The following is a 229,748-nucleotide window of genomic DNA, read 5'->3' on the forward strand; positions in this document are numbered from 1 at the left end:
GTCGTGCGGATGCGACAGCAGCACCTGCCGTACCCCGCCCAGCGAATGCCCGGCGCGCGCCGCCGCGAACGCCGCGCCCGGCGTGAGGTCGAGCAGCAGCGCGCCGTCCACGAGCACCGCGGTCGCGGCCCGCGCGTCCGGCCCGAGCGCGGTCGTGCAGACGGCGCAGGAGCAGTCGGGGCGAGGCAGTCCCGCGGGGGCGCCGGTTCCGAGCAGAGTGATGTCCACGGACCGATTTTCGCCTGTCCCGGCGGGTCTTGCGCTTCCGGCTAGGCTGCCAGCAGGTGTCGGATCGAAGGAGGCCTGTATGACGGCATGGACGTGGCGGTTCGAGAAGGCCGACGGGACGGAGGTCCAGCCCGCCGTCGTGCCCGAGGAGTTCACCACGCAGGGCGATGCCGAGTCCTGGATCGGCGAGAACTGGAAGGCGCTGCTGGAGGGCGGGGCGGACCAGGTGCGGCTGTTCGAGGAGGGCACCGAGATCTACGGGCCGATGAGCCTGCACGGCGCCGACGCCTGACCGGACCGGCACGGGCGGTGGGGAGGGGCCTGCCCCTCCTCACTGCTCGCCCAGCGTCACCTGTACCGTGCGCTCGTCGCCGTCGCGGAGGAACGTCACGGACGTCCGCCCGCCCGGCCGGCCCGTGGCCAGGGCCTCGGCGAGCGAGGTGACGGTGGTGATCCGCCGGCCGCCCAGCCCGGTGATGATGTCACCGGGCCCGAGGCCCGCCTTGTCGGCGGCGCCGCCCGCGCGGGCGCTGACCACCGCCACCCCGACCGGCTGGTAGCGGTCGTCGACGACGGTCCGCGCGGTGATGTCCAGGGCCGCCCGCCCGGAGTCGACGACCTTGCCCTCCTTGACGATCTGGTCGGCGACCGTCTTCACCATCGTGGCCGGGATGGCGAACCCGATGCCCGGGGCCGCGCCGCCGCCGAGGCTCTGGTCGACCGCCGCGAGCGTCGGGATGCCGATCACCCGCCCGTCCAGGTCGACCAGCGCGCCGCCGCTGTTGCCCGGGTTGATCGCGGCCGAGGTCTGCACCATGTTGGCGATGGTCGCGCCCGTGCCGCCGTCCGAGTCGCCCTCGCTGACGGTCCGCCCGGTCGCCGAGACGATGCCCTGGGTCACGCTGGACGACAGCCCCAGCGGCGACCCCATGGCCAGCACGATCTGGCCCACCGCCACCTTCTCGGAGTCCCCGAACACCGCCGGCTTCAGCCCGTCCGGCACCTTCTCCAGCCGGATCACGGCGAGATCCTGCTCGGGGTAGGAGTAGACCAGGCGCGCGGTGAGCGGTTCCTCGTTGTGGGCCGTGGTCACCCGGAACGTCTTCTCCGAGCCGACCACGTGCGCGTTGGTGACGATGTGCCCGTTGGCGTCGTAGACCACGCCGGAGCCCAGGTCGCGGCTCGCCTGGATCTGCACGACCGAGGGCAGCGCCTCCTCGATGACGCGCAGGTACCGGCTCTGCAGGTCGCCGTCCGCGGCCATCGGCACGGCCGCCCCGGGGCTCGCCGGGGTGTCCCGCCCGGCCGGGGCGGCGGGGGTGGCGGGGGCGGTGCAGCCGGCGGCGAGGGCCGCGCAGCACGCCAGCGCGGCGGCGAAGACGGCTCGGCGACGGCAGCGCGCGCGGTTACGGGAAGCGTCCATGCCCCGAGTCTCACCGCGCGGTGATCAGCCGTCCCGCGCGGTTCCCCCGAACGGGCTCAGCCCCGTACCCCGCACAGATGCAGCAGCGCCGCCACCCCGCGGTAGGGGTCCGTGCGCCCGGCCCGCTCCTCGACCGCGAGCAGCGTCGAGAGGTCCTGGGGCAGCGCCGCGTTGTGCGCCGCCGTGTCCGTGAAGACCCGCACGCCGTACCAGGCCTGCAACGGGGCGGCGATCCCGGCGAGCGTGGCGGTCAGCGCGGACAGCCGGTCGGCGCGCACGTCCAGGCCCAGCCGGTTGCGGTAGGTGGTGGTGTCGAAGGCGGCCAGGGCGCCCGCCCAGTCACCGCCGAGGCCCGGCCGCATGGCGAGCGCGTCGCCGTTGCGGACCAGCAGGGAGAGCAGGCCGCCCGGGGCCAGCATCCGGGCCAGGCCCGCCACCAGCGGATCGGGGTCCTCCACGTACATCAGCACGGCGTGGCACAGCACCACGTCGAAGCTGCCCGGCCGGAAGTGGACCCCGGTGTCCCGGCCGTCGCCCTGCACCAGCCGCACCCGCTGCCGGATGCCCTCCGGTTCCCGGGCCAGGTTCGCGCGGGCGGCGGCGATCATCCTGGGGTCCCGTTCGACCCCGGTGACCTCGTGGCCGAGCCGGGCCAGGCGCAGCGCCTGCGCGCCCTGGCCCATCCCCACGTCGAGCACCCGCAGCCGCCGCCCGACCGGGAACCGCCCGGCTATCTGTTCGTCCAGCTGGCGGGTCACCAGCTCCTGGGACACGAGGTCGCGCAGCCCGCCCAGCTCGTGCGGCCGGGCCGGGGAGGCGCCCCCGGTGAACGCGTCGGCGCTCAGGGCCGCTCTCCGCGCTTGACCCGCGGCTTCGGCAGCCGCATCCGGCGCATCTGGAGGGACCGCATCAGCGCGTAGGCGACCGCGCCGCGGGTGTTCTCGTTCGGGAAGCGCTCCGCGAGCCGCTTCTTCAGCCGGAAGCCGCTGACCGCCGCGTCCAGCACGATCAGCACGATCACGATCAGCCACAGCAGCAGCGCCAGGCTCTGGATCGCCCCGACCCGCACCACGCTCAGCACCAGGATGATCACGGCGAGCGGCAGGAAGAACTCCGCCGCGTTGAACCGCGCGTCCACCCAGTCCCGGGCGAAGCGGCGGACCGGGCCCTTGTCCCGGGCGGGCAGATAGCGCTCGTCCCCGCTGGCGAGCGCCTGGCGCTGCCGTTCCAGGGCCTGCCGCCGCTCCTCGCGCTGGCGCTTCGCGGCCTCCTTGCGGGTCGTCGGCGTGTGGGCGACGCTGCGGCGCTGGGTACGGGCCTCACTGCGCTTGGGCGTGGGCCTGCCCTTGGGGGCCTGCGGGTCGCGGGGCTGCTTGGAGTCGGTCACCGCCGCCTTGACGGCGGGGGCCTTCTCTTCCTTGGCACGGCTACGGAACACAAATCCCAAGGGTAAGGGCTGCACCGGCATGGACCCCAGCCCGGTGGGGAACGATCCGGCAACGCCGGACGTCGAAAGGGACGGAGGAGGAGGCGCGGGTGGGATCACCTACTCCTTGCGCCGGAGCGGAGCGGCCCGCAGTCGTCCTCGGGGATGAGCGCATCACCCCGCGAACAGTGCGGTAATGGAGACAGGGCCCGTACTGTGGGTTCTGTCGCAGGATCGGTGAGCTGGAGTCCGTCAGAAGGGGGCGCGCGAAGCCCATGAGCGGTGTCATGAAGCGTATGGGGATGATCTTCCGCGCGAAGGCGAACAAGGCCCTGGACCGGGCCGAGGACCCGCGCGAGACCCTCGATTACTCCTACCAGAAGCAGCTCGAGCTGCTGCAGAAGGTGCGGCGCGGCGTCGCCGACGTGGCGACCAGCCGCAAGCGCCTGGAGCTCCAGCTTGGCCAGCTCCAGCAGCAGTCCGCGAAGCTGGAGGACCAGGGCCGCAAGGCGCTCGCGCTCGGCCGGGAGGACCTGGCCCGCGAGGCGCTGTCCCGCAAGGCCGCGCTCCAGCAGCAGGTCACCGACCTGGAGTCGCAGCACGCCACCCTCCAGGGCGAGGAGGAGAAGCTCACCCTGGCGGCCCAGCGCCTCCAGGCCAAGGTGGACGCCTTCCGCACGAAGAAGGAGACCATCAAGGCCACCTACACCGCCGCCCAGGCGCAGACCCGCATCGGTGAGGCGTTCTCCGGCATCTCCGAGGAGATGGGCGACGTCGGCCTCGCCATCCAGCGCGCCGAGGACAAGACCGCCCAGATGCAGGCCCGGGCCGGCGCGATCGACGAACTGCTCGCCTCCGGCGCCCTGGACGACCCCTCCGGGATGCACAAGGACGACATCCAGGCCGAGCTGGACCGGCTCTCGGGTGGTACGGATGTAGAGCTGGAACTGCAGCGCATGAAGGCCGAGCTGGCCGGGGGCTCCCCGCAGCAGGCCATCGAGGGCGGCGCCGGTCAGGGGCAGTCCCAGCAGCAGCCGCAGGACACCCCGCGCTTCGACAAGCAGTAGCCGGGCGCCGGGGCCCGAGCCGAGGAGGCCGTCGTGATCGTACGGATCATGGGGGAGGGCCAGGTGCGGGTGGACGACACCCACCTCGCCGAACTGAACAGGCTGGACGACGAACTGCTCGCCGAGATGGAGAGCGGCGACGAGGACGGCTTCCGCCGCACGCTCACCGCGCTGCTGGACGCCGTCCGCCGCCTCGGCACCCCGCTCCCGGACGCCGCGCTGGAACCGTCGGACCTGATCCTGCCGTCACCCGACGCGACCCTTGAAGAGGTCCGGGAACTGCTGACCGACGAGGGCCTCATCCCGGGCTGACGGGGCTGACCGCGGTCCCTAGGACTTGTACCGCGTCTCCAGGTACCGGCTGTACTCGCTCTTGGTGAGGTACCCGTCGCCGTCGGCGTCGATCTCCGACAGCTCCGCCAGGGCCTCGTGCACGGGCACCCCCTTGGCCTGCTGCCAGGACAGCCACTCGGTCACCGACACCTTGCCGTCGCCGTCCTCGTCGGACAGCTCCAGCACGGCGACCTCGAAGGGGATGGCGGTCCGCTCCAGGAACTCGGGGCGGCGGTAGGCGGTGACGAACTCCCGGGCCGAGATACCGCCGTCCTGGTCGGTGTCCAGCCCGGCGCGCAGCTCGCTCCAGAGCCGGTTGCCGAGGTCGGTGATCCGCCGCCAGCGCTCGCTGCCCGGGAGGGCGCCGGAACGCAGCAGCGTCGTCTGCACCAGGTGGTCGAGGTCCACCTGCGCGATCGTCCCGTCCCCGTCGCTGTCGAGCTGCCGGAACAGCGTCTGGAAGTAATCGCGCTCGGCCTTGGTCACCATGGGTCTCACCCGTCCTGTAGGTCTCGCTGGTCACGGACGGCTCCAGACTGCCGAAGGAGGCGAGCGCCGGAACGGACGTTCACCCGGTGATCACCCGAACGGACGATGCAAGGGTCTCCGGCCCCGGGCCACGGTGTCCGGGGGGCGCCGTACTGTTCCCGGGTGAGCACTCTCGAACGCGCCCGGTGCCGCCTGAAGGCCCACCCTCTCGCCCTGGACGCCGCCCTGGCCGCCGGCGTCCTGGTGTGCATGGTCGCCGGCTCCTTCGTGGTGCCGAGGGACGGGCACGGCGTCACCTGGGGCGTGCACACCCCGGACACCCTCAGCCTGCTCCTGATGCTGCTCGGCGCCGTCGCGCTGGTCTTCCGCCGCCGCCGGCCCCGCACCGTGCTCGCCGTCACCGGCACGCTGGCCGTGGTCGAGTGCGTCACCGGGGATCCGCGCGCCCCGGTCGCGATGTCCGCCGTCGTCGCCCTCTACACCGTCGCCGCGACCACCGACCGCGCCACCACCTGGCGGCTCGGCCTGCTCACCATGACCGTGCTGACGGCCGCCGCGATGCTGGCCGGCCCGCTGCCCTGGTACGCCCAGGAGAACCTGGGCGTGCTCGCCTGGACCGGCATCGGCGCCACCGCCGGGGACGCCGTACGCAGCCGCCGCGCCGTCGTGCAGGCCATCCGGGACCGCGCCGAACGCGCCGAGCGCACCCGGGAGGAGGAGGCCCGCCGCCGGGTCGCCGAGGAACGGCTGCGCATCGCCCGCGATCTGCACGACGTCGTCGCCCACCACATCGCCCTGGTGAACGTGCAGGCCGGTGTCGCCGCCCACGTCATGGACAAGCGGCCCGACCAGGCCAAGGAGGCCCTCGCCCACGTCCGCGAGGCCGGCCGCAGCGCGCTGAACGAACTACGCGCCACCGTCGGCCTGCTGCGCCAGTCCGACGACCCCGAGGCCCCCACCGAACCCGCCCCCGGCCTGAGCCGTCTGGAGGAGCTGGCGGCCACCTTCCGCAACGCCGGCCTGCCGGTGGAGCTGGCCCTCGCCGACCGGCCCGGCGAACTGCCCGCCGCCGTCGACCTGGCCGCCTACCGGATCGTGCAGGAAGCCCTCACCAACGTGCGCAAGCACGCGGGGCCCGGGGCCCGGGCCGAGGTGAGCGTCGTCCGGGCCGGACCCCACCTGGAGGTCACGGTGCTGGACGACGGGAAGGGCGTCCCCGGCGTGCCCGAGGACGGCGGCGGGCACGGGCTGCTCGGCATGCGCGAGCGGGTCACCGCCCTCGGCGGCACCCTGACCACCGGACCCCGCTACGGCGGCGGCTTCCGCGTCCATGCGATCCTTCCGGTCCAGCCGACGACCGCCCCGGGGGAGCCCGTATGACCATCCGTGTCCTGCTCGCCGACGACCAGGCCCTGCTGCGCAGCGCCTTCCGGGTGCTGGTCGACTCCGAGCCCGGCATGGAGGTGGTGGGAGAGGCCTCCGACGGCGCGGAGGCGGTCCGGCTGGCCCGCGAGCACGCCCCCGACGTCGTCCTGATGGACATCCGGATGCCCGGCACCGACGGCCTCGCCGCCACCCGGCAGATCGGCGCCGACCCGTCGCTGGCCCAGGTCCGCGTGGTCATCCTGACCACCTTCGAGGTCGACGACTACGTGGTCCAGGCGCTGCGCGCCGGCGCCTCCGGCTTCCTCGGCAAGGGCAGCGAGCCGGAGGAACTGCTGACCGCCATCCGGGTCGCGGCCGGCGGGGAGGCCCTGCTCTCCCCGGCCGCCACCAAAGGGCTGATCGCCCGCTTCCTCGCCCAGGGCGACACGGGTGCCGCGCCCGACCCCGCCCGCGCCGAGCGGCTCGCCGCCCTCACCGGCCGGGAGCGGGAGGTCCTCGTCCAGGTCGCCGGCGGCCACTCCAACGACGAGATCGCCGAGCGCCTCGCGGTCAGCCCGCTGACGGTGAAGACGCACGTCAACCGCGCCATGGCCAAGCTGGGCGCGCGGGACCGGGCGCAGCTGGTCGTCATCGCGTACGAATCGGGGCTGGTCCGTCCGAGGACGGACTGATCTCCACCCGGGCGTACTGCGCGGGGAGTAGGGGCCCCGCGGGGAACGGGACCTGGGACCTACGCGGCGGCCGTCCCGGATGGCTCAGGGTGGGGGAGACCTGTGCCGTCCCCGGGATGAGAGAACCTGATCCATGTCCTGGCTGTCCCGCTTCAGCCTCGCGCAACGGGCCCTCGTCGGGCTCGTGTCGCTGGTCGCGCTCGCCTTCGGGCTGATCGCGATACCCCAGATCAAACAGCAACTGCTGCCCACCATAGAACTGCCCATGGTGTCGGTGATCGCGCCGTACCAGGGCGCCTCGCCCGACGTGGTCGAGAAGCAGGTCGTCGAGCCCCTCGAGGACAACCTCCAGGGCGTCGACGGCGTCACCGGTGTCACCTCCACCGCGAGCGAGGGCAACGCCGTGATCATGGCGTCCTTCGACTACGGCAACGACACCGAGCGGATCGTCGGCGACGTCCAGCAGGCCGTGAACCGGGCCCGCAACCAGCTCCCGGACGGCGTCGACCCCCAGGTCGTCTCCGGGTCCACCGACGACCTGCCGACCGTGGTCCTGGCCGTGACCTCCGACCAGGACCAGCAGGCGCTCGCGGACCGGCTCGACACCACGGTGGTCCCGGCCCTGAAGGACATCGACGGCGTCGGCCGGGTGCAGGTCATGGGCGTCCGCGACCGCCAGGTCACCGTCACCCCCGACGACGCGAAGCTCGCCCGAGCCGGTCTCACCGTGCCCTCCCTCGGCCAGGCCCTCCAGGCGGGCGGGGCGACCGTCCCGGCCGGTTCCTTCGACGAGGACGGCGCCAACCGCACCGTCCAGGTCGGCGGCGGCTTCACCTCGCTGAAGCAGATCGAGGACCTGATGGTCACCGGCGAGGGTGCCGAGCCGGTGCGCCTCGGCGACGTGGCCACCGTCAGGGAGCAGCCGGCCCCGGCCGACTCCCTCGCCCGCACCGACGGCCGGCCGAGCCTCGCCGTCAACGTCACCATGGACCACGACGGCAGCGCGGTCTCCATCTCTAACGCGGTCAAGGACAAGCTGCCCGGGCTGCGCGCGGACCTCGGCTCCGGCGCGAAGCTCACCGTCGTCAGCGACCAGGGCCCGGCCGTGGCCAAGTCCATCAAGGGACTGACCACCGAGGGCGCGCTCGGTCTGCTCTTCGCGGTCCTGGTGATCCTGGTCTTCCTGGCGTCGGTCCGCTCCACCCTGGTGACGGCGGTGTCCATCCCGCTGTCCGTGGTCCTCGCCCTGCTGGTGCTGTGGACCCGGGGCCTGTCGCTGAACATGCTCACCCTCGGCGCGCTGACCATCGCCGTCGGCCGGGTCGTGGACGACTCCATCGTGGTCCTGGAGAACATCAAGCGGCACCTCGGCTACGGCGAGGAACGCAAGGAGGCCATCCTCACCGCGGTGCGCGAGGTGGCCGGCGCGGTCACCTCCTCCACCCTCACCACGGTCGCCGTGTTCCTGCCGATCGGCCTGGTCGGCGGCATGGTGGGCGCCCTGTTCGGCTCGTTCAGCATCACCGTGACGGCGGCCCTGCTGGCCTCCCTGCTGGTGTCGCTGACGGTCGTGCCCGTGCTGTCGTACTGGTTCCTGCGCGCCCCCAAGGGCACCCCCGAGGACGCGGCCGAGGCCCGCCGCGAGGCCGAGGAGAAGGAGGCGAACAGCCGCCTCCAGCGCGCCTACGTCCCCGTGCTGCGGTTCGCCACCCGGCGCCGGCTGACCAGCGTGCTCATCGCGCTCGCCGTCCTGGCCGTCACCTTCGGCATGTCCGGCCTGCTCAAGACGAACTTCTTCGACCAGGGCGAGCAGGAGGTCCTCACGGTCAGGCAGAAGCTGAAGCCCGGCACCAGCCTGGCGGCCACCGACGCGCAGGCCCGGCGGGTGGAGAAGCTGCTGGCCTCCACCGAGGGAGTGAAGGACTACCAGGTCACCGTCGGCTCCTCCGGCTTCATGGCGGCCTTCGGCGGGGGCACCGACACCAACCAGGCGTCGTACCAGGTGATGCTGGAGGACTCCGCGTCCTACGACGAGGTGCAGCGGCACCTGGAGGACGGGCTGGAGAAGCTCGACGGCGTCGGGACGACCACCGTCTCGGCCGGCGACGGCTTCGGCAGCCAGGACCTGAGCGTGGTCGTCAAGGCCTCCGACCCGAAGGCGCTGCGGACGGCGGCGGAGCGGGTCCGCGCCACGGTCGCCGGGCTCGACCACGTCACGGACGTCACCAGCGACCTCGCGCAGAGCGTGCCGCGGATCTCGGTCAGGGCCAACGCCAAGGCGGCGGCCGCCGGGTTCGACGACCAGAAGCTGGGCGCGGCGGTGGCACAGGCGGTGCGCGGCACCACGGCGGCCAAGGCGGTCCTGGACGACACCGAGCGGGACGTCGTCGTACGGTCCGCGAAGCCGGCGACCACGCTGGCCCAGTTGAAGAAACTGCGCCTCGGGCCCGTGCGGCTCGGTGACATCGCCACGGTGCGGCTGGTCGACGGCCCGGTGTCCATGACCCGGATCGACGGGCAGCGCGCGGCCACCGTCACCGCCCGGCCGACGGGCGACGACACGGGCGCGATCAGCGGCAAGCTCCAGTCGAGGATCAAGGCGCTGAAGCTCCCGGCGGGCGCCACGGCCGAGATCGGCGGTGTCTCCTCCGACCAGGACGACGCGTTCAAGAACCTGGCCCTGGCCATGCTGGCGGCCATCGCGATCGTCTTCATGCTGCTGGTCGCGACGTTCCGCTCGCTCGCCCAGCCGCTGATCCTGCTGGTCTCCGTCCCCTTCGCGGCGACCGGCGCCATCGGCCTGCTGGTGGCCACCGGCACCCCGATGGGCGTGCCCGCGATGATCGGCATGCTGATGCTGATCGGCATCGTGGTGACCAACGCGATCGTGCTGATCGACCTGATCAACCAGTACCGGGCCCAGGGCCACGGCGTGGTGGACGCCGTGGTCGAGGGCGGCCGGCACCGGCTCCGCCCGATCCTGATGACGGCGCTGGCGACGATCTTCGCCCTGCTGCCGATGGCCCTGGGCGTCACCGGCGAGGGCGGCTTCATCGCCCAGCCCCTCGCGGTGGTCGTCATCGGCGGCCTGATCACCTCCACCCTGCTGACCCTCCTGCTCGTCCCGACGCTCTACGCGATGCTGGAACTGCGCAAGGAACGCCGGGCGCGGAAGCGGGCGGCGAAGCGGCGGCAGGACGCGGAGCGGACACCGGAGCCGGCCGGGGTCCAGTGACGGCGGAAGGGGGCCGCACCCTCGGGTGCGGCCCCCTTCTCGCGTCGTACCGCCGGAGGCGGCCGTACCACCGGAGGCTACGGCAGCGCCAGCATCCGCTCCAGCGCCAGCTTGGCGAACGCCTCCGTCTCCTTGTCGACCTCGATCCGGTTGACCAGGTTGCCCTCGGCCAGGGACTCCAGGGCCCAGACCAGGTGGGGCAGGTCGATGCGGTTCATGGTCGAGCAGAAGCAGACTGTCTTGTCCAGGAAGACGATCTCCTTGCCCTCGGGCGCGAAACGGTTCGCCAGCCGCCGGACCAGGTTCAGCTCGGTCCCGATGGCCCACTTGGAGCCGGCCGGGGCGGCCTCCAGGGCCTTGATGATGTACTCGGTCGAGCCGACGTAGTCCGCCGCCGCCACGACCTCGTGCTTGCACTCGGGGTGGACCAGGACGTTCACTCCGGGGATGCGCTCGCGCACGTCGTTGACCGAGTCCAGGCTGAACCGGCCGTGCACCGAGCAGTGGCCGCGCCACAGGATCATCTTCGCGGCCCGCAGCTCGTCGGCGGTGAGGCCGCCGTTCGGCTTGTGCGGGTTGTAGACCACGCAGTCGTCCAGGGACATCCCCATGTCCCGGACGGCGGTGTTGCGGCCCAGGTGCTGGTCCGGCAGGAACAGCACCTTCTCGCCCTGCTCGAACGCCCAGTCCAAGGCGCGCTCGGCGTTGGACGAGGTGCAGATCGTGCCGCCGTGCTTGCCGGTGAAGGCCTTGATGTCGGCGGAGGAGTTCATGTACGAGACGGGGACGACCTGCTCGGCGATCCCGGCCTCGGTCAGCACGTCCCAGCACTCGGCGACCTGCTCGGCCGTCGCCATGTCGGCCATGGAGCAGCCGGCGGCGAGGTCGGGCAGGACCACCTTCTGGTCGTCGGACGTCAGGATGTCCGCCGACTCGGCCATGAAGTGCACACCGCAGAAGACGATGTACTCGGCCTCCGGGCGTGCGGCGGCGTCCCGGGCCAGCTTGAAGGAGTCACCCGTGACATCGGCGAACTGGATGACCTCGTCGCGCTGGTAGTGGTGGCCGAGCACGAAGACCTTGTCGCCGAGCTTCTCCTTGGCCGCGCGGGCGCGTTCGACCAGGTCGGGGTCGGACGGCGACGGCAGGTCGCCGGGACACTCGACGCCCCGCTCGCTCTTCGGGTCGGCCTCGCGGCCGAGCAGCAGCAGGGCGAGCGGACTCGGCTGCACGTCGAGCTCCGGGGTCTGGGCGGTGGTCACGACACGCACCCTTTCTACTTTTCGTCTAACTGACGCTATCTATCATAACTGCTTCACGTCACTTTGACGATGGCCATAACGTCGATGTGACGTGAATCCCGCCGAGGCCCTTCTGCGGGCCGCTGTCCCCCCGACGGGCCATGTGCGAGCATGAGGAAGCGACAGAAAACGCGACAACGCGATTGCCCGGCCCGGAATGAATCCGCGGGAACGCCGGTTGCACTCGTCGGCAAGCAGTCTCCGTACAACCCGGGAGAGATGTAGATGTCCGTATCGGACGAGACCACCACCGTCACCGACGGCATCATCCTGACCGACGCCGCCGCGGCCAAGGTCAAGGCCCTGCTCGACCAGGAAGGCCGCGACGACCTCGCGCTGCGCGTCGCCGTCCAGCCCGGCGGCTGCTCCGGCCTGCGCTACCAGCTCTTCTTCGACGAGCGCTCGCTCGACGGCGACGTCGTGAAGGACTTCGGCGGGGTCAAGGTCGTCACGGACCGGATGAGCGCTCCGTACCTGGGCGGCGCCACCGTCGACTTCGTGGACACCATCGAGAAGCAGGGCTTCACGATCGACAACCCGAACGCGACCGGCTCCTGCGCCTGCGGCGACTCCTTCAGCTGAGCCGAGCCGGACACCGGACGGTGAAGGCGGCGGTCCCCTCCACGGGGGCCGCCGCCTTCGTCCGTCACGGACCGGCGGGCCGGGTCAGCGCGGCCGCGCCGACGCCTGCGGCAGCGGCGCGCCCGGCCCGGCCTCCCGGACCGCCCGGCCGTCCGCGCCGGTCACCGTCCGCCCGTCCAGGGGCGCGTCCAGCGTCACGGTCCGCGTGTACTCCCTGCCGATCAGCACGCACACCCGGCCCGGCCAGGGCGTCTCGGTGACCGTCACCGTCACCCGGTCGCCGCTCTCCCGCGCCGCGACCCGGTAGTCGGCGCACACCCCGCCGTAGAAGCGCACCCGCAGCGTCCGCCCGTCGGCCGTGTACGAGGTCACCGGCACGCTCCGGCTCCTCCCGCGCTCCCCGGACGGCGCCGGTGCCGGGGACGCGGACGCCGATGCGGACGTCAGGTACGCCGGGTCGACCGCCGCACGCGGCACCGTGAAGGTCTCGCCCCCGCCGGACGGCCGCACCCGGAACAGCCAGGACGGCACCAGCGCCTGCCGCCCGCCCACCGAGTGCGCGGCCAGCCCGAACACCGCCCGCTCCACGGTGAGCGTGTTCCGCGCCCGCTTCGGCACCCCCGTGGAGGCCCCGCACGTCCGCGCCGGCCGGTCCTTCAGCGGCTCGGGGCTCGCGCACCCGCCGGTCCCCGTCCGGTGGCCGTCCCCGGCCGGCCCGTTCATCAGCTCCAGCGTCCGCGCGGCGCCCAGCACCGGATACGTGTCGCCCCGCACCGGCATGGCCAGCAGCCCGTGCCCGCCGAGCAGTTCGCCCCCGCGGCCGACGGTCAGGCCGGTCGTCCAGCCGTACGTGGGCAGCCCGCCCACCACCGGATCGGCGGTCACCACCCGCCCGGCCCCCCTCACCCGGCTCGCGTCGGTCCGCGCGCCCTTGAGCCCGGCCGCCTCCAGCACCGGCGCCGCCGCCCGCCCGGCCTCGGCCGCGCTCACCGGACCGCCGGCCGGAGCGCCCGGGTCCGGGGAACAGACGGTCACCTTCCGGCAGTTGTCGGTGCCGGGCGCGTACCGGCTGTACGACCAGCCGCCCGGCGCGTCCCGGTCCACCGTCAGCACCGGCCCGGAGCCGTCCCGGCCCCCGACCCGCCAGCTCCGCCCCGCGGCCACCGGGGTCCCGTCCATGCCGAGCGCCCGTGCCAGCCGCGCCACCCGCTCCCGGCCGACCTCGGCCCCCGGCCCGTACACCGGCGCCGAACCGGGCCCCCTGGGCAGCTCGCCGGCGGCCACGTACCGGGCACCGGACGGATCGGGCTCACCGGGCGCGATACCGCCGGTACCGGCACCGGGCCGGTCGTCCAGGGCGAGCGGCGGGGGAGTACGGGCCCCCGCGGGCGCGGCCGGGTCGTCCGAGGATTCGCCCCGGCCGCCGGCCGCGAGATACGCCCCGCCGCCGCCGACGAGCAGCACGGCGGCGGCGACGGAGACGACGAGCGCGGTGGGGCGCCGCCTCGTCCGCCCGGTCCCGTGGCGCTCCGGGGCGCCGGAGTCTTCGGGGTGCTCGGTGTTCACCGCGTCCCTCCTCGCTGGTCGTGCCCCGCGCTCCCTGCGTTGCCCGCGCGGGGGACGGCGATGGGACGCGGGAGCGCGGCGCGCGGTTCCCGGTCGCGTGCTCCCGGTCAGTCGCCGTAGTCCGACATCGCGTCCAGCAGCCGGGCGGACCGGGCCGGCACGGACACCCCGTGGATCCGGGACGGGGACACCGGACGGGACTCGGCCCGCTCCGGGACCGCCCAGTGCGGCACCATCCGGGCACAGTCGCCCCACAGGGGGGCGAGGCCGCCGCCGGGCTCGGCCGGGGCACAGGAGAAGTCGTCGGGGTTCGTCATGGGCGCACCGTACGCACGGCACGGGCCGCGAAGAAAGATCTACTATCGGGTAGTTTCGTCAGCTTCTGCGGGGGCGGCCGAACCGGTAGCGTGAACTGTCACCCCAGCCTCCCCAGGAGAATCCCCGTCGTGCGCATCGCAGTCACCGGCTCCATCGCCACCGACCACCTCATGACCTTCCCCGGCCGCTTCGCCGACCAGTTCGTCGCGGACCAGCTGCACACGGTTTCGCTCTCCTTCCTGGTCGACAACCTCGACGTCCGCCGCGGGGGCGTCGCCGCCAACATCGCCTTCGGCATGGGCCAGCTCGGCACCCGCCCGGTCCTGGTCGGCGCCGCCGGCTTCGACTTCGACGAGTACCGGGCCTGGCTCGACCGGCACGGCGTGGACACCGAGTCCGTCCGCATCTCCGAGACCCTGCACACCGCCCGCTTCGTGTGCACCACCGACGCCGACCACAACCAGATCGGCTCCTTCTACACCGGCGCGATGAGCGAGGCCCGGCTGATCGAGCTGAAGACCGTCGCGGACCGCGTGGGCGGCCTCGACCTGGTCCTCATCGGCGCCGACGACCCCGAGGCGATGCTCCGTCACACGGAGGAGTGCCGCTCCCGGAACATCCCGTTCGCCGCCGACTTCTCCCAGCAGATCGCCCGGATGGAGGGCGAGGAGATCCGGATACTGCTGGACGGCGCGACCTACCTCTTCTCCAACGAGTACGAGAAGGGGCTGATCGAGTCCAAGACCGGCTGGAGCGACGCGGAGATCCTCGCCAAGGTCGGCCACCGGGTCACCACGCTCGGCTCGCGGGGCGTGCGCATCGAGCGGACCGGCGCGGACCCGATCGAGGTCGGCTGCCCGGAGGAGGACCGCAAGGCCGACCCCACGGGCGTCGGCGACGCCTTCCGCGCCGGGTTCCTGTCCGGGCTGGCCTGGGGCGTCTCGCTGGAGCGCGCGGCGCAGACCGGGTGCATGCTCGCCACGCTCGTCATCGAGACGGTGGGGACGCAGGAGTACCAGCTGCGGCGGACCCACTTCATGGAACGGTTCGTGAAGGCGTACGGCGAAGAGGCGGGCGAGGAGGTCCGGGCCCACCTGAGCTGAGGCCGGGCCCGGCCACTCGGCCGCCCCGGTTCCCACCCTGCCGGGCGCGAGTGCGATCGCGGTCGCCGCGCACGGCCCCTCCTCCGCTGGACCGCGCGGTGCGCTTCGTCGCCGGCCGCGTCCTGGAGGACGGCGCCGGCTGCGTCCCGCCCACCCCGTGGACGGCCGGGCGCTCCCGGCGCAGCACGCCTGCCGCTCCTCGGCCACCCCGGCTGCGGTGACCGCGCCGGCAACCGTCCGTCGCCGAACGGCGGACCGAACCGGATGCCGGGCTCCGGGAGCCGGACGACCGCGGGTGCGCGGGGGCCCGGTCGCGCCCCCGCGCCCCCGGGCCTGTCAGCTCACCCGGCGGACCAGGTACGCCGTCCCTCGTTCCGCCGGCTCCTCGCCCGCGTACTCCTGTCCGCGCATCTCGCACCACGCCGGGATGTCCAGGCGGGCCGCCTCGTCGTCGGAGAGGACCCGTACGAGGCCGCCCACCGGGACCTGGCCGAACACCTTCGCCAGTTCGATGACCGGGATCGGGCAGCGCTTGCCGAGGGAGTCGACGAGCAGTTCCTCCGGGCCCCTCCGGGTGACCGGCGCGGGACCGCCCAGCTTCTCCCGGACGCCCGCCACCGCGTCCGGCAGCACCCGGAGGAACCGCTCCACGTCCTCCTCGGCCGTCCCCGCCGGCAGCGACACCCGGACGTTCCCCTCGCTCAGCACCCCCATCGCCTTCAGCACATGGCTGGGGGTCAGGGTGCTGGACGTGCACGAGGAACCGGAGGAGACCGAGAAGCCGGCCCGGTCCAGCTCGTGCAGCAGGGCCTCGCCGTCGACGTAGAGGCAGGAGAACGTGACGATCCCGGGCAGCCGGCGCCCGGCGTCGCCGACCACCTCCACGTCCGGCACCAGCTCCGGCACCCGGGCCCGGATCCGCTCCGTCAGCTCCCGCAGCCGTACCGCCTCCCCGGCCGCCTCGGCCCGTACCGCGCGCAGCGAGGCCACGGCCGCCACGACGGCGGGGATGTTCTCGAACCCGGGCGCCCGGCCCGACTCCCGCTCGTCCACCGGTCCTTGGGCGGCGAACCGCACGCCCTTGCGCACGGCGAGCAGCCCGACCCCCGACGGCCCGCCCCACTTGTGCGCGCTGGCCGTCAGCAGCGACCAGCCGCCCTCCACCGGCCCCCAGCCCAGCGACTGCGCCGCGTCCACCAGCAGCGGCACCCCGGCGGCCCGGCACACCTCGGCCACCTCGGCCACCGGCTGTACGGTGCCCACCTCGTGGTTGGCCGACTGGAGGCAGGCCAGCGCAGTGTCCGCCCGGAGCGCGTCCGCGTACCCCGAAGGGTCGACGGCTCCCGTCCGGTCGACCGCCACCCGGGTGACGCTCCCGCCCTCCGCCTCGCACACCTCCGCCGAATGGAGTACGGAGGAATGTTCGACAGCGGACACGATCAGGTGGCGTCCCACCCGTCGCCGCCCGGCCAACGCCCCCGCGATCCCGGTGTGTACGGCCCGGGTCCCGGACGGGGTGAACACCACCTCGTCGGCCCGGCAGCCCACGGCCTCCGCGGCCGCCTCCCGGGCCGCGTCCAGCAACATCCGTGCCTTGCGCCCCTCCCGGTACAACCGCGCGGGATCGGCCCACCCTTCCTCCAAAGAGGCCAACAGAGCCTGTCGGGCCACGGGATGGAGGGGAGTGGCGGAAGCAGCGTCAAAATAGGCCATACGGCAACGCTAAACCGCCGGTCAGGGGGGCGTCTCCCAGGGGCTTCGGGCAGGGCGCGACCAGCCACAACGCACCCGCAGCCGCCAATCAAGCGAACCACCCCACCCAGTAGGCACCCCTCCTCGCGAACCCTCGGAGAGGGTGGGCTAGGGTTTGGTCCGCATAAACATCCAAACCCCTGCCCGACGCAGGGCGGCGACCGACCAGCGAGAAGGCCGCAGCCGACCGCGCGGGCGAGACTCTCGGGAAGGCGCTACGTGAGTCCCAACGGCTCCGACCGCTCGCCGCGGCGCCCGATGCGGCGGAAGCTGCTGCAGGCACTGACCGCGGGCCTGGTCCTGGCGACCGCAACCGGTTGCACATACAAGGACTTCCCCCGCCTTGGCATGCCCACCCCGACCACGGAAGAGGCTCCGCGGATCCTCTCCCTGTGGCAGGGCTCCTGGGCTGCCGCGCTCGCCGTCGGCGTGCTGGTGTGGGGCCTGATCCTGTGGAGTGCTTTCTTCCACCGGCGCAGCCGCACCAAGGTCGAGGTTCCTCCGCAGACGCGATACAACATGCCGATCGAGGCCCTGTACACAGTGGTCCCGATCATCATCATCTCGGTGCTCTTCTACTTCACGGCCCGGGACGAGTCGAAGCTCCTGGACACCTCCAAGAAGCCCGACGTCACGGTCAACGTGGTCGGCTTCCAGTGGAGCTGGGGCTTCAACTACATCGAGAACGTCCCCGGTTCCACCGGCGATGCCAAGACCGACAAGAACCTGGACGCCATTCCGGACCGGTTCAAGAACGCCTTCCCGGCGAACGCCGGCGGCGTCTACGACGTCGGTACGCCGGGCACGCGGAACCCGCAGACGAACAACCCCGGTCCGACGCTCTGGCTCCCCAAGGGCAAGACGGTCCGCTTCGTCCTGACCTCGCGCGACGTCATCCACTCCTTCTGGGTGGTGCCGTTCCTCATGAAGCAGGACGTCATCCCGGGCCACACCAACGCCTTCCAGGTGACTCCCAACAAGGAGGGCACCTTCCTCGGCAAGTGCGCCGAGCTCTGCGGCGTCGACCATTCCCGGATGCTGTTCAACGTGAAGGTCGTCTCCCCCGAGCGTTACGAGCAGCACCTCAAGGACCTCGCCAAGAAGGGGCAGACCGGTTACATTCCCGCCGGCATCGCGCAGACGAGCCACGAGAAGAACCGGGAGACGAACAACCTGTGAGCATCCTCAACGAACCCCAGGGTGCCGCGGCAGCAGGGTCCCACTACGAGGACGAGCTGCCGGTCCGGCGCCAGCGCCGCGGTGAAGTCGTCATCAAGTGGCTGACGACCACCGACCACAAGACGATCGGCACGCTGTACCTGGCGACGTCTTTCGCGTTCTTCCTGATCGGCGGCGTGATGGCGCTGCTCATGCGCGCCGAGCTGGCCCGTCCGGGCCTGCAGATCATGTCGAACGAGCAGTTCAACCAGGCGTTCACGATGCACGGCACGATCATGCTGCTGATGTTCGCGACGCCGCTGTTCGCCGGTTTCGCGAACTGGATCATGCCGCTGCAGATCGGCGCGCCCGACGTGGCGTTCCCGCGGCTGAACATGTTCGCCTACTGGCTGTACCTGTTCGGCTCGCTCATCGCGGTGGCCGGCTTCCTCACCCCGCAGGGCGCGGCCGACTTCGGCTGGTTCGCCTACTCCCCGCTGTCGGACGCGGTCCGCTCGCCGGGCGTCGGCGCCGACATGTGGATCATGGGTCTGGCCTTCTCCGGCTTCGGCACGATCCTCGGCTCGGTCAACTTCATCACCACGATCATCTGCATGCGTGCCCCGGGCATGACCATGTTCCGCATGCCGATCTTCGTGTGGAACGTGCTGCTGACCGGTGTGCTGGTCCTGCTGGCCTTCCCGGTGCTGGCCGCCGCGCTGTTCGCGCTGGAGGCGGACCGGAAGTTCGGCGCCCACGTCTTCGACGCGGCCAACGGCGGCGCGCTGCTGTGGCAACACCTCTTCTGGTTCTTCGGACACCCAGAGGTGTACATCATCGCCCTGCCGTTCTTCGGCATCATCTCCGAAGTCATCCCGGTGTTCTCCCGTAAGCCGATGTTCGGCTACATGGGCCTGATCGCCGCGACGATCGCGATCGCCGGTCTGTCCGTGACCGTGTGGGCCCACCACATGTACGTCACCGGCGGTGTGCTGCTGCCGTTCTTCTCCTTCATGACGTTCCTGATCGCCGTACCGACCGGTGTGAAGTTCTTCAACTGGATCGGCACGATGTGGAAGGGCTCGCTGTCCTTCGAGACACCGATGCTCTGGGCGACCGGGTTCCTGATCACCTTCACGTTCGGTGGTCTGACCGGTGTCATCCTGGCCTCGCCGCCCATGGACTTCCACGTCTCCGACTCGTACTTCGTGGTGGCCCACTTCCACTACGTGGTCTTCGGCACGGTCGTCTTCGCCATGTTCTCCGGCTTCCACTTCTGGTGGCCGAAGTGGACCGGCAAGATGCTGGACGAGCGCCTCGGCAAGATCACCTTCTGGACGCTGTTCATCGGCTTCCACGGCACGTTCCTGGTCCAGCACTGGCTGGGCGCCGAGGGCATGCCCCGCCGGTACGCGGACTACCTGAACGCCGACGGCTTCACCGCGCTGAACACGGTGTCGACCATCAGCTCCTTCCTGCTCGGCCTGTCGATCCTGCCGTTCCTCTACAACGTCTGGAAGACGGCCAAGTACGGCAAGCCGGTCGGCGTGGACGACCCGTGGGGCTACGGCCGCTCCCTGGAGTGGGCGACCTCCTGCCCGCCGCCGCGGCACAACTTCGTCACCCTGCCGCGGATCCGCAGCGAATCCCCGGCGTTCGATCTGCACCACCCTGAGATCGCCGCGCTCGAGCAGCTCGAGCACGCCGGTCACGGCACCGCCGTCGCGGGCAGCAAGGAGGCCGGCAAGTGAAGATCCAGGGTCGGATGTTCATCTGGCTGAGCGTCTTCATCCTGATCATGGCCATCGTGTATGGCGTGTGGTCGAAGGAGCCGGCCGGTACCACCGCGCTCTTCCTGGCCTTCGGCCTGGCCGTCATGATCGGCTTCTACCTGGGCTTCACCGCCCGGCGGGTCGACGCGGGCGCCCAGGACGACAAGGAGGCCGACGTCGCGGACGACGCGGGCGAGCTGGGCTTCTTCAGCCCGCACAGCTGGCAGCCGCTCATGCTGGGCTTCGGCGGCGCGATCGCCTTCCTCAGCATCGCGGTCGGCTGGTGGCTGATCTACTTCTCCGCCCCGTTCATCCTGGTCGGCCTGTTCGGCTGGGTGTTCGAGTACTACCACGGTGAGAACCGGACCCAGTAGGGCGCCGGACGCACCGGGAGCCCGGACCTTCCTGACGGAGGGTCCGGGCTCTCCTCGTTTGCCGGAGCATCGTTCGCTCGAATGAGTGACCCACCGTGCCGGTAGTCACTTCATCTCATAGCGTGATCATATGAACCACACCGCGCGGACCCGTACCGTCGTCGGCTGCACCCTGCTGGTGACCGCCCTCGGCGCGGGCGTCACCGCTTGCGGTTCGGACGGCAACCCCCTGTCGGCCAGGCCGTACGACGCAGCGGACCTGATCTCCTTCAACGGCCCCATGGAAGCCGGCAAGCGGGCCGACCCCGACAAGCCCCTGGAGGTCACCGCCAGCAGCGGTGACGGCCGGATCACCGACGTCACCGCCCGGGACTCCACAGGGCGCTATGTGACGGGCGAACTGGCCGCCGACGGCAGCCGGTGGCACAGCACCTCCCCGCTGGCCGCGGGCGCCCACTACACGGTCACGGTGAGCACCGAGGACGAGGACGGCGCACCCGGCCGCAAGACCCTCACCTTCGACACCGGCAAGCCCGCCGGCAAGAAGCGCCTGGGCGTCACCTTCGGGCCGGGCAGCGGTACCTACGGCGTCGGTCAGCCCATCACGGCCCAGCTGGACCAGGGGATCAAGGACAAGGCGCAGCGCGCCGTCGTGGAGCGGGCCCTGCGGGTGGAGTCCGTGCCGGCCGTACCGGGCTCCTGGCACTGGGTGAACGACAAGGAACTCCACTACCGGCCCAAGGACTACTGGCCGGCCCACGCGACCGTCCGGGTGCACAGCAACCTGGACGGCGTCCGCGTCGGCGACCGGCTGTGGGGCGGGACGTCCAAGCCGCTGAAGATCACCACGGGGGACCGGATCGAGGCCGTCACGGACGCCGCCGCGCACCAGCTGACGTACTACCGGAACGGCGAGCCCGTCGAGCAGATCCCGGTCACCACCGGCAAGCCCGGCTTCGAGACCCGCAACGGGGTCAAGGTCGTACTGGAGAAGCAGTACTTCGTACGGATGCGCGGCACCACCGTCGGCATCGCCGAGGGCACCTCGGACTCCTACGACCTGCCGGTGTACTACGCCACCCGGGTCACCTGGTCCGGCGAGTACGTCCACGCCGCGCCCTGGTCCGTCGGCTCCCAGGGCTACGAGAACGTCAGCCACGGCTGCGTCGGGATGAGCACGTCCAACGCCGAGTGGCTCTACGACAACATCCGCGAGGGCGACATCGTCCGGGTCGTCAACTCCCAGGGCCAGACCATGGAGCCCTTCGGCAACGGCTTCGGCGACTGGAACGTCGACTGGAAGAAATGGCGCGAGGGCAGCGCCCTGACGAACAAGACCCCGGACGCCCCGGCCCCGGCGGAAGCGGTACGCCTGCAGCCGAGGGCGGCGTAAGCGCCCCGGAGGGGGCGCGGGGAACGGCGCGACAAGCCATGATGAAGCCGGCAGCCGCGCACATTCCTCCGCGCCCCGGGCCGGCAGGCGCTCCCGGCCCCCTCCTACGCGCCCACAAGCCGCTTCTGACGCAGCAGAGCGGCCAGCGCGGACGCGAACTCCACCGGATCCACCGGCAGCGTCACCGCCGCGTCCGCACGGCTCCACGTGGCCAGCCACGCGTCCTGCGGCCGTCCCATGAGCAGCAGCACCGGCGGGCAGCCGAACACCTCGTCCTTGATCTGCCGGCACACGCCCATGCCGCCCATCGGCACGGCCTCGCCGTCCAGCACGCAGACGTCGATGCCCCCCTTGTCCAGCTCCCGCAGCACCGCGGCCGGGGTCGCGCACTCCACGAACTCCACCAGGGGGACGTCCGGGGCGGGCCTGCGCCCGGCGGCCAGCCGGACTTGCTCGCGAGTGGTGGAGTCGTCGCTATAGACCAGCACCGTGGCGGTCGGCTGCATTGTTCCTCCGGGACGTCGGCGTCGTACGGACGGGACGGGCAGGGCCGTCCGGTCGGATGCTACTCCCCCGAACACCACGTCAGCACCGGTTCGGCGGGCGGCAACACTCCGAACGGCACCCCCCGGAGTGAGCGCGAGATAAGCGACCGACATAATGTCGGTCGTGGCGACAGCAACGACAGTAGAAACAGGGCACGCGCACCCGTCGGTCAATCGGCCGAACCTCACCAGCGTCGGAACCATCATCTGGCTGAGTTCCGAGCTGATGTTCTTCGCGGCCCTCTTCGCGATGTACTTCACCCTCCGGTCGGTGACCGGACCGGATCACTGGAAGGAGATGGCGCACGCGCTCAACGTGCCCTTCTCCGCGACGAACACCACGATCCTGGTGCTCTCCTCCCTCACCTGCCAGCTCGGCGTGTTCGCGGCCGAGCGCGGCGATGTGAAGAAGCTCCGTGGCTGGTTCATCCTCACCTTCATCATGGGTGCGATCTTCATCGGCGGTCAGATCTACGAGTACACCGAGCTGGTGAAGAAGGACGGCATCTCGCTGTCCTCGGACCCGTACGGCTCGGTGTTCTACCTGACCACCGGCTTCCACGGCCTGCACGTGACGGGCGGCCTCATCGCCTTCCTGCTGGTCCTCGGCCGTACCTACATGGCCAAGAGGTTCACTCACGAGCAGGCGACCGCCGCCATCGTCGTGTCCTACTACTGGCACTTCGTCGATGTCGTCTGGATCGGCCTCTTCGCCACGATCTACCTGATCAAGTAGCCGGGATCGTTCCGGCACATCCAGAAGCACCGACGCAGAAGATCCTGACACCGGGGTAATCCGTGAAAAAGCTCTCCGCACGACGACGCCATCCGCTGGCGGCGGTCGTCGTCCTACTCCTCGCGCTGGCGGCCACTGGGGGGCTGTACGCCGCGTTCGCGCCCGCGGGCAAGGCACAGGCCGATGAATCCTCCCAGTCCCTGACCATCAAGGAGGGCAAGAAGCTCTACGAGGTCGGCTGCGCCAGCTGCCACGGCACCGGTGGCCAGGGCTCCTCCGACGGCCCGAGCCTCGTCGGCGTCGGCGCCGCTGCCGTCGACTTCCAGGTCGGCACCGGCCGTATGCCCGCCGCGACCTCGCAGGGCGCCCAGGTCCCGCGCAAGAAGCCCACCTACACGCAGGCCCAGATCGACCAGCTCGCCGCGTATGTCGCGTCGCTGGGCGCCGGCCCGAGCGTGCCCACCAAGCAGCAGTACGGCCCCGACGGCGCGGACATCGCCAAGGGCGGCGAGCTGTTCCGCACCAACTGCGCGCAGTGCCACAACTTCACCGGCAAGGGTGGTGCCCTGACCAAGGGCAAGTTCGCCCCGACGCTGGAGGGTGTCGCTCCGAAGCACATCTACGAGGCCATGCAGACCGGCCCGCAGAACATGCCGTCCTTCCCCGACACCACGATGTCGGAGAAGAACAAGAAGGACATCATCGCGTACCTGAACGCGGTCAACGGAGACAAGACGGAGAACCCGGGTGGTCTGGAGCTGGGCGGCCTCGGGCCGGTCAGTGAGGGTCTGTTCGGCTGGATCTTCGGCCTCGGCACGCTGATCGCGGTCGCCGTCTGGGTCGCCGCTCGGACCGCAAAGGCCAAGAAGTCATGAGTAGCCAAGACATTCCTGAAGAGAACCTGCCCGCTGAGCAGGACCACGCGCACGGCGCGGTAGCGACCGCGGACGAGGAGAACCCGTTCGCGGACCCGGGGCTGCCGCCGCACGAGCACCGGATCCAGGACATCGACGAGCGGGCCGCGAAGCGGTCCGAGCGCGCGGTGGCGTTCCTGTTCACGGTGTCGATGCTGGCCACCATCGGCTTCATCGTCTCGTACCTGGCGATCCCGAACGACAAGTCGATCTTCGTCTTCCCGATCGGGCACCTGAGCGCGATGAACTTCGCGCTGGGCCTGACGCTGGGCGTGGCGCTGTTCTGCATCGGCGCGGGGGCGGTCCACTGGGCCCGCACCCTGATGTCGGACGTGGAGATCGCCGACGACCGGCACCCGATCGAGGCGTCACCCGAGGTGCGCGCGAAGGTCCACGCGGACTTCCGCCAGGGTGCCGCGGAGTCCGGGTTCGGCCGCCGCAAGCTGATCCGCAACACCATGTTCGGCGCGATGGCGCTGGTGCCGCTGTCCGGCGTCATGCTGCTGGGCGGTCTGGGTCCGGCGCCGAAGACGAAGCTGCGGCACACGATGTGGGCCAAGGGCAAGCGCCTGGTCAACATGAACACCAACCAGCCGCTGCGTCCCGAGGACGTGGCCGTCGGCTCGCTGACCTTCGCCATGCCCGACGGTATGTCGGAGCACGACGAGGACTTCCAGAACGAGATCGCCAAGGCGGCCCTGATGATCGTCCGGCTCCAGCCGAACGACATCAAGGACAAGCGCGAGCTCGACTGGTCGCACCAGGGCATCGTCGCGTACTCGAAGATCTGCACCCACGTGGGCTGCCCGATCTCGCTGTACGAGCAGCAGACGCACCACGTGCTGTGCCCGTGCCACCAGTCCACCTTCGACCTCACCGACGGCGCCCGAGTGATCTTCGGCCCCGCCGGCCACGCCCTGCCGCAGCTGCGCATCGGTGTGGACAGTGAGGGTTACCTCCAGGCGCTCGGCGACTTCGAGGAGCCCGTCGGTCCTGCTTTCTGGGAGCGCGGATGAGTACTGCAGCGAACGAACAGTCCCGCTCTCGCGGGAAGGCACCGGCCGGCGAGCGCGTCGCCGACTGGGCCGACGGCCGGCTCGGGATCTACTCCCTGGCCAAGGCCAACATGCGCAAGATCTTCCCCGACCACTGGTCGTTCATGTTGGGCGAAGTGTGCATGTACAGCTTCATCATCATCATCCTGACGGGTGTCTATCTGACGCTGTTCTTCCACCCGTCGATGAACGAGGTGGAGTACCACGGCTCTTACGTCCCGCTCCAGGGACAGCTGATGTCCGAGGCGTTCAACTCGACCCTGCACATCTCCTTCGACGTGCGCGGCGGTCTGCTCATCCGGCAGATCCACCACTGGGGTGCGATCGTCTTCCTCGCCGGCATGTTCGTGCACATGATGCGCGTGTTCTTCACCGGCGCGTTCCGCAAGCCGCGTGAGGTCAACTGGCTGTTCGGCTTCCTGCTGTTCGTCCTGGGCATGTTCACCGGCTTCACCGGTTACTCGCTCCCGGACGACCTGCTCTCCGGCACCGGTGTGCGCATCGCCGAGGGCCTGGTGCTCTCCGTGCCGATCGTCGGCACGTACATCTCGTTCTTCCTCTTCGGCGGCGAGTTCCCCGGTCACGACTTCGTGGCCCGGTTCTACTCGATCCACATCCTGCTGCTGCCGGGCATCATGCTGGGCCTGATGGTGGCCCACCTGATCCTGGTCTTCTACCACAAGCACACGCAGTTCGCGGGTCCCGGGAAGACCGAGAAGAACGTCGTCGGCATGCCGCTGCTGCCGGTCTACATGGCCAAGGCCGGAGGCTTCTTCTTCCTGGTCTTCGGTGTCCTGGCGGTGCTGGCCGCGGTCGCGCAGATCAACCCGATCTGGGCGATGGGCCCCTACCGTCCGGACCAGGTGTCCACCGGCGCCCAGCCCGACTGGTACATGGGCTTCTCCGAGGGCTTCGTGCGTGCGATGCCGGGCTGGGAGATCAACGTCGCGGGCCACACGCTGGTCCTCGGCGTGCTCATCCCGCTGATCGTCTTCGGTCTGATGCTGGTCGCGATCGCCGTCTACCCGTTCATCGAGTCCTGGGTCACCGGCGACAAGCGCGAGCACCACATCCTGGACCGCCCGCGCAACGCCCCGACGCGCACCGCTCTCGGTGTCGCCTGGCTGACGTTCTTCGCGGTGGCCATGGTGGGCGGCGGCAACGACCTGTGGGCGACGCACTTCCACCTGTCGGTCAACGCCGTCACCTACTTCGTCCGGATCTTCCTGTTCGCCGGACCGGTCATCGCGTACATCGTCACCAAGCGGATCTGCCTCGGCCTCCAGCGCCGGGACCGCGACAAGGTGCTGCACGGCCGCGAGACCGGCATCATCAAGCGCCTGCCGCACGGTGAGTTCATCGAGGTGCACGAGCCGCTCAGCCAGGAGCAGCTGCACACGCTCACCGCGCACGAGCAGTACAAGCCGGCCGAGATCGGCCCGGCGGTCGACGAGAACGGCGTCGAGCGCAAGGTCCCGGCCTCGCAGAAGCTGCGGGCGAAGCTGTCCCACGCCTACTACGGCGAGGGCGCCCAGATCCCGAAGCCGAGGGCCGAGGAGTACAAGGAGATCACGAGCGGCCACGGCCACCACTGATCCGCCGTCGCTGAACGCCACGCAGGCGGCCCCACGGACCCGGTCCGTGGGGCCGCCGTTCTGTGTACGGAATGTGTCCGGGGTTACCGATCCGTTATCCAGCCGTCGCCGGATCGACGCTATGATCACACGGTCGTGATCTTGAGCCGGGGCCAGAAGCCCGCACGGGCCGCCCACGGCGTGACCATGGGGGAGTCACTGATGGCAGAACCTGCCCAGCCCGAATTCTTCTTCGATCCGACCGACCCCGCATTCCGCCGCGATCCCTACCCGGTCTACGCGAAGCTCCGGGACGACCACCCCGTCCTCGCGGGCCCGCTGAACTCCTGGGTGGTCAGCCGCTACGAGGACGTCGAGGCCCTGCTGCGGGACCGCCGGCTCGGCAAGGACCTCGGGGGCACCCAGTTCTTCGCCCAGGTGGCCGGCGGCGGCCCCGACGAGGAGCCACCGCCCTTCCTCGGTCTCGGCCTGGACGGCTGGGACGCCAACCTCTTCCGGCTGCTGGACCCGCCGGACCACACCAAGCTGCGCGCCCTGGTCGCCGCGCCGTTCACCCCGACCGCGGTGGAGGCGCTGATCACGTCGGTGACCACGGTCGTGGACGAGCTGCTGGCGGACCTGCCCGAGCGGTTCGACGTCATGGAGGTGCTGGCCTCCCAGCTGCCCGTGCGCGTGCTCGGCGACATGATGGGCATCGGCCGCGAGGACCAGAAGCTCCTCGCCGCCTGGTCGACGGAGATCGCGCACATCCTGGAGCTGGGCGCCGCGCCGTCACAGGACGTGGCGGCCGCCTGCCAGCGCGCGGTGGCGCAGTGCACCGAGTACTTCGTCAAGGTGCTCCGGGAGCGCGAGGGCGGTGACGGCACCGACCTGATCACCGAACTGACCCGGGCCGGCGAGACCATCGAGGGACTGACGATCCACCAGATCGCCGCGGTGTGCGTCCTGCTCATCGTGCCGGGCCTGGACACCTTCGCCAACCTCATCGGCAACGCCGCGGTCCTCCTGGCCGACCACCCGGACGTGCTGGAGCGGCTGGCCGCCGACTCCTCGCTCGCCGACGACGTGCTGGACGAGGTGCTGCGCCTGGAGCCGCCCACGCACGCCTCCTGGCGCGTGGTCAGCGAGCCGGTCACCCTGCACGGTGTGACCATGGAGCCCGGCGCCGTGGTGCTGCTGATGCTGGCCGCGGCCAACCGGGACGAGCGGGCCTTCGAGAACCCCGGCACCCTGGCCCTCGGCAAGCACGGCCGCAAGCACCTCTCCTTCGGCCGGGGCATCCACTACTGCCTCGGCGACAACCTCTCCCGGCTGATGGCCAAGGAGGCGCTGACCGGGCTCGCCCGGCGGTGCGCCTCGATCAAGCCGGACGACGACGAGGTGGCCCTGAAGCCCGGCCTGTGGCTGCGCGGCCCGGCCCGGCTCCCCGTCACCACGACCCCCTGGGTCGGCCGATGACCACCAAAACCCCGGACAGCTCCGCGACGGAGCCGATCCTGCTGGAACTCGTCGACGAGGAGGGCCGCACGACGGGAGTCGCCGAGAAGCTCTCGGCGCACCAGGCCCCCGGCCGGCTGCACCGCGCCTTCTCCGTCTTCCTGTTCGACGCCGAGGGACGCATGCTGCTCCAGCGGCGGGCCCTGACCAAGTACCACTCGCCGGGCGTGTGGTCCAACACCTGCTGCGGGCACCCGTACCCGGATGAGCCCCCGAGCAAGGCGGCGGCCCGCCGGGTCGGCGAGGAACTGGGCCTGCACGGCGTCGGGCTGGAGCCGGCCGGGACGGTCACCTACGAACACCCGGACGAGATCTCCGGCCTGGTCGAGAAGGAGTACAACCACCTCTTCGCCGGCCTGGTGGAGGACACCCCGCGGCCCGATCCCGCCGAGATCCACGACTACCGGTTCGTGACCCCCGGGGAGCTGGCCGCGCTGCGCGCCGGGAGTCCCTTCTCGGCCTGGTTCCCCACGGTTCTGGAGGCGGCCCTGCCCGGCGTACGGCGCATCGCGCCGGGCGGCGGCTGGTGACGGCCGGGCCCTGACCCGCGAAGGAGCCGCCGCCGACGGTCTTCCCGTCGGCGGCGGCTCCTTCGTGCGAGCGGTCAGGCCAGGGCGCGCAGCACGCTGTCGTTGGCGTCGGTGTCGCCGACGGTGAGGCGGACGCCCTCGCCGGCGTAGACGCGGGCCTGGACGCCCTGGTCCGCCAGGGCCAGCCGGATGTCCTCGGTCCGCTCGGGTTCGTCCAGCCACAGGAAGTTGGTGTGGCTCGGCAGCACCTTCCAGCCCCCGCGGCTCAGCCCGCCGGACAGCCGCTCGCGTTCGGCGACGATGAGGGCGATCCGCGCCTGGAGCTCCGGCTCGGCACGCAGTGAGGACTCCACCGCCACCGCCGACAGGGTGCTGAGGGCGTACGGCAGCTGGTACCGGCCGATCCTCCCGGCCCACTCCGGGGACGTCACGCCGTACCCGACGCGCAGGTCGGCCAGCCCCCAGGCCTTGGAGAACGTGCGCAGCACCAGCAGGTTCGGGAACTCCTCCACCCAGCGCAGCGAGTCCGTGCGGCCGGACGGGGCGACGAACTCGATGTACGCCTCGTCCAGGACGACCAGGACGTGCGCGGGGACCCGGGCGACGAACTCCCTCAGCTCGTCGGCGGGGACCAGCCGGCCGGTCGGGTTGTGCGGGTTGCACACGATGACCGCGTCCGCGTCCTGGACCGCCTTCGACAGGGCGTCGAGGTCCTGGTGCCCGCCCGGGAGCAGGGGCACCTCGATGCGGCGCGCCCCCACCATGCCGGCGAGCAGGGGGTAGGCGTCGAAGTTGCGCCAGCCGTATGCCAGCCCCCCGCCGGCGGACACACCTGCCTGGAGCGCCTGGAGCGCGACGCCCACGGACCCCGCGCCGAGCACGACCTGTTCACCGGGCAGCCCCAGCCAGTCGGCGACGGCCCCGCGCAGCCGCTCGGGATAGAACTCCGGGTACCGGTTGACCGCGCGGGCGTGCTTGGCGATCTCGGCGGCGACGGAGGCGAGCGGCGGCAGCGGGTGTTCGTTCAGGGTGAGCCGATGCGGCCGGGGCATCAGCCGACGCCCACCGAGGTGAGCAGTTCGCGCGCGTCCTGGAGCGTGGAATCGACGCCCAGTTCGTTGCCGTTCAGCGTCGGGGTGGAGAACTGCCGCTCCAGGGCCACGATGAACTCGACGACCCCCATCGAGTCCATGCCGGCGTCTTTGAACGACGCGCCCTGGAAGAGGCGGTCGGTGGACTGGGGGAACCGCTCGTCGAGCAGCGCCTTCAGCTTCTGGTCGATGGTGTTCATGACTCTCTTCTCTGTGGAGGGTGCCGTCAGCCGTCGATCACCGTGAGGCCGCCGGGCCAGGTGAGCAGTGCCGAGCCCCAGGTCAGGCCGCCGCCGAAGCCGGTGAGGACCACCGGCCGGCCTGCCCGCAGCCGCCCGTCGGCCGCGCCCGCGGCGAGCGCGAGCGGGATGGAGGCGGCCACGGTGTTGCCCACCCGGTCGATGTTCTTCACGACGCGTTCGGCGGGCAGCCCGAGTTCCCGGGCGCAGGTGTCGAGGATCCTGACGTTCGCCTGGTGCGGGACCAGGCGGTCGACGTCCTCGGGGGCCAGCGCGGCGGCGTCCAGGACCTTGCGCACCGACCCGGTCATGTACCGGACGGCCCGGGTGAAGACCTGCGGGCCGTCCATGTGGAAGTACGCGTCGCCCGGAGCGGTCCCGGCCCCGCTCAGCCGCTGCTCGGAACCTCCGCCGGGTACGGTGATGAGGTCCACGCCCGTACCGTCGCTGCCCAGGTCGAAGCCGAGGAGGGCCCCCTCCTCGGTGCGGTCGCCGGCCCGCAGCACCACCGCGCCGGCGCCGTCGCCGAAGATCACCCGGGTGGTGCGGTCCCGTGGGTCGAGGATGGTGGAGAAGGTGTCCGCCCCGATCACCAGGGCGCTGTCCGCCACCTGACCGGTGATCAGGCCCGCCGCGGTGGCCAGCGCGTACACGAAGCCCGTGCACACCGCGGCCACGTCGAAGGCGCCGGTCCCGGTCAGCCCGAGCGCGGAGGCGACCACCGGGGCGGTCGCGGGGCAGGGGCGGTCCGGGGTGCTGGTGGCGACGATCACGACGTCGACGCGGTCGGTGCCGGCCGACTCCAGGGCCCGGCGCGCCGCCTCGGTGGCGAGGTGCCCGGTGCTCATGCCCGGTGACGCGATGTGCCGCCGGCCGATGCCGGTGCGGGTCCGGATCCACTCGTCGGAGGTGTCCAGCTCCGCGGCGAGCATGTCGTTGGTGACCACCCGCGGCGGGAGCCAGGTGCCCAGGCCGCTCAGGATCGCCCCGCGGGTCATGCCCCGGTGCCCCGGTACGGCGGCCGGATGCGGTAACCGGCCAGGGTGGCCTGCCGGCTGGCCCTGCGGGCCCGGGCGATGGCCTTGGCCGTGCGCGGGATCATCCGGCCCGAGACGAAGTCGATGCCGCGCCGGGGGTTCTTGAAGAACGCGTAGTCGTCCTTGATCATCTCCGGGAACATGGAGTCGTGCGTCTGGATGTCGGTCTCCATGAAGATCCGCGCCGTCGGGTGCAGCGTCTGCGGCCACGAGCGGCCGGCGTCCAGGTGCCCCCGGGCGATGCCGATCTCGAACTGGATCAGCTCGCGCAGGGAGTCGCTGATGTAGCCGCTGCCGATCTGGCGGTCGAGGTCCGCCCGGGTCAGGCCGAAGCGGGCGAGGTGGTCCAGCGGGAGGTACAGCCGGCCCAGGTCCAGGTCCTCGCGCAGGTCCCAGATGAAGTCCAGCAGCTGGAAGGCCGTGATGGTGTGCCGGCACAGCTCCTCGGCGTCCTCGCTCAGCGGCTCGAAGATCTGGTTGATCCAGATGGCGGGCAGCAGCGTGACCGTCTCCAGGAAGTCGTCCAGCTCCTCCTCGTTCGCGTACTCGTACGTCGTCAGGGCCTTGCGGTGGCCGTCGACGAACTCGGGCACGCGCAGGTAGGGCAGGTCCCAGGTGCGCAGGGTGTGGACCAGGGCGCGGGCCAGGGCGGCGTCCGTCCGCTCCGACACCGACAGCGGGTGGTCGCGGGTCAGGTCCTCGCCCTTGGCGATGGCCAGGTAGGTGTTCTGCCACTCGTCCAGCCGGCGGGCCCGGACGTCGACGCTGAGGTTGATGTCGTCGGCCAGGTCGTCGATGTAGCAGACGAACGAGAAGAAGGTGTCGAAGTAGGGGCGCTTGGCGGGGTGCATCATGTAGCGGCCGAGGAAGCGGCCCCGGCCGATCCTGCGGAACAGCTGGGAGCTCGCGATGTAGTCGGCGCGCAGCCCGGAGTCCGTGATGCCTGCGAGGTCCAGCTCTTGCACTGTCATGTGAGTTCTTTCCGATGGGGCCGCGCGTCCCGGCCGCCCCGCTCGGCCGGATGCGGCGGCGGGGCGGCCGGCGGGACCGCGCGGGCGAGGGCGTACGGAGGGCGACGCGTCAGAGAGCGCTGCCGGCCGTCTCGGGGGAGACGGCGGCCTGTCGTGGCCCCGGCACCGCTACGGTGGGGGCGTCGGCGGGCAGGAAGGAGGCGAAGGGCGGCTCCTCCTCCACGGTGAGCCGGAGTTCCAGGACCCCGGGCAGGTGCGCGTGGCGCCGGTACTCGTCCAGCCGCCGGGCCAGTTCGGCGGTGGTCCCGGCGCTCCCGGTCCACAGCCGGTCCGGGGTGCCGAGGCCCCGCGCCACCGTGCACACGTCGACGGACGTGTACTCCACGGCGGTGATCCGGGAGTCGAAGAACCGCTGCTGGCGGGTGGCGCACATGCCGTGCATGCCGTTGTTGAAGACGACGTACAGGATGGGCAGGCCCAGCTCCACGGCGGTGTGCAGCTCCAGGCCGCTCATCAGGAACGCCCCGTCACCGCAGCACACCACGGTCCGGGTGCCTTCCGGCGAGCCCAGCTGGGCGCCGATCGCCGCCCCGATGCTGTAGCCCATGCCGCCCATGCCCAGCGCGATGGTGGAGGAGGAACCGGCCGGCACGGAGCCGTAGTGCATCGCGGCGACGGCGCAGTTGCCCGCGTCGTACAGCAGGTGCCCGTCGCGCGGCAGGTGGTCCTGGAGCAGCCGGACGGCCTCGCTCTGCCGCAGCGCGTCGTCGTCCGCGGGGTGGGTGCGGCCCGGGACGGGGACGGCGGGCCGGGCCGCGAAGCGGGTCAGCTCGTAGCCGGTGACCGGCGGGGCCGTGAAGGGCCGCTCCTCCCGGAGGCGTTCCAGCAGCCGGAAGACCTCGCCGATGTCCCCGCGGACCGTGGTGTCCGCCAGGCCCGAGCGCTCGATCTCACCGAGGTCGATGTTGACCGCGCCGGCCCGCGCCGGGTCCCAGTCGCCCAGCGCCCGCCGGGTCATCATGGCCAGGCCCGTGCCCACCAGGACCACGAAGTCCGACTTGGCCACGTACTCGGCCGCCGAGGGATGGCCGCCCTCGCCGACGACACCCAGGTACAGGTCGCTGTCGTTGGGGAACTCGCCGCGCGCTCCCATGGTGGTCACCACGGGGATCCGGGCCCGCTCGGCGAAGACGCGCACCGCCTCGGGATCGCAGGAGCGGCGGTTGCCGTGCCCGAGCAGCAGCACCGGGGCGGCGGCCTCGCGGAGCCGGGCGAAGAGGACGGACACGTCCCGCTCGGGCAGCGGTTCCGGCTCGATGAAGCCGCCGAGGTGGTCCGGCCAGTCGGCGGGGAGGTCGCCGACCTCCCGTTCGTAGGCGTCCCGGGGGAGCAGCAGGGCGACGGGGCCCTTGCGGCCGCTGAGGCAGGTGGTGAGGGCGTCGCGCAGCAGGTCCCAGAAGTCCTCCGCCCCGGTGACCCGGACGGTCTTCTTGGTGATGGCCCGCAGCAGCGTCAGGCCGTCCACGCTCCGGCCGATTCCCGAGGCGTCCTGGAAGGAGCCGCGGCCGTCCAGGGCGGCCGGCGGCTGCCCGACCAGCGCGAGGACCGGTACCGACTCGGCGTGTGACTCGGCCAGGCCGGCCACCAGGTTCATCATCCCGCCGCCGGAGGTCGAACAGCACACCCCCAGCGTGCGGTGCACCCGGGCCCGGGCGTCCGCCATGAACGCCGCCCCGTCCTCCCGCTTCGCCAGCACGGACGTCAGGCGGCCCTGGCCGAGCCTTTCGACCGCGTCGTGGACGTGCTCGATGTTCGCGCCACTGACTCCGAAGACGTACCTCGTGTCCAGCTCGCGCAGGACCGTGACCAAGGCATCGGCCAGCCGCATTGATCCCCCATGTGTGGCGTGTGCTTCGTCGTGGAACCGGGAAGGGGCGGCCGGGGCCGCCCCGCGGCGGGCTCAGGCCCGGCCGGCGCCGAAGCGGTGCTCCAGGATCCGCTTGAGGTTGCCCATCTCGATGCTGTGGCCGGCGTGGAAGACGGGCCAGATGTCACCGACCCAGACGCGGTCGGTGCGCGCCCGGCCCTCGGCGATGTAGTCCGGGACGTTCTCCGTCGTACGGTCGTAGTACGGGTGCTTGCAGTTGGTCCACAGCACCACCGTGCCCGGCTTGTTGAGGACCTTCGACGAGTCGATGATCGTCATGTAGTACCGCATCCACAGCTCGTGGCCCTGGTCCCAGGCGCACGGGTAGACCACGAGACCGTGCTCGGGGCCCTTCTGCGCCTCGGCGCGGATGTAGATGTCCGTGTTCGGCTGGATCATCTCGTCCGCCCGGTACAGACCGCCGCCGAGGTGCTTCATGTTGCGGATGCTGTACGTCCACTCCTCCAGGGAGCGGGCGTTGGCGGCGTACTCGAAGACGATGTCGTAGGGGACGTTGATGTGCTCGGCGAGGGAGCAGTACTGACCGAAGATCTCGCCGTGGTCGTACGTCTCCTTCGTCTTGCTCTGCATGAGCTTCATCATGTCGTCCATGCCGGTGTTCTCGTTCCACACCAGGTCCAGGCCCTCGAGGTCGGACCGGTCAAGGACGTAGTTCTGAGCGAGACCGGACTCGTCGGGAACGCGCGCGGACATACTTCTCCTCATGCGGTGGGTAAGGGAAGGGACGAAATGAAAGGGAAGGAAAGGAAAGGAAAGGGAGGGGAAGGGAAAGAAAGAGAAGGAGAGGGGGGCGGGCAGGCGGGGTGCCCGGGAAGGTCAGTTCCAGCGCCAGACCATGGAACCGACGAGTTCTCCGCCGTGCGAGAAGGTCGCGAACGCGATGAGATCGCCGGGCGAGATCATTTTCTTGTCCAGGGCGTCGGCGAAAGTCACCGGAAGAGTGCCCTGGAACATGTTGCCGTAGGTGGCGAGCGTGTCGTGCGCCCGGGAATCATCGAATCCGCAGCGCTTGCGCCACTCGGCGACGTATTTCTCGTTCGGCTGGTGGGTGATCAGGAAAGCGATGTCCTTGTTCTCCACGCCGGCCTTCTCCAGGGCGATGTCGACCGCCTGGGGAAGCTGTTCCATGGTGACGGTGTACAGACGCGCCAGCATGGACTGGTCGAACTTCACGGTGAGCGCGCCGGAGCCGGCCGACCAGTAGGGGATCTCCATGCCCTCGACGGTGTCCGGCTCGACCTTGAGCGCTCCCCAGTTCTCCCCGAAGGCCTGCTCGTGGACGGAGAGGATGGTGGCCTCGTCGCCGGCCGTGACGAGGGTGGCCGACGCGCCGTCTCCGAGCACCCGGGACTCGGGCGCCTTCTGGAACTCCTCCAGCCGGGAGACGAAGTTGGTGACCGTGACCACCGCGACCGTGCGGTACTGGCCGGAGTCGATGAAGGCCCGGGCCGTGTTGATGGAGGAGATCCAGGAGCAGCAGCCGTTGTCGACCTGGAGGACGGCCGCCTTGGTGGCGCCGACCGCGTACTGGATGGCCGTGCCCGTGCCGGGCGAGAAGGCGTCGTTCAGCTGGGAGGCGCAGATGATGAGGTCGACGTCGGCCGCCGGGACGCCGTTGCGCTCCAGCAGCTTCTCGAGTGCCTTCGTGCCCAGCTGGGCTGACGTGTAGTCGGGCCAGCCGAAGCGCCGCTCGTGCACGCCCGCGAAGAACGCGTGGTCGCCGAGATCACCGCCCTCGCCTGACAGCTCGCTGTTCCGGACGACCCGCTCCGGCATGAAATTAACCACGTCGACAATGCGAGTTTGTGACACGAATTTTTCCCCGTCTTTGTACTGATGTTGCCCGCGGAAATGCCGATCGGACACACGTCGAGGCCTCGGGAGAACAATGAGAGATCGTTGGCCGGCCCCGCTTCCCCCGTCGTTGCGCAGGCGACGGAGGGAAATTCCCTTGCGCGGTGAGAACGAAAATCACCTTATGATCACGGCGATAACGGATCGATACCGGCGAGGTAACCAGATGGTAACGTTCGGCTGTCTGTTTGACCGAATCCCGCCATATCGCAGCGAGTTGATGATCCGTCGGGTTCCGTGCTCCGACCGATTTAACGCTGCGGTCCGTCAAACGTGAGCTTCCTAACGCCGATTCGCCGTTGGCCGGATTGCGGAGTGGTGGCGGGGGCCGGGCCGGACACTGCCGGATCCGGCTCGACGACGGCTCGCGCGGGCCTGGAGGAGGGGTGGGTCCGCGGACGGTTCCGGCCCTTGTGTTCGAAACACCCCCGGCCGGAGTAATGGCCCGGCTATCCGGACAATCTGCGTAGTACGGTGTGAATACACCAAACCACGGCGGTCTGGAGCACTATGGGAAACCGGGACATGCCGGAAGGGCGTCCGCGTGCCGAGCAGCCCGCCGGCGAAGGTGTGCACGGTGCCGTCTCCGTGGCCGACGAGGAGAACCCGTTCGCGGACCCGGGGCTGCCGCCGCACGAGCACCGGATCCAGGACATCGACGAGCGGGCCGCGAAGCGGTCCGAGCGCGCGGTGGCGTTCCTGTTCACGGTGTCGATGCTGGCCACCATCGGCTTCATCGTCGCCTACCTGCTGATTCCCCCCGGCAAGTCCGTCTTCGTCTTCCCGATCGGGCACCTGAGCGCGATGAACTTCGCGCTGGGCCTGACGCTCGGCGTGGCGCTGTTCTGCATCGGCGCGGGCGCGGTCCACTGGGCCCGCACCCTGATGTCGGACGTGGAGATCGCCGACGACCGGCACCCGATCGAGGCGTCACCCGAGGTGCGCGCGAAAGTCCACGCGGACTTCCGCCAGGGTGCCGCGGAGTCCGGGTTCGGCCGCCGCAAGCTGATCCGCACCACCCTGCTCGGCGCGATGGCGCTGGTGCCGCTGACCGGTCTGATGCTGCTCGGCGGCCTCGGACCGGCACCCGGCACCAAGCTGCGCCACACCCTGTGGGCCAAGGGCAAACGGCTGGTCGACATGAACACCGACCAGCCGCTGCGCCCGGAGGACGTGACCGTCGGCTCGCTGACCTTCGCCAAGCCCGACGGCCTCGCCGAACACGACGAGGACTTCCAGGACGAGATCGCCAAGGCCGCCCTGATGATCATCCGGTTCCAGCCCGGCGACATCAGGGACAAGCGCGAACTCGACTGGTCGCACCAGGGCATCGTCGCCTACTCGAAGATCTGCACCCACGTGGGCTGCCCGATCTCCCTCTACGAACAGCAGACGCACCACGTGCTGTGCCCCTGCCACCAGTCCACCTTCGACCTCACCGACGGCGCCCGAGTGATCTTCGGCCCCGCCGGCCACGCCCTGCCGCAACTGCGCATCGGCGTGGACAGCGAGGGTTACCTCCAGGCGCTCGGCGACTTCGAGGAGCCCGTCGGTCCTGCTTTCTGGGAGCGCGGATGAGTACTGCAGCGAACGAAACCCCACGGCCCGGGGCGGCCGGCCGCCGTCGCGGGACGGCACCGGCGGGCGAACGGCTCGCCGACTGGGCCGACGGCCGGCTGGGGCTCTACGCCCTGGCCAAGTCGAACATGCGCAAGATCTTCCCCGACCACTGGTCGTTCATGCTGGGCGAGATCTGCCTCTACTCCTTCCTGATCATCATCCTCACGGGTGTCTATCTGACGCTGTTCTTCCACCCGTCGATGAACGAGGTGGAGTACCACGGCTCTTACGTCCCGCTCCAGGGACAGCTGATGTCCGAGGCGTTCAGCTCCACCCTGCACATCTCCTTCGACGTGCGCGGCGGTCTGCTCGTCCGGCAGATCCACCACTGGGGCGCGGTCGTGTTCATCGCCGGGATGTTCGTGCACATGATGCGCGTGTTCTTCACCGGCGCGTTCCGCAAGCCGCGCGAGCTGAACTGGCTGTTCGGCTTCCTGCTGCTGTTCCTCGGCATGTTCACCGGCTTCACCGGCTACTCGCTCCCGGACGACCTGCTCTCCGGCACCGGTGTCCGCTTCATGGAGGGTGCGATCCTGTCCGTGCCGATCGTCGGCACGTACCTGTCGTTCTTCCTCTTCGGCGGCCAGTTCCCCGGTCACGAGTTCGTGGCCCGCTTCTACACCATTCACATCCTGCTGCTGCCGGGCATCATGCTGGGTCTGGTGGTGGCCCACCTGATCCTGGTCTTCTACCACAAGCACACCCAGTTCACGGGCCCGGGGAAGACCGAGAAGAACGTCGTCGGCATGCCCCTGCTGCCGGTCTACATGGCCAAGGCCGGAGGCTTCTTCTTCCTGGTCTTCGGCGTCCTCGCGGCCCTCGCCGCGGTCGCCCAGATCAACCCGATCTGGGCGATCGGCCCCTACCGCCCCGACCAGGTCTCCACCGGCGCCCAGCCCGACTGGTACATGGGCATGGCCGAAGGCCTCATCCGCGCCATGCCGGGCTGGGAGATCAACTTCTGGGGCCACACCCTCGTCCTGGGCGTGTTCATCCCGCTGGTCGTCTTCGGCCTGATCCTCGCGGTCATCGCGGTCTACCCGTTCGTGGAGGCGTGGATCACCGGCGACAAGCGCGAGCACCACATCCTGGACCGCCCGCGCAACGCCCCCACCCGCACCGCGTTCGGCGTGGCCTGGCTGACCGTGTACTTCGTGATGCTGATCGGCGGCGGCAACGACATCGTCGCCACCCACTTCCACCTGTCGATCAACGCCGTCACCTGGTTCGTCCGGATCGCCTACTTCGTCGGCCCGGTCATCGCCTTCCTCGTCACCAAGCGGATCTGCCTCGGCCTCCAGCGCCGGGACCGCGACAAGGTGCTGCACGGCCGCGAGACCGGCATCGTCAAGCGGCTCCCGCACGGCGAGTACATCGAGGTGCACGAACCGCTCAGCCAGGAGCAGCTGCACACCCTCACCTCGCACAAGCAGTACCCCCCGGCCGAGATCGGCCCGACCGTCGACGAGAACGGCGTCGAGCGCAAGGTCCCGGCCTCGGAGAAGCTCCGCGTGAAGCTGTCCCACGCCTACTACGGCGAGGAGAGCCAGATCCCCAAGCCGACCGTCGACGAGTACAAGACGATCGCGAGCGGCCACGGCCACCACTGACCCACCCCGCACGCCGAGGGGCCCCGTCCGCGACCCGGACGGGGCCCCTCGGCGCGTGCCCGGCTGGATAGGGTGGTGTACGACGAGCAGGCATCTGGACAAGGAGCGGCAATGAGCGCTGTGACCCCCGCTGGAGGCGACACCGCGGCGGGCCGCTCCTGGCCCGTCCTGCTGAACGGCCTGCTGGAGGGCCGGGACCTGTCCGCGGACGACACCGCCTGGGCGATGGACAAGATCATGCGCGGCGAGGCGACCGACGCGCAGATCGCCGGGTTCGCGGTGGCGCTGCGCGCGAAGGGACAGACGGTCGAGGAGATCACCGGCCTGGTCCGCACCATGTACCGGCACGCGAACGTGATCGAGGTGCCCGGCCGCACCGTCGACATCGTCGGCACCGGCGGCGACGGGGCCAAGACGGTGAACATCTCCACGATGGCCTCCCTCGTCGTCGCCGGCACGGGCGCCAGGGTCGTCAAGCACGGCAACCGGGCCGCGTCCTCGGCGTCCGGCTCCTCCGACGTGCTGGAGAAGCTCGGGGTCAACCTCGACCTCACGCCCCGCCGGGTGGCCGAAGTCGCGCAGGAGGCCGGGATCACCTTCTGCTTCGCCGTGAAGTTCCACCCCGCGCTGCGCCATGTCGGCGCCGCGCGCGGGCAGTTGGGCATCCGTACGGTGTTCAACCTGCTCGGTCCGCTGACCAACCCGGCCCGGGTGCGGGCCCAGGCGGTCGGCGTGGCCGTCGCCCGCGAGGCCCCGATCGTCGCGGGCGTGCTCGCCGAACGCGGAAACTCCTCGCTGGTCTTCCGCGGCGACGACGGGCTGGACGAGCTGACCACGACGGCCACCTCCCGGGTCTGGGTGGTGCGCGACGGCAAGGTGGCCGAGGAGTCCTTCGACCCCCGGGACGTCGGCATCGGCCTGGTTCCGGTGGAGGCGCTGCGCGGCGGTGACCCGGCGTACAACGCCCAGGTCGCCCGCCGGCTGCTGGACGGCGAGCGGGGTGCCGTACGGGACGCCGTCCTGCTGAACTCGGCGGCGGCGCTGGTGGCCCTGGACCCGACGGACGAGCCGCTCGCCGACCAGATCCGCGCGGGGCTCGCGAAGGCCGCCGAGTCCGTCGACTCCGGCGCGGCCGGGCGGGTGCTGGAGCGCTGGGTGGCCGCCAGCAACGCCTGACCCGGCGCCGGTTGTACCGTCCCGCGATCCGGACACCGGGTTGCGGGACGGCGATCACTTCACGTACGTTCCTGTACCAGGTCATGAGTGACAGTCATGAGGCCCCGGCCGACTGTCCGGCAACCCTCCGTCCGTGGCGGGGTGCCCCGGGTGAAGACCAGGCCGTGGACAGCAAGGTCCACGGCAAGCGCGGATCCCTCGTGCCACCAGGGATCCTGGTCGTCGAGGAGTCTTCCGTGAGCAAGCGAATGCTTTAGGGCCGCAGAGCCCCGCCTCCGCACACCCTTTTCTCTCCTTGTTTCCCTTCCTCGCCTTCCTCGTCTTCCTTGTATTCCTTCACGGGAGTCCGCCATGTCTGTCTGCACCGCTGCCGCCGACCAGTCGCTTTGCACCCCTCTGCCCGTTCTGGGGCGAGATGTCACCGTTCCGTTGGTCACCGGGGGAGAGGTGACCTACGCGGCCCTGGACTACGCGGCCAGCGCCCCCGCCCTCCAGCGCGTCTGGGACGACGTCGCCGCCTACGCCCCGTACTACGGCAGCGTCCACCGCGGGGCCGGCTACCTCTCCCAGCTCTCCACCGACCTGTTCGAGAACGCCCGCAAGACGGTCGCCGAGTTCCTCGGCTGCCGGGCCGGCGACCAGGTGGTCTTCACCCGCTCCACCACCGACTCCCTGAACCTGCTGGCCCGGGTGGTCCCGGCCGGCTGCCAGGTGTTCGTCTTCGAGACCGAGCACCACGCCTCCCTGCTGCCCTGGCAGCACGCGGACGTCACCTACCTCGACGCCCCGCGCACCCCCGGCCAGGCCGTGGAGATCCTGGAGCGGGCCCTCGCCGACCGCGACCCGTACGGCCCCGCCCTGGTCTGCGTCACCGGCGCCTCCAACGTCACCGGCGAGCTGTGGCCGGTGCGCGAACTGGCCGCCGCCGCGCACGCCCACGGCGCCCGGATCGTCCTGGACGCCGCCCAACTCGCCCCGCACCACCCGGTCTCCGTCGCGGACCTCGATGTCGACTGGATCGCCTTCTCGGGCCACAAGCTGTACGCCCCCTTCGGCTCCGGTGTCCTGGCCGGCCGCGCCGACTGGCTCCAGGCGGCCGAGCCGTACCTCGCGGGCGGCGGCGCCAGCCGCCGGGTCAGCCGGCGCGAGGACGGCGGGGTGGCCGTCGAGTGGCACGAGACCGCGGCCCGTCACGAGGCCGGCTCCCCGAACGTCATCGGCGCCTACGCCATCGCCTCCGCCTGCAAGGCCCTCACCGAGGCCGGCTGGGACACCCTGGTCGCCCGGGAACAGCACCTGATCGCCAAGGTCCGCGCGGGCCTGGCCGACGTCCCCGAGGTGCGCGTGCTGTCCCTGTTCGGCGACGACGCCCCGCGCGTCGGTGTCCTCTCCTTCGTCGTCGACGGCTGGAACAGCTCGCACTTCGCCGCCGCGCTCTCCGCCGAGTACGGCATCGGCGTCCGCGACGGCCTCTTCTGCGCCCACCCGCTGCTGCGCACCCTGCTCGGCACCGACCCGGGGACCCAGGGCGAGTGCGGCGCACCCGAGGCGGCCCCCGGCGAGAAGTCCCTCAACGCCATCCGCGTCAGCTTCGGCGCGGGCACCCCCGACGAACACGTGGACCGCTTCGTGAACGCCGTCCGCGAACTGGTCCGGGACGGCGCGAAGTGGCAGTACCGCACGGAGGAGGGCCGCTGCGTGCCGGCGGTGTGAACGACGCCCCCGGATCCCGTCTCCCGCGGGGGAGCCGTGGTCATGGCCGGGGGCCGCTGGGGCGGCGGGCATCCCGTGGTGCCGGTGCGAGGGCCGGGTACCGGCCGCCCGCCGAGGGGCCGTCGCCCGGCGTGGAACGCGCCGCGGCGGCCGTGCCGCGCCGACGGTACGACCTGGGCGGACGGCTTCGCCGTCCGTGCCTCCGGCCGCGTCCCGCGCGCGGCCTTCCGGGACGGCTCCGAGCACCGGCGGCGCCACGCCGGGCCGGTCCTGCCGTGCGGCGGCGCCCTGCCGGCGCTGGACGCGCAGGTGGTCGCGGGTACCCGCGTGCGGACCGTCGCCCTCGTCGGCACCACCCTGTCCGCACCCTGTCCGCGGAGGTTCCCGCCGGACGCCAGGGCTTGCGGACCGGCGGTGGACGGCGGCTGTGACGCCGGGAGGCAGACGCCGGGACGGTCCCGAGGGCCACCGGCTCCGCATCCGGCACGGACTTCGCGGTCCGGGCGGCCGACGGCTCCCGGGCCGGGCCCACGGCCTGGCGGGCGGTCCGTGCACGGTGGTGGCCGGCGGCCAGGTGTGCGCGCGACCCAGAGCACGCCCCGGTCGTCCGCGGCGGTCGCTCCCGCGCCCCCCGGGCACCGGCGGCGCGGCGGTGGAGGCAGGGCCTAGCTGTCCAGGCCGATCGCGAACGCGGCCTCCAGGTCGTGCTGGGAGTAGGTGCGGAAGGCGACGTGGGTGTCAGTGCCCTGCACACCGGGGATCTTGCTGATGCGGCCGGGGATGACCTCGGCGAGGTCCTCGTGCCGGGCGACCCGGACCATGGCGATCAGGTCGTACGTGCCGGTGACCGAGAAGACCTCGCTCACGCTGTCCAGCGCGGCGATCCGCTCCGCGATCTCGGGGATCCGGTCCACGCTGGTCTTGATCAGAACGATCGCGGTGATCACGGTTGTCTCTCTCCCTCGGTGACCGGAGCCGGTGCGTCCTTCACTCTAGTGGTACGTCCGTAGCGCACCCACGCGTAGCCGAAGCCGAGGCCGAAGCCCACCAGGTGGGCGAGGTAGGCCACCCCGGGCCCGTCGGGGGCGCGCTCGGCCGCCAGCCACTGCAGGGCCGCCCAGCAGGGCAGCACGATCCAGGCCGGGAAGCGCAGCGGCAGGAAGAACAGGAACGGCAGCAGACTGGTCACCCGCGCTCGGGGGAACAGGTACAGGAAGGCTCCGAGGACCGCCGAGACCGCACCGGAGGCACCGACCAGCGACTGTCCGGAGGTGGCGTTGGCCGCCGCGTAGCCGAGCAGGGCGCCGCAGCCGCAGCCGACGTAGAAGAGGGTGAACTCCACCCGGCCCATCCGCTCCTCGGTCATCGCCCCGAAGACGAAGAGGAAGAGCATGTTGCCGAGCAGGTGCACCCAGCTGCCGTGCACGAACAGCGCGGTGGCCGGGGTGAGCGCGGCCCCGGCCGGCCCGTCGAACAGCTCGGCCGGGACCACGCCCCAGCGCCGGAAGTACGCCCGCTGCGCTGCGAGCAGCGCGTCCCCGGTGCCGTACCCCGGCACCAGCCCGGAGGCCGGGCCGAGGGCGAAGATCACACAGCACAGGGCGATGAGGCCGCACGTCACCGGCGCCGGGGTGTCCCGGACCGCCCTGAGGGTCCTGCCGGCCGCCGTGCTCCTGGAGCTGATCATGACTACAGAGCATGACGTAACGGGACGCAAGCTGACAGACCGCCTCGCCGCTGTGAACGGACGGGCGGCGGGCACCCGCCAGGCCGTAGGGTTACGAGCCACACGCGTCGGGGAGCGGCGCGGACCGACACGAGAAGGAGCGGACCAGCGCGATGACGGTTCCCCTGCCGACCGCCACGACCCGGTGGCGCTGCGCCCTCTGCGGCAACCTCACCCGTTTCGACGTGACCCGCTCGTCGAAGGTCGTCGAGTACGTGCACCTGGACCTGGCCGGTGAGCCGACGGTGGAGGAGCGCGAGGTGGTCAGTGAGACCATCGAGTCGGTGCGCTGCCGCTGGTGCAACGCGGTGGACCAGGTGGAACTCGTGGACAGGCCGGGCGCCGGCTCCTGAGCGGAGCGGCCCCCGGAGAGGCTTTTTCCGGTATTGGGGTGTGTGACGGATGGTGGAGACCGCAGGCGGGGGGCCGGAGGACGGCACCGCCGAGGTGCTTGACCGTCCGCTGCCCGACGGCGTGCGCCGACGGGTCGTGCAGATCGTCTCGGACGGTTTCGGCGGGCTGACCCTGGCGGAGCTGCCCGCCCAGCTGAGGCAGTATGCCCGGTTCGCCCCGAACCGCCGGGCGAAGTTCGCCGGGAACGCGATGGCGGCGGCGCTGGAGACGGACGCGCTGTTCCGGCAGCGGATCGGAGAGCGTTTCCGCGAGGCGCAGCCGGAACTGGCCGGAGCCCTCGACGCCGGCTCCCCGCCCCCGGCCGCCGACCCGCTCGACGTGGCCGCCGCGGCCTATGTGCTGCGCCCGGCGGGCTGGGTGAAGCTGGTCACCGCGGCCGGCGAGGAGGCCCTGCGCGCGGACGCCGAGCGGGCCGGTGAGGAGAGCCGGGCCGAGCTGGAGCGACTGCGCGCCGAGCTGGCGCAGGCCCGCGACCACACCCGCGCCGAGACCGAACGGCTGCGCGCGGAACTGGAGTCGGCGCGCAAGGAGGCCGAGTCGCTGCACCGCAAGCTGCGTGCCGCGCTCAGCGACGTCAAGCGGGGCGAGGCCGCGCTGCGCAAGGCGCACGGCGAGATCGACGCCGTACGCGCCGAGGCGCACGCGCGGGCGTCGGCCGCGGAGAGCGAGTCCCGGCGGCTCAAGGCCCGCCTCGGCGAGGCCGAGGCCGCGCTGGAGGCCACCCGCCGGGCGGCCCGGGAGGGCCGCAGCGTGGAGGACATGCGGGTACGGCTGCTGCTCGACACCCTGCTGGACGCCACCCAGGGGCTCAGGCGGGAACTCGCCCTGCCGCCGGTGTCGGTGCGCCCGGCCGAGACGGTCGACGCGGTGGAGCCGGGCCGGATGACCCCGAAGGACATCGCGGCGCGCGCCCTGTCGGAGAACGACCCGGCCATTCTCGACCAGTTGCTGGCCCTGCCGCAGGCGCATCTGGTCGTCGACGGCTACAACGTGACCAAGACCGGCTATCCGCAGATGCCGCTGGAGAAGCAGCGGCTGCGGCTGCTGGGCCAGCTCTCCGCGCTCGCCGCGCAGACCGGGGCCGAGGTCACCTGTGTCTTCGACGGCGCCGAACTGGCCGCGCCGGTGCTGCTCGCGCCGCCGCGCGGGGTGCGGGTGCTGTTCTCCAAGCCGGGTGTCACCGCCGACGAGCTGATCCGGCAACTGGTGCGCGCGGAGCCGCCGGGGCGCCCGGTCATCGTCGCCTCCACCGACCGGGAGGTCGCCGACGGCGTCGCCAAGGCGGGCGCCCGGCCGGTGGCTTCCGCGGTGCTTCTCAAGCGGCTGTCCTGAAGGTCCAACCGGCGGGGGTTGCGCCCGAATTGGACGTATCGTCACGCGACGTAGTGTCAGATGTGCCTCACCGCGTGTGAGTTATGTGCAAAGAATGCAGGACGTGGCGGGTTTTTTTGCCGTGAGGATTTGAACTGATCACAACTAGGTCACTAGGGTCTGGCTCGAACCTCCGAACGGGTGATCACTCTCAAGAAGGAGTTCCCCCTCCGTGGCGTCCCATCGTCGACCCAAGCAGCCGAGTCGCACCCGCGTGACCGTGCTGACCACCGCAGCCGCCGCTGCCGTCGCGCTCAGCGCGAACGCCGCCAACGCCGCTCCCAGCGAGAAGCTGAGCAAGGACGAGGTGAAGGCGAAGGTCGACAAGCTCTACGAGCAGGCCGAGCAGGCGACCGAGAAGTACAACGGCGCCAAGGAGAAGCAGCAGAAGCTGCAGAAGGAAATCTCCACCATCCAGGACAACGTCGCCCGCGGCCAGGAGGAGCTCAACAAGCTGCGCGACGGCCTGGGTTCGCTGGCCACCGCGCAGTACCGCTCCGGCGGCATCGACGCCTCGGTCCAGCTGTTCCTGTCCTCCGACCCGGACGACTACCTCGACAAGGCCTCCACGCTCGACCAGTTGAGCAGCCAGCAGGTCGACGCGCTGAAGAAGATCCAGGACAAGCAGCGCGAACTCGCCCAGGAGCGGGCCGAGGCCACCGAGAAGCTCAAGGACCTCTCCGCCACCCGCACCGAGCTGGGCAAGAAGAAGAAGGAAGTCCAGAGCAAGCTCGGCGAGGCCCAGCGGCTGCTGAACACCCTGACCGCCAAGGAGAAGCAGCAGCTCGCCGAGCAGGACCAGAAGCGCGCCCAGGAGAGCCAGAAGCGCGCCCAGGAGAGCCAGGAGCGCGCCAACCGCTCCACCGGCGGCGGCAGCGAGCGTCCCGACCTCGGTGAGTCCGTGCCCGCCTCCAACCGGGCCCAGGCGGCCTTCGCCGCCGCCCAGACCAGGCTCGGCTCGCCGTACGTCTACGGCGCCACCGGCCCCTCCTCCTTCGACTGCTCGGGCCTGACCTCCTGGGCCTACGCCCAGGCCGACGTCTCCATCCCGCGCACCTCCGAGGCGCAGTCCCAGATCGGCACGCGGATCACCTCGGTCAGCGACCTGAAGGTCGGCGACCTGGTCTTCTTCTTCAACGACCTGCACCACGTCGGTCTGTACGCGGGCAACGGCCAGGTCCTGCACGCCCCGCGCACCGGCACGGTCGTCCGCTACGAGTCCATGAGCACCATCGGCGGTCCGTTCATGTGGGGCGTGCGCGTCTGATCCGCCCGCGACACACGGACACGGTGGCGCCCGAACGGGCGAATCACCCGAGCCGGAACTGACCCCGCGCCCCGCCGTTGACCTGCGTCAGCGGCGGGGCGTCAGCATGTGTTGACGCCGAGGTCTTTGGTCCGGGCCCCCGCGCGCGGCTACTGTCTGCCGCGTTTCCCCGGCGCCGGGGCCTCCCCGTCCCCGGCGCCGGGGAAACGGTCCGACGTCCGCCAGCAGAAGGACTGCCGTGGGGTCCCACCGCCGCCTTGCACCCTCCGGATTCGACCGGGGCGCCGCCGCCCTGTGCGTGCTGTCGGCCGCCGCGGCGCTCGGCGCCGTACCGGCGCACGCGGCACCGGGCGGCGGGAGCCGCGCCGAGGTGGACCGGCTGTACGCGGAGGCCGAGAAGGCGACCCAGGCCTACGACCGGGCCGACGAGCGCGCCGGTGAACTGCGCCGGCACCTGCGCCTCGCCCGGGACCACCTGGCCCGGCAGCAGCAGCGCGTCAACGACCTGCGCGAGCAGCTCGGTTCGCTGGCCGGCGCCCAGTACCGGTCCGGCGGCATCGACCCGGCCGTCGCCCTGTTCTTCTCCGCCGACCCCGAGGACTACCTGGACAAGGCGGCCACCCTCGACCGCCTCGGTGCCCGCCAGGCCGGCCGGCTCAGGGAGTTGCGGGCCGCGCTGCGCGAACTGGCCCAGGAACGCGCGGAGGCCGCCGGCACCCTCGCCGAACTCGAGCGCAGCCGCCGGGCGGTGGCCGCCCACAAGCGGACCGTGGAGCGCAAGCTCGCCCGGGCCCGGCAGCTGATCAACGCCATGCCCGCCGGCGAACGCGCCGCCCTGGCCCGCGCCTCCCGCGGCAGCCGCCCGGACCTGCCCGCTCCGGCCGCCGCCGATGCCCCCGCCGGCCGGGCCGCCGCCGCCCTGGCCGCCGCCCGCGCCGCCCTGGGCCGCCCCTATGTGTGGGGCGCCAACGGCCCCACGGGCTTCGACTGTTCGGGCCTGACGCAGTGGGCGTACGCGCACGCCGGCGTCCGGCTGCCGCGCACCTCACAGGAGCAGCGGTTCGCCGGCCGGCGGGTCCCGCTCGCCCAGGCCCGCCCCGGCGACCTGGTCGTCTACCGCTCCGACGCCAGCCACGTGGCGCTGTACGCGGGCCACGGCCAGGTCATCCACGCGCCCTATCCCGGCGCCCCGGTGCGCTACGACCCGGTCGGCATGATGCCGGTCTCCTCGGTCACCCGGCCCTGACCGCGCCCCGCGCCGTACGATCGGGCCGTGACTGATCGCGGGCGGGTGTGGGGCGTCGGAGCCGTGGGGCTCGCGCTGCTGCTGCCGCTCACCGGGTGCGACCGGCGTCCGGCGGCCGATCCGGTGCGCACCGAGGTGCAGCGGATGCTCGACCGGCGCTCGGCCGCTCTGCTCGGCCACGACGAGCAGGCGTACGCCGCGACGGGCACCCGCGCCCAGTACACCCGGTTGCGGGCCCTGCCGCTGGCCTCCTTCGGCTACCGGGTCACCACCGTGCGCCGCACCGCCGCCGGCGCCACCGCCGACACCGACCTGAGCTACCGCGTCGCCGGCTACGACAGGGCCCCGGTCGACACCCGCCGCACCCTCACCCTGGGCCGCACCGCAGACGGCCACTGGTACGTCACCGCCGAGCGGCCCGCCCGCGAGGCCGGGCAGCAGCTGTGGGACCAGGGCACGGTGAGCGCCGTGCGGGGCGCGCGCAGCCTGGTGCTCGGCACCGGTGGCCCGGCCGGTCTGACCGGGTTCGCCCGGCTGGCCGACCGGGCGGTCCCGGCCGTCTCCGGGGCGTGGGGCACGCGCTGGAGCCGCCGGGTGGTCGTCCTCGTCCCCGAGTCGCTGGCGGGCATGGCGGATCTGCTCGGCGCGCCCGCCGCCGACTACAAGGGCATCGCGGCGGTCACCACGGGGGAGGCGGGCGGCTCGGGGCGGGCGCCCGCGGACCGGGTGGTGGTCAACCCGGAGGCGTACGCGCTGCTCGGCGACGCCGGCAAGCAGATCGTCCTCACCCATGAGACGACGCATGTGGCCACCCGGGCGGACACCACCGCCGCCACCCCGCTGTGGCTGTCCGAGGGCTACGCCGACTATGTCGGCTACCTCGGCACCGGCCGCACCCCCGCGGAGGCCGCCCCCGAACTGGCCCGGGCCGTCCGGGAGGGCGACGAACCCCGGGACCTGCCCGGCGACAAGGACTTCGGCTTCACCAGCGACCCCGTGAAGCTGGCGCGGGCCTACGAGAGCGGCTGGCTGGCCTGCCGGATGATCGCCGAACAGTGGGGCGCGGCCCGGCTCGGCGCCTTCTACCGTGCCGTGGGCGCCCACGGCACGCGGCCGGGCGCGGTCGAACAGGCCCTGCGCACGGTGCTCGGCACGACCCCGCGGGCGTTCACCGACCGCTGGCACGCCTACGTCACCGCCCGGCTGCGCTGAGCGGTCCTACGCCTCGTCCAGCACGCCGATCGCCTCCCGCAGCCAGGCCCGCTCGGCCTGTCCGGTGGCCCGCGCGACCCGCAGCACGCCCTCCCGGAACAGGTCCCCGGCGTCCTCGGCGCGCACCGGCTCGCCGTCCCGGTAGAAGAGGCTCGTCGGGGCCTGGAGGAAGTCCAGCCGGCGGCGCAGGACGGCGGCCTGCGCGGCGGGGTCGTCCAGGTGGCGCAGGAAGGCGAGGACCGCGTTGAAGCGGACGTGGTCGGTGATCTCCGCCTGCTTGGGGTGGCGCAGCCGCTCCAGCAGCTCCGCGCGCCCCTGGTCGGTCAGCGACAGCACCCGGCGCGGGGCCGCGCTCGCGCCCTCCTCGCTGCGCTCATCGAGCAGGCCGGCGGCGAGCAGCCGGTTGATGGCCGGGTACAGCGCGCCGTCGCTGACCGGACGGACATGCCCGCTGAGCGCCTTGATGCGGTCCTTCAGTTCGTAGCCGTGCAGGGGTTCCTCGGCGAGGAACCCCAGGATCGACAGCTCCAGCACGCGCGCCTCCTCCTCGCGGTCCGCCCGTTGCGCGGAACCGGCTCCCATGCTACCTCTAATCGAGCTATCTCGAAACGAGGTAGCTCGTTTCGAGGAGCCCGTGTATGAACGCCCACCGCAAGCAGCTCGTCTCCCTCGCCCGCCCGGTCTACCTCTCCCTGCTCGCCTCCGTCGCCTCCGGGATCATCAACACCCTCTGGGTCTCCCGGCTCGGCGGCCCCGCCGTCGCCGCCGTGGCCGTGGCCACCAGCACCGAGAACGTGCTGCTCGGCGTGGCCCTCGTCTTCGCCTCGGGCACGACCGTGCTGGTGGCGCACGCGCGCGGCGCCCGGGACCCCGCCGCCCTGCGCTCCGCCGTCCGCGGCGGCACCGCGCTCGCCGCCCTGGTCACGCCCGTGGTCGCGGTGGGCGGCTTCCTGCTGCGCGAGCCACTGGCCGCCCTCGTGCTCGGCGCCGACGGCGCGGCCCGCCGCCTGGCCGCCGCCTACTTCGCGCTCTCCCTGCCCGGCATGGCCGTCTTCTTCGCCCAGCAGCTCGTCGACGGCATCCTGAAGGGCACCGGCGACACCCGCACCCCCATGCGGCTCGCCCTGCTGGCCAACGGCCTGATCCTGCTCTGCGACCCCGTCCTGATCCACCTCTGCGGCGTCCGGGGCGCCGCCGCCTCCACCGTGCTGTGCCGTGCCGTGGCCCTGGCGGCGGGCCTGCGCGTGCTGCGCCGCGCCGCGCTGCCCGGCGCGGGCGAGGGGGCCCGCCCCGCCGGGGGCACCCCGGCCGCCCTGCGCCGCACGCTCGCCACCGGACTGCCCATGGCCGCCGACTTCACCGTGCGGCAGGGCGGGGCCCTGGTGCTGGTGGCGATCGTGGCCCGGCTCGGGGTGACGGCGGTGGCCGCCTACTCGATCGCCTACAAGGTCCTGTACGCCGCCACGATGGCCTTCTACGCCGTGCGCCAGGCCGCGGCCATCCACACCGCGCACACCAGGGGCGCCGGCCTGGACGCGCGCCGGGACATCGGGCGCCAGGCGGTGCTGGTGTCGGGCACGCTCGGCCTGCTGGCCGCCGTCCTGTTCGCGGTCACCGCCCCCTGGATCGCGGCCGTCTTCGGCGCCGGCCCCGACGTGGCGGCCCAGAGCGTGCTGTTCCTGCGCTGCACCGGCCCCTACCTGCTGCTGATGGCCTGCTTCATCGCGCTCGGCGGGGTCTTCGAGGGCAGCGGGGCGGCGCCCGCGCTGCTGTGGGTCACCCTGCTCGGCACCGCCGTCCAACTGCCCCTGGCCCACGCGCTGTCCGGTCTCGGTCTGCCCGGGATCTCCCTGGCGATGGCGCTCGCGATGGCCGTGCAGTGCGCGGGCGCGGCGGTGCTGCCGGCACTGGTCCGGCGTCAGGAGGAGACCGGGGTCTCCGTGGTCCGCGCGGCCTGAGGGGGTGCGGGAGCGCCCGGCCGGGGCGGGACGGTCGCGCGCCACAGCCGCCGGGCCGCGCCGAGCGTGGCCGCGACCAGCAGGCCGTTGCGCAGCACCAGCAGCGTCACGCCGTAGCCGTCGCTCTGCACCACGTGCGCGAAGCCGGCCGGGAACTCCAGGACCGTCAGGAGGGACGCCGCCACGATCATCAGCGCGGGCGGCCCCATCCGGCTCGCCCGGTGCGTCAGACAGACGGCGGCCAGCCCGACCAGCCACACCAGGTACTGCGGGCTGATCACCCGGCTGGTCACCGTGAACAGCAGCACCGCCGTCAGGGCCGCGTCCGCGAGGACGGCCCCGGTCAGGCGCCGCGCGCGCAGCCGCCACAGCAGCAGCCAGCCGAACGCGATCCCGGTCAGCGCCAGGGCGGCCCCGCTCACCACGTCCACCCACGGGCCCAGGAACTCCACCGAGCCGTAGTTCAGCAGCACCTCGCCCCGCCAGCCGAAGTGCCGGGCCACATGGAAGACCAGGGCGCCCAGCGACTCCACCTCGGTGCCCCGGTCCCGCTGGAAGGTCAGGAACGCGAAGGCGCCCGGCATGGACAGCGCGAACAGCAGCGCCACGCCCGCCCCGGTCACCGCCGCCGACACCCACGCCCGCCGCCGGACGGCACCGGCCAGCAGCAGCGCCGGCCACACCTTCACCAGCGCCCCGACCGCGGCCAGCGCCCCCATCGCCCGCGGATGACGGGCCCCGGCCAGCAGCGCCGCCACGGCCACCGCGGTCACCATCAGGTCGTAGCGGGCGTACACCGTGGGCCCGAGCAGCGGCACGCCCGCCACCCACACCCAGACCCCGCGCGCCGACCGGCCCGGCCGGCGCGCCGCGTACGCCAGCAGCGCCAGCACCACGGCGTCGCACAGGCACGCCAGCACGAAGAAGGCGTGCGCGTACGACAGGAACGGCAGGGCGCCGGGGGAGAGGATCGCGAGGGCGGCGGCGGGCGGGTACTGCCAGGTCACGTCGTCCAGCGGAAACGTTCCCTGGCGCAGCACCTCGTACCAGCCGCGGTAGATCACCGACACGTCCGAGGTGACGTCCGGGCCCGGGAAGACGTACACCCGGAACACGGACAACAGCAGGGCCGCGCGCGTCACGGCCCAGACCGCGAGCGGCCACAGCGGGGACCGTCCGGTGCCCTTCGTCTCCACCTGATCCCCTGCCGTTCGAATCCCGTTTCGAGCGACCATGATGTCCCCCGAACCCGCGTGCGTGCCACACACCCGTCCCCGCCCGGCCCGGTACGGCCCGTTCGGTAGGGTCGGCGGCGATGCGAAAGACCCTGATCGTCACCAACGACTTCCCGCCCCGGCCGGGCGGCATCCAGGCCTTCCTGCACAACATGGCCCTGCGCCTGGACCCCGGCCGGCTGGTCGTCTACGCCTCCACCTGGAAGCGCGGCCGGGAGGGCGCCGAGGCCACCGCCGCCTTCGACGCCGAACAGCCGTTCACCGTCGTGCGCGACCGCACCACCATGCTGCTGCCCACCCCGGCGGCCACCCGGCGGGCGGCCGGGCTGCTGCGCGAGCACGGGTGCACCGCGGTGTGGTTCGGCGCGGCGGCCCCGCTCGGGCTCATGGCCCCCGCGCTGCGCAGGGCCGGCGCCGAGCGGCTGGTGGCCACCACCCACGGCCACGAGGCCGGCTGGGCCCAGCTGCCCGCCGCCCGGCGGCTGCTGCGCCGCATCGGGGAGTCCACGGACACGCTCACCTACCTCGGCGAGTACACCCGCTCCCGGATCGCCACCGCCCTGACCCCGCAGGCGGCGGCGCGGATGGTGCAACTGCCCCCGGGGGTGGACGAGAAGACCTTCCATCCCGGCTCCGGCGGCGACGCGGTCCGCGCCCGGCTCGGCCTCACCGACCGGCCGGTCGTGGTCTGCGTCTCCCGGCTGGTGCCGCGCAAGGGCCAGGACACGCTGATCCAGGCCATGCCCCGCATCCTGGCCGCCGAACCGGACACCGTCCTGCTGATCGTCGGCGGCGGCCCCTACGAACGGGACCTGCGCCGCCTCGCCCGGGAGACCGGCGTGGCCGGCTCGGTCCGCTTCACCGGCGCCGTGCCCTGGCCGGAACTGCCCGCGCACTACGGCGCCGGGGACGTGTTCGCCATGCCCTGCCGCACCCGGCGCGGCGGCCTGGACGTGGAGGGCCTCGGCATCGTCTACCTGGAGGCCTCCGCGACCGGGCTGCCGGTCGTCGCGGGCGACTCGGGCGGCGCCCCCGACGCGGTCCTGGACGGCGAGACCGGCTGGGTGGTCAGGGGCGGCGAGCCCGCCGGGACCGCCGACCGCATCGTCACCCTCCTCCAGGACCCCGCCCTGCGCCGGCGGATGGGCGAGCGGGGCCGCGGGTGGGTGGAGGAGAAGTGGCGCTGGGACCTGCTGGCGGAGAACCTGAGGACGCTGCTGGACTGACGCGCCCCGGAAGGGACCCGGCACCCCGGACGGCGCCGCCGGCTACTTGGCGTAGATCGCCTCGATCTCGTCCGCGTAGTCCTTCGCCACCACGTTCCGCTTCAGCTTCAGCGACGGCGTCAGATGCCCCGACTCCTCCGTGAACTGCGCGGACAGGACACGGAACTTGCGCACCGACTCCGCCTTGGAGACCGCCGCGTTGCCGTCGTCCACCGCCGTCTGGATCGCCGCGAGCAGATCCGGGTCGTCCTTCAGCGACGCCGCCGTGGAGCCCGCCGGCTTGCCGTGCTCGGCGGCCCAACGGCCCAGGAACTCCTCGTCGATGGTGACCAGCGCGCCCACGAACGGCCGCCCGTCGCCCACCACCATGCACTCCGCGACCAGTGCGTGCGCCCGGATCCGGTCCTCGATCACCGCGGGGGCCACGTTCTTGCCGCCCGCCGTGACGATGATCTCCTTCTTCCGGCCGGTGATCCGCAGATAGCCGTCCTCGTCCAGGGTGCCGATGTCACCGGTGTGGAACCAGCCGTCGGCCAGCGCCTCCGCCGTGGCGCCCGGGTTGTTCCAGTACTCCTTGAACAGGTGCTCGCCGTGCAGCAGCACCTCGCCGTCGTCCGCGATGCGGACCACCGAGCCGGGCAGCGGCTGTCCGACCGTGCCGATCTTCTGCCGGTCCCACGGGTTGAACGCGGTCGCCGCGCAGGACTCGGTCAGCCCGTACCCCTCCAGCACCGTGAAGCCGATGCCCCGGAAGAAGTGGCCGAGCCGCTCGCCGAGCGGGGCACCGCCGGAGATGGCGTACTCGCCCCGGCCGCCGAGCACCGCGCGCAGCTTGCCGTAGACCAGCTTGTCGAAGACCTTGTGCTTCAGCTTCAGGCCGAACGACGGGCCGGGCGGGGTGTCCAGCGCCTTGCTGTAGGCGATCGCGGTGTCCGCCGCCTTGTCGAAGATCTTTCCCTTGCCGTCGGCCTGTGCCTTGGCGCGCGCCGCGTTGTACACCTTCTCGAAGACCCGCGGCACGCCGAGGATCAGCGTCGGCCGGAACGCGGCGAGTTCGTCGGTGAGGTTCTTGATGTCCGGGACACAGCCCAGCTTGATCGGCGCCATCATCGGCGCCACCTGCACCAGCCGCCCGAAGACGTGGGCGAGGGGCAGGAAGAGCAGCACGGAGCACTCGCCGGTGCGGAACAGCGGGCGCAGCCGCTCCACCACGTTGCCGCACTCGGCGAAGAAGCTGCGGTGGGTGAGCACACAGCCCTTGGGGCGCCCGGTGGTGCCGCTGGTGTACACGATGGTCGCCGGGTCGTCGGCCCGGGCGAGCGAGCCGCGCTCCTCCACCGTCTCGTCCGACACCCCCTGCCCGAGCCGGCCCAGCTCGGCCACGGCCCCGGCCTCGATCTGCCAGACGTGCTTCAGCGCGGGCAGCGACTCGCGCACCGATTCCACGGCCGCCGCGTGGCCCGCCAGTTCCACCACACAGGCCGTCGCGCCCGAGTCGGACAGGATCCAGCGCACCTGCTCCGGCGAACTGGTCTCGTACACCGGCACGGTGACGGCGCCCGCGCTCCAGATCGCGAAGTCCAGCAGCGTCCACTCGTAGCGGGTCCGGGACATCAGGCCCACCCGGTCGCCCGGCTGGACCCCCGCGGCGATCAGGCCCTTGGCGGCGGTGCGCACCTCGTCCAGGAACTCCCGGGCGGTCACGTCCTGCCAGACACCCCCCGACTTGCGGGCGATGACGGCGACGTCGGGGTGCTGCGCGGCGTTTCTGCGGACGATGTCGGTCAGATTCCCGTCGGCGGGGACCTCGTACAAAGCCGGAAGGCTGAACTCGCGCAAGACTGCTGCTCCTCATAGGGCGCCGGCGCCACGACGTTGTGCGATGCGACGGTGCGGTCCAAGGCTCGGGCAGGTGCTCGGGTCTTCGGTGGCTGAAATCCGAGCACGACTGGACTGCCCGGACGTTACCCGCCGGTATGGCGTCTACGACAGGGGGTCCCGGCGAGATGTTCGCTGCGTCACACACGCGGGCTTTCCTTCGCGCACAGTAGTCCACGGCCCAACCGACCGGCGAGTAACCGCAGGCCGGCCCCGCACTGTTCACCTCCGCCCCTCACGCCTACCCTTGATCACCATGGCATCCACACGCACCGGCGACCGGCGGACCCGGGTCCACGTGGTCAGCGACGTGCACGGCAACGCCCGCGACCTCGCCCGGGCCGGCGACGGTGCCGACGCCCTGGTCTGCCTGGGCGACCTCGTCCTCTTCCTCGACTACGCCGACCACTCGCGCGGCATCTTCCCCGACCTGTTCGGCAAGGAGAACGCCGACCGCATCGTCGAGCTGCGCACCGCCCGCCGGTTCGCGGAGGCCCACGAGTTCGGGGCCCGGCTGTGGGCCGGCATCGGCACCGACCGGGCCGCCGCCATCGAGAAGGCGGTGCGCCGGCAGTACGACGAATTGTTCGCCGCGTTCCCCACCCCGACGTACGCCACGTACGGCAATGTCGACATGCCGCAGCTCTGGCAGGAGTACGCCCGGCCCGGCACCACGGTCCTCGACGGACAGCGGGTGGAGATCGGCGGCTGGACCTTCGGCTTCGTCGGCGGCGGCCTGCGCACCCCGATGCGCACCCCGTACGAGATCGGCGACGAGGAGTACGCGGCGAAGATCGAGGCCGTCGGCGAGGTCGACGTGCTGTGCACCCACATCCCGCCCGAGGTGCCCGAACTGGTCTACGACACCGTGGCCCGCCGCTTCGAACGGGGCAGCCGGGCCCTGCTCGACGCCATCCGCCGCACCCGGCCCCGGTACGCGCTTTTCGGCCATGTGCACCAGCCGCTCGCGCGCCGCATGCGGATCGGCGTCACCGAGTGCGTGAACGTGGGGCACTTCGCGGGCACCGGCACCCCCTGGGTCCTGGAGTGGTGAGGCACGTCAGACGGGGTGAAGGCGGCAGGTCGGCGGCGCGGTAGCCTTCACGCTGCACACACGTGCGCGGTCCGGCGCACACACCACCTCTCCCACACGGCGCGCATCCGGAGGAGCCACGGCGATGGCGGAACACACCAGTTCGAGCATCACGATCGAGGCGGCTCCCGCCGACGTCATGGCGGTGATCGCCGACTTCGCGCGCTACCCGGACTGGACCGGCGAGGTGAAGGAGGCGGAGGTCCTCTCCGCCGACGAGCAGGGCCGCGCCGAGCGGGTCCGCCTGGTCATGGACGCCGGCGCCATCAAGGACGACCAGACCCTCGCCTACACCTGGCACGGCGAACACGAGGTCTCCTGGACCCTGGTCAAGTCCCAGATGCTGCGCTCCCTGGACGGCTCCTACCTGCTGAAGCCGGCCGGGACGGACGCCACCGAGGTCACCTACCAGCTCACCGTCGACGTCAAGATCCCCATGCTCGGCATGATCAAGCGCAAGGCGGAGAAGGTCGTCATCGACCGCGCGCTGGCGGGCCTGAAGGGGCGCGTCGAGTCCCTGGGGAAGTAGCTCCCGGCACCCCGGCCGGAGCCTTTCCGGCTCCCCGCCCGCCCCGGCGGTACGGTTCAGCCTCATGCGCACCCTCCTGATCATGGGCCCGGGCGGCAGCGGCCGGACGACCGTCGCCGCGGCCACCGCGCTCGCCTCCGCCCGTGCGGGCCACCGCACCCTCCTGCTGAGCGCCGACCGCACCGACACCCCGGGTGCGGCCCTGGGCACCCCGACGGGACCGGCCCCCGCCGAGGCCGCGCCGCACCTGACCGTCTGGCGCCCGGACCCCGCGGAGGGATTCCGGCGGGACCTCACCGCCTTCCAGTCCCGCGCCGAGAACGTCCTCGACCTGCTCGGCGCCGCCCGCCTGGACGCCGAGGAGGTCACCCCGCTGCCCGGCGCCGAGGAACTGTCCTTCCTGCGCGCCCTGCGGGACGCGGCCCTGTCCGACCGCCACGACCTGCTGGTCGTCGACCTCCCGCCGCTCCCGCGCGCCCTCACCCTGCTCGGCCTGCCCGAGGAACTGCGCCGCTATCTGCGCCGCCTGCTGCCGCCCGAGCGGCAGGCCGCCCGCGCCCTGCGCCCGGTCCTCGGCCGGCTGGCCGGCGTCCCCATGCCCGCCGAGTGGCTGTACGAGACGGCGGCCCGCTGGGACGTCGAACTGGCCGCCGTCGAGGCCGTCCTCACCGACCGGGACACCGCCGTACGCCTGGTCGCCGAGCCCGGCCCGGCCGGCGCCGACGCCCTGCGCACCGCGTCCCTCGGCCTCGCCCTGCGCGGCCTGGGCACCGAGGCCCTGATCGCCAGCCGCACCCTGCCCGAGACCGCCTCCGACGACTGGCTCGCCGGGCTGACCGCCCAGCAGCGCAAGACGCTCGCCGAGTGGCGCGGGGCGTACGACGTCCACCCCGCCCCGCACCTCGGCCGCGACCCGCAGGGCGCGGACGACCTCGCCGCGCTCGCCGTGCCCGCCGTCCGTCCGCGGCCCGCCCCGGTCCGGTGGCCCGTCACCGACCGGATCGCCGAGGACGGCGTCCTGGTCTGGCACCTCCCGCTGCCCGGGGCGATACGGGACGAACTCGACCTTCTCCGGCGCGGCGACGAACTCGTGATCACCGCGGGCCCCTTCCGCCGGATCGTTCCGCTGCCCTCCGCGCTGCGCCGCTGCACCGTCGCCGGCGCCGGACTGCGCGACGGCGAGCTGCGCATCCGGTTCGCCCCCGACCCGGACCTGTGGCCCGCCGGCGGACGGTGAACCGGGCACGCCCGTTCGGGTAACGTCGTAAAGGCGAACCGTAGTCAGGAGTCCGCCATGAGCGAAGAGCGCCCCGCACACGAGCCGCCGCCGGAGCGGGCGACCGACGCCGACGCCTGGGCCACGGCCTGCGCCGAGGACCTCGCCGCCGAGCAGGCCCGCCGCCGCGCCGAGCACGGCCCGCCCCCGGGCTCGGCCGCCGAGGAGCTGAAGAAGCTCGTGGACGCGGTCGCCGACAAGCTCTCCGACCTGCGCTCCCCGCTGCTCGGCGGCCTCGCCGGAGGGGCGGCCCAGCAGATGGTGCGCCAGGCCGTCCAGCAGGCCAAGGCCGCCGTGGAACCCGTCATCGAGCGCAACCCGGACGTCTTCGATCATCTCGCCGCGGCCGGGGGCGAACTGCTCGCCGCCTACCGCTCCGCCGTCCAGGGCCAGGAGCGGCGCTGGACCGAGCGCACGTCCGACCCGGCGCGGGACCGGCCGGAGCGGCGCGACGGCGGCGAGGGCACCGGCCCGGGGGAGCGTATCGACCTGGACTGACGCCCTGCCGCGGCGGGGCCTCGGGTACGGTTGGCCGTAGCGGGGCTCGACCGAAACTGAGGGATTCATGGGACTCACCATCGGCGTCGACATCGGCGGCACGAAGATCGCGGCCGGCGTGGTCGACGAGGAAGGCAACATCCTCTCGACCTTCAAGGTGCCGACCCCCACCACGCCCGGGGCCATCGTGGACGCCATCGCCTCGGCGGTGGAGGGCGCGCGGGCCGGGCACGAGATCGTCGGCGTGGGCATCGGAGCGGCCGGTTACGTCAACCGCCAGCGCTCCACGGTGTACTTCGCGCCCAACATCGACTGGCGCAACGAGCCGCTCAAGGAGAAGGTCGAGGCCCGCACCGGCCTCCCCGTCGTGGTCGAGAACGACGCCAACGCCGCCGCCTGGGGCGAGTACAGGTTCGGCGCGGGCAAGGGCCACCGCAACGTCATCTGCATCACGCTCGGCACCGGCCTCGGCGGCGGCATCATCATCGGCAACAAACTGCGCCGCGGCCACTTCGGCGTGGCCGCCGAATTCGGCCACATCCGGATGGTCCCGGACGGCCTGCTGTGCGGCTGCGGCTCGCAGGGCTGCTGGGAGCAGTACGCCTCCGGCCGCGCCCTGGTCCGCTACGCCAAGCAGCGCGCCAACGCCACCCCCGAGCGCGCCGAGGTGCTCCTCGCGCTCGGCGACGGCACCCCCGACGGCATCGAGGGCAAGCACATCTCCATGGCCGCCCGCCAGGGCTGCCCGGTCGCCGTCGACTCCTACCGCGAGCTGGCCCGCTGGGCCGGTGCCGGCCTCGCCGACCTGGCCTCCCTGTTCGACCCGTCCGCGTTCATCGTCGGCGGCGGCCTGTCCGACGAGGGCGACCTGGTCCTCGACCCGATCCGCAAGTCGTACAAGCGCTGGCTGGTGGGCGGCAACTGGCGCCCGGTGGCCGACGTGATCGCCGCCCAGCTCGGCAACAAGGCCGGCATGGTGGGCGCGGCGGACCTGGCCCGGGAGCCCGACCCGGTCATGTGAGCGGACCCCGCCGCCGAGGGGCGCGGGGAGCGGCGCGGCCGGCCACGACAGCGGCGGTCGCCCGCCTCCCCGCGCCCCTCGGCCGTGGGCGTACATTGATCCACATGGCGCTGCTCCCCGACTCCGCGACCGAGCCCGACGGTTCGGCGACCCTCCGCGTCCTGAGCTACAACATCCGTTCGATGCGCGACGACACCGACGCGCTGGCCCGAGTGATCACCGCCTGCGCCCCCGACCTGGTCCTCCTCCAGGAGGCCCCCCGCTTCTTCCGCTGGCGCAAGAAGCTGGCGCGGCTCGCGGCGGCCTCCGGCCAGGTCATCCTCACCGGGGGCGCCACGGCGGCGGGCCCGGCGATCCTGTGCGGCCTGCGCGCCACCGTCGAGCGCACCGAGGACGTCCTGCTGCCCCTCACCCCGGGTCTGCACCGGCGCGGCTTCGCCACGGCGGTGGTCCGCTTCGGCGGCGCCCGCCTCGGGGTGCTCAGCTGCCACCTGTCCCTCCAGCAGGACGAGCGCTACGAGCAGGGCGGGATGCTCCTCGACCGGCTCGCCCGGCTCGGCGTCGAGCACGCCGTCGCGGGCGGCGACCTCAACGAGCGCCCCGACGGCCGGACCTTCCGCCGCCTGGCCGCCGGCCTGAGGGACTGCCGTACGGCCGCGCCCTGGGGCGGCGAGTTCACCTCCACCCCCGCCGACCCGCACCAGCGCATCGACGCGATCTTCGCCACGAAGGGCGTCGAGGTGCTGGGCTGCGGGGTGCCGCTGGACCAGCCGGGCGTGCGCGAGGCGGACCTGCGGGCGGCCTCGGACCACCTCCCGGTGCTGGCCGCCCTGCGCGTCCCGGCGTCGTAGGCACCAAGGCCGGCCTCAGACGACCGCGCCGCGTCCGGGGTCGTCGTCCTCCTCGTCGTCCGTCCGCATCCGGGCGACCAGCGTCACGAAGCCGCCGAGGAAGCCGCCGATGCCGAGGGTCGCCAGCCACCAGGTCATGTCCCAGCGCAGCAGCACCGCCAGCAGCAGCAGGACGGGCCCGCCGACCACACCGAGCCAGGCGAACCGGGCGGTGGTGTCGGCGGTGGGCAGCGGCGGGGGCTCCGGCGGCACGAAGTGGCCCTCGTCGTCCTCGTCGAAGTCGTCGTCGGAGGGCTCGGCCACCGAGTAGTCGCGCGGGCCGACCCGGGGGCCGACGCCGGGCGCGAAGGACACCGAGCCGCCCAGCGGACGCGGGGGCGGCTCCTCACCCCCGGCGTCCTTGCCGGTGTCCGGCGGCACGGCGTTCTTCTCCAGCAGCGCCAGGTCCTCCACGGCCTTGAACGGCCGGGCACCCGGCGGGTCCGGCGGCTCCTCCCCGAACCCGGCGACGATGGCCCGCCAGGCGGCGTCCTCGTCGAACGGCACCTCCTGCCGGCCGGGCCCGCGGGCCCCCGGGCCGTCATGGACCCCGGAGCCGTCGCGGTCCTCCCGGCCTTCGCGGTCCTCCCGGCCCTCGCGGTCGGAGTCGTGCTCAGCCAACTGCGGCCGTCCCTTCCTTGCCGACACTGGGTGCGAGCCGGCCGATGAAGGCGAGGCTCTCCTCGAACACCCGGTCCGCGTCCACGTCCAACGTCGCGACGTGGTAGCTGTGTTCCAGCACGATCTCCGTGACGTCCCGGGACGACACCCGGCTCAGCACCCGCGCCGGGTCGGCCGCCGGGACGACATGGTCCTCGGCGCTGCGCAGCAGCAGCAACGGCTGGGTGACCTGGGGCAGCTCGCCGTCCACCCGGCGCAGGAACCGCCGCAGCGAGTGCGCCGCGTGCAGCGGCACCCGGTCGTAGCCCAGCTCCGCCGCGCCCTCCTTGGCGATGTCGCTGGCGATGCCCTTCGTCGAACGCACCAGGTGCCGGGCCACCGGCAGGGCGTACGCCGACAGGCCGTGCACCTTGTTCGCCGGGTTGACCACCACCACGCCCGCCACCCGCCCGCCGTGCCGGGCCGCGAGGCGCAGGGCCAGCGCCCCGCCCATCGACAGGCCCGCCACGAACACCCGGGAGCAGCGGCCGGCGAGCGCGCGCAGCTCGCGGTCCACCTCCGCGTACCAGTCCTGCCAGGTGGTGAGCTGCATGTCCGTCCAGCGGGTGCCGTGGCCGGGCAGCAGCGGCAGGGACACGGTCAGCCCACGGGCCGCGTGGTGCTCCGCCCAGGGGCGCAGCGACTGGGGCGAGCCGGTGAAGCCGTGGCAGAACAGGACGCCCACCTCACCGCCCTCGTGGCGGTACGGCTCGGCTCCGGGGAGAACTGGCATGTGCTTCACCGTACGCGACCGCACCGACACCGACCAGGGTCGTCGGGGTCATTGACGGTCCTTGGGGTTATGGTCTTGCCGACGGAAACAGGAGGCACACGGGTGTTGTACGGCACGATGAAGGTCGCCATCGGCGGGCCGCTCAAGGTCGCCTTCCGGCCCTGGGTGGAGGGCCTGGAGAACATCCCGGCCACCGGCCCGGCCATCCTGGCCAGCAACCACCTGTCCTTCTCGGATTCGTTCTTCCTGCCGGCCGTGCTGGACCGCAAGGTCACGTTCATCGCCAAGGCCGAGTACTTCACCACCCCGGGCGTCAAGGGCCGGCTCACCGCGGCCTTCTTCAAGGGCGTCGGCCAGCTCCCGGTGGACCGCTCCGGGGCGCGCGGCGCCGGGGAGGCGGCGGTCCGCAGCGGCATCGAGGTGCTGGAGCGCGGCGAGCTGTTCGGGATCTACCCGGAGGGCACCCGCTCGCCCGACGGGCGGCTGTACCGGGGCAAGCCCGGCGGCCTGGCCCGGGTGGCGCTGGCCACCGGCGCGCCGGTCATCCCGGTCGCCATGATCGACACCGAGAAGATCCAGCCGCCCGGCAAGGTCGTGCCCAAGCTGATGCGGCCCGGCATCCGCATCGGCGCGCCCCTGGACTTCAGCCGCTACCACGGCATGGAGCACGACCGGTTCGTCCTGCGCGCCCTGACCGACGAGGTCATGTACGAGATCATGAAGCTGTCCGGCCAGGAGTACGTCGACATGTACGCGACCGCCGCCAAACGGCAGATAACCGAGGCGGCCAAGGCGGCGAAGGAAGCGGAGAAGGCGGAAAAGGCGGACAAGGCGGGGAAGAAGCAGGCCGAGCAGTAACCGGGGGGAACCGGGGGAACCGGGGGGAGCAGGGGGCATGCCCAAGCGCGAACGCGTCCTGCGGATGTCGGTCGAGCTGCCGCTGTGGCGCGCGCTCGCCGGCTACCGCGTCCTGACCATGCTGTACGCCATCGGCCTGTGCGCCACCGCGTACGAGCAGTTCACCCGGCCCTGGGTCGCCGTCGCCTACTACGCCGTCCTGGCCGTGTGGACCCTCGCCACCCTGCCCAAGGTGTCCGGCGCGGCGAGCTGCACCCGGCGCTTCCTGGCCGCCGACCTGACCGTCGCCGTGGCCGGCATCCTGCTCACCCCGTTCGCCGACAGCCACCAGCGGATCACGGGCGGCGGCCCCACCCTGCCGTCGATCTGGACCGCCGGCGCGGTACTGGCCTTCGCCGTCAAGGGCGGCTGGCGCTGGGCGGCCGTCGCCTCCACCGCCGTGGCCGCCGCCAACCTGGTCGAGCGCGGCCACCCCGCCCGGGACACCGTGCACAACGTGATCCTGGTCTGGGTGGCCTCCATCGCCATCGGCTACGTCGTGGAGGTGGCCCGCGCCTCCGAACGCACCCTCGCCCGCGCCCTGGAGATCGAGGCCGCCACCCGGGAGCGGGAGCGGCTGGCCCGGGACATCCACGACAGCGTGCTCCAGGTGCTGGCGATGGTGAAGCGCCGGGGCGCGGCCCTGGGCGGCGAGGCGGCCGAGCTGGGCCGGCTCGCGGGGGAGCAGGAGGTGGCCCTGCGCACGCTGGTCTCGGGCGGTCTGGTCCCGGTCTCCCGGCTCTCCGAGGACCTCGCGGAGGGCGCCGTCGTCCGCGCGGTGGAGGAACCGGACGACGACGGTCCGCTCGATCTGCGCGCCCTGCTCGCGCCGTACGCGGGCGCCCGGGTCAGCCTGGCCGAACCCGGCGCCCCGGTGCCGCTGCCGCCGGCCGCGGCCCGCGAGGTGGCCGCCGCGGTCGGGGCCGCGCTGGACAACGTACGGGCGCACGCCGGGGAGGGGGCCCGGGCCTGGATCCTGGTGGAGGACGAGCCGGACGGGATCGTCGTCACCGTCCGGGACGACGGCCCCGGCATCCCCGAGGGCCGGCTCGCGCAGGCCGAGGGCGAGGGCCGGCTCGGGGTGGCCCTGTCGATCCGGGGCCGGCTGCGTGACCTCGGCGGCAGCGCGGGCATCCTCTCCGTCCCCGGGCAGGGCACGGAGGTCGAACTGAAGGTACCCAAGGGCGCCGTGCGGGCGCGGGGGAAGAAGGCGGAACGGTGATGACACAGCGGCAGGACCCGATCAAGGTCATGGTGGTCGACGACCACCCCATGTGGCGGGACGCGGTGGCCCGGGACCTGGCCGAGTCCGGGTTCGAGGTGGTCGCCACCGCCGGCGACGGCGAGCAGGCGGTCCGCCGCGCCAAGGCCGCCGCCCCCGACGTCCTGGTGCTGGACCTCAACCTGCCGGCCAAGCCCGGCGTCCAGGTGTGCAAGGAACTGGTCGGCCACAACCCGGCGTTGCGGGTCCTGGTGCTGTCGGCGAGCGGTGAGCACGCGGACGTGCTGGAGGCCGTGAAGTCCGGCGCGACCGGCTATCTGCTGAAGTCGGCCTCCACCGAGGAGCTGCTGGACGCGGTGCGCCGCACCGCCGCCGGCGACCCGGTGTTCACCCCGGGCCTGGCCGGCCTGGTCCTCGGCGAGTACCGGCGGCTGGCCGCCGAACCCGCCCCCGCCGCGGGCGCCGACGAGCCGGGCGCGCCCCGGCTGACCGAGCGGGAGACGGAGGTGCTGCGGCTGGTGGCGAAGGGCCTGAGCTACAAGCAGATCGCCGAACGCCTCGTCATCTCCCACCGCACCGTGCAGAACCACGTCCAGAACACCCTCGGCAAGCTCCAGCTGCACAACCGGGTGGAGCTGGTCCGGTACGCCATAGAGCGCGGACTCGACGAGGAGTAGGGCGTACGGGGCGCATCCGCCGTACGCGCCGGAATCACCCTTCTCGCCTATCCCGGCGTGACCTGAATCACCATTAGCGTGACCAAACGTCAGGTAACCGCGGTGAAGGGACATTTCCATGCGGGTCGGAGTACTGACCGGAGGCGGCGACTGCCCCGGGCTCAACGCCGTCATCCGGGGCGTCGTCCGCAAGGGCGCCCAGGAGTACGGCTATGACTTCGTCGGCTTCAAGGACGGCTGGCGCGGCCCCCTCGAGAACGACACCGTCCGTCTCGACATCCCCGCCGTGCGCGGCATCCTGCCCCGCGGCGGGACCATCCTCGGCTCCTCCCGGACCAACCCGCTCAAGGTGTCCGACGGCATCCGCCGGATCAAGGACAACCTGGCCAAGCAGGAGATCCAGGCGCTCATCGCGATCGGCGGCGAGGACACCCTCGGGGTCGCGGCACGGCTGTCCGACGAGTACGGCATGCCCTGCGTCGGCGTGCCGAAGACCATCGACAACGACCTGTCCGCCACCGACTACACCTTCGGCTTCGACACCGCCGTCAACATCGCCACCGAGGCCATCGACCGGCTGCACACCACCGCCGAGTCGCACAGCCGGGTGCTGGTGGTGGAGGTGATGGGCCGGCACGCCGGCTGGATCGCCCTGCACTCCGGCCTGGCCGGCGGCGCCAACGTCATCCTCATCCCCGAGCAGCGCTTCGACGTCGACCAGGTCTGCGACTGGGTGACCTCCCGGTTCCAGTCCTCCTACGCGCCGATCGTGGTCGTCGCCGAGGGCGCCATGCCGAAGGACGGCGAGATGGTGCTCAAGGACGACTCGCGGGACTCCTTCGGGCACGTCCGGCTGTCCGGGGTGGGCGAATGGCTGGCCAAGGAGATCGAGAAGCGCACCGGCAAGGAGGCGCGCACCACGGTCCTCGGGCACGTCCAGCGCGGTGGCACGCCGAGCGCCTTCGACCGCTGGCTCGCCACCCGCTTCGGCCTGCACGCCATCGACTGCGTGCACGAGGGGGACTTCGGGCGCATGGTCGCCCTGCGCGGCACCGACATCGTCCGCGTCCCCCTCACCGAGGCCACGGCCCGGCTGAAGACCGTCGACCCCCGGCTGTACCAGGAGGCCGGCGTCTTCTTCGGCTGACGGCTGACGGCTGACGGCTGACGACCGGCGGCCGACTGCCGGCCGGCGGCCGGCGACGGCCGCGGGCCGGGCCCCGGCGGCTCTACACGGTCGTGCGGCGCAGCCCGCCCACCAGCTCCCGCACGACCGCCGCCCCGTTCAGTGTCAGCACCGACTCCGGGTGGAACTGCACACCGGCGAAGCCGGGCCCGCGCAGCGCGTGCACCTCGCCGTCGGCCGCCCGGCTCACCTCCACGCCGTGCGCGGCCAGTTCCCGGGCCGCCTCCTCGTCGCAGCGCGCCACGAAGCTGTTGTAGAAGCCGACGGTCTCGCTCCGCCCGAACAGGTCGATCACCGTCTGCGCCCCCTGGTACGGCACCCGCTTGCGGACGAGGTCCAGGCCCAGCTCCGCCGCGATCAGCTCGTGCCCGAGACAGACGCCCAGCACCCCGTGCCGGTGGGTTCCGACGACCTCGGCGGCCAGCTCCCGCAGGAACCCCATCTTGGGGTCGGCGAGGTCGCGGGGGTCGCCGGGCCCGGGCCCGAGGACGACGGGCCCCGCGTGGCCGAGCACCGCCGCGCGCAGCCCGGGCTCGTCGTAGCGCCGGACGGTCACCTCCAGCCCGCCCGAACGCAGGACGTGCGCGAGCATCGCGGTGAACGTGTCCTCGCCGTCCACCACGAGGGCATGGCCCGCGAGGTCGTCGGAGCGCTCCTGCATCCGCAGCCAGAACGGCGCGAGCCCGGCCCGCCGCCCGTCCAGCGCGGCCCGCACCCGGGGGTCGTCGGCCAGCCGGGGCCGCTCCCGCTCCGCCCGCGGCCGGGCGGGCCCCACCCCGAGGGCGGCCAGCACGCCCGCCGCCTTCGCGTGGGTCTCGGCGACCTCGCCGGCCGGGTCGGAGCCGCGCACCAGCGTCGCCCCGACCGGCACCCGCAGCCGGCCGTCACCGCCGATGTCGGCGGTGCGGATCAGGATGGGCGAGTCCAGGGTCTGCGCGCCCCCGGCGTCCCGCCCGAGCAGGGCCAGCGCACCGGCGTAGTACCCGCGCCCGGTGGTCTCGTACCGCTCGATGACCCGGCAGGCGTTCTGCACCGGCGATCCGGTCACCGTCGCCGCGAACATGGTCTCGCGCAGCACCTCCCGCGCGTCCAGCGAGGACCTCCCGCGCAGCTCGTACTCGGTGTGCGCGAGGTGGGCCATCTCCTTCAGCCGGGGCCCGACGACGACCCCGCCCATGTCGCCGACGGTGCACATCATCTTCAGTTCCTCGTCGACGACCATGGACAGCTCCTCGGTCTCCTTGGCGTCGCCGAGGAACGCCAGCAGGTCCTCCGGGGCGGGCCCGCCGGCCGGATAGCGGTACGTGCCGCTGATCGGGTTCATGACGACCGTGCCGCCGGACATCCGCACGTGCACCTCGGGGCTCGCGCCCACCAGCGTCCGGTCCCCGGTGTGCACCACGAACGTCCAGTACGCGCCCCGCTCGCCCGCCAGCAGCCGCCGGAACAGCGCGAGCGCGTCCGCGCGGCCGAAACCGGGGATCCGGCCCTCGTAGGTGCGCCGGATCACGAAGTTCGCGCCCTCGCCCCGGCCGATCTCCTCGCTCAGCACCCGGCCGACGATCTCGGCGTACTCCTCGTCGTCCACGTCGAAGCCGCCGCCCTCCACCCGCACCTCGTGGGCGGGGAGCGCCCCCAGCGCCTCGGCGAGCGGGAGCTCGTACGTCTCCTCGGGGGTCAGCACCAGCAGCGGGGTGCCGTCGTCGCGGACGTCGAAGCCGCGCTCGGCCAGTTGCCGGAACGGCACGAGGGCGAGCCCTTCGCCCGGCAGGTCTGCCAGCCGGTCCCGCCGGGACACCGGGCCGATCAGCACCTCCACCAGGTGCTCGTCGCGGCCCGGGGTGCGGCGGTGGAGCAGGGCGAAGGGGCGGTCGTCGTGCGCGAGCCGTGCCAGGTCCATGGGTTCCTCTTCCGTCGGTGTCGGTGAGGAACGGCCCCGGAAACGCCGAAGGCCGCCCCTCGGGCGGCCTTCGCGAAGTCGTCGTACGCGCGATCAGTGGGCCGCCGGATGAGCGGTCCACCACCAGTTCTGGGTCGAAAGCGCGAACATGCCGGAGACCATAGGGCCACCGCGGTGCCGGTGTCCACCGGGACGCGCGTTCGCCGAGCCGTGTGCGGCCCGCGCCTGCCCGCCTCCGCGGGATGCGGCGTCCCACAGTTTGGGCGTGGGACTGACACGGCGCACACAGCCCGTAATCTGGGTGCGTGAACGCAAACGCCTCCACCGTCGACATGAACACCTGGCGAGACCTCCCGGCGGCCCAGCAGCCGGAGTATCCGGACCAGGAAGATCTTCGTAAGGTGATCACCGAACTGGAGAGCTTCCCGCCGCTCGTCTTCGCGGGCGAGTGCGACCTGCTGCGCGCCCGGATGGCGGCCGTCGCCAAGGGAGAGGCGTTCCTCCTCCAGGGCGGCGACTGCGCGGAGGCCTTCGACGGGGTCTCCGCCGACCAGATCCGCAACAAGCTGAAGACGCTGCTCCAGATGGGCGCCGTCCTCACCTACGCCGCCTCCGTGCCCGTGGTGAAGGTGGGCCGCATCGCGGGGCAGTACTCCAAGCCGCGCTCCAAGCCGACCGAGACCCGCGACGGCGTGACGCTGCCGGTGTACCGGGGCGACTCCGTCAACGGCTTCGACTTCACCGAGGCCAGCCGCATCCCGGACCCGGAGCGGCTGAAGCGCATGTACCACGCGTCGGCGTCCACGCTGAACCTGGTGCGCGCCTTCACCACCGGCGGCTACGCCGACCTGCGCCAGGTGCACGCCTGGAACCAGGACTTCGTGCGCACCTCGCCGTCCGGCCAGCGCTACGAGCAGCTCGCCCGCGAGATCGACAACGCGCTGCACTTCATGCGGGCCTGCGGGGCGGACCCGGAGGAGTTCAAGACCGTCGAGTTCTACTCCTCGCACGAGGCGCTGCTGCTCGACTACGAGTCCGCCCTGACCCGGGTCGACTCCCGCACCGGGCAGCTCTACGACGTCTCGGCGCACATGGTGTGGATCGGTGAGCGCACCCGGCAGCTGGACCACGCGCACATCGAGTTCGCCTCGCGGATCCGCAACCCGATCGGCATCAAGCTCGGCCCGGCCACCACGGCCGAGGAGGCGCTGCAGTACATCGAGCGCCTCGACCCCGAGCGGGAGCCGGGCCGGCTGACCTTCATCGTCCGGATGGGCGCCGACAAGATCCGCGACAAGCTCCCCGAGCTGGTCGAGAAGGTCACGGCGTCCGGGGCGGTGGTGGCCTGGGTGACCGACCCGATGCACGGCAACACCTTCGAGGCGGCCTCCGGGCACAAGACCCGCCGCTTCGACGACGTGCTCGACGAGGTCAAGGGCTTCTTCGAGGTGCACAAGGCGCTCGGCACCCACCCGGGCGGCATCCACGTGGAGCTGACCGGTGACGACGTGACCGAGTGCGTGGGCGGCGGCGACGAGATCTTCGTGGACGACCTGCACCAGCGCTACGAGACGGCCTGCGACCCCCGGCTGAACCGCAGCCAGTCGCTGGACCTGGCGTTCCTCGTGGCCGAGATGTACCGGGACCAGTGACCGGCGGCCGATGAGCCACCCTGGGGCGCGGATCACACCGGATCCGCGCCCCAGCCGCTTTTCCGGGCACCGCGGCATGGGTTAGGTTAGGTTTGCCTCACCGAAACGGGGATGGCAGAACAGCGAGCCCCTCGGGGAGGTGAACCCGCGTGTACGTCTGCAGTTGCTTCGGCATCACCGAGGACCAGGTCAAGCAGCACGCGGAGAACGGCGCCTGCACCCCGCGCCAGATCGCCTCCGCCTGCAAGGCCGGCACCGACTGCGGCGGCTGTGTCCGGCGTATCCAGGCCCTGCTCGGCCGCGGCGCCTGCCCGCGCCGGGAGCTGATCGACCAGCGGGCCCCGGCCCTGGCGCGGCTGGACGACGCGGCCTAGCCGGAGGAGTCCGGCTGGCTCTGCTCGATCAGGGTCGACAGGTAGAGCGCCTCGCCCAGCTTGTCCACCAGCTCCAGCTGGGTGTCCAGGTAGTCGATGTGGTGCTCCTCGTCGGCGAGGATCGCCTCGAAGACGTTGGCCGACGTGATGTCGTCCTTCTCGCGCATCACCTGCACGCCCCGGCGCAGCCGGTCGATGGCCTCGACCTCGATCTGCCGGTCCGCCTGGAACATCTCGGTCACCGTCTGCCCGACCCGCACATGGAACAGCCGCTGGTAGTTGGGCAGGCCGTCGAGGAGCAGGATGCGGTCGGTGAGGAGCTCGGCGTGCCGCATCTCGTCGAACGACTCGGCCCGGGTGTACCGGGCGAGCTTGGTCCATCCCTTGTGGTCCTGGAGCTTGGCGTGCAGGAAGTACTGGTTGATCGCGGTCAGCTCGGCGGTCAGCTGTTCATTCAGCAGTTCGATGACCTCGGGGTCGCCTTGCATGGCTGTGGACTCCTTCCAGGGGAACCGGGCCGATAGCGCCGCATGATTGCACCGGCGAGGAAGATCGTCCAGTAAGTCGGTACTTAGTAAGTACGCACTGACTTGTGGTGAATTGTCCCGTTCGGGGTGGGTGGTCAGGGGCACTGCCCGGTGTCTGTCAGGATGGATACATGGGTCATCCGGTGGAGCGCGAGTCTGGGGCAGCGGCAGGGTCCGAGCTTCCGCCGGGTCAGCGGCTCCAGCGCGGCTGGCCGGTCACGCACTACGGCCCCGTGCCGAAGTTCCGGCCCGAACGCTGGGAGTTCCGGGTCTTCGGCGCCACCGCCGACGGGGACAAGCGCACCTGGACCCACGAGGAGTTCACGGCCCTGCCGTACACCACCGTGGTGGCCGATCTGCACTGCGTGACGAAGTACAGCATGCTCGGCGCGGAGTGGGGCGGCATCCCCGCGAGCGCCGTCCTGGACCTCGCGCCGCCGGCGCCGGACGTCACCCATGTGATGGTCTGGGCGGAGTACGGCTTCAGCTCGAACCTGCGCCTCGCGGACTTCTGCTCCGAGCGCACCGTCTTCGCCACCCACAAGGACGGCGAGCTGCTCACCGCCGAGCACGGCTTCCCGGTCCGCCTGATCGTGCCGCACCTGTACGCCTGGAAGGGCCCGAAGTGGGTCCGGGGCGTGGAGTACATGACCGCCGACCGCCGCGGCTTCTGGGAGGAGCGCGGCTACCACAACATCGGCGACCCCTGGAAGGAGCAGCGCTACTCCTACCAGGAAGAGCCCGGGGACGGCCCCGAGCTCTGAGTCCTGGTGTCCGCGCGGCTCAGTGGTGGTACTGGTGCACCACCGCGTGACCCTTGCCCCGGCCGATCGTCCACTTGTTGACCGGCGTGGTCACCAGGAAGGCGATCACGAGCGAGACGGCGAGCGAGACCCAGAACAGCGCGTCGCCCAGCATGGCGTCCTTCGCCGACGGCCAGACCAGGATCACGCCGTTGTCGATCAGCTCCATCACCGCGATGGACAGCGTGTCCGCCGCCAGTGCCACCCGGAAGGCCGTGCGGAAGCCGACGCCCGCCCGCAGCACCCCGCGCAGGGTGAGCGAGTAGCCGAAGAAGAAGGCCAGCACGATCGCGAGCAGCATGGTCGGCAGGTTGCCCCAGCCGAGCGCCGTGCCGAGGATCATGCCCAGCACCTCGCCGATGGCGCACCCGGTCAGGCAGTGCAGGGTGGCCTGTGCGGCCATGGACCAGGAGGCGGCGGGGGCGTGGTGCCCCTGGTGCCCGTGGTCCGCGTGCTGGTGACCGTGGCCTTCGTGGCCCGCGTGCTGGTCCCCGTGGTGCGCGTGGCCGGCGTGCTCGTCGGTGTGGTGGTGCCCGTGTTCCTGGTGTGCCTCGTGTCGCACGACTGCCCCCATGGTCAGGTAGTGGTTCCCGCGCCCAGCAGGAACCATATACCCCCTAGGGGTATTCCCAGTCAGTTGTCGCGAAGTTTCTTCAGCCGCTCCACGTCCGCCGCGTGCCCCTCCTTGCCGCCGGGCGTCTCGATCACCAGCGGGACGCCCTCGGTCGCCGGGTGGGTCATCAGGGCCCGGAAGGGGTCCTCGCCGATGTGGCCGGCGCCGATGTTCGCGTGCCGGTCCTTGTGCGCGCCCACCACGTCCTTGGAGTCGTTGGCGTGGATCAGCTTCAGCCGGCCCGTGCCGACGGTCTCCACCAGCAGGTCCAGCGTCCGGTGCATGCCGCTCGGCCCGGTCAGGTCGTGCCCGGCGGCGAACACGTGGCAGGTGTCCAGGCACACGCCCAGCTTCGGGTGGGCGTCCAGCGCCTCGAAGTACGGCCCGAGGTCCCAGGTGCGCGAGCACAGCGAGGCGCCCTGTCCGGCCGTCGACTCCAGCAGCAGGAACGGGTCGTCGTCGTGGGTCAGCTCGTCCAGCAGCGGCAGCAGACGCTCGCGCACCTGCCCCAGCGCCACCTCCCGGGTCCGGCCGCCGGTCGCGCTCCCGGTGTGCACCACCACACCGAGCGCGCCGATCTCCCGCCCGCGCCGCAGCGAGTGCCGCAGCGACTCCACCGACCGCTCGACGGTCGCCTCGGTGTGCGAGCCGAAGTTGATCAGGTACGGGGCGTGCACGTACGCCGGGATCGACTCCTCGGCGCAGGCCCGGCGGAACGCCTCGTCCTGCCGCGGGTTCCCGGCCGGCGTGGCCCAGCCGCGCGGGTTCGCGACGAAGACCTGCACGGTCTCCGCCTTCAGGTCGCGGGCGTAGGACAGCCCGACGGAGTGCAGGCCGCCGGCCACCGGGACATGGCTGCCGACGGGATTGCGGGGGAGGGAGGACGGAACGGGACTCACCCGTTCAGGGTGTCATGTCCGCCCCCGCCCCCGGACCGGGCCCGGCGGTGAGACCGGTCACCGGACGGTGATCGTGACGGTGGAGCCCTTGGGCGCCTCGTCGCCGCCCTCCACCGACTGCTTCTTCACGGTGTCGCCGAACAGCCCGAGCAGCCCGCGGTCCTCCTTCACCTCGAAGCCCGCCTCCTCCAGGGCGTCATGGGCGTCGTCCACGCTGTCGCCCACCACGTCCGGCACCTCGATCATCTCCGGCCCCTCGGACAGGGTCAGCGTCACCGTGTCGCCCTCTTCGGCCTCGCTCCCGTCCTCCGGGCTCTGCGCGGCGACGGTGCCCTTGTCGTACTCGGAGGAGTGGATCCGCCCGGCCGCGACCTTCACCTTCAGCCCGGCCCCGGTCAGCTCCTGACGCGCGGTGTCCAGGTCCTCGCCGGTGACGTCCGGTACGTCGACGGGGCTGCCCTTGCTGACGGTCAGCGCGATCGCCGAGCCCGCGTGCCGCTTGGTGCCCGCGTCCGGCGCCGTACGGACCACCGAGCCCCGCGGCACGTCGTCGCTGAACTCGCGGGTGACCATGCCCGGCTCCAGGCCGTCCGCCTTCAGCCGCGCCCGCGCCTTCGCCAGGGACTGGCCCTCCACGTTCGGCACGTTCACCGTCTCCGGGCCGAGGGACACGGTCAGCGTGACCTTGCCGTGGTCCCGGATCCGGGCGCCGGGCGCCGGGTCGGAGCCGATCACCGCGCCCCGGTCGACGGTGTCGCTGTAGGCCCGCTCGACCTGGCCGACGTCCAGCCCGGCCGACTCCAGCCGGTCCCGGGCCTCGGCCTCGGTCTTCGCCAGCAGCGGCGGCACCTTGGTGAACTGGCCGGAGTTGATGTACCAGATCCCGGTGCCCACGCCGAGCGCCACCAGCACGGCCACGACCAGCGCCAGCACCGTGCGCGGGGGGCGCGCCAGGCGCCTTCGGGGCGGCACGGGCGGGGTCTGGAGCCGGGCGGTGCGGCCGGCGCCGGGGTCCTCGGCGGCGTCCTCGCCGACCGGCCGGGGCCGGGGCACGGTCAGCGCGCGCGGGATCACGCTCGTACGGTCCTCGGCGTTGTCGTGCCCGGCGGTCAGCGCCTGCGGCGGCAGCGCGTCCAGCTGCTCGTCGGTCAGCGTCAGCCGGGCCTCGCGCGCCTGGGCGAGCAGCGCCACCGCGTCCCCGGGCCGGTCGTCCGGGACGCGCGCGGTGGCCGACGCCACCAGCGCGTCCAGCACCCCCGGCAGGCCCGGCACCAGCGCCGAGGGCGGCGGCACGTCGGCGTGCAGGTGCTGGTAGAGCACCTGGGCCGGGGACTCCCCGGAGTACGGCTTCGCGCCCGTCAGCATCTCGTACAGCACCACACCGCACGCGTACACGTCGACGCGCGGGTCGGTGGTGCCCTGCTCGATCTGCTCCGGCGCGAGATAGGAGACGGTGCCGAGCACGGCGCCCGTCGTACTGGTCACCGTGTCCACGGAACGCACCAGCCCGAAGTCGGCCACCTTGACCCGGCCGTCGTCGCCGATCAGCACGTTCTCGGGCTTCATGTCGCGGTGCACGAACCCGGCCAGGTGGGCGGCGCCGAGCGCGGCGAGCACCGGTTCCAGGATGTCCAGCGCGGCGCGCGGCTGCACGGCCCCGCGCTCGCGCAGCACGTCCCGCAGGGTGCAGCCGGCGATGTACTCCATCGCCAGGTAGACGTACGACCCGTCGGTGCCCTGGTCGAAGACCTGCACCACGTTGGGGTGGTCGAGCCGGGCGACCGACTTCGCCTCCCGGATGAACCGCTCGACGAAGGCCCCGTCGGCGGCGAGCGCCGGGTGCATCACCTTCAGCGCGAGCACGCGGTCCAGGCGGGTGTCCAGGGCCCGGTAGACCGTGGCCATCCCGCCCGCCGCGATCCGCGCGTCGACGCGGTACCGGCCGTCGAGCACCTGCCCGACGAGGGGGTCCTGAAGGGTCGTATCCACGCAGGCGAGTCTACGAGGACCGGCCGCCGGCCCCGCCCGCCCGTCGCGGCCGGCACCGGTACTGAAGCCGACCTGTGACGCGGCACACGCGCGGCCCCGCCCCCGGCGGGGGACTAGGGCGGGGTACTAGAACGCCGGCCGCTCCGGATCCAGCCGGGCCAGGCCCTCCGTAGGGGACGACGCCTCGGCGAGGTACCTGCGCGGGATCCGGCCCGCCAGCCGGGCCAGCCGGCCGCCCTCCACCGCGTGCCGCATCGCCGCCGCCATCAGCTCCGGCTCCTGCGCCCGGGTCACCGCCGACGCCAGCATCACCCCGGCGCACCCCAGCTCCATCGCCAGCGCCACGTCGGACGCCGTACCGGCCCCCGCGTCCAGGATCACCGGCACGCGCGCGTGCTCCACGATCAGCTGGAAGTTGTGCGGGTTGCGGATCCCGAGCCCCGACCCGATCGGCGAGCCGAGCGGCATGACGGCGGCGCACCCCACGTCCTCCAGCCGGCGCGCCAGTACCGGGTCGTCGTTGGTGTACGGCAGCACCGTGAACCCGTCGTCGACCAGCGTCTCCGCCGCCTCCAGCGTCTCCACCGGGTCCGGCAGCAGGGTCCGCTCGTCGGCGATGACCTCCAGCTTGACCAGGTCGGTGCCCAGCGCCTCCCGGGCCAGCCGCGCGGTCAGCACGGCCTCGCCGGCGGTGAAACAGCCGGCCGTGTTCGGCAGCACCCGGATGCCGAGCTTCTCCAGCACCGACAGCACCGAACCGTGCACCGAGGGGTCCACCCGGCGCATCGCGACCGTCGTCAGCTCCGTGCCGGAGGCGACCAGCGCCCGCTCCAGCACCTCCAGGCTGGGCGCCCCGCCCGTGCCCATGATCAGCCGGGAGGAGAAGGTGAGGTCTCCGAGGACCAGGGGATCGTCGGCCATGGCTCAGCCTCCCTGTACGGCGGTGAGGACTTCGACGCGGTCGCCCTCGGCGAGCGCGGTCGTCGCCCACTGCGTGCGCGGGACGACGGTCTCGTTGACGGCGGCGGCCACCCCGCGCGGCGCCGCCGTGAGGGTGCGCACCAGCGCGTCCAGCGCGGTGCCCGGGGCGACACGGCGGGGTTCGCCGTTGACGGAGATGGTGACGGAGATGCTCATACGGGCTGCTCCAGCTGTTCCATGGGTGCGGCACCGAAGCGCCGGGGAGTGAACGGACGCGCCTCTTCGGGAAGGTCACCGGTGACCAGGGCGTGCGCCAGCGCGTCCCCGGTGACCGGCGTCAGCAGCACCCCGTTGCGGTAGTGCCCGGTGGCCAGCAGCAGTCCGGCCAGGGCGGACGGGCCGAGCAGCGGCGCGTTGTCGGGGGAGCCGGGGCGCAGTCCGGCCCGGGTCTCGGTGAGCGGCAGTTCGGTGATGCCGGGCACCAGCTCATGGGCGTCGCGCAGCAGCTCGTACACGCCCCCGGCGGTGACCGTGGTGTCCCAGCCCAGCTCCTCGCTGGTGGCGCCGACGACCAGTTCCCCGTTCTCCCGGGGCACCAGGTACAGCGGGCCGCCGCGCACCACGGCCCGTACGGTCCGGCTGAGGAACGGCGCGTACCGGGGCGGCACGGTCAGCCGCAGCACCTGCCCCTTGACCGGCCGCACCGGAGGCAGCACCTCCCGCGGCACGCCCGCGAGCCGCCCGCTCAGGCTGCCCGCGGCGAGCACCACCCGCTCCGCGCGCAGCGCCGTCCCGTCGGCCGTGGTGCAACCGGTGGCCCGGTCCCCGGCCACGTCCAGGCGCTCGGCCCGGACCCGGTGGAACACCACCCCGGACCGCTCGCAGGCGACGACCAGGGCCGCCGCCAGCCGTCGCGGGTCGATCTGGTGGTCACCGTCGACCCGCAGCCCGCCGCGCACCCCCGGCGCCAGCATCGGCTCCAGGCGCCGGCACTCCCGCCCGGTCAGCCACTCCGCCTCCAGGCCGCAGCGCTGCTGGAGGGCGTGCAGGTCGCGCAGGTGGGCGCGGTCGTCGGCGTCCAGCGCGACGGCGAGGGTGCCGCAGCGGCGGTAGCCGAGGTCATGGCCGGTCAGCTCGGTCAGCTCGGCCGCGAACGCGGGATAGCGGCGCGCGGACGCCAGGTTCAGGCCGAGCAGGGTCTCCTCGCCGTAGTGCAGCTCGGTGACCGCGGCCAGCATCCCGGCCGCCACCTGCGCGGCGCCGCCCCCGGGCTCGGGGTCCACGACGGCCGTGGCCAGCCCGCGCTGTGCCGCGCGCCAGGCCGTGACCAGGCCGATGATTCCGCCCCCGATGACGAGGACGTCGGACGTACGTGACGACATGGGCGGTGAGCCCCTCCCTTCGCCGGCATGACCCGGATCAGGTTCGTACGGTCGGAGGCCGCGAGCCTCCCTCTCAGCCCGGTCGTCCGGGCTCCCGCGAGTGCTTGTACGGTGGCCACCCTAGCCCGCCGCCCTCCTCACCCGTAAGGGAGCCCCGTTCCATGGCCCGTTCGCTCGACGGACTCTTCTTCGCCCCTGTGTCGGACCAGGCCCCGGGGCAGGTGGGCACCAGCACCCGGTTCGCCTACCACGAGCGGGACGGCGCCGTCTGGGCCGAGTACGCGGGCGGTGACGTCGTACGCGGCCATCTGGTCGGCACCCGCGCGGGGGACCGGCTGGACTTCCGGTACGTGCAGCTCAGGACCGACGGGACGACCGCCTCCGGGCACTGTGTGTCCACGGTCGAGGAGCTGGCGGACGGCCGGCTGCGGCTGGCGGAGACCTGGGAGTGGGAGTCCGCGCCGGGCTCCGGCACCAGCGTTGTGGAACAGGTCACCGAGCACGCCCGCTGACTGACGTTCCGTCATGTGTCTATGGTGATCGCGTGAGCGAGCAGACACCGCACGAGGACACGGCACAGGAGCGGCGCGTGGTCGTCGTCGGCGCGGGCATGGCCGGGGTGCAGACCGCGGTCGCCCTGCGGGAACAGGGCTTCAAGGGCCCGGTCACCGTCATCGGCGCCGAACCGCACCAGCCGTACGACCGGCCGCCGCTGTCGAAGGCGGTGCTGCTCGGCACGGCCGAGGGCTCCGCCTTCGACGTGGACTTCGAGTCCCTCGGCGTCGAACTGCGGCTCGGCTGCGAGGTGTACGGCCTCAGGCCCGCCGCGCGCGAACTGGACACCGAGCACGGTGTCGTCCCCTACGACGTGCTGGTCCTCGCCACCGGCGCCGCGCCGGTCAACCTGCCCGGCGCCGAGGGCGTGCCCGGCGTGCACCTGCTGCGCACCCTGGACGACGCCGCACGGCTGCGCCCCGTCCTCGCCCGGCAGCACGACGTCGTGGTGGTGGGCGCCGGCTGGATCGGCGCCGAGTTCGCCACCGCCGCCCGCGGGGCGGGCTGCGCGGTCACCGTCGTGGAGGCCGCCGGCCACCCGCTGGCCGGCGCCCTGCCCGCCGAGGTCGCCGCGCCCATGGCCGGCTGGTACGCCGACGCGGGCGTCGGCCTGCGCACCCACGCGCGCGTGGACCGGGTCGAACCCGGCGCGGTGCTGCTCGCCGACGGCACCCGGCTGCCCGCGGGCGCCGTCGTCGTCGGCATCGGCGCCCGCCCCGCCACCGCCTGGCTGGCCGGCTCCGGCATCGAGCTGGGCGCGCACGGCGAGGTCCTCGCCGACGACCGGCTGCGCACCTCCGTACCGGACGTGTACGCCGTCGGGGACTGCGCGTCCTTCCCCTCGGCCCGCTACGGCGAACGGCTCCTGGTCCACCACTGGGACAACGCCCTCCAAGGCGCCCGCACGGTCGCCGCGGACATCCTCGGCGAGGCTCCGGCGGTCTACGACCCGGTGCCCTACTTCTGGTCGGAGCAGTTCGGCCGGTTCGTGCAGTACGCCGGCCACCACACCGCGGGCGACCGCACGGTGTGGCGCGGCGACCCGGCGGGACCGTCCTGGACGGTGTGCTGGCTGTGCGACGGCCGCCTGGTGGCGCTGCTGGCCGTGGGCCGCCCCCGCGACCTGGCCCAGGGCCGCCGGCTGATCGAGGCGGGCCGGATCATGGACGTGGCGGCCCTGGCGGACCCGGCGAAGCCCCTCAAGGAGGCCACGGCCGGCTGAGGGAGCGCCCCCAAAGGCCCCGGGAAGCGGCCCGACCAGCCACAACGCACCCGCGGACGGCCGACGACACATCGCGGCGGAACCGGCGGAGCGCCTACCCTAGGTGCTGTGACCGAGATTGACGCAAAGATCGATGCTCTCGTCCCCGCCTGGCTCACCCTTCCCGACATCGCCGAGATGCTCGGCGTCGAGGTGACGCGCGTGAGGCAGCTGGTCAAGGAGGGCCAGCTCATCGCCGTACGCCGGGGCGAGAACCGGGCGCTGCACGTGCCCGCCGCCTTCATCGACGGGGACAAGGTGGTCAAGGGCCTGTCAGGGACCCTGACGCTGCTGCGGGACGACGGCTTCACGGTCGAAGAGATGATCGAGTGGCTTTTCACCCCCGACCCGACCCTGCCCGGCACCCCCGCACAGGCCCTGAGCGAGAATCGCGGCACGGAGGTGAAGCGCCGCGCCCAGGCGCTCGCCGTCTGAGCCGGCCCGCCGCACGAGGTGGTGTGCGGGCCCTCCGCCCGCACACCACCGCCGGGGACGGCGCCCGGACACCACCGCCGAAGACCACCTAGGGACACCGACCACGGGGGGACCCACGCATGTCCGACACCGCCCGCGCCGCGCTCGCCGACGCCCGCCTGTACCTCTGCACGGACGCCCGCAAGCGCCAGGGCGACCTGCCCGAGTTCCTGGACGCGGTGCTGGCCGGCGGCGTCGACATCGTGCAGCTGCGCGACAAGGGCATGGAGGCCGCCGAGGAGCTGGAGCACCTGGAGGTCTTCGCCGACGCCTGCGCCCGGCACGGCAAGCTGCTCGCGGTCAACGACCGGGCCGACATCGCCCACGCGGCCCGCGCCGGTGTGCTGCACCTCGGCCAGGGCGACCTGCCGGTCCCCGCGGCCCGCGCGATCCTCGGCGACGGGGTGCTGATCGGCCGCTCCACGCACGCCGAGCGGGAGGCCGCCGCCGCGGCCGTCCAGGACGGCGTGGACTACTTCTGCACCGGCCCCTGCTGGCCCACCCCCACCAAGCCCGGCCGCCACGCCCCCGGCCTCGGTCTGGTCCGCTACACGGCGGGCCTCGGCACCGACCGCCCCTGGTTCGCCATCGGCGGCATCGACCTGGGCAACCTGGACGAGGTGCTGGACGCGGGTGCCCGCCGGGTGGTCGTGGTCCGCGCGATCACCGAGGCGGACGACCCCGGCGCGGCGGCGGCGGAGTTCGCGAAGCGGCTGCGGCAGGCGTAGGAACCCGCCGGGTCCCCGTTCCGGAATCTGTCCAAGGGGTGGACAGCGGTCCGACAATTCGGGCAAATTTCCGAGGCGTGGTTGGGGGACCGTCCGCCCCTGGCTAACCTGCCCGTATGGCCCTCGGAACCCCGTCCACCAGGACTGATCGCGCACGCACCGTGCGCGACATGCTCGCCACCGGCAAGACGACGTACTCGTTCGAGTTCTCCGCGCCGAAGACCCCCAAGGGCGAGCGGAACTTGTGGAGCGCGCTCCGGCGGGTCGAGGCGGTCGCCCCCGACTTCGTCTCCGTGACCTACGGCGCCGGCGGTTCCACCCGCGCGGGCACGGTCAAGGAGACCCAGCAGATCGTCGCCGACACGACGCTCACCCCGGTCGCCCACCTCACCGCGGTGGACCACTCCATCGCCGAACTGCGCAACATCATCGGCCAGTACGCGGACGCCGGGATCCGCAACATGCTCGCCGTGCGCGGCGACCCGCCCGGCGACCCCATGGGCGAATGGGTGCCGCATCCCCGGGGCCTGACCTACGCCGCCGAACTCGTCCGGCTCATCAAGGAGTCGGGCGACTTCTGCGTGGGCGTCGCCGCGTTCCCGGAGATGCACCCGCGCTCCGCGGACTGGGACACCGACGTCGCGCACTTCGTGGACAAGTGCCGCGCGGGCGCCGACTACGCCATCACACAGATGTTCTTCCAGCCCGAGTCCTACCTGCGGCTGCGTGACCGCGTGGTGGCCGCGGGCTGTGACACCCCGGTGATCCCCGAGATCCTGCCGGTCACGAGCGTGAAGATGCTGGAACGGCTGCCGAAGCTCAGCAACGCCCGTTTCCCGGACGCCCTGGAAGAGCGGATCCTGGCGGCGAAGGACGATCCGGCGGCGGTACGCTCCATCGGTATCGAGTTCGCCACGGAGTTCTGCGCCCGGCTGCTGGCCGAGGGAGTGCCCGGACTGCACTTCATCACGCTCAACAACTCCACGGCGACCCTCGAGATCTACGAGAACCTGGGCCTGCACCACCGTCCGCAGGCCTAGACCGGCCGCCCCGCGATAGGACACACTGCGTAGCGGTCACCGGGAGTAGCGGTCATTGGGAGAGGGGCGTACATGGGCTGGGCGGTCCTCTACATCGCGTTCGGCGGCGTCGCACTGTGGTTGCTGGGCGAGGTGCTGCTGCAGTACAAGGCGCGGCTGCGCTGGCGGCTCCTGGCCTTCGCCGGGTTCCTCGGCGTCGTGGTCGGGGTGCTGTTGCCCTCCGTGATCGTGATCGCGCTGGGCGCGATGGCCTTCGCGGTCGGCCAGACCTGCGTCACGCTCTCGTTCCGCCGCGGCTTCGCCTCCGGCTGGGCGGTCCGGCGGCCCGCCCCCCAGGCCGGCGGCGGCAGCAAGCGGCGCCGGGGCCGCGCGAACCGCAAGGACCCCGCCCCGGCCCCGCAGGACACCGCCGCCGCGTTCCCGGACCCCGGCCAGGAGGCCTACGTCCCCGACCACGAGGGCTACGTCCCCGACCAGGTGGGCTACGGCCCCGCCCGGACGCCCGGCGACCTCGACGACGACCACGACGACGTCTTCACCCCCGCCTCCGCCCGCCCGGCCGACCCGGCCGCCGCCGAGACCACCGCCGTCCACCCGCCCCAGGGCACCCCCGGGGAGACCGGCGGCTACGGCGCCTACGGCGACCCGGCCTACCCTGACCCCGCCCCGGGGGCCCCCGCCTACGACTACTCCGGCTACGGCACGCAGGACTACGGCTACGACGGCACCGGCGGACAGCAGGGCTACGCCAACTACTCCGACCCGTACATCGGCAGCCGGCCCTACGTCTCCTACGACCAGGACCCCGGACGGCCGTACGGACAGCAGCCCGGCCACCCCCAGGACCCGTACGCCCCCGCCGGTTACGCCGAGACCCCGCCGGGCGGGGTGTGGGTGCCGCAGCAGCGCACCGACGACAGCCACGGCGGCGAACTCCCGCAGGAGCAGCCCTATCCGGGACAGCAGGGCGGCCCCGGTCTCGGGTACGACGAGCAGTACCGCTTCTGAGCCGCCCGGCCCCCGCTCACTGGGAGCCGCGGAACTGCGGTCCCTCCACGATCAGCCCGGCCACCAGCGCGCCCGACATGCCGGCGTGCGGCAGCCCGCCGCCCGGGTGGGACCAGCCGCCGACCCGGTGGAGCCCCGGCAGCCGCGTGCTGTTCGCCGGGTGCAGGAAGCGGCCCTCACCGGCGGCGAACGACGGCGCGGGCACGGCGCCCGCGCGGGCGCCCGTCTCCGCCTCGCCGGCGCCCGGCGCCCGCACCTCGTGCCACAGCAGCCGGTCGCGCAGGCCCGGTATCGCGCGCCCGGCGGCCTCCAGGAGCAGCTCCGTGTACCGGGCGGCCGTGCGCCCGTCGTCCCAGACGGCCCGCGTGGGCACCGCGGCGGACAGCACCGCCGACTCGTGTCCGTCGTCGGGCCGGAGCGCGGGGTCGTCGGGGCGCAGCACGGTCACCGTCGGCACGGGCGGCTCGTCACCGCCCGGAGCGGCCAGGAAGTCCCACTCCCGCTCGGGCTCCGCCGGATGCACGACGGTACGGTGCGCGGCACCGGGCTCCGGGGCGCCGCGCAGGGCGAGCAGCACGGTGAACCGGGCGGCCGTCACGGCCTCCGGGTCGGCCCGCACATCGTCCTCGCCGTCCAGCGGACGCTCCGTCAGCGCCCGCAGCCGCACGGGGTCGACGTCCGCCACGACGTGGTCGGCCTCCGCGACCGTGCCGTCGGCCAGCTCCACCCCGGCCGCCCGGCCGTCCTCGTCCACGATCCGGGTGACCTCGGCCCCGAAGACGAACTCCACCCGCCGCTTGACGCACCGCTCGTACACCGCGCGCGCCAGCTCCCGGATGCCGCCGCGCACGTACCAGGTGCCGAAGGCGTGCTCCATGTACGGCAGCACCGCCGCGCTCGCCGGGGCGGTCCGGGGATCCAGTCCGTGGGCCAGGGCGTGGCCGGCCAGCAGGGCCGACAGCCGCTCGTCCCGCAGCTCCCAGGCGCCGATCTCGGCCAGCGTCCCGGCCCGGCGGGTGCGCAGCAGCCGCTTGTGCGGCACCGCCGGATAGGGCTCCTTCCCGGCCAGCACCTGCCAGTTCGGCCACAGCGGCTCCTCCAGCAGCGGCCGGCGGGTACGGTCCCAGGCCTCCCGGGCCCGCACCAGGAAGTCACCCCAGCGCTCGCCCGTGCCCGCGCCCAGCGCCTCGTCCAGGGCCGCCACGACGCCCGCGCGCGTGGCGTTGGGCAGCGCCACCTCGCGGCCGTCCGCGAAGACGTGCCGCGAGGACGGGTCGACCTGGACCAGCTCGACGCGGTCCTCCAGCGGTTCCTTGCCGGTCTTCACGAACAGATCGCGGTACACCGCGGGCAGCGTGAGCAGTCCCGGGCCCGTGTCGAAGCCGAAGCCGTCCCGCTCGAACCGGCGCACCGCACCGCCGTACGTCTCCGTACGCTCGTACACCACCACCCGGTGGCCCGCGACGGCCAGCCGGGCGGCGGCCGCCATCGCGCCCATCCCGGCGCCGATCACCGCAATCCGTGCCATGCCCGCGACTTTATCGACCGCCACCGACAATCCGGTCGCCGGGCGGCCCCGGCGCAGGTCAGCGGGGCCGTGAGGGGTCGCGCCGGGCCGCGCGGCGACGGGCCCGGCGGCGCAGCTGGCGCCGGATGCGCGAGAACAGGAACACCAGCGCCAGCAGTCCGCCGGCCAGCAGGACGCCCGCGACGACCGCCGCCGCCACCGGATGGAACATCGCGAACGCGACCACGCCCCCGGCCCCGAGGTCCTCGGCCACGCTCAGCACGATGTTGCTGAACGGCTCGGGCGAGGCGTTGACCGCCATCCGCGTCCCCGCCTTGACGGCATGGCTCGCCAGCGCCGTGGAACCGCCGAGCAGCCCGGCCGCCACATCCGACAGCGAGCCGCTCTGCCCGGCGAGCAGCGCGCCCACCCAGGCACCGGCGAGCGGACGGACCACCGTGTGCACCGAGTCCCACAGCGAGTCCACGTACGGGATCTTGTCGGCGACGGCCTCGCACAGGAACAGCACCCCCGCGACGATCAGCACCTCCGGGCGCTGCAAGCTCCCCGGGACGTCGTCGCCGATCCCCGTCACGCCGAACAGGCCGAGCAGCAGCACCACCGCGTAGGCGTTGACACCGCTGGCCCAGCCGCTGGTGAAGACCAGGGGGAGTACGGACACGGACGCGATCGTAGCCAGTGGGCGGCCCCGCGTCCTGGGCACGGGCGCGGAGGCCTGAGTACAGGTACTCAGCCTTCCGGATGAGTATGCGCGCGGATGGGGCCCCGGCCGCCGGGAGGGGAGAGTGGAGCCACGGCAGGGGGACCGGCCCGCACCGCCGGCACGGGGCGGCGGAACGGCACCGGACCCCGGCCGCTCCTTCCGCCGGCACATCGGCGGAAGCGAGGCACAGGGGCCTCGGGGGACGACCGCCGCGGGGCACACAGGGGGAACCCGTACGGGGGAGTACGGGAGGAAGTACGGGGGATCACGGGGGGCACGGGGGAAACGGGGGAAACGGGAAGGCGCCGGACCGGGAACGGGCCGGCGCCTTTCCGGTCGCTTCAGAACCGGCCGCTGACCCGTCCCTGGAGCAGCAGGGACAGGGCCGCGTGGACATCGTCCAGGGAGCGCTCCGGCTGGAAGGACTTCCAGTCCAGCGCGGCCACCAGCACCATGCCCACCAGCGCCGCCGCCGTCAGCGGCACATCGATCTCGTCGCTGAACTCACCGGCCGCCACGCCCTCGCGCAGCACCCCCTCCACCACCGCGACGGCCTCCTGCCGCACCACCATCAGGGTGGACTGCCAGGCCCGGTTGGTGCGCCACAGTTCGGCGACGTACAGCTGGGTGAAGGCCGGGTAGCGGTCGATGAAGACCAGGCCCGCGCGGATCATCGCGTCCAGCGCGTCCACCTTGCCGCCCTCGGCGCGTGCCGTCCTCTCGGCCGCCTCCTTCAGGGACGCGGTGAGCAGGCCGACGCCGTGCCGCAGCAACTCCTCGAAGAGGACCGACTTGCTCGCGAAGTTGTAGTAGACCGTCCCCTTGGCGACCCCGGCCCGCTCGGCGATCTCGTCCACCGTGGTCGCGGAGAAGCCCTGCTCGGCGATGAGCGTGACGGCCGCCTCGTAGAGCTTCTGCCGGGTGGCCTCGCGGCGCGTGCTCCCGCCGGCCCTGGCGCTGGTGCTTTCCATGGTCCCGATTCTCACAGGCGGCCCCGGCCGCGCGGGCCGCGCCCGTGCCTTTCGCCGTGCTGCCTCCGCCGCGGGAAATGCCCAGCTCAGAACGGATTGTCAGTGGCACACCTCACGATGGGTACCTACGGCATACGTGCCGTCACCCAGACGACAGGAGGATCGTCATGGCCCACTCGTCCGCGGCCGCCGCCCGCCGGCGCCGCGCCACCGGCCCTGCCCCCTCACTGACCGGCCCCGCGAGCGACGTGCACCCCGTGCTCCGCCGGGCCACCGCCCCGCCCGCCGCGCTCGACCTGCTCGCCCAGGCCCGGGCCGGACTGGAGGAGGCCGCGCTCCTGGAGACCCCGAACGAGCGCTACGCGACGGCCCACCTCGCCGCCCTGCGCACCGCCGCCGCGGTGCTCGCCGCCCGCGGCCGGCCCGAGACCTCCGCGCGCCGCCGGGCCCGCATCCGCAGCGCCTGGGAGGTGCTGCCCGAGATCGCCCCGGAGCTGACCGAGTGGAGCGCGCTGTTCGCCTCCGGCGCCGCGCGCCGCGCCCGAGCCGAGGCGGGCATCCGGGGCGCGGCCGGCCGCCGGGACGCCGACGACCTGATACGCGACGTGGCGATGTTCCTGCGCATCGTCGAGCGGCTGCTCGCCCTCCAGCCGGTCCTGCCCCGGCCCCGCGAGGACACCGACGCACCGAAGCCGGACGGCCCGGCCCCCGGCACTCCGCGCCCGCACGGCCCGCTCCCGGACACGGGCTGACCACACCTGTGCCTCCACCGTGCCCCGGCCGGCCTGCCTGCTGCCCGTCCGCGCCGGGTTGCCGTCGGCCCTGAGGCACCGCACCGGGCCACCATCGGTCACGGCCTGCCGGGTGGCCACCGGTCACGATCCACCGGCCCGGCCGCCGGTCGCCGCACCAGACCAGTCGCCGGTCACGACGCACCGGAGCCGGACGGCCCGGCGCCCGGCACCCCGCGCCCGCACGGCCCGCTCCCGGACACGGGCTGACCACCCCCGGCCTCCACCGTGCCCCGCGACCACGGGCGCCTGCCGACCTGCCTGCTGCCCGTCCGCGCGGGGTTGCCGTCGGCCCTGAGGCACCGCACCGGGCCACCATCGGTCACGGCCTGCCGGGTGGCCACCGGTCACGATCCGCCGGCCCGGCCGCCGGTCGCCGCACCAGACCGGTCGCCGGTCACCGACGCACCGGAAGTGCCGGACGGCCCGGCGCCCGGCACTCCGCGCCCGCACGGCCCGCTCCCGGACACGGGCTGACCACCCCCGGCCTCCACCGTGCCCCGCGACCACGGGCGCCTGCCGGCCTGCCTGCTGCCCGTCCGCGCGGGGTTGCCGTCGGTCCTGAGGCACCGCACCGGGCCATCATCGGTCACGGCCTGCCGGGTGGCCACCGGTCACGATCCACCGGACCGGCCGCCGGTCGACGCACCAGACCGGTCGCCGGTCACGACGCACCGGGGCGGTCGCCGACGCGATGACCTGCTGTGGCGCCGGAGGCAATAGGGTGGAGTCGCCTGAAGTCCTTCAGCACCGCCGAGGAGTCAACTGCCGTGTCGGACCCGTCGCGCCCCCGCGCCTCCCTGCGTACCGCCGTGGTCTGGGACGTCCTGCAAGACGCCCTCGACCGCCGGGTCAAGGCCACGGGCCGGGACTCGCTGGACGTCCTCGACACCGGGGGCGGCAGCGGGAACTTCGCCGTGCCCGTCGCCCGTCTCGGCCACCGCGTCACCGTGGTCGACCCGAGCCCCAACGCCCTGTTCGCCCTGGAGCGCCGCGCCGCCGAGGCCGGCGTCGCCGACCGGGTCCGGGGCGTGCAGGGCGACGCGCACGGCCTGTTCGACGTGGTCGAGCGCGGCGGCTACGACGCCGTCCTGTGCCACGGCGTCCTGGAGTACGTGGACGACCCGGCCGAGGGCGTCCGCAACGCGGTCGCCGCGCTGCGCCCCGAGGGCGTCCTCAGCCTGCTCGCCGCCGGCCTCGGCGGCGCCGTCCTCGCCCGCGCCCTCGCCGGTCACTTCACCGAGGCCCACCAGGCGCTCCAGGACCCCGACGGCCGCTGGGGCAGCGGCGACCCCATGCCCCGCCGGTTCACCGCCGAGCAGCTCACCGCGCTGGTCGAGGGCGCCGGCCTGCGGATCGGCGCGGTGCACGGCGTGCGGGTCTTCGCCGACCTGGTGCCCGGCGTCCTGGTGGACACCGCGCCCGGTGCCGTGGACGCGCTGCTGAGGCTGGAGGCCGCGGCGGCCGAACTGCCCGCGTTCCACTCCGTCGCCACCCAGCTCCATGTGCTCGGTGAGATTCCGGGTGCCGCCGCGAGCTGAGCGCCACGGGGGCCTTACGTGCCCTGAGTGCACCATCGGGAACAGCCGCTGATCAGCGCCTCGGCCGCGGATGGAGTACACCACAGGCCCCCCGATCGAGCGGTTTGCGCCGTATGATCGAGGTACACCGCTCGGCATGACGAGTCGGCTGCCGGGGAATGGAAGCCTCAGCGAGCCGGACGGCCATGACGGAATCCGGTTGGCCAATTGGCGTAGAGGGGCGGGTTTCACGGGGGCGATTCCCTGCCTATCCTGAAGGGACCCCCCGGGTCGCCCCGGCGACTGCACGATGAGGAGGACTCCGTGCCGCTCTCGGAGCACGAGCAGCGCATGCTCGAGCAGATGGAGCGAGCGTTGTACGCCGAAGATCCCAAGTTCGCGTCAGCGCTTGAGGGAAACGGGCTGCGGACGTACACCCGGCGGCGGGTCTACCAGGCGGTCGTCGGTTTTCTCATCGGTATCGCGCTCCTCATGACCGGAATGGTCATGCAACTGATCTGGGTCAGCGTGGTGGGTTTCCTCGTCATGCTGGGCTGCGCCGTACTGGCCGTCACCGGCTGGCGCAAGACCCCGAAACCGGGCGAGCAGCCACCGGGCATCGCGCGCCGGCCGGTACGGCCCAGACGCTCCATGATGGACCGGATCGAGCAGCGCTGGCAGCGCCGCCGCGACGAACAGGGCCACTGACCCGCGGACACACGTGAGGGGCGGCCACCGGAAGGTGGCCGCCCCTCACGCGTGCGGTGCCTCCCGCGCGCTCAGCTCTCCTGGCCGGAGGGGCGCCGCAGCGCCGGCCGGGCGGCGGCGGCCCGGGCCCGCAGCGCGGACCAGCGGGCCGACACCGCCCACCACGCCCGGACCGACGAACGGGGCAGGAACAGCGCCCGCAGCCGGGTCCCGGTGCTCACCACGGCGCGCAGCCCCTCGACCGCCCGGCGCACGTCCCCGGCCGCTCCCGCCGCCGGGCGCGGCCGGGGTGCGTACAGCACCTGTTCCACCGCGTCCGCCACCCGGTGCACCGCGGCCCCGGCCGCCGGATCCAGCCGTCCGAGCCGGACGATCCGGTCGGCGGCCTTGCGCGGGGTGAGCGACCCGTCCGGCGGTATGCCGTGGTCCCAGGCGCTGTCCGTCAGCTCCTGCCAGGCGGCCAGGGTGTGCGCCGCCGAGCCCTGCGCGGTCCGGGCGTGCCCGCCCAGCCGCAGCGCGCGCATCCGCCGCCGCCACAGCAGGGGCGACAGCGGCACCGCCAGGACCAGCAGCGCGCCCGCCCCGGCCGCCGGCCACACCCACCAGTCCGTGTCGGCGTGGTCGTAGTGCGGGACCGCCGCGGCGGACGGGCTGTCACAGGACCGGATCCGGCGCAGCCCGCCGGCGCAGCCCTCGCTCGGCGAGGCCGCCGCCGAGGGCGCCGAGGACGCGCGCCGGGGCGGCAGCGCCTCCTCGGGCAGCGAGCTGCCGGGGGTGTCCGACTGGGTGTACGAGGGCGTGGTGCCCCGGGTCGGGGTCGGCTCGAAGCGGGTCCAGCCCACGCCCTCGAAGTACAGCTCGGGCCAGGCGTGCGCGTCCCGCTGGCTCACCGCCACCGTGCCGTCGGCCTGCGGGGTGCCCGGCGCGAAGCCCACCGCGACCCGGGCCGGGATGCCGAGGGTGCGGGCCATCGCCGCCATCGCGAAGGAGAAGTGGACGCAGAAGCCCTGTTTCTTCTCCAGGAAGTTCGCGAGGGCGTGGGGGCCCTGGCCGACCTCCACCTGGGTGTCGTACTGGAAGCCGCCCGTGACGGCGAAGTAGTCCTGGAGCTTGACGGCCTCCTCGTAGTGACTGCTCGTGCCCTCGGTGATCTCCTTGGCGGTACGGGCCACCACCGGCGGCAGCGACGACGGCACCTTCGTGTACTCGTCCCACAGGGCCGCCGGCGGCCGGGGCGCGGCGGCCAGCTGCTTCGCGGTCGGCTCCACGTCCAGGCTCGTGACCTCGTAGGTCTCGCCCCGGGTGGTCTGGCCGTGGTCGCCGACCAGGGTCATCCCGACCGGCTCGTACCGCCACCGGCCGCTGAGCCGCACCCGGCTCGGCGGATAGGGCATCGGCAGCCAGTCCTGGGCGTAGGTGTCCGCCGCGGTGACCGTCGTCCGTATCGTGCCGCGCCGGACGTCGTCGCCCAGGCCGGCCGGCGTGGGCAGCCGGTCCGGCACGTCGGTGACATGACGCTGGGCCGGCTTCCAGGTGGTGCCGTCGAACTCGTCCAGGGAGACGATGCGCAGATACAGATCGGAGAGGTCGTTGGTGCTGGTCCGCAGGGACAGCACCTGGCGGTCGTCGTTCGTGTTCAGGTTGTCGCGCAGCGCCACCAGCGGGTTGACCGCCGAGATCGTGCTCCCGTCGCCGCCCGCCCCCATGCCGGCGCGGGCGTCGTCCAGCAGGCCGCCGTCCAGCGAGGGCAGGGCCAGCGGCACGACCAGGGCCACACCGAGCGCGACCGCGCCGATCCGGCGGCCGGTGCGCAGCGGCGTCGCCTCACCCGCCCGCGGGGCACCCGGCGCCCGGGGCGCGCCGCCGAAGACCCGGCCCCACTGGGCGAGCCGGTCCCGGCCCTCGGCGAGCAGCAGCATCAGATAACCGGCCGCCGCCACCAGGAACCACAGCCAGTCGGCGCCGCCGTCGGACAGCCCCGCGGCCACCGAGTACAACGCGAGCAGCGGCAGCCCGGCCGGGGCCGCGCTGCGGAAGGTCACCGCGAGCGTGTCCACCAGCAGCCCGATCAGCAGGACACCGCCGATCAGCATCAGCCGGATGCCGTCGGTGAGCGGCGCCGGTATCGCGTACCGGCTGATGTCGTCCGTGCCCTGCCGGAGCAGCTCGGCGACGTAGCGGACGGTGTCCGGGCCCGGGATCAGCCCGGCGATCGCGTGCTGCCGGGCGCACATCAGGGTCAGCAGCACCAGGGTGACCACCAGCTGGGCGACCAGGGTCAGCGCCCGGCCGAGCGGGACCCGCCGGGCCGCCGCGCCCACCCCGGTCTGCACGGCCACCAGCGGCACCAGTTGCAGCAGCCAGGTCGGCTTGGCGACCAGCGGCAGCAGCGCGCAGGACGCCATCAGCGTGGCCGCCGCCGCGCACAGCGCCAGTCGTGCCCGTCCGCTCATCCCCGTGCCTCCCCGCTCAGCGGCACCAGGCCCGAGCGCTCCCGGTCCGCCTGCCGCCACAGCTCCTCCACCGAGGCGCCGCGCGGCACGCTCAGCGCCGTCCAGCCCGCCTCGCGCAGCAGTCGCAGCCGCTCCTCGTGCCGGTCACCGGCCCGGGGCACATCGGTCGCCTCCCGGGTCCAGACGCCGGGGTCCAGCACGAAGGCGACGGCGCCGCCGCCGCGCCGGTTCATCCTGGCGACCGTGGCGGCCTGCTCCTCGTCCAGGTCGCCGAGGAAGGCGACCAGCAGCCCCTCGTTCCCGGTGCGCAGCACGTCGTAGGCGCGGGACAGGCCGGTGCCCTCGGAGTAGTCGATCACCGCGAGGGTGTCCAGGATCAGGCCGGCCGTCTCCGCCGTCTCCTGGCCGGTGCCCGCGAAGCCGTCGCCGCTCTCGCCGGGCACCGTGCCGCCGCCGTCGGTCAGCAGCCGTACCGAGAAGCCCCGTTCCAGCAGGTGCGCCAGCACTGAGGCGGCGCCGGAGACGGCCCACTCGAAGGCCGAATCCGGGCCCGCGCCCTCGTAGGCGCCGCCGCGGGTGTCCAGCAGCACCGTGCACCGGGAACGGCGGGGCTGCTCCTCGCGGCGCACCATCAGCTCGCCGTGGCGCGCGGTGGAGCGCCAGTGCACGCGGCGCAGGTCGTCGCCGTAGCGGTAGCCGCGCGGGATCACGTCGTCCTCGCCCGCGAGGGCCGGCGAGCGCTGCCGCCCCTCGCCGTACCCCTGTGCCTCCCCGGCGAAGCGGACCGGGGTCAGCGGGGTCACGCGCGGGATGACGGTCAGGGTGTCCTGTGTCGCGAAGGAGCGGGTCAGCTCGCACATGCCGAAGGGGTCCGTCAGCCGGAGCTGGAGCGGGCCCAGCGGATAGCGGCCGCGCAGATCGGAGCGGACCCGGTAGGACACCTCGCGGTGGCCGCCCGGCTCCATCCGGTCCAGCACGAACCGGGGGCGCGGGCCGAGGACGTAGGGCACCCGGTCCTGGAGCATCAGCAGGCCGGTGGGCAGCCGGGAGACGTTGTCCATGCGCAGGTGCACCCGGGCCTCGCCGCCGGCCGGCACCCGCGCGGGCGCGAGCAGGCGGCTCCCGGCCACCCGGTGACGCGTGCGGTACAGCACGGTGGCGCAGATCAGGGGCAGCACGGCGAGCAGCAGGCCGACCCGCAGCAGATCGTCCTGACCCAGTACGAACGCGCAGATCGCGGCGGCGATCCCGGCCGCGAGGAAGGAACGGCCCCGGGTGGTCAGCCCCGACAGGGCCGTGCGGACACCGCCCGGCTGCCCGCCTTCGGGCTCGGCCGGACCGGCCCCCCCGGGGCTCATCACAGACTCCGCGGGGGCTGCTGCGGATAGGCCGGGACGGTCCGCCCGAGATCACCGGTGCCGGCCGGCCGGCCGGGGGCCTGGGGCACCGGGGTGCGCTGGAGGATCTCCAGCACCACCTGCTCGGCCGTGCGGCGGTTGAGCTGGGCCTGCGCGGTGGGCAGCAGGCGGTGGGCGAGGACGGCGACGGCGAGCGACTGCACGTCGTCCGGCAGTGCGTACTCCCGGCCGGCCAGGGCGGCGGTGGCCTTGGCGGCGCGCAGCAGGTGCAGCGTCGCACGCGGGGAGGCGCCGAGTCTGAGGTCGGGATGGGTGCGGGTGGCGGCGACCAGTTCGACCGCGTACCGCCGGACCGGCTCGGCGACGTGCACGTCGCGCACCGCCTCGACCAGCTTCACGATCTCGTGCGCGTGCGCCACCGGCTGGAGGTCCTCCAGGGGACTGACCCCGCCGTGCACGTCGAGCATCCGCAGCTCGGCCTCCACGCTCGGATAGCCGACGGAGACGCGGGCCATGAAACGGTCGCGCTGGGCCTCGGGCAGCGGATAGGTGCCCTCCATCTCCACCGGGTTCTGGGTGGCCACCACCATGAAGGGGCTGGGCAGTTCGTATGTCTGCCCGTCGATGGTGACCTGCCGCTCCTCCATGGACTCCAGCAGCGCGGACTGGGTCTTGGGCGAGGCGCGGTTGATCTCGTCGCCGATCACGATCTGCGCGAAGATGGCGCCCGGCTTGAACTCGAAGTCCCGGCGCTGCTGGTCCCAGATCGACACGCCCGTGATGTCCGAGGGCAGCAGGTCGGGAGTGAACTGGATGCGCCGCACCGAGCAGTCGATGGACCGCGCCAGCGCCTTGGCGAGCATCGTCTTGCCCACCCCGGGGACGTCCTCGATCAGCAGATGGCCCTCGGCGAGCAGCACGGTCAGCGCGAGCCGTACGACCTCGGGCTTGCCCTCGATCACGCTCTCCACCGAACCGCGCACCCGCTCGACGGTGGCGGTCACATCTTCTCCCACCCTCGAATACGCCCCGGCGGGGGGACCCCCATGGCTCGCAGGATCCTCATAGGTCGTCACCCGGCCCTCCTCGGCCCGTTCTCCGCCGGGCCGACGCTGTCACTGCGCAACCGGCCCACCCCCAGACACGGGCACCACGCGGGAAAGGTTCCGCATGGTGCCACCCCCGCATTCTCCCTGCCGTTACCGATTCGTGTCACCGCCTGTGGACAACTGCCCCCGGCGCGGCCGGTCATACGACTTGTCCGACCGCGCTTTCGGGCTTTTCGGCACGCCGGGCGGGACGCGTTCCGGGGCGGCCGGCCGGTACGTGCCGGGTCAGGCCGGGTCGATCTCGCGCAGCAGGCCGGTGCGCACGTCGAAGACGAAGCCGCGCACGTCGTCGGTGTGCAGCAGGAAGGGCGAGGTGCGCACCCGCTGCATGGACTGGCGCACGTCCTGGTCCACGTCCCGGAAGGACTCCACCGCCCAGGCCGGCCGCTGGCCGATCTCCATCTCCAGTTCGGACCGGAAGTCCTCGGTCAGGGACTCCAGGCCGCAGTTGGTGTGGTGGATCAGCACGACGCTGCGGGTGCCGAGCTTGCGCTGGCTGATGGTCAGGGACCGGATCACGTCGTCGGTGACCACACCGCCCGCGTTGCGGATGGTGTGACAGTCGCCGAGCTCCAGGCCGAGGGCCCGGTGCAGGTCGAGCCGGGCGTCCATGCAGGCGACCACGGCGACGTGCAGAACGGGGCTGGCGTCCATGCCCGGATCCGTGAAGGCCTCGGCGTAGCGCCGGTTGGCCGCGACGAGGCGGTCGGTCACCTTGCCGCCGTCCTTTATGGCGCCTTCGGATCCAGTGTGTGCTGCTGCGGAAGTCGTCATACCGACGACGTTACTGGTCACCCGGCGTTCCGGCCTGCTGTGAGAGGGGACAAAGAACGCCATCGTGGCTTGTTGTGAGCGAACCCACAGACGGGGCGGAGGTGGCCCGAACGGGTGGACCGGCGCCGATCCGGGTTCCCGCCGCGGCACCGTGCGCGACGCGCAGGCCGGTTGATTGACCCGGGCACGGCGTGGACTAAAGTGACGCGAAAGCGGGAGACGAGTCTCTCCCCGCTGGTGAGACCCCCGGAGACCCCGGCACCGTCCGGACCGTCTCCCCGCGCGCGCGGCGCGTACGTACGGCTCGGGGGACCGACGGTGCGTACGGCCCGCCGGAACTGAGAGGCCCCCTTGAGCCAGAGTCGACACGTCCCGGTGATGCTCCAGCGGTGCCTGGATCTGCTGGCGCCCGCCCTGGAGCGCCCCGGAGCGGTGGTCGTCGACTGCACCCTGGGCCTCGGCGGGCACAGCGAGGCGCTGCTGACCCGGTTCCCCGGCGCGCGGCTGATCGGCCTGGACCGGGACACGGAAGCGCTGCGGCTGTCCGGTGAGCGGCTCGCACCCTTCGGCGACCGCGCCACCCTGGTGCACGCCGTGTACGACGAGCTGCCCGGCGTCCTCGGCCGGCTCGGCATCGCGCGCGTGCAGGGCGTGCTGTTCGACCTCGGGGTCTCCTCCATGCAGCTCGACGAGGCCGGCCGCGGCTTCGCCTACGCGCAGGACGCGCCGCTGGACATGCGCATGGACCAGACGACCGGCATCAGCGCCGCCGAGGTCCTCAACACCTACCCGCCCGGCGAACTCGTGCGCATCCTGCGCGCGTACGGCGAGGAGAAGCAGGCCAAGCGGATCGTCGCCGCGATCGTGCGGGAGCGGGACAAGGAGCCGTTCAGCAACAGCGCGCGGCTCGTGGAACTCATCCGGGACGCCCTGCCGCAGGCCGCCAAGCGCACCGGCGGCAACCCCGCCAAGCGCACCTTCCAGGCGCTGCGCATCGAGGTCAACGGCGAGCTGTCCGTGCTGGAACGGGCGGTCCCGGCGGCCGTGAAGGCCCTCGACGTCGGCGGGCGCATCGCCGTGCTGTCGTACCACTCGCTCGAAGACCGGCTCGTCAAGCACGTGTTCGCGGCCGGAGCGGCCTCCACCGCGCCGCCCGGGCTGCCGGTCGTGCCGGAGCGGTACCAGCCGCGGCTCAAGCTGCTCACCCGTGGTGCCGAACTTCCCACCGAGGAGGAGATCGCCGAGAACCGCCGGGCGGCACCGGCCAGACTGCGGGGTGCCGAGCGCATCAGGGAGGACGTGGAGTGAGCGAGACGGGTCGGAGGGTCTCCTTCGCGCACCGGGGGAGCGGCATCCCCGTACCGGGGGAGCGGTGAGCAGGAAACCCGAGCTGAAGGGGAGGGCGGCGCGACTGGCCCGGCTCCTCCCGGCCGGCCGAGCCCAGGCGGCCCGCACCCCGTTCGTGCTCCTCGTCGTCCTGCTGCTCGGCGGCGGTCTCATCGGGCTGCTGGTGCTGAACTCCGCGCTCAGCGAGGGCTCGTTCAAACTCGCCGATCTGCAGAAGCGGACGAAGACGCTCACCGACGAGGAGCAGGCCCTCCAGCGGGACATCGACGCCTACTCGGCCCCCGACGCCCTCCAGCGGCGCGCCCGCGAACTCGGCATGGTCCCCGGCGGCGACCCCGCCTTCCTCGCCCCCGACGGCACCGTCAAGGGCGTCCCCAGCCCGGCACCCGAACCCGCGGCCCTCCTCGCCCCCGGCACCACGTCCCTCTCCGGCCCGGCCGCCGCCCCCGGGACCCTCCTCCCGCCCGGCACCCCGGCCCCCACCACCCCGCCGCCCGCCCCCGCGTCCCCGGTCGTCCCCCCGTCCGTGTCCACTCCGATTCCCGGCAGGTGACGGAAGTGTCCGACAGGCAACCGCCGCGCCGTCGCGTGCCCGGACCCGCGTGTGCGCTCCGCTCGGGCCGGGAGGGCCGTGGTGGCGTGTTCCGGGGGTGTGTCCGGCCGTTGCCGTGCGTGGTGCGGCGCTGCCCGGTCCGGCGTTCCGCGTCCGCGGTCGTCCCCCCGTCCGTGTCCATCCCGATTCCCGGCAGGTGACGGAAGTGTCCGACAGGCAACCGCCGCGCCGTCGCGTGCCCGGACCCGCCAAGCCGCCGCGGCCCAGGGGGGCCGTACGGCGGCAGCCCGGGCCCGGGGCGCGGCCGGTGCGCCGGCCCGGCGGGGCCCGGCCCATGCCGCCCGCCCCGCTCCGGCTCGGCAGCCCCCGGCCCCGGCTGCGCCTGGTCGGCCTCGCCCTGACGCTGGTGCTGCTCGTCTTCGTCGTGCGGCTGCTCCAGGTCCAGGCCGTCGACGCGAGCGCGTACGCGGCGCGGGCCGAGCAGAACCGGTACGTGGTGCACACCCTGGCCGCCGAGCGCGGCGAGATCACCGACCGCAACGGCGTCGCCCTCGCCGTCAGCGAGGACGCGTACGACATCACGGCCGACCCGACCATGTTCGGCGCCAAGCAGCTGAAGATCACCGACGGGCCGGAGCGGGCCGCCGCGCTGCTCGCCCCGATCCTCGGCCAGGACGAGGCCGCGCTCGTCAAGAAGCTGCGGCCCGCGAACCGGAACTCCCGCTACACCCGCCTGGCCGCCCGGCAGACCCCGCAGGTGTGGAAGCAGATCAAGGACCTGAAGACGGCGCTCGCCAACAAGGCCGGCACCGACCACACCACCGTCAACGTGCTGGCCGGCGTCTTCGCGGACCCCAGCAGCCAGCGTGTGTACCCCAACGGCGACCTGGCCGCCGGGATACTGGGCTGGGTCAACGCCGACGGCAAGGGCGGCGGCGGTGTGGAGCAGCAGCTCGACAAGCAGCTCACCGGCAAGGACGGCAAGGTCCGCTACGCCCAGGCCGGCGGGCGCGAGGTGCCCACGGTCGGGTCGACGGAGACGCCCGCCGTGCCCGGCGCCGACGTCGAGCTGACCATCGACCGCGACATCCAGTGGGCCGCGCAGAACGCCATCTCCGAGCAGGTGGCGAAGTCGAAGGCGGACCGCGGTTACGTCATCGTCCAGGACACCCGCACCGGCCAGATCCTCGCCATGGCCAACTCGCCCGGCTTCGACCCCAACGACCTGGCGAAGGCCGACGGCGACGCCATGGGCAACGCCGCCCTCCAGGACGCCTACGAGCCCGGCTCCACCGCCAAGGTGATGTCGATGGCGGCCGTGCTGGAGCGGAACGCGGCCACCCCGCTCACCCATGTCGTCGTACCCAACCGGCTGCACCGCGGCGACCGGCTGTTCCAGGACGACGTCGACCACCGCACCTGGTACCTCACGCTCAACGGCGTGCTCGCCAGGTCCAGCAACATCGGCACCATCCTGGCCACCGGCGAACTCGCCAGGAGCCAGTCCGAGGCCAACAAGATCCTCTACTCGTACCTGCGCAAGTTCGGCATCGGCGGTTACACCGGCCTCGGCTTCCCCGGCGAGACCCCCGGCATCCTCGCGCCGCCGCAGAAGTGGTCCACCTCGCAGCAGTACACGATCCCTTTCGGCCAGGGCTTCTCCATCAACGCCATGCAGGCCGCCTCCGTGTACTCGACCATCGCCAACGGCGGGGTCCGCGTCGAGCCCACCCTGGTGCGCGGCACCAAGGGCGCCGACGGGCGGTTCGTCCCGGCGCCGCAGCCCAAGAAGACGCGGGTGGTCAGCGAGAAGACCGCCAAGAGCGTCGCGCAGATGCTGGAGTCCGTGGTCGACGACGAGCAGGGCACGGGCATCAAGGCCCGCATCCCCGGGTACCGGGTGGCGGGCAAGACCGGCACGGCCAACCGAGTGGATCCGGCCACCGGCCGCTACCGCGGCTACACCTCGTCGTTCGCCGGTTTCGCCCCCGCCGACAAGCCGCGGATCACCGTCTACTGCGCCATCCAGAACGCCACGTCCGGCAACTATTTCGGCGGCCAGATCTGCGGTCCCATCTACAAGCAGGTGATGGAGTTCGCCCTGAAGACCCTCCAGGTCCCCCCCACCGGGGCGAGGCCCGCCAGCCTGCCCGTCGAGTACAAGCCCTGATCAGCACCCCACTGGTCAGCACGGAAACACCAGGAACGAACCCGTGACAACGATCACCCCCGATCCCGGGAACCAAGGGCTCCAGAGCCCCTCACTTCGCTCCGGAGCGGGTACGCCCGGTACGCTCACCGCCGTGCCACACGCTGATCAGTCCCAAACCACCCAGAAGGGCGCTTCCGTGACATATCCGGGACCGCCGCGACCGGTTCAGGTCTCCGCCACCCCCCTCGCGGAACTGGCCGATCAGCTGGGTACCGCCGCTCCCGACGCCGCCGCCGAGGTCACGGGGATCACCCACGACTCGCGCGCCGTCCGCCCCGGCGACCTGTACGCGGCCCTGCCGGGCGCCCGGCTGCACGGCGCCGACTTCGCCGCCCAGGCCGCCGGCCTCGGCGCGGTCGCCGTGCTCACCGACGCCGACGGCGCCGAGCGCGCCGCCGCCACCGGCCTGCCGGTCCTGGTCGTGGACGACCCGCGCGGGCGGATGGGCGAACTGGCGGCCCGGATCTACGGCCGGCCCGGCCGCGATCTGCTCCAGATCGGCATCACCGGCACCTCCGGCAAGACCACCACCGCCTACCTGGTGGAGGGCGGCCTGCGGACCGCCCGCGCCACCGGGCTGGTCGGCACCGTCGAGACCCGCATCGGGGACGAGCGGATCAAGTCCGAGCGCACCACCCCCGAGGCCACCGACCTCCAGGCCCTGTTCGCCGTCATGCGCGAACGCGGCGTCGAGGCGGTCGCCATGGAGGTCTCCAGCCACGCCCTGGTCCTCGGCCGGGTCGACGGCTGCGTGTTCGACGTCGCCGTCTTCACCAACCTCAGCCCGGAACACATGGAGTTCCACTCCGACATGGAGGACTACTTCCGGGCCAAGGCACGGCTGTTCACGCCCGAGCGCAGCAGGCTCGGCGTGGTCAACGCGGACGACGAGTACGGCCGCCGGCTCGTCGAGGAGGCGACCGTCCCGGTCGTCACCTACTCCGCCGAGGGCCACCCGGACGCCGACTGGCGCGCCCAGGACGTCCAGACCGGCCCGATGGACTCGACGTTCACCGTCCTCGGCCCCGGCGGCGAGCGGATCCACGCCAAGTCGCCGATCGCCGGACCCTTCAACGTGGCGAACACCCTCGCCGCCATCGCCGCCCTCGCCGCGGCCGGCCTCGACCCGCAGGCCGCCGCCGACGGCATCGCCGCCGTACCGGGCGTGCCGGGCCGCCTGGAGCGCGTCGACGCCGGGCAGCCCTACCTCGCGGTCGTCGACTACGCCCACAAGACGGACGCGGTCGAGTCGGTGCTCAGGGCGCTGCGCAAGGTCACCAAGGGCCGGCTGCACGTCGTCCTCGGCTGCGGCGGCGACCGCGACCGGACCAAGCGCGCCCCGATGGGCGCCGCCGCCGCCCGGCTCGCCGACACGGCCGTACTGACCTCCGACAACCCCCGTTCCGAGGACCCCCTCGCGATCCTCGCGACCATGCTCGAGGGCGCCGCCTCGGTGCCCGCGCACGAGCGCGGCGAGGTGCTCCTCTTCGAGGACCGGGCCGCCGCCGTCGCCGCCGCCGTGGGCCGCGCCCAGGCCGGCGACACGGTGCTGGTCGCGGGCAAGGGTCACGAGCAGGGCCAGGACATCGCCGGCGTGATCCGTCCCTTCGACGACCGCCAGGTGCTTCGCGAAGCTATCCAGAAGACCCAGGGATGAACTTGTGATCGCCCTCTCCCTCGCCGAGATCGCAGCAGTCGTCGGCGGGCAGACGCACGACATACCGGATCCGTCCGTGCAGGTCACGGGACCGGTCGTCCGGGACTCCCGGGAGGTGGTGCCCGGCAGCCTGTTCGCCGCCTTCGTCGGCGAGCGGGTGGACGGCCACGACTACGCCCGGCAGGTCGTCGAGGCCGGCGCGGTCGCTGTGCTGGCCGCCCGGCCGGTCGGCGTCCCCGCCATCGTGGTGGACGACGTCCAGGCCGCCCTCGGCGCCCTCGCCCGGCACGTCGTGGCCCGGCTCGGCACGACCCTCGTGGCGCTGACCGGCTCGGCCGGCAAGACCAGCACCAAGGACCTGATCGCCCAGGTGCTCGGGCGCAGGGCGCCGACCGTGTTCACGCCCGGCTCGCTCAACAACGAGATCGGGCTGCCGCTGACCGCCCTGTCCGCCACCGAGGAGACCAGGTTCCTCGTGCTGGAGATGGGCGCCCGCGGCATCGGGCACATCCGCTACCTCACCGGCCTCACCCCGCCGCGGATCGGCCTGGTGCTCAACGTCGGCTCCGCGCACATCGGGGAGTTCGGCGGGCGCGAGCAGATCGCCCAGGCCAAGGGCGAGTTGGTGGAGGCGCTGCCCCCGGCGGGCGAGGGCGGCGCGGCGATCCTCAACGCCGACGACCCGCTGGTGAAGGCCATGGCCTCCCGTACCCAGGCGAAGGTGATCCTTTTCGGAGAGTCGGCCGAAGCGGACGTACGCGCCGAGAACGTACGACTCACGGACAGCGGACAGCCGGCCTTCACGCTTCACACACCCTCCGGTGCAAGCGATGTGACGATGCGCCTGTACGGTGAGCACCACGTGTCGAACGCGCTCGCCGCGGCCGCCGTCGCCCATGAGCTGGGCATGTCCGCGGAAGAGATCGCCCTCGCGCTCTCCGAGGCGGGCTCCCTCTCCCGGTGGCGCATGGAGGTCACCGAGCGCCCGGACGGCGTGACCATCGTCAACGACGCCTACAACGCCAACCCCGAGTCCATGCGGGCCGCCCTCAGGGCGCTCGCGGCCATGGGCAAGGGGCGCCGCACGTGGGCGGTGCTCGGCAAGATGGCCGAGCTGGGGGACGAGGCGCTCGCCGAGCACGACGCCGTCGGACGGCTCGCCGTCCGGCTCAACGTCAGCAAGCTCGTCGCCGTCGGGGGGATTGAGGCCTCCTGGCTGCAATTGGGCGCATATAACGAGGGTTCGTGGGGTGAGGAGTCGGTGCACGTGTCCGACGCACAGGCGGCGGTCGACCTGTTGCGCAGCGAGTTGCGCCCGGGGGACGTCGTGCTCGTGAAGGCGTCCCGGTCGGTGGGGCTGGAGAGCGTCGCCCAGGCGCTCGTCGAGGCCGGTACCGAGGGTGAGGTCGCCGCCCGATGATGAAGCAGATCCTGTTCTCGGGAGTCATTGGCCTCTTCCTGACGCTGGTCGGCACCCCGCTGCTGATCAAGCTGCTGGCCCGCAAGGGCTACGGCCAGTACATCCGCGACGACGGCCCGCGCGAGCACGCCAGCAAGCGCGGTACGCCGACGATGGGCGGTATCGCCTTCATCCTGGCGACCATCGCCGCGTACTTCCTGAGCAAGCTCATCACCGGCTACGCGCCGACCTACTCCGGTCTGCTGGTCCTCGGCCTGATGTTCGGCATGGGCCTTGTCGGCTTCCTCGACGACTACATCAAGATCGTCAAGCGTCGGTCGCTGGGTCTGCGGGCCAAGGCGAAGATGGCCGGCCAGCTGATCGTCGGCATCGCCTTCGCCGTGCTGTCCCTCCAGTTCTCCGACGCCCGCGGCAACACCCCGGCCTCCACGAAGCTGTCGTTCATCACCGACTTCGGGTGGTCGATCGGCCCGGTGCTGTTCGTCGTCTGGGCGCTGTTCATGATCCTCGCGATGTCGAACGGCGTGAACCTCACCGATGGTCTGGACGGCCTGGCCACCGGCGCCTCCGTGCTCGTCTTCGGCGCCTACACCTTCATCGGCGTCTGGCAGTTCCAGGAGTCCTGCGCCAACGCGCAGACCCTGACCAACCCGGGCGCCTGCTACGAGGTGCGCGACCCGCTCGACCTCGCGGTGGTCGCCTCCGCGCTCATGGGTGCCTGCCTCGGCTTCCTGTGGTGGAACACCTCGCCGGCGAAGATCTTCATGGGCGACACCGGCTCGCTCGCCCTCGGCGGTGTCCTCACCGGCCTGGCCATCCTCTCCCGCACCGAGCTGCTGGTGGCCATCATGGGCGGCCTGTTCGTCCTCATCACCATGTCGGTCGTCATCCAGGTCGGCTCCTTCCGGCTCACCGGCAAGCGCGTCTTCCGGATGGCGCCACTCCAGCACCACTTCGAACTCAAGGGTTGGTCCGAGGTCCTGGTGGTGGTCCGCTTCTGGATCATCCAAGGCATCTGTGTGATCGTCGGACTGGGCCTCTTCTACGCGGGATGGGCAGCGGACAAGTGACCTCCACCTCGGGGCTCTCCGACTTCCAGGGCAAGCGCGTCACCGTCGCCGGGCTCGGCGTCTCCGGCGTCCCGGCGGCCAAGGTGCTGCACGCGCGCGGGGCCGTCGTCACGGTCGTCAACGACGGCGACGACGCCCGCGCGCGGGAACAGGCCGCGGAACTGGAGGCGCTCGGCATCACCGTGCGCCTCGGCGACGGCGCCACCCTGCCGGAGGGCACCGAGCTGATCGTCACCGCGCCCGGCTGGCAGCCCGGCAAGCCGCTGTTCGCCGCCGCCGGGCAGGCCGGGGTGCCGGTCTGGGGCGACGTGGAGCTGGCCTGGCGGCTGCGCGGCCCGGACGCGGCCCCCTGGCTGGCCGTGACGGGCACCAACGGCAAGACCACCACCGTGCAGATGCTCGCCTCCATCCTCGAGGCGGCGGGCCTGCGCACGGCCGCCGTCGGCAACATCGGCGTCTCCCTGCTGGACGCGGTCCTCGGCGAGGAGGAGTACGACGTCCTCGCCGTGGAACTGTCCAGCTACCAGCTGCACTGGGCGCCCTCGCTGCGCGCCCACTCGGCCGCCGTCCTCAACCTGGCGCCGGACCACCTGGACTGGCACGGCTCCATGGAGGCGTACGCGCGCGACAAGGGCCGTATCTACGAGGGCAACAAGGTCGCCTGCGTCTACAACGTCGCCGACCGGGCCACCGAGGACCTGGTGCGCGAGGCCGACGTCGAAGAGGGCTGCCGGGCGGTCGGGTTCACCCTCGGCGCCCCGGCGCCGTCCCAACTCGGCGTGGTGGACGGCATCCTGGTCGACCGTGCCTTCGTCGAGGACCGGCAGAAGAACGCGCAGGAGCTGGCCGAGGTCTCCGACATCCACCCGCCGGCCCCGCACAACATCGCCAACGCCCTCGCTGCGGCGGCCCTCGCGCGCGCCTTCGGGGTGCCCGCCGCTGCCGTGCGCGACGGCCTGCGGGCCTTCCGCCCGGACGCCCACCGCATCGCGCACGTGGCCGACCTCGACGGGGTCGCGTACGTGGACGACTCCAAGGCCACCAACACCCATGCCGCGGAAGCCTCGTTGGCGGCATATGAGTCGATCGTATGGATCGCGGGCGGACTGGCGAAGGGCGCCACCTTCGACGAACTGGTCGCCAAGTCGGCCGAGCGGCTGCGCGGTGCGGTCCTGATCGGTGCCGATCGGGCCCTGATCCGCGACGCCCTCGCGCGACACGCCCCGGAAGTACCCGTGGTCGACCTCGACCGGACCGACACTGGGGCGATGCTCCAGGCGGTGACGGAGGCCAAGCGGCTGGCCCGGCCCGGCGACACGGTGCTGCTGGCCCCGGCCTGCGCCTCCATGGACATGTTCACCAACTACAACCAGCGCGGCGACGCGTTCGCGGCGGCGGTCCGCGAACTCGGCGCCTGAACCCGGCCGCCTGCCGGGCGGATCTTGGGAGGGACGCGTGGGACGGTCGACGTTCAGCGGAGGCACCGATGCCCGGTAGCCGCACCGGCCGGCCGCCCGTACAGCGGGCGTCCCGCCGTCCCGCCGCGCCCCGCGTCCCGCGCGAGAACCCGGTACAGCGGCTCTGCACCCGCGCGCGCAAGGCCTGGGACCGGCCGCTGACCGCCTATTACCTGATCCTCGGCGGCAGCGTGCTGATCACCGTGCTGGGCCTGGTGATGGTCTACTCGGCCTCCCAGATCACCGCGCTCCAGCTGTCGCTGCCCGGGTCCTACTTCTTCCGCAAGCAGTTCCTCGCCGCGCTGATCGGCGGCGCACTGCTGTTCGCGGCCTCCCGCATGCCGGTGAAACTGCACCGAGCGCTGGCCTACCCGATCCTGGCCGCCGCCGTCTTCCTGATGGCCCTGGTACAGGTGCCGGGGATAGGGATGTCGGTCAACGGCAACCAGAACTGGATCTCCCTCGGCGGCTCCTTCCAGATCCAGCCCAGCGAGTTCGGCAAGCTCGCCCTGGTGCTGTGGGGCGCCGACCTGATCGCCCGCAAGCAGGAGAGAAGACTGCTGGCCCAGTGGAAGCACATGCTGGTGCCGCTGGTCCCGGTCACCTTCCTGCTGCTCGGTCTGATCATGCTCGGCGGCGACATGGGCACCGCGATCATTCTCACGGCGATCCTCTTCGGCCTGCTGTGGCTCGCGGGCGCGCCGACCCGGCTGTTCGCCGGGGTACTGTCGGTCGCCGGCCTGATCGGGGTGCTCCTGATCAAGACCAGCGCCAACCGGATGGCCCGGCTCGCCTGCATCGGCGCCACCGAGCCCAAGAGCGGGGTCGCCGACTGCTGGCAGGCCGTGCACGGGATCTACGCGCTCGCCTCCGGCGGATTCTTCGGCTCCGGGCTCGGTGCGAGTGTGGAAAAATGGGGCCAACTCCCCGAAGCCCACACCGACTTCATCTTCGCCGTCACCGGTGAGGAACTGGGCCTGGCGGGGACGCTGTCGGTGCTCGCCCTGTTCGCGGCTCTAGGCTATGCGGGTATCCGCGTGGCCGGACGCACGGAGGACCCCTTCGTGAGGTACGCCGCGGGAGGCGTGACCACCTGGATCACCGCCCAGGCGGTGATCAACATCGGTGCGGTGCTCGGCCTGCTGCCGATCGCCGGCGTCCCCCTCCCGCTGTTCTCCTACGGAGGGTCCGCCCTGCTGCCGACCATGTTCGCCATCGGGCTGCTGATCGCCTTCGCGCGCGACGAGCCCGCTGCGCGGGCGGCGCTTGCGATGCGGCAACCCCGCTTTGGTAGAAAGCGGGCGGGAGGCTCCGGTGCCGAGCGGGGGCCTCGGAGATGGAACACGATGCGACGGCGTGCCTCGGCGGCGCGTTCGTCCGGAGAGCGGTGAATTTCGGTGCATGTCGTACTCGCCGGTGGGGGGACCGCCGGCCACATCGAGCCCGCGCTCGCCCTCGCGGACGCCCTGCGCAGGCAGGACCCGACCGTGGGAATCACGGCCCTGGGCACGGAGCGCGGCCTGGAGACCCGGCTCGTCCCGGAGCGCGGCTATGAACTGGCGCTGATCCCGGCGGTGCCGCTGCCCCGCAAGCCCACCCCCGAGCTGATCACCGTCCCGGGCCGGCTGCGCGGCACCATCAAGGCCGCGGAGCAGATCCTGGAGCGCACCAAGGCGGACGTCGTGGTCGGCTTCGGCGGCTATGTCGCGCTGCCCGGCTATCTGGCGGCCAAGCGCCTCGGGGTGCCCATCGTCATCCACGAGGCCAACGCCCGCCCCGGTCTGGCCAACAAGATCGGCTCGCGCTACGCGGCCCGGGTCGCCGTCTCCACCCCGGACAGCAAGCTGCGTGACGCCCGCTACATCGGCATCCCGCTGCGCCGCTCCATCGCCACGCTGGACCGCGCCGCCGTCCGGCCCGAGGCCCGGCACCGCTTCGGCCTCGACCCCAACCTGCCCACGCTGCTCGTCTCCGGCGGCTCGCAGGGCGCCCGGCGGCTGAACGAGGTGACGCAGACGGTCGCCCCCTGGCTCCAGCAGGCCGGCATCCAGATCCTGCACGCGGTCGGCCCGAAGAACGAACTGCCGCAGGTGCAGCAGATGCCGGGGATGCCCCCCTACATCCCGGTAAGTTACCTGGACCGGATGGACCTCGCGTACGCCGCGGCCGACATGATGCTCTGCCGCGCGGGCGCGATGACCGTCGCCGAACTCTCCGCCGTGGGCCTGCCCGCCGCGTACGTCCCGCTGCCGATCGGCAACGGCGAACAGCGGCTGAACGCCCAGCCGGTGGTCAAGGCGGGCGGCGGACTCCTCGTGGACGACGCGGAACTGACGCCCGAGTGGGTGCAGCAGAACGTGCTGCCGGTGCTCGCCGACCCGCACCGGCTGTACGAGATGTCCCGCTCGGCAAGCGAGTTCGGCCGCCGGGACGCCGACGAGCTGCTCGTCGGCATGGTGTACGAGGCGATCGCCTCGCGCCGTTAGGACCGTATGACGAAAGGGCAGTGAGGGTGGCCGGACCGACTACCGCCGAGCGCGGGGAACGCCAGCAGGGGTCGTCCGGCCAGCCGCCCGCCCGCGGCCCCAGGCGGCGTCTTCGCAGAATCGTCATCCTGGCCATGGCCGTCGTCCTGCTCGGGGCCGCCGGCGCCTGGATGGTGTACGGCTCGCAGTGGCTGCGGGTGCGGCACGTCCCGGTGTCGGGCACGCGCGTGCTGACCCCCGCACAGGTGCGCGAGGCGGCCGACGTGCCCGTCGGGGCACCGATGGCGTCCGTCGACACGGGTGCCATCGAAGCCCGGCTCCGCCGCGAACTGCCCCGGATCGACACCGTGGACGTGGTGCGTTCCTGGCCCACGGGGATCGCCCTGAATGTGAGCGAGCGCACTCCGGTCCTGCTGATCCGCAAGGGCGGGAACTTCGTCGAAGTCGATGACGAGGGTGTCCGTTTCGCTACGGTTTCCCAGGCGCCGAAAGGCGTTCCGAGTCTGGAACTGTCCGCGCCCCGGAAGGGGCCCGGCGCCGCGAGCCTGCGGCGCTTCGGCACCGGCCGCCTGGTGCGCGCGGCCGTCCGGGTCGCCGGCGACCTGCCCGCTCCCGTGGCGCGCACCGCCCGGACCGTCCACGTGCGCTCCTACGACGCCGTCTCCGTGGAGTTGGGCGACGGCCGCACGGTGGCATGGGGCAGTGACGAACAGGGCCGCGCCAAGGCACGGGCCCTCACGGCTCTCATGAAAGCAGCTCCCGGCGCACGGCACTTCGACGTCACCGTTCCCACCGCCCCTGCGTCATCAGGGAGTTGACGCACATCAGCGCAGGCCAACCCCCTGGTTGGGCACCGCTACGGCTGATCACATAGGGTGAAAAGAAAAACGGGAGGTTCGGCGTGTTCGTTGAACGGGCGCCACTTGTCGACTTAGTGTCCTGTTCGGAAGACTCCAGGGAACAGACACACTGGTAACCCTAAACTTCAAGGTTAGGGTTCGGGTCGGCGCTACGGACCGTCCCATTCGGCATCCGTCGTCCCGGCGCGGGGCACCGCACGGCGGCGACAACGTAATTCGAGGCGAGAGGCCTTCGACGTGGCAGCACCGCAGAACTACCTCGCAGTCATCAAGGTCATCGGTGTCGGCGGCGGTGGTGTCAATGCCATCAACCGGATGATCGAGGTCGGTCTCAAGGGCGTCGAGTTCATCGCCATCAACACCGACGCACAGGCGCTGTTGATGAGCGACGCCGACGTCAAGCTCGACGTCGGCCGCGAACTCACCCGCGGACTCGGCGCCGGAGCCAACCCGGCCGTCGGCCGCAAGGCCGCCGAGGACCACCGCGAGGAGATCGAGGAGGTCCTCAAGGGGGCCGACATGGTCTTCGTGACGGCCGGTGAAGGCGGCGGCACCGGCACCGGCGGGGCGCCCGTCGTGGCCAACATCGCACGCTCGCTCGGCGCCCTGACCATCGGCGTGGTCACGCGCCCGTTCACCTTCGAGGGACGGCGCCGCGCGAACCAGGCCGAGGACGGCATCGCCGAACTGCGCGAGGAGGTCGACACCCTCATCGTCATCCCGAACGACCGGCTGCTGTCCATCTCGGACCGCCAGGTCTCGGTCCTGGACGCCTTCAAGTCCGCGGACCAGGTCCTGCTCTCCGGCGTTCAGGGCATCACCGACCTCATCACCACCCCCGGCCTGATCAACCTGGACTTCGCCGACGTGAAGTCGGTCATGTCCGAGGCCGGTTCGGCCCTCATGGGCATCGGCTCGGCCCGCGGCGACGACCGCGCGGTGGCCGCGGCCGAGATGGCGATCTCCTCGCCGCTGCTGGAGGCGTCCATCGACGGCGCCCGGGGTGTGCTGCTCTCCATCTCCGGCGGCTCCGACCTCGGCCTGTTCGAGATCAACGAGGCCGCCCAGCTGGTCAGCGAGGCAGCCCACCCCGAGGCCAACATCATCTTCGGCGCGGTCATCGACGACGCCCTCGGCGACGAGGTGCGGGTCACCGTGATCGCGGCCGGCTTCGACGGCGGCCAGCCGCCGGCCCGCCGGGACAACGTCCTCGGCTCGGCCTCCGGTTCGGCCCCCGCCCGCCGCGAGGAGCCCGCCCCGGCCCGGCCGAGCGAGCCCAGCCGTCCGTCCTTCGGCTCGCTGGGCAGCGTCAAGCCGAAGGAGGAGCCGGAGCCCGCACCCGAGCCGGTGCCGGACATCCCGGTCGCCCCCCCGGCACCCCCGGCGCCGCGGACCTACTCGGACAGCGCGGCCGAGGAGCTGGACGTCCCGGACTTCCTCAAGTGATAGGACGGCGCGAGAGCGTGAGCGGCGCGCACTTCGCCTTCACCGACCGGTGGGGCGGGGTGAGCGCCGCTCCGTATGAGGAGCTGAACCTCGGCGGCGCGGTCGGCGACACGCCCGAGGCGGTGCGCGGCAACCGCGAACGGGCGGCGAAGTCGCTCGGCCTGGACCCGGACCAGGTCGTGTGGATGAACCAGGTGCACGGCGCCGAGGTCGCCGTGGTGGACGCGCCGTGGGGAGACCGGGGGGTGCCGGAGGCCGACGCGGTCGTCACCGCCCGGCGCGGACTGGCCCTGGCCGTCCTCACCGCCGACTGCGTGCCGGTGCTGCTGGCCGACCCCGTGGCCGGGATCGCCGCCGCGGCCCACGCGGGCCGGCCCGGCATGGTGAAGGGCGTCGTCCCCGCCGCCGTACGGGCCATGGTCGAACTCGGTGCCGAGCCGGGCCGGATCGTCGCCCGCACCGGACCGGCCGTGTGCGGCCGGTGCTACGAGGTGCCGGAGGCGATGCGCGCCGAGGTGGCCGCCGTCGAGCCGGCGGCGCACGCCGAGACGAGCTGGGGCACGCCGGCGGTCGATGTGAGCGCCGGCGTGCACGCCCAGCTCGACCGGCTCGGGGTGTGCGACCGGGCGCGAACGCCGGTGTGCACGCTGGAGTCGAAGGATCACTTCTCGTACCGCCGCGACCGCACCACCGGGCGGCTCGCAGGCTACGTCTGGCTGGACTGATAGGGCATGACGGACCGTAAGACCGAACTCGCCGCGAATCTGGCGAAGGTGGAGGAGCGCATCGCCGCCGCGTGTGCGGCGGCGGGGCGCGAGCGGGAGGAGGTGACCCTGATCGTGGTCACCAAGACCCACCCGGCGGGCGATGTGCGGATCCTGTCGGAGCTCGGTGTGCGCCATGTCGCCGAGAACCGTGACCAGGAGGCGGGCCCGAAGGCCGCCGCCTGTGCGGATCTGCCGCTGAAGTGGCACTTCGTCGGTCAGCTGCAGACCAACAAGGTGCGTTCCGTGGTCGGTTATGCCGATGTCGTACAGTCGGTCGACCGTTCCCGGCTCGTCACCGCGCTGTCGAAGGAGGCGGTACGGACGGGGCGCGAGGTGGGCTGTCTGCTCCAGGTCGCGCTCGACGCCGGAGCGAGCGGCCGGGGCGACCGCGGCGGCGTGGCCCCCGGCGGAATCGAAGAGTTGGCCGGTCTCGTCGCCGACGCGCCCGGGCTGCGGCTCGACGGACTGATGACCGTCGCTCCGCTGACCGGGGAGTACGCGGGACGCGAACAGGCCGCGTTCGAGCGGCTCATGGATTTGTCGACCGACCTGCGCCGGGCCCATCCGGCTGCAACCATGGTGTCGGCAGGGATGAGCGCGGACCTCGAACAGGCCGTGGCCGCCGGGGCGACACATGTGCGCATTGGCACCGCGGTACTCGGAGTCCGCCCCAGGCTCGGGTAACGTCGCCAAGAAGTCGGACCACAGCAGAAAATATGGTCAATGCCCGTGAAGTTGGGCACAACGACCACGTGGATCGCGGGCACTTGGCAGTCGTCAGCCGATCCACCACAGAGCGGAGGACTCAGAGCATGGCCGGCGCGATGCGCAAGATGGCGGTCTACCTCGGCCTCGTGGAGGACGATGGGTACGACGGCCGCGGATTCGACCCCGACGACGACTTCGAGCCGGAGCTGGACCCGGAGACCGAGCGGGACCACCGACGGCACGAACCGTCACATCAGCCGCATGGTGCGCATTCGCCCCAAAGGGACGAAGAGGTACGGATCGTGCAGCCACCCGCGCCTCGCGAACCGGTTGCCCGTTCGACTTCGCTCGCCGCGGAATCCGGACGTCCGGCGCGTATCGCGCCCGTGGCATCCATCACACAAGAACGCCAGTCCCTGGAGAAGAACGCGCCGGTGATCATGCCCAAGGTTGTGTCGGAACGAGAGCCTTACCGAATCACCACGCTTCACCCGCGGACCTACAACGAGGCCCGTACCATCGGGGAACACTTCCGTGAAGGCACCCCGGTGATCATGAATCTGACTGAGATGGATGACACAGACGCGAAGCGACTTGTCGACTTTGCGGCCGGTTTGGTGTTTGGTCTTCACGGCAGCATCGAACGGGTGACGCAGAAGGTGTTCCTGTTGTCTCCTGCTAACGTCGATGTCACGGCGGAGGACAAGGCCCGCATCGCAGAGGGCGGGTTCTTCAACCAGAGCTGAGACGCAGGACCGGACCGAAGCACGGAAAAGCATGGACAGGGGAGAGGGAACCGCAGGCCATGAGCGTGTTCGCGCAGGTGATCTACATCGCGCTGATGGTGTTCCTTGTCATCCTCATCTTCCGGCTGGTCATGGACTACGTCTTCCAGTTCGCCCGCTCGTGGCAACCCGGCAAGGCGATGGTGGTCGTTCTGGAGGCCACCTACACTGTCACCGATCCACCGCTGAAGCTTCTGCGGCGGTTCATCCCGCCGCTGCGTCTCGGGGGCGTGGCGCTCGACCTGTCCTTCTTCGTACTGATGATCATCGTCTACATTCTCATCTCCATCGTGCAGAGCTTCGTGAGATGAGGGTGGACGATCCGGTCTTGCCGACTGCCGATGACTACGTTGAGGTGAAGAGATGCCGTTGACCCCCGAGGACGTGCGGAACAAGCAGTTCACGACCGTCCGCCTCCGAGAAGGCTATGACGAGGACGAGGTCGATGCCTTCCTCGACGAGGTCGAAGCCGAACTGACCCGTCTGCTCCGCGAGAACGAGGACCTGCGCGCCAAGCTGGCCGCCGCGACGCGAGCCGCCGCGCAGAACCAGCAGAACGCGCGCAAGCCTCCGGAGCAGGATCAGCAGCAGCAACACCCCCAGCAGCAGCACCCCCAGCAGCAGCAACACCCTCAGCAGCAGGGCATGCGAGGTCCCGGCCAGCCGGTGCCCGCCGGGATATCGGGCCCGCCGCAGCAGCAGATGGGTGGCCCCATGGGTGGTCCGCCCCAGCTGCCGAGCGGTGCCCCGCAGCTGCCCGCCGGCCCCGGCGGTCAGGGCGGCCCGCAGGGTCCCGGCCCGATGGGCCAGGGTCCGATGGGTCAGGGCCCGATGGGCGGTCAGCCGCCCATGCAGCAGCAGATGGGCGGCCCGATGGGCGGTCCCATGGGTGGCCCCATGGGCGGTCCGATGGGCGGCCCCGGTCAGGGCCCCGGCGGCGACAGCGCCGCCCGTGTCCTCTCGCTGGCCCAGCAGACCGCCGACCAGGCGATCGCCGAGGCCCGTTCCGAGGCCAACAAGATCGTCGGCGAGGCCCGCAGCCGCGCCGAGGGTCTGGAGCGTGACGCCCGTGCCAAGGCCGACGCCCTGGAGCGGGACGCGCAGGAGAAGCACCGCGTGGCCATGGGCTCCCTGGAGTCCGCGCGCGCCACGCTGGAGCGCAAGGTCGAGGACCTGCGCGGCTTCGAGCGCGAGTACCGCACGCGGCTGAAGTCGTACCTGGAGTCGCAGCTGCGTCAGCTGGAGACCCAGGCCGACGACTCGCTGGCCCCGCCGCGCACCCCGGCCACCGCCTCGCTGCCGCCGTCCCCGGCGCCCTCCATGGCCCCGGCCGGCGCCGGTGCCCCGTCCTACGGCGGCAACCAGTCGATGGGCGGTTCGCAGGCCCCGTCCGGTCCGTCCTACGGCGGCCAGCAGCAGATGACCCCGGCCATGACGCAGCCCATGGCCCCGGTCCGTCCGCAGGGCCCGTCCCCGATGGGCCAGGCTCCCTCGCCGATGCGCGGGTTCCTGATCGACGAGGACGACAACTGAGCACCCCACACGGTGCGTAGGACGCCTTAGGCGTCGGCAGCGTTCAGGGCGCGGCCCCGGATCACGATCCGGGGCCGCGCCCTTTTCGCGCGGGCTGGCGGGTGGGTCCCTCTGCGCTGTGCTCCTGTGCGCCGGGCGCGTGGGGGCCTTTCAGGGGCGCGGGCTCGCAGGGGAGCGCGGGCGCACGGCAGTTCTCCACCGGAGCGCGGCGCACACGTCGGACGGGCGGGGGCTCCCGGAAGCCGTGCGGCCGCGATGATCGTTTTCGGGTACCCTTCGTCGTGCGCCGGGGTGCGTAGCGCAGTCGGTCGTCGCGCCTCGATGGCATCTAGGAGGACGCCGGTTCGAATCCGGCCCGCCCCGGCGCACCCGATCGTTCTCCACCGACGCCGAAGGCCCGGCCCCCCGCTACGGGGAACCGGGCCTTCCGGCTGTCCGACGACGGCGTGGCTACGCCTTGCGCAGGCGGAACGTCAGCGACAGGCCCTCGTCGGTGAACGGCTCGCCGTAGCTGTCGTCGGCCTCGCCCTGGGCGAAGTCGGTCGCGAGGACCTCGTCGGCGATCAGCCCGGAGTGCTCGGACAGGGCCGCGAGGACCGCCGGGTCCGTGGAGGTCCAGCGCAGCGCGATCCGGTCGGCCACGTCCAGGCCGCTGTTCTTGCGGGCCTCCTGGATCAGCCGGATCGCGTCCCGGGCCAGACCCGCCTGCCGCAGTTCCTCGGTGATCTCCAGGTCCAGCGCCACCGTGGCACCGGAGTCGGAGGCCACCGACCAGCCCTCGCGCGGGGTCTCCGTGACGATCACCTCGTCCGGGGCCAGGGCGATGGTCTCACCGTCGACCTCCACGGACGCCGTGCCCTCGCGCAGCGCGAGGGACAGCGCGGCGGCGTCGGCGCCCGCGATGGCCTTCGCCACGTCCTGCACCCGCTTGCCGAACCGCTTGCCCAGCGCCCGGAAGTTGGCCTTGGCGGTCGTGTCGACCAGGCTGCCGCCGACCTCGGACAGCGACGCCAGGGACGAGACGTTCAGCTCCTCGGTGATCTGCGTGTGCAGCTCCGGGTCCAGGGACTCGAAGCCGGCCGCCGCGATCAGCGCGCGGGACAGCGGCTGACGGGTCTTGACGCCCGACTCCGCGCGTGTGGCCCGGCCCAGCTCCACCAGCCGGCGCACCAGCACCATCTGCCGGGACAGCTCCGGGTCGATCGCCGACAGGTCGGCCTCGGGCCAGGCGGACAGGTGCACGGACTCCGGCGCGCCCGGGGTGACCGGCACGACCAGGTCCTGCCACACCCGCTCGGTGATGAACGGGGTGAGCGGCGCCATCAGCTTGGTGACCGTCTCCAGCACCTCGTGCAGCGTGCGCAGCGCGGCCTTGTCGCCCTGCCAGAAGCGGCGGCGCGAGCGGCGGACGTACCAGTTGGACAGGTCGTCGACGAACGCGGACAGCAGTTTGCCGGCGCGCTGGGTGTCGTAGCCCTCCAGCGCCTGGGTCACCTGGTCGGTCAGCGCGTGCAGTTCGGACAGCAGCCAGCGGTCCAGCACCGGGCGCTCGGCCGGCGCCGGGTCCGCCGCGGACGGCGCCCAGCCCGACGTACGGGCGTACAGCGCCTGGAAGGCGACCGTGTTCCAGTACGTCAGCAGCGTCTTGCGGACGACCTCCTGGATGGTGCCGTGGCCGACCCGGCGCGCGGCCCACGGGGAGCCGCCGGCCGCCATGAACCAGCGCACCGCGTCCGCGCCGTGCTGGTCCATCAGCGGGATCGGCTGGAGGATGTTGCCCAGGTGCTTGGACATCTTGCGGCCGTCCTCGGCCAGGATGTGGCCCAGACAGACGACGTTCTCGTACGACGACTGGTCGAAGACGAGGGTGCCGACGGCCATCAGCGTGTAGAACCAGCCGCGGGTCTGGTCGATGGCCTCGCAGATGAACTGGGCCGGGTACCGGCTCTCGAACAGCTCCTTGTTCTTGTACGGGTAGCCCCACTGGGCGAACGGCATCGAACCCGAGTCGTACCAGGCGTCGATGACCTCGGGCACGCGCGTGGCGGTCTTGCCGCAGCCCTCGTGCGGGCAGGCGAAGGTGACGTCGTCGATGTACGGCCGGTGCGGGTCGAGGCCGGACTGGTCGGTGCCGGTCAGCTCGGTCAGCTCGGTGAGGGAGCCGACGCAGGTGAGGTGGTCGTCCTCGCAGCGCCAGATGGGCAGCGGGGTGCCCCAGTAGCGGTTGCGGGACAGCGCCCAGTCGATGTTGTTGTTCAGCCAGTCGCCGTAGCGGCCGTGCTTGACCGTCTCCGGGAACCAGTTGGTCTTCTCGTTCTCCCGGATGAGCCGGTCCTTGGCCGCCGTCGTACGGATGTACCAGGAGGGCTGTGCGTAGTAGAGCAGCGCGGTGTGACAGCGCCAGCAGTGCGGGTAGCTGTGTTCGTACGGCAGGTGCTGGAACAGGAGGCCGCGCTGCGACAGGTCCTCGGTGAGCTTTTCGTCCGCCTTCTTGAAGAAGACGCCGCCGACCAGGGGGACGTCCTCGGCGAAGGTGCCGTCCTGGCGGACCGGGTTCACCAGCGGCAGGCCGTAGGCGCGGCAGGTACGCAGGTCGTCCTCGCCGAAGGCCGGGGACTGGTGGACCAGACCCGTGCCGTCCTCGGTGGTGACGTAGTCGGCGTTCACCACGAAGTGCGCCAGCTCGGGGAACTCCACCAGCTCGAAGGGGCGCTGGTACGTCCAGCGCTCCATCTCGGCGCCGGTGAAGGTCCGGCCCGTGCTCTCCCAGCCCTCGCCGAGCGCCTTGGCGAGCAGCGGCTCGGCGACGACGAGCTGCTCCTCGCCGTTGCTCGCGACGACGTAGGTGACGTCCGGGTGCGCGGCGACCGCCGTGTTGGACACCAGCGTCCAGGGGGTGGTCGTCCACACCAGGAGCGCGGCCTGGCCGGCGAGCGGGCCGGAGGTGAGCGGGAAGCGGACGTACACGGACGGGTCGACGACCGTCTCGTAGCCCTGCGCCAGCTCGTGGTCGGACAGGCCGGTGCCGCACCGCGGGCACCAGGGGGCGACGCGGTGGTCCTGGACCAGCAGGCCCTTGTTGAAGATCTCCTTCAGCGACCACCACACGGACTCCACGTACTCGGGGTCCATCGTGCGGTAGGCGTCGTCCAGGTCGACCCAGTAGCCCATGCGGGTCGTCAGCTCGGTGAACGCGTCGGTGTGCCGGGTCACCGACTCGCGGCACTTGGCGTTGAACTCGGCGATGCCGTACGCCTCGATGTCCTGCTTGCCGGAGAAGCCCAGCTCCTTCTCGACGGCCAGCTCGACGGGCAGGCCGTGGCAGTCCCAGCCGGCCTTGCGGGCCACGTGGTAGCCCCGCATGGTGCGGAAGCGGGGGAAGACGTCCTTGAAGACGCGCGCCTCGATGTGGTGCGCGCCGGGCATGCCGTTGGCGGTGGGCGGCCCTTCGTAGAACACCCACTCGGGGCGGCCCTCGGACTGCTCCAGGCTCTTGGCGAAGATCTTCTGCTCGCGCCAGAAGTCGAGCACGGCGTGCTCAAGAGCGGGCAGGTCGACCTGTGCGGGCACCTGGCGGTACGTCGGCGCTGTCATCTGCGAGCATCCTCCAACGGACTTGCTGCCTTCCGTCGGAGGGACGAGAGCCTTCGATCCTGTGGACGCCGTGTGCGGCGCGCTCCCGCGGTACCACCCTCCTTGGCCCCCCGGTGCGCCGTACGCGCCGGTGAGCCCCCTCATTGGGTTCGCGAAGCCGGTTCTACTCGCCGTGGCCCTCGGGCTGCGGCTTTCTTCCGGCGGCTCCGGGGTGATCTTCACGTCGCGCTCGCCCCCGGGCTCACACCGTCCCCGGGTCGCTCTGGGCTGCGTACGCCGCTACTCGTCCCCATCCACGCTTCTCGCTCCGCCCAGTGTACGGCGCCGCGCGGACAGCGGCGGACCGGTTTTCCCGGGGCGGGGGCGCGGGGCCGGCGACCGGGCCGGATGACCCGAATGGCGAGGGGGTGCCGGGACCGGTCCGGGCCGGCCGGTGGCGGCGGATTACCCGGCGGGGAGCTGGGCACAACGGATGCAGGCCCGTGGCCTCGGGGGGTGCGGGCGGGCGAATCGGGCGGTGTGCCCCGTTGCCGCGGGACCCAAGTCGATTTATCGTCCCAGCACGATTCGCGAGCAAGATCACAATATGTGAAGGGGCCGCGGCCATGGTGGCGAAGAAGACCGCCGTACAGCAGCCGGCGACCGCGACGACCGGCGCGCGGCCTGCCGCCAAGAGGACGGCCCCGGCCAGGACAGCCCCGGCCGAGACGGCCGCGAAGAAGCCGGCGGTCACGAAGAAGGCGGCTGCCGGGACGAAGGCGGCGGACGGGACCAGGACGGCCGTCGCGAAGAAGACGGCGGGTGCCGAGAAGAAGGCGATCACCAAGAAGACAGCCGCCGGCAAGAAGACGGTCGCCGGCAAGAAGGCGGCGGCCGGGAAGAAGGCGGCCGGGAAGAAGACGGCGGGTGCGGACGCGGTCGCGGCGAAGTCCGCCGCCGAGAAGGTGCCCGCCGGGGAGGCGCCCGCCATGACGGCGGCCGCCGGGGAGGTGACCGCAGGGAAGGGGGCGACGGAGAAGGAGGCCCCGAAGGAGGCGGGCGCGAAGAGGGCGGGCGTCGCGGCGGCGGCCGCCGGGAAGACCGTCGCCGACAGGACCGCCGTCCCCGGGGAGGCCGCCGCCGGGGAGGCCGCGGTGACGGAGACGGCGCACAACAGCACGGCCAAGAAAGCGGGCGCGGCGCGGGCCGCCAAGCAGACGGGAGCCACGACGGTGGTTGCGAAGAAGACTCCTGGCACGGCCACGGCGGAACAGACCGCCGTCCCCAAGGCGCGCGCGGGCGCGGCGGAGCCCGGCGAACTGGCGGTGCGCCCCGGCGAGGACCCCTGGTCCCCCGAGGAGGCCGGTGAGGCGCGCGCGGAGCTGCAGTCCGAGCTGGAGCGGCTGCGGGCGGAGATCAGCTCCTCCGAGGCCTCCCTGGCCGGCCTGATGCGGGACTCCGGGGACGGCGCCGGCGACGACCAGGCCGACACCGGCACCAAGAACATCACCCGCGAGCACGAACTGGCGCTGGCCGCCAACGCGCGCGAGATGCTCACCCAGACCGAGCGCGCCCTGGAACGGCTGGACGCGGGTACCTACGGTCTGTGCGAGAACTGCGGCAATCCCATCGGCAAGGCCCGCATGCAGGCGTTCCCGAGGGCGACGCTGTGCGTGGAGTGCAAGCAGAAGCAGGAACGCCGCTCCTGAGGGCGCCCCGCCGTGCCGTAGTCTCGTGCCCAGTCAGGTACCTAGGCTGAGGGACTCACGTGGCAGAGGCGGAGCGCATCATCGGTACGCCGGACACCCCGGACGACGATCACCAGCAGACGGCGGCGGCCGGTGCGGCCGCCGGCGCCGAGGCCGCCGGTGCGTCCGGGGAGACCGGCACGGACGGCGCGAGCGGGCAGCGGACCCCGGCGGCGCACAAGCCCGGCCGCGGGCGCCGGATCGCCGTGCTGTTCTCGGTGGCCGCCTTCGCGTACGCCCTCGATCTGATCAGCAAGATGCTCGTCGTCGCCCGGCTGGAGGGCCGCGCGCCGATCCGGGTCGTCGGGGACCTGCTGGAACTGCACGTCATCCGCAACCCCGGCGCCGCCTTCAGCTTCGGCGCGGCCTTCACGGTGATCTTCTCGCTGATCGCCGCGATCGTGATCGTGGTGATCGTCCGGCTGGCCCGCAAGCTGTACAGCTTCCCCTGGGCGGTCGCGCTCGGCCTGCTGCTCGGCGGCGCGCTCGGCAACCTCACCGACCGGATCTTCCGGACGCCCGGCGTCTTCGAGGGAGCGGTGGTGGACTTCATCGCGCCCAAGGGGTTCGCGGTGTTCAACCTCGCCGACTCGGCGATCGTGTGCGGCGGCATCCTGATCGTGGTGCTGTCCTTCTACGGCCTGGACCCGGACGGCACGGTCCACAAAGACTGAGGTCAGGGCCTCGGGCAGGGAAGTTGTCCACAGGCTCGTTCGGTGCCGCGCGGCCCGTCCGGCATACTCGACGGGTGAGCACGATTCCCGAGATCCGCACCCTGCCCGTGCCCGACGGCCTGGAGGGCGAGCGCGTCGACGCCGCCATCTCCCGCATGTTCGGCTTCTCCCGCACGAAGGCGGCGGAGCTGGCCGCGGCCGGCAAGGTCCAGGTCGACGGCGCGGTGGTCGGCAAGTCCGAGCGGGTGCGCGGCGGCGCCTGGCTGGAGGTCGAGATGCCGCAGGCGCCCGCGCCGGTCCAGGTGGTCGCCGAGCCGGTCGAGGGCATGGAGATCGTGCACGACGACGATGACGTGGTCGTGATCGTCAAGCCGGTCGGCGTGGCCGCGCACCCGTCGCCCGGCTGGTCCGGCCCGACCGTCATCGGCGGCCTCGCCGCCGCCGGGTACCGGATCTCCACCTCCGGCGCCGCCGAGCGCCAGGGCATCGTGCACCGTCTGGACGTGGGCACCTCGGGCCTGATGGTGGTCGCCAAGTCGGAGTACGCGTACACGTCGCTCAAGCGCCAGTTCAAGGAGCGCACGGTCGACAAGCGCTACCACACGCTGGTCCAGGGCCACCCGGACCCCACGAGCGGCACCATCGACGCTCCCATCGGCCGCCACCCGAACCACGACTACAAGTGGGCGGTCACGGCCGAGGGCAAGCCGTCGGTGACCCACTACGACCTGATCGAGGCATTCCGCGCCGCCTCCCTGCTGGACGTGAAGCTGGAGACGGGCCGTACCCACCAGATCCGCGTCCACATGGCCGCCCACCGCCACCCGTGCGTCGGCGACCTCACCTACGGCGCCGACCCGACCCTCGCCAAGCGGCTGGGCCTGACCCGCCAGTGGCTGCACGCCGTCCGCCTCGGCTTCGAGCACCCCGGCGACGGCCGCTGGGCCGAGTTCGAGAGCGACTACCCCGAGGACCTCCAGAAGGCCCTCGACCAGGTCCGGGAGGAGACATGGGCGTGAGCCCGCGCTGCACCGTCCGGATCGCCGAGGACCCCGCCGACCGCGAGGCCTGCTTCGCGGTGCGCAAGGAGGTCTTCGTGGTCGAACAGGGCGTCGCGGAGGACATCGAGTACGACGCCCACGACGCCGTGGCCGTGCATGTGCTGGCGGTCCACGAGGACGGCCGGCCGCTGGGCACCGGCCGGCTGCTGCACGGCGCGGCGGCCGCGCAGAAGACCGGTGCGGACGCCTCCGTCGGCTCGCTGGGCCGGCTCGCCGTCCTGCGGGCGGCGCGCGGGCTCGGTGTCGGCGCGGCCCTGGTGCGTGCCATCGAGGACGCGGCACGCGCGCGCGGCCTCGCGGCGGTGGACCTGCACGCGCAGACCCAGGCCCTGGGTTTCTACGAACGCCTGGGCTACACGGCGTACGGCCCGCAGTTCCCGGACGCCGGCATACCGCACCGGGCGATGCGCCGGTCCCTCTGAGAACCGGCCCTCCCGGCCCGGCGGGATGCCGAGGGGCGCCGGCCGCGCGGGTACGTCGTGCGGAATCCGCAGGTCGCGATGGCAGACTGGAATCCGGCCGTGTGATCGTCGACCCCCGGAGCGCCGTCCGTGGACCAGCTGGCTCTGTTGTTCGTACTGCTGCTCGGGGCCCTGGTGAGCGTCCCGCTGGGCGACCGGCTGGGGATGCCGTCGCCGGTACTGATGACCCTGTTCGGCGGGGCCCTGGCCGTCGCTGATTTCGTGCCCAACGTGGACATCCCGCCCGAGCTGATCCTGCCCGCGCTGCTGCCCCCGCTGCTCTACGCCGCCGTCCGCCGCACCTCCTGGCGGCAGTTCGCGGCCAACGTCCGCCCGATCTTCCTGCTGGCCGTCGCCCTGGTGTTCGTGACGATGGTGAGCGTGGCGTTCGTCGCCCACCAGATCGTGCCCGGACTGCCGTTCGCCGCAGCCGTCGCCCTCGGCGCCCTGATCGCCCCGCCCGACCCGGTCGCCGCGACCAGCGTCGCCGGACAGCTCGGGCTGCCGCGCCGGCTGGTGTCCATCCTGGAGGGCGAGGGGCTGTTCAACGACGTCACGGCCATCGTCCTGTACCACGTGGCGATCGCCGCCGCCGTCAGCGGCACGTTCTCGGCCTGGCAGGCGGGGCTGGACCTGGTGCTGTCCGCCGTCGTCGCGGTGGCCGTGGGACTGGTGCTGGGCTGGGGCGCGAACAAGCTGATGGGCCTGCTGGGCGATCCGACGCTCCAGATCGGCATGACCCTGCTGGTGCCCTACGCCGCCTACGTGCTCGCGGAGCGGCTGCACGGCTCCGGGGTGCTCGCCGTGCTCACCACCGCCCTCTTCCTCGCCGAGTACGCCACCGACGCCGACGACGTGCTGACCCGGCTCGCCGGGCACACCTTCTGGGACATCACCGACACCCTCGTCACCGGCGTCGCCTTCGGGCTCATCGGCCTGGAGCTGCACAACGCCATCCGCACGGCCCAGGGCCGGTGGGCCGAGATGCTCGGCTGGGCGGCGGCCGTCGTCGGCGTGGTGGTCGTCGTCCGGCTGCTGTGGCTGCTGCCGGCGACCTGGCTGACCAAACGGCTGCACGCCCGCCGGGACTACGACGAGGAGATCCCGGTGAGCTGGCGGGAGACCGTCGTCATGTGGTGGGCCGGGATGCGCGGGGTGGCCTCGGTGGCGCTGGCGCTGGCCGTGCCGCTGCGCACCGACGACGGCTCGCCCTTCCCCGACCGGGACGAGATCGTCTTCATCGCCTTCGGGGTGATCGTCGCCACCCTGGTGGTGCAGGGGCTGACCCTGCCCTGGCTGGTGCGGCGGCTCGGCGTGCGGGCCGACTCCGCGCGGGAGAAGGAGTTCGAGAAGGACCTGGCGGTACGGGCCGCGAAGGCGGCCAAGCGGCGGCTGCGGGAGATCGAGCAGGTGGAGGAGCTGCCCGAGGAACTGTCCGAGCAGATGCTGCGGCGCGCCTTCGAGATCGGCATCCGGATCAGCCCGGACATGGGGGAGGAGGAGCGGCGCGAGGCCCAGCTCCAGCGGGTCAAGCGGATCAAACGGGTGCGGCGCATCCAGAACGAGATGCTGAGCGCCGCGCGGCACGAGGTGCTGGCCGCGCGGAGCGAGCCCGGCGCGGACCCGGAGATCGTGGACCGGGTCCTGCGCCATCTCGACGTACGCAGTCTGCGCTGACCTCCGCTCAGCCGCGGCCGGTGCGCGGGAACTCGTAGGCCTTGCGGAAGGAGGTGCCCTCGGGGGAGGACGCCTGGTGCGGCGGGAGGACCGCGCCGGCGGTGTTCACCCGGGGCAGCGCGTAGGAGTGCTCCTCGGTCAGCCAGGTGATCATCTGCTCCCGGACCGCGACCCGGACCGTCCAGATGTCGTCCGCGTCCTTCGCCGTCACCAGGGCCCGCACCTGCATGGTGGTGGGCGTGGTGTCCGTCACCTGGAGACTGTAGGCGCGGCCGTCCCAGGCCGGACAGGCGCGCAGGATGTCCCGCAGCTTCTCGCGCATCTCCTCCACCGGCGCGCTGTGGTCCAGGTGCCAGTAGACGATCCCGGTCATCTGCGGGGTGCCCCGGGACCAGTTCTCGAACGGTTTGGAGGTGAAGTACGACACCGGCATGGTGATCCGGCGCTCGTCCCAGGTCCGCACCGTCAGGAAGGTCAGAGTGATCTCCTCGACCGTGCCCCACTCGCCGTCCACCACGACCGTGTCGCCGATGCGGACCATGTCACCGAAGGCGATCTGCAGCCCGGCGAACATGTTCGACAGCGTGGACTGGGCGGCGACACCGGCCACGATGCCGAGGACACCGGCGGAGGCCAGCAGCGAGGCGCCGGCCGCGCGCATCGCCGGGAACGTCAGCAGCATCGCCGCCACGGCGACCACCCCGACGATCGCCGACACCACGCGCATGATCAGCGTCACCTGGGTGCGCACCCGGCGGACCCGGGCGGGATCGTGGTGGGCGCGCGCGTAGCGGGTGTACGTCGATTCGACGATGGCCGCCGCGATCCTGATCACCAGCCAGGCCGCCGCGCCGATCAGCACCAGGGTCAGCGTCCGGCCGACGCCGGTGCGGTGCTCCTGGAGCAGGGCGGCCTGGTCGTACGAGCCTCTGAGCAGGGCCGCGCACAACACCAGCTGGTAGGGAACGCGGCCGCGCCGCAGCAGGTCCCACAGCGGGGTGTCGCCACGGCTCTCGTCGGCCTTGCGCAGCAGCAGGTCAGTGGCCCAGCCGACCAGCAAGGTCAGCACGACGGCACCACCGACCACGATCACGGGGCGGAGCAGGGTCTCCATGCCTGGGAACGTAACCGGCATCGACGTTCATGAACATGTGTCTTCCGAACGCGTGTGGGTAGGGCCGCGCCGCGCCCCCGGCGGGCCCGGCTGGCACCATGGCCTCATGAACATCATGCTCTTTCACTCGACCTACGGGCTCCGGCCCGCGGTGCGCGAGGCCGCGGACCGGCTGCGCGCGGCGGGCCACGAGGTGTGGACGCCGGACCTCTTCGAGGGGCGCACGTTCGACGACGTCGAGGACGGCATGAAGTTCAACGAGGGGATCGGCAAGGAGGAACTGCTGAAGCGGGCCGTGCTGGCGGCGGCGCCATACTCCGACCGCGGGCTGGTCTACGCCGGGTTCTCGCTCGGCGCCTCCGTCGCCCAGACCCTCGCCCTCGGCGACGACAAGGCGCGCGGGCTGCTGCTCCTGCACGGAACCTCCGACATCGCGCCGAACGCGCACGTGGACGAGTTGCCGGTGCAGCTGCACGTCGCCGAACCCGACCCGTTCGAGCCGGACGACTGGCTGAGCGCCTGGTACCTGCAGATGGGCCGCACCGGCGCCGAGGTGGAGGTCTACCGGTACGCCGGGGCCGGCCACCTCTACACCGACCCCGGGCTGCCGGACTACGACGCGGAGGCCGCCGAGGCCACCTGGCGGGTGGCGCTCGGCTTCCTCGAGTCGCTCGGGTGAGGGATCACACCGGGTCGTAGGTCCGCTCGACCTTCTGGGTGCCGCTGCGGGTGCGGTAGGAGCGCGCCCAGGTGGAGCGGGCGTCCGGGGCGGTGCGGTCGGACAGGACGTAGTAGTCCATCTGCGCCCGCTCGGGGGTGAGGTCGAGCACGCCGTAGCCGTGCCGGTCCGTGTCGACCCAGTGGACGTGCCGGTTGGCGGCCTTGATGACCGGGGCGGCGACCGCGGAGACCGTGCCCTCGGGCACCTTGACGATGTCGTCCAGGTTGTCGGAGTTCACCGAGGTCACCACGAACTCGGTGGCCGCCGACGGCGTGAGCGGGTAGGTGCCCGCGTCCACCGGCACGTCGTTGGCCCACGCCATGTGGATGTCACCGGTCAGGAACACGGTGTTGGTGATGGCGTTGGACCGCAGGTGGGCCAGGAGTTCGCGGCGGTCGTCGGTGTAGCCGTCCCACTGGTCGGTGTTGAGGGCGATGCCCTCCTGCGGCAGGCCGAGCAGCTTGGCGAGCGGCTTCAGCAGGTCGGCGGAGAGCGAGCCGATCGCGAACGGCGAGATCATCACCGAGTTGCCGACCAGCCGCCACCTCGTGTCGGAGGCCCGCAGACCGGCCTTGAGCCAGTCGAGCTGGGCGCGGCCGGTGAGCGTGCGGTCCGGGTCGTCCACCGCGCCGCTCGCCGTGGACGCCTGCTGGGAGCGGAAGGAGCGCAGGTCCAGCAGGGACAGATCGGCGAGCCTGCCGAAGCGCAGCCGCCGGTAGGTGGTGCCGGCGAGGGCCGGGCGGACCGGCATCCACTCGAAGTAGGCCTGCTTGGCGGCGGCCTGCCGGGCCGCCCAGCTGCCCTCGGCGCCCTCGGTGTGGTTGACCGCGCCGCCCGGCCAGGCGTTGTCGGCGAACTCGTGGTCGTCCCAGATCGCGATGACCGGCGCCGTCACGTGCAGGGCCTGGAGGTCGGGGTCGGTCTTGTACTTCGCGTGCCGGATCCGGTAGTCGGCGAGGGTGAGGATCTCGTTCGCCGGCGCGTGCGGGCGGACCACCTTGCCCCGGGCGGCGTACTCGCCGGACTCGTACTCGTAGATGTAGTCGCCCAGGTGCAGCCAGGCGTCCAGGTCGCCGCGGGCGGCGAGATGGCGGTACGCGGAGAAGTACCCGGCCTCCCAGTTGGCGCAGGAGACCACGCCGAAGCGCAGGGAGGAGACGTCGGCGTCCGCCGCCGGCGCGGTGCGGGTGCGCGCCACCGGGGAGTCGGTGCCGCCGGCGGAGAAGCGGAACCAGTAGTCGGTGGCCGGGGCGAGGCCCCGGACGTCGGCCTTGACGGTGTGGTCGGAGGCGGCCGTGGCGGTGACGGAGCCCTTGGCGACGACGTCCGTCAGCGCCCTGTCGCGGGCGACGACCCAGCCCACCTCGGTGTCCGGGCCGAGCCCGGAGCCGGGTATCGCCTCCGGGACCGGGGTCACCCGGGTCCACAGCAGCACTCCGTCGGGCAGCGGGTCACCGGAGGCGACGCCGTGCAGGAAGGCGGGGGCGCCGGTGGCGGCGCGGGCCGGCAGGGCGGCGGCCAGCGGGCCGGCCAGCACGGCGGACGCCGCCGCGGCCTTGACGACCGTACGGCGGCGGGGCGGAAGCGAGCCGGGGTCCTGTGCGGCCCCGGCTGATCTGTATCGACTGGTCACGACCGATCAGGTTACTGATCGGTATGCGCGCAGGCGGGCGAACTCGCGAAAGTTCGCCCGCAGTTCGGCGTGTCGTCGTCAGCCCTTGAGGGCCGCCTCCAGCGCGGTGTCGAACTCCTCGACGGTCATCGGCGCGTTCTTGCCGTCGGCGCCCGTCAGGGTCTTGCCGTCCATCTTCAGGGTCGGGGTGCCCTCGATGCCGTCCTTGTCGAAGACCTTGGACTCCTCCAGCGCCCACCGGTCGAAGGTGCCGCCCTTGACGTCCTTCTGGAACTTCGCGTTGCCCTTCAGGGCGGGGACCGTGTCGGCGATCTCGATCAGGTAGGAGTCGTCCTTGAACTTGTCGTCCCGCTCCTCCGGGTGCCACTTCTTGGCGTAGAGCGCGGTCTTGTACTCCAGGAACGCCTCCGGGCTGACGTTCAGCGCGGCGCCCAGGGCGCTCAGCGCGTTCTTCGAGCCCTCGCCGCCGAAGCCCTTGTCGAGGAAGGTGGCACCGACGAACTGGATCTTGAACTTGCCTGCGTCGAGGTCCTTCTTGACGGTCGGGCCGACCACCTGCTCGAAGGAGGCGCAGACCGGGCAGCGCGGGTCCTCGTACATCACCAGGGTCTTCTTGGCGGTGCTCTTGCCGACCAGGACCGTCGTGCCGTCCTTGCCGGCGGTGTGGGCCGGCTTGACCAGCTCGGCGTCCTTCGCCTTCTCCCAGTAGGCGGGCTTGTTGGCCTGGACGACGGCGTAGCCGATGCCGCCGGCCGCGGCCAGCACGGCGACGACCGAGCCGGCCACGATCAGCTGCCGCCTGACCTTGTCGCGCCTGGCCTGCCGCTCCCGCTCCTCGCGCAGCCGCTCCCGGGCCGCCGTCTTCGCCGCCTGGCTGTTCCGCTTGCTCATCGTGGTGATCTCCCTGGGAGGCGCGCACCTGTCGTACGCGCGATACGTGTGGGGACTGACGTGCCCGGTGCCGTCCGCCGCGCGCGAGCCGACGGCTCAGGCGAGGGCGGACCGGGCGGGGCGGGAGCACGGCGGCCCACGCCGTCCCAGGGAGTGTGCGAGGAGCAGGTCGCGGGCGGCGGCGCGGCGCGGGGCCGGCCGGGGCGGCCGGCGGACCGGCAGCGGCCGTACGGCGACCGCGGCCACCGCCAGCAGCAGCGGCCGGAAGGTGGTGGCGGAGACCGCCCGCACCAGCCCGGCCAGCGCCCGCTCGCCCCGGCGCAGCCAGGCCGCGGCGAGCAGGCCCACGCCGACGTGCGCGGCCAGCAGCAGCCAGGAGGCGCCCGGACCGGCGTGCGCGAACAGCTCGCCCGCCCGGTCGGACCCGCCGGCCATCCGGGCCAGCGGGGAACCCACGGGGCCCGCGCACAGCACGTCCAGGCCGACCGCGCGCAGCGGGCCGGCGACCGGACCGCCCGCCCGGCCGTAGCAGGCGTGCTGACCGGTGGTGAACACCGTGTCGGCGGTCAGCTCCAGCGGGACCAGCAGCGCCGCGATCCGGCCGAAGCCGCGCTCGCGGCCCGCCAGCGCGTACGCGGTGAGGAACACCCCGGCGGCGACCGCGGACACGGTCGCCGCCGGCAGCGGGGCACGGGACAGCAGCACGTGCGACGCGCTGCCGAGCGTCACGGCGAAGGCCGTGAACAGCGCCGCGCGCACGGCTCTGAGCTGGGTCCCGGATATGTCCATAGCGAAAGGAGAGTGTGTCACGACCGCGAGTAAGGGACCCCTAAAGGGTGCCTGTGAATCGCGAAGGTCACAGCCCCGGGATCCGGCCGTTGCGGAACAGGTCCACGAAGATCTGGTGATCGGCACGCGCGCGTGCGCCGTAACCGTGCGCGAAGTCCACCAGCAGGGGCGCGAAGCCCTCCTCGTCGGCCGCGATCGCCGCGTCGATGGCCCGCTCGGTGGAGAACGGCACCAGGGACTCGCCCGAGGTGTCGTCCGCCGCCGCGTGCATGGTGGCGGTGGCCCGGCCCAGGTCGGCGACGACGGCCGCGATCTCCTCCGGGTCGTCGATGTCGCCCCAGTCCAGGTCCACCGCGTACGGCGAGACCTCGGCGACCAGCTGGCCCGCGCCGTCCAGCTCGGTCCAGCCCAGCCACGGGTCGGCGTGCGCCTGGAGGGCGCGCTGGGAGATCACCGTGCGGTGGCCCTCGTGCAGGAAGTACCCGGCGACGGCCGGATCCGTGATGTGCCGGGAGACGGCCGGGGTCTGCGCCTGCTTGATGTAGATCACCACATCGTTCTCCAGGGCGTCGCTGTGGCCCTCCAGGAGGATGTTGTACGACGGCAGGCCCGCCGAGCCGATGCCGATGCCCCGGCGGCCCACCACGTCCTTCACCCGGTAGGAGTCGGGCCGGGCCAGGGAGGAGTCCGGCAGGGTCTCCAGATAGCCGTCGAAGGCCGCCAGGACCTTGTAGCGGGTGGCCGCGTCCAGCTCGATGGAGCCGCCGCCCGCGGCGAAGCGGCGCTCGAAGTCGCGGATCTCCGTCATCGACTCCAGCAGCCCGAACCGGGTCATCGAGCGGGCGTCACGCAGCGCGTCCAGCAGCGGACCCTGCGCGGTGTCCAGCGTGAACGGCGGCACCTCGTCCCGCTTGGCGCCCGTGGCCAGGGCGTGGATCCGCTCCCGGTACGCCTGTGCGTAGACCGTCACCAGCTCGGTGATCTGCGCGTCGCTGAGCGCCTTCGCGTATCCGATCAGCGCGACGGACGCCGCGAAGCGCTCGAGGTCCCAGGTGAAGGGGCCGACGTAGGCCTCGTCGAAGTCGTTGACGTTGAAGACCAGCCGGCCGTTCGAATCCATGTACGTGCCGAAGTTCTCCGCGTGCAGGTCGCCGTGGATCCACACGCGCGAGGTGCGCTCGTCCAGGTACGGTCCGCCGCGCCTGCCGGCGGCGAGGTCGTGGTAGAAGAGGCACGCCGTGCCCCGGTAGAACGCGAAGGCCGAGGCCGCCATCTTCCGGAACTTCACCCGGAACGCGGCCGGGTCGGCGGCCAGGAGCCGGCCGAAGGCGGTGTCGAAGACGGCGAGGATCTCCTCGCCGCGCTGCTCCTCGTCGAGCTGGGGGACCGACATCGCGGGGTGCCTCCTGGTGCATGCGTACGACAGCGTTTCTGCCGTCTCCAACGCACGACGGTACGCGCAGGTGCCCGCCGGCTGTCGGTGGCGAGGCATAGACTTCGACGCTGACCCCAGAACTGTCCGCCAGACCGTCGCCCAGTGTTTCCCCGGAGGCTCAACCGTGTCGAAGCCGCCCTTCACGCACCTGCACGTCCACACCCAGTACTCGCTGCTGGACGGTGCCGCGCGGCTGAAGGACATGTTCAATGCCTGCAATGAGATGGGCATGACGCACATCGCCATGTCCGACCACGGCAACCTGCACGGCGCGTACGACTTCTTCCACTCCGCGAAGAAGGCCGGAATCACCCCGATCATCGGGATCGAGGCGTATGTCGCTCCCGAGTCCCGGCGCAACAAGCGCAAGATCCTCTGGGGCCAGCCGCACCAGAAGCGGGACGACGTCTCCGGTTCCGGCGGTTACACCCACAAGACGATGTGGGCGGTGAACAAGACCGGCCTGCACAACCTCTTCCGGCTCTCCTCCGACGCCTACGCCGAGGGCTGGCTGCAGAAGTGGCCCCGGATGGACAAGGAGACCATCGCCAAGTGGTCCGAGGGCATCGTCGCCTCCACCGGCTGCCCCTCCGGCGAGGTGCAGACCCGGCTGCGCCTCGGCCACTTCGACGAGGCCCTGAAGGCCGCCGCCGAATACCAGGACATCTTCGGCAAGGACAAGTACTTCCTGGAGCTGATGGACCACGGCATCGAGATCGAGCGCCGGGTCCGCGACGGCCTGCTGGAGATCGGCAGGAAGCTCGGCATCCCCCCGCTGGTCACCAACGACTCGCACTACACCTACGCGCACGAGGCCGGCGCCCACGACGCCCTGCTGTGCATCCAGACCGGCAAGAACCTCTCCGACCCCGACCGCTTCAAGTTCGACGGCACCGGTTACTACCTGAAGTCCACGGACGAGATGTACGCCATCGACTCCTCGGACGCCTGGCAGGAGGGCTGCGCCAACACGCTCCTCATCGCCGAGATGGTGGACACCGACGGCATGTTCGAGAAGCGCGACCTCATGCCCAAGTTCGACATCCCCGAGGGCTACACCGAGGTCACCTGGTTCAAGGAGGAGGTCCGCCGCGGCATGGAGCGCCGCTACCCGGGCGGCGTCCCCGAGGACCGCCAGAAGCAGGCCGAGTACGAGATGGACACGATCATCTCGATGGGCTTCCCGGGCTACTTCCTCGTGGTCGCCGACTTCATCATGTGGGCCAAGAAGCAGGGCATCGCGGTCGGCCCCGGCCGTGGCTCCGCGGCCGGCTCGATCGTCGCCTACGCCCTCGGCATCACCGACCTCGACCCGATTCCGCACGGCCTGATCTTCGAGCGGTTCCTCAACCCCGAGCGCATCTCGATGCCCGATGTCGACATCGACTTCGACGAGCGCCGGCGCGTCGAGGTGATCCGGTACGTGACCGAGAAGTACGGCGCCGACAAGGTCGCCATGATCGGCACCTACGGCACCATCAAGGCCAAGAACGCGATCAAGGACTCCGCGCGCGTGCTGGGCTACCCGTACGCGATGGGCGACCGCATCACCAAGGCCATGCCCGCCGACGTCCTCGGCAAGGGCATCCCGCTGTCCGGCATCACCGACCCCAGCCACCCGCGCTACAGCGAGGCCGGCGAGGTCCGCGCGATGTACGAGAACGAGCCGGACGTGAAGAAGGTCATCGACACCGCGCGCGGTGTGGAGGGCCTGGTGCGGCAGATGGGCGTGCACGCCGCCGGCGTGATCATGTCCAGCGAGACCATCACCGAGCACGTCCCGGTGTGGGTGAGGCACACCGACGGCGTGACCATCACCCAGTGGGACTACCCGAGCTGTGAGTCGCTCGGCCTGCTGAAGATGGACTTCCTGGGCCTGCGCAACCTCACGATCATGGACGACGCGGTCAAGATGGTGAAGGCCAACAAGGGCCTCGACATCGACCTGCTGTCCCTGCCGCTGGACGACCCGACGACCTTCGACCTGCTCCAGCGCGGCGACACCCTCGGCGTCTTCCAGTTCGACGGCGGCCCCATGCGGTCCCTGCTCCGGCTGATGAAGCCGGACAACTTCGAGGACATCTCCGCCGTCTCGGCCCTGTACCGGCCGGGCCCGATGGGCATGAACTCGCACACGAACTACGCGCTGCGCAAGAACGGGCAGCAGGAGATCACGCCGATCCACCCCGAGCTGGAGGAGCCGCTCAAGGAGGTCCTGGACGTCACCTACGGCCTGATCGTCTACCAGGAGCAGGTGCAGAAGGCCGCCCAGATCATCGCCGGCTACTCGCTCGGCGAGGCCGACATCCTCCGCCGCGTGATGGGCAAGAAGAAGCCGGAGGAACTGGAGAAGAACTTCGTCATCTTCCAGGCCGGCGCCCGCAAGAACGGCTACAGCGACGAGGCCATCCAGGCGCTGTGGGACGTGCTGGTCCCGTTCGCCGGCTACGCGTTCAACAAGGCCCACTCGGCCGCGTACGGCCTGGTGTCGTACTGGACGGCGTACCTGAAGGCGAACCACCCCGCCGAGTACATGGCCGCCCTGCTCACCTCCGTCAAGGACGACAAGGACAAGTCGGCGGTCTATCTGAACGAGTGCCGCCGCATGGGCATCCGGGTGCTCCCGCCGAACGTCAACGAGTCGGAGGCGAACTTCGCCGCCCAGGGCGACGACGTGATCCTCTTCGGCCTGTCCGCCGTCCGCAACGTCGGCACCAACGTCGTCGAGTCGATCATCAAGTGCCGCAAGGCGAAGGGGAAGTACACCTCCTTCCCCGACTACCTCGACAAGGTCGAGGCGGTGGTCTGCAACAAGCGCACCACCGAATCGCTGATCAAGGCCGGCGCCTTCGACTCCATGGGCCACACCCGCAAGGGGCTCATGGCCCAGTACGAGCCGATGATCGACAACGTGGTCGCGGTCAAGCGCAAGGAGGCCGAGGGCCAGTTCGACCTCTTCGGCGGCATGGGCGAGGAGACCAGCGACGAGCCCGGCTTCGGACTCGACGTGGAGTTCTCCGCCGACGAGTGGGACAAGACCTACCTGCTCGCCCAGGAGCGGGAGATGCTCGGTCTGTACGTCTCCGACCACCCCCTCTTCGGCCTGGAGCACGTCCTCGCCGACAAGGCGGACGCCGGCATCGCCCAGCTCACCGGCGGCGAGCACGCCGACGGCGCGGTGGTCACCATCGGCGGCATCATCTCCGGCCTCCAGCGCAAGATGACCAAGCAGGGCAACGCCTGGGCCATCGCCACCGTGGAGGACCTCGCGGGCTCCATCGAGTGCATGTTCTTCCCGGCCACCTACCAGCTGGTGTCGACCCAACTCGTCGAGGACGCCGTCGTGTTCGTCAAGGGCCGGCTCGACAAGCGGGAGGACGTGCCCCGGCTCGTCGCCATGGAGCTGATGGTCCCGGACCTGTCCAACGTCGGTGCCAACGCGCCCGTGGTGCTCACCATCCCGGCCACCCGGGTCACCCCGCCCATGGTCAGCCGCCTCGGCGAGATCCTCAGCCACCACAAGGGCGACAGCGAGGTCCGCATCATGCTCCAGGGCCCGCGCAAGACCACCGTGCTGCGCCTGGACCGGCACCGGGTCAAGCCCGACCCGGCCCTGTTCGGCGACCTGAAGGTGCTCCTCGGCCCGTCCTGCCTGGCCGGCTGAGGCCGGCACCGCGCGCGCCGGCAGGAGAACGAGACGGCAGGAGAAAACGAGACGGCAGGAAAAGGGGCGCGCCCGTCACGGGTGCGCCCCTCATAGGTGTCCGGGCTTCAACTGCCCTGTCAGTTGTGGCCGAAGCTCTTGTGCTTCTTGCGCGCGCCCTCCGCCGGGCCGCCCTGGATGTGGGACACCGGCGACTCGTGCTCCTCCGCCGGGGGCCGTTGCGCGTGCTCGCTCTGCTGCGCGCGGTTCTTCGGGCCGGCCGGCTTGCGGTTCTTGTTCTTGGCCATGGTGATGCCTCCTGTGGGGGATCTAGGGGCCAGGGCCGGGACCAGATTCACATACGCTGACATCAAGCGCATGTCGGATAATTACCGTGTGTGACAGGGCAGCTGGGCGGACGGGAACCGGAAACGCCACGCCGATGATCGAGTTCGGGCCGTTAAGCTCCGCGGGGTCGGGCAGACTCGAAGCAAGTCCGAAGCAAAGCCTCCCGGGAAGAGGGTGAGTCGCGTGGACCGCTGCATCGTCCTGGTGGACGCCGGGTACCTGCTGGGCGCCGCCGCCAGCCTCCTCGCGGGTGAGCCCTCGCGGTCCCGGATCACCGTCGACCACGCCGCGCTGATCCAGGCCCTGCGTGAACGCGCCGAGTCCGACACCGAGCGCCCGCTGCTGCGCATCTACTGGTTCGACGGCGCCCCCGACCGGGTGCCCCAGCCGGAACACCGCCGGCTGCGCGTGATGCCCCGGGTCACCGTCCGGCTGGGCGCCCTGACCCGCAGCGACGGACGCTGGGCCCAGAAGGGCGTGGACGCCGCCATGCACGCCGAACTGACCGAACTGGCCCGCAACCGCGCCTGTTCCGACGTCGTCCTGGTCACCGGCGACGGTGATCTGCTGCCCGGCATGATGGCCGCCAAGGAGCACGGCGTCGCCGTCCACCTGTGGGCCGTCCAGGCCGCCGACGGCGACTACAACCAGTCCGAGGACCTGGTCGCCGAGGCCGACGAGCGGCGGGTGCTGGACCGCGCCTGGATCACCCAGGCCGTCCGCGCCAAGGAACTGACCGGCGTCTGCCCCCCGCCGCCCGCGCCCCGCCCCGAGATCGCCGCGATCCTCTCCGCCCCGCTGCCCGAGTCCGCGCCCGCGACGGCCGAACGGCCCGCGCAGCAGCCCGCGCACCCGCCGGCCGCCACGGCGGCGCAGAACGGCGCCCCCGAGCGGGTCGCCGCCGCCAAGGGCGTCCCCACCCCCAAGGACCTGGCCGCGCTGCGCGCACCCGGCACCCAGACCGTGCAGCACCCGACGACCGCGACCCTGCGCTGGTCCTCCGACAAGGGCTGGGTCGACCGGCCGGGCGTGGCCGCCGAGCCCGCCGAGGCCGCCTCCCTGCCGACGCTGGCCCAGCTGACCACCGCCGAACAGCGGTGGGCCGACCGGGAGGAGGACATCACCACCGTCGGGGGCGACCCGTACGAGGTGGGGCAGGTCTTCGCCCGCCGCTGGATCTCCCGGCTCGGCGACCAGGGCCACTTGCAGCGGCTGTCGCAGATGTACCCGCGCATCCCGCACCGCATCGACGGCGAGCTGCTGCGCTACGCGGCCCGGTTCGGGCTGCTCGCGCACAAGGACGACCAGATCGACGAGCACGACCGTTACGCCATCCGGGCGGGGTTCTGGCGCGAGTTCGACATCCCGGCGGCGGCCGAACAGCACGCGCCCGCCGCCGACTGAACCCCCGTAGCCGCCCCCAAAGGCGAGTAAAGCGCCCCGACCCCGTAGTCTCGTCCCTTGTGATGACGCGCGCGGGACAGGCACTCGGGTACGACGAGGTCGTACGCGTGCGCGGGCTCAGCAAGACCTACCCGGCCGTCCGGGGCCGCCGGGGCACGCCGGGCACCCCCGAGGTGCGGGCCACCGACGGGGTGGAGCTGGACGTGCGGCGCGGCGAGGTGTTCGGGCTGCTCGGTCCGAACGGTGCCGGCAAGTCCACCCTGGTACGGCAGCTCACCGGGCTGCTGCGGCCGGACGCGGGCAGCGTCGAGATCCTCGGCCACGACATCGTCCGGCACCCCGAGCGGGCCGCGCGGATCCTCGCCTACCTCGGCCAGGAGTCCAGCGCCCTGGACGAGCTGACCGTCTCCCTGGCCGTCGAGACCACCGGCCGCCTGCGCGGCCTGGACGTACGGCGGGCCCGGGCCGAACGGGACGCGGTGCTGGAGGAGCTGGGGCTGACCCCGATCGCCGGCCGGGCGCTGAGGAAGCTGTCCGGCGGGCAGCGGCGGCTCGCCTGCTTCGCCGCCGCGCTGGTGGGCCGGCGCCCGCTGCTCGTGCTGGACGAGCCGACCACCGGCATGGACCCGGTGGCCCGGCGCGCGGTGTGGGCGGCCGTGGACCGGCGGCGGGCCGAGCACGGCACGACCGTGCTGCTGGTCACCCACAACGTCATCGAGGCCGAGACGGTGCTGGACCGGGTCGCCGTGCTCGACCAGGGCCGGGTCATCGCCTGCGACACCCCCGCCGGACTCAAGACCCGGGTCGCCGGCGAGGTCCGGGTGGAGCTGGTGTGGCGGGAGCGGGCGCCGCTGGAGGTGCCCGAGGTGGCCGTCCTGCGCGAGCGGGCGGCGCGGTCCGGCCGGCGCTGGACGCTGCGGCTCGCGCCCGAGGAGGCCCGCGCCGTCGTCGCCACGGTGACCGGCGGGGCCGCCTTCGCCGCCCTGGACGACTTCACGCTCGCCACGCCCAGCCTGGAGGACGTCTATCTGGCGCTGGGCGGCGAGGCCCGGCAGGGACTGGTGAGGGCGTGAGCGAGGCCCCGCAGCACGTGCGGGTCCGTGCCGCAGCCGTAGCGAAGAGGAGCAGCTCGTCGTGAGTGTCGTACCCGCCGAGGTCCTGCCCGGCGGCTCCCGGGCCGTGCCGGAGACGGCGTCCGGCGCGGCCGAGCTCGGGCCGCGTGCGCGGCTGTGGCCGTCGCTGGCGGCCGTCTACCGGGCGCAGCTGTCCCGGGCCCGGGTGGCACGGATCCCGCTGCTGTTCGTGGCGACCTTCCAGTCCGTCGGCATCGCCGTGATGATGCGCGGGGTGGTCGACAGCGGCCACGAGGCCCAGTCCGTGGTGGCCGGCTCCTCGGTGCTGGTCGTCGCCTACGTGGCGCTGAACCTGCTCTCGCAGTACTTCGGGCAGCTGCGGGCCAGCGGCGGGCTCGACCACTACGCCACCCTGCCGGTGCCGCCGGCCGCCGTGGTGCTGGGCGCGGCGGCGGCGTACGCCTCCTTCACCGTGCCGGGCACCCTGGTCACCGCCGTCTTCGGCTGTGCGCTGTTCGGGCTGCCGCTGACCAACCTGTGGGTCCTGCTGGCCGTCATCCCGCTCGCCGGGGCCGCGCTGGCCGGGCTCGGTGCCGCGTGCGGGCTGCTCGCGCCGCGGCCCGAACTGGCCACGCTCCTCGGTCAGCTGGGCATGTCGGCGGCGCTGCTGCTGGGCGTGCTGCCGGCCGACCGGATGCCCGGGGTGGTCCGGCTGGCCCGCGATCTGCTGCCCTCGACCTACGGCGTGGAGGCGTACGCGCGGACCTTCGGGGACCATCCGGACTGGGCGCTCGTCCTGGCTGACCTGGGGGTGTGCGCGGGCGTCGGCGTCGTCTCGCTGGCCGTGGCCACCCGGGCCTACCGCAGGGCCGCCGTCCGGTGACGCGGCGCGCGGCGCGACCTGGCACGATGGCAGGGTGACCGCACCGTTGACTCCACCGCCGCACGACGACTCCGCGCACCAGGTCCGGCAGGGGCCGCCGCCCGCCGGGGACGGGCGGGAACAGGACGGTCCCGGGCTGCGGACCGAGCTGCGGGAGGCCGCCGTGATCACGGTGGCGCTGGCGCTCGGCGGGGTGCTGCTGGGGCTGCTGTGGTGGTGGCTGGCCCCGCGTGTGCCGCTGGTCGGCGACGTGCTGGACGGGAACTGGGTCGTCTATCTGAAGGACAGCGAGGGGGAGCAGGCCGTCGGGGTCGACGGAACGTTCACTCTGCTGGGGCTCGGCTTCGGGCTCGTCAGCGCGCTCGTCGTCTTCCTGCTGCGCCGGCGCGGCGGGGCGCCCCTGGCGGTCGCGCTCGGCCTGGGCGGGCTGTTGGGGTCCCTGCTGGCCTGGCGTCTCGGGATCTGGCTCGGCCCCGACGCGGATGTGCTCGCGCACGCTCAGGCCGTGGGCAAGGGCGTGACGTTCTCGGCGCCGCTGAAGCTGTCGGCCAAGGGCGCGCTGCTGGCCTGGCCGCTCGCCGCCCTCCTCGCCCACCTGGGCCTGACCGCCCTCTTCGGCCCCCGGGACCCCGAGACGCCGTGACGGCGCGGTGCCTGGGCCCTCGTGCCCGGCTCTGGTCTCCGTGGCAGGCTCTGGTCCTCGTGCCCGGCTCTGGCCCCCGTGGCAGGCTCTGGTCCTCGTGCCCGGTCCCGGCCTCTGTGCCCGGCCCCGGGCTCTGTGCCCGGCCCCGGGCTCTGTGCCCGGCCCCGGGCTCTGTGCCCGGCCCCGGGCTCTGTGCCCGGCCCCGGGCTCTGTGCCCGGCTCTGGCCCTCGTGCCCGGCCCCGGGCTCTGTGCCCGGCTCTGGCCCTCGTGCCCGGCCTCGGCCTCCGTGCCCGGCCTCGGCCTCCGTGCCCGGCCCCGGCCCTCGGTCCGGCACACCGCAGCTTGGGGGACCTCGCCCGGGACACCGTGACCCTCGCGGGTACCGGTGCGTCGCGGCTTGCGCGAGCCCGTCCCGGGACGCCGTGGCCCGTGCGGTGCGGATTTGGGTCCGTGAACGCTGTGGCCCGGTGGTCCGGCCTTGGGCCGTCGTGCTTCGGGCCCGGATGCCGGACCTGGTACGTCGTGATTTGCGGGAGCCTGTCCGGGGACGCCGTGACCCGGTGGTCAGGCCCAGGGCCGTCGTGCCCCGGGCCTGAATCGTGGACCTGGTACATCGTGACGGGCGCGAGCCCGTCCCGGAGACCGGGCCTGCGCGGGGCGGGGCCGGCTCCGGGACGTGCCGTGGCCTGCGGGGCCGTCTCCCGGGCGCCCGGTACTCCGTGGGCTGCGGCCCCGGGACGCCGGTGCGCCGTAGGCCGTGAGGGCCGGGCTTCGGGGTTCCCGGGGGCGTCGTGGTGCGGTCGGCGGTCAGGTCTTCGCGATCGGGGCCAGTACCGCGTCCGTCAGCTCGGCCAGGTCCTTCGGGGACAGTTCGGCCTCCAGGCCGCGGCGGCCCGCCGAGACGCAGATCGTGGGATGGGCCCCGGCCGAGTCGTCGAGGACCGTGGGCAGCTTCTTGCGCTGGCCGAGCGGGGAGATGCCGCCGCGGACATAGCCCGTGGTGCGCTCGGCGAGCGCCGGGTCGGCCATCGCCGCGCGCTTGCCGCCCACCGCCGCCGCCAGGGCCTTGAGGTCCAGCGAGCCGGCCACCGGGACCACGCCGACCACCAGCGAACCGTCCACCTCGGCCACCAGGGTCTTGAAGACCCGGTCGGGGGAGACGCCCATCGCCTCGGCCGCCTCCTCGCCGTAGGAGGGGTGGGACGGGTCGTGGTCGTAGGCGTGGACGGTGAAGTCCACGCCCGCCGCCGTCAGGGCCACCGTCGCGGGCGTGCCCCCGGACTGCTGCTTCCTCTGCTTCTTCGCCATCCTCGGTTTCCTCGTGGTCCCTCAGTTCAGGCTCGTCGGCGCCCGCGTCAGCTCGAACGCGGGCAGCGACGGCAGGCTGCGGATGATCGCCGTCTCCGCGCGCAGCAGGCGCAGCTCGTCCCGCAGCCGGGAGGCGGTGTCCGGCGCCTGGAGCAGCCGCTGCTTGGTCGGCGTGTCGTGCACCATCGCCGCGGCCACCAGGTACGACACCACACTCGGGTCGTCCGGCAGCTCCGCGGAGCCGGACAGCGAACGTTCCCGGGCGCCCGCCAGCCGCTTCTGGTAGCCACGGAAGGACCGCAGGACGTCCTCGGCCAGCGCGCCGGCCTCGTCCCCGGGGTCCTCCGCCAGCTCCTCCAGCTCCGCGGTCAGATAGGGGCCCGACGCGTCCACGGACAGCAGCCGCACCCGGGTCGTGCCGGTCGCCAGCACCTCGAAGGTGCCGTCGGACCGCTCCCGGATGGTCGCGGCGTCCGCCACACAGCCCACCCCGTGGAAGGCGCGCAGCGGGTCGGGGCCGAAGCCCGCGGCCGGCCCCCGCGCCGGCTCCGCGGTGGGATCGGGCATGCCGGGGGCGCTCGGCGCGACCTCGTGGCCGTCCCGGATGGCGACGACGGCGAACCGGCGCGGTTCGTCCTCGGGGGTCTTCAGCAGTTCGCGCAGCATGGCGCGATACCGCTCCTCGAAGACGTTCAGCGGCAGCACGAGACCCGGGAACAGCACCGAGTTCAGCGGAAAGAGCGGCAGACGGACGGTGGTCACGGCGCCCCAGCCTAGTGGCCCCCGGCGCGGGCGCGTCCGCCGTGCCCGTCACCGCCCTCCGGCCGGGCCGTCAGGAGCCCGGCCAGGGCGGCCCCCGGGACCGGCGTCTCCAGGACCTCGCGCAGCCGCAGGAAGTGGCCGAGCGGGTCCGTGGAGAACCGGTCCCAGGGGAACGACGTGGCGTACGGGCCGATCAGGCGCAGCTGGGTCCGGGCGTCCGCCCAGCGCTCCAGGCGCAGCAGCACGTACAGCAGTTTGTTGCGGACCTCGGCCGGGCCCGGGTCGGCCGCCGGCAGCCGCGCGGACAGCGCCGTCGCGCGGTCGGCCGCCGCCTCCAGCCGGCCGCGGGGCACCGCCGCGCCGCAGCCGTCGGTCAGATAGCCGAAGGCCGCGCGGGCGGGCAGCGCCTGGACCAGGGAGTCGGCCGGGGCGTCCTGCGCGGCCCGGTCGGCGAAGTCGAAGCACTCGCGGTGCGAGCCGTGCCAGGAGGCGGCCAGATAGCGCAGGGCGGCCACATGGCAGCCGTAGTGGTGCGGGGCGCGCCGGACGGCCGCCTCCCACAGCTCCTCGAAGTAGCGGTGCCCGGCCCGCGAGCCGCGCGCGTGGTCGAGCGCGATCCGCCAGGGCACCGGATCGCGGTCGTCGGCGCGGGCGGCCGCGGTGATCAGCGGGCTCACCTCGCGCAGCAGCTCGGCCCGGGCCGGCGAGGGCCAGGCGCGGTCCACGGCCAGCTGGGCCCCGACCAGCAGCACCCCGGCGTCGTGCGGATCGGCGCCGCGCCACCGGTCGTACCACTCCGGGCGCGAGCGGGCGAAGGCGGCCAGGCGGCGGGCGTACCGGTCGCGGTGCTCCCAGTCGGCCGCGGCGCGGGTGGCGGCGAGCAGACCGGCCGCGGTGGCGTACTCGCCCCGGCCGGCCGCGACGAGTGCGGGCGAGAGGCGGTCGTCGGGCGCGTCGAGCACGGCCTCGTCCCCGGCCGGTGGCCGGTGGGCCGGGCGCGCGGGGCGTGGGGACATCCGGCGGTGGGGGCGGATGAACGAGGGCAGCAGAGCCATGGTGCCGACCATTGAAAGTCCGCAGGTCGGGGCGGCGCCAGAGGGACGAGGCAAGTCGCGGAAGGTTGTACGTCCGACGGTAAAGGTGCTGTAAAGGGTGAATGTGCCCCTTGTGTGCGAGGGGTCGGCTTGTGCGGGTGTGGCGAGGGTCAGCTCCGCCGCAGCAGCCGGGTCGCGCCCGCCGCCACCGTGGTCGCGAGCACCCAGCCGGCCAGCACCATCACCGTCGCCAGCCACTGCCAGCCGCCGCGCAGCTGCCACTGGCCCACCTGGCCGAGGTCGATCACCGGCAGCAGCAGGTCCAGCGTGAACAGCGCCGGACTCCAGGCCGGATGCCCGCCGGAGCTCACCGGCGGATGGGCGGCGTGCGCGAACGCGAGCGTGCCCGCCGCCCACAGCACCGCCATCCACACCGCGGCCCGGCCCGGCCGGTAGCCGTAGGCCACGGTCCAGTCCTGCGCGAACCCCCAGACCTTGGCGGCCGGCGGCAGGGTCTCGCGCCGCCGGCGCTGCTTGGCGAGCAGCACCTCGCGCGCGTCCTCGTCCTCCCCGGCGGAGCGCAGGACCGAGGCCAGCCGCTCGTACGGCTCCGGGGCGTACTCGGCGGTGGCCGCCGCCACCCAGTCCAGGCGCCGGGTCAGCGGGAACGGGCCCTGCGGCACCAGGTTCTCGTAGCTGAACCCGCTCATGTGCAGGCTGCCCGCCTCCGGCCAGCTGCTCGCGCGGTCCACCAGGTTCACCACCCGCGCGCCCGACAGCACCACCTTGCCGCGCTGCGGCTTGTCCCCGAGGAAGCGCAGCTCCGGCGTCTGCACCCGGCGCAGCGACAGCTCCTGGTCGTCGGTGAAGGTGAACCGGGCCCGCTCCAGGTCGACGGCGTCCCCGAACCGGCCGTCGTCCAGCCGCACCCCGCCCCGGCACTCGAAGCGCTGGATGCGCGTCCCGTGCGCGGGCGTGGTGCCGCTCAGCGCGGGGCTGCCCACGCCGGCCGGGGTCAGGTAGAGGGTGCGCTCGACCGTGAGCTGGGGGGCGTTCAGGGCGAACCGGGCGTGCGGGTTGGCGAGTTTCGCGCCGCGCAGGCTGAGCGAGACACCGACCTGGGCGCCGCGCAGGCTCAGCTCGCCGTGCGACTCCAGCAGCTCCGCCTGGAGGTCCTGGCCGACGGTCATGCCGTCCGCCGCGATCGACCGGCCGCTGCGGTCCCGGTACACGATCGCCTGGTTGAGCAGCAGATCGGTGCCGATCTGCGCGTCGGTCAGCCGGACCCCGCCCTGGAACCGGCTCCGCGGCAGGTGCAGATCGCCCTCCGTGTGCACCCGGGCCGCCTCCAGGCGCGGCACCGCGCAGTCCACCAGGCGTACGGTCGTGAACCGGGCCTCCGGCAGCCGGACCTCGTGGTCGAAGCGGCAGCCCGTCAGCTCCACGTAGGGCGTGACCTGGCCGCCGGCCAGGTCCAGCACCCCGCTGATCCGTACGCCGACGAGCTTCAGCGACGACACCCGGCCGGCCAGCGCCGGCGGGCCGTCCAGCAGCAGCCAGCACACGATGCGGGCCCGCACGGTCCGCTCGGGGCCCCATGGGTGCGCGCCGTGCGGGTCGTCCGCCGCGAGGTCCCCGCTGCTCAGGTCGTACACGCTGCCGTTGCGGAAGGCCTGCCACATGCCCGCCTCGGTCGCGGTCAGGTCGTCCGGCAGGTCTCCGGCGGCGATGCGGATGCCGGCTCCCTCGGTCACCGCTCTCCTCTCTCCGTGTCCTGTCTCTCCGTGTCCTGTGTTTCGTACAGCCGTTCATGCCCGTTGTGTGACCTGCCGAACACTCCGGGTGAAGGCGATCTTCCGGTTTCCGGCCACCGTCTGTACCGGGCATTGACCCGCCGACGAGCGGCTGACGGGCCGTGGCGCCACCGCCCGCGGGCCGTCAAGTACCGGTTTTCGGTCCGCCGCGCGCCGGTCTTCGTGCCACGGTCTGTATCAGACACTGATACGCGCGGACGGCTCCCCGCGGCGGTCTGAGAGAATTGGGACTGTGATTTCCCGAATCGATCTGCGCGGCGACGCCCTTCCCGAGGGTTCCGCCCTGCGCGACCTGCTGCCCCGAGCCGACTTCGACGTTCAGGCCGCCCTGGAGAAGGTGCGCCCGATCTGCGAGGCCGTGCATCATCGTGGCGACGCGGCGCTGATCGACTTCGCCGAGAAATTCGACGGAGTACGGCTGGAAAACGTCCGTGTCCCGGCGCAGGCGCTCACCGACGCGCTCGACGGCCTCGACCCGGCCGTGCGCGCCGCCCTGGAGGAGTCCATCCGCCGCGCCCGGCTGGTCCACCGCGCCCAGCGCCGTACGGCCCACACCACCCAGGTCGTGCCCGGCGGCTCGGTCACCGAGAAGTGGGTGCCGGTCGAGCGGGTCGGGCTGTACGCGCCCGGCGGCCGGTCCGTGTATCCGTCCTCCGTGGTGATGAACGTCGTGCCCGCGCAGGAGGCCGGCGTCGAGTCCATCGCGCTCGCCTCCCCGGCCCAGGCCGAGTTCGGGGGCCTGCCGCACCCGACGATCCTCGCCGCCTGCGCCCTGCTCGGCGTGGACGAGGTGTACGCCGCGGGCGGCGCCACCGCCGTCGCGATGTTCGCCCACGGCACCGAGTCCTGCCCGCCCGCGAACATGGTCACCGGCCCCGGCAACATCTGGGTCGCCGCCGCCAAGCGCTACTTCACCGGCAAGATCGGCATCGACGCCGAGGCCGGTCCGACCGAGATCGCGATCCTCGCCGACGACACCGCGGACCCGGTGCACGTGGCCGCCGACCTGATCAGCCAGGCCGAGCACGACCCGCTCGCGGCGGCCGTCCTGGTCACCGACTCCGCCGAGCTGGCGGACGCGGTGGAGAAGGAGCTGGCACCGCAGGTCGCGGCCACCCGGCACGTCGACGACCGGATCGTGCCCGCGCTGAAGGGCAGGCAGTCCGCGATCGTCCTGGTGGACGGCATCGAGGAGGGCCTGAAGGTGGTGGACGCCTACGGCGCCGAGCACCTGGAGATCCAGACGGCCGACGCCGCCGCGGTCGCCGACCGGGTCCGCAACGCGGGCGCGATCTTCATCGGCCCCTGGGCCCCCGTCTCGCTCGGCGACTACGCGGCCGGCTCCAACCACGTGCTGCCCACCGGCGGCTGCGCCTGCCACTCCTCGGGCCTGTCCGTCCAGTCCTTCCTGCGCGGCATCCACATCGTGGACTACACCAGGGACGCGCTCGCCGAGGTCGCCCACCACGTGGTGACGCTGGCGGAGGCGGAGGACCTGCCGGCGCACGGCGCGGCGGTCAAGGCGAGGTTCGGCTGGAAGGTACCCGAGAGCAAGTGACCGGCATTGACGATCTGCCCGTACGGGACGAACTGCGCGGCAAGTCCCCCTACGGCGCGCCCCAGTTGGACGTGCCCGTACGGCTGAACACCAACGAGAACCCCTACCCGCTGCCCGAGCCGCTGGTCGAGCGGATCGCGGAGCGGGTGCGCCGGGCCGCCCGCGACCTGAACCGCTACCCGGACCGGGACGCGGTCCAGCTGCGCACCGAGCTGGCCAAGTACCTGACGAACACCGGCGGTCACCCGCTCGGCACCGAGAACGTCTGGGCCGCCAACGGCTCCAACGAGGTCATCCAGCAGCTGCTGCAGACCTTCGGCGGGCCGGGCCGCACGGCCATCGGCTTCGAGCCGTCGTACTCGATGCACGCGCTCATCGCGCGTGGCACCGGCACCGGCTGGATCTCCGGCCCCCGGAACGAGGACTTCACGATCGACCTGGCCGCGGCCGAGCGCGCCATCGCCGAGCACAGGCCGGACGTCGTTTTCGTCACCACCCCCAACAACCCCACCGGCAACGCGGTCCCCGCGGAGACGGTCCTCGCGCTGTACGAGGCGGCCCAGGCGGCCAAGCCGTCCATGGTGATCGTGGACGAGGCGTACATCGAGTTCAGCCACGGCGCCTCGCTGCTGCCGCTGCTGGACGGCCGCCCGCACCTGGTGATCTCCCGCACGATGTCCAAGGCGTTCGGCGCCGCCGGCCTGCGCCTCGGCTACCTGGCCGCGCACCCGGCCGTCGTGGACGCCGTCCAGCTGGTCCGGCTGCCCTACCACCTGTCGGCCGTCACCCAGGCGACCGCCCTGGCCGCGCTGGAGCACACCGACACCCTGCTCGGCTACGTCGAGCAGCTCAAGGCCGAGCGGGACCGGCTGGTCGCCGAGCTGCGCGCGATCGGCTACGACGTCACCGAGTCCGACGCGAACTTCGTCCAGTTCGGCCGGTTCGCGAACGCCCACGACGCCTGGCGGAGGATCCTCGACCGGGGCGTGCTGGTCCGCGACAACGGCGTACCGGGATGGCTGCGGGTGTCCGCCGGCACCCCGGAGGAGAACGACGCGTTCCTCGACGCGGTCCGTGAGTTGAAGAAGGAGCTGTAACGCATGAGCCGCACAGGACGCGTGGAGCGCACCACCAAGGAGACCTCGGTACTGGTCGAGATAGACCTCGACGGCACAGGCCGCACCGACATCGCCACCGGCGTCGGCTTCTACGACCACATGCTCGACCAGCTCGGCCGGCACGGTCTGTTCGACCTGACCGTGAAGACCGACGGCGACCTGCACATCGACACCCACCACACCATCGAGGACACCGCCCTCGCGCTGGGCGCCGCCTTCAAGCAGGCCCTCGGCGACAAGGTGGGCATCTACCGCTTCGGCAACTGCACGGTCCCGCTGGACGAGTCCCTCGCCCAGGTCACCGTCGACCTGTCCGGCCGCCCCTACCTCGTGCACACCGAGCCCGAGAACATGGCGCCGATGATCGGTTCGTACGACACGACGATGACCCGGCACATCCTGGAGTCCTTCGTCGCCCAGGCCCAGATCGCGCTCCACGTGCACGTGCCCTACGGCCGCAACGCCCACCACATCGTGGAGTGCCAGTTCAAGGCGCTGGCCCGGGCCCTCAGGTACGCCTCGGAGCGCGACCCGCGCGCGGCCGGCATCCTCCCGTCGACGAAGGGCGCGCTGTAACCCATGACCGGTCTGTCGACCCTGCTGATCGTCGTCGGCCTCTTCCTGGTCGGCGGGATCATCTCCTTCGTCAAGCAGAAGATGCCCACCAGCCTGATCGTGCTGCTCTCGATCGGCGCGGCCCTGTGCCTGGCGGCGGGCGTCCTGAGGCTGGAGGTGTGGAATTGAGCACCCCGTCGGGCAAGAAGAAGGTCGTCGTCTTCGACTACGGCTTCGGCAACGTCCGCTCCGCCGAACGCGCCCTCGCGCGCGTGGGCGCCGACGTCGAGATCACCCGTGACTTCGACCGGGCGATGAACGCCGACGGGCTGCTGGTGCCGGGCGTCGGCGCGTTCGCCGCCTGCATGAAGGGCCTGCGCGACGCGCGCGGCGACTGGGTCGTGGACCGCCGGCTGTCCGGCGGGCGCCCGGTCATGGGCATCTGCGTCGGCATGCAGATCCTGTTCGCACGCGGCATCGAGCACGGCGTGGAGGCCGAGGGCCTGGACGAGTGGCCCGGCACGGTCGAGCCGCTCCAGGCCGACGTGGTGCCCCACATGGGCTGGAACACCGTCGACGCCCCGGCCGGTTCACGCCTGTTCGCGGGCCTGGACAGCGACGCCCGCTTCTACTTCGTGCACTCCTACGCCGTCCACGAGTGGTCCCTCGAGACCCACAACCCGGTGATCGAGGCCCCCAAGGTCACCTGGACGACGCACGGCCAGCCGTTCGTGGCCGCCGTGGAGAACGGCGCCCTGTGGGCCACCCAGTTCCACCCCGAGAAGTCCGGCGACGCCGGCGCCCAGCTCCTCACCAACTGGATCGGAACCCTGTAGACCATGGCCAAGCTCGAACTGCTCCCCGCCGTCGACGTCCGCGACGGCCAGGCCGTCCGCCTCGTGCACGGCGAGTCCGGCACCGAGACCTCCTACGGCTCCCCGCTGGAGGCCGCCCTCGCCTGGCAGCGCGCCGGCGCGGAGTGGCTGCACCTGGTCGACCTGGACGCCGCGTTCGGCACCGGTGACAACCGCGACCTGATCGCCGAGGTGGCCGGGGCGATGGACATCAAGGTGGAGCTGTCCGGCGGCATCCGCGACGACGACACCCTCGCCGCCGCCCTGGCCACCGGCTGCACCCGGGTGAACCTCGGCACGGCCGCCCTGGAGACCCCCGAGTGGGTCGCCCGGGTGATCGCCGAGCACGGCGACAAGATCGCCGTCGGCCTGGACGTGCGCGGCACCACCCTGCGCGGCCGGGGCTGGACCCGAGACGGCGGCGACCTGTACGAGACGCTGGACCGCCTGAACAAGGAGGGCTGCGCCCGCTACGTCGTCACCGACATCGCCAAGGACGGCACCCTCCAGGGCCCGAACCTGGAACTGCTGCGAAACGTCTGCGCGGCGACCGACCGCCCGGTGGTCGCCTCCGGCGGCGTCTCCTCACTGGACGACCTGCGGGCCCTCGCCGGTCTGGTGCCGCTCGGTGTCGAGGGCGCCATCGTAGGGAAGGCGCTGTACGCGAAGGCGTTCACCCTGGAAGAGGCCTTGGAGGCTGTGTCGTCATGACGTCCGAAGCCGTGCGGCGGGTGCAGAGCGGAAGTCCCTGGGAAGAGTCCTTCGGTTTCGCACGCGCCGTGGCGGCGGGCGACCGGGTGCTGGTGGCGGGCACGACGTCCTTCAAGGGCAGTGTGCTCTACGGCGAGGGCGACCCGTACGAACAGGCCAAGGTGGCCTTCACCAGCGCCCTGGAGGCGATCGGAGAGTTCGGCCTCGGCATCGAGTCCGTGATCCGTACGCGGATGTACCTGACCCATGCGCGGGACGTGGAAGCCGTCGGCCGGGCCCACCAGGAGCTGTTCGACTCCGTGCGCCCGGTCTCGACCCTGCTGGTCGTCGAGGGCTTCGTCGACCCGCGCATCCTGGTCGAAGTGGAACTAGAAGCATTCAGAGGAGCCTGAGCAGTCATGACCCTGGCGGTCCGAGTCATCCCCTGCCTGGACGTGGACAACGGCCGGGTCGTCAAGGGCGTGAACTTCCAGAACCTGCGCGACGCGGGTGATCCCGTCGAGATGGCCAAGGTGTACGACGCCGAGGGCGCCGACGAACTGACGTTCCTGGACATCACCGCGTCCTCCGGCGACCGCGAGACGACCTACGACGTGGTGCGCCGCACCGCCGAGCAGGTCTTCATCCCGCTGACGGTCGGCGGGGGCGTGCGGACCGCCGAGGACGTGGACAAGCTGCTGCGGGCGGGCGCCGACAAGGTGGGCGTGAACACCGCCGCGATCGCCCGTCCGGAGCTGATCCGCGAGATCGCGGAGCGGTTCGGCCGCCAGGTGCTGGTGCTGTCGGTGGACGCCCGCCGCACCCCCGAGGGCACCTTCGAGGTCACCACCCACGGCGGCCGGCGCGGCACCGGGATCGACGCGGTGGAGTGGGCGCACCGGGCGGCGGAGCTGGGCGCGGGGGAGATCCTGCTGAACTCCATGGACGCGGACGGCACGAAGGACGGCTACGACCTGGAGCTGATCGCCGCGGTCCGCAAGCACGTCACGGTCCCGGTGATCGCCTCCGGCGGCGCCGGCAAGCTCGCCGACTTCCCCCCGGCCATCGCCGCGGGCGCCGACGCGGTCCTGGCCGCCTCGGTCTTCCACTTCGGCGACCTGCGCATCGGCGAGGTGAAGCAGACGCTGCGGGGGGCGGGGCATCCCGTCAGGTAGCGGTGGCGAGGGCACCGGAGGCCCCGGCCGGGCGGCCGGGGCTTCTTCACGGAGTGATACGAAAGGAAAGTTGCGCAAGAGATGTTGTGCAATTTTCCTTTCGCATCTAGGGTCCGGTGACATGGCACGCGAGGAGAACCGCCGGATCACGGACATCGGGACGCTCAAGGCGCTCGCCCACCCCCTGCGCATGAAGCTCTACCGCCTGCTGTTCGTCTCCGAGGCGGCCACGGCCTCCCAGCTGGCCGAGCAGGTGGACGAGGCGGTCTCCCTGGTCAGCTACCACCTGCGCAAGCTGGCCGGGCACGGCCTCGTAGAGGAGGCCGAGGGACGCAGTGACGACGGGCGGGAGCGCTGGTGGCGGCCGGTCTCCGAGGGCGTTTCCATCCGGGACGAGGATTTCCGGGACGCCCCCGAGAAGGCCGCCGCGCATATCGCGGCCTCGAGGCTGTTCCTGGAGCAGCGCATGGAGATGTACCGCGCCTACCTCGACACGCGGGCCCACTGGGGCGCCGAGTGGAACGCGGCGGCCCGTGACACCGAGGTGCTGCTGCGGCTCACCGCCGGTGAAATGACCGCGCTGCAGAAAGACCTGACCGACCTGCTCAAGCGCTACGACGAACAGGGACGCGCCCGCGAGGCGGCCGGCGACACCGAGGGCCGCGAGCACGTCGCGCTGCACCTGTACGGCTTCCCGTTCCGCCTCTGACCCCGGCGTACGGCCCCCTTTCGAGACCCACCTTCCGCGCGGGACGTCCGCACCGCGTCCGCGCCCGAGAGGACACCCCCTCCGTGACCGCCACGCTCATACCCCCCGCCCCCGCGCGGGCCCACCGCGACCCCAACGTGCTGCGCTGGCTCGGGGCCTACACCTCCTCGATGCTCGGCGACAACGTCTACTACCTCGCCCTGTCCTGGGCCGCCGTGCAGTCCGGAACCCCCGCGCAGGCCGGTCTCGTGATGTCCGCGAGCGCGCTGCCCCGGGCCGTGCTGATGCTCGGCGGAGGCGTGCTCGCCGACCGGCTGGGCCCGCGCCGGGTGGTGATCGGCAGCGACGCCGTCCGCTGCGCCGCCGTCCTCGCCGTGGCCGCCCTGCTGTTCCTCACCCGCCCCGGCCTGTGGCCGCTCGCCCTGCTCGCATGCGTCTTCGGCACCGTCGACGCCGTGTTCATGCCGGCCGTGGGCGCCCTGCCCGCCCGGATCACCGGCACGGACCAGCTCGCCCGCGTCCAGGGCCTGCGCGGCCTCGCCGTCCGCGCCGCGAGCGTCGTCGGCGCCCCGCTCGGCGGCCTCGGCGTGGCCCTCGGCGGCGCCCCGGCGGCCTTCGCCCTCGCCGGTGCGCTCATCGCGCTGTCGCTGCCGCTGCTGCTGTCCGTCCGCGTACGGGAGCTGCCCGCAGGCCCCGCCGGCAGCGAGCGCGGCGCCACCGCCCGGGCCGACCTGAAGGCCGGGCTGCGCTACGTCCGCCGGCACCGCGTCCTCGGGCCGCTGATGATCGCCATCGCGCTCGGCGACCTCGGCTTCGTCGGCCCGCTGAACGTCGGCCTCACCCTGCTCGCCGACCACCGCGGCTGGGGCGCCGCGGGCATGGGCTGGGTCCTGGCCGGGTTCGGCACCGGTGCGGGCGCCGCCTCGCTGCTGCTGGCCGCCCGCGGCCGGCTGCCCCGCGCCGGACTGGTCACCGGGTGCGCCTGCGCCGCGGGCTCCGTGGCCGTCGGCGCCCTCGCCTTCGTCCCCGGCCTGGCCGCCGCCGTCGCGACCGCCCTGCTGGTCGGCCTGCTCACCGGACTCAGCGGCGCGCTGTGCGGGGCCCTGCTCCAGACCCAGGCCGACCCCGCGTACCTGGGCCGGGTCACCGCCGTGTCCAGCCTGGTCAGCCTCGGTCTCACCCCGCTGAGCATGCCCTTCGCCGCCGCCGCGGCCGGCACCTTCGGCCTCGGCCCCGTCTACACCGTCAGCGCCGCCGTCTGCGGCCTCGGCGGCCTGGTCTTCCTCGCCGTACCGGCTCTGCGCCGCGCGGAACTCCCCGGCTGAGGCCCCGGCTGCCGGATGCCCGGGCCACTCCGGCCGAGGGCCCGCCGACCGATGCCTGATCCGTCCCGGCGGACGGCCCCGCCGTCAGCCGCCCGGGGTTCCTGGCGCTTGGCGGGCTGCTGTCGGTTGCTCGGGGTTCCTGGTGCTTGGTGGGCTGCTGTCGGTTGCTCGGGGTTCCTGGTGCTTGGCGGGCTGCCGTCGGTTGCCCGGGGCTCCCGGCACCGGGCGGGCCGGCGTCGGCCGCCCCGGAACCTCCGGCCGGCGGCTCCCGTACTTCCCGGCCGGCGGGTTCCGCCAGATGCCCACGGCTCCCCGGCCGGCGCCCCCGGTCAGATCCCCAGCTGCTTCGACTCGTGCAGCCGGTCGATCGCGTCCGCGTCCCCGTCCAGGTCCACCCGGGCCGCGCGCTGCCGTCCGTACGCGAACATCAGCAGCTCCGACGCCTCACCGGTCACCGTGACCACCGGTGTGCCCCGGTGCGCCACCACGGTCTGTCCGTCCGGGCGGCGCAGCACCAGACCCGTCGGCGCGCCCTTCCCCAGCAGCCGCGCGATCCGCTCCAGCCGGGACCACAGCGTGTCCTGGAACACCGGGTCCAGCTCGCGCGGCGTCCAGTCGGGCTGGGCGCGGCGGACGTCCTCCGTGTGGACGTAGAACTCGATGATGTTGGCCGCCTCGTCGACCTGCTTGAGCTGGAACGGCGAGAACCGCGGCGGCCCCGTGCGGATCAGCCGGATCAGCTCCTCGTACGGCTTCGCGGTGTACTCGGCCATCACCTTCTCCAGGCGCGGCGCGAGCTGCTTGACCAGCGTGCCGCCCGCCGCGTCCGGGCGGCGCTCCCGCACGATCACGTGCGCGGCCAGGTCACGGGTCCGCCAGCCCGCGCAGAGCGTCTCGGCGTCCGGACCGACGGTTTCCAAGAGATCGGCGAGCAGGAGCCGTTCACGCTTGGCGAAGGTCGACATGCGGCCAGCCTACGACCAGGTGATCCCTCCGCCCACCCGTGGCCTCCCGAGGGGGTTCCGCCGCCCCGCGGTGACCATTCCCCGGACGCCCGGGGTCCGCTGTCGGTGCCGCGCGGCACAATGGCACCCATGACCAGTACGACCGGCAGCCCCCGGCCCAGCAGCCTCGACCCGGAGATCGCAGCGCGGCTCAAGCGCAGCACCGACGGGCTCGTCCCCGCCATCGCCCAGCAGTACGACACCGGCGAGGTGCTCATGCTCGGCTGGATGGACGACGAGGCGCTGCACCGCACGCTGACCACCGGCCGCTGCACCTACTGGTCGCGCAGCCGCCGGGAGTACTGGGTCAAGGGCGACACCTCCGGACACGTCCAGCGGGTGAAGTCGGTCGCCCTGGACTGCGACGGCGACACCCTGCTCGTCAAGGTCGACCAGGTGGGCGCCGCCTGCCACACCGGCGCGCGCACCTGCTTCGACGAGGACGTGCTCCTGAGGGACACGGATTCCGCCGCTCCGGCAGCGGCTCAGTAAGGTCGGCCGCCATGGATCTCGAGACCTTCCGCAAGCTGGCCGGCGACCGGCGCGTCATCCCGGTCACCCGCAAGCTCCTCGCCGACGGCGACACTCCGGTCGCCCTCTACCGCAAGCTCGCGGCCGAACGCCCCGGGACCTTCCTGCTGGAGTCCGCGGAGAACGGCCGCTCCTGGTCCCGGTACTCCTTCGTCGGGGTCCGCAGCGCCGCCACGCTCACCGCCCGGGACGGACAGGCCCACTGGGCCGGCACCCCGCCCGTCGGCGTCCCCACGGACGGCGATCCGCTCGCGGCCCTGCGCGCCACCCTCGAGACCCTGCACACCCCGCACCAGGAGGGCCTGCCGCCCTTCACCGGCGGCATGGTCGGCTACCTGGGCTACGACATCGTCCGCCGCCTGGAGAAGATCGGCCCCGGCGAGCACGACGAGCTGCGGCTGCCCGAGCTGACCATGCTGCTGACCAGCGACCTCGCCGTGATGGACCACTGGGAGGGCTCGGTCCTGCTGATCGCCAACGCGATCAACCACAACGACCTGGACACCGGCGTGGACGAGGCGTACGCGGACGCCGTGGCCCGTCTGGACGCCATGGAGGCCGACCTCACCCGCCCGGTCGCCCAGCCCCCGGCCCAGCTGCCGCCCTCCGAACTGCCCGTGTACACCGCCCGCTGGGGCGGGCCCGACTTCCAGCGGGCCGTGGAGGACATCAAGGAGCGCATCCGCGCGGGCGAGGCCTTCCAGGTCGTCCCCTCCCAGCGCTTCGAGACCCCCTGCACGGCGAGCGCCCTGGACGTCTACCGAGTGCTGCGGGCCACCAACCCCTCGCCGTACATGTACCTCTTCCGCTTCGACGGCTTCGACGTCGTCGGCTCCTCCCCGGAGGCGCTGGTGAAGGTCGAGGACGGGCGCGCGATGGTCCACCCCATCGCCGGCACCCGGCACCGCGGGGCCACCCCCCAGGAGGACCAGGCGCTCGCCGAGGAACTGCTCGCCGACCCCAAGGAGCGCGCCGAGCACCTGATGCTGGTCGACCTCGGCCGCAACGACCTCGGCCGGGTCTGCGAGCCGGGTTCGGTCGAGGTGGTCGACTTCATGTCCGTCGAGCGCTACTCGCACGTGATGCACATCGTCTCCACCGTCACCGGCAAGGTCGCCCCCGGCCGCACCGCCTTCGACGTGCTCACCGCCTGCTTCCCGGCCGGCACCCTCTCCGGCGCGCCCAAGCCCCGCGCGATGCAGATCATCGACGAACTGGAGCCGTCCCGGCGCGGCCTGTACGGCGGCTGCGTCGGCTATCTGGACTTCGCCGGTGACTCCGACACCGCGATCGCCATCCGTACCGCCCTGCTCCGCGACGGCACGGCCTACGTCCAGGCCGGCGCGGGCGTCGTAGCCGACTCCGACCCGGTCGCGGAGGACCAGGAGTGCCGCAACAAGGCGGCGGCGGTGCTGCGGGCGGTGCACACGGCGAACCGCCTCGGGCAACAGGGCGCTTCTCACAGCAACCCCGGGTGACGGTGCGCCGGGGGTTCAGGCGATAGTGGAGTACGTGACTGCCGTACCTCACCTTCGTTCCGAAGCCGCCGCATCCGCCCGGTCCGGCCGGCGGAGCCTCGCCGTGGCCCTGCTGTTCGGCGCCCTCGGCGCGGCCGTGGCACTGCTCGCCACCCGGCAGCGCTGGGCGGAGGGCACCGCGACGGTGGCCGGCGGCGCGTTCCCGCTGACGGCCAAGGGCAGCGACGTCACGGGCGTCCCCGCGGCCCTCGCCATAGTGGGCCTCGCCGCGCTCGTCGCGGTCTTCGCCGTCCGCCGGGCCGGCCGCTTCCTCGTCTCCGGGCTGCTCGCGCTGTCCGGCGCCGGCATCGCCGTCGCGGCCCTGGCGGGCGTCTCGGACGGCTCCGCGCTGGACGAGCGGGCCGCCGAGGTGAGCGGCGACAGCTCCGCCACGGTGCACGCGCTCACCCACACAGGCTGGCCGTACGTCGCGGCCGCCGGCGGGCTGCTGATCCTGCTCGCCGGGCTGCTCGCCCTGCGCTACGGCCGCCTGTGGCCCGCGATGTCCGGCCGCTACGAACGCGGTCCCGCCCGCCCCCGGCGCACCGCCCGCCCCACCGACCCGGAGCGGCCCGAGGAGATCTGGAAGGCCCTGGACCGGGGCGAGGACCCGACGGGCGCCTGACCTCACGGCCCGAGAGGGGGCCCGGGCGGTGTGGCGAACCAGACGCCACCCCCGCGTCCGGCGCGCGCACGCCTACGGGACAATGGATCCGGCGAGCGTACGACGCCTCATACGACACGTACATCAGCAACAACGAGGAGCAAGTCATGGCGGGCAGCAGCCACGGCCACGGTCACACCCCGGCCGCCTGGACCGGTGTCATCATCGCCTTCATCGGTTTCTGCGTCGCGGGCGCCTTCATGGTGATGGCCCAGCCCGTCGGCTTCTGGGCCGGCATGGCGCTCACGCTCCTCGGCGGCGTGGTCGGCGGCATCATGCGGGCCATGGGCCTCGGCCAGCCGAAGCAGACCGCTGCCGTGGCGCGCACGTCGGCGAGCCCCGAGCCGGCCGCCGCGGGCCACTGACCCCAGGCTTTCCCGAGGGGCGGTCCGGCATCCGGAGGGATGCGGACCGCCCCTCGCGTTTCCCGGCCGCGCGGGGCCGGGCCCGCGCCGGTCGCCGCCGACGGGCGGCGCTGCACCGGGCGGGGCAGAATGCCCGCGTGAACGCTGACAGCCGCACGGTCCCGGCCGAGGCCCCCCGCGACACCCCGCACCCCGGCCCGCCCGCCACGCCCTCCGGCTTCCCGTACCCCGGGCCGCCTGCGGGGCCTGGCGCGTCTTCCGGTGTGTCGCACCCTGGGCCGTCTGCCGGGCCCGGTGTGTCTTCCGGTCTCCCGCACCCCGGGCCGTCCGCTGCGTCCTCCGGCCTCCCGTACCCCGGGTCGCCTGCCGGGCCTGGCGCGTCTTCCGGCTTGTCGCATCCTGGGCCGTCTGCCGGGTCTGCCGGGTCTGCCGTGTTCTCCGGTCTCCCGCACCCCGGGCCGTCCGCTGCGTCCTCCGGTCTCCCGCACTCCGGGCCGTCCGCTGCGTCCTCCGGCCTCTCGCACCCTGGGGCGCCCGCCGGGTCCGTCCGGCGGCGGCTCGCCGTGCCCCTCGGGTTGTTCGCGGCCGTGGCCGGGGCCTTCGGCTACGTCGGCGCGGTCGATCCGAACCAGCCCGGCCACTATCCCGTCTGCCCTCTCTACGCGCTCACCGGCCTGTACTGCCCGGGCTGCGGCGGGCTCCGCAGCGCGCACGCGTTCGCCCACGGCGACCTGCTCACCGCGCTGCGCGCCAATGCGCCGGCCGTCGCCGCCTACCTCGGCTTCGCCGTACTGTGGTCCGTCTGGACGGCGCGCGCGGCGCGCGGCCGGCCGCTGCGGATCCGCCTCGGCCCCGTCCACCTGTGGACCGTCGCCGCCCTGCTGCTGGCGTTCACCGTCGTCCGCAACCTGCCGTTCTGCAGCTGGCTGCGCCCTTGACCGGCTTCGGACGGATGTCCACGGAATGGGACCGCCGTCAACCGGATGCGAGGCCACCGCACCGCTGCGGATACCATCGCAATTGACCACGGGCTTTCGGAGCCTGAAGGAACCCACCGTCTGGAAGGGGGCCGCTCGCGTGAGTGTGCTCGACGAGATCATCGACGGAGTCCGTGCCGACCTCGCCGAGCGGCAGGCCCGTGTCAGCCTCGACGAGCTCAAGGAGCGCGCGGCCAAGGCCCCCGCCGCCAAGGACGGGGTGGCCGCCCTCAAGGGCGACGGCGTCAAGGTGATCTGCGAGGTCAAGCGGTCCAGCCCCTCCAAGGGCGCGCTGGCCGCCATCGCCGACCCGGCCGGCCTCGCCGCGGACTACGAGGCGGGCGGCGCGGCCGTCATCTCCGTCCTCACCGAACAGCGCCGCTTCGGGGGCTCGCTCGCCGACCTGGAGGCCGTCCGCGCCCGCGTGGACATCCCGGTGCTGCGCAAGGACTTCATCGTCACCTCGTACCAGCTCTGGGAGGCCCGTGCGTACGGCGCCGACCTCGCGCTGCTCATCGTGGCCGCCCTGGACCAGCCGGCCCTGGAGTCGCTGATCGAGCGCGCGGTGTCCATCGGCCTGACCCCGCTGGTCGAGGTGCACGACGAGGACGAGGTCGAGCGGGCGGTGGACGCGGGCGCCAAGATCATCGGTGTCAACGCGCGCAACCTGAAGACGCTGGAGGTCGACCGCGGCACGTTCGAGCGGGTCGCCCCGGAGATCCCCGACCACCTCGTGAAGGTCGCCGAATCCGGTGTGCGCGGCCCGCACGACCTGATCGCCTACGCCAACGCCGGAGCCGACGCGGTCCTGGTCGGCGAGTCCCTGGTCACCGGCCGCGACCCCAAGGCGGCCGTCGCCGACCTGGTCGCCGCGGGCGAACACCCCGCACTGCGGCACGGCCGGGGCTGATCCCGCTAGGCTTGCCGACGATGACGCACCAGCTCACCCTGACGGCCCGGGACCCGTACGCCCGTCTCGCGCGCGGCTGCCGGCCCCGGGGCTGTCGCGCGCCCGCGCGGCGCGTGCACGGCCGCAGGGTGCGGTACGTCATAGGTGACGAACCCGGGCAGGTCAACGGGCGTCGATGGCAGCGCGCCCGTTAGGGGCGCGGGACTCCATCTGATATGCGGCTACCGCCGCGCGGGCGCGACAAGCCACATCCGGCCCGCAGCCGACAGACGACCCGAGCCCCACGGCGATCGGTTCTTCCCAGAAACTCACCGTGAGGTATCCGCATGCCCAGCGACTTCTTCATTCCCGACCCGGAGGGTCAGGTCCCCGACGCCGGAGGCTACTTCGGCGCGTTCGGCGGCAAGTTCATCCCGGAGGCCCTCGTCGCCGCCGTGGACGAGGTGGCCGTCGAGTACGACAAGGCCAAGAACGACCCCGAGTTCGCCCGTGAGCTCGACGACCTGCTGGTGCACTACACCGGCCGCCCGTCGGCGCTCACCGAGGTCCCCCGCTTCGCCGAGCACGCCGGCGGAGCCCGCGTCTTCCTCAAGCGGGAGGACCTGAACCACACCGGCTCCCACAAGATCAACAACGTGCTCGGCCAGGCCCTGCTCACCAAGCGCATGGGCAAGACCCGGGTCATCGCCGAGACCGGAGCCGGTCAGCACGGCGTCGCCACGGCCACCGCCTGCGCGCTGTTCGGCCTCGACTGCACCATCTACATGGGCGAGATCGACACCCAGCGGCAGGCCCTGAACGTGGCCCGCATGCGCATGCTCGGCGCCGAGGTCGTCGCCGTGAAGTCCGGCAGCCGCACCCTGAAGGACGCCATCAACGAGGCGTTCCGGGACTGGGTCGCCAACGTCGACCACACCCACTACCTGTTCGGCACGGTCGCCGGCCCGCACCCGTTCCCGGCCATGGTCCGCGACTTCCACCGGGTCATCGGCGTCGAGGCCCGCCGCCAGCTCCTGGAGCGCGCCGGCCGCCTCCCGGACGCCGCCGTCGCCTGCGTCGGCGGCGGCTCCAACGCGATCGGCCTCTTCCACGCCTTCATCCCCGACGAGGGCGTCCGCCTGATCGGCTGCGAACCGGCCGGCCACGGCGTCGAGACCGGCGAGCACGCGGCCACCCTCACCGCCGGCGAGCCCGGCATCCTGCACGGTTCCCGCTCCTACGTCCTCCAGGACGACGAGGGTCAGATCACCGAGCCGTACTCCATCTCGGCCGGCCTGGACTACCCGGGCATCGGCCCCGAGCACTCCTACCTGAAGGACTCCGGCCGCGGCGAGTACCGCGCGGTCACCGACGACGCGGCCATGCAGGCACTGCGCCTGCTGTCGCGCACCGAGGGCATCATCCCGGCCATCGAGAGCGCCCACGCCCTGGCCGGCGCCCTGGAGGTCGGCCGGGAACTGGGCCCGGACGGCCTGATCGTCGTCAACCTGTCCGGCCGCGGCGACAAGGACATGGACACCGCCGCGCGCTACTTCGGCCTGTACGACACCGACGCCGAGGTCGCGGCCGACGCCGCCGACACCGCCGAGATCGAGGGGGACGCCAAGTGAGCGGGAACATCCAGCTGCTGTCGGACACCCTCGCGGGCGCCCGGGCGGAGGGCCGCTCGGCGCTCATCGCCTACCTCCCGGCCGGATTCCCCACCGTGGACGGCGGCATCGAGGCGATCAAGGCCGTACTGGCGGGCGGCGCGGACGTGGTCGAGGTCGGCCTGCCGCACAGCGACCCGGTCCTGGACGGCCCGGTCATCCAGACCGCGGACGACATCGCCCTGCGCGGCGGTGTGCGGATCGCGGACGTCATGCGCACGGTCCGGGAGGCGTACCGGGCCACCGGCAAGCCGATCCTGGTCATGACGTACTGGAACCCCATCGACCGCTACGGCGTCGAGCGCTTCACCGCCGAGCTGGCCGAGGCGGGCGGCGCCGGCTGCATCCTGCCCGACCTGCCGGTGCAGGAGTCGGCGCTGTGGCGCGAGCACGCCGAGAAGCACGGCCTCGCGACGGTCTTCGTCGTGGCCCCGAGCAGCAAGGACGAGCGGCTCGCCGAGATCACCGCGGCGGGCAGCGGCTTCGTCTACGCCGCCTCCCTCATGGGCGTCACCGGCACCCGCGAGTCCGTCGGCGCGCAGGCCCAGGACCTGGTCCGGCGCACCCGCGCCACCGGCACCGGCCTGCCCGTCTGCGTCGGTCTCGGCGTCTCCAACCGGGCCCAGGCCGCCGAGGTGGCCGGCTTCGCCGACGGCGTGATCGTCGGTTCGGCGTTCGTGAAGCGGATGCTGGACGCGCCGGACGCCGCCGCCGGCCTCACGGCGGTCCGCGAGCTGGCCGGGGACCTGGCGAAGGGCGTGCGCGGCCAGGCGTGACGGGCGGACGCGAGGGGCTGTGATGTCCCCTACCGCATGATTCGGTCACTCGAACGGGTGGACCTCGGACCGGGGAGGCGCGCTGCGCCTCCCCGGTTCGTTCTGGGGGTGTGAGCGAGAAGAACCGTGACGGAAAGCGCACCGCCCGGGAGCGGCTGGCGGTCGAGCGCGAGAAGCAGAAGGCCGCGGACAGGCGACGGCGGGCGCTGATCGTGGGCGCGAGCGTCGTCTGCGTCCTGGGCCTGGCGGCGGTGGTCGGCGTCGTCGCCGCCAACGCCGGCAAGGACAAGAGCACCGGCGCGGGTCCGGCGGTGGCCCCCTCGGGCGCGCAGGGCAAGGACAGCCTCGCGATCCCGGTCGGCAAGGACGGCGCCAAGTCGACGCTCACCGTCTGGGAGGACTTCCGCTGCCCGGCCTGCCAGGCCTTCGAGGTGGCGTACCGGCCGGTGCTGCACGAACTGACCGACGCCGGCAAGCTCAGAGTCGAGTACCACCTGGTCCGGCTGATCGACGGCAACCTGGGGGGCACCGGTTCGCTGCGCGCCGCCAACGCCGCCGCCTGCGCCCAGGACGCCGGAAGGTTCCGCGACTACCACGACGTGCTGTTCGCGAACCAGCCCAAGGAGACCGACGACGCCTTCGAGGGCAACGACAAGCTGATCGACCTGGCCGGCAAGGTGAAGGGCCTGGACACCCCCGCCTTCCGCAAGTGCGTCCAGGACGGCACCCACGACGGCTGGGTGGACAAGTCCCATCAGGCGTTCAAGTCCGGCAGCTTCGGCGGCACGCCCACCGTGCTGCTCGACGGCAAGAACGTCTACCAGGACCGGACGATGACCCCGGCCAAGCTCAAGCAGCTGGTGGAGGCGGCCGACAAGGGGTGAGCGTTCCCCACGCCCCGTTATGGACCCGTAGCCGGGCTGCTTGCCGTCCCCACGGCCCGGCACGGTAGCGTCGGATCTGCCATGAACCTTGCCTACATCCCCAGCCCGTCGCACGGGGTGCTGTACCTCGGCCCCATCCCGCTGCGCGGCTACGCCATCTGCATCATCATCGGCGTCTTCGTTGCCGTCTGGTTCGGCAACAAGCGCTGGATCGCCCGGGGCGGGCAGTCCGGCACGGTCGCCGACATCGCCGTCTGGGCCGTACCGTTCGGCCTGGTCGGCGGCCGGCTCTACCACGTGATCACGGACTACGAGCTGTACTTCAGCGAGGGCCGGGACTGGGTGGACGCCTTCAAGGTGTGGGAGGGCGGCCTGGGCATCTGGGGCGCCATCGCGCTCGGCGCGCTCGGTGCCTGGATCGGCGCGCGGCGCCGGGGCGTCCCGATGCCCGCGTACGCCGACGCGGTCGCGCCCGGCATCGCGTTCGCGCAGGCCATCGGCCGCTGGGGCAACTGGTTCAACCAGGAGCTGTACGGCCGGGAGACCCACCTGCCCTGGGCGCTGCACATCACCTCCGCCGAGGGCGGCCGGGTGCCGGGGTACTACCACCCTACGTTCCTCTACGAATCCCTGTGGTGCGTCGGCGTCGGCCTGCTGGTGATCTGGGCGGACCGCCGCTACAAGCTGGGGCACGGCCGGGCGTTCGCGCTGTACGTCGCCGCGTACTGCGCGGGCCGCGGCTGGATCGAGTACATGCGCGTGGACGACGCCCACCACATCCTGGGCCTGCGCCTCAACGACTGGACCGCCCTGATCGTCTTCCTGCTGGCGGTGGCGTACATCGTGGTGGTGGGCAAGAAGCGGCCGGGACGGGAGGCCGTGGTCGAACCCGGGGCCGTCCCCGGCGGGGCGGCCGGGGCCGCGGAGGCTGTCGCCGAGGGCGAGGAGAAGAAGCCCGCGGGTACGGAGGCTGCCGTCGGCGCCGGGGAGAAGCGGCCCGGGGACGGCGAGGAGCCCGCCGAGGAGTCGCCGGAGGACGAGGCGAAGCCGGCCAGGAAGGTCTGACCGCCGGTTCCACGACGCCGAGGGCGCCCGGAGTGTTCCGGGCGCCCTCGGCGTGTGCGGGCGGTGGCGCACGCGTCCGGGGCCGGGGACCTCACGTGCCGTACCGGGTCTCGATCTCCGGGCGGTACGGCATCGACGCCGACGCCCCTGCCCGCTGGACGGAGATCGACGCCGCGGCGGCCGCCCAGGTCAGGGCCTCGCGTACCGGTTTCTCCTCGGCGAGGGCGACGGCGAGCGCGCCGACGAAGGTGTCGCCCGCACCGGTGGAGTCGACGGCCGTCACCCGGGGCGCGGGGACCACGAGCGGCTCGGCGCCCCGGGCCAGATACAGACAGCCGGTCGCGCCGAGGGTGACGACGACCTCCGGCACCCGGTCCAGCAGGGCCGCCGCCGCCTCGCGCGGGTCGGTACGGTCGGTGAGGGTGACCGCCTCGTACTCGTTGGGCACCAACAGGTCGACGGCGTCCAGGAGTTCGGGCGGCAGCGGCTGGACCGGGGAGGGCGTCAGCACCGTACGGACGCCGTGCCGGCGGGCCGCCTGCGCGCCCGCGACGACCGCCGCGAGGGGGACCTCCAGTTGCAGCAGCAGGGCGTCCGCGGTGGCGATCACCCCCTCGTCGCCGGGGGAGAGGTGGTCGACGGTGCCGTTGGCGCCGGGGATGACGACGATCGCGTTGCCCCCCTCGGCGTCCACCACGATGTGCGCGGTGCCGGACGGGCCCTCCACCGTGCGCAGGAAGTCGGTGTCGACGCCGGAGTGTTCGAGGGTGTCGCGCAGCCGCGCGCCGTAGGCGTCGGTGCCGACCGCGCCGATCATCGAGACGGTCGCCCCGGCCCGGGCCGCGGCGATCGCCTGGTTGGCGCCCTTGCCGCCGGGCACCGTACGGAACTCCCGCCCCGTCACGGTCTCCCCGCGCCGGGGCGCCCTGTCGACATAGGTGACCAGGTCCATGTTGGTGCTGCCGAGGACCGCGATATGGGTCATGAGCGGGTCGCCTCCAGGTGCGTGAGGTGGGCGAGGGCGTCGAAACCGGTGCCGTCGAAGTCGGCGAGGCCGCTGGCGAGCCGGTTCTTCAGCGGCGCCCGCCAGCGTTCGGGCAGCGCGGCGGGGGTCCCGGCGAGGAGCCCGGCGACGCTGCCGGCGGTCGCGCCGTTGGTGTCGGTGGCCCAGCCGCCGGACACGGCACGGCAGACGGAGCCGGCGAAGTCGCCGTCGGCGTGGGTGAGGGCGGCGGCGATCAGCGCGGTGTTGGGGACGGCGTGGAGCCGGTGGTGGGTGGCGGCGTAGCGGGCGTGGAGTCCGTCCACCACGTCCTCGAAGCGCTCCGTGGTCCGGGCCAGCCGGACGGCGTGGTCGACGGCCGCCGCCAGCCGGGAACGGGGCGGGATCACCGCGCGGCCGGCCCGCAGGCAGGCGTGGACGTCATGGGTGCCCGGGACGGCGGCGGCGATGACGGCCGCGGTGAACATCGCCGCGTAGACACCGTTGGCGGTGTGGGTGAGGACGGCGTCGCGGTACGCCTGTCCGGCGGCTGCGGCCGGGTCGCCGGGGTTGGTCCAGCCGTGCGGGGCGGCGCGGACCAGGGCGCCGGTCCACTCGCGGAACGGGTTGCGGTGGCGGGCGGTGCCCGGGGGCTCGATGCCGCAGAGCAGATTGCGCAGGGCGAGGCGCTCGGCGGCAGAGGTACGACCGGGCGGAAGCTCGTCCAGCCAGAGCCGGGCGGCGTCGTCGGTGCCGAACCGCCGTCCGTGGCGCCGGAGCAGCAGGAGATTGACGAGGCCGAGGTCGAGGTCGTGGTCCCCGGGCACGCCGTCGATGGTCTCGGCCAGACAGGTGGCGGCGGAGCCGTGGTCCCAGGGATGGGCGGCGAGGAGGTCCTCGGGCACGCCCCTGGCGGTGAAGTAGCCGTCGAGGGGCCAGTTCCCGGCCGCCCGGGCGAGGGCGCGGATGCCGTCGAGGGGCAGGTTCCGCACGGGTCTGCCGAGGAGACACCCGATGGCCCGGCCGAGCCAGGCGGCCTCGAGGGCACGGGGGTCCGGCGCGGTGGCCATCCTGTCGGCGGGGTGGCCGTGGCGGCCGGGGCCGTCGGGTCCTGCGGACCAGTCGGGGCACAGGGAGGTGATGCGGGTCAGGCCGGTCGGCTCGTCCTCGGCGAAGCGGCCGGGCAGGTCGGCGAGTTCGTCCAGCAGGTCCTCCGCGAGCAGGCGCAGATAGCGGGAGACGCCCGCGGAGGCGCTCCTCCGCCGCACCGCGTCCGGGCCGCCGGCCGCCCGCCAGCGGGCCTCCACCGCCTTCGGCTCACGCCCGTCCAGGCGGGCCTGGCGCAGTTCGTGGTCCAGCAGATCCTCCGGCTGGACCCAGGTCACACGGAGCACGGGCGGCCTCCGGGTGTGCCGGCCGCCCGCTCGGGAGCGTGTTCGCGGCGGACCGCCCGGCCCGGGATCCCGCGGGCGGCACGGGTGAGCGACCGGGCGGGTGCCCACGGCACCGGCCGGCCGGTGCCGACGCCCGTCCGCGCGTCGCGCGTGCCTGTGACCGGCGGTGTGCCGGGTGTGCCGGGTGTGCCCGTGACCTCCTCCGTCCCGCGCGCGCCCGCCAGGGCACCGGCACCGGCCGTCGTGACGGCGGCGCGGTGGGTCCTGCCGTACCTCACCGAGCCGGGCGCGGCCTGCCGGTCGTCGCCGGCGGAGACCGCCGGCAGGCCCGGGGCGCCGGGGAGTGCCGTGACGGAGCGCGGCCGGGAGGGACGGCGGGCGGCGGGCGTGCCGGAACCGGGCCCCGCCCCGGAGCCGCTCGGAGCCGGTTCGCTGCTTTGTCGAGCTGTGGGCGTCATGCCCCGAATCATCCTCCTGGGCGCGTTCCCTCGGGCGTCTTTGCGCATGTGTGCCGCGGGAAGAGGCCCGGTCGGACCGGGGCGCCCGTCCTCCCCTTCGCCCGGCACCTGAGCCGCTCCCCGCCCAGATGAGTGCCCGCAGCGGAAAACCGCAGGTTAGCCCAGCCTTTCCTTGCTGGCGGGGGAGGAGTCGACGGCGTAGATTTGGGGATGTCAAAAAATAGAAGTCGTCCAAAGTTAGCTTTGGCTAAGCTTTCCTGGGGGCCCGCATGGCGATCATCGAAACCGAGGCCGCGCTGCACGAAGCGCACCGCGACAACCACACCCACCGTGATGTGAACGGTGGCTGGCTGCGGCCCGCCGTCTTCGGCGCCATGGACGGCCTGGTCTCCAACCTCGCCCTGATGACGGGCGTGGCCGGCGGCTCCGTGAGCCGGCACACCATAGTCATCACCGGCCTCGCCGGGCTCGCGGCCGGCGCCTTCTCCATGGCGGCCGGCGAGTACACCTCCGTCGCCTCCCAGCGCGAACTGGTCGAGGCCGAACTCGACGTCGAACGCCGTGAGCTGCGCAAGCACCCGCAGGACGAGGAGGCGGAGCTGGCCGCGCTGTACGTCGCCCGCGGGGTCGAACCGGACCTGGCCCGGCAGGTCGCCCGGCAGCTGTCCCGTGATCCCGAGCAGGCGCTGGAGATCCACGCCCGCGAGGAGCTGGGCATCGACCCCGGCGACCTGCCCTCCCCGCTGGTCGCCGCCGTGTCGTCGTTCGGATCCTTCGCCCTCGGCGCACTGCTGCCCGTGCTGCCGTACCTGCTCGGCGCGAGCGTGCTGTGGCCCGCCGTGCTGCTCGCCCTCGTCGGACTCTTCGCCTGCGGTGCCGTGGTGGCCAGGGTGACCGCGCGGAGCTGGTGGTTCAGCGGTCTGCGGCAGCTCGCGCTGGGTGGCGCGGCGGCCGGTGTGACGTACGCCCTGGGCAGTCTGTTCGGAACGGCCGTAGGATAGCCCGACCGGTACTTATGCGAGGGGCCGCATAAATACCCGTTACCCGCTGGTTTCGGCAGCTTTGCGGCGGGGCATGACCCGTAAGCGCTGTGGGCAATGACGCCTGCCGCGCCCCCGTGGGGCGGGCGATGACGCTCTCCCCGGCCCCCTCGGGCCGCCGGACGCGATCGACCGATCCTGTCCGTCACGGTCCCCCCACCGCGTCGCCGTCACCGCACGGCACCCGCCGTCACCGCACGGCACCGCGCCGCCACCGCACGGCAGCCGCCGCCTCCGCGCGGCACCTCCGCCGCGACCGCGGCGTCCGCATGATGGAACGGAGTATCCGGTTCCCGGGAACCGCTCCATCATGTAACCTGCACGAAATTTTGATCTCATCGCAGATCTCACGCAGAGGGCCAACGTCGTCCCTCGGCACCTGCCACATGCCACATGACGACGACGGGAGAGCCGATGCGTACGCCGCGCCAGCCGTCCCAGCACTCCACGAACGGCCGGAACTGGTCGTTCATGGATGCTCGCCCTGCTGCGCAGGGTATGTACGACCCCCGCAACGAACACGACGCCTGCGGCGTCGGTTTCGTCGCCACCCTTACCGGCGAGGCCTCCCACACCCTGGTAGAGCAGGCGCTCACCGTCCTGCGCAACCTGGAGCACCGCGGGGCCACCGGCTCCGAGCCCGACTCCGGCGACGGCGCGGGCATCCTCTCCCAGGTGCCGGACGCCTTCCTCCGCGATGTGGCCGGATTCGACCTTCCCGCGGCAGGCTCCTACGCGGTAGGCATCGCCTTCCTGCCGGAGGAGGGCACCGAGGACGCCGTCTCGCATATCGAGACGATCGCCGCCGAGGAGGGCCTGACGGTCCTCGGCTGGCGCGCCGTCCCGGTCGCCCCGGAGCTGCTGGGGGCCACCGCCCGCTCCACCATGCCGGTGTTCCGGCAGGTCTTCGTGACCGACCACGCCAGCGAGGGCATCGCCCTGGACCGCAGGGCGTTCGTGCTGCGCAAGCGCGCCGAGCGCGAGGCCGGGGTCTACTTCCCCTCCCTGTCCGCCCGGACCATCGTCTACAAGGGCATGCTGACCACCGGCCAGCTCGAACCCTTCTTCCCGGACCTGTCCGACCGCCGCTTCGCCTCCGCGATCGCGCTCGTGCACTCCCGGTTCTCCACCAACACCTTCCCGTCGTGGCCGCTCGCGCACCCGTACCGGTTCGTCGCGCACAACGGTGAGATCAACACCGTCAAGGGCAACCGCAACTGGATGGTCGCCCGCGAGTCCCAGCTGGTCTCCGACCTGTTCGGCCCGCAGGAGAAGCTGGACCGCCTCTTCCCGGTCTGCACCCCCGACGCCTCCGACTCCGCCTCCTTCGACGAGGTCCTGGAGCTGCTGCACCTCGGCGGACGCTCGCTGCCGCACTCCGTGCTGATGATGATCCCGGAGGCGTGGGAGAACCACGTCTCCATGGACCCGGCCCGGCGCGCCTTCTACCAGTTCCACTCCACGATGATGGAGCCCTGGGACGGCCCCGCCTGCGTCACCTTCACCGACGGCACCCAGGTCGGCGCCGTGCTCGACCGCAACGGACTGCGCCCCGGCCGCTACTGGGTCACCGACGACGGCCTCGTCGTCCTCGGCTCCGAGGTCGGCGTCCTCGACATCGACCCGGCCAAGGTCGTCCGCAAGGGCCGCCTCCAGCCCGGCCGGATGTTCCTCGTCGACACCGCCGAGCACCGCATCATCGAGGACGACGAGATCAAGGCGTCCCTCGCCGCCGAGAAGCCCTACGCCGAGTGGGTGGAAGCCGGCGAGATCGAGCTGGGCGACCTGCCCGAGCGCGAGCACATCGTGCACACCCACGCCTCGGTCACCCGCCGCCAGCAGACCTTCGGCTACACCGAGGAGGAGCTGCGCGTCATCCTCGCCCCGATGGCCCGCACCGCCGCCGAGCCGATCGGCTCCATGGGCACGGACTCCCCGATCGCGGCCCTGTCCGAGCGCCCCCGGCTGCTCTTCGACTACTTCACCCAGCTGTTCGCCCAGGTCACCAACCCGCCGCTGGACGCGATCCGCGAGGAACTGGTCACCTCCCTGCGCAGCTCGCTCGGCCCGCAGGGCAACCTGCTGGAACCGACCGCCGCCTCCTGCCGGTCCGTCGTGCTGCCCTTCCCGGTGATCGACAACGACGAGCTGGCCAAGCTCATCCACATCAACGCCGACGGCGACATGCCCGGCTTCAAGGCCGCCACGCTCTCCGGTCTGTACCGGGTCTCCGGCGGCGGCGACGCCCTCGCCGCGCGCATCGAGGAGATCTGCGCCGAGGCGGACGCCGCCATCGAGAACGGCGCCCGGCTGATCGTCCTGTCGGACCGCCACTCCGACGCCGAGCACGCGCCGATCCCGTCGCTGCTGCTCACCGCGGCCGTCCACCACCACCTCATCCGCACCAAGCAGCGCACCCAGGTGGGCCTGCTGGTCGAGGCCGGCGACGTCCGCGAGGTCCACCACGTCGCCCTGCTCATCGGCTACGGCGCCGCCGCCGTCAACCCGTACCTGGCGATGGAGTCGGTCGAGGACCTGCTGCGCGCGGGCACCTTCCTCAGCGGCCTCGAGCCCGAGCAGGCCATCAAGAACCTGATCTACGCCCTCGGCAAGGGCGTGCTGAAGGTCATGTCAAAGATGGGCATCTCCACCGTCGCCTCCTACCGCGGCGCCCAGGTCTTCGAGGCCGTCGGCCTGGACGAGGGTTTCGTGGCGAAGTACTTCAACGGCACCGCCACCAAGATCGGCGGCGTCGGCATCGACGTCATCGCCGAGGAGGTCGCCGCCCGCCACGCCAAGGCCTACCCGGCCTCCGGCATCGCCCCGGCGCACCGCGCGCTGGAGATCGGCGGCGAGTACCAGTGGCGCCGCGAGGGCGAACCGCACCTGTTCGACCCGGAGACGGTCTTCCGCCTCCAGCACTCCACCCGGTCCGGCCGCTACGACATCTTCAAGAAGTACACCTCCCGGGTGAACGAGCAGTCCGAGCGCCTGATGACGCTGCGCGGCCTGTTCGGCTTCAAGTCCGACCGCAAGCCGATCCCCCTCGACGAGGTCGAGCCGGTCAGCGAGATCGTCAAGCGCTTCTCCACCGGCGCCATGTCGTACGGCTCCATCTCCAAGGAGGCGCACGAGACCCTCGCCATCGCCATGAACCAGCTGGGCGGCAAGTCCAACACCGGTGAGGGCGGCGAGGACCCGGAGCGCCTGTACGACCCGGCGCGCCGCTCGGCGATCAAGCAGGTCGCCTCCGGCCGCTTCGGCGTGACCTCCGAGTACCTGGTCAACGCGGACGACATCCAGATCAAGATGGCCCAGGGCGCCAAGCCCGGCGAGGGCGGCCAGCTGCCCGGCCACAAGGTCTACCCGTGGGTCGCCAAGACCCGGCACTCCACGCCGGGCGTCGGCCTGATCTCCCCGCCGCCGCACCACGACATCTACTCCATCGAGGACCTGGCCCAGCTGATCCACGACCTGAAGAACGCGAACCCGCGGGCGCGGATCCACGTGAAGCTGGTCTCCGAGGTCGGCGTCGGCACGGTCGCGGCCGGTGTGTCCAAGGCGCACGCGGACGTCGTGCTCATCTCCGGCCACGACGGCGGCACCGGCGCCTCCCCGCTGACCTCCCTCAAGCACGCGGGCGGCCCCTGGGAGCTGGGTCTGGCCGAGACCCAGCAGACGCTGCTGCTGAACGGCCTGCGGGACCGCATCGTCGTGCAGACCGACGGCCAGCTGAAGACCGGCCGGGACGTGGTCATCGCCGCGCTGCTCGGCGCCGAGGAGTTCGGCTTCGCGACCGCCCCGCTGGTCGTCTCCGGCTGCGTGATGATGCGCGTGTGCCACCTGGACACCTGCCCGGTCGGCATCGCCACCCAGAACCCGGTGCTGCGCGACCGCTTCGCCGGCAAGGCCGAGCACGTGGTGAACTTCTTCCGGTTCATCGCCGAGGAGGTCCGCGAGCTGCTGGCCGAGCTGGGCTTCCGCTCCATCGAGGAGGCCGTCGGCCACGCCGAGGTGCTGGACGTCGAGCGCGCGGTGGACCACTGGAAGGCGCAGGGCCTGGACCTGGAGCCGCTGTTCCACGTGCCCGCCCTGCCCGAGGGCGCCGTCCGCCACCAGGCGGCCGCCCAGGACCACGGCCTGGAGAAGGCCCTCGACAACGAGCTGATCAAGCTCGCCGCCGACGCCCTGGCCGCGAACGACGCGACCGAGGCCCAGCCGGTGCGCGCCCAGGTCGCCATCCGCAACATCAACCGCACGGTCGGCACCATGCTCGGCCACGAGGTGACGAAGAAGTTCGGCGGCGCGGGCCTGCCCGACGACACCATCGACATCACCTTCACGGGCTCCGCCGGCCAGTCCTTCGGCGCGTTCCTGCCGCGCGGCGTCACGCTGCGCCTGGAGGGCGACGCCAACGACTACGTCGGCAAGGGCCTCTCCGGCGGCCGGATCGTCGTCCGCCCGGACCGGGCCGCCGACCACCTCGCCGAGTACTCGGTCATCGCGGGCAACACCATCGCGTACGGCGCCACCGGCGGCGAGCTGTTCCTGCGCGGCCGCACCGGTGAGCGGTTCTGCGTCCGCAACTCCGGCGCGCTGGTCGTCTCCGAGGGCGTGGGCGACCACGGCTGCGAGTACATGACCGGCGGTCACGCGGTCGTCCTCGGCCCGACCGGCCGCAACTTCGCGGCGGGCATGTCCGGCGGCATCGCCTACGTCGTCGACCTCGACCGCGACAACGTCAACGCGGGCAACTCCGGCGCGATCGAGGCGCTGGACGAGGCGGACAAGCGGTGGCTGCACGACGTGGTGCGCCGCCACGCCGAGGAGACCGGCTCGACCGTCGCCGCCAAGCTGCTGGCCGACTGGGACACGGCCGTGGAGCGCTTCAGCAAGATCATCCCCAGCACGTACAAGGCAGTGCTCGCCGCCAAGGACGCCGCCGAGCGAGCCGGTCTCTCCGAGACCGAGATCACCGAGAAGATGATGGAGGCGGCGATCAATGGCTGACCCGAAGGGCTTCCTGAACCACGGCCGTGAGGTCGCCGAGACCCGCCCCGTCGCCGAGCGGGTCAAGGACTGGAACGAGGTCTACGTCCCCGGCTCCCTGCTGCCGATCATCAGCAAGCAGGCCAGCCGCTGCATGGACTGCGGCATCCCGTTCTGCCACAACGGCTGTCCGCTGGGGAACCTGATCCCCGAGTGGAACGACTACGCCTACCGCGAGGACTGGGCCGCCGCCTCCGAGCGGCTGCACGCGACCAACAACTTCCCGGAGTTCACCGGCCGCCTGTGCCCGGCCCCCTGCGAGTCGGCGTGCGTGCTGGGCATCAACCAGCAGCCGGTCACCATCAAGAACGTCGAGGTCTCGATCATCGACAAGGCGTGGGAGACCGGGGACGTCGCCCCGCAGATCCCCGAGCGCCTGTCCGGCAAGACGGTCGCGGTCATCGGCTCCGGCCCGGCGGGCCTCGCCGCCGCCCAGCAGCTGACCCGGGCCGGCCACACGGTCGCCGTCTACGAGCGCGCCGACCGGATCGGCGGTCTGCTGCGGTACGGCATCCCCGAGTTCAAGATGGAGAAGCGGCACATCAACCGCCGTATCGAGCAGATGCGCGCGGAGGGCACCCGGTTCCGCACCGGCGTGGAGGTCGGCCGCGACATCAAGGCGACCGACCTGAAGAAGCGGTACGACGCGATCGTGATCGCCGCCGGCGCCACGACCGCCCGCGACCTTCCCGTTCCCGGCCGGGAGCTGAAGGGCGTCTACCAGGCCATGGAGTACCTGCCCCTGGCCAACAAGGTGCAGGAGGGCGACTACGTGGCGCCGCCCGTCTCCGCCGAGGGCAAGCACGTCGTCGTGATCGGCGGCGGCGACACCGGCGCGGACTGCGTCGGCACCGCCCACCGGCAGGGCGCGGCCTCCGTCACCCAGCTGGAGATCATGCCCCGGCCGAACGACGAGCGGCACCCGGTCGACCAGCCCTGGCCGACCTTCCCGATGCTCTACAAGGTCACGTCGGCCCACGAGGAGGGCGGCGAGCGGGTCTACTCCGTCTCCACCACCCACTTCGAGGGCGACGAGGACGGCAACGTCCAGTGGCTGCACCTCACCGAGGTGGAGTTCATCGACGGCAAGCTGACGGCGAAGCCCGGCACCGAGCGGAAGATCCCGGCCCAGCTGGTCACCCTCGCCATGGGCTTCACCGGCACCGACCGGGAGAACGGCCTGGTCGAGCAGTTTGGTCTGGACCTCGACGCACGGGGTAACATCGCCCGCGACGCCGACTTCCAGACCAACGTGCCGGGTGTGTTCGTCGCCGGTGACGCCGGCCGCGGCCAGTCCCTCATCGTCTGGGCCATCGCGGAGGGCCGCTCGGCCGCCCGCGGAGTCGACCGCTACCTGACCGGGGCCAGCGACCTGCCGGCCCCGATCCGCCCGACGGACCGCGCCCTGGCGGTCTGACGCGCGACCCACCGGACCCGAGGTCCGCACAGACGTTACGTACAAAGGCGTACGGAACACTGACGGCGCCTGCCCGCCTGTCCCCGACCGGACAACTGGGCAGGCGTCGTTGCATGTCCCCGCCCGGGCGTCACGCGCCCGCGTCGATCCGCCGGTACTGCTCCTCGGTGAGGGCCAGTCCGAGCGCGGCGGTGTTCTCCGCCAGGTGGGCGGGGGAGGAGGTGCCGGGGATCGGGACGACGTTCGGCGCGCGGTGCAGCAGCCAGGCGAGGGCGGTCTGCGCGCGGGTGGCGCCGAGTTCGGCGGCGACCGCGGCGAGCGGCCCGCCGTCGGCCGCGTGCCCGCCCATGGCCACCGGGAAGTACGGCAGGAAGGCGATGCCGGCCCCGGCGGTGTGGTCGATCACCGGGTCATGGCCGCGGGTGTCCAGGTTGTACACGTTCTGCACACTGGAGATCGGCGCGACGGCCGAGGCGGCGGTCAGCTCCGCCACCGACACCTCCGACAGCCCGATGTGCCGCACCTTCCCCTCCTCCCGGAGCTGCTGGAGGGCGCCGATCTGGTCCTCGAGCGGGTACTCCGGGTCGATGCGGTGCAGCTGGAACAGGTCGATGCGGTCGGTGCGCAGCCGGCGCAGGCTCAGTTCGGCCTGCTGCCGCAGGTACGCCGGGTGCCCATGGGTGATCCACTCGGTGGGGCTGGGCCGCAGCACGCCGGCCTTGGTGGCGATCACGATGCCGTCGCGGTACGGGTGCAGCGCCTCGGCCAGCAACTCCTCGTTGGCGCCCAGCGCGTAGGCGTCGGCCGTGTCGAAGAGGTTCACGCCCAGCTCGGCGGCCCGGCGCAGCAGCCGTACGGCGTCGGCGCGGTCGGTGGGGGCGGTCCAGATGGGCGCGGTCATGCCGGACCGCTCGTGCGGGGCGTTCGCCAGGCGCATCGCGCCGTAGCCGATCCGCCGTACCTCCAGGTCGCCGCCGATGCGGAATACAGTCGGGTTCGTCATGTCCGAGACGCTAGGAGCTGACATGGATGTGAGCTTCAAGCCGTCGTGAGGGGGATCACATGAGGATCGGGGAGCTGGCCCGCGCGACCGGCGTGAGCGTCCGGCTGCTGCGCTACTACGAGGAGCAGGGCCTGCTCGTCGCCGGCCGCACCCCCGGCGGGCAGCGCGTGTACGACGACAGCGCCCCCCGGACCGTACGCCGGATCCGCACCCTCCTGGACGCCGGGCTGCCCACCCGGGTCATCCGCGAGGTCCTGGACTGCGTGTGCGGCAGCGAGGCCGAGGTCGAGCCCTGTCTGACCCCCGTGCTGATGGAGCAGCTGCAGGGCATCGAGGAGCGCATCGCCCGGCTGGAGGGCTCCCGGGCCTCACTGACCCGGCTGCTGACCGCCTCCTAGATCCTGCCGCCGGACGGACGGTGCCCCGGCCGGGGCCCGCGTCCTGGCCGGCTACGTGTCGCACTCCAGCACCGTCCGGCACAACCCGCACCGCGCCCGTACCCGCCCCTGCACCGGCACCCTGATCCGCTGGTGGCAGGTGGGGCAGGGAAACGAGACCTGGAGCCGGCCGGCGGGGTCGGCGGCGAAGCTGTACGGGGCGGCCGGCGGGCCGTCGCACGCGTGCCGGCGGTCGTGGGCGTAGCGGCGGCGGCCCGCCCAGCCGGCGGCGGCCAGCGGCGGCTGCTGCCCGTCCCGGCGCGCCCGGTCCCTGCCCTTGGCGTAGGCGGTGTAGGCCTGCGGGCTGGTGAACCACAGGGACGGGTCCTCACCGAACAGCAGCGCCCGCTTGGCCAGGACGTAACCGAACTCCTCCGGGGTGAGATAGCCCAGCTTCTGCGAGGAGACCGCGTCCTCCCGGTACGCGTCCAGCAGCAGCCAGCCCGCGCCCAGGTAGGCCGTCGCCGTGTCCGTCAGGATCTCGTTCTCCGCCGTGGTGGGGAAGGCGAGGCCCAGGCGGTGCAGATAGACGTGCGCCACCTCGTGGGCGAGGGCCGCGCCGATGTCCGCGCGGTGGCCGCGGAACCGGTCGTTCAGCTCCACGAAGTACTCGGGGCCCGCCGCCAGTTCTACGTTCGCCGCGTGGGTCATCTCCCGGAAGCCGACGATCAGCCGCGCGTCCGGCAGCCGGAAGTGCCGCACGATCTCCCGGGCCACCCGCTGCGCGCCCAGGTACAGGTCGTCGGTGTCGCAGAAGGCCACGTCGGCGGGGGCCACGCTGGCCGAGAACGTGTCGATGGTGTCGCGCGACAGCCGCAGGTACAGCGCGGTGACGGCGGCCCGCACCGTCTCCAGGTGCGGGTAACCGTGCTCGACCGGTTTGCCGTCGGCCACGTAGGCACCCCCTGAAGCCCGCCGGAACTCCTCTCCACTGTAGGCGGGAGGGGCCCGGCGAACGCCCCCGGACGAAGGAGACACGCGACGACCGACCGGACGGGGAACGGCGGGGCCTGCCGGACCGGGGCAGAGACGGCGGCCGGCCGACCGGGGAGGGGGGTACCGGCAGCCGCGGGGCAGGCGGACACCGGGCTCGACGGCGCAGACGGTCGGCGACCGCACGAACCGGCGGCACCCGTGCGCCTCGCACCGGCGGGGGACCGGCGCCCGTGGCCGTCGCGTCGGCTGCGATGCGGCGCCCGGTGATCGTTGTGTCGGCTGTGGTTCGGCGCCTGGTGGTCGTTGTCGGCAGTGGTACGGGTCCGTGTGCGCGTCGCGCTGGCGGGGGGCCGGAGCTTGTGGCCGTCGCGTCGGCAGTGGTAGGGGGCCTGCGTGCGCCTCGCGTCGGCCGCGAACCGGCGCCCGTGCGCCTCGCACCGGCAGCGAACCGGCGCCCGTGTCCCTCGCGTCGGCAGTGGTACGGGGTCCGGGTGCTCCTCGCGTCGGCGGCGGGCCGGCGGTCCTGGTCCTCACAGCGGCAGGAGACGCGGGGGCGGGGCGTCCGGGACGCCGGTGTCCAGGTCCAGTACCCACACCTCGTTCTCGCCCTCCCGCAGGACCGGACCGGGCACGTACAACGACCGCTGCGGTCCCGTCGACCAGTAACGGCCCAGGTCGAAGCCGTTGATCCAGACGAAGCCGCGCGTCCGTCCGGGCAGCTCCAGCCGGGCGTCCCCGGGCGCCGGGACGGTGACCGAGCCCCGGTACAGCCCCGGCGTGAGCCGGCCGGGCGGCGGGCCGAAGGGGACCGCGGACACGCCGTCGGCGAACGCGTCCAGATCCAGCCCGCGCGCCCGTACCCCGTGCACATACTGCCGTTCGTGCAGGATGCCGCCGGTGATGCCCTTCGGCTCGCCGAGCCGGGGCCCGTAGTTCACCCGCCCCAGGGACTCCACCCACAGCTCCACGCGCGCGTGCCCCGCGACCGGTTCCGGCAGCCGCGGCTCCGCCTCCGTGAGCACCCCGGCCCGCTCCCCGTCGACGTACACCACCGCGAGATCGCGCAGCCCGCGCACGGTCAGCGGGTACGGCCGGCGCGGGCCGGGCACCTCGGCCTCGTAGCGGACCAGGCCCCGGGTCACCCCCAGCTCCTCGAACGTCGGCGGCACCGGCGCGACCGTCTCCGGCCCGCCCAGCGCCCCGAGCACCCCGGGCAGGGACGCCCAGCCGGTGAGCACCGCCTCCGCCGGGGCAGCCAGCACGGCGGGCGGCGGCGGCAGGCCGGGCAGCGGGCCCGGCGCGTACCCGGCCAGCACCTCCCGGAAGCGCCGGAACTTCTCCGTGGGACGGCCGTACTCGTCCACCGGCGCGTCGTAGTCGTAGGAGGTCACGTCCGGCTCCAGCGGCCCCTCGTGCAGGGCGCCGCCCCGGTTGGCCCCCGACCAGCCCCCGAAGCTCGTCCCGCCGTGCGCCATGTAGAGGTTCACCGACGCCCCGCACTCCAGGATCTCCCGCAGCACCCCGGCGGCCTCCGCCGGATCCCGTACGGCGTGCTCCCCGGCCCAGTGGTCGAACCAGCCGCACCAGAACTCCATGCACATCAGCGGGCCCTCCCCGCGGTGCCGGCGCAGTGCCTCGAAGGCCGCGCGCGCGTGGGAGCCGAAATTCACCGTGGCGAGCACCCCGGGCAGCGAACCCCCGGTCAGCATGTGGTCCTCGGGCCCGTCCGAGGTGCACAGCGCCGCCGTGACCCCCTCGGCGCGCAGCATTCCGGCCAGCTCCTCCAGATAGCCGGTGTCACTGCCGTAGCTTCCGTACTCGTTCTCCACCTGCACCAGGACCACCGGGCCGCCGCGGTCCGCCTGGCGGGGCACGACCTCCGGCAGCAGCCGGGCGAACCAGCTCCGCACCCGGGCCAGATACCGCGCGTCACGCGTCCGCACGCGCCGCCCCACCTCGCCCGTGAGCCACGCCGGCAGCCCGCCGTTCTCCCACTCGGCGCAGATGTACGGGCCCGGCCGCACGATCGCCCGCATCCCCGCCGCGCCGACCGCGTCCAGGAACCGGCCGACCGCCCCGACGTCCCGGAAGACCCCCGGGCGCGGCTCGTGCAGATTCCACGGCACGTACGTCTCCACACAGTTCAGCCCCATCGCCCGCAGCACGGCCAGCCGGTGCCCCCACTGGGCCTCGTGCACCCGGAAGTAGTGCAGCGCCCCCGACAGCAGCCGCACCGGCCGCCCGTCCGCCAGGAACCCCGATTCCCCCACCGTGAACCCGCTCAAGCGCCCTCCCCGCCCCGGCCCGTTCCGCCGTACCCCAGCCTCGCCCCCTACCGGCGCCCGGCGCCATGGACGAAGATCGGCGCTGCTTGGACAAACCGCGCCGCGCCGCCCGCCGGAAGGAGCGCCGATGTACCGGACCTGGATGCGGTTCTTCAGCCCCGGCCCCGCCCACCACCGCCTCGGCCTGGTCTGCCTCGGCGTCGGCCTCCAGCACGGCGCGCTGCCCACGGTCGGCCCCCGCACCCTCGACCACCACGTCGCCGTGGTGATCAGCTCCGGCGGCGGCTGGTACCGGGACGCCGACGGCCGCCGGACGACCGTCACCGCGCCCGCGCTGCTGTGGCTGACCCCCGGCGTGCCCCACCACTACGCGCCCGACCCGGACACCGGCTGGGACGAGGGTTTCGTGGACTTCACCGGGCCCGCCACGGCCGCCTACCGCGACCTCGGCCACATCGAACCCGGCCGGCCCGTCACCCCGCTCGCCGACGCCTCCGGCCCCCGCACCGTCATCGCCCGCATCGCCCGGGCCGCCCGCCCCGGCAACCCCCTGCTGGAGACCGAGACCGCGGCCGCCGTCCACGAACTCCTCGTCGCCCTGCGCCGCGCCCGCGCCGACCTCGGCCGGGGCGGCGACCAGGTGCTCACCGCACTGGCCCGCGACGCCTGCACCCCGCTGACCGTCGCCGGCCACGCCGCCCGGCACGGCATGACCGTCGCCGAACTGCGCGGCGCGGTCCGCCGGGCGGCCGGCTGCAGCCCGAAGGACTACCTGCTCGGCATCCGCCTCGGCCGGGCCAAGGAACTCCTCGCCACCACCGAGCTGCCCGTCGCCGCCGTCGCCCGGCGCGTCGGCTACGACGACCCCGCCTACTTCTCCCGGCTGTTCACCCGGCGCGTCGGCCTCGCCCCCGTACGCTTCCGCGCCCAGCAGGGCCGCACCGTGCCCGGCGGCTGGAGCGACCGCGTCCCCGACCCCGCCGATCCGCCACTGATCCAGTCCTCGGACACTCCGTGGACGCGGCCCGCGCAGCGCATAGGGTTGGCCCCCATGACCACCAGCAACACCGGCCCCGGTGCCATGGACCCCGAGGTCCGCCAGGAACTGGAGCGGCTGCGCGACAGCATCGACAACATCGACGCGGCCGTCGTCCACATGCTCGCCGAGCGTTTCAAGGCCACCCAGCAGGTCGGCCGGCTCAAGGCACAGCACCAGCTGCCGCCCGCCGACCCGTCCCGCGAGGCCCGGCAGATCGACCGGCTCCGCCGGCTCGCCGAGAACGCCAAGCTCGACCCGGCCTTCGCCGAGAAATTCCTGAACTTCATCATCGCCGAGGTGATCCGCCACCACGAGCGGATCGCCGAGCACACCCACAACGGGCGACCGGCGCACGACGCGCCGACGGGGCACTGACCGGACCCCGAAGCGAGCCGCCGGACCGGGCGCGCACGGGGGAGGGGACCGTTGTACCGGTCCGCCCCTGTGCGCTGTCCGCGGCATCAGGCAGCATGTCCCCCATGTCCGTACTCACGCGCGATGAAGCGCAGCTCCGAGCAGAGATCCTCGACGTCCACCGGTACACGGTCGAACTGGACCTGACCACCGGCGACGAGACCTTCGACTCCCGCACCGCGATCCGGTTCACCACCCGGTCCGACGGGGACACGTTCGTCGAGGTGAAGCCAGCCGAGCTGCGCAGCGTCACGCTCGACGGACAGCCGCTCGACCCCGAGTCGCTCACCGGGAACCGGCTGCCGCTGAAGAACCTCGCCCCCGGCGCGCACGAACTGCGCGTCCACGCCGTCATGCGCTACTCCCGCACGGGCGAGGGCATGCACCGCTTCACCGACCCCAGCGACGGCGAGACGTACGTCTACACCCAGATGTTCATGGACGACGTCCAGCGCGTCTTCGCCGCCTTCGACCAGCCCGACCTCAAGGCCGTCTTCGAGGTCTCGGTCAAGGCACCCGAGGGGTGGACCGTCCTCGCCAACGGCGTCACCACTCACCAGGGCGACGGCGTCTGGCAGGCCGCGCCCACCCCGCTGATCTCCACCTACCTGGTCGCCGTCGCCGCCGGCCCCTGGCACTCGGTGCGCACCGAACACCGCGGACTGCCCTTCGGCATCCACTGCCGCCGCTCCCTCGCCCCTCACCTCGACGCCGACGCCGACGAGATCCTCGACGTCACGCGCGCGTGCTTCGACCGCTACCACGAGAAGTTCGAGGAGCCCTACCCCTTCGACTCCTACGACCAGGCGTTCGTCCCCGAGTTCAACGCGGGCGCCATGGAGAACCCGGGACTGGTCACCTTCCGCGACGAGTTCGTCTACCGCTCCGCCGTCACCGACACCGAACGGCAGACCCGCGCCATGGTCATCGCCCACGAGATGGCCCACATGTGGTTCGGCGACCTCGTCACCCTCAAGTGGTGGGACGACATCTGGCTCAACGAGTCGTTCGCCGAGTACATGGGCTACCAGACCACCGCCGAGGCCACCCGGTTCACCGACCCCTGGACCGAGTTCGGCGTCACCCGCAAGGCCTGGGGCTACGACGCCGACCAGCGGCCCACCACCCACCCGGTCGCCCCCGACAACGTCCCCGACACCGCCTCCGCCCTGCTCAACTTCGACGGCATCTCTTACGCCAAGGGCGCCTCCGCACTGCGCCAGCTGGCCGCCTGGCTCGGCGAGAAGGACTTCCTCGCCGGCATCAACACCCACTTCGCCCGGCACAAGTTCGCCAACGCCACCCTCGCCGACTTCATCGACTCCCTCGCCTCGGCCACCGACCGCGACGTCCCCGCCTGGGCCGACAGCTGGCTGCGCACCACCGGCGTCGACACCCTCACCCCGGCGATCACCGCCGCCGGCGGCACCTGCGCCCTCACCGTCGACCGCGCCGGCAGCCGCCCGCACCGCCTCGGCGCCGGACTGTACGACCACGACCTCGCCGACGAGGGCCGGCTGGTCCTGCGCGAGCGCATCGACCTCGACCTCCCGCAGACCGCCCCGCAGCCCATCGGCAAGCGCCCCGCGCTGGTCCTCCTCAACGACGGCGACATCACCTACGCCAAGATCCGCTTCGACGCCGCCTCCTTCGAGACCCTGCGCACCGGACTGTCCGGCCTGCCCGACCCGCTCACCCGCGCCGTCGTGTGGAACGCCCTGCGGGACGCCGTACGCGACGGCGACCTCCCGCCCGCCGCCTACCTGGAGACGGCCCGCGCCCACCTGCCCCGCGAGACCGACCTCGCCGTGGCCCAGGGCGTCCTCGCCTTCGCCGCCGGCCAGCTCGCCGAGCAGTACCTCGCCCCGGCCCACCGGCCGGCCGCCCTGGCCACCCTCACCTCCCTCTGCCGCGACCTGCTGCGCCGCACCGAGGACGGCGACCACCCCGGACTGCGCCTGATCGCCGTACGGCACCTGATCGACGTGGCCGCCCACCCCGAGCCCATCGCCGCCTGGCTCGCCGACGGCACCGTACCCGGCGGACCGGAGCTCGACCCCGAGTTGCGCTGGCGCGTCCTCGCCCGGCTCGCCGTCCTCGGCGCCACCGACGAGGCCGCCATCGCCGCCGAGCTGGCGGACGACCCGAGCGCCACCGGCCAGGAGGGCGCCGCCCGCTGCCGCGCCGCGCTGCCCGACCCCGACGCCAAGCGCGCCGCCTGGGAGGCGATGTTCGCCGGCGACGACCTGTCCAACTACCTGTTCACCGCCACCGCTCAGGGCTTCTGGCAGCCCGAACAGGCCGAACTGGTCCGCCCGTACGTGCCGCGCTTCTACGCCGACGTGGCCGCCGTCGCCGCCCGCCGCGGCCCCGCCATCGCCACCGCCGCCGGCCGCTGGTGCTTCCCCGCCCACGCCGTCGACACCGAGAACCTGCGGCTCGGCGAGGAGTGCCTGCGCGCCGGCGACCTCACCCCGGCGCTGCGCCGCGCCCTCGCCGACCGCCTGGACGACCTCGCCCGCGCCCTGCGCGTCCGCGACGGGCAGCGGGAGGAGTAGCAGGGCCTACGCCCGGGGACGTAGGGCACGGCTGGTCCCCGCCGCCGATGCGGACCACGGGCCGCGCTCCCTAGGCTCGCAAGCAGTGTGCAACCGAGCCCAGGAGGCAGCACCGTGATCGTAGTGACCGGCGCGACCGGCAACGTCGGCCGTGCCCTGGTGAACCGGCTCCTCGCCGCCGGACAGCCCGTGCGGGCGCTCACCCGCGACCCCGCCCGGGCCGGCCTGCCCGAGCGGGCCGAGGTGGTGGCGTTCCGCCCGGACGACCCCGCCGCCCTGTTCACCGGGGCGGCGAAACTCTTCCTGTACGCCCAGGCCGTCACCGCGCCGCTGCTGGCGGCGGCCCGCGAACACGGCGTGCGCCACGCCGTCCTGCTCTCCAGCGGCATAGTCCAGGAGGGCGCCGACGAGACCCACCCCATCCACGTCCTGCACGCCACCGCCGAGCGGCACATCCGCGACAGCGGGCTCGACTGGACCTTCCTGCGGCCCAACGCCTTCGCCACCAACGCGCTCCAGTACGCCCCGCAGATCCGCGCGGGCGGCGGCACCGTCCGCGGCGTGTACGCCGAGGGGCTGTCCGCGCCCATCCACGAGGACGACATCGCCGCCGTGGCCGAACGCGTCCTGCTCGACGACGGCCACCAGGGCGCCGCGCACCGGCTGACCGGACCCGCGGCCGTCAGCAACGCCGGACAGGTCGCCACCATCGGCGACACCCTCGGCAGGAAACTGACGTTCGTGGAGGTCGACCCGGCCGAGGCGGGCCCGGAGCTGTTCCCGCACGTGCCGCCGCAGATGCTCGGACGGCTGCTGGAGAGCTTCGCGGAGACCGTCGGCACACCCCCCGAGATCACCGGCACCGTGGAGGAACTCACCGGCACCCCGGCCCGCACCTTCGCCCACTGGACCCGCGACCACGCCGGGGACTTCAGCGCCTGACCGGCCGAACCGTCCCTCCCGGCACAGCAGTACACACTTTCGGGTTTCGTTCGCCGGGCTTTCGGGACACAGGGCTCTCCTCCAGTACAAGCTGGCACTCCACCCGCACGCCACCCACCCGGGCCCGGTCGGCCCGGCCGGCGTTCCCGTGCCCCGGAGGAGAGCCCATGACCGCAGAAGCGGCCCTGAGCGCACCACCGCTCGCCTCGGGCCCCGGCGGCCCCGAAGCCCTGCGGCCCCTCCTCGCCACCGTCCTCGAAGCGCTCGCCGCCGGCACCGCCGAACGCGACGGCCCACTCCCGGCCGGCGGCCCGCACGCCGTCACCGCGCGCGTCGCCGCCGCCCTCGGCGACCCCCTGCCGGACACCGGCGACCCCGACGCCCTGCACACCCTCGTCCGCGCCCTCGCCGCGGGCGCCGCCGACCCCGCCGACCCGCTGTGCGCCGCCCATCTGCACTGCCCGCCGCTCGCCGTGGCCACCGCCGCCGACCTCGCCGCGAGCGCCCTCAACCCCTCCCTGGACTCCTGGGACCAGGCCCCGGCCGCCTCCGCCCTGGAAGCCGCCGTCACCCGTGCCCTCGCCCGCGCCACCGGCCTCGCCGACGCCCTCGTCACCACCGGCGGCACCGAATCCAACCAACTCGCCCTGCTGCTCGCCCGCGAGGCACACGGCACCGCCCTGCGCCTCGTCTGCTGCGCCGCCGCCCACCACTCGCTGCCGCGCGCCGCCTGGCTGCTCGGCCTGCCCGCCCCGGTCGTCCTCCCGGCACCCCGCGGCACCCTGGACCCCGCCACCCTCGCCGAAACCCTCACCGCGCACCCCGGCCCGCTGCTGGTCGCCGCCACCGCCGGCACCACCGACGCCGGCCTCATCGACCCGCTCCCCGAGATCGCCGCCCTGTGCGCCGCCCACGGCGCCCGGCTGCACATCGACGCGGCCTACGGCGGCGGCCTGATCTTCAGCGACCGGCACCGCGACCGGCTCACCGGGCTCGCCGCCGCCGACACCGTCACCCTCGACCTGCACAAACTCGGCTGGCAACCCGCCGCCGCCGGCCTGCTCGCCGTGGCCCGCCCGGACGAACTCGCCACCCTCCACCAACGCGCGGACTATCTGAACGCCGCCGACGACACCGAGGCGGGACTCCCCGACCTGCTCGGGCGCTCCCCCCGCACCACCCGCCGCCCCGACATCCTGAAGATCGCCGTCACCCTGAGGACACTCGGCCGCGACGGCCTCGGCGCCCTGGTCGACCAGGTCTGCGCCCACGCCCACGCCTTCGCCGGCCTGATCGACGCGCACCCCGGCTTCGAGCTGTACGACCGGCCCGTCATCAGCACCGTCCTGTTCCGCCCCACCGCGGCCGACGACGACACCGTGGCCGCCGTCCGCCGCGACCTGCTGCACACGGGCCGGGCCGTGCTCGGCCGGGCCCGGCCCGACGGCCGGCTCTGGCTCAAGGCCACCCTCCTCAACCCCCGGACCCGGCCGGACGACCTGGCCCGCCTGCTCGCACTCGTCGAAGGAAACACCCCCCGATGACCCACCCGACCCGCCCCCCACGCCACGAACCGACCTCCCCCCGCGACCTGGTCGGCATCGGCATCGGCCCCTGCAACCTCTCCCTCGCCGCCCTCGCCCACCCGCTCGCCGAACTCGACGCCGTCTTCTACGAACAGCGCCCAGGCTTCGACTGGCACCCCGGCCTGCTCATCGAGGGCGCCACCCTCCAAGTGCCGTTCCTGGCCGACCTCGTCACCCTCGCCGACCCCACCAGCCCCTGGAGCTTCCTCAGCTACCTCAGGAACCGCGAACGCCTCTTCCCCTTCTACTTCGCCGAGCGCTTCCACGTCCAGCGCGCCGAGTACGACGCCTACTGCCGCTGGGTCGCCCGGCAACTGCCCGGACTGCGCTTCGGCCACCAGGTCGACGCCGTCCGCTGGAACCCCGAACGCGACGTCTTCGAGATCGACTTCACCCAGCTCGGCCCCGAGGGCGAGGCCGAGGCCCTCGGCCGCGCCTACACCCGCAACATCGTGCTCGGCATCGGCACCGCCCCCTACGTACCCGACCCCCTCCAGCCCCTGGTGGAGGCGCCCGGCGTGCCCGTCCTGCACGCCGCCGACTACCTCGGCCACCGCGACACCGTCCTCGCCGCCGGACACGTCACCGTCGTCGGCTCCGGACAGTCCGGCGCCGAGGTCTTCCTCGACCTGCTGCGGCACCGCCCGGCCGGCCGGGAACGGCTGCACTGGATCGGCCGGACCGAGGCGTTCGCCCCCATGGAGTACTCCAAACTGGGCCTGGAACACTTCACCCCCGACTACACCCGCTACTTCCACGCGCTCGCCGAACCCGTCCGCGACCGCCTCGTGTCCGCCCAGTGGCAGCTGTACAAGGGCATCGACGCCGGCACCCTCGCCGCCATCCACGACGAGCTGTACCGGCGCACCCTCGACGGCGGCTGGCCCGACGCCGTCCTCACCCCCGGCGTCCGCGTCCGCACCGCCGGCCGGATCGCCACCAGCGCCATCGAACTCCACCTGGAACACGTCCAGCAGGGCAGCCGCTCCCGGCTCACCACCGACGCCGTCGTCCTCGCCACGGGCTACCGCCAGCGCCCCCTCGGCCGGCTCCTCGCCGGACTCGACCCCTACGTCCGCCGCGACAGCAGCGAACGCCCCCGCGTCGACGAGGAGTTCCGCCTCGTCCTCGACCCCTCGGTCACCGGCTCGGTCTACGTCCAGAACGCCGAACTGCACACCCACGGCGTCGGCGCCCCCGACCTCGGCCTCGCCGCCTGGCGCAGCGCCACCATCCTCAACTCCCTCACCGGGAAGGAGACCTACCCCCTGCCCTCCCGGACCGCCTTCACCTCCTTCGGCCTCGAAGACCCCGCGGACCGGATGCCACAGGCCCGGCAGCCCCAGCGGCTCACCCCGCTCGTCGACGGATTGTGACCGGCCGGCCGGAACAAGCCCACCGGCACCGCCGTTGGTGCCGATCATGACCACGACCTGGATCGCAGCCCACCGCAGCCCCGTCATCCGCCCCGACGAGTCCTTCCACATCCTCGAACCACGCGGCTTCACCGACCAGACCCTCAGACAGCCCCTGCGCCTGGCCGGCGGCGGCGAGGCGATACGGATCACCCTCAGCAACCGCTACGGCAAGCAGCCCGTCGAGATCGGCGGAGCCCACCTCGCCACCCGCACCACCGGCCACGGCATCGACCCCGCCACCGGCGTCACCCTCACCTTCGACGGCGCCCCGACCGCCCGGATCCCGGCCGGCGGGGAACTCGTCAGCGACCCCGTCGAACGGGCCGTCACCGCCGGACAGGACCTCACCGTCACCCTCTACCTCCCCGGTGACACCGGCCTGACCCCCTACTCACTGATGCCCTACGACATCAGCCACGCCGCCCCCGGCGACCAGCTCACCGCCGAACGCCTGAGGGACGCCGAGGAGATACCCACCGGCCACTTCGGCATCGGCGCCGACGTCCGCGCCCCCGGGGACACCCGGATCGCCGTCGCCTTCGGCGACTCCTGGATCGAGGGCGCGGCCACCACCCCCGGCCTCGACAACAGCTTCCCGGCCCAGCTCAGCCGCCGCCTCACCCGGGGCTGGATCGTCCGGCAGGGCATCTCCGGCAACCGGCTGCTCACCGACGAGATCGGCGCACACCTGCTCGCCCGCGTCGACCACGACGTCCTCGCCGTACCCGGCGTCAGCCACGTCCTGATCCACATCGGCCTCAACGACCTCGGCGCCCCCGGCCAGCTCGCCCACCCGGAACCGGCCGCCATCCCCACCGCCGCCGACCTCATCGCCGGACTCACCGCACTCGCCGGACGCCTGCGCACCGCCGGCCTCACCGCCCTCGCCTCCACCATCGGCCCCTACCGGGGCACGGCCTACGAGGGCTACGACACCGAAGCCGGCCAGGCCGTACGACGCGAGGTCAACGCCTGGCTGCGCGGCGACACCCACCCCTTCGACGCGGTGGTGGACGTCGCCGCCGCCGTCGCCGACCCGGCCGAACCCGAGCGGATCCGCCCTCAGTTCGACAGCGGCGACGGCCTGCACGTCAACGACGCCGGCGCCCGGGCGATCGCCGACGCCGTCGACCTCTCACTGCTGGACCTCTAGAACACCGGCGTGCCGCCCCGCACCAGCCGCCAGTCCACCGAGGCGAAGTCCTTCGGGTCCAGCACCCCCTTCGCGGTCACCCACTCCGCGATCCGGGTGCGGATCTCCGTCGACTCCGACCACAGCTCCTTGGAGGTCGCCACGTGCGGGAAGGCACCGCCGCCGTTGGCGCGGTAGTTGTTCACCGCCAGCACGAACTGCCGGGCGTCGTCCAGCGGAGCCCCCTGGAAGGTCAGGTTCCTGATCCGCGACCCGGCCGGCTGGGCGATGTCGATGTCGTACGACAGGCCCGACACATAGTCGTAGTTGTAGTCCGGGCGGCCACCGGCGTTGGTCAGCTTCTCCACGTCGACCGCCGCACCGGGGGCCGTCTGGACGTAGTACTCCGCCGAGTACTCCAGGTAGGCGCGCAGCTGGGCGCCCGTCAGCAACTTGGCGACCAGCGTGTTGTCGTACACGTACAGGCTCGACAGGTCCCGGATGGTCACGTTCCCGGCCGGGATCTCGGAGGTCCGGGAGAACGGCGAGGCCTGGGCGAGCACCGGCAGCGAGGCGTACGCGGTGCCCGCGAGCGCCGCCTTGACCACGTCCTCCTGCACCTTGGTGATCAGGTCGATGATCGGGGCGTCCTTGTAGCGGGCCTCGACCGTGGTCAGGGTCTCGGTCGCGCGGCCGACGACCTGGTTGACGTACGCGACGACCTTCTTGTGCTGGTCGGCGAGGAGCCGGGTGATCTCCGGGTCGTCCGCGACGGTCCTGGAGTCGCGCAGGGACGCGGAGACCGACTCGACCTCCCAGCAGCCCTTGCGGAACACCAGCTCGATGTCGAAGAGGGTGAGCCGCTCGGCGTAGCACAGCGGCTCGGACAGCACGACGGTCCTGCCGGTCTTCTCGTTGACGACCTTCAGCTCCGGGATCTCCACGTGCGCGTGGCCGACCAGGATCGCGTCGATCCCCGGCACCTGCCGGGCCACGTTCGCCGCCGCGTTCTCCACGTACGGCACCTGGTCCCCGTACGACGAGGTGCCCGACGTACCCGAGTGGGCCGAGACCACGACCACGTCCGCGCCCATCGACCGCAGCTTCGGCACCCACTTCGCGGCCTGCTCCTCCAGCCCCGGGAACGCCAGCTTCCCCTGCACATAGGCCTTGTCCCAGATCGCGATGCCCGGGTTGGTCAGACCCAGGACGGCGACCCTGACCGGCTTGGCACCGGGCACGTGGAAGGTCTTCATGACGTACGGCGGGAAGGCCGGCCGCAGCGTCTTCGCGTCCACCGCGTTGGCACCGAGCAGCGGGAAGTCCAGCTGGTCCTCGAACTTCCGCAGCGTCTCGATGCCGTAGTTGAACTCGTGGTTGCCGAGGGCCGCCGCGTCGTACCCGATCGCGTTCATCGCCCGCGCCATCGGATGCACCGGGCCACCCTTGGCGGTGATCGGGTCGACCTTGGCGAAGTAGTAGGTCAGCGGGGTGCCCTGGATGGTGTCACCGGCGTCCAGCAGCAGGGTGTTGTGCCGGCCCTTCTCCTCGCGCACCTGGTTCACCAGCGTCGCGATGCGGGCGAGCCCCATCGCGTTGCCCGCCTTGTCGGTGTACTCCGCGTCCTTGAAGTAGTCCCAGTTGAAGACGTGACCGTGCAGATCGGTGGTGCCCATGACGGTCAGCGCGTACCGCTTCACGGGGTGCCCGGGCTTTCCGGGCCGGTGGTCCTGCGCCGCCTCGGCCGCCGGGGCCGCCGCCGCACCGGCGATCGCCACACCCGCTCCGGTGGCGGCGGACTTCTTCAGGAACTTCCGGCGGTTCAACGGCATCTCTCGGTCTCCTCGACGATGTGGACAACGCGCGTAGATTCTGACTTGGGCATGACGTACGGCAACAGGCCCAGAAGGTTGCGATCTGGTGACCCGCCGCTCATCGGAGCGGTCGCCCGCACACTTCAACACTTGTCAAAAACCGTTAGCCGAAAGGCCGTTGAGTAGTCATACGGCACCAATTCTCTACCCGCCGGTAAGCCCTAGGCTCGACCCATGCGCCGAGCAAAGATCGTCTGCACCCTGGGACCCGCCACCGACTCGTACGACCGGATCAAGGCACTGGTCGAAGCCGGAATGGACGTCGCCCGGTTCAACCTCAGCCACGGCACGCACGCCGAGCACGAGGAGCGCTACCGGCGGGTACGCAAGGCGGCCGACGAAACCGGCCGCAGCGTCGGCATCCTCGCCGACCTTCAGGGCCCGAAGATCCGGCTCGGCCGCTTCGCCGAAGGACCGGTACTCCTTGAACGCGGCGACACCTTCACCATCACCGTCGAGGACGGCGTCGAAGGCGACCGCCACCGGTGCGGCACCACCTACGCCGGCCTCGCCGCCGACGTCACCCCCGGCGAACGCGTCCTCGTGGACGACGGCAAGGTCTGCCTGGAGGTCACCGGGGTCGACGGCCCCCGCGTGCACACCCGGGTGATCGAGGGCGGCGTCGTCTCCGACCACAAGGGACTCAACCTCCCCGGCGTGGCCGTCTCCGTCCCCGCCCTGTCCAAGAAGGACGAGGACGATCTGCGCTGGGCGCTGCGCACCGGCTTCGACCTGGTCGCCCTCTCCTTCGTCCGCAGCGGCGACGACGCCGTGGACGTGCACCGGATCATGGCCGAGGAGGACCGCCGCCTCCCGGTCATCGCCAAGATCGAGAAGCCGCAGGCGGTACGGAACCTCGACGGCATCGTGGCCGCCTTCGACGGACTCATGGTCGCGCGCGGCGACCTGGGCGTGGAGATGCCGCTGGAACAGGTGCCGATCGTCCAGAAGCGCGCCGTGGCCCTCGCCCGGCGCAACGCCAAGCCGGTGATCGTCGCCACCCAGATGCTCGACTCCATGATCGAGAACTCCCGGCCCACCCGCGCCGAGGCCTCCGACGTGGCCAACGCGGTCCTCGACGGCACGGACGCGGTGATGCTCTCCGGCGAGACCAGCGTCGGCAAGTACCCGGTCGAGACCGTACGCACCATGGCGAAGATCGTCGTGGCGGCCGAGGAGGACATGCTCGCCGAGGGGCTGCCGCCGCTGACCGAGCGGGGCAAACCGCGCACCCAGGGCGGCGCGGTCGCCCGGGCCGCCGCCGACATGGGCGACTTCCTCGGCGCGAAGTTCCTGGTCGCGTTCACCCAGTCCGGGGACACCGCCCGCCGGCTCTCCCGCTACCGCTCGCCGATCCCGCTGCTCGCCTTCACCCCCGAGCCGGCCACCCGCTCCCAGCTCAGCCTCACCTGGGGCACCGAGACGTACCTCGGACCGCACGTGGACTCCACCGACGCCATGGTCGACCAGGTGGACGAACTGCTCCTGAAGTACGGCCGCTGCCAGAAGGGCGACGTCGTGGTGATCACCGCCGGCTCCCCGCCCGGCGTCTCCGGCTCCACCAACATGGTCCGGGTCCACCACATCGGCGAGGACGACAGCCCGAAGTGAGGGGCGGGACACGTTTCAGTACTTGGGCCCCACGTGGGTGTCCATGACGGCCACGGAGGCTTTGCGGGCGACGGAGACGGTGACGGCCGCGCGGCTCTGGTTGAGCGTCTTCCACTCGACACCGGCCTTGTCGAGGGTGTCGGTGAAGAGACGGATGATGTCGGCCGAGGTGTTGGTGAACAAGTAGCGCGGATACTCGTACCGCTTGCGCTCACCGGCGACCATCCGTGTCGTCCAGTTGGTGATACGGCAGCCGTCCGAGTGGATGAGGCCGCGGATGAACTCCCAGGGGTGGGCGTCGACGATGGCCTGCTGCCAGAGGTCCAGGACGATCGGGCGCTCGTGCTTCTTACCGGGGCCGTGCTGGGGGAAGAGGCAGGGCCAGTGTTTGCTGGTGCCGGTGACCACCGCACAGCCCTGTCGGTGGACACGGCAGACGCTGTTGTCCGGGCGCACGGCGCGGACGGCTGCCTCGCAGGCGTCGATGATGCCCGGCCAGGCCGTGTCCAGGACGATGCGCAGGACGTAGACGCCCCTGCGGTGGGCGCTGATGCAGCCGTCGCCGAGGTAGAGACCGAGAAGGTAGGCGTAGGCGGCCGGGTCCTGGGGCGGCCCGGGAACCTCCTGGCAGCGAGGGCACGGCCGGCCGGCACGTCCCAGAGGCTCGGTGCGTGTCTGCCAGGAACGGATCGCGTACCGGGACACGCCCAATTCCCTGCTGACGGAGTTGAGGCTGCGGCCCTGCGCTACCAGCGCCACCGCTCGCTTGCGTGTGCTGATGTCGTACATGTGGACACCATGCGAGAGTGCTCGCGGTGACACGCGGCAAAAACGGAGGACCACACGAACGTGATCCTCCGCTTTACGGACTGACCTTGGAATCGAAGGAAAGTGCCCCGGGTGGGATTCGAACCCACGCTGTCGGTGGTTTGAGCACCGTGCCTCTCCCGCTGGGCTACCGGGGCTTCCTGCAAAATGAAGGCTGGAGGTCCCCCTCCGCGCGTCCACCTTATCGTAGCTAGGTAGGCTCTTGTCAGCAGTACCGGCCTGCCCCGTATCAAGGAGCCTCAGTGACCGCCCCCGAGTCGCCCCAGCCCGTAGACGTGACCGACGACGACAAGTCGCACGTGCCTCCGCTGACGACCCGTGTCGTCATCGCCGAGGACGAGGCCCTGATCCGGCTCGACCTGAAGGAGATGCTGGAGGAGGAGGGGTACACCGTCGTGGGCGAGGCCGGAGACGGTGAGCAGGCCGTCGAGCTGGCCCGCGAGCACCGGCCCGACCTGGTGATCCTGGACGTGAAGATGCCCAAGCTCGACGGCATCTCCGCGGCCGAGAAGATCGCCGAGGAGTCCATCGCGCCCGTCCTGATGCTCACCGCCTTCTCCCAGCGCGACCTGGTCGAGCGCGCCCGCGACGCCGGTGCCATGGCCTACCTGGTCAAGCCCTTCAGCAAGAGCGACGTCGTCCCGGCGATCGAGATGGCCGTCTCCCGGTTCGCCGAGCTGCGGCAGCTGGAGAAGGAGGTCGCCGACCTCAGCCAGCGGCTGGAGACCCGCAAGCTGGTCGACCGGGCGAAGTCGATCCTGCAGACCGAGTACGGGCTGACCGAGCCGGCCGCCTTCCGCTGGATCCAGAAGACCTCCATGGACCGCCGCATGTCGATGCAGCAGGTCGCCGAGGCGGTCATCGCGGACAGCGAGGAGAAGAAGGCGGCCAAGAAGGGCTGAGCGCCCTGGCGGTCAGTCCTCGCCCAGGTACGCCCTCCGCACCGACTCGTCGTGCAGCAGGTCCCGGCCCGCGCCGGACAGCACGATGGTGCCGGTCTCCATGACATGGCCCAGGTCGGCCAGGGAGAGCGCCGCCTGGGCGTTCTGCTCGACCAGCAGGATCGTGGTGCCCCGCGCCCTCAGCTCGGCGATCGTCGCCATGATCCTCCGCATCATGATCGGCGACAGGCCCATGGACGGCTCGTCCAGCATCAGCAGCTTCGGCCGGGACATCAGCGCCCTGCCCATCGCCAGCATCTGCTGCTCCCCGCCCGAGAGGGTGCCGGCGGCCTGCTCGCGGCGCTCTCCGAGGACGGGGAAGAGGTCGTAGGCGCGCCGGATGTCCTGCGCGATGCCCGGCCTGTCGCTCCGCAGGAACGCGCCGAGGCGCAGGTTGTCCTCGATCGTCATGCGCGGGAAGACGTGCCGGCCTTCGGGGGAGTGGGCGAGGCCGAGGGAGACCACCTGGTGGGCCGGGATCCTCCGCAGCGATCTGCCGTCGAACCGGATCCGTCCGCCGGCCGGTTCCAGCAGTCCGGACAGCGTGCGCAGGGTGGTGGTCTTGCCGGCGCCGTTGGTGCCGATGAGGGTGACCACCTGACCGGCCTCGACCGTGAAGGAGATGCCCTTGACGGCCTGGATCCTGCCGTAGGCGACGCGGAGGTCCTCGACCTCGAGCAGTGCGGTCATCGGCCGTTCTCCTTGCCGGGCGGGTTCTCGAAGGGTTCGCCGAGGTAGGCGGCGATCACCCGTTCGTCGCCTTGGACGGTCGCGCTGTCGCCCTCGATGAGCTTCTCGCCCTGCACGAGGACGGCCACCCGGTCGCAGAGGCCGAAGACGAAGCGCATGTCGTGCTCGATGACGAGGACGGCGATGCCCATGTCCCGCACGGCGAGGACGAGTTCCGCCGTGGACCGGGTCTCCTGGGGGTTCATGCCGGCGGTCGGTTCGTCGAGCAGCAGCAGTCCGGGCTCGCTGGCCAGGGCGCGGGCGATCTCCAGCTTGCGCTGTTCGCCGTAGGACAGGTTGCGCGCGAGGTGTCCGGCCTTGGCGGCGAGGCCGACGAACTCCAGGAGTTCCCCGGCCCGCTCGCGGGAGGCCTGTTCGGCGCGGTGGAAGGCGGGGCCGCGCAGTACGGCGGACCAGAAGCCTTCCTTGGTGCGGGTGTGGCGGCCGACGAGCACGTTCTCCAGGGCGGTCATGCCGGCGAACAGCCGGATGTTCTGGAAGGTGCGCGCGATGCCGGCCGCGGTGACCTTGTAGGAGGTGGGGGGCAGGACGGTGCCCCGGTACCGGACCTCGCCCCCGGTGGGGACGTAGAGGCCGGTCAGGCAGTTGAAGAAGGTGGTCTTGCCGGCGCCGTTGGGGCCGATGAGGCCGACGATCTGGCCGGTGTCCACGGTGAGGTCGACGGCGCGTACGGCGGTCAGGCCGCCGAAGCGCATGGTGACGCCGCGCGCGTCGAGCAGGGTGCGGCCGGGTGCGGGAGCGCCCTGGGGGGTGGTGTCGGTGGTCATGGTGGTCAGGCCCCCGCCTTCGTCGGGAGGGTGGGCGGGTCCGCGTCCTGGTGGGGGGCGCGCGGGCGGCGCCGGTGGGGGAGGAGGCCCTCGGGGCGGAACCGCATGAGGAGGATGAGTGCGACGCCGAAGGCGAAGAGTTGGTAGTTGCCGAGGAACTGGAGTTTGTTGGGGATGAGGAAAAGCAGGGCGGCGCCGATGAGCGGGCCGCTGATGGTGCCCATGCCGCCGAGGACGACCGCGGCGAGGAGGAAGGCGGAGTTGGGCGGTATGGGGCCGGCGAAGAGGTACTGCTCGGGGGTGACGGTGTAGGTGACGTGGGCCTGGACGGTGCCGGCGAGTCCGGCGAGACAGGCGCCGGCGGCGAAGGCGGTGAGTTTGACCCGGAAGCCGTTGATGCCCATGGCGAGGGCGGCGGTCTCGTCCTCGCGGATGGCGATCCAGGCGCGTCCGATGCGGGAGTCGCCGCTGCGGTGGAAGACCAGCACCACGACGGCGGTGATGATCAGCATCAGGAAGAAGTAGTTGGCGAACCGGCCGATGGTGAAGCCGCCCAGGTCGTGCGGGGTGCCGAAGTCGAAGCCGAGGACGTCGAGGTCCGGGATGGCGGAGACGCCGTTGGAGCCGTTGGTGATGTCGGGTCCGGAGATGCCGTCGAGGTTGTTGGCGGTGATGCGGAAGATCTCGCCGAAGCCCAGGGTGACGATGGCGAGGTAGTCGCCGCGCAGCCGCAGGGTCGGGGCGCCGATGAGCACGCCGAAGACGAGTGAGGCGGTGGCGCCGACGAGTACGGCGGCCCAGAAGGGGACGTGCGCGTCGAAGGGTGAGCTGGGGGAGCCGGAGACCAGGGATGCCGCGTAGGCGCCGACGCCGAGGAAGGCGACGTATCCGAGGTCGAGCAGGCCGGCGAGGCCGACGACGATGTTGAGGCCGAGGGCGACGGTGGCGAAGACCAGGATGTAGACGCCGAGGGTGGCGTACTGGTCGTCGGTCTGGGTGAAGGGGAACAGTGCGGCCGCGAGGAAGGCGCCGCAGGTGGTGGTGGTCCGGTGCCGGGCGGTGAGCCGGGAGGCGCGGGCGATCAGGCCGGCTCTGCCGAGGGCGGCGAAGCCGAGGCCGGCGGTGATCAGGAAGCCGGTGAACTGTTCGTCGTACTCGGTGCCGATGCCGTAGGTGAAGACGGCCAGGCCGAACGCGAGGATGCCGGTGATGATCAGGGTCTCGGCGTACGCGGGCAGGGTGGGTGCGGGCCGGGGGGAGCCGGCGGCGAAGAGGGCCCGGGTGGTCGCCCAGGCGTGTGCGAGGCGGTGCCTGGTCGTCGCGCGGCCGGTGGCGTCGGGGTCGTCGGCGGGGTCGGGGTCGGGGCGCCGGAAGGGGAGGGCGAGGGCGCCGGTGAGGGCGGCGAGGGCGGCCGTGGCCGCGAGGAAGCCGCCGGGTTCCAGGTTGACGAGTCCGCCGAGGTCGGCGCTGATGGCGAGGAGCGTGTACCAGCTGGTGGCGAAGGCGGCCAGGGCGGCGAGCCGCAGGGCCGGGTCCGCTCCGGCGGGCACCAGCCAGCGCAGGCCCTTGACGCCGTAGGAGGCGAGGGCGAGGAGGGTGGCGAGGAGCGCGCCGGCGAGGACGGGAACCTGGAGGCCGCCGGGGTAGCCGTAGACGGTGAGGTCACCGGGGAAGTCGGCGGTCCAGGTCCAGGCGAGGAAGGTGGACAGGGCCGTGAGCGCGCTGCCGCCGAGGGCGAGGGCGCGGGCGGCCCGCTCCGGGAGGGGCAGCAGGCGGGCGGGGGTGAGGGCCTCCCGCGGGCCGGGGGTGCCGGGTGCGGTGGTCGGTGTGGTCATCGGTCTCACGCCCTGTCCGCGACGCGCTCGCCGAGCAGGCCCTGGGGCCTGAGCAGCAGTACGAGGATGAGGAGTACGAAGGCCCAGACGTCGGCCCAGGACTGGCTGCCGAACCTGCTCATGCCGGGGATCTCGGCGATGTAGGCGGTGGCCAGGGTCTCGGCGGCGCCGAGGACCACCCCGCCGATCATGGCTCCGTAGATGTTCCCGATGCCGCCGAGGACGGCTGCGGTGAACGCCTTGAGGCCGAGGATGAAGCCCATCCGGAAGTTGATCTCGCCGTATTTCAGGCCGTAGGCGACGGCGCCGACCGCGGCGAACGCGGCGCCGAGCGCGAACGCGATCACGATGATGCGGTCGGTGTCGATGCCCATCAGCCGGGCGGTGTCCGGGTCCTGGGCGGTGGCCTGCATGCCGCGGCCGGTGCGGGTCCTGAGGACGAACCAGCCGAGGACGGCCATGGAGAGGGGGGCCGCCGCGACGAGGAAGAGGTCGCCGGTCTGGAGCGTGACGTCGCCGATCTCGAACGGGCCGCCGGAGATCTGCGGGAAGGTGCGCGCGGATTTCGCCTCGGGATACCAGGCCCACACCGCTTGCTGGAGCGCGAGGGAGAGGCCGATGGCGGTGATGAGGGGGGCGAGGCGGGGGGCGTTGCGGAGCGGCCGGTAGGCGAATCGTTCCGCCCCGACGGCGATGGCGACCGCGACGATGACGGCGCCTGTGATCATCAGGGGCAGGGCGAGCCACATGGTGGTGCCGCCGGGCAGCCAGAGCCAGACGGTGAGGGCGCCGAAGGCTCCCGTCATGAAGATCTCGCCGTGGGCGAAGTTGATGAGCTGCACGATGCCGTAGACCATGGTGTAGCCGATGGCGACGAGCCCGTACATGGCTCCCAGGAGCAGGCCGTTGACCAGCTGCTGCGGCAGTTCGTTCACCGCATGTCCTCCGAGCGTCCGGAAAGTGCGGGGATGTGGCCGGGTGCGGGGGTGCGGGGGTGCGGGGGTGCGGGGGTGCGGGGGTGCGGGGGTGCGGGTCCGGGTGCGGCGCCGGTGGCCGGCGCCCCGCGCGGCTCGCGAGTGGTCCGGGCGCGGCGGTCAGCCGGTGTAGGTACCGGACTTGACGGGGACCCAGGCGCCGTTCCGCACGGCGTACACGGTCAACTGCTTGTTGGTGGCGTCGCCGTACTCGTCGAAGGAGACCTTGCCGGTCACACCGTCGAAGGACACGTTCCGCATGGCCTCGGTGACCTTCGCGCGGGCGTCGGCGGGGAGCTTGCCGCCGTGGGCCTCGGCGACCTTCTTGACGGCCTCGATGATCGCCCAGGCGGAGTCGTAGGCGTAGCCGCCGTAGGCGGAGTAGGCCTCCGGGTAGCCGGCGGCCCGGTAGTCGGCGACGAACTGCCTGGCGGAGGGCAGGTCCTCGACCGGGGCGCCGACGGAGGTGGTGAGGTCCCCGGTGCTCTCGGGACCGGCCAGTTTCATGTAGGTGTCGTCCTTGACGCCGTCGCCGCCGACGAGGGGGATCTTGGCGCCGGCGGCCTTCATCTGCTTGCTGAGCGGGCCGGCCTGCGGGTATTCGCCGCCGAAGTAGACGACTTCGGCGCCCGAGTTCCTCACCTTGGTGGCGATCGCGGAGAAGTCCTTGGTGTCGGGGTTGATGTGCTCGGTGCCGACCACGGTGCCGCCGAGTTTCTTGAACTCCTCGGTGAAGGTGGCGGTGAGGCCGGCGCCGTAGGTCTTCTTGTCGTCGATGACGAAGACCTTGGTCTTCTTGGCGGTGGTGACGACGTACTGGGCGGCGAACGGGCCCTGGACGGCGTCCGTGGTCGCGGTGCGGAAGTAGGCCCGGTACTGGCGGACCTTCTTGGTCCGCCAGTTCGGGCCCTGGGTCAGGGAGGGGCCGGTGTTCGCGGGGGAGACCTGGACCAGGTGGGCGTCGTCCAGGACCTTCTGCATGGACTCGGCGACCGAGCTGTTGAGGGGGCCGACGACGCCGAGGACTTCCTGTTCGGAGACGAACTTCGAGGCGTTCTGCTGGCCGGCGGAGGGCTGTGCCTGATCGTCCAGCGCCTCCGTCCTGAAGGTGATGCCCTCGACGGTGTTCCGCTTGTTGGCATTCCTGACGGCGAGGTCCACGGAGTTCTTGATGCCGAGGCCCATGGCGGACAGGTCGCCGGTCAAGGGGGCGTCGACGCCGATCACGACGGTGCTGCCGCCGTCCCGGCCGGAGTGGGAATCCTTGTTGCCGCTGTCACGGGAGCCGCAGGCGGTGAGGGTGAGCGTGCCCGCTGCCAGTGCGGCGGTGACGGCGATAAGTGAATGATGACGCACGATCATTCCTTTCCCCAGGAACAACCGCCTCCCGATGGACGCGGCAGAGTCGCGCGCCGCGCGGAATTGACACATCGAATGCGCGGTGGCGGTGACTCTAAGGGCGGGCGGGGAAAAGGAGGAGTACTCCGAACGAGGCTGTGACTCTCTCGTTATGACATGGCTTGATGCGCGGCGCCGGCGGTGCAATGAAGATCTGCGTCCGCATTGCCCGCGGATGACGCGGAGTTACGCCCGGAAAAAGGAGGGTGGCATTCCTGGGGGCTTTTTGCGTTTCACGGCGTGCGGCGCGGCAGAAAGGAATTGGGGATTCCGTGGTCAGTGACTATCCCGCGTACGGCTGCGTCACGGGGGTCACAGGCGTCACCATGACGGACGGCGAAGGCGCCCGCGGCGTCTTCGCGGACCTGAGAGGCGGGGCCGGCCGGCGCCGGGCCCCGCCTGGGCGCCCTGGGGCGGGGTCAGTCCGCGGTGGGCCGGGCGGGGGTGTCGTCGCCCGGACGGGCGTCGCGGAGCAGGCAGGTCAGGCGGGCCGAGCAGACCCGGCGGCCCTGCTCGTCACTGATCACGATCTCGTACGTCGCCGTCGACCGGCCCCGGTGCACCGGCGTGGCCACGCCCGTCACCAGGCCCGAGCGGACCCCGCGGTGGTGGGTGCAGTTGAGGTCCACACCGACCGCGATCTTCGAGACACCGCCGTGCAGCATGGAGCCGACCGAGCCCAGCGTCTCCGCCAGCACCGCGGAGGCGCCCCCGTGCAGCAGGCCGTACGGCTGGGTGTTGCCCTCCACCGGCATGGTGCCGACCACCCGGTCCGCCGAGGCCTCCAGGATCTGCACGCCCATGCGCGTGCCCAGGTGCCCGGCGGAGAACAGGGCGGGCAGGTCCACGCCGAGGGCGGCGTACTCGTCGACGACCTGCTGCGGGAACTTCACTTGCTGCTGCTCGCCCATGGGGCCCGGCTCCGTCCGTCGTTCACCACTCTGTTCGCTGAGCAAACGCTCACTCGGCCGCCGATTGTTCCAGACGGCCGCCCGCGTCCCCGGTGTGGGTCTCGAGGCGTACGACGACGGACTTGCTGGCCGGTGTGTTGCTGGTGTCGGCGGTCGCGTCCAGTGGCACCAGCACGTTCGTCTCGGGGTAGTACGCCGCCGCGCAGCCCCGGGCCGTCGGATACGGAACGACCCTGAAGCCGGGCGCCCGCCGCTCCACCCCGTCCTGCCACTCGCTCACCAGGTCGACGTACGACCCTTCGGCGAACCCGAGCGTCCGCGCGTCCTCGGGGTGCACCAGCACCACCCGGCGGCCGCCCGTGATGCCCCGGTAGCGGTCGTCCAGCCCGTAGATCGTGGTGTTGTACTGGTCGTGCGAGCGCAGGGTCTGCAGCAGCAGCCGGCCCTCGGGCAGCGCCGGGTACTCCACCGGCGCCGCGGTGAAGTTGGCCTTGCCCGTGGCGGTCGGGAAACGCCGTTCGTCGCGCGGCGCGTGCGGCAGCGCGAAACCGCCGGGCCGGGCCACGCGCGCGTTGAAGTCCTCGAAACCGGGGATCACGCGCGCGATGCGGTCCCGGATCGCTCCGTAGTCCTCGGCGAACTCCTCCCACGGCACGACACTGCGCTCGCCCAGCACCCGGCGGGCCAGGCCGCACACGATGGCCGGTTCGGAGCGCAGGTGCGGGCTCGCGGGGGCCAGACGCCCGCGCGAGGCGTGCACCATGCCCATGGAGTCCTCGACCGTCACGAACTGCTCGCCGGCGGCCCGCACATCGCGCTCGGTGCGGCCCAGGGTGGGCAGGATCAGCGCCCGCGCTCCCGTGACCACGTGCGAGCGGTTCAGCTTGGTCGACACGTGCACCGTCAGCCGCGCCCGGCGCATCGCCGCCTCGGTGACCTCGGTGTCGGGCGAGGCGGACACGAAGTTGCCGCCCATGGCGAAGAAGACCTTCGCCTCGCCGTCGCGCAGCGCGCGGATGGCCCGTACCACGTCGAAGCCGTGCTCACGCGGGGGCGCGAACCCGAACTCCCGCTCCAGGGCGTCCAGGAAGGCCGGGGCGGGCCGCTCGAAGATGCCCATGGTGCGGTCGCCCTGCACGTTGCTGTGCCCGCGCACCGGGCACACGCCCGCCCCCGGGCGGCCGATGTTGCCGCGCAGCAGCAGGAAGTTGACCACTTCCCGGATGGTCGGCACGGAGTGCTTGTGCTGGGTGAGACCCATGGCCCAGCACACGATCGTCCGCTCGGAGGCCAAAACCATGCCGAGGGCTTGTTCGATCTCCGCGCGCGTGAGGCCGGTCGCGGCCAGCGTCTCGTCCCAGTCGGCGGCGCGCGCGGCCGCCGCGAACTCCTCGAAGCCGTGGGTGTGCTCGCGGACGAACTCCTCGTCGACCGCGCCCTTCGTCTCCAGGATCAGCTTGTTCAGGAGCCGGAAGAGGGCCTGGTCGCCGCCGATGCGGATCTGCAGGAACAGGTCGGTGAGGGCGGCGCCCCGGAGCATGCCCTGCGGGGTCTGCGGGTTCTTGAAGCGCTCCAGGCCCGCCTCGGGCAGCGGATTGACGCTGATGATCTTCGCGCCGTTCCCCTTGGCCTTCTCCAGCGCGGAGAGCATCCGGGGATGGTTCGTGCCCGGGTTCTGGCCCGCGACGATGATCAGATCCGCTTGGTACAGGTCCTCCAGCAGGACGCTGCCCTTGCCGATGCCGATCGTCTCGCCGAGCGCCGACCCGGACGACTCGTGGCACATGTTCGAGCAGTCCGGCAGGTTGTTCGTGCCCAGCTCCCGCGCGAAGAGCTGGTACAGGAACGCGGCCTCGTTGCTGGTGCGGCCCGAGGTGTAGAAGACGGCCTCGTCCGGGGAGCCGAGGGCGGCGATCTCCTCGGCGATGATGTCGAAGGCCCGCTCCCAGGACACCGGTTCGTAGTGCGTGCCGCCCTCGGGGAGGTACACGGGGTGGGTGAGCCGGCCCTGCTGGCCCAGCCAGTAACCGCTGCGGGCGGACAGGTCGGTGACGGAGTGCGCGGCGAAGAACTCCGGCGTGACCCGGCGCAGGGTGGCCTCCTCGGCGACCGCCTTGGCGCCGTTCTCGCAGAACTCGGCCGTGTGCCGGTGGTCCGGCTCGGGCCAGGCGCAGCCCGGGCAGTCGAAGCCGTCCTTCTGGTTCACGCGCAGCAGCGTGAGCGCGGTGCGCCTCACTCCCATCTGCCGCTGGGCGACGCTCAGCGTGTGCCGGATGGCCGGCAGCCCCGCCGCCGCGTGCTTCGGCTCTGCGACCTGCGGCGCGTCCTGGACCGGATCACCCTTGGGCGGCTTCGTCGCCATCGCGCGCTCCCCTTCGACTGCGTGTGAGAAGTACCGCTGCCGATCCTCCCACGGGGCACTGACACCGATACCGGTCGGGCGCGTGAACCCCGGACCCCTTGCCCGCGGCGGGGTGTGTCTTTCACCGCTCTTTACCGAGGGGCGGGCGGACGGGCCGGCCGCGTGCGTCTTTTCCTCGGGCCGGTGATCGGCTGCGCGCTTTCCTGGCACGGCGGGAAGAAGGCGTGCGACCGGTCCCCCTCCCGACCGGGGGAAGGGCCCAACCACTCCCCGGGGCGAGCGAGACGCGCGGGGGTCCCTGTCCCGGCCGCCGGAGAACCGCCGTCCCCTTCCGGGGCGGAGCCGGCCGGCTCGCGTCGGGACTGGGCCTGCCCTTTCCCGACGGGAGGCACGGAGGCGGGCGCGCCGTGCGGCCGTGGCCGGTGTCACATCCGGCGCGGGCGGGCGGTCCGGGTTGTCAGTGGCTCGTGGCAGGATCGGTGGCGTGGCAGAGACAGCACCGAAGCAGACCGACAAGACCTCCGGCGGTCCCCGTCCCCGGCTGATGCTCATGGACGGGCACTCGCTGGCCTACCGCGCGTTCTTCGCGCTGCCCGCGGAGAACTTCACGACCGCGACCGGCCAGCCGACGAACGCGATCTACGGCTTCGCGTCGATGCTGGCCAACACCCTGCGTGACGAGGCGCCCACGCACTTCGCGGTCGCCTTCGACGTCTCCCGCAAGACCTGGCGCTCCGAGCGGTTCACCGAGTACAAGGCGAACCGCTCCAAGACCCCGGACGAGTTCAAGGGCCAGGTCGAGCTGATCGGCGAGCTGCTCGACGCCATGCACGCCCCGCGCTTCGCCGTCGAGGGGTACGAGGCGGACGACGTCATCGCCACCCTCGCCACCCAGGCCGAGGCCGCGGGCTTCGAGGTGCTGATCGTCACCGGCGACCGCGACTCCTTCCAGCTGATCACCGAGAACATCACGGTGCTGTACCCCACGAAGGGCGTCTCGGAGCTGACCCGGTTCACCCCGGAGAAGGTTTTCGAGAAGTACGGCTTGACGCCCGCCCAGTACCCCGACTTCGCGGCCCTGCGCGGCGACCCGTCCGACAACCTCCCCGGCATCCCCGGCGTCGGCGAGAAGACCGCCGCGAAGTGGATCAACCAGTTCGGCTCCTTCGCCGAGCTGGTCGAGCGCGTCGACGAGGTCAAGGGCAAGGCGGGCCAGAACCTCCGGGACCACCTGGAGTCCGTCAGGCTCAACCGCGTCCTGACCGAACTGGAGCGCCAGGTCGAGCTGCCCAAGGCGGTCGCCGACCTGGAGCGGGCCCCGTACGACCGCAAGGCCGTGGCGATGGTCCTGGACACCCTGGAGATCCGCAACCCGTCCCTGCGCGAGCGCCTCTTCGCCGTCGACCCCGGCACGGAGGAGACCGAGACCGCCCCGGTCACCACCGACGGCGTCGAGATCGACGGCAGGATCCTGCGCACCGGCGAGCTGGCCCCCTGGCTCGCCGAGCACGGCGCCGGACCGCTGGGCGTCGCCACCGTCGGCACCTGGGCCCTGGGCGCCGGCTCGGTCGCCGAGGTCGCGCTCGCCGCGGCCGGGGGAGCGGCGGCCTGGTTCGACCCGTCCGAGCTGGACGAGGCCGACGAGAACGCGTTCGCCGCCTGGCTGGCCGACGCCGGCCGGCCCAAGGTGTTCCACGACGCCAAGGGCGCCATGCGGGTCTTCGCCGAGCACGGCTGGCGCATCGAGGGCGTCGGCATGGACACCGCGCTCGCCGCGTACCTGGTCAAGCCCGGCCGCCGCTCCTTCGACCTGGACGCGCTGTCCCTGGAGTACCTGCACCGCGAGCTGACCCCCGCCGCCGCTGCCGACGGCCAGCTGGCCTTCGGGGCGGACGAGGGGGCCGAGGCGGAGGCGCTGATGGTCCAGGCCCGTGCGGTGCTGGACCTGGGCGAGGCGTTCGAGGGCCGCCTGGCGGAGGTCGGCGCGGCGGACCTGCTGCGGGACATGGAGCTGCCCACCTCCGCGCTGCTCGCCCGCATGGAGCGGCACGGCATCGCGGCCGACCGGGCGCACCTGGAAGCGATGGAGCAGATGTTCGCGGGTGCGGTGCAGCAGGCCGTGAAGGAGGCGCACGCCGCGGCCGGCCGCGAGTTCAACCTGGGCTCCCCCAAGCAGCTCCAGGAGGTCCTCTTCGGTGAGCTGGCGCTGCCGAAGACGAAGAAGACCAAGACCGGCTACACGACCGACGCCGACGCCCTGGCCTGGCTCGCCGGCCAGACCGACAACGAACTGCCCGTGATCATGCTCCGCCACCGTGAGCAGGCGAAGCTCCGGGTGACGGTCGAGGGCCTGATCAAGACCATCGCGGGCGACGGCCGTATCCACACCACGTTCAACCAGACCGTGGCCGCGACCGGACGCCTGTCCTCCACGGACCCGAACCTGCAGAACATCCCCGTGCGCACCGACGAGGGCCGGGCGATCCGCCGGGGCTTCGTGGTCGGCGAGGGCTTCGAGTCGCTGATGACGGCGGACTACAGCCAGATCGAGCTGCGGGTGATGGCCCACCTGTCCGAGGACGAGGGCCTGATCCAGGCGTTCACCTCGGGTGAGGACCTGCACACCACCGCCGCGTCCCAGGTGTTCGGGGTCGAGCCCCAGGCGGTGGACGCGGAGATGCGCCGCAAGATCAAGGCGATGTCGTACGGCCTCGCCTACGGCCTGTCCGCGTTCGGCCTCTCCCAGCAGCTGAACATCGACGCGGGCGAGGCCCGGGCCCTGATGGACGCCTACTTCGAACGCTTCGGCGGGGTCCGGGACTATCTGCGCCGGGCGGTCGACGAGGCGCGCGCCACGGGCTACACGGCGACGCTCTTCGGCCGCCGCCGCTACCTGCCCGACCTCAACAGCGACAACCGCCAGCGCCGGGAGGCCGCGGAGCGGATGGCCCTGAACGCGCCCATCCAGGGCACGGCGGCGGACATCGTGAAGATCGCCATGCTGAAGGTGGACAGCGCGCTGCGGGCGGCGGACCTGAAGTCCCGGATGCTGCTCCAGGTCCACGACGAAATCGTCCTGGAGATCGCCCCCGGCGAGCGGGCGGCCACGGAGGCACTCGTCCGCCGGGAGATGGCCGGCGCCGTCCACCTGAGGGCCCCCCTGGACGTCTCGGTCGGCGTCGGCCCGGACTGGGAATCAGCGGCCCACTGACGCCCACCGGACGGCGGGAGACCGGCCCGGGCGGAGCAAGGCCCCTGCGCTCCGCTCCCGGGCCGGCCCTCCCGCGGCCCCGGGGACGCCCCGCTACCCCGGGGACGCCCCGCCACCCCGGGGACGCCTCGCCGCCCCGGGGACGGCCGCCGTCGCACGGGCGAGGCCCCTCGCCGGCGACCACCGCCGCACGGGCGTCTGCGCGGTACGGCCCGGCCGTCTGGCGGGGTGTCTGCCCGGCCACGGCGCCTGTCGTTGGTCGGGCGCTGCCGTCGGTCGGGTGTCTCACCGGTCACGGGTGTCTGTCGTTGGTCGGGCGCTGCCGCCCGTCGGGTGTCTGCCCGGCCACCGGTGCCTGCCGCCGGTCGGGTGTCTGCCCGGCCACCGGTGCCTGCCGCCGGTCGGGTGTCTGCCCGGCCACCGGTGCCTGCCGCCGGTCGGGTGTCTGCCCGGCACAGACGACTGCCGCCGCCCAGGGACGACCACCCGCCGCACGGGCGTCTGCCCGATACGAGTGTCTGCCGCCGCCACAACGACGACCGCAGCCACAACGACGACCGCAGCCACAACGACGACCACCGCCACACCGGGTGACCCCGTCACCGCTCCCTTGCTTCCTCCGGCCCCTCGCTCCGCCGCGACGGCGATCAACCCCCACGGGGCAGCCCGGCGGTGCCGGGCCCACCGCACCCCGAACCGCTCCCCGCGCTCCAGAACGCGCCCAACCCCGGAACGGTCCCGGCGCCCGGCCCGCTCCCCGAACCCCGACCACCCCCGCACCCACACCCTCATCGGCCCCCACCCCCACCCCACCCCCACCCCACCTCCCGGCCGAACCCCGGAGGGCCCGTCACTCTCGTGGCCCCCGTCAGAACGCCCCCCACCCCCCGCAGCCGCAACACTGCGGGCATGGGTATACGCATGCTTCACCGCCGGACGCCCGAGGCAGTCGCCGGGGCCTGGGCGGGTGTCGCCTCGGCGCAGGCCGTGCCCGCCGCGCCGGTCCCGGCCCTCGCGGCCGGCGCAAGCACCGCCCGCATCCCGGCCGGCCTGGCCACGACCGTCCGCGGCGTCACCAGAGGCCTCGGCCGTGGGCTCGCCGCCCGCCCGGCCCGCATCCCCGACTGGCGTCAGTGGACCGATCTGGCCCGCGGCTGTCTCGCCCTCGCCCTCGCCCGGATCCCGAGAGCACGCCGCCGCCCCAAACTCACGGTCTTCGTGGCGTCCCTCACCGAGCGGCCGGCCGCCCCCGCTCCGCACCGACCACCCCACCGTGACCCCCATGACCCCCGCGACCCCCGTGAGCCACGGCCGGACGCCAGACCCTGACCCCCACGGCGTACACCAGCAGCCCCGGCAGCACCCCGGCGCCCACCCCGAAGCACAGGGTGGGCACCAGCTCCCACGGCCGCGCCCCCGTACCGCCGCCCCCTTCCCGCCAGTGCGCCGTCCGCTGCGCCGCCCCCGCCAGCGCGCAGCCCCCGATCACCGCGAGCGCCCACCACCGGTCCCGTACGGACAGCACCGGCACCCCCACGGGCATCCCGCCGGGCAGCCGTCGCAGCGCCCGGACCACGAACACCGCGATCAGCGCGGCGCCCGCCGCCGACGATCCGTACTGCAGCCAGGTGTACAGCGGCACGCCCGCCGGACGGTCGCGTCCGACGGCCGGAATCAGCCGCGTCCCCCACCGGTCGTGATGGGTGAACGCGTCCCACACCACATGGGTCAGCGCGCCGAGCACCGCCGAGGCGTACCACCGGCCCACCGAGACGGCCCGCACGCGCGCGCGGGGCGCCCCGCAGCGCAGCAGGGCCGCGGGCCGTCCCTGCCACGCCCGCGGCAGCAGCGCGAGCGACGGTTCCCGGACCAGCAGCCACACCCCCGCGAGCGTCCAGGCGAGGAACACATCGACCGTGACGACGCCGGTGAACGCGTGCGTGACCGCGCCGGACTCCATGCCGCCCGGCAGCACATCGGCCGCGTAGTAGGGCACGTCGGGTGCACAGGAGCCCGCGACGAGCACCGCGGGCACCAGGCGGCCCCGCCCGGTCCCGTCCCGGCGGACCGCGGGCAGCACGGCCGCCGCGTGGCTGAGGGTGAACGGCAACGGATCCTCCTGGGCGTAGGACGGGCCGCGCCGGAGGGCCGGTGTCCGGATCCGGCCAGTATGCGGGACACCCTCGCGCGGGGACCGAGGGTGTCCGGCCGGTGAACTTAGGGCATCAACCCGTGCCGCTTCACAGCAAGTTGTCGTAGGGTCACTTCGGCCCCCTTGCCGGGCGTACGGCGACACAGGGCGCTCGGATCGAACAGGGGCAACCAGAGCACCGGGTCAACCGTCACACCAGAGCGAGGCAGGCAGCGACGGAGACGGACGCGCGGGCGTCCATGGGAGGGGTTCACTCTATGGCGGCGCATTTCGGCAGGCGACTGCGCAAGGGAGCGGCGAGCACCGCCGTGGCCGCGGCGGCGGTCGCGGCGCTCTCCGCGTCCCAGGCTCCGGGAGCGGCCGGCGAGGACAACAGACCGGCGACGGCCGGTGCCACGACCTCCGCGCCGGACGGCGGCGACGTCGGCGGCAACGCCACCGGCAACTCGCCCTACTACACGGACCTTCCGCCGCTGAAAAGCCCTGAGCCCGGTCCCACGTCGCCCATCGGGACGCCCGTCTCCCGGGGCGAGGGGGACGCGGGCATCCCGGCGACGGTCCTCGACGCCTACAAGAAGGCCGCCGCCGAACTGCGCACCACCAAGCCCGGCTGCAACATGCCCTGGCAACTGCTGGCCGCCATCGGCAACGTGGAGTCCGGGCAGGCACGCGGCGGACAGGTCGACGCCGACGGCACCACCCTGCGCCGGATCCTGGGACCGCAGCTCGACGGCAACGGCTTCGCGCTCATACCGGACACCGACGGCGGCGCGTACGACGGCAACAGCAGCTACGACCAGGCCGTCGGGCCCATGCAGTTCATCCCGTCCACCTGGGCCTGGGCCGGCCGCGACGGCAACGGCGACGGCAAGAAGGACCCGAACAACATCTACGACGCCGCGCTCGCCGCGGGCCACTACCTGTGCCGCAACGACTGGGACCTGTCCCGCGAGGCCGACCTGCACAGCGCGATCCTCAGCTACAACAACTCCCAGGACTACCTGAACCTGGTCCTGAACTGGATGGAGTACTACCGCAAGGGCACCCACACCGTCCCCGACGGCACCGGCGGCGTCCCGGAGCACCGCAGCGACGAGGACACCCCCGTCCCGTCCCCGCGGCCCACCCAGCCGCCGACGACCGAGCCGGCCCCGAAGCCGCACAAGCCCGGCGACGAGACGCCCGTCCCCAAGCCACCCGCCCCCAAGCCCACGCCTCCCGCCCCCGACCCCGATCCGAAGCCGCCGGTCCCGCCGACGCCTCCGGAGACGCCCACCGACCTCGTGGACCACCTCCAGGGCCTGGGCACCGGGAAGCTCACCGCCATGGCCGGCGACGCCTTCACCGAGCAGGTCGCCGTGCGCGCCGAGACCAAGGTCGGCAAGTCCGTCGCCAAGGTCAGGATCCGGTTCACCCTCAGCGGTGACACCGACGCCACCTTCCCCAACGGCGAGACCGTCGCGACGGTCGCCACCGACGCCAAGGGCGTCGCGCTCGCCCCGCCGCTCCGGGCCGGCGAGAAGACCGGCGACTTCAAGGTCACCGCCGCCGTCGTGGGCCGCCGGGTCAAGGGCGTCGACTACACGGCGACCGTGACCCCGCGCGCCGCCGACACCCTGGCCCGCACCAGCGACACCCCGCTGGTCTGCGCCGCGGGCGGCGAGTTCGCCCAGCAGGTGCAGGTGAAGGCGACGTACCGGGGCGCCGACGCGGACAAGGTCGCGGCCACCGCCACGCTCGTCGCGTCCGCCACCGACGCCACGGCGAACACCAAGGGCCCCTACTTCAAGGACGCCGCCGGCAAGCCCGTACGCGCCCTCACCAGCCTCCAGACGGACGCGAAGGGCCTGCTGACGCTGCCCAAGCTGTACGCCGACGACACCACCGGCACCTTCCTGCTCCGCATCACCACCACGGGCGGCGCGACGCTCACGGTGGAGCTGAAGGTCGAAGCCGCCGCCCCGGCCATCCCCTTCCCGGTCCCGTCCACCTCCTCGGGCAGCCCCGCCCCGAACCCCTCCGCCTCCTCCTGAGGCCCCGCGACACGAGGGCGCCCTTCCCGCTGCCCGGGAAGGGCGCCCTCGTCCGTGCGTCGCCACGGCGCCGGGCCTGATGTACCGTCAGCCGCCATCCCCAAAGCCCGCACCGGTCAGCGCCTGAGCCGCGCGTTGGTGTGCCGGGTGGGCTCAGCGGACGCCGGGTCCTCGGGCCAGGGGTGCTTGGGGTACCGGCCGCGCAGCTCCGCCCGTACGGCCCGGTAACCGTCCTCCCAGAAGGAGGCCAGGTCGGCCGTGACGGCGGCGGGCCGCCCGGCGGGGGAGAGCAGATGCACGAGCAGCGGCACACCCGCCACGGCCGGCGTCTCCCGCAGCCCGAACAGCTCCTGGAGCTTCACGGCGAGCACCGGCCGTTCCGGGTCCCGGTAGTCGATCCGGATCCGGGACCCGCTCGGCACGGTGATCCGCTCGGGCGCCAGCTCCTCCAGCCGGGCCGCCTCCCCGCTCGCCCACGGCAGCAGCCGGGCCAGCGCCTGCCCCGCGTCGATCCGGGCGAGATCGGCCCGCCGCCGGGCCCGGCCCAGCTCCGGCTCCAGCCACTCGTCCACGCGCGCGTGGAGCGCGTCGTCCGACACGTCCGGCCAGGGCTCCCCGAGCCGCGCCCGCAGGAACGCCAGCCGCTGCCGCAGCCCCCGCGCCTCCGGCGACCAGCGCAGCAGCCCGAGCCCCTCCTCCCGGAGCCCCTCGAGCAGGGCGGCGCGCATCAGGGCGGGACCGGCGTCCTTCAGGGGGCGCACGGCCAGTTCGATCGCCCCCAGCCGCTCGACGTGCCGGGCCACCACGTCCCCGCCGGCCCAGCACACCTCGTCCCGCTCACCGAGCAGGGCCCCGGCGGCGGCCCGCGCCACGTCCTCGTCCACCGCCGCGCCGAGCCGCACGCGCGCGTGCCCCGTTCCCGCGGGCCGGCCGGCGACGGCCACGACGATCCAGGGAGCCCCGCGCAGCTCCGACCCCTCGGCCAACTCGACCCGGGTCCCGGACGCCATGAGGTACGACCCCCCGTCGAGCCTGGCCACCCGCTCGGGGAAGGCGAGGGCGGCGACCAGCCCGGCGAGCCGGTCGTCGCCGCTGCCCGGACCGACCCGGACGGCCCCGTCCCGCGCGGGCTCCCCGGCGGAACCGGCGGAACCGGCGGAACCGGCAGAGACGGCGCGCAGCCGCCGTACCTCCGCGGCCCACCGCGCGCCGTACGCGTCACCGCCCGCCCGGGCCCGCCGCAGGGCGCCCGCCAGATCGTCGCCGTACTCCCGCGGCACCTCCTCCGAGAGCAGCGCGACCACCGGCGCCCCGTCCCCGCCCGTGTCCAGCAGCGCCCGTCCCAGCCGGGGGTGCACCCCCAGCCGGGCCAGCCGCGCGCCGGCCTCCGTGGCCCGCCCGGCGCCGTCCACCGCTCCGACCGCCGTGAGCGCGGAGCGCGCCGCCGCCATCGCCCCGCCCGGCGGCGGATCCAGCAATGCCAGCCCGGAGGCGTCCGGATCGCCCCAGCAGGCCGCCTGAAGGGCGAACGAGGTCAGATCGGCCACCTTGATCTCCGGCGCCGGAAAAGCCGGCAGACGGCCGTCCTCGGCCTGCGCCCAGCACCGGTACACCACCCCCGGCGCCTCACGCCCGGCCCGGCCCGCCCGCTGCCGCCCGGCCGCCCGCGACGCCCGCACGGTGGTCAGCCCGCTCAGCCCGCGCGCGTGATCCACCCGCGGCTCCCGGGCCAGCCCCGAGTCGACCACCACCCGCACCCCGGGCACCGTCAGCGACGACTCGGCCACGGACGTCGCCAGCACCACCCGGCGCCGCTCCCCGGCCGACAGCACCGCGTCCTGCACCGCCGCCGGCGCCCGCCCGTGCACCTGGAGCACCTCCACCGCGCCGAGCTCCCCGAGCAGCCCCGCCACCCGCGCGATCTCGCCCACGCCGGGCAGGAAGCACAGCACGTCCCCGTCCCGCTCGGCCAGCGCCCGCCGCACCACCGACGCCACATGCGCCAGCAGCGCCGGATCCACCCGCATCCCGTGCGGCGGCCGCACCGGACGGGCCGGCGGCGCCCACACCACCTCCACCGGATGCGCCACGCCCGCCGCCTCCACCACCGGCGCCCCGCCGAGCAGCCGCGCCCACCCCGCGGCGTCCGTGGTCGCCGACGCCGCCACCAGCCGCAGCTCCGGCCGCAGCGCCTGCCGCACGTCCCACAGGAACGCGGCCGCCGTGTCGGCGTCCAGATGCCGCTCGTGGCACTCGTCCAGGACGACCACGTCCACCCCGGCCAGCTCCTGGTCGCGCTGGAGCCGCTGGAGCAGGACGCCGGTCGTCACGACCTCCACGCGCGTGTGCCGCCCCACCGCCCGCTCGCCGCGCACCGTGAAGCCGACGCTCTCCCCGGGCCGCTCGCCCAGCAGCCACGCCATCCGCCGGGCCGCCGCCCGCGCCGCGATCCGCCGGGGCTCGGCCACCACGACCCGCCGCGCCGGACCGCCTCCGGCCAGCCCCGCGAGCACGAGCGGCACCAGCGTCGTCTTGCCGGTGCCGGGCGGCGCCACGAGGACGGCGGTCCCCTCACCCTCCAGGGCGTCGGTCAGGGCGGGCAGGGCGGAGCGCACGGGCAGCGCGTCCAGAGCGTCGTAACGGATCACGCCCCCAGTGTCGTACGACCGGAAACCAGGGCCGGGGGCCGTGCGACGGGAGAACGGCCTCCACGCGCGCGTGCGCCCGCCTGATCACGCGCGGTGATCGGGCGGGCGCACGCGGACGGTTTTCGGACGGCTTCAGTCCCGCTCGCACACGAAGATCGCCGTGCCCGGGATCAGGTGTCCGCGCAGGGGCGACCAGCCGCCCCACTCCGAGGTGTTCCAGACCGGCCACTCCGGCTCCACCAGGTCCACCAGCCGGAACCCGGACGCCACGATGTCCCGCACCCGGTCGCCGAGCGTCCTGTGGTGCTCCACGTACACCGCCCGGCCCTGCCCGTCCTGCTCCACGTAGGGCGTGCGGTCGAAGTAGGACGCGGACACCGACAGGCCCTCGGGGCCCGGCTCGTCCGGGAACGCCCAGCGGATCGGGTGCGTCACCGAGAACGCGAACCGTCCGCCCGGCCGCAGCACCCGGCGCACCTCGCGCAGCACCAGCCGCGGGTCGGCCACGAACGGCAGCGCCCCGTACGCGGAGCACGCCAGGTCGAAGGACCCGTCCGCGAAGGGCAGCGCGCCGGCGTCGGCACAGACCAGCGGGAAGGCCCCGCCGATCCGCAGCGCGTGCTGGAGCTGGCGGTGCGAGAGGTCCAGGGCCACCGGCCGCGCGCCCTGGGCGGCCAGCCAGCGCGCGCACTGCGCCGCGCCCGCGCCGATCTCCAGGACGTCCTTGCCCTTCAGCTCCTCCAGCGGGCCGAGCAGCCCGGCCTCCACCTCGTCCAGGCCCTCCGGGCCCCACACGAAGCGGTCGTCGCCGAGGAAGGTGCCGTGCTCGGTCTGGTACTCGTCCGCGTTCCGGTCCCACCAGTACCGGTTGGCCCGGGTGCTCTCCGTGACGTCCGCGTCACGCCGCGTGGCCTCCGGCTCGAACCCTTCGGGCCGCTCAGGGTCGTACGCTTCCGGCTCTTGGATGATCGGCTCCCTCGTCGTACTCTTCCGTCCAGCCTGCCGGAGGGGCCCCGCGGGAGGGTTCGCATTGACCCTGTCCGGCTGCCCCCGTATGCTACAAGTTGCGCTGCGGGCCTGCGCACCTCAGACGTAGCAGGCTGCGCTCGCATCTGTTGTATGTCCCCTCGGTTGTCGAGGCGCCATCACCAGTAATGGTGGGGCGCTTCCTTGGCTGTCCGGCTTCTGCAGAGCGAAACGGGCTCCCGGCGTAAGCAGTACCTACGACTTCAATGTCCGTACCGGAGCCCTTTCCCACATGACGAGCAGCACCGAGACCACCGCCACCACCCCGCAGGTAGCGGTCAACGACATCGGTAACGAGGAAGCATTCCTCGCAGCGATCGACGAGACGATCAAGTACTTCAACGACGGCGACATCGTCGACGGCGTCATCGTGAAGGTCGACCGGGACGAGGTCCTGCTCGACATCGGTTACAAGACCGAAGGTGTCATCCCGAGCCGCGAGCTCTCGATCAAGCACGACGTCGACCCGAACGAGGTCGTGGCCGTCGGCGACGAGATCGAGGCCCTGGTCCTCCAGAAGGAGGACAAGGAAGGCCGCCTGATCCTCTCGAAGAAGCGCGCCCAGTACGAGCGTGCCTGGGGCACCATCGAGAAGATCAAGGAAGAGGACGGCATCGTCACCGGTACCGTCATCGAGGTCGTCAAGGGTGGTCTCATCCTCGACATCGGCCTCCGTGGCTTCCTGCCGGCCTCCCTGGTCGAGATGCGCCGTGTCCGCGACCTCCAGCCGTACGTCGGCAAGGAGCTCGAGGCCAAGATCATCGAGCTGGACAAGAACCGCAACAACGTGGTCCTGTCCCGCCGTGCCTGGCTGGAGCAGACCCAGTCCGAGGTCCGCCAGACGTTCCTCACGACCCTCCAGAAGGGTCAGGTCCGCTCCGGTGTGGTCTCCTCGATCGTCAACTTCGGTGCCTTCGTGGACCTGGGTGGCGTCGACGGTCTGGTCCACGTCTCCGAGCTGTCCTGGAAGCACATCGACCACCCGTCCGAGGTTGTCGAGGTCGGCCAGGAGGTCACCGTCGAGGTCCTCGACGTCGACATGGACCGCGAGCGCGTCTCCCTGTCGCTGAAGGCGACCCAGGAAGACCCGTGGCAGCAGTTCGCCCGCACCCACCAGATCGGCCAGGTCGTGCCCGGCAAGGTCACGAAGCTGGTGCCGTTCGGTGCGTTCGTCCGCGTGGACGAGGGCATCGAGGGTCTGGTCCACATCTCCGAGCTGGCCGAGCGCCACGTGGAGATCCCGGAGCAGGTCGTCCAGGTCAACGACGAGATCTTCGTCAAGGTCATCGACATCGACCTCGAGCGTCGCCGCATCAGCCTCTCGCTGAAGCAGGCCAACGAGTCCTTCGGTGCCGACCCGACGGCGGTCGAGTTCGACCCGACCCTGTACGGCATGGCCGCGTCCTACGACGACCAGGGCAACTACATCTACCCCGAGGGCTTCGACCCGGAGACCAACGACTGGCTGCCGGGCTACGAGAAGCAGCGCGAGGAGTGGGAGCGCCAGTACGCCGAGGCGCAGTCCCGCTTCGAGCAGCACCAGCAGCAGGTCATCAAGTCCCGCGAGGCGGACGCTCAGGCCGCTGCCGAGGGTGGCGACGCCGCCGGTGCGGCTCCGGCCGCGGGTGGCGGTTCGTACTCCTCCGAGGGTGCGGACACCTCCGGTGCGCTGGCCTCGGACGAGGCGCTGGCCGCGCTGCGCGAGAAGCTGGCCGGCGGCCAGAGCTGATCGCTTGCCGCTGAGGCTTGACCGATAGTCGCTGAAGGGCCGTACCTTTCGAGGTGCGGCCCTTCAGGGTTTTCTCCGGGCGGGCGCGGTCCGGATCCGGCCGCGGGTGCGGTGCGGAGTCGGCCGGCCGCGGGTACGATTCGGCCGCGGGTCCGTCGTGGCTTGTCGCGCGGTTCCCCGCGTCCCTAGGGGGTCACCGGGACGTTGGTCAGCCCGTTGCCGCCCGTCACCGTGTTGCTGCCGTAGACCGTGGTCTTGCAGGCGGTGCTGTGGTTGGTGACATCGATCGCCAGGCGGGTCGTGCCGGTCGCGCCCGTCAGGGTCGACGTGTTGCCCTTGAAGACCGTGCCGCAGCCCCAGCCGGCCTGCTGGGTGTGGGTCTGGTAGCCGTCGTTGGTGGTGGCGGTGCCGGTGTTGTCCTGGACGAGGACGCCGTTGCCCTTCACGTCGACCCAGGAGTCGTCGTAGTTCGCGCCGGTCAGGCCGCTGCCGTCGAAGGTGTTCCCGATGATCTGCGCGCCGGTCGTGCCCTCTTTGATGTCGACGTTCTCGCCGCCCACGCCGGGGCCGATCGTGTTGTTCAGGATCCGTATGCGGTCGCTCCGGTCGGACAGCGTGTTCGCGGTGCCCACGTACACGCCCTCGCCCATGCCCCGGCCGTCGTTCCCGGTGTCGTAGATCCTCGAGTTCTCGATCACGCCGTCCGTGCTGGAGTTGCGGAAGTGCACGCCCTCCATGTCCAGGCCGTGCACCGTGACCCCGTCCAGCACGACGCCCTGGGCCGCGTCGACCATGATGCCCTTCTGGCCGCCGGTCACGGTCAGGCCGCTGACCGTCCAGTAGGAGGCGCCGTTCAGGTGCAGTCCGTAGCCGCCGCCTGCGGTCAGCACGGCGCCCGGGGAGCCGGTCAGGGTGATGCGGGCGGTGGCCGTCGCCGGGGTGGCGGCCTTGAAGTTGCCGGTGTAGACGCCGTCCGCCAGGTGGATCGTGTCGCCGGGCCGGGCGGCGGCGAGCGCGGTCTTCAGCTGGGCGGCGGTCGTCACATCGAGGGTGGCGGCCGAGGCCGGCCCGCCCAGGGCCACGGCCAGGCCGCCGGCGGCGAGGGAGGTGGCGAGGGCGGTGGTGAGCAGGGAAGCCAGCGGCATGCCTATGCGCATCGGAATACCTTCCCCTGCGTGAACGATGACCGTCACCGTGGACTCGACGCCGGTGAAGGTACGGACCAGGTGACGAGGCGTCAAGGTGTCCCGCAAGAGATCGCCGATGAGCGCGGGTGGCGGGAATTCCGCTGTTCCGAGGGGCGTTGTCCATGACGAACACGAGGAGGAGCGGTCACAGTGCTTGATCCGCAGGGTTTGTACGCATGGGAGCCGAAGGGCCTCGCCGTGGTGGACATGGCGCTCGCCCAGGAGTCGGCCGGCCTTGTCATGCTCTACCACTTCGACGGATACATCGACGCGGGTGAGACCGGCGACCAGATCGTCGACCGGCTGCTCGACTCACTGCCCCACCAGGTCGTGGCCAGGTTCGACCACGACCGGCTCGTGGACTACCGGGCCCGCCGGCCCCTGCTGACCTTCAAGCGGGACCGCTGGACCGGCTACGAGACCCCGGCCCTCGAGGTCCATCTCGTCCAGGACACCACCGGTGCCCCGTTCCTGCTGCTGTCCGGCCCCGAACCGGACGTGGAGTGGGAGCGGTTCGCGGCGGCGGTGCGGCAGATCGTGGAACGGCTCGGCGTGCGCCTGTCGGTGAACTTCCACGGCATCCCCATGGGCGTCCCGCACACCCGCCCGGTGGGCCTGACCCCGCACGGCAATCGCACCGACCTCGTTCCCGGCCACCGCAGCCCCTTCGACGAGGCGCAGGTGCCCGGCAGCGCCGAGTCCCTGGTCGAGTACCGCCTCATGGAGGCCGGCCACGACGTCCTGGGCGTCGCCGCGCACGTCCCGCACTACATCGCCCGCTCCCCGTACCCGGACGCCGCGCTGACCGTCCTGGAGGCCGTCACGGCCGCCACCGGCCTGGTCCTGCCCGGCGTGGCCCACGCGCTGCGCACGGACGCCCACCGCACGCAGACCGAGATCGACCGGCAGATCCGGGAGGGCGACGAGGAACTGACCGCGCTCGTCCAGGGCCTCGAGCACCAGTACGACGCGGCGGCGGGCGCCGAGACCCGGGGCAACATGCTGGCCGAGCCCGTGGAGATCCCGTCGGCCGACGAGATCGGGCGGGAGTTCGAGCGGTTCCTGGCGGAGCGGGAGGGCGACAACTGAGGCGGGTGACCGCGCACCGCCCCGTCCGGTCCGCGGGCCGGGCCCGGCGGGTGCGGCGGTGACCACGCCGGCCGGGGACCCGCAGGCGGGTCCCCGGCACCTGCCGTACCGGCCGCCTGCCGTACCGGCCGCCTGGCGCGCCGTCTAGGCTTCCGTTCATGCTGACAGTGGGCCTGACCGGCGGGATCGGCGCCGGCAAGAGCGAGGTGTCACGGCTGCTCGTGGAACACGGGGCCGTCCTGATCGACTCGGACCGCATCGCCCGCGAGGTCGTGGCGCCCGGCACCCCCGGCCTCGCCGCCGTGGTCGGCGCCTTCGGCCCGGACATCCTGACCGCCGACGGCAGCCTGGACCGGCCCCGGCTCGGCTCTCTCGTCTTCGCCGACCCCGAGAAGCTCGCCGTCCTCAACTCGATCGTGCATCCTCTGGTGCGGGACCGGTCCCGCGAACTGGAGAGCGCCGTGCCCGAGGACGCCGTGGTGGTTCATGACGTGCCCCTGCTCACCGAGAACGGTCTCGCACCGCTCTACGACCTCGTGATCGTCGTGGACGCGAGCCCCGCCACCCAGCTCGACCGGCTGGTGCGGCTGCGCGGGATGACCGAGGAGGACGCCCGCGCGCGCATGGCCGCACAGGCGACGCGCGAGCAGCGCCGGGAGATCGCGGACATCGTCATCGACAACGACGTCCCCCTGGACGCGCTGCGGAAGCGGGTCGCCGAGGTCTGGGAGGACCTCGCCCGCCGGGCCCGGCAGGGGAACGCCGGCGCGGAATAGCCGGCCGCTCCGGGGCGTTGAACCGCTGGAGCAAGGGAAGGATTCAGCCGTGCCCGAGACCAGCGGTCCCACCGGACGCAGTCCGGAAACGCATGTCATCGACTTCCGCGCCGCCGAGCAGTTGCTCAACGCGCGGGACCCGCGGGGCGCGGTGAAGCTGCTCGACGGAGTCATCGCCGCGCACCCCGAGAACACGGCGGCCCGGCTGCTGCGCGCGCGTGCCTTCTTCGCCGCGGCGCAACTGCGTCCCGCCGAGCTGGAGTTCACCATCGTGCTGGAACGCGAGCCGGACAACGCGTTCGCGCACTTCGCCCTCGCCCGCACCTACGAACGCCAGGGCCGTCCCGACCAGGCCAAGCGCCACTTCCGGTTGGCGGCCGCGCTGGACCCGAACCCGCGGTACCTGAAGGCGGCGCGCTTCGACGCGTGACGTCCGGGCGGGACGGGAGCACGTCCGGCCGGAGAGGCGACGAGGGGCGACGGCCCCACTCACGGATGGGCGACGGCCCCGCTCATGATGCCGGGGGCCCGCTCATGGATGCCGGGGTCCGGCTCATGGATGCCGGGGTCCTGGACGCCCCTGGTAGGGCCCTCCGCCCGGAGGGCGGTGGCGCGGCGGGCGCGGGTACGGCGGCCCGTCCTCCGGAGGCGGGTACGGCGGGATGTCACGCCCCGGCTGGTAGTGCGGGCCCTGCCGCAGGTGCCGCAGGATCACGGCCAGGTCCACGGTGGCCACCAGCCACAGCGCCCCGCACGCCGCCGCCCAGCCCGTCCGCCCGGCCAGCGCGAACGCCGCCGTGCCGAAGGCCGCCCAGCTCAGCCCCCACACGCTCAGCCAGAACCGCGCCCGCAGAGCACTGCGCGCGGTCGACGGTTCACTGCCCGTACGCATCGGAGCACCACTTCCTCCTTGCAACGTACTCTTCGCCCGCGCCAGGCATCAACGCCGGGAGGGGCGGGGCGGTGGGGCGGCGAGGCGACGGGGCGGCGAGGCGACGGGACGGTGGGGCGGTGGAGGCCGACGCGCGGCTGGTGAGACCGGGCCGGCGCACCGCCGACACGGCCGGGACGCCACGCATGCCGGGCACGGGCAGACCGGGCGCCGAAGTTCCCGTTCCGGTCCGAATGACTCGAACGAGTGAACTGAGGGAAGAGGGGAACGGGCGTGCGGGCGTGGGCCGTTGTCCGGGCATGAGGATCGAGACGCGTGAGGGATACGAGGGCACGGGACCGGGGGCGATCACCCCGGACGGCTGCGCGGTCGAGCTGTACGCGCGGTTGCCGGTGGGGGACGAGCCGGACATCATCGCCGCCGCGGTGCCGGCCGGGGCGCACATCCTGGAGCTGGGCAGCGGCGTCGGCCGGGTGACCCACCCCCTGCTGGAGCGCGGCTTCACGGTCACGGCGGTGGACGAGTCCGCCGACATGCTGGCCCGCGTCCGCGGGGCACGCACGATATGCGGTCCCATCGAAACCCTCGACCTGGGCGAGAGGTTCGACGTGGTGATGCTCGCGTCGTTCCTGGTGCACGCCGGTGACGAGGAGGTGCGCAGGGGCCTGCTGCGCACCTGTGCCCGGCATGTGGCGGAGGGCGGCTGCGTACTCATCCAGCGGGAGGGGCCGGATTACCACACCGATGTGCCCAGGGAGCGGGTCGACCCGAGCGGCTTCACCGTCCGGATCACCTCGGCGGAGCCGGTCGGGGACGGGGTGAACTCGGTGCACGCGGAGTACGTGTTCCCGGACGCGGTCTGGACCCAGACGTTCCTGGCCAGACCTCTCACGAAGGAGCAGTTCGAGTCGGCACTGGCGGAGGCGGGGCTGGAGGTGGACAGCTATCTGACACCGGACGGGATGTGGGTGAGGGCGGTGCCGGCGGGGTGACGGGGCTGGGCCGGCCCCGCCTCCGCGCGATCCATACTCCCCGCCTCCGGAAGGGGCGGCACAGCGATGACTTTTGGGCGCCCGGCCGGTCTACCTCGGTGAAAGCAACCACGACCGCTTCACCAGGAGACCTCCATGCCGCAGATCACCGCTCCCGCCGGCTCGCGCTCCACGGCGTCCGCGGCCCCCGCCGGCTCCCGCCCGGGCCGGAAGCGTGGAGCCCTGGTCGCCCTGCGGGCCGTGCAGGTGCTGCTGGCCCTGTTCTACGGTCTCGCGAGCGCCCTGCCCAAGCTCATAGCGCACCCGACGGCTGTGGAGTCCTTCGACCGGATCGGCTGGGGCAGCGGGGCCATGTACACCATCGGCGCGCTCGAACTGGCCGGAGCGGTCGCGCTGTTGGTCCCGGCCTTGCAGTCCCTGTCGGCGATGGCCCTCGGCGCGCTCATGGTGGGAGCGTTCGTCGTGCAGCTCACCGTGTTCGACGGCCAGAACGCGGCGACCCCGCTGATCCTGCTCGTCCCCCTCGCCCTGATCGCCTGGGCCCGCCGCTCCCACAACGGAACCCTGCTGCGGTGGGCGGGCCGCCGGTGACACCGCTGTGTTCAGACGGTGTCGTGGGCACGCGGCAGGTGGCTCGGCAGCCGTAGACATCGCAGGTCCATGGCATATGAGCTCGGCCATAGCCGTAGCCCGTAGCCGTAGTGGGGACGTGGCCTGGTCGGCCGCGGGGGCCGTCAGCGTTCGCCGCCGCTGCCGGAGCCGCGGCCTCCGCCACGACCGCCCGTCCCGCCGGGACCCTTGCGACCGCCCGTGCCCGAGGCATCCGGCCCGCCCCGGCCGCCGGGGGCGGGGCCGGCGAAGCCGCCGGGGCTGCCGAGGGCCAGGGCGCGGAGCCGTTCGAGTTCGCGGCGGTCGCGCTTGGTGGGGCGGCCGGTGCCCCGCTCGCGCAGGCCGACGGGGGCGACGGCCGCGCGGGGCGGCGGCGGAGGGGAATTGTCGATGTAGCACTGAACCGCCACGGGCGCCCCGACCCGCTTGCGGATCAGGCGCTTGACGATCACGACCCGTTCCCGGCCCTCGTGCCGCAGCCGTACCTCGTCGCCGACGCGCACGGAGTAGGCGGGCTTCACCCGCTCGCCGTTCACGTGCACATGCCCGCCCCGGCAGGCGGCGGAGCCCAGGGAACGGGTCTTGATCAGACGGACGGCCCAGATCCAGCTGTCGATGCGGACGGTCTCGCCGCTCGCGGGCCCGGCGGCCTCGGCGGCGGCCACCGCGGCGGCGACCTTGGGGTCGAGCGGCTGTCCGGCGGCGGAACCCGCCTCGCCCGGCCCGCCCGGCCCGCTCGTCTCCTCGCCGGTCCCACGGCCCACGTTCTCGTCCGCATCCTCGGAAGCCATGTCCCGACCTTAACGCGCACGGCCCGCCGAGCCGGAAGCGTTTTCCCGGCACCCACCCGGGGCACCCGCGCCACCCCGGCCCCTCCCCGCAGCCCGCCCCGTCCCCCCACCGCCCACCCATCCCCGACTTACGGTGACCGTATGGACAACACCAGCGCCCTCGCCCGGCTCGACCGGCGCGTGGCCGGATGCCGGGCCTGTCCCCGGCTCGTCGCATGGCGGGAGGAGGTGGCCCGTACGAAGCGGGCGGCGTTCGCCGACTGGACGTACTGGGGGCGGCCGGTGCCCGGGTTCGGCCCGGCCGGCGCACGGCTGGCGATCATCGGGCTGGCCCCCGCCGCGCACGGCGGCAACCGCACCGGCCGCATGTTCACCGGCGACCGCTCCGGAGACGTGCTCTACCAGGCGCTGTACGACGTGGGGCTCGCCTCGCAGCCCACCTCCGTCAGCGCCGACGACGGGCTGGAACTGTACGGCGTGCGGGTCACGGCGCCGGTCCACTGTGCCCCGCCCGCCAACAAGCCGACCCCGGGGGAGCGCGACACCTGCCGCCCCTGGCTGGTCCAGGAACTGACGCTGCTCCGGCCGACGCTGAAGGCGGCCGTCGTCCTCGGCGCCTTCGGCTGGCAGGCCGCGCTGCCCGCGTTCGCGGAGGCCGGCTGGACGGTGCCCCGCCCCCGCCCGGCCTTCGGCCACGGCACCCGGGTCGCGCTGGACGGCCTGGACCTCTTCGGCTGCTTCCACGTCAGCCAGCGCAACACCTTCACCGGCCGGCTCACCGCCGAGATGCTGCGAGAGGTCCTGCGCACCGCGGCGAACGCGGCCGGGCTGCCCTGAGGAACGGGTACGGCCGCCTCCGACGCTCCGCGTGGCTCCAGGAGCTGGCGGACACCGGCCGGGGCGAGCCGGCGAACGACCGTACGCCGGGCCGGCCCCCGTCCGAGCGCCGGGTACGGGGACACCCCACGTCGCCCGGGCCGTCAGGGACGGTTCAGGGACGCCAGTCGTAGCGGACGTCCGGTTCGCGCTCCTCGTTGCGGCCGCCGTCGGTGAACGCCACGGTGGTGAAGCCGTGCCGCTCGTAGAAGCGGTGGGCGGGCTTGTTCACCTGGAACGTCCACAGGGTCAGCCCGCCCGGACTGCGCTCCTTGGCCAGCGCGACGAACCGGTCCCCGATGCCCCGGCCCCGCCACTCGGGGGCCAGGTACAGCTGGTCCAGCGCCTCCCCGTCCAGCACCATCAGGCCGACCACACCAACGCCGGCCGCCTCCGCCACCCAGGTCTCCCGCGCCGGCACCACGACCTCACGGATGTAGTCCCGTACCTCGTCGTCGGTGCGCGGGCGGACGACGGTCGGCAGCGCTGCGTCGAAGGACCGCAGATAGACGTCGGCGACGGCACGGGCGTCGGCCGGCACGGCACGGCGCAGCACCACCGGGTCCGCCGCCGGCTCCGGCACCACGGCGGTGGCCGTGATCTCCACGAGCTGGCCGGGGTAGCCGAGGCAGGACACGCCGAGCAGCGTGGAGGAGTGCGGGCCCGCGCTCAGCCCCGAGGACTCCACCACCTGCCATACCGCGGACAGCGCGGCGGTGTCGTCGCTCACCACATACACGTCCGTCGTCAGCACGTGCTCCAGATCGCTGCCGACGGCCCGCAGCTGCTCGCGCAGATTCACGATCACCTGCTCGGCCTGGCGCACCGGGTCCCCCGGCCCCACCAGCTCCCCGTCGGCAGTCAGCGGCACCGCCCCGGCGAGGAACGCGAGCTTCGTGCCCGCCTCGACGACCGAGGCGTGGGAGTAGACGGGCGGAGGGAACAGGGCGGGGACGGTCACACGCCGGATCACGAAGCGGCTCCTACGGGGGGGCGGCGGACAGATGCCCGATCATCCGGCCCGCCCGCCTCGCCCGCATCCGAATTAACGACGCCAAGAAGTCCGGCATCAACGACCAGGAGGCTGGCATCGACGACCAAGGAGGCCGTCGGGCATTGCGTTCATAAAGAAAACGGCCGTCCCGGCAGGTTTCACACGGGCGAAACGTGAGCGTTCCGTCCGTGAGGGGAACGCGATCTACCGTGGAACCACCTCCACCGGCCACCGTCGTCCGAAGGCCCACCCCCGCCCTCGAATGAACAGGAGCCCCGTGCCCCGGCCCGCCCTGCCCGCCGTACCCCCCTGGCTCGCCCACGCCTTCCGCGCCCAGCGCGAACCCGTCCCCTGGAACGCGGTGTGCCGGGGCGCCCTCGCCGCCGGGCCGTCGCTGCTCGCCGGGATGCTCCTCGGCCGCACGGCCCTCGGAGTGCTCGCGGCCATCGGCGCCATGCTCGCCGGCATCAACGACCGGCCGGGCGGCCGGCGGGCCTCCGTGCGCCGCCTCGGCGTCCCCGCGTCGGCCGGAGCGGCCGGGCTGCTCGTCGGGACGTACGCCGGGCAGGGGCTGAGCGCCGTACCGCTGACCCTGGCGCTCACCGTGCTGGGCCTGGCCGCCGGCGGCATCAGCGCCGTCGGTCCCGTCGCCTCCGCCGGCGGCACCCAGCTGCTCGTCGCCGCGGCGGTCGGCGCCGGGATGCCGGCGGCCGACCCCGGCTGGCAGCGCGCCCTCGCCTTCCTCGCCGGGGCCGGCTGGCTGCTCGTGCTGCGGCTCGTCCTGCCCACTCCCGGCTCGCTCGCCGGTGACTTCCGGTTCGACGGGGAGCGGGCCGCGGTCGCCGGCGTGTACGACGCGATCGCCGCGCTCGTCGAAGCCGTGGGCGGCCCGCACGCCACCGCCCGGCGGGCCGCGCTGACCGCAGCGCTCGACCACGCCCAGGACGCCCTGGCCGGGCCCCGGCTGCGTGGCCGTGCGGGCTGCGCGGCCGAACGCCGGCTGCACGCGAGGTTCGCCGCGGCACTGCCCCTCGCCGAGGCCGCCACCGCCCTGTACTGGGCCGGGCAGCCGGTGCCGGCGCGGGCGGCGCAGGGGCCCCGGCGGCTCGCCGCGGCGGTCCGCGCCGACACCGGCCCCGGCCCGCTGCCCGCCCCGCACCACTCCGGAGTCCGCCCGCGCACCGACGAGGCGGCCCCCGTACTTCCCGCCCTGCGCGCGCTGGACGACGCCCTGCTGGGCGCCGCCGACGCCTTCGACCGGGGCGAGGGCGCCCACCGCGGACTGCTCGGCCGGCGCCGGGGCGTACGGCAGGCGGTGCGGGCCGCGCTCGGTGCGGGCGGGCGCGAGTACGGCCTGCGGGTCGCCCTCTGCTTCGGCGCGAGCGCGGCCATCGCCCAGGCCCTGCACCACGCCCGCTGGTACGGGCAGCACCCGCACTGGTACTGGCTGCCCGCCACCACCGTCTTCCTCGTCAAGCCCGACCTCGGTCCGCTCGCCTCCCGGGTGCTGTGCCGGGCCGCCGGCACCGTCCTCGGCGCCCTGGTCTTCGCCGGCCTCGCCGCGCTGCTGCCCCGCCCGGCCGGACCGATCGCTCTGGTGGCGGTGTGCGGCGCGCTCATACCCGTCGCCACCCGGCACTTCGCGGCGCTCACCGCCGTCGTGACCGTCCTCGTCCTCGCCCTGATCATGGCCGGCGGCGAACCGCAGGCCTCGGCCGGCCGGATCGGCGAGACCCTGCTGGCCTGCGCGCTCGTACTGGTCGTGGGACACCTGCCGATGCCGGGGGACCGGGGCGGCGGGGTACGCGCCCGGCTCGCGGCGGCCGGGGGCGCGGCACACGCCTACCTCCTGCACGTTCTCGGCCAGCCCGGGCACGGGCCCGCCGTCGAGGCCGGGCACGGCGACCGTGCCGAGCGGTGGGCGCTGCGCCGGGAGGCCTACCGGACCCTCGCCGAGGCCCGTACCGCGATCTCGGTCGCCGCCGCCGAACTGCCCGCCCTGGCCCGGCACACCGAGGGAACGGACGCCGTCGCCGAGGCGCTGGAGCGGCTCGTGGACACCACCACCGCGTGCGCCGTGCACCTCGACGACTCCGGGCGGCTCACCGTCCGGCACATCCGCCGGCTGCGCGAGGCGCTGGGGGAGCTGGAGCGGCTGGAGCAGCGGGGCGTACGGGTACCGCTGCCCGTGGCCGCGTAGCCGTACCGGGGGGCCGTAGCCGTACCGAGGCCCGTAGCCCTACCGAGGGCCCGTAGCCGTACGGGGTCGTCGTGGCCGGACCGGGTCGTCGCGCTCGTGCCGCGTAGAGGCTCCACCGCCGCACGGAAGGCCCGTACGTTGGTCCCATGAGTGCCGTGGGGACCCCGGGTGAGACCGCTGCCGACCTCGTCGTCACCGGCTGTGCCGTCCTGGTGCACGACGAGGCGGAACGGATCGGATTCCGGGAGGACGCGGCGATCGTCGTCCGCGACGGGGTGATCCACGCCGTCACCGCGGCCGCCGCCGCGCGGCACGTGCCGGCCGTGACGCGGATCGAGGCGCCCGGGCAGGTCGCGCTGCCCGGTCTGATCAACTGCCACACGCACGCCCCGATGGTCGCCCTGCGGGGCCTCGCCGAGGATCTGCCGACGGCGGAGTGGTTCAACGACGTCGTCTGGCCCGTCGAGACCAACCTCACCGAGCGGGACGTGACGCTGGGAGCCCGGCTGGCCTGCGCCGAGATGATCCGGGGCGGGGTGACCTGCTTCGCCGACCACTACTTCCACATGGACGCGGTCGCCGACGTCGTCGCCGAGTGCGGGCTGCGCGCCCACCTCGGCCAGGTCTACTTCTCCGGGCAGGGGCCCCGGGGCCGGGAGGCGTCGCTGGAGTTCGCGCTCCGCCGGCGCGGCACCGCCGACGGCCGCGTCACCACCGCCCTCGCCCCGCACGCCCCCTACACCGTCACCGACGCCGACCTCACCGCCACCGCCGCCCTCGCCCGGGCCCACGGCCTGCCCGTCCACATCCACGCCGCCGAGAACCGCGACCAGACCGAGACCAGCCTGGCCCGGCACGGCCGCACCCCCGTCGAGATCCTGGACCGCACCGGTCTGCTCGGCACCGACCTGCTCATCGCCCACGGCACCGGCATCCTGGAGCGGGACCTGCCGCTGCTGGAACGCACGGGCGGCCGTACGGCGGTGGCCACCGCGCCCCGCGGCTACCTGAAGTTCGGCTGGCCGACGACCACTCCGGTGCGGGCCCTGCGCGCGGCCGGTGTCCCCGTCGGCCTCGCCACGGACGGCGCCGCCTCCAACAACTCCCTGGACGTATGGGAGGCGATGGCGCTGACCGCCCTGGTCCAGAAGTCCACCGAGGGGGATCCGCGCTGGCTGACCGCCCGCCAGGCCCTGCACCACGCCACCTCGCAGAGCGCCCGCGCGGTCGGCCTCGGGGACCGGATCGGCTCCCTCGCCCCCGGCCGGCGCGCCGACATCATCCTCGTCGACCTCACCGGCCCGCACACCCAGCCGGTCCACGACCTCGCCGCCACCCTGGTGCACAGCGCCCGCGCGGCCGACGTCCGTACGACCGTCGTCGACGGCCGCGTCCTGATGCGGGACCGCGTCCTGCTCACCCTGGACGTGGAAGAGGTCGTACGGGAGTTGGCGGACCGGCTGCCCGGGCTGACCGCGCGCGGCCACGGACGGCGCGTCCAGGAGTACGACACCTGAGCCCGCCGCCCGGCGGTCCGCGGGCGTCTCGCAGCCCGGTGAGACTGGCCGAAAAACTCCCCTTCCGCGCCGATGAGTTCCGCGCGCGCCGGCGGTCACCACCCCGGACGGACCGTCGGACAGGAGGGCTCATGTCGTTTCCGGAGATCGTCTCGCGCGAGCGGTGGCGTGCGGCGCGCGAGGAGTTGCGGCGCAAGGAGGAGGCGGTCAGGCGGGCACGCGCGGCCCTGGACGCCGAGCGCCGGAGGCTGCCCATGGTGGAGGTCGACCCGGAGTACGTCTTCGAGGGCGGCGACGGCAAGGCCACCCTCCTGGACCTCTTCGAGGGCCGTGCGCAGCTCGTCGTCCACCACTTCATGTTCGCGCCGGAGTGGGAGACCGGCTGCCCGTGCTGCGCGGCCTTCCTGGACCAGGTCGGTCACCTGGCCCATCTGCGCGCCCGGAACACGTCCTTCGCGGCCGTCTCCCGGGCGCCGTTCACCCGGATCCTGCCGTTCAAGGCGCGGATGGGGTGGGCGGTGCCCTGGTTCTCCTCGGCGCACAGCGACTTCAACCGCGACTTCGAGGCCACCGTCGAGGCGGACGGCGAACTGGTCGAACGCCCGGGCGTCAGCTGCTTCCTGCGCGACCACGACCGGGTCTTCCACACCTACTCGCTGTACGACGACGGGCTGGACGTGCTGGGCACCACCGCCGCCCTGCTCGACCTGACCGCGCTCGGCCGCACCCCCGTGGGCAGCGACCGGCTACGGCTGCACGACGAGTACGACTACTGACACCGGAGGCGGGGCTGGTGACACGGAGCGTACGGTTCGTGTCACCAGGTGAACGGATTCTCTCGGTCCGCGCCGAACCGGTGTCGGTCATGTCTCAGTACCGTCACCGGGCGAGGCGTTCTCCCTCTCCAGGGCGTTGACTCCTACACGGACGACGCTTCTGGAGGTGCGAGATGGTGAACGGGCGAACGGTGCTCGGACGCTTTCCCGCCGGTGGCCCGCGCGGCTCCTGGCCCGCTGAGGAGTTCGCGCACGCGCGACGGCTGGAAGGCATGCCCGCCGAGGTCGTCATGGACCTGGCCACGGACGCCTTCCTCGTGATCGTCCGTGGCGGTGAGCCGGCCGAGTAGCCGTACCGGGGCGTACGGGGTTACGCCGATGCCGCCCGGGACCAGTCCGGAGCCGTACCCGTCACCCGGCACAGGGCCAGGTACAGCGGGATCGGCGGGGTGTACGGGACCGTGCCCGCCGGGCGGTGGATCAGCCGGGCGGTGCGGGTGACCAGGGCGCCCGTGGCGTACCGGGCCGGCTCCGGCCAGGGCAGGGCGTAGTCGGAGTCCGACGGCACGATCCACCACCACTGGGAGCCGTCGGCGTACACGCATCCCACCCGCGGCAGCCGGGGTACGACGAGCGGGCCGAGGCGGTCGGGCACGGCCACGGCGTCACAGCCGAGCGGCGCGGTCATGCCGTCCGGCAGGGACAGCGGATGACCCGGGTCCCGGTCCGGCACCGGCCGTCGGCGCTGCAGCCGGACGAGGGTGTCCAGTCCGATGGCGTTCTCCTGACCGGCACCGACACCGACACCGGCACCGGCACCGGCACCGGCACCGGCCACGGAACCGGTCCGGGCCAGGGCACCGGAATCGACGACGGCACCGGTGCCGGGCTCCGTCCCGCCACGCGTTCCGGCGTCACTGCTCCCACCGGTCTCACCGGCACCGGTGGCGCCCGTCACGGCCACTCCCTGTGCGGACGCTGTCCGGGCGTGTGGTGCGGGTGTTCCGCGGACGCCGTGTGCCGGTGCCGCTCGGGCCGGTGGACGCCGTGGTCCTCCTGTGCCGGCTCCCGCCGGGGCCGCTCCGCCGCGGCCTGCCGGTCCTCCCCGGAGTCGTCCGGGCGGCCCGGCTTGGGGCGGGCGCCCCAGCCGAGGTCGGCGCGCGGATCGCCCGGGTCCGGGGCGGTGTCGGCGCGCGGCCCGCCCGGGGCCTGGGCGGTGTCGGTACCGCGGGGCAGTTCGGCCCAGACCAACAGGCCGGGGCCGTGCTCCTGGGCGCCCCAGGCCCGGCACAGCGCGTCGACGAGGAACAACCCCCTCCCGTGCTCCTCGTCGGGTCGCTGCGGGGACGGGTGGGGCTCGCCAGGAGCACAGCCCTCGTCTCGGACGGCTATGCGCACCATGTCGTCGTGGTCGTGCAGCTCGCAGACGACCCGGCCGCTCGCCGTGTGCACGATGGCGTTGGTGACCAGCTCCGACACCACCAGGGCGGCGCTTTCACAGGTGTCCGCGCAGACCGCCCAGCCGGACAGCCGGGCCTGGGTCAGGCGTCTCGCCCGGGCGACGGAACCCGGATGTGCGGCCAGCTCGAAACGGAACCTGCGTCCGGCGGCGCCTCCCTGGAGGGGCACCCCCTCCAGCGGGTCCGAACCGGCTCGCGCGGGGATACCCCCCTCGGCGCCGAGACCGGCACGGCCGGCGGCGTCTGTTCCTAAAGGCGCGGACGGAATCACGTCTGCCACTATCGCCCCGCCAGGGACACTTGGCAAGGCTCACTCTGAAAAATGCAGAGTGTTGTGGACTCTGTCAGGGAGCGTGGCACACTGCTCGCAACAGCACCTCGCGCGGCGCCAATTGGAGTCGTCGGAGATCGGGCCCGGTCTTCGAATGAATCTTCGAACGGCGCCGCAGGGCTGTCGGGGAAACTTTCGGTGGAGGCTTACGGTGGAGGTGGGAGCGTGAGTGAACCGCGGTCCGCGCCGACGGTGGGCCAGGTGGTCCTCGGCAGGCGCTTGCAGGACCTGCGGGAACGCGCCGGGCTGAAGCGCGAGGAGGCCGCCCGGGTCCTCCATGTCGCCCCCGCCACCGTCCGCCGCATGGAGACGGCGGAGGTCGCCCTCAAAATCCCGTACGTGCAACTGCTGCTGAAGGCCTACGGCGTCGCCGAGGACGAGGCCGACGTCTTCGTCCGGCTGGCCGAGGAGGCGAACCGGCCCGGCTGGTGGCAGCGGTTCCACGACATCCTGCCCGGCTGGTTCTCCATGTACGTCAGCCTGGAGGGCGCGGCCAGCCTCATCCGGTCCTACGAACCGCACTTCGTCCCCGGCCTGCTCCAGACCGAGGACTACGCGCGCGGGGTGCTGAGGTCAGGCGCCGTCGGCCAGACCAGCCCGGACGACATCGAACGCCATGTCGCCCTGCGCATGCAGCGCCAGGAACTGCTGACCCGGCCCGACGCCCCCCGCTTCTGGGCCGTTATGGACGAGACCGCGCTGCGCCGTCCGGTCGTCGGCCCCGAGGTCATGCGTGCGCAGATCGACAAGTTGCTTGAGGCCACGGAGTTGGCCCATGTGACGCTCCAGGTCGCCCCGTTCGCCAACGGGCCGCACCCGGGGACGTACGGGCCCTTCGTGCTGTTCCGTTTTGCCATGCCGGAACTGCCGGACATGGTCTACAGCGAGTACCTGACCGGCGCCGTCTACCTGGACGCGCGCACCGAGGTGGCGACCCACCTGGAGGTCATGGACCGCATGGCGGCGCAGGCCGCCACGGCACAACGCACGAAGGAGATCCTGCGGGATCTCCGCAAGGAGCTGTGAATGGAACGCATCACGCCGCGCGGACGCGTCTACAACGGCATGCCCGCGCGGGAGTTGGGCAGCGAGGGGTGGCACAAGCCCTGGAGCGGCGGCAACGGCGGGAACTGCCTGGAGGCGATGAAGCTCGCTGACGGCCGGATCGCCGTACGCCAGTCGACCGATCCGGACGGGCCGGCGTTGATCTACACCATGGACGAGATGACCGCGTTCATAGAGGGCGCCAAGGCGGGGGTGGCCGACTTCCTGCTGTCCTGAACGCACCGGCGGCCCGGCCCAGTGCCCCGTCGAGGTTTTTGATTCTTGGCTCAACTCCCCTCTCGTGTCCCCGCCCTGACCGTTCCACGTGTCCGACGCCTACGCAGTGCCGCATGACAGGGCAGGACCCCCGTCCATCGAGACCGGCACCGGCGGCCGTGTCCCCCGCGGCCGGCAGGTCGACGCCGATCCACTCCGCGGAATCGACCCATGACTCCGACCTGCACATGCATTCCCGGGAATGCATCCCGGGAATGCATCCCGCAGCCGGTCCTCACCACTCCTGCCGGTGGAGCGCGTGGTGACGGACATCCCCACCCCCAGCACGGGTGACTCCAGCGCGCCCGGACGGACACGGGGGGCGCAGCCGCGCGGTGCGTGTCGCTCGGGCGGTCGGGCTCGAGTGGTGGGTGTCGCTCGGGCGGTCGGGGCGTGGCCGGGGTCGGGCGGTGGGTGTCGTTCAGGTGGCCGTGGGGCGCGGCCGGTGCGTCCTCGTTCAGACGGTCATCGGCCGGTCCGTGGGTGTGATCGGGGCCGGGAGCCGGGAACTCCCCGTCAGGCAGCGGTCGACGGCCGCCGCCACCGCCCGGCCCTCCGCTATCGCCCAGACGATGAGCGACTGCCCGCGCGCCGCGTCGCCCGCGGCGAACACCCCGGGGACGTTGGTCGCGAAGCCGTCATCCCGGGCGATCGTGCCGCGCGGCCCCAGCGCCAGCCCCAACTGATCGATCAGCCCGTCCTCCCGGTTTGGCCCGGTGAAGCCCAGGGCGAGCAGCACCAGGTCGGCCGGGAGCGCGCGCCCGGTGCCCGGCAGCGGAAGCCGCCGCTCGTCGACCCCCACCAGATGCAGTGACCGCACATTCCCCCTCTCGTCTCCGGTGAAGCGGAGCGTGGACGCCGCGAACAGCCGGACGTCCGCGTCCGCCGCCGGCGCCGTCCGCAGTTCCCGTGCCTCCTCGTGCGCGGCCGACAGCCGGTAGAGCTTCGGATACGTGGGCCAGGGCTCGCTGTCCTCGTCGCGCTCCGCACCCGGCTGCGCGTAGATGTCCAGCTGGGTGACGGACGCGGCCCCCTCGCGCACCGCCGTGCCCAGACAGTCCGCCCCGGTGTCCCCGCCGCCGACGATCACCACATGCTTGCCGGCGGCCGACAGCGGCGAGACCTCGAGATCTCCCTCCCGCACCCGGTTCGCCAGCGGCAGGTACTCCATCGCCTGGTGCACCCCGTTCAACTCCCGGCCCGGCACCGGAAGCTCCCGCCACGCCGTCGCACCGGTCGCGATCACCACCGCGTCGTACCGGCTGCGCAGCTCGGCCGCCGGAACGTCCCGGCCGACCGCCGTCGAGGTGCGGAACTTCGTCCCCTCGGCCAGCATCTGTCCGATCCGCCGCTCCAGATGCCGCTTCTCCATCTTGAACTCGGGGATGCCGTACCGCATCAGTCCGCCGATCCGGTCGTCCTTCTCGTACACCGCGACCGTGTGCCCGGCCCGGGTCAGCTGCTGGGCCGCGGCCAGCCCGGTGGGACCGGAGCCGATCACGGCGACCGTCTTCCCGGACAGCCGCTCGGGCGGCCGGGCCGGGGTGAAGCCCTCCTCCCAGGCCCGGTCGGCGATCGCGCACTCGACGTTCTTGATGGTGACGGCCGGCTGGTTGATCGCCAGCACACATCCCGCCTCGCACGGTGCCGGACACAACCGGCCGGTGAACTCCGGGAAGTTGTTGGTGGCGTGCAGTCGGTCGCTCGCGGCCCGCCAGTCCTCCCGCGAGACCAGGTCGTTCCACTCGGGGATGAGGTTGCCCAGCGGACAGGCCTGGTGGCAGAACGGGACGCCGCAGTCCATACAGCGGTCGGCCTGCTCGCTGACGATGGGCAGCAGCGCTCCCGGGACGTACACCTCGTCCCAGTCCCGCACCCGCTCCTCGACGGGCCGCCGGGGCCACTCCCGGCGCGGCGTGGTCATGAACCCCTTGGGATCGGCCATGGCGTCTTCCTCGCGTACGGGGCACCACAGGCGCCAGGTGTACGAAGGTCCGTCCGACATCGGGCAGCACTCTTCCGGCCACGATACGACCCCGCGGGCCCCCACGCAGAGCGGCGGACAGCGCTTTCTGCCGGGGCCGGGCCCCTATCGCCTCCCTCGGCGCATTCCGCGTCCCGCATCCGCTCCCCATCCGCACCCCGCATGCGCACTGCGCATGCGCACTCCGCTTCCCGCACTCGCGGCCCCGCGCCACGGCCGGCTCCCTCTGCCCGCCCCGCGCACGGTCCGTCGCGCGGCCCGGTGTCCGGGCCCGTCCCCGTGCCCGGCCCTTCTCGTCACTCCGCCGGGCCACCCGGCATCATGGGCGTCGTGCGACTCGAAGCGATCACCTGGGACCGGTTGGCCGAGCGGCTCGCCGACCGGCTGGCCGACGCGGTACCGACCGAAGGAGGGGCCTGGCCGCGGGTCGGCTTCGACGGCGCCCCGGCCGCCCGCCCGGGAGACCTCGCCACGCGTGTCGGCGAGGCGCTGCGCGTACGCGGCCGGCCCTCCCTCGTCGTCGGCACCGAGGGCTTCCTGCGCCCGGCGTCGCTGCGCCTGGAGCACGGGCGGCGCGACGCGGAGTCGTACTACAGCGGGTGGTTCGACACGGGCGCCCTGTGGCGCGAGGTCTTCGGCCCGCTCGATCCCGGAGGCAGCGGGCGGATCCTGCCCGATCTGTGGGACCCGGTCACGGACCGGGCCACCCGCAGCCCCTACGTCCCTCTCCCGCCCGGCGGGATCCTGCTGCTCCACGGTCCCCTCCTGCTGCGCCACTGGTTCCCCTTCGACCTGACCGTGCATCTCCTCCTCTCCCCGGCCGCCCTGCGCCGCCGTACCCCCGAGGCCGACCACTGGACCCTCCCCGCCTTCGAGCGCTACGAGGCCGAAGCCGATCCGGCCGGTACGGCGGACGTCCTGGTCCGCGCCGACGACCCGCGCCACCCCGCCTGGAGCGGCTGACCCGGTGGGCGCGCGCCGTCCACCCGGGTGGCCGTGGGAGCCGGCGCCCTGGAGCCGTGACCGTGCCGTGTGACCTCGACCGCCCCGTCGCTCAGAGCCAGCCGTTGCGCCGGAAGCCCCGGTACAGCGCCAGACAGGCCGCCGCCATCACGACCATGACCAACGGATAACCGAACGGCCAGTGCAGCTCCGGCATGTGGTCGAAGTTCATGCCGTACACCCCGCACACCATCGTCGGCACCGCGATCACCGCGGCCCACGCCGTGATCCTCCGCATGTCCTCGTTCTGCGCGACGGTCACCTGCGCCAGATGCGCCTGCAGGATGGAGTTGAGGAGTTCGTCGAACGCGGCGATCTGCTCCTTGGCCCGGAACAGATGGTCGAGTACGTCCCGGAAGTACGCCTGTATCTCCGGGGCGACGACCCGGATGGGCCGGGTCGCCAGATCCTCCACCGGGCGGCCCAGCGGCACCACCGCCCGTTTCAGCTCCAGCAGTTCACGCTTCATCTGGTAGATGCGGCCGGGGTCGAGCCGCGCGCCGCTCTCCGAGAACACCTCCGTCTCGACCT

203 protein-coding genes, 1 tRNA gene, 2 pseudogenes and 2 riboswitches (2 of these 208 cut by a window edge) are annotated in these 229,748 nt (G+C 72.7%); of the genes and pseudogenes, 127 read left to right on the top strand and 79 right to left on the bottom strand.

The features are described from left to right. Positions 1-228, bottom strand: the 5' portion of a protein-coding gene (locus AB0E62_RS10715) for a bifunctional adenosylcobinamide kinase/adenosylcobinamide-phosphate guanylyltransferase (RefSeq protein ID WP_362190885.1). It extends 975 nt beyond the left edge of the window; the window shows 228 of its 1,203 coding nt (coding positions 1-228); the start codon lies at positions 226-228; its stop codon lies off the left edge, out of view. Between the two features lie 79 nt (positions 229-307). Between AB0E62_RS10715 and AB0E62_RS10720 the strand changes: the two genes are divergently transcribed. After that, a complete protein-coding gene (locus tag AB0E62_RS10720) occupies positions 308-520 on the top strand; it encodes a hypothetical protein (protein WP_362190887.1) in 213 nt (70 codons plus the stop codon). A 39-nt stretch (positions 521-559) separates the two neighbouring features. Here the strand turns inward: AB0E62_RS10720 and AB0E62_RS10725 are convergent, their stop codons facing one another. From AB0E62_RS10725 to AB0E62_RS10735, 3 genes are all read right to left on the bottom strand, one after another. Then, positions 560-1,651, bottom strand: a complete 1,092-nt coding sequence (locus tag AB0E62_RS10725; protein WP_362190889.1) for a trypsin-like peptidase domain-containing protein — start codon at positions 1,649-1,651, stop codon at positions 560-562. Between the two features lie 56 nt (positions 1,652-1,707). Next, the gene (locus AB0E62_RS10730) at positions 1,708-2,409 is read right to left on the bottom strand and encodes a methyltransferase domain-containing protein (RefSeq protein ID WP_362190891.1); all 702 of its coding nucleotides are present in this window, start codon (positions 2,407-2,409) and stop codon (positions 1,708-1,710) included. Positions 2,410-2,492: 83 nt separating this feature from the next. After that, positions 2,493-3,119, bottom strand: a complete 627-nt coding sequence (locus AB0E62_RS10735; RefSeq protein WP_362190893.1) for a DUF3043 domain-containing protein — start codon at positions 3,117-3,119, stop codon at positions 2,493-2,495. A 233-nt stretch (positions 3,120-3,352) separates the two neighbouring features. Here AB0E62_RS10735 and AB0E62_RS10740 point away from each other — a divergent pair, with 233 nt between their 5' ends. Together AB0E62_RS10740 and AB0E62_RS10745 are read left to right on the top strand one after the other, a co-directional pair. Beyond that, positions 3,353-4,144, top strand: coding sequence for a PspA/IM30 family protein (locus AB0E62_RS10740; RefSeq protein WP_362190895.1), 792 nt, complete (start codon positions 3,353-3,355; stop codon positions 4,142-4,144). A 33-nt stretch (positions 4,145-4,177) separates the two neighbouring features. Then, positions 4,178-4,456, top strand: a complete 279-nt coding sequence (locus AB0E62_RS10745) for a hypothetical protein (RefSeq protein WP_362190897.1) — start codon at positions 4,178-4,180, stop codon at positions 4,454-4,456. An 18-nt stretch (positions 4,457-4,474) separates the two neighbouring features. On the opposite strand, the gene AB0E62_RS10750 is transcribed toward AB0E62_RS10745, so the two are convergent. Further along, positions 4,475-4,966 (bottom strand): EF-hand domain-containing protein, encoded by a 492-nt coding sequence (locus AB0E62_RS10750; RefSeq protein ID WP_362190899.1) that lies wholly within the window; start codon positions 4,964-4,966, stop codon positions 4,475-4,477. A 162-nt stretch (positions 4,967-5,128) separates the two neighbouring features. Here AB0E62_RS10750 and AB0E62_RS10755 point away from each other — a divergent pair, with 162 nt between their 5' ends. The 3 genes from AB0E62_RS10755 (at position 5,129) to AB0E62_RS10765 (ending at position 10,258) form a co-directional block, all read left to right on the top strand. Further along, positions 5,129-6,346, top strand: a complete 1,218-nt coding sequence (locus tag AB0E62_RS10755) for a sensor histidine kinase (protein ID WP_362190901.1) — start codon at positions 5,129-5,131, stop codon at positions 6,344-6,346. Beyond that, positions 6,343-7,023 (top strand): response regulator transcription factor, encoded by a 681-nt coding sequence (locus AB0E62_RS10760; RefSeq protein WP_362190903.1) that lies wholly within the window; start codon positions 6,343-6,345, stop codon positions 7,021-7,023. Before AB0E62_RS10755 ends, AB0E62_RS10760 begins: the two co-directional genes overlap by 4 nt. Before the next feature lie 133 nt (positions 7,024-7,156). Beyond that, entirely contained in the window at positions 7,157-10,258 is a 3,102-nt protein-coding gene (locus AB0E62_RS10765; RefSeq protein ID WP_362190905.1) for an efflux RND transporter permease subunit, read from the top strand. A gap of 77 nt (positions 10,259-10,335) precedes the next feature. Here the strand turns inward: AB0E62_RS10765 and nadA are convergent, their stop codons facing one another. Then, the gene (nadA, locus tag AB0E62_RS10770) at positions 10,336-11,520 is read right to left on the bottom strand and encodes a quinolinate synthase NadA (RefSeq protein WP_362190906.1); all 1,185 of its coding nucleotides are present in this window, start codon (positions 11,518-11,520) and stop codon (positions 10,336-10,338) included. A 264-nt stretch (positions 11,521-11,784) separates the two neighbouring features. Between nadA and AB0E62_RS10775 the strand changes: the two genes are divergently transcribed. Continuing rightward, the gene (locus AB0E62_RS10775; RefSeq protein WP_030340884.1) at positions 11,785-12,141 is read left to right on the top strand and encodes an iron-sulfur cluster assembly accessory protein; all 357 of its coding nucleotides are present in this window, start codon (positions 11,785-11,787) and stop codon (positions 12,139-12,141) included. A gap of 84 nt (positions 12,142-12,225) precedes the next feature. Here the strand turns inward: AB0E62_RS10775 and AB0E62_RS10780 are convergent, their stop codons facing one another. Together AB0E62_RS10780 and AB0E62_RS10785 are read right to left on the bottom strand one after the other, a co-directional pair. Then, a complete protein-coding gene (locus tag AB0E62_RS10780; protein WP_362190907.1) occupies positions 12,226-13,707 on the bottom strand; it encodes a hypothetical protein in 1,482 nt (493 codons plus the stop codon). Between the two features lie 107 nt (positions 13,708-13,814). Beyond that, positions 13,815-14,024, bottom strand: a complete 210-nt coding sequence (locus AB0E62_RS10785; RefSeq protein WP_362190909.1) for a hypothetical protein — start codon at positions 14,022-14,024, stop codon at positions 13,815-13,817. 129 nt (positions 14,025-14,153) lie between these two features. Between AB0E62_RS10785 and AB0E62_RS10790 the strand changes: the two genes are divergently transcribed. Further along, positions 14,154-15,128 carry a carbohydrate kinase family protein gene (locus tag AB0E62_RS10790; protein WP_362190911.1) on the top strand — a complete coding sequence of 325 codons (975 nt, stop codon included), beginning with the start codon at positions 14,154-14,156 and terminating at the stop codon, positions 15,126-15,128. Positions 15,129-15,464: 336 nt separating this feature from the next. Here AB0E62_RS10790 and AB0E62_RS10795 read toward each other — a convergent pair whose 3' ends face one another. Continuing rightward, a complete protein-coding gene (locus AB0E62_RS10795) occupies positions 15,465-16,841 on the bottom strand; it encodes an aminotransferase class V-fold PLP-dependent enzyme (protein ID WP_362190913.1) in 1,377 nt (458 codons plus the stop codon). A 258-nt stretch (positions 16,842-17,099) separates the two neighbouring features. Here AB0E62_RS10795 and coxB point away from each other — a divergent pair, with 258 nt between their 5' ends. From coxB to AB0E62_RS10815, 4 genes are all read left to right on the top strand, one after another. Next, entirely contained in the window at positions 17,100-18,059 is a 960-nt protein-coding gene (gene coxB / locus AB0E62_RS10800; RefSeq protein ID WP_362190915.1) for a cytochrome c oxidase subunit II, read from the top strand. After that, the gene (ctaD, locus tag AB0E62_RS10805) at positions 18,056-19,789 is read left to right on the top strand and encodes a cytochrome c oxidase subunit I (RefSeq protein WP_362190917.1); all 1,734 of its coding nucleotides are present in this window, start codon (positions 18,056-18,058) and stop codon (positions 19,787-19,789) included. Before coxB ends, ctaD begins: the two co-directional genes overlap by 4 nt. Next, on the top strand, positions 19,786-20,184 hold the full coding sequence (locus AB0E62_RS10810) for a cytochrome c oxidase subunit 4 (RefSeq protein WP_362190919.1): 399 nt from the start codon (positions 19,786-19,788) through the stop codon (positions 20,182-20,184). Before ctaD ends, AB0E62_RS10810 begins: the two co-directional genes overlap by 4 nt. A 130-nt stretch (positions 20,185-20,314) precedes the next feature. Next, positions 20,315-21,577: an Ig-like domain-containing protein gene (locus AB0E62_RS10815; protein ID WP_362190921.1), complete on the top strand. Its 1,263-nt coding sequence runs from the start codon at positions 20,315-20,317 to the stop codon at positions 21,575-21,577. Between the two features lie 104 nt (positions 21,578-21,681). Here AB0E62_RS10815 and AB0E62_RS10820 read toward each other — a convergent pair whose 3' ends face one another. Then, on the bottom strand, positions 21,682-22,083 hold the full coding sequence (locus tag AB0E62_RS10820) for a hypothetical protein (protein ID WP_362190923.1): 402 nt from the start codon (positions 22,081-22,083) through the stop codon (positions 21,682-21,684). A 154-nt stretch (positions 22,084-22,237) separates the two neighbouring features. Here AB0E62_RS10820 and AB0E62_RS10825 point away from each other — a divergent pair, with 154 nt between their 5' ends. The 6 genes from AB0E62_RS10825 (at position 22,238) to idi (ending at position 28,449) form a co-directional block, all read left to right on the top strand. After that, entirely contained in the window at positions 22,238-22,858 is a 621-nt protein-coding gene (locus AB0E62_RS10825) for a heme-copper oxidase subunit III (RefSeq protein ID WP_030616646.1), read from the top strand. Between the two features lie 62 nt (positions 22,859-22,920). Beyond that, positions 22,921-23,733 (top strand): c-type cytochrome, encoded by an 813-nt coding sequence (locus tag AB0E62_RS10830; protein WP_189752509.1) that lies wholly within the window; start codon positions 22,921-22,923, stop codon positions 23,731-23,733. Beyond that, complete coding sequence (locus AB0E62_RS10835) at positions 23,730-24,788, top strand: Rieske 2Fe-2S domain-containing protein (RefSeq protein WP_362190926.1); 1,059 nt, start codon at positions 23,730-23,732, stop codon at positions 24,786-24,788. The genes AB0E62_RS10830 and AB0E62_RS10835 overlap by 4 nt, the downstream gene beginning before the upstream one ends. Further along, positions 24,785-26,422: a cytochrome bc complex cytochrome b subunit gene (locus tag AB0E62_RS10840; protein WP_362190928.1), complete on the top strand. Its 1,638-nt coding sequence runs from the start codon at positions 24,785-24,787 to the stop codon at positions 26,420-26,422. The genes AB0E62_RS10835 and AB0E62_RS10840 overlap by 4 nt, the downstream gene beginning before the upstream one ends. 201 nt (positions 26,423-26,623) lie before the next feature. After that, positions 26,624-27,880 carry a cytochrome P450 gene (locus tag AB0E62_RS10845; RefSeq protein WP_362190930.1) on the top strand — a complete coding sequence of 419 codons (1,257 nt, stop codon included), beginning with the start codon at positions 26,624-26,626 and terminating at the stop codon, positions 27,878-27,880. Next, the gene (gene idi / locus AB0E62_RS10850) at positions 27,877-28,449 is read left to right on the top strand and encodes an isopentenyl-diphosphate Delta-isomerase (RefSeq protein ID WP_362190932.1); all 573 of its coding nucleotides are present in this window, start codon (positions 27,877-27,879) and stop codon (positions 28,447-28,449) included. The genes AB0E62_RS10845 and idi overlap by 4 nt, the downstream gene beginning before the upstream one ends. A gap of 74 nt (positions 28,450-28,523) precedes the next feature. Here the strand turns inward: idi and AB0E62_RS10855 are convergent, their stop codons facing one another. The 7 genes from AB0E62_RS10855 to AB0E62_RS10885 all read right to left on the bottom strand — a co-directional run bounded on the left by AB0E62_RS10855 (position 28,524) and on the right by AB0E62_RS10885 (position 35,523). Next, positions 28,524-29,501: an aminotransferase class I/II-fold pyridoxal phosphate-dependent enzyme gene (locus AB0E62_RS10855; RefSeq protein WP_362190934.1), complete on the bottom strand. Its 978-nt coding sequence runs from the start codon at positions 29,499-29,501 to the stop codon at positions 28,524-28,526. Beyond that, a complete protein-coding gene (locus AB0E62_RS10860; RefSeq protein ID WP_362190936.1) occupies positions 29,501-29,740 on the bottom strand; it encodes an acyl carrier protein in 240 nt (79 codons plus the stop codon). The genes AB0E62_RS10855 and AB0E62_RS10860 overlap by 1 nt, the downstream gene beginning before the upstream one ends. Before the next feature lie 26 nt (positions 29,741-29,766). Further along, complete coding sequence (locus tag AB0E62_RS10865; protein WP_362190938.1) at positions 29,767-30,777, bottom strand: beta-ketoacyl-ACP synthase III; 1,011 nt, start codon at positions 30,775-30,777, stop codon at positions 29,767-29,769. Beyond that, on the bottom strand, positions 30,774-31,787 hold the full coding sequence (locus AB0E62_RS10870) for a squalene/phytoene synthase family protein (protein WP_362190940.1): 1,014 nt from the start codon (positions 31,785-31,787) through the stop codon (positions 30,774-30,776). Before AB0E62_RS10870 ends, AB0E62_RS10865 begins: the two co-directional genes overlap by 4 nt. 109 nt (positions 31,788-31,896) lie before the next feature. Beyond that, positions 31,897-33,675 carry a thiamine pyrophosphate-binding protein gene (locus tag AB0E62_RS10875; RefSeq protein WP_362190942.1) on the bottom strand — a complete coding sequence of 593 codons (1,779 nt, stop codon included), beginning with the start codon at positions 33,673-33,675 and terminating at the stop codon, positions 31,897-31,899. Positions 33,676-33,747: 72 nt separating this feature from the next. Further along, complete coding sequence (locus AB0E62_RS10880) at positions 33,748-34,428, bottom strand: hypothetical protein (RefSeq protein ID WP_362190944.1); 681 nt, start codon at positions 34,426-34,428, stop codon at positions 33,748-33,750. Positions 34,429-34,551: 123 nt separating this feature from the next. Continuing rightward, positions 34,552-35,523, bottom strand: coding sequence for a 3-oxoacyl-[acyl-carrier-protein] synthase III C-terminal domain-containing protein (locus tag AB0E62_RS10885; protein WP_362190946.1), 972 nt, complete (start codon positions 35,521-35,523; stop codon positions 34,552-34,554). A 576-nt stretch (positions 35,524-36,099) separates the two neighbouring features. Between AB0E62_RS10885 and AB0E62_RS10890 the strand changes: the two genes are divergently transcribed. The 4 genes from AB0E62_RS10890 to AB0E62_RS10905 all read left to right on the top strand — a co-directional run bounded on the left by AB0E62_RS10890 (position 36,100) and on the right by AB0E62_RS10905 (position 41,708). Continuing rightward, positions 36,100-37,167, top strand: coding sequence for a Rieske 2Fe-2S domain-containing protein (locus tag AB0E62_RS10890; protein WP_362190948.1), 1,068 nt, complete (start codon positions 36,100-36,102; stop codon positions 37,165-37,167). Next, positions 37,164-38,819 carry a cytochrome bc complex cytochrome b subunit gene (locus AB0E62_RS10895; RefSeq protein ID WP_362190950.1) on the top strand — a complete coding sequence of 552 codons (1,656 nt, stop codon included), beginning with the start codon at positions 37,164-37,166 and terminating at the stop codon, positions 38,817-38,819. Before AB0E62_RS10890 ends, AB0E62_RS10895 begins: the two co-directional genes overlap by 4 nt. 111 nt (positions 38,820-38,930) lie before the next feature. Further along, positions 38,931-39,995: an anthranilate phosphoribosyltransferase gene (gene trpD / locus AB0E62_RS10900; protein WP_362190952.1), complete on the top strand. Its 1,065-nt coding sequence runs from the start codon at positions 38,931-38,933 to the stop codon at positions 39,993-39,995. A gap of 79 nt (positions 39,996-40,074) precedes the next feature. Continuing rightward, a riboswitch (SAM riboswitch) is annotated at positions 40,075-40,191 on the top strand. Positions 40,192-40,346: 155 nt separating this feature from the next. Further along, entirely contained in the window at positions 40,347-41,708 is a 1,362-nt protein-coding gene (locus AB0E62_RS10905; protein ID WP_362190954.1) for an aminotransferase class V-fold PLP-dependent enzyme, read from the top strand. A gap of 665 nt (positions 41,709-42,373) precedes the next feature. Here AB0E62_RS10905 and AB0E62_RS10910 read toward each other — a convergent pair. Together AB0E62_RS10910 and AB0E62_RS10915 are read right to left on the bottom strand one after the other, a co-directional pair. After that, a complete protein-coding gene (locus tag AB0E62_RS10910) occupies positions 42,374-42,655 on the bottom strand; it encodes an Lrp/AsnC ligand binding domain-containing protein (RefSeq protein ID WP_362190956.1) in 282 nt (93 codons plus the stop codon). After that, a complete protein-coding gene (locus AB0E62_RS10915) occupies positions 42,652-43,395 on the bottom strand; it encodes a rhomboid family intramembrane serine protease (RefSeq protein ID WP_362190958.1) in 744 nt (247 codons plus the stop codon). The genes AB0E62_RS10910 and AB0E62_RS10915 overlap by 4 nt, the downstream gene beginning before the upstream one ends. Positions 43,396-43,547: 152 nt before the next feature. On the opposite strand from AB0E62_RS10915, the gene AB0E62_RS10920 reads away from it, so the two are divergent. The 5 genes from AB0E62_RS10920 to AB0E62_RS10940 all read left to right on the top strand — a co-directional run bounded on the left by AB0E62_RS10920 (position 43,548) and on the right by AB0E62_RS10940 (position 48,944). Next, a complete protein-coding gene (locus AB0E62_RS10920) occupies positions 43,548-43,787 on the top strand; it encodes a hypothetical protein (protein ID WP_029382693.1) in 240 nt (79 codons plus the stop codon). A gap of 49 nt (positions 43,788-43,836) precedes the next feature. Then, complete coding sequence (locus AB0E62_RS10925; protein WP_362190960.1) at positions 43,837-45,180, top strand: NYN domain-containing protein; 1,344 nt, start codon at positions 43,837-43,839, stop codon at positions 45,178-45,180. Positions 45,181-45,391: 211 nt separating this feature from the next. Further along, positions 45,392-46,486 (top strand): NlpC/P60 family protein, encoded by a 1,095-nt coding sequence (locus tag AB0E62_RS10930; protein ID WP_362190962.1) that lies wholly within the window; start codon positions 45,392-45,394, stop codon positions 46,484-46,486. Positions 46,487-46,724: 238 nt separating this feature from the next. Next, a complete protein-coding gene (locus AB0E62_RS10935) occupies positions 46,725-47,732 on the top strand; it encodes an NlpC/P60 family protein (protein ID WP_362190964.1) in 1,008 nt (335 codons plus the stop codon). A 63-nt stretch (positions 47,733-47,795) separates the two neighbouring features. Continuing rightward, complete coding sequence (locus AB0E62_RS10940) at positions 47,796-48,944, top strand: hypothetical protein (RefSeq protein WP_362191315.1); 1,149 nt, start codon at positions 47,796-47,798, stop codon at positions 48,942-48,944. A 6-nt stretch (positions 48,945-48,950) separates the two neighbouring features. Here the strand turns inward: AB0E62_RS10940 and AB0E62_RS10945 are convergent, their stop codons facing one another. Continuing rightward, positions 48,951-49,478 (bottom strand): PadR family transcriptional regulator, encoded by a 528-nt coding sequence (locus AB0E62_RS10945; protein ID WP_362191317.1) that lies wholly within the window; start codon positions 49,476-49,478, stop codon positions 48,951-48,953. A 104-nt stretch (positions 49,479-49,582) separates the two neighbouring features. On the opposite strand from AB0E62_RS10945, the gene AB0E62_RS10950 reads away from it, so the two are divergent. Beyond that, complete coding sequence (locus AB0E62_RS10950) at positions 49,583-50,902, top strand: MATE family efflux transporter (RefSeq protein ID WP_362190966.1); 1,320 nt, start codon at positions 49,583-49,585, stop codon at positions 50,900-50,902. Here the strand turns inward: AB0E62_RS10950 and AB0E62_RS10955 are convergent. After that, positions 50,863-52,098: a glycosyltransferase family 87 protein gene (locus AB0E62_RS10955; protein WP_362190968.1), complete on the bottom strand. Its 1,236-nt coding sequence runs from the start codon at positions 52,096-52,098 to the stop codon at positions 50,863-50,865. The genes AB0E62_RS10950 and AB0E62_RS10955 overlap by 40 nt on opposite strands. A gap of 119 nt (positions 52,099-52,217) precedes the next feature. On the opposite strand from AB0E62_RS10955, the gene AB0E62_RS10960 reads away from it, so the two are divergent. Next, positions 52,218-53,363 (top strand): glycosyltransferase family 4 protein, encoded by a 1,146-nt coding sequence (locus tag AB0E62_RS10960; protein ID WP_362190970.1) that lies wholly within the window; start codon positions 52,218-52,220, stop codon positions 53,361-53,363. 42 nt (positions 53,364-53,405) lie between these two features. Here AB0E62_RS10960 and AB0E62_RS10965 read toward each other — a convergent pair whose 3' ends face one another. Then, a complete protein-coding gene (locus AB0E62_RS10965; protein WP_362190972.1) occupies positions 53,406-55,202 on the bottom strand; it encodes an AMP-dependent synthetase/ligase in 1,797 nt (598 codons plus the stop codon). Positions 55,203-55,497: 295 nt separating this feature from the next. Between AB0E62_RS10965 and AB0E62_RS10970 the strand changes: the two genes are divergently transcribed. From AB0E62_RS10970 to AB0E62_RS10995, 6 genes are all read left to right on the top strand, one after another. Beyond that, positions 55,498-56,295 carry a metallophosphoesterase gene (locus AB0E62_RS10970; RefSeq protein ID WP_362190974.1) on the top strand — a complete coding sequence of 266 codons (798 nt, stop codon included), beginning with the start codon at positions 55,498-55,500 and terminating at the stop codon, positions 56,293-56,295. A gap of 124 nt (positions 56,296-56,419) precedes the next feature. After that, a complete protein-coding gene (locus tag AB0E62_RS10975) occupies positions 56,420-56,863 on the top strand; it encodes an SRPBCC family protein (protein ID WP_362190976.1) in 444 nt (147 codons plus the stop codon). Between the two features lie 64 nt (positions 56,864-56,927). Next, positions 56,928-58,100 (top strand): ArsA-related P-loop ATPase, encoded by a 1,173-nt coding sequence (locus tag AB0E62_RS10980; protein ID WP_362190978.1) that lies wholly within the window; start codon positions 56,928-56,930, stop codon positions 58,098-58,100. Positions 58,101-58,157: 57 nt separating this feature from the next. Next, a complete protein-coding gene (locus AB0E62_RS10985; protein WP_362190980.1) occupies positions 58,158-58,637 on the top strand; it encodes a DUF5304 domain-containing protein in 480 nt (159 codons plus the stop codon). Between the two features lie 67 nt (positions 58,638-58,704). Next, positions 58,705-59,658 carry an ROK family glucokinase gene (locus AB0E62_RS10990; RefSeq protein ID WP_362190982.1) on the top strand — a complete coding sequence of 318 codons (954 nt, stop codon included), beginning with the start codon at positions 58,705-58,707 and terminating at the stop codon, positions 59,656-59,658. 104 nt (positions 59,659-59,762) lie between these two features. Continuing rightward, positions 59,763-60,509, top strand: a complete 747-nt coding sequence (locus AB0E62_RS10995) for an endonuclease/exonuclease/phosphatase family protein (RefSeq protein ID WP_362190984.1) — start codon at positions 59,763-59,765, stop codon at positions 60,507-60,509. A gap of 15 nt (positions 60,510-60,524) precedes the next feature. Here the strand turns inward: AB0E62_RS10995 and AB0E62_RS11000 are convergent, their stop codons facing one another. Together AB0E62_RS11000 and AB0E62_RS11005 are read right to left on the bottom strand one after the other, a co-directional pair. Next, positions 60,525-61,169: a hypothetical protein gene (locus tag AB0E62_RS11000; RefSeq protein ID WP_362190986.1), complete on the bottom strand. Its 645-nt coding sequence runs from the start codon at positions 61,167-61,169 to the stop codon at positions 60,525-60,527. Then, positions 61,162-61,941, bottom strand: coding sequence for an alpha/beta fold hydrolase (locus AB0E62_RS11005; protein ID WP_362190988.1), 780 nt, complete (start codon positions 61,939-61,941; stop codon positions 61,162-61,164). The genes AB0E62_RS11000 and AB0E62_RS11005 overlap by 8 nt, the downstream gene beginning before the upstream one ends. A 105-nt stretch (positions 61,942-62,046) precedes the next feature. On the opposite strand from AB0E62_RS11005, the gene AB0E62_RS11010 reads away from it, so the two are divergent. From AB0E62_RS11010 to AB0E62_RS11025, 4 genes are all read left to right on the top strand, one after another. Further along, a complete protein-coding gene (locus AB0E62_RS11010) occupies positions 62,047-62,799 on the top strand; it encodes a lysophospholipid acyltransferase family protein (RefSeq protein WP_362191319.1) in 753 nt (250 codons plus the stop codon). A gap of 37 nt (positions 62,800-62,836) precedes the next feature. Next, positions 62,837-64,060, top strand: a complete 1,224-nt coding sequence (locus tag AB0E62_RS11015) for a DUF5931 domain-containing protein (RefSeq protein WP_362190990.1) — start codon at positions 62,837-62,839, stop codon at positions 64,058-64,060. Then, the gene (locus AB0E62_RS11020) at positions 64,060-64,737 is read left to right on the top strand and encodes a response regulator transcription factor (RefSeq protein WP_362190992.1); all 678 of its coding nucleotides are present in this window, start codon (positions 64,060-64,062) and stop codon (positions 64,735-64,737) included. Before AB0E62_RS11015 ends, AB0E62_RS11020 begins: the two co-directional genes overlap by 1 nt. A 118-nt stretch (positions 64,738-64,855) precedes the next feature. Beyond that, a complete protein-coding gene (locus AB0E62_RS11025; protein WP_362190994.1) occupies positions 64,856-65,884 on the top strand; it encodes a 6-phosphofructokinase in 1,029 nt (342 codons plus the stop codon). 82 nt (positions 65,885-65,966) lie between these two features. Here AB0E62_RS11025 and AB0E62_RS11030 read toward each other — a convergent pair whose 3' ends face one another. Together AB0E62_RS11030 and AB0E62_RS11035 are read right to left on the bottom strand one after the other, a co-directional pair. Beyond that, a complete protein-coding gene (locus AB0E62_RS11030; protein ID WP_362190996.1) occupies positions 65,967-67,823 on the bottom strand; it encodes an anthranilate synthase family protein in 1,857 nt (618 codons plus the stop codon). Between the two features lie 93 nt (positions 67,824-67,916). Then, positions 67,917-67,985, bottom strand: a complete 69-nt coding sequence (locus AB0E62_RS11035) for a trp operon leader peptide (RefSeq protein WP_362191321.1) — start codon at positions 67,983-67,985, stop codon at positions 67,917-67,919. Positions 67,986-68,155: 170 nt separating this feature from the next. Here AB0E62_RS11035 and AB0E62_RS11040 point away from each other — a divergent pair, with 170 nt between their 5' ends. Next, positions 68,156-69,475 carry a class II 3-deoxy-7-phosphoheptulonate synthase gene (locus tag AB0E62_RS11040; RefSeq protein WP_362191323.1) on the top strand — a complete coding sequence of 440 codons (1,320 nt, stop codon included), beginning with the start codon at positions 68,156-68,158 and terminating at the stop codon, positions 69,473-69,475. A 149-nt stretch (positions 69,476-69,624) separates the two neighbouring features. Beyond that, entirely contained in the window at positions 69,625-69,849 is a 225-nt protein-coding gene (locus AB0E62_RS11045) for a (2Fe-2S)-binding protein (RefSeq protein ID WP_189752473.1), read from the top strand. On the opposite strand, the gene bfr is transcribed toward AB0E62_RS11045, so the two are convergent. Further along, positions 69,846-70,337: a bacterioferritin gene (gene bfr, locus AB0E62_RS11050; RefSeq protein ID WP_362190998.1), complete on the bottom strand. Its 492-nt coding sequence runs from the start codon at positions 70,335-70,337 to the stop codon at positions 69,846-69,848. The two genes, AB0E62_RS11045 and bfr, sit on opposite strands and share 4 nt — an antisense overlap. A gap of 170 nt (positions 70,338-70,507) precedes the next feature. Here bfr and AB0E62_RS11055 point away from each other — a divergent pair, with 170 nt between their 5' ends. Beyond that, entirely contained in the window at positions 70,508-71,140 is a 633-nt protein-coding gene (locus tag AB0E62_RS11055) for a sulfite oxidase-like oxidoreductase (protein ID WP_362191000.1), read from the top strand. A gap of 19 nt (positions 71,141-71,159) precedes the next feature. On the opposite strand, the gene AB0E62_RS11060 is transcribed toward AB0E62_RS11055, so the two are convergent. The 6 genes from AB0E62_RS11060 to thiO form a co-directional block, all read right to left on the bottom strand. Beyond that, positions 71,160-71,582: a DUF4396 domain-containing protein gene (locus AB0E62_RS11060; protein WP_362191325.1), complete on the bottom strand. Its 423-nt coding sequence runs from the start codon at positions 71,580-71,582 to the stop codon at positions 71,160-71,162. A gap of 230 nt (positions 71,583-71,812) precedes the next feature. Then, the gene (locus tag AB0E62_RS11065; RefSeq protein ID WP_362191002.1) at positions 71,813-72,691 is read right to left on the bottom strand and encodes a deoxyribonuclease IV; all 879 of its coding nucleotides are present in this window, start codon (positions 72,689-72,691) and stop codon (positions 71,813-71,815) included. 57 nt (positions 72,692-72,748) lie between these two features. Next, positions 72,749-74,680 carry a Stk1 family PASTA domain-containing Ser/Thr kinase gene (gene pknB, locus AB0E62_RS11070; protein ID WP_362191004.1) on the bottom strand — a complete coding sequence of 644 codons (1,932 nt, stop codon included), beginning with the start codon at positions 74,678-74,680 and terminating at the stop codon, positions 72,749-72,751. A gap of 126 nt (positions 74,681-74,806) precedes the next feature. Next, the gene (locus AB0E62_RS11075) at positions 74,807-75,601 is read right to left on the bottom strand and encodes a thiazole synthase (protein ID WP_362191006.1); all 795 of its coding nucleotides are present in this window, start codon (positions 75,599-75,601) and stop codon (positions 74,807-74,809) included. 3 nt (positions 75,602-75,604) lie between these two features. Continuing rightward, positions 75,605-75,817, bottom strand: coding sequence for a sulfur carrier protein ThiS (gene thiS / locus AB0E62_RS11080; protein ID WP_362191008.1), 213 nt, complete (start codon positions 75,815-75,817; stop codon positions 75,605-75,607). Beyond that, positions 75,814-76,983 (bottom strand): glycine oxidase ThiO, encoded by a 1,170-nt coding sequence (gene thiO / locus AB0E62_RS11085; protein WP_362191010.1) that lies wholly within the window; start codon positions 76,981-76,983, stop codon positions 75,814-75,816. Before thiO ends, thiS begins: the two co-directional genes overlap by 4 nt. After that, a riboswitch (TPP riboswitch) is annotated at positions 76,981-77,091 on the bottom strand. (Overlaps the previous gene by 3 nt.) A 53-nt stretch (positions 77,092-77,144) precedes the next feature. On the opposite strand from thiO, the gene AB0E62_RS11090 reads away from it, so the two are divergent. The 6 genes from AB0E62_RS11090 (at position 77,145) to AB0E62_RS11115 (ending at position 82,049) form a co-directional block, all read left to right on the top strand. After that, entirely contained in the window at positions 77,145-77,495 is a 351-nt protein-coding gene (locus AB0E62_RS11090) for a hypothetical protein (protein ID WP_362191012.1), read from the top strand. Between the two features lie 32 nt (positions 77,496-77,527). Further along, positions 77,528-78,760 carry an FAD-dependent oxidoreductase gene (locus AB0E62_RS11095; RefSeq protein WP_362191014.1) on the top strand — a complete coding sequence of 411 codons (1,233 nt, stop codon included), beginning with the start codon at positions 77,528-77,530 and terminating at the stop codon, positions 78,758-78,760. 108 nt (positions 78,761-78,868) lie between these two features. Next, entirely contained in the window at positions 78,869-79,234 is a 366-nt protein-coding gene (locus tag AB0E62_RS11100; RefSeq protein ID WP_030641990.1) for an Rv2175c family DNA-binding protein, read from the top strand. 119 nt (positions 79,235-79,353) lie between these two features. Further along, positions 79,354-80,001, top strand: a complete 648-nt coding sequence (gene thiE, locus AB0E62_RS11105; protein ID WP_362191016.1) for a thiamine phosphate synthase — start codon at positions 79,354-79,356, stop codon at positions 79,999-80,001. 116 nt (positions 80,002-80,117) lie between these two features. Then, positions 80,118-81,041, top strand: a complete 924-nt coding sequence (gene metF, locus AB0E62_RS11110; protein ID WP_362191018.1) for a methylenetetrahydrofolate reductase [NAD(P)H] — start codon at positions 80,118-80,120, stop codon at positions 81,039-81,041. Between the two features lie 72 nt (positions 81,042-81,113). Continuing rightward, positions 81,114-82,049: a hypothetical protein gene (locus tag AB0E62_RS11115; protein ID WP_362191020.1), complete on the top strand. Its 936-nt coding sequence runs from the start codon at positions 81,114-81,116 to the stop codon at positions 82,047-82,049. A 16-nt stretch (positions 82,050-82,065) separates the two neighbouring features. Here the strand turns inward: AB0E62_RS11115 and AB0E62_RS11120 are convergent, their stop codons facing one another. The 3 genes from AB0E62_RS11120 to AB0E62_RS11130 form a co-directional block, all read right to left on the bottom strand. Continuing rightward, entirely contained in the window at positions 82,066-83,577 is a 1,512-nt protein-coding gene (locus AB0E62_RS11120; RefSeq protein WP_362191022.1) for an NAD(P)/FAD-dependent oxidoreductase, read from the bottom strand. A gap of 58 nt (positions 83,578-83,635) precedes the next feature. After that, complete coding sequence (locus AB0E62_RS11125) at positions 83,636-84,238, bottom strand: DUF4126 domain-containing protein (protein WP_362191024.1); 603 nt, start codon at positions 84,236-84,238, stop codon at positions 83,636-83,638. 383 nt (positions 84,239-84,621) lie between these two features. Continuing rightward, positions 84,622-85,251: a TetR/AcrR family transcriptional regulator gene (locus AB0E62_RS11130; RefSeq protein ID WP_362191026.1), complete on the bottom strand. Its 630-nt coding sequence runs from the start codon at positions 85,249-85,251 to the stop codon at positions 84,622-84,624. A gap of 167 nt (positions 85,252-85,418) precedes the next feature. Here AB0E62_RS11130 and AB0E62_RS11135 point away from each other — a divergent pair, with 167 nt between their 5' ends. From AB0E62_RS11135 to AB0E62_RS11145, 3 genes are all read left to right on the top strand, one after another. Then, positions 85,419-86,003 carry an SAV_6107 family HEPN domain-containing protein gene (locus tag AB0E62_RS11135; protein ID WP_362191028.1) on the top strand — a complete coding sequence of 195 codons (585 nt, stop codon included), beginning with the start codon at positions 85,419-85,421 and terminating at the stop codon, positions 86,001-86,003. 809 nt (positions 86,004-86,812) lie between these two features. Beyond that, positions 86,813-87,583, top strand: a complete 771-nt coding sequence (locus tag AB0E62_RS11140; protein WP_362191030.1) for a methyltransferase — start codon at positions 86,813-86,815, stop codon at positions 87,581-87,583. 303 nt (positions 87,584-87,886) lie between these two features. Continuing rightward, complete coding sequence (locus tag AB0E62_RS11145) at positions 87,887-88,270, top strand: DUF3040 domain-containing protein (RefSeq protein WP_362191032.1); 384 nt, start codon at positions 87,887-87,889, stop codon at positions 88,268-88,270. 71 nt (positions 88,271-88,341) lie between these two features. On the opposite strand, the gene AB0E62_RS11150 is transcribed toward AB0E62_RS11145, so the two are convergent. From AB0E62_RS11150 to AB0E62_RS11165, 4 genes are all read right to left on the bottom strand, one after another. Further along, positions 88,342-90,723 (bottom strand): DUF3488 and transglutaminase-like domain-containing protein, encoded by a 2,382-nt coding sequence (locus tag AB0E62_RS11150; RefSeq protein ID WP_362191034.1) that lies wholly within the window; start codon positions 90,721-90,723, stop codon positions 88,342-88,344. Next, positions 90,720-92,081: a DUF58 domain-containing protein gene (locus tag AB0E62_RS11155; protein ID WP_362191036.1), complete on the bottom strand. Its 1,362-nt coding sequence runs from the start codon at positions 92,079-92,081 to the stop codon at positions 90,720-90,722. The genes AB0E62_RS11150 and AB0E62_RS11155 overlap by 4 nt, the downstream gene beginning before the upstream one ends. Continuing rightward, a complete protein-coding gene (locus AB0E62_RS11160; RefSeq protein WP_362191038.1) occupies positions 92,081-93,097 on the bottom strand; it encodes a MoxR family ATPase in 1,017 nt (338 codons plus the stop codon). The genes AB0E62_RS11155 and AB0E62_RS11160 overlap by 1 nt, the downstream gene beginning before the upstream one ends. Positions 93,098-93,415: 318 nt before the next feature. Beyond that, positions 93,416-94,027 (bottom strand): carbonic anhydrase, encoded by a 612-nt coding sequence (locus AB0E62_RS11165; protein ID WP_362191040.1) that lies wholly within the window; start codon positions 94,025-94,027, stop codon positions 93,416-93,418. A gap of 288 nt (positions 94,028-94,315) precedes the next feature. On the opposite strand from AB0E62_RS11165, the gene rsmH reads away from it, so the two are divergent. The 16 genes from rsmH to AB0E62_RS11245 all read left to right on the top strand — a co-directional run bounded on the left by rsmH (position 94,316) and on the right by AB0E62_RS11245 (position 112,265). Next, a complete protein-coding gene (rsmH, locus tag AB0E62_RS11170; RefSeq protein ID WP_362191042.1) occupies positions 94,316-95,272 on the top strand; it encodes a 16S rRNA (cytosine(1402)-N(4))-methyltransferase RsmH in 957 nt (318 codons plus the stop codon). A gap of 64 nt (positions 95,273-95,336) precedes the next feature. After that, positions 95,337-95,864 carry a septum formation initiator family protein gene (locus tag AB0E62_RS11175; protein ID WP_362191044.1) on the top strand — a complete coding sequence of 176 codons (528 nt, stop codon included), beginning with the start codon at positions 95,337-95,339 and terminating at the stop codon, positions 95,862-95,864. Between the two features lie 205 nt (positions 95,865-96,069). Further along, the gene (locus tag AB0E62_RS11180) at positions 96,070-98,034 is read left to right on the top strand and encodes a penicillin-binding protein 2 (RefSeq protein ID WP_362191046.1); all 1,965 of its coding nucleotides are present in this window, start codon (positions 96,070-96,072) and stop codon (positions 98,032-98,034) included. A gap of 43 nt (positions 98,035-98,077) precedes the next feature. Then, positions 98,078-99,733, top strand: a complete 1,656-nt coding sequence (locus AB0E62_RS11185; RefSeq protein ID WP_362191048.1) for a UDP-N-acetylmuramoyl-L-alanyl-D-glutamate--2,6-diaminopimelate ligase — start codon at positions 98,078-98,080, stop codon at positions 99,731-99,733. Positions 99,734-99,737: 4 nt separating this feature from the next. Then, positions 99,738-101,153: a UDP-N-acetylmuramoyl-tripeptide--D-alanyl-D-alanine ligase gene (gene murF / locus AB0E62_RS11190; RefSeq protein WP_362191050.1), complete on the top strand. Its 1,416-nt coding sequence runs from the start codon at positions 99,738-99,740 to the stop codon at positions 101,151-101,153. Next, positions 101,153-102,223, top strand: coding sequence for a phospho-N-acetylmuramoyl-pentapeptide-transferase (gene mraY, locus AB0E62_RS11195; protein WP_181795209.1), 1,071 nt, complete (start codon positions 101,153-101,155; stop codon positions 102,221-102,223). The genes murF and mraY overlap by 1 nt, the downstream gene beginning before the upstream one ends. Further along, entirely contained in the window at positions 102,205-103,641 is a 1,437-nt protein-coding gene (gene murD / locus AB0E62_RS11200) for a UDP-N-acetylmuramoyl-L-alanine--D-glutamate ligase (RefSeq protein WP_362191052.1), read from the top strand. Before mraY ends, murD begins: the two co-directional genes overlap by 19 nt. Before the next feature lie 68 nt (positions 103,642-103,709). Then, positions 103,710-105,071, top strand: coding sequence for a putative lipid II flippase FtsW (ftsW, locus tag AB0E62_RS11205; RefSeq protein ID WP_362191054.1), 1,362 nt, complete (start codon positions 103,710-103,712; stop codon positions 105,069-105,071). A 6-nt stretch (positions 105,072-105,077) separates the two neighbouring features. Further along, on the top strand, positions 105,078-106,166 hold the full coding sequence (gene murG / locus AB0E62_RS11210) for an undecaprenyldiphospho-muramoylpentapeptide beta-N-acetylglucosaminyltransferase (RefSeq protein WP_289965574.1): 1,089 nt from the start codon (positions 105,078-105,080) through the stop codon (positions 106,164-106,166). Positions 106,167-106,192: 26 nt separating this feature from the next. After that, positions 106,193-106,984, top strand: coding sequence for an FtsQ-type POTRA domain-containing protein (locus tag AB0E62_RS11215; RefSeq protein ID WP_362191057.1), 792 nt, complete (start codon positions 106,193-106,195; stop codon positions 106,982-106,984). Positions 106,985-107,263: 279 nt separating this feature from the next. Then, positions 107,264-108,472 (top strand): cell division protein FtsZ, encoded by a 1,209-nt coding sequence (ftsZ, locus tag AB0E62_RS11220; RefSeq protein WP_362191059.1) that lies wholly within the window; start codon positions 107,264-107,266, stop codon positions 108,470-108,472. Next, a complete protein-coding gene (gene pgeF / locus AB0E62_RS11225; RefSeq protein ID WP_362191061.1) occupies positions 108,469-109,197 on the top strand; it encodes a peptidoglycan editing factor PgeF in 729 nt (242 codons plus the stop codon). Before ftsZ ends, pgeF begins: the two co-directional genes overlap by 4 nt. A gap of 6 nt (positions 109,198-109,203) precedes the next feature. Continuing rightward, entirely contained in the window at positions 109,204-109,923 is a 720-nt protein-coding gene (locus AB0E62_RS11230) for a YggS family pyridoxal phosphate-dependent enzyme (RefSeq protein ID WP_362191063.1), read from the top strand. 128 nt (positions 109,924-110,051) lie between these two features. Further along, positions 110,052-110,693 (top strand): cell division protein SepF, encoded by a 642-nt coding sequence (gene sepF, locus AB0E62_RS11235; RefSeq protein WP_362191065.1) that lies wholly within the window; start codon positions 110,052-110,054, stop codon positions 110,691-110,693. 59 nt (positions 110,694-110,752) lie between these two features. Beyond that, on the top strand, positions 110,753-111,043 hold the full coding sequence (locus AB0E62_RS11240; protein WP_362191067.1) for a YggT family protein: 291 nt from the start codon (positions 110,753-110,755) through the stop codon (positions 111,041-111,043). A gap of 52 nt (positions 111,044-111,095) precedes the next feature. After that, positions 111,096-112,265 carry a DivIVA domain-containing protein gene (locus AB0E62_RS11245; protein ID WP_362191069.1) on the top strand — a complete coding sequence of 390 codons (1,170 nt, stop codon included), beginning with the start codon at positions 111,096-111,098 and terminating at the stop codon, positions 112,263-112,265. A gap of 450 nt (positions 112,266-112,715) precedes the next feature. On the opposite strand, the gene ileS is transcribed toward AB0E62_RS11245, so the two are convergent. Next, entirely contained in the window at positions 112,716-115,859 is a 3,144-nt protein-coding gene (ileS, locus tag AB0E62_RS11250; RefSeq protein ID WP_362191071.1) for an isoleucine--tRNA ligase, read from the bottom strand. 605 nt (positions 115,860-116,464) lie between these two features. Between ileS and AB0E62_RS11255 the strand changes: the two genes are divergently transcribed. The 5 genes from AB0E62_RS11255 (at position 116,465) to AB0E62_RS11275 (ending at position 121,459) form a co-directional block, all read left to right on the top strand. Beyond that, positions 116,465-117,547, top strand: a complete 1,083-nt coding sequence (locus AB0E62_RS11255; RefSeq protein WP_362191073.1) for a TraR/DksA C4-type zinc finger protein — start codon at positions 116,465-116,467, stop codon at positions 117,545-117,547. 59 nt (positions 117,548-117,606) lie between these two features. Next, on the top strand, positions 117,607-118,260 hold the full coding sequence (gene lspA, locus AB0E62_RS11260) for a signal peptidase II (RefSeq protein ID WP_362191075.1): 654 nt from the start codon (positions 117,607-117,609) through the stop codon (positions 118,258-118,260). A gap of 74 nt (positions 118,261-118,334) precedes the next feature. Next, positions 118,335-119,279 (top strand): RluA family pseudouridine synthase, encoded by a 945-nt coding sequence (locus AB0E62_RS11265; RefSeq protein WP_362191077.1) that lies wholly within the window; start codon positions 118,335-118,337, stop codon positions 119,277-119,279. After that, the gene (locus AB0E62_RS11270; RefSeq protein WP_362191079.1) at positions 119,270-119,743 is read left to right on the top strand and encodes a GNAT family N-acetyltransferase; all 474 of its coding nucleotides are present in this window, start codon (positions 119,270-119,272) and stop codon (positions 119,741-119,743) included. Before AB0E62_RS11265 ends, AB0E62_RS11270 begins: the two co-directional genes overlap by 10 nt. A gap of 129 nt (positions 119,744-119,872) precedes the next feature. After that, positions 119,873-121,459, top strand: a complete 1,587-nt coding sequence (locus AB0E62_RS11275; protein ID WP_362191081.1) for a Na+/H+ antiporter — start codon at positions 119,873-119,875, stop codon at positions 121,457-121,459. 7 nt (positions 121,460-121,466) lie between these two features. Here the strand turns inward: AB0E62_RS11275 and AB0E62_RS11280 are convergent, their stop codons facing one another. Then, positions 121,467-122,573: a mechanosensitive ion channel domain-containing protein gene (locus tag AB0E62_RS11280; RefSeq protein ID WP_362191083.1), complete on the bottom strand. Its 1,107-nt coding sequence runs from the start codon at positions 122,571-122,573 to the stop codon at positions 121,467-121,469. Between the two features lie 106 nt (positions 122,574-122,679). On the opposite strand from AB0E62_RS11280, the gene AB0E62_RS11285 reads away from it, so the two are divergent. Next, positions 122,680-123,252: a dienelactone hydrolase family protein gene (locus AB0E62_RS11285; protein WP_362191085.1), complete on the top strand. Its 573-nt coding sequence runs from the start codon at positions 122,680-122,682 to the stop codon at positions 123,250-123,252. 4 nt (positions 123,253-123,256) lie between these two features. On the opposite strand, the gene AB0E62_RS11290 is transcribed toward AB0E62_RS11285, so the two are convergent. The 4 genes from AB0E62_RS11290 to AB0E62_RS11305 all read right to left on the bottom strand — a co-directional run bounded on the left by AB0E62_RS11290 (position 123,257) and on the right by AB0E62_RS11305 (position 128,000). Beyond that, the gene (locus AB0E62_RS11290; RefSeq protein WP_362191087.1) at positions 123,257-124,927 is read right to left on the bottom strand and encodes an alkaline phosphatase D family protein; all 1,671 of its coding nucleotides are present in this window, start codon (positions 124,925-124,927) and stop codon (positions 123,257-123,259) included. Between the two features lie 78 nt (positions 124,928-125,005). Further along, on the bottom strand, positions 125,006-125,818 hold the full coding sequence (locus AB0E62_RS11295) for a thioredoxin domain-containing protein (RefSeq protein WP_362191089.1): 813 nt from the start codon (positions 125,816-125,818) through the stop codon (positions 125,006-125,008). A gap of 96 nt (positions 125,819-125,914) precedes the next feature. After that, positions 125,915-126,607, bottom strand: coding sequence for a hypothetical protein (locus AB0E62_RS11300; protein WP_362191091.1), 693 nt, complete (start codon positions 126,605-126,607; stop codon positions 125,915-125,917). 67 nt (positions 126,608-126,674) lie between these two features. Further along, positions 126,675-128,000 (bottom strand): DUF2252 domain-containing protein, encoded by a 1,326-nt coding sequence (locus tag AB0E62_RS11305; RefSeq protein WP_362191093.1) that lies wholly within the window; start codon positions 127,998-128,000, stop codon positions 126,675-126,677. A 166-nt stretch (positions 128,001-128,166) separates the two neighbouring features. On the opposite strand from AB0E62_RS11305, the gene dnaE reads away from it, so the two are divergent. Further along, positions 128,167-131,706 (top strand): DNA polymerase III subunit alpha, encoded by a 3,540-nt coding sequence (gene dnaE, locus AB0E62_RS11310; protein WP_362191095.1) that lies wholly within the window; start codon positions 128,167-128,169, stop codon positions 131,704-131,706. 119 nt (positions 131,707-131,825) lie between these two features. Here the strand turns inward: dnaE and AB0E62_RS11315 are convergent, their stop codons facing one another. Next, on the bottom strand, positions 131,826-131,993 hold the full coding sequence (locus tag AB0E62_RS11315) for a hypothetical protein (protein WP_362191097.1): 168 nt from the start codon (positions 131,991-131,993) through the stop codon (positions 131,826-131,828). A 223-nt stretch (positions 131,994-132,216) separates the two neighbouring features. Between AB0E62_RS11315 and AB0E62_RS11320 the strand changes: the two genes are divergently transcribed. The 4 genes from AB0E62_RS11320 to AB0E62_RS11335 all read left to right on the top strand — a co-directional run bounded on the left by AB0E62_RS11320 (position 132,217) and on the right by AB0E62_RS11335 (position 136,036). Then, positions 132,217-133,437 (top strand): NYN domain-containing protein, encoded by a 1,221-nt coding sequence (locus AB0E62_RS11320; RefSeq protein ID WP_362191099.1) that lies wholly within the window; start codon positions 132,217-132,219, stop codon positions 133,435-133,437. Positions 133,438-133,499: 62 nt separating this feature from the next. Continuing rightward, complete coding sequence (locus AB0E62_RS11325) at positions 133,500-134,510, top strand: ABC transporter ATP-binding protein (RefSeq protein ID WP_362191101.1); 1,011 nt, start codon at positions 133,500-133,502, stop codon at positions 134,508-134,510. A 61-nt stretch (positions 134,511-134,571) separates the two neighbouring features. Beyond that, on the top strand, positions 134,572-135,393 hold the full coding sequence (locus AB0E62_RS11330) for an ABC transporter permease (protein WP_362191103.1): 822 nt from the start codon (positions 134,572-134,574) through the stop codon (positions 135,391-135,393). A 34-nt stretch (positions 135,394-135,427) separates the two neighbouring features. Then, positions 135,428-136,036, top strand: a complete 609-nt coding sequence (locus tag AB0E62_RS11335) for an AAA family ATPase (protein ID WP_362191105.1) — start codon at positions 135,428-135,430, stop codon at positions 136,034-136,036. A gap of 808 nt (positions 136,037-136,844) precedes the next feature. On the opposite strand, the gene ybaK is transcribed toward AB0E62_RS11335, so the two are convergent. The 4 genes from ybaK to AB0E62_RS11355 all read right to left on the bottom strand — a co-directional run bounded on the left by ybaK (position 136,845) and on the right by AB0E62_RS11355 (position 140,895). After that, complete coding sequence (gene ybaK / locus AB0E62_RS11340) at positions 136,845-137,345, bottom strand: Cys-tRNA(Pro) deacylase (protein ID WP_362191107.1); 501 nt, start codon at positions 137,343-137,345, stop codon at positions 136,845-136,847. Positions 137,346-137,366: 21 nt separating this feature from the next. Further along, positions 137,367-138,107, bottom strand: coding sequence for an LON peptidase substrate-binding domain-containing protein (locus AB0E62_RS11345; RefSeq protein WP_362191109.1), 741 nt, complete (start codon positions 138,105-138,107; stop codon positions 137,367-137,369). A gap of 11 nt (positions 138,108-138,118) precedes the next feature. Beyond that, positions 138,119-139,174, bottom strand: coding sequence for a hypothetical protein (locus AB0E62_RS11350; protein ID WP_362191111.1), 1,056 nt, complete (start codon positions 139,172-139,174; stop codon positions 138,119-138,121). A gap of 137 nt (positions 139,175-139,311) precedes the next feature. Further along, on the bottom strand, positions 139,312-140,895 hold the full coding sequence (locus AB0E62_RS11355) for an oxidoreductase (RefSeq protein ID WP_362191113.1): 1,584 nt from the start codon (positions 140,893-140,895) through the stop codon (positions 139,312-139,314). A gap of 292 nt (positions 140,896-141,187) precedes the next feature. Between AB0E62_RS11355 and hisD the strand changes: the two genes are divergently transcribed. The 10 genes from hisD (at position 141,188) to AB0E62_RS11405 (ending at position 148,939) form a co-directional block, all read left to right on the top strand. Next, the gene (gene hisD / locus AB0E62_RS11360; protein WP_362191115.1) at positions 141,188-142,513 is read left to right on the top strand and encodes a histidinol dehydrogenase; all 1,326 of its coding nucleotides are present in this window, start codon (positions 141,188-141,190) and stop codon (positions 142,511-142,513) included. Continuing rightward, positions 142,510-143,610 (top strand): histidinol-phosphate transaminase, encoded by a 1,101-nt coding sequence (locus AB0E62_RS11365; protein WP_362191117.1) that lies wholly within the window; start codon positions 142,510-142,512, stop codon positions 143,608-143,610. Before hisD ends, AB0E62_RS11365 begins: the two co-directional genes overlap by 4 nt. Before the next feature lie 3 nt (positions 143,611-143,613). Beyond that, positions 143,614-144,207 (top strand): imidazoleglycerol-phosphate dehydratase HisB, encoded by a 594-nt coding sequence (hisB, locus tag AB0E62_RS11370; protein ID WP_362191119.1) that lies wholly within the window; start codon positions 143,614-143,616, stop codon positions 144,205-144,207. A 3-nt stretch (positions 144,208-144,210) separates the two neighbouring features. After that, positions 144,211-144,375 carry a hypothetical protein gene (locus tag AB0E62_RS11375; RefSeq protein ID WP_362191121.1) on the top strand — a complete coding sequence of 55 codons (165 nt, stop codon included), beginning with the start codon at positions 144,211-144,213 and terminating at the stop codon, positions 144,373-144,375. Further along, the gene (gene hisH, locus AB0E62_RS11380) at positions 144,372-145,022 is read left to right on the top strand and encodes an imidazole glycerol phosphate synthase subunit HisH (RefSeq protein WP_362191123.1); all 651 of its coding nucleotides are present in this window, start codon (positions 144,372-144,374) and stop codon (positions 145,020-145,022) included. The genes AB0E62_RS11375 and hisH overlap by 4 nt, the downstream gene beginning before the upstream one ends. Before the next feature lie 3 nt (positions 145,023-145,025). After that, the gene (priA, locus tag AB0E62_RS11385; RefSeq protein WP_289965617.1) at positions 145,026-145,751 is read left to right on the top strand and encodes a bifunctional 1-(5-phosphoribosyl)-5-((5-phosphoribosylamino)methylideneamino)imidazole-4-carboxamide isomerase/phosphoribosylanthranilate isomerase PriA; all 726 of its coding nucleotides are present in this window, start codon (positions 145,026-145,028) and stop codon (positions 145,749-145,751) included. Further along, on the top strand, positions 145,748-146,143 hold the full coding sequence (locus AB0E62_RS11390) for a RidA family protein (protein WP_362191126.1): 396 nt from the start codon (positions 145,748-145,750) through the stop codon (positions 146,141-146,143). Before priA ends, AB0E62_RS11390 begins: the two co-directional genes overlap by 4 nt. Positions 146,144-146,149: 6 nt before the next feature. Continuing rightward, positions 146,150-146,905: an imidazole glycerol phosphate synthase subunit HisF gene (hisF, locus tag AB0E62_RS11395; protein WP_362191128.1), complete on the top strand. Its 756-nt coding sequence runs from the start codon at positions 146,150-146,152 to the stop codon at positions 146,903-146,905. A 121-nt stretch (positions 146,906-147,026) separates the two neighbouring features. Next, positions 147,027-147,614 carry a helix-turn-helix domain-containing protein gene (locus AB0E62_RS11400; protein WP_362191130.1) on the top strand — a complete coding sequence of 196 codons (588 nt, stop codon included), beginning with the start codon at positions 147,027-147,029 and terminating at the stop codon, positions 147,612-147,614. An 83-nt stretch (positions 147,615-147,697) separates the two neighbouring features. Continuing rightward, positions 147,698-148,939, top strand: coding sequence for an MFS transporter (locus AB0E62_RS11405; RefSeq protein WP_362191132.1), 1,242 nt, complete (start codon positions 147,698-147,700; stop codon positions 148,937-148,939). Positions 148,940-149,268: 329 nt separating this feature from the next. Here the strand turns inward: AB0E62_RS11405 and AB0E62_RS11410 are convergent, their stop codons facing one another. After that, positions 149,269-149,904 (bottom strand): TIGR03085 family metal-binding protein, encoded by a 636-nt coding sequence (locus AB0E62_RS11410; protein WP_362191134.1) that lies wholly within the window; start codon positions 149,902-149,904, stop codon positions 149,269-149,271. Positions 149,905-150,033: 129 nt separating this feature from the next. On the opposite strand from AB0E62_RS11410, the gene hisI reads away from it, so the two are divergent. The 10 genes from hisI (at position 150,034) to lgt (ending at position 159,281) form a co-directional block, all read left to right on the top strand. After that, positions 150,034-150,435: a phosphoribosyl-AMP cyclohydrolase gene (hisI, locus tag AB0E62_RS11415; RefSeq protein WP_362191136.1), complete on the top strand. Its 402-nt coding sequence runs from the start codon at positions 150,034-150,036 to the stop codon at positions 150,433-150,435. 11 nt (positions 150,436-150,446) lie between these two features. Further along, positions 150,447-151,952 (top strand): anthranilate synthase component I, encoded by a 1,506-nt coding sequence (locus AB0E62_RS11420; protein ID WP_362191138.1) that lies wholly within the window; start codon positions 150,447-150,449, stop codon positions 151,950-151,952. Between the two features lie 25 nt (positions 151,953-151,977). Further along, on the top strand, positions 151,978-152,616 hold the full coding sequence (locus tag AB0E62_RS11425) for a TIGR02234 family membrane protein (protein WP_362191140.1): 639 nt from the start codon (positions 151,978-151,980) through the stop codon (positions 152,614-152,616). 146 nt (positions 152,617-152,762) lie between these two features. Next, entirely contained in the window at positions 152,763-153,020 is a 258-nt protein-coding gene (locus AB0E62_RS11430; protein ID WP_362191142.1) for an HGxxPAAW family protein, read from the top strand. 563 nt (positions 153,021-153,583) lie between these two features. Then, positions 153,584-153,958, top strand: a complete 375-nt coding sequence (locus AB0E62_RS11435; protein WP_362191144.1) for a DUF2752 domain-containing protein — start codon at positions 153,584-153,586, stop codon at positions 153,956-153,958. Between the two features lie 139 nt (positions 153,959-154,097). Beyond that, on the top strand, positions 154,098-154,907 hold the full coding sequence (gene trpC, locus AB0E62_RS11440; RefSeq protein ID WP_362191146.1) for an indole-3-glycerol phosphate synthase TrpC: 810 nt from the start codon (positions 154,098-154,100) through the stop codon (positions 154,905-154,907). A gap of 326 nt (positions 154,908-155,233) precedes the next feature. After that, on the top strand, positions 155,234-156,517 hold the full coding sequence (gene trpB, locus AB0E62_RS11445) for a tryptophan synthase subunit beta (RefSeq protein WP_362191148.1): 1,284 nt from the start codon (positions 155,234-155,236) through the stop codon (positions 156,515-156,517). Continuing rightward, the gene (gene trpA / locus AB0E62_RS11450) at positions 156,514-157,332 is read left to right on the top strand and encodes a tryptophan synthase subunit alpha (RefSeq protein ID WP_362191150.1); all 819 of its coding nucleotides are present in this window, start codon (positions 156,514-156,516) and stop codon (positions 157,330-157,332) included. Before trpB ends, trpA begins: the two co-directional genes overlap by 4 nt. A 110-nt stretch (positions 157,333-157,442) precedes the next feature. Further along, positions 157,443-158,216, top strand: coding sequence for a thioredoxin domain-containing protein (locus AB0E62_RS11455; RefSeq protein WP_362191152.1), 774 nt, complete (start codon positions 157,443-157,445; stop codon positions 158,214-158,216). Between the two features lie 81 nt (positions 158,217-158,297). Beyond that, a complete protein-coding gene (gene lgt / locus AB0E62_RS11460; RefSeq protein WP_362191154.1) occupies positions 158,298-159,281 on the top strand; it encodes a prolipoprotein diacylglyceryl transferase in 984 nt (327 codons plus the stop codon). Positions 159,282-159,372: 91 nt separating this feature from the next. On the opposite strand, the gene rbsK is transcribed toward lgt, so the two are convergent. Both rbsK and AB0E62_RS11470 read right to left on the bottom strand, forming a co-directional pair. Further along, positions 159,373-160,266, bottom strand: a complete 894-nt coding sequence (rbsK, locus tag AB0E62_RS11465) for a ribokinase (RefSeq protein WP_362191156.1) — start codon at positions 160,264-160,266, stop codon at positions 159,373-159,375. Then, complete coding sequence (locus AB0E62_RS11470) at positions 160,263-161,657, bottom strand: ADP-ribosylglycohydrolase family protein (protein ID WP_362191158.1); 1,395 nt, start codon at positions 161,655-161,657, stop codon at positions 160,263-160,265. Before AB0E62_RS11470 ends, rbsK begins: the two co-directional genes overlap by 4 nt. Positions 161,658-162,384: 727 nt before the next feature. On the opposite strand from AB0E62_RS11470, the gene AB0E62_RS11475 reads away from it, so the two are divergent. The 3 genes from AB0E62_RS11475 (at position 162,385) to AB0E62_RS11485 (ending at position 169,621) form a co-directional block, all read left to right on the top strand. Further along, positions 162,385-163,116 carry a VIT1/CCC1 transporter family protein gene (locus tag AB0E62_RS11475; RefSeq protein WP_362191160.1) on the top strand — a complete coding sequence of 244 codons (732 nt, stop codon included), beginning with the start codon at positions 162,385-162,387 and terminating at the stop codon, positions 163,114-163,116. Positions 163,117-163,653: 537 nt separating this feature from the next. Next, positions 163,654-168,165, top strand: coding sequence for a glutamate synthase large subunit (gltB, locus tag AB0E62_RS11480; RefSeq protein ID WP_362191328.1), 4,512 nt, complete (start codon positions 163,654-163,656; stop codon positions 168,163-168,165). Then, positions 168,158-169,621, top strand: coding sequence for a glutamate synthase subunit beta (locus tag AB0E62_RS11485; RefSeq protein WP_362191162.1), 1,464 nt, complete (start codon positions 168,158-168,160; stop codon positions 169,619-169,621). The genes gltB and AB0E62_RS11485 overlap by 8 nt, the downstream gene beginning before the upstream one ends. Before the next feature lie 130 nt (positions 169,622-169,751). On the opposite strand, the gene AB0E62_RS11490 is transcribed toward AB0E62_RS11485, so the two are convergent. Further along, positions 169,752-170,624 (bottom strand): aldo/keto reductase, encoded by an 873-nt coding sequence (locus AB0E62_RS11490; RefSeq protein WP_362191164.1) that lies wholly within the window; start codon positions 170,622-170,624, stop codon positions 169,752-169,754. A gap of 59 nt (positions 170,625-170,683) precedes the next feature. Here AB0E62_RS11490 and AB0E62_RS11495 point away from each other — a divergent pair, with 59 nt between their 5' ends. Further along, the gene (locus AB0E62_RS11495; RefSeq protein WP_362191166.1) at positions 170,684-171,022 is read left to right on the top strand and encodes a MerR family transcriptional regulator; all 339 of its coding nucleotides are present in this window, start codon (positions 170,684-170,686) and stop codon (positions 171,020-171,022) included. A 51-nt stretch (positions 171,023-171,073) separates the two neighbouring features. Here the strand turns inward: AB0E62_RS11495 and AB0E62_RS11500 are convergent, their stop codons facing one another. Then, positions 171,074-171,955, bottom strand: a complete 882-nt coding sequence (locus tag AB0E62_RS11500) for a hypothetical protein (RefSeq protein WP_362191168.1) — start codon at positions 171,953-171,955, stop codon at positions 171,074-171,076. Positions 171,956-172,527: 572 nt separating this feature from the next. Continuing rightward, entirely contained in the window at positions 172,528-174,282 is a 1,755-nt protein-coding gene (locus AB0E62_RS11505; RefSeq protein ID WP_362191170.1) for a beta-galactosidase family protein, read from the bottom strand. A gap of 127 nt (positions 174,283-174,409) precedes the next feature. Between AB0E62_RS11505 and AB0E62_RS11510 the strand changes: the two are divergent. The 7 genes and pseudogenes from AB0E62_RS11510 to AB0E62_RS11540 all read left to right on the top strand — a co-directional run. Then, positions 174,410-175,282 (top strand): annotated as a pseudogene (locus AB0E62_RS11510) (AraC family transcriptional regulator); the annotation flags it as partial. Between the two features lie 51 nt (positions 175,283-175,333). Further along, entirely contained in the window at positions 175,334-175,696 is a 363-nt protein-coding gene (locus AB0E62_RS11515; protein WP_362191330.1) for a chorismate mutase, read from the top strand. Between the two features lie 104 nt (positions 175,697-175,800). Beyond that, entirely contained in the window at positions 175,801-178,293 is a 2,493-nt protein-coding gene (pepN, locus tag AB0E62_RS11520; protein ID WP_362191172.1) for an aminopeptidase N, read from the top strand. Between the two features lie 114 nt (positions 178,294-178,407). Continuing rightward, the gene (locus tag AB0E62_RS11525) at positions 178,408-179,235 is read left to right on the top strand and encodes an NAD(P)H-binding protein (protein WP_362191174.1); all 828 of its coding nucleotides are present in this window, start codon (positions 178,408-178,410) and stop codon (positions 179,233-179,235) included. Between the two features lie 167 nt (positions 179,236-179,402). Beyond that, positions 179,403-180,779: an aminotransferase class V-fold PLP-dependent enzyme gene (locus AB0E62_RS11530; protein WP_362191176.1), complete on the top strand. Its 1,377-nt coding sequence runs from the start codon at positions 179,403-179,405 to the stop codon at positions 180,777-180,779. Next, positions 180,776-182,197, top strand: a complete 1,422-nt coding sequence (locus AB0E62_RS11535) for a SidA/IucD/PvdA family monooxygenase (RefSeq protein WP_362191178.1) — start codon at positions 180,776-180,778, stop codon at positions 182,195-182,197. Before AB0E62_RS11530 ends, AB0E62_RS11535 begins: the two co-directional genes overlap by 4 nt. Positions 182,198-182,243: 46 nt before the next feature. Further along, a complete protein-coding gene (locus AB0E62_RS11540; protein ID WP_362191180.1) occupies positions 182,244-183,392 on the top strand; it encodes a GDSL-type esterase/lipase family protein in 1,149 nt (382 codons plus the stop codon). On the opposite strand, the gene AB0E62_RS11545 is transcribed toward AB0E62_RS11540, so the two are convergent. After that, positions 183,389-185,203, bottom strand: coding sequence for a 5'-nucleotidase C-terminal domain-containing protein (locus tag AB0E62_RS11545; protein ID WP_362191182.1), 1,815 nt, complete (start codon positions 185,201-185,203; stop codon positions 183,389-183,391). The genes AB0E62_RS11540 and AB0E62_RS11545 overlap by 4 nt on opposite strands. A gap of 216 nt (positions 185,204-185,419) precedes the next feature. Here AB0E62_RS11545 and pyk point away from each other — a divergent pair, with 216 nt between their 5' ends. Further along, on the top strand, positions 185,420-186,856 hold the full coding sequence (pyk, locus tag AB0E62_RS11550) for a pyruvate kinase (RefSeq protein WP_362191184.1): 1,437 nt from the start codon (positions 185,420-185,422) through the stop codon (positions 186,854-186,856). 15 nt (positions 186,857-186,871) lie between these two features. Here the strand turns inward: pyk and AB0E62_RS11555 are convergent, their stop codons facing one another. Further along, positions 186,872-187,645 carry a helix-turn-helix domain-containing protein gene (locus tag AB0E62_RS11555; protein WP_362191186.1) on the bottom strand — a complete coding sequence of 258 codons (774 nt, stop codon included), beginning with the start codon at positions 187,643-187,645 and terminating at the stop codon, positions 186,872-186,874. A 103-nt stretch (positions 187,646-187,748) separates the two neighbouring features. Further along, positions 187,749-187,821 (bottom strand) — tRNA-Leu (locus AB0E62_RS11560). Positions 187,822-187,926: 105 nt separating this feature from the next. Between AB0E62_RS11560 and AB0E62_RS11565 the strand changes: the two genes are divergently transcribed. Next, complete coding sequence (locus tag AB0E62_RS11565) at positions 187,927-188,586, top strand: response regulator (protein WP_362191188.1); 660 nt, start codon at positions 187,927-187,929, stop codon at positions 188,584-188,586. A 12-nt stretch (positions 188,587-188,598) separates the two neighbouring features. On the opposite strand, the gene AB0E62_RS11570 is transcribed toward AB0E62_RS11565, so the two are convergent. The 7 genes from AB0E62_RS11570 to AB0E62_RS11600 form a co-directional block, all read right to left on the bottom strand. Next, positions 188,599-189,315 carry an ABC transporter ATP-binding protein gene (locus AB0E62_RS11570; RefSeq protein ID WP_362191190.1) on the bottom strand — a complete coding sequence of 239 codons (717 nt, stop codon included), beginning with the start codon at positions 189,313-189,315 and terminating at the stop codon, positions 188,599-188,601. Further along, positions 189,312-190,142: an ABC transporter ATP-binding protein gene (locus tag AB0E62_RS11575; protein WP_362191192.1), complete on the bottom strand. Its 831-nt coding sequence runs from the start codon at positions 190,140-190,142 to the stop codon at positions 189,312-189,314. The genes AB0E62_RS11570 and AB0E62_RS11575 overlap by 4 nt, the downstream gene beginning before the upstream one ends. Positions 190,143-190,147: 5 nt before the next feature. Beyond that, positions 190,148-191,977, bottom strand: coding sequence for a branched-chain amino acid ABC transporter permease (locus AB0E62_RS11580; protein ID WP_362191194.1), 1,830 nt, complete (start codon positions 191,975-191,977; stop codon positions 190,148-190,150). A gap of 5 nt (positions 191,978-191,982) precedes the next feature. After that, on the bottom strand, positions 191,983-192,912 hold the full coding sequence (locus tag AB0E62_RS11585; protein ID WP_362191196.1) for a branched-chain amino acid ABC transporter permease: 930 nt from the start codon (positions 192,910-192,912) through the stop codon (positions 191,983-191,985). Positions 192,913-193,071: 159 nt separating this feature from the next. After that, positions 193,072-194,307 carry a branched-chain amino acid ABC transporter substrate-binding protein gene (locus AB0E62_RS11590; protein ID WP_362191198.1) on the bottom strand — a complete coding sequence of 412 codons (1,236 nt, stop codon included), beginning with the start codon at positions 194,305-194,307 and terminating at the stop codon, positions 193,072-193,074. Between the two features lie 461 nt (positions 194,308-194,768). Further along, positions 194,769-195,260: a hotdog fold thioesterase gene (locus tag AB0E62_RS11595; protein WP_362191200.1), complete on the bottom strand. Its 492-nt coding sequence runs from the start codon at positions 195,258-195,260 to the stop codon at positions 194,769-194,771. Positions 195,261-195,309: 49 nt separating this feature from the next. Further along, positions 195,310-197,622, bottom strand: coding sequence for an FdhF/YdeP family oxidoreductase (locus AB0E62_RS11600; protein ID WP_362191202.1), 2,313 nt, complete (start codon positions 197,620-197,622; stop codon positions 195,310-195,312). A 484-nt stretch (positions 197,623-198,106) separates the two neighbouring features. Between AB0E62_RS11600 and polA the strand changes: the two genes are divergently transcribed. After that, positions 198,107-200,833 (top strand): DNA polymerase I, encoded by a 2,727-nt coding sequence (polA, locus tag AB0E62_RS11605; RefSeq protein WP_362191204.1) that lies wholly within the window; start codon positions 198,107-198,109, stop codon positions 200,831-200,833. A 1,228-nt stretch (positions 200,834-202,061) separates the two neighbouring features. On the opposite strand, the gene AB0E62_RS11610 is transcribed toward polA, so the two are convergent. After that, entirely contained in the window at positions 202,062-202,943 is an 882-nt protein-coding gene (locus tag AB0E62_RS11610) for a DUF4184 family protein (RefSeq protein WP_362191206.1), read from the bottom strand. 299 nt (positions 202,944-203,242) lie between these two features. On the opposite strand from AB0E62_RS11610, the gene AB0E62_RS11615 reads away from it, so the two are divergent. Then, on the top strand, positions 203,243-205,018 hold the full coding sequence (locus AB0E62_RS11615) for a lytic murein transglycosylase (protein ID WP_362191208.1): 1,776 nt from the start codon (positions 203,243-203,245) through the stop codon (positions 205,016-205,018). A gap of 116 nt (positions 205,019-205,134) precedes the next feature. Here the strand turns inward: AB0E62_RS11615 and hrpB are convergent, their stop codons facing one another. Continuing rightward, positions 205,135-207,666 (bottom strand): ATP-dependent helicase HrpB, encoded by a 2,532-nt coding sequence (gene hrpB / locus AB0E62_RS11620; RefSeq protein ID WP_362191210.1) that lies wholly within the window; start codon positions 207,664-207,666, stop codon positions 205,135-205,137. A gap of 132 nt (positions 207,667-207,798) precedes the next feature. Continuing rightward, positions 207,799-208,635: a class I SAM-dependent methyltransferase gene (locus AB0E62_RS11625; RefSeq protein ID WP_362191332.1), complete on the bottom strand. Its 837-nt coding sequence runs from the start codon at positions 208,633-208,635 to the stop codon at positions 207,799-207,801. Positions 208,636-208,924: 289 nt separating this feature from the next. On the opposite strand from AB0E62_RS11625, the gene rpsA reads away from it, so the two are divergent. Continuing rightward, positions 208,925-210,421: a 30S ribosomal protein S1 gene (gene rpsA / locus AB0E62_RS11630; RefSeq protein WP_030792463.1), complete on the top strand. Its 1,497-nt coding sequence runs from the start codon at positions 208,925-208,927 to the stop codon at positions 210,419-210,421. A 185-nt stretch (positions 210,422-210,606) separates the two neighbouring features. Here rpsA and AB0E62_RS11635 read toward each other — a convergent pair whose 3' ends face one another. Beyond that, complete coding sequence (locus tag AB0E62_RS11635) at positions 210,607-211,578, bottom strand: right-handed parallel beta-helix repeat-containing protein (RefSeq protein WP_362191212.1); 972 nt, start codon at positions 211,576-211,578, stop codon at positions 210,607-210,609. Between the two features lie 180 nt (positions 211,579-211,758). Here AB0E62_RS11635 and AB0E62_RS11640 point away from each other — a divergent pair, with 180 nt between their 5' ends. The 3 genes from AB0E62_RS11640 (at position 211,759) to AB0E62_RS11650 (ending at position 213,903) form a co-directional block, all read left to right on the top strand. After that, a complete protein-coding gene (locus AB0E62_RS11640; protein WP_362191214.1) occupies positions 211,759-212,697 on the top strand; it encodes a PAC2 family protein in 939 nt (312 codons plus the stop codon). A gap of 158 nt (positions 212,698-212,855) precedes the next feature. Then, entirely contained in the window at positions 212,856-213,473 is a 618-nt protein-coding gene (gene coaE / locus AB0E62_RS11645; RefSeq protein WP_362191216.1) for a dephospho-CoA kinase, read from the top strand. A 49-nt stretch (positions 213,474-213,522) separates the two neighbouring features. Then, on the top strand, positions 213,523-213,903 hold the full coding sequence (locus AB0E62_RS11650) for a tetratricopeptide repeat protein (protein ID WP_362191218.1): 381 nt from the start codon (positions 213,523-213,525) through the stop codon (positions 213,901-213,903). Positions 213,904-214,026: 123 nt separating this feature from the next. Here the strand turns inward: AB0E62_RS11650 and AB0E62_RS11655 are convergent, their stop codons facing one another. Further along, a complete protein-coding gene (locus AB0E62_RS11655) occupies positions 214,027-214,365 on the bottom strand; it encodes a DUF6343 family protein (protein WP_362191220.1) in 339 nt (112 codons plus the stop codon). A 299-nt stretch (positions 214,366-214,664) separates the two neighbouring features. On the opposite strand from AB0E62_RS11655, the gene AB0E62_RS11660 reads away from it, so the two are divergent. Together AB0E62_RS11660 and AB0E62_RS11665 are read left to right on the top strand one after the other, a co-directional pair. Continuing rightward, a complete protein-coding gene (locus tag AB0E62_RS11660) occupies positions 214,665-215,357 on the top strand; it encodes a class I SAM-dependent methyltransferase (protein ID WP_362191222.1) in 693 nt (230 codons plus the stop codon). A gap of 135 nt (positions 215,358-215,492) precedes the next feature. Continuing rightward, positions 215,493-215,948: a DoxX family protein gene (locus tag AB0E62_RS11665; RefSeq protein ID WP_362191224.1), complete on the top strand. Its 456-nt coding sequence runs from the start codon at positions 215,493-215,495 to the stop codon at positions 215,946-215,948. Positions 215,949-216,091: 143 nt separating this feature from the next. On the opposite strand, the gene AB0E62_RS11670 is transcribed toward AB0E62_RS11665, so the two are convergent. Further along, on the bottom strand, positions 216,092-216,757 hold the full coding sequence (locus AB0E62_RS11670; protein ID WP_362191226.1) for an RNA-binding S4 domain-containing protein: 666 nt from the start codon (positions 216,755-216,757) through the stop codon (positions 216,092-216,094). Between the two features lie 141 nt (positions 216,758-216,898). Between AB0E62_RS11670 and AB0E62_RS11675 the strand changes: the two genes are divergently transcribed. Further along, the gene (locus AB0E62_RS11675; RefSeq protein WP_362191228.1) at positions 216,899-217,594 is read left to right on the top strand and encodes a uracil-DNA glycosylase; all 696 of its coding nucleotides are present in this window, start codon (positions 216,899-216,901) and stop codon (positions 217,592-217,594) included. A gap of 154 nt (positions 217,595-217,748) precedes the next feature. Here AB0E62_RS11675 and AB0E62_RS11680 read toward each other — a convergent pair whose 3' ends face one another. Then, complete coding sequence (locus tag AB0E62_RS11680) at positions 217,749-218,216, bottom strand: GNAT family N-acetyltransferase (protein WP_362191334.1); 468 nt, start codon at positions 218,214-218,216, stop codon at positions 217,749-217,751. A 57-nt stretch (positions 218,217-218,273) separates the two neighbouring features. Next, positions 218,274-218,606 (bottom strand): annotated as a pseudogene (locus AB0E62_RS11685) (RidA family protein); the annotation flags it as partial. A gap of 283 nt (positions 218,607-218,889) precedes the next feature. Here AB0E62_RS11685 and AB0E62_RS11690 point away from each other — a divergent pair. From AB0E62_RS11690 to AB0E62_RS11705, 4 genes are all read left to right on the top strand, one after another. Then, complete coding sequence (locus AB0E62_RS11690) at positions 218,890-220,827, top strand: FUSC family protein (protein ID WP_362191230.1); 1,938 nt, start codon at positions 218,890-218,892, stop codon at positions 220,825-220,827. Positions 220,828-220,973: 146 nt separating this feature from the next. Beyond that, a complete protein-coding gene (locus AB0E62_RS11695; RefSeq protein WP_362191232.1) occupies positions 220,974-222,344 on the top strand; it encodes an amidohydrolase in 1,371 nt (456 codons plus the stop codon). Positions 222,345-222,475: 131 nt separating this feature from the next. Continuing rightward, positions 222,476-223,120, top strand: a complete 645-nt coding sequence (locus AB0E62_RS11700) for a DUF899 domain-containing protein (protein ID WP_362191234.1) — start codon at positions 222,476-222,478, stop codon at positions 223,118-223,120. 173 nt (positions 223,121-223,293) lie between these two features. Further along, on the top strand, positions 223,294-223,470 hold the full coding sequence (locus AB0E62_RS11705) for a hypothetical protein (RefSeq protein ID WP_362191236.1): 177 nt from the start codon (positions 223,294-223,296) through the stop codon (positions 223,468-223,470). 20 nt (positions 223,471-223,490) lie between these two features. Here AB0E62_RS11705 and AB0E62_RS11710 read toward each other — a convergent pair whose 3' ends face one another. Together AB0E62_RS11710 and AB0E62_RS11715 are read right to left on the bottom strand one after the other, a co-directional pair. Further along, positions 223,491-223,871, bottom strand: a complete 381-nt coding sequence (locus AB0E62_RS11710; protein WP_362191336.1) for a hypothetical protein — start codon at positions 223,869-223,871, stop codon at positions 223,491-223,493. 203 nt (positions 223,872-224,074) lie between these two features. Further along, positions 224,075-224,887, bottom strand: a complete 813-nt coding sequence (locus tag AB0E62_RS11715; RefSeq protein WP_362191238.1) for an ATP-binding protein — start codon at positions 224,885-224,887, stop codon at positions 224,075-224,077. A 189-nt stretch (positions 224,888-225,076) separates the two neighbouring features. On the opposite strand from AB0E62_RS11715, the gene AB0E62_RS11720 reads away from it, so the two are divergent. Beyond that, a complete protein-coding gene (locus tag AB0E62_RS11720; protein ID WP_362191240.1) occupies positions 225,077-225,937 on the top strand; it encodes a helix-turn-helix transcriptional regulator in 861 nt (286 codons plus the stop codon). Further along, positions 225,938-226,192, top strand: a complete 255-nt coding sequence (locus tag AB0E62_RS11725) for a DUF397 domain-containing protein (protein WP_362191242.1) — start codon at positions 225,938-225,940, stop codon at positions 226,190-226,192. A gap of 496 nt (positions 226,193-226,688) precedes the next feature. Here AB0E62_RS11725 and AB0E62_RS11730 read toward each other — a convergent pair whose 3' ends face one another. Further along, positions 226,689-228,176, bottom strand: a complete 1,488-nt coding sequence (locus tag AB0E62_RS11730) for a glutamate synthase subunit beta (RefSeq protein ID WP_362191244.1) — start codon at positions 228,174-228,176, stop codon at positions 226,689-226,691. 360 nt (positions 228,177-228,536) lie between these two features. Between AB0E62_RS11730 and AB0E62_RS11735 the strand changes: the two genes are divergently transcribed. Beyond that, entirely contained in the window at positions 228,537-229,178 is a 642-nt protein-coding gene (locus AB0E62_RS11735) for a uridine kinase (protein WP_362191246.1), read from the top strand. Positions 229,179-229,269: 91 nt separating this feature from the next. Here the strand turns inward: AB0E62_RS11735 and corA are convergent, their stop codons facing one another. Next, on the bottom strand, positions 229,270-229,748 hold the 3' end of the coding sequence (gene corA / locus AB0E62_RS11740) for a magnesium/cobalt transporter CorA (RefSeq protein ID WP_362191248.1). 649 nt of this gene lie beyond the right edge of the window; 479 of the gene's 1,128 nt are visible here — the last part of the coding sequence; the start codon falls outside the window, past its right edge; it ends in the stop codon at positions 229,270-229,272.

It is taken from the genome of Streptomyces sp. NPDC038707 (genome assembly GCF_040636485.1).
Classification (GTDB): Bacteria; Actinomycetota; Actinomycetes; order Streptomycetales; family Streptomycetaceae; genus Streptomyces.

Excerpts from the sequence above, each read along its gene's own strand:
- AB0E62_RS10720 (WP_362190887.1), top strand. The coding sequence starts at position 308 with ATGACGGCATGGACGTGGCGGTTCGAGAAGGCCGACGGGACGGAGGTC.
- AB0E62_RS10725 (WP_362190889.1), bottom strand. The coding sequence starts at position 1,651 with ATGGACGCTTCCCGTAACCGCGCGCGCTGCCGTCGCCGAGCCGTCTTC.
- AB0E62_RS10735 (WP_362190893.1), bottom strand. The coding sequence starts at position 3,119 with ATGCCGGTGCAGCCCTTACCCTTGGGATTTGTGTTCCGTAGCCGTGCC.
- AB0E62_RS10740 (WP_362190895.1), top strand. The coding sequence starts at position 3,353 with ATGAGCGGTGTCATGAAGCGTATGGGGATGATCTTCCGCGCGAAGGCG.
- AB0E62_RS10750 (WP_362190899.1), bottom strand. The coding sequence starts at position 4,966 with ATGGTGACCAAGGCCGAGCGCGATTACTTCCAGACGCTGTTCCGGCAG.
- AB0E62_RS10760 (WP_362190903.1), top strand. The coding sequence starts at position 6,343 with ATGACCATCCGTGTCCTGCTCGCCGACGACCAGGCCCTGCTGCGCAGC.
- AB0E62_RS10765 (WP_362190905.1), top strand. The coding sequence starts at position 7,157 with ATGTCCTGGCTGTCCCGCTTCAGCCTCGCGCAACGGGCCCTCGTCGGG.
- AB0E62_RS10775 (WP_030340884.1), top strand. The coding sequence starts at position 11,785 with ATGTCCGTATCGGACGAGACCACCACCGTCACCGACGGCATCATCCTG.
- AB0E62_RS10785 (WP_362190909.1), bottom strand. The coding sequence starts at position 14,024 with ATGACGAACCCCGACGACTTCTCCTGTGCCCCGGCCGAGCCCGGCGGC.
- AB0E62_RS10795 (WP_362190913.1), bottom strand. The coding sequence starts at position 16,841 with ATGGCCTATTTTGACGCTGCTTCCGCCACTCCCCTCCATCCCGTGGCC.
- AB0E62_RS10815 (WP_362190921.1), top strand. The coding sequence starts at position 20,315 with ATGAACCACACCGCGCGGACCCGTACCGTCGTCGGCTGCACCCTGCTG.
- AB0E62_RS10820 (WP_362190923.1), bottom strand. The coding sequence starts at position 22,083 with ATGCAGCCGACCGCCACGGTGCTGGTCTATAGCGACGACTCCACCACT.
- AB0E62_RS10825 (WP_030616646.1), top strand. The coding sequence starts at position 22,238 with ATGTCGGTCGTGGCGACAGCAACGACAGTAGAAACAGGGCACGCGCAC.
- AB0E62_RS10835 (WP_362190926.1), top strand. The coding sequence starts at position 23,730 with ATGAGTAGCCAAGACATTCCTGAAGAGAACCTGCCCGCTGAGCAGGAC.
- AB0E62_RS10840 (WP_362190928.1), top strand. The coding sequence starts at position 24,785 with ATGAGTACTGCAGCGAACGAACAGTCCCGCTCTCGCGGGAAGGCACCG.
- AB0E62_RS10845 (WP_362190930.1), top strand. The coding sequence starts at position 26,624 with ATGGCAGAACCTGCCCAGCCCGAATTCTTCTTCGATCCGACCGACCCC.
- idi (WP_362190932.1), top strand. The coding sequence starts at position 27,877 with ATGACCACCAAAACCCCGGACAGCTCCGCGACGGAGCCGATCCTGCTG.
- AB0E62_RS10855 (WP_362190934.1), bottom strand. The coding sequence starts at position 29,501 with ATGCCCCGGCCGCATCGGCTCACCCTGAACGAACACCCGCTGCCGCCG.
- AB0E62_RS10860 (WP_362190936.1), bottom strand. The coding sequence starts at position 29,740 with ATGAACACCATCGACCAGAAGCTGAAGGCGCTGCTCGACGAGCGGTTC.
- AB0E62_RS10865 (WP_362190938.1), bottom strand. The coding sequence starts at position 30,777 with ATGACCCGCGGGGCGATCCTGAGCGGCCTGGGCACCTGGCTCCCGCCG.
- AB0E62_RS10870 (WP_362190940.1), bottom strand. The coding sequence starts at position 31,787 with ATGACAGTGCAAGAGCTGGACCTCGCAGGCATCACGGACTCCGGGCTG.
- AB0E62_RS10875 (WP_362190942.1), bottom strand. The coding sequence starts at position 33,675 with ATGCGGCTGGCCGATGCCTTGGTCACGGTCCTGCGCGAGCTGGACACG.
- AB0E62_RS10880 (WP_362190944.1), bottom strand. The coding sequence starts at position 34,428 with ATGTCCGCGCGCGTTCCCGACGAGTCCGGTCTCGCTCAGAACTACGTC.
- AB0E62_RS10890 (WP_362190948.1), top strand. The coding sequence starts at position 36,100 with ATGGGAAACCGGGACATGCCGGAAGGGCGTCCGCGTGCCGAGCAGCCC.
- AB0E62_RS10895 (WP_362190950.1), top strand. The coding sequence starts at position 37,164 with ATGAGTACTGCAGCGAACGAAACCCCACGGCCCGGGGCGGCCGGCCGC.
- trpD (WP_362190952.1), top strand. The coding sequence starts at position 38,931 with ATGAGCGCTGTGACCCCCGCTGGAGGCGACACCGCGGCGGGCCGCTCC.
- AB0E62_RS10905 (WP_362190954.1), top strand. The coding sequence starts at position 40,347 with ATGTCTGTCTGCACCGCTGCCGCCGACCAGTCGCTTTGCACCCCTCTG.
- AB0E62_RS10915 (WP_362190958.1), bottom strand. The coding sequence starts at position 43,395 with ATGATCAGCTCCAGGAGCACGGCGGCCGGCAGGACCCTCAGGGCGGTC.
- AB0E62_RS10920 (WP_029382693.1), top strand. The coding sequence starts at position 43,548 with ATGACGGTTCCCCTGCCGACCGCCACGACCCGGTGGCGCTGCGCCCTC.
- AB0E62_RS10925 (WP_362190960.1), top strand. The coding sequence starts at position 43,837 with ATGGTGGAGACCGCAGGCGGGGGGCCGGAGGACGGCACCGCCGAGGTG.
- AB0E62_RS10950 (WP_362190966.1), top strand. The coding sequence starts at position 49,583 with ATGAACGCCCACCGCAAGCAGCTCGTCTCCCTCGCCCGCCCGGTCTAC.
- AB0E62_RS10960 (WP_362190970.1), top strand. The coding sequence starts at position 52,218 with ATGCGAAAGACCCTGATCGTCACCAACGACTTCCCGCCCCGGCCGGGC.
- AB0E62_RS10970 (WP_362190974.1), top strand. The coding sequence starts at position 55,498 with ATGGCATCCACACGCACCGGCGACCGGCGGACCCGGGTCCACGTGGTC.
- AB0E62_RS10975 (WP_362190976.1), top strand. The coding sequence starts at position 56,420 with ATGGCGGAACACACCAGTTCGAGCATCACGATCGAGGCGGCTCCCGCC.
- AB0E62_RS10980 (WP_362190978.1), top strand. The coding sequence starts at position 56,928 with ATGCGCACCCTCCTGATCATGGGCCCGGGCGGCAGCGGCCGGACGACC.
- AB0E62_RS10985 (WP_362190980.1), top strand. The coding sequence starts at position 58,158 with ATGAGCGAAGAGCGCCCCGCACACGAGCCGCCGCCGGAGCGGGCGACC.
- AB0E62_RS10990 (WP_362190982.1), top strand. The coding sequence starts at position 58,705 with ATGGGACTCACCATCGGCGTCGACATCGGCGGCACGAAGATCGCGGCC.
- AB0E62_RS10995 (WP_362190984.1), top strand. The coding sequence starts at position 59,763 with ATGGCGCTGCTCCCCGACTCCGCGACCGAGCCCGACGGTTCGGCGACC.
- AB0E62_RS11005 (WP_362190988.1), bottom strand. The coding sequence starts at position 61,941 with ATGCCAGTTCTCCCCGGAGCCGAGCCGTACCGCCACGAGGGCGGTGAG.
- AB0E62_RS11015 (WP_362190990.1), top strand. The coding sequence starts at position 62,837 with ATGCCCAAGCGCGAACGCGTCCTGCGGATGTCGGTCGAGCTGCCGCTG.
- AB0E62_RS11020 (WP_362190992.1), top strand. The coding sequence starts at position 64,060 with ATGACACAGCGGCAGGACCCGATCAAGGTCATGGTGGTCGACGACCAC.
- AB0E62_RS11025 (WP_362190994.1), top strand. The coding sequence starts at position 64,856 with ATGCGGGTCGGAGTACTGACCGGAGGCGGCGACTGCCCCGGGCTCAAC.
- AB0E62_RS11030 (WP_362190996.1), bottom strand. The coding sequence starts at position 67,823 with ATGGACCTGGCACGGCTCGCGCACGACGACCGCCCCTTCGCCCTGCTC.
- AB0E62_RS11040 (WP_362191323.1), top strand. The coding sequence starts at position 68,156 with ATGAACACCTGGCGAGACCTCCCGGCGGCCCAGCAGCCGGAGTATCCG.
- bfr (WP_362190998.1), bottom strand. The coding sequence starts at position 70,337 with ATGCAAGGCGACCCCGAGGTCATCGAACTGCTGAATGAACAGCTGACC.
- AB0E62_RS11055 (WP_362191000.1), top strand. The coding sequence starts at position 70,508 with ATGGGTCATCCGGTGGAGCGCGAGTCTGGGGCAGCGGCAGGGTCCGAG.
- AB0E62_RS11060 (WP_362191325.1), bottom strand. The coding sequence starts at position 71,582 with ATGGCCGCACAGGCCACCCTGCACTGCCTGACCGGGTGCGCCATCGGC.
- AB0E62_RS11075 (WP_362191006.1), bottom strand. The coding sequence starts at position 75,601 with ATGGCCGACGATCCCCTGGTCCTCGGAGACCTCACCTTCTCCTCCCGG.
- thiS (WP_362191008.1), bottom strand. The coding sequence starts at position 75,817 with ATGAGCATCTCCGTCACCATCTCCGTCAACGGCGAACCCCGCCGTGTC.
- thiO (WP_362191010.1), bottom strand. The coding sequence starts at position 76,983 with ATGTCGTCACGTACGTCCGACGTCCTCGTCATCGGGGGCGGAATCATC.
- AB0E62_RS11090 (WP_362191012.1), top strand. The coding sequence starts at position 77,145 with ATGGCCCGTTCGCTCGACGGACTCTTCTTCGCCCCTGTGTCGGACCAG.
- thiE (WP_362191016.1), top strand. The coding sequence starts at position 79,354 with ATGTCCGACACCGCCCGCGCCGCGCTCGCCGACGCCCGCCTGTACCTC.
- metF (WP_362191018.1), top strand. The coding sequence starts at position 80,118 with ATGGCCCTCGGAACCCCGTCCACCAGGACTGATCGCGCACGCACCGTG.
- AB0E62_RS11115 (WP_362191020.1), top strand. The coding sequence starts at position 81,114 with ATGGGCTGGGCGGTCCTCTACATCGCGTTCGGCGGCGTCGCACTGTGG.
- AB0E62_RS11120 (WP_362191022.1), bottom strand. The coding sequence starts at position 83,577 with ATGGCACGGATTGCGGTGATCGGCGCCGGGATGGGCGCGATGGCGGCC.
- AB0E62_RS11130 (WP_362191026.1), bottom strand. The coding sequence starts at position 85,251 with ATGGAAAGCACCAGCGCCAGGGCCGGCGGGAGCACGCGCCGCGAGGCC.
- AB0E62_RS11135 (WP_362191028.1), top strand. The coding sequence starts at position 85,419 with ATGGCCCACTCGTCCGCGGCCGCCGCCCGCCGGCGCCGCGCCACCGGC.
- AB0E62_RS11150 (WP_362191034.1), bottom strand. The coding sequence starts at position 90,723 with ATGAGCGGACGGGCACGACTGGCGCTGTGCGCGGCGGCGGCCACGCTG.
- AB0E62_RS11155 (WP_362191036.1), bottom strand. The coding sequence starts at position 92,081 with ATGAGCCCCGGGGGGGCCGGTCCGGCCGAGCCCGAAGGCGGGCAGCCG.
- AB0E62_RS11165 (WP_362191040.1), bottom strand. The coding sequence starts at position 94,027 with ATGGCGTTCTTTGTCCCCTCTCACAGCAGGCCGGAACGCCGGGTGACC.
- mraY (WP_181795209.1), top strand. The coding sequence starts at position 101,153 with ATGAAGCAGATCCTGTTCTCGGGAGTCATTGGCCTCTTCCTGACGCTG.
- murD (WP_362191052.1), top strand. The coding sequence starts at position 102,205 with ATGGGCAGCGGACAAGTGACCTCCACCTCGGGGCTCTCCGACTTCCAG.
- ftsW (WP_362191054.1), top strand. The coding sequence starts at position 103,710 with ATGCCCGGTAGCCGCACCGGCCGGCCGCCCGTACAGCGGGCGTCCCGC.
- AB0E62_RS11230 (WP_362191063.1), top strand. The coding sequence starts at position 109,204 with ATGACGGACCGTAAGACCGAACTCGCCGCGAATCTGGCGAAGGTGGAG.
- sepF (WP_362191065.1), top strand. The coding sequence starts at position 110,052 with ATGGCCGGCGCGATGCGCAAGATGGCGGTCTACCTCGGCCTCGTGGAG.
- AB0E62_RS11240 (WP_362191067.1), top strand. The coding sequence starts at position 110,753 with ATGAGCGTGTTCGCGCAGGTGATCTACATCGCGCTGATGGTGTTCCTT.
- AB0E62_RS11245 (WP_362191069.1), top strand. The coding sequence starts at position 111,096 with ATGCCGTTGACCCCCGAGGACGTGCGGAACAAGCAGTTCACGACCGTC.
- ileS (WP_362191071.1), bottom strand. The coding sequence starts at position 115,859 with ATGACAGCGCCGACGTACCGCCAGGTGCCCGCACAGGTCGACCTGCCC.
- AB0E62_RS11255 (WP_362191073.1), top strand. The coding sequence starts at position 116,465 with ATGGTGGCGAAGAAGACCGCCGTACAGCAGCCGGCGACCGCGACGACC.
- AB0E62_RS11270 (WP_362191079.1), top strand. The coding sequence starts at position 119,270 with ATGGGCGTGAGCCCGCGCTGCACCGTCCGGATCGCCGAGGACCCCGCC.
- AB0E62_RS11280 (WP_362191083.1), bottom strand. The coding sequence starts at position 122,573 with ATGGAGACCCTGCTCCGCCCCGTGATCGTGGTCGGTGGTGCCGTCGTG.
- AB0E62_RS11285 (WP_362191085.1), top strand. The coding sequence starts at position 122,680 with ATGAACATCATGCTCTTTCACTCGACCTACGGGCTCCGGCCCGCGGTG.
- AB0E62_RS11295 (WP_362191089.1), bottom strand. The coding sequence starts at position 125,818 with ATGAGCAAGCGGAACAGCCAGGCGGCGAAGACGGCGGCCCGGGAGCGG.
- AB0E62_RS11300 (WP_362191091.1), bottom strand. The coding sequence starts at position 126,607 with ATGGACATATCCGGGACCCAGCTCAGAGCCGTGCGCGCGGCGCTGTTC.
- AB0E62_RS11305 (WP_362191093.1), bottom strand. The coding sequence starts at position 128,000 with ATGTCGGTCCCCCAGCTCGACGAGGAGCAGCGCGGCGAGGAGATCCTC.
- AB0E62_RS11315 (WP_362191097.1), bottom strand. The coding sequence starts at position 131,993 with ATGGCCAAGAACAAGAACCGCAAGCCGGCCGGCCCGAAGAACCGCGCG.
- AB0E62_RS11325 (WP_362191101.1), top strand. The coding sequence starts at position 133,500 with ATGACGCGCGCGGGACAGGCACTCGGGTACGACGAGGTCGTACGCGTG.
- ybaK (WP_362191107.1), bottom strand. The coding sequence starts at position 137,345 with ATGGCGAAGAAGCAGAGGAAGCAGCAGTCCGGGGGCACGCCCGCGACG.
- AB0E62_RS11350 (WP_362191111.1), bottom strand. The coding sequence starts at position 139,174 with ATGGTCGGCACCATGGCTCTGCTGCCCTCGTTCATCCGCCCCCACCGC.
- hisB (WP_362191119.1), top strand. The coding sequence starts at position 143,614 with ATGAGCCGCACAGGACGCGTGGAGCGCACCACCAAGGAGACCTCGGTA.
- AB0E62_RS11375 (WP_362191121.1), top strand. The coding sequence starts at position 144,211 with ATGACCGGTCTGTCGACCCTGCTGATCGTCGTCGGCCTCTTCCTGGTC.
- priA (WP_289965617.1), top strand. The coding sequence starts at position 145,026 with ATGGCCAAGCTCGAACTGCTCCCCGCCGTCGACGTCCGCGACGGCCAG.
- AB0E62_RS11390 (WP_362191126.1), top strand. The coding sequence starts at position 145,748 with ATGACGTCCGAAGCCGTGCGGCGGGTGCAGAGCGGAAGTCCCTGGGAA.
- hisF (WP_362191128.1), top strand. The coding sequence starts at position 146,150 with ATGACCCTGGCGGTCCGAGTCATCCCCTGCCTGGACGTGGACAACGGC.
- AB0E62_RS11400 (WP_362191130.1), top strand. The coding sequence starts at position 147,027 with ATGGCACGCGAGGAGAACCGCCGGATCACGGACATCGGGACGCTCAAG.
- AB0E62_RS11410 (WP_362191134.1), bottom strand. The coding sequence starts at position 149,904 with ATGTCGACCTTCGCCAAGCGTGAACGGCTCCTGCTCGCCGATCTCTTG.
- hisI (WP_362191136.1), top strand. The coding sequence starts at position 150,034 with ATGACCAGTACGACCGGCAGCCCCCGGCCCAGCAGCCTCGACCCGGAG.
- AB0E62_RS11420 (WP_362191138.1), top strand. The coding sequence starts at position 150,447 with ATGGATCTCGAGACCTTCCGCAAGCTGGCCGGCGACCGGCGCGTCATC.
- AB0E62_RS11430 (WP_362191142.1), top strand. The coding sequence starts at position 152,763 with ATGGCGGGCAGCAGCCACGGCCACGGTCACACCCCGGCCGCCTGGACC.
- trpB (WP_362191148.1), top strand. The coding sequence starts at position 155,234 with ATGCCCAGCGACTTCTTCATTCCCGACCCGGAGGGTCAGGTCCCCGAC.
- lgt (WP_362191154.1), top strand. The coding sequence starts at position 158,298 with ATGAACCTTGCCTACATCCCCAGCCCGTCGCACGGGGTGCTGTACCTC.
- rbsK (WP_362191156.1), bottom strand. The coding sequence starts at position 160,266 with ATGACCCATATCGCGGTCCTCGGCAGCACCAACATGGACCTGGTCACC.
- AB0E62_RS11475 (WP_362191160.1), top strand. The coding sequence starts at position 162,385 with ATGGCGATCATCGAAACCGAGGCCGCGCTGCACGAAGCGCACCGCGAC.
- gltB (WP_362191328.1), top strand. The coding sequence starts at position 163,654 with ATGTACGACCCCCGCAACGAACACGACGCCTGCGGCGTCGGTTTCGTC.
- AB0E62_RS11485 (WP_362191162.1), top strand. The coding sequence starts at position 168,158 with ATGGCTGACCCGAAGGGCTTCCTGAACCACGGCCGTGAGGTCGCCGAG.
- AB0E62_RS11490 (WP_362191164.1), bottom strand. The coding sequence starts at position 170,624 with ATGACGAACCCGACTGTATTCCGCATCGGCGGCGACCTGGAGGTACGG.
- AB0E62_RS11495 (WP_362191166.1), top strand. The coding sequence starts at position 170,684 with ATGAGGATCGGGGAGCTGGCCCGCGCGACCGGCGTGAGCGTCCGGCTG.
- AB0E62_RS11515 (WP_362191330.1), top strand. The coding sequence starts at position 175,334 with ATGACCACCAGCAACACCGGCCCCGGTGCCATGGACCCCGAGGTCCGC.
- pepN (WP_362191172.1), top strand. The coding sequence starts at position 175,801 with ATGTCCGTACTCACGCGCGATGAAGCGCAGCTCCGAGCAGAGATCCTC.
- AB0E62_RS11530 (WP_362191176.1), top strand. The coding sequence starts at position 179,403 with ATGACCGCAGAAGCGGCCCTGAGCGCACCACCGCTCGCCTCGGGCCCC.
- AB0E62_RS11535 (WP_362191178.1), top strand. The coding sequence starts at position 180,776 with ATGACCCACCCGACCCGCCCCCCACGCCACGAACCGACCTCCCCCCGC.
- AB0E62_RS11540 (WP_362191180.1), top strand. The coding sequence starts at position 182,244 with ATGACCACGACCTGGATCGCAGCCCACCGCAGCCCCGTCATCCGCCCC.
- AB0E62_RS11545 (WP_362191182.1), bottom strand. The coding sequence starts at position 185,203 with ATGCCGTTGAACCGCCGGAAGTTCCTGAAGAAGTCCGCCGCCACCGGA.
- pyk (WP_362191184.1), top strand. The coding sequence starts at position 185,420 with ATGCGCCGAGCAAAGATCGTCTGCACCCTGGGACCCGCCACCGACTCG.
- AB0E62_RS11555 (WP_362191186.1), bottom strand. The coding sequence starts at position 187,645 with ATGTACGACATCAGCACACGCAAGCGAGCGGTGGCGCTGGTAGCGCAG.
- AB0E62_RS11570 (WP_362191190.1), bottom strand. The coding sequence starts at position 189,315 with ATGACCGCACTGCTCGAGGTCGAGGACCTCCGCGTCGCCTACGGCAGG.
- AB0E62_RS11575 (WP_362191192.1), bottom strand. The coding sequence starts at position 190,142 with ATGACCACCGACACCACCCCCCAGGGCGCTCCCGCACCCGGCCGCACC.
- AB0E62_RS11580 (WP_362191194.1), bottom strand. The coding sequence starts at position 191,977 with ATGACCACACCGACCACCGCACCCGGCACCCCCGGCCCGCGGGAGGCC.
- AB0E62_RS11595 (WP_362191200.1), bottom strand. The coding sequence starts at position 195,260 with ATGGGCGAGCAGCAGCAAGTGAAGTTCCCGCAGCAGGTCGTCGACGAG.
- AB0E62_RS11600 (WP_362191202.1), bottom strand. The coding sequence starts at position 197,622 with ATGGCGACGAAGCCGCCCAAGGGTGATCCGGTCCAGGACGCGCCGCAG.
- AB0E62_RS11615 (WP_362191208.1), top strand. The coding sequence starts at position 203,243 with ATGGCGGCGCATTTCGGCAGGCGACTGCGCAAGGGAGCGGCGAGCACC.
- rpsA (WP_030792463.1), top strand. The coding sequence starts at position 208,925 with ATGACGAGCAGCACCGAGACCACCGCCACCACCCCGCAGGTAGCGGTC.
- AB0E62_RS11635 (WP_362191212.1), bottom strand. The coding sequence starts at position 211,578 with ATGCGCATAGGCATGCCGCTGGCTTCCCTGCTCACCACCGCCCTCGCC.
- coaE (WP_362191216.1), top strand. The coding sequence starts at position 212,856 with ATGCTGACAGTGGGCCTGACCGGCGGGATCGGCGCCGGCAAGAGCGAG.
- AB0E62_RS11655 (WP_362191220.1), bottom strand. The coding sequence starts at position 214,365 with ATGCGTACGGGCAGTGAACCGTCGACCGCGCGCAGTGCTCTGCGGGCG.
- AB0E62_RS11660 (WP_362191222.1), top strand. The coding sequence starts at position 214,665 with ATGAGGATCGAGACGCGTGAGGGATACGAGGGCACGGGACCGGGGGCG.
- AB0E62_RS11665 (WP_362191224.1), top strand. The coding sequence starts at position 215,493 with ATGCCGCAGATCACCGCTCCCGCCGGCTCGCGCTCCACGGCGTCCGCG.
- AB0E62_RS11670 (WP_362191226.1), bottom strand. The coding sequence starts at position 216,757 with ATGGCTTCCGAGGATGCGGACGAGAACGTGGGCCGTGGGACCGGCGAG.
- AB0E62_RS11675 (WP_362191228.1), top strand. The coding sequence starts at position 216,899 with ATGGACAACACCAGCGCCCTCGCCCGGCTCGACCGGCGCGTGGCCGGA.
- AB0E62_RS11690 (WP_362191230.1), top strand. The coding sequence starts at position 218,890 with ATGAACAGGAGCCCCGTGCCCCGGCCCGCCCTGCCCGCCGTACCCCCC.
- AB0E62_RS11695 (WP_362191232.1), top strand. The coding sequence starts at position 220,974 with ATGAGTGCCGTGGGGACCCCGGGTGAGACCGCTGCCGACCTCGTCGTC.
- AB0E62_RS11700 (WP_362191234.1), top strand. The coding sequence starts at position 222,476 with ATGTCGTTTCCGGAGATCGTCTCGCGCGAGCGGTGGCGTGCGGCGCGC.
- AB0E62_RS11705 (WP_362191236.1), top strand. The coding sequence starts at position 223,294 with ATGGTGAACGGGCGAACGGTGCTCGGACGCTTTCCCGCCGGTGGCCCG.
- AB0E62_RS11725 (WP_362191242.1), top strand. The coding sequence starts at position 225,938 with ATGGAACGCATCACGCCGCGCGGACGCGTCTACAACGGCATGCCCGCG.
- AB0E62_RS11730 (WP_362191244.1), bottom strand. The coding sequence starts at position 228,176 with ATGGCCGATCCCAAGGGGTTCATGACCACGCCGCGCCGGGAGTGGCCC.
- AB0E62_RS11735 (WP_362191246.1), top strand. The coding sequence starts at position 228,537 with ATGGGCGTCGTGCGACTCGAAGCGATCACCTGGGACCGGTTGGCCGAG.